The organism is Haliea sp., assembly GCF_041395985.1.
GTDB lineage: Bacteria > Pseudomonadota > Gammaproteobacteria > Pseudomonadales > Halieaceae > Haliea.
The window spans coordinates 57,672-270,348 of the sequence record NZ_JAWKZJ010000006.1 but is presented as its reverse complement, the minus strand read 5'-3'; the positions used below and the strand labels follow the sequence as shown (position 1 = coordinate 270,348).

At 62.4% G+C, this 212,677-nt stretch carries 199 protein-coding genes, 1 tRNA gene and 2 pseudogenes (1 of these 202 running past the window's edge); 60 read left to right on the top strand and 142 right to left on the bottom strand.

The features are described from left to right. The coding region (gene gcvP, locus R3E49_RS13050; RefSeq protein WP_371295450.1) for an aminomethyl-transferring glycine dehydrogenase at positions 1-2,144 on the top strand (2,144 nt) is incomplete at its 5' end. A gap of 86 nt (positions 2,145-2,230) precedes the next feature. On the opposite strand, the gene R3E49_RS13045 is transcribed toward gcvP, so the two are convergent. The 4 genes from R3E49_RS13045 to R3E49_RS13030 are packed head-to-tail and all read right to left on the bottom strand — an operon-like array spanning position 2,231 to position 4,937. Continuing rightward, positions 2,231-3,007, bottom strand: a complete 777-nt coding sequence (locus R3E49_RS13045) for a DUF1294 domain-containing protein (protein WP_371295449.1) — start codon at positions 3,005-3,007, stop codon at positions 2,231-2,233. Then, entirely contained in the window at positions 2,985-3,578 is a 594-nt protein-coding gene (locus R3E49_RS13040; protein WP_371295448.1) for a YqaA family protein, read from the bottom strand. The genes R3E49_RS13045 and R3E49_RS13040 overlap by 23 nt, the downstream gene beginning before the upstream one ends. Continuing rightward, positions 3,575-3,931 carry a YbaN family protein gene (locus R3E49_RS13035; RefSeq protein ID WP_371295447.1) on the bottom strand — a complete coding sequence of 119 codons (357 nt, stop codon included), beginning with the start codon at positions 3,929-3,931 and terminating at the stop codon, positions 3,575-3,577. The genes R3E49_RS13040 and R3E49_RS13035 overlap by 4 nt, the downstream gene beginning before the upstream one ends. Positions 3,932-3,953: 22 nt before the next feature. After that, positions 3,954-4,937: an LLM class flavin-dependent oxidoreductase gene (locus R3E49_RS13030; RefSeq protein WP_371295446.1), complete on the bottom strand. Its 984-nt coding sequence runs from the start codon at positions 4,935-4,937 to the stop codon at positions 3,954-3,956. 134 nt (positions 4,938-5,071) lie between these two features. Between R3E49_RS13030 and R3E49_RS13025 the strand changes: the two genes are divergently transcribed. The 4 genes from R3E49_RS13025 to R3E49_RS13010 all read left to right on the top strand — a co-directional run bounded on the left by R3E49_RS13025 (position 5,072) and on the right by R3E49_RS13010 (position 9,280). After that, positions 5,072-5,956 carry an alpha/beta hydrolase fold domain-containing protein gene (locus tag R3E49_RS13025; RefSeq protein ID WP_371295445.1) on the top strand — a complete coding sequence of 295 codons (885 nt, stop codon included), beginning with the start codon at positions 5,072-5,074 and terminating at the stop codon, positions 5,954-5,956. Positions 5,957-6,087: 131 nt separating this feature from the next. Beyond that, on the top strand, positions 6,088-7,695 hold the full coding sequence (locus R3E49_RS13020) for an ABC-F family ATPase (RefSeq protein ID WP_371295444.1): 1,608 nt from the start codon (positions 6,088-6,090) through the stop codon (positions 7,693-7,695). A gap of 47 nt (positions 7,696-7,742) precedes the next feature. Continuing rightward, on the top strand, positions 7,743-7,955 hold the full coding sequence (locus tag R3E49_RS13015) for an RNA-binding S4 domain-containing protein (RefSeq protein ID WP_290745040.1): 213 nt from the start codon (positions 7,743-7,745) through the stop codon (positions 7,953-7,955). Positions 7,956-8,038: 83 nt separating this feature from the next. Next, a complete protein-coding gene (locus R3E49_RS13010; RefSeq protein WP_371295443.1) occupies positions 8,039-9,280 on the top strand; it encodes an aromatic ring-hydroxylating dioxygenase subunit alpha in 1,242 nt (413 codons plus the stop codon). A gap of 5 nt (positions 9,281-9,285) precedes the next feature. On the opposite strand, the gene R3E49_RS13005 is transcribed toward R3E49_RS13010, so the two are convergent. Beyond that, positions 9,286-9,558, bottom strand: coding sequence for a hypothetical protein (locus tag R3E49_RS13005; protein WP_371295442.1), 273 nt, complete (start codon positions 9,556-9,558; stop codon positions 9,286-9,288). Positions 9,559-9,756: 198 nt separating this feature from the next. Between R3E49_RS13005 and R3E49_RS13000 the strand changes: the two genes are divergently transcribed. The 3 genes from R3E49_RS13000 (at position 9,757) to R3E49_RS12990 (ending at position 12,932) form a co-directional block, all read left to right on the top strand. Beyond that, a complete protein-coding gene (locus R3E49_RS13000; RefSeq protein ID WP_371295441.1) occupies positions 9,757-11,457 on the top strand; it encodes an NAD(P)/FAD-dependent oxidoreductase in 1,701 nt (566 codons plus the stop codon). A gap of 151 nt (positions 11,458-11,608) precedes the next feature. Further along, positions 11,609-12,211 carry a PEP-CTERM sorting domain-containing protein gene (locus tag R3E49_RS12995; protein ID WP_371295440.1) on the top strand — a complete coding sequence of 201 codons (603 nt, stop codon included), beginning with the start codon at positions 11,609-11,611 and terminating at the stop codon, positions 12,209-12,211. 286 nt (positions 12,212-12,497) lie between these two features. After that, the gene (locus tag R3E49_RS12990; protein ID WP_371295439.1) at positions 12,498-12,932 is read left to right on the top strand and encodes a nitroreductase family deazaflavin-dependent oxidoreductase; all 435 of its coding nucleotides are present in this window, start codon (positions 12,498-12,500) and stop codon (positions 12,930-12,932) included. A gap of 7 nt (positions 12,933-12,939) precedes the next feature. On the opposite strand, the gene R3E49_RS12985 is transcribed toward R3E49_RS12990, so the two are convergent. Genes R3E49_RS12985 through R3E49_RS12975 form a run of 3 tightly spaced genes read right to left on the bottom strand, consistent with a single transcriptional unit; the run spans position 12,940 to position 15,880 of the window. Beyond that, on the bottom strand, positions 12,940-14,454 hold the full coding sequence (locus R3E49_RS12985) for a GGDEF domain-containing protein (RefSeq protein WP_371295438.1): 1,515 nt from the start codon (positions 14,452-14,454) through the stop codon (positions 12,940-12,942). A gap of 26 nt (positions 14,455-14,480) precedes the next feature. Further along, positions 14,481-14,765: an EscU/YscU/HrcU family type III secretion system export apparatus switch protein gene (locus tag R3E49_RS12980; protein ID WP_371295437.1), complete on the bottom strand. Its 285-nt coding sequence runs from the start codon at positions 14,763-14,765 to the stop codon at positions 14,481-14,483. Further along, on the bottom strand, positions 14,762-15,880 hold the full coding sequence (locus tag R3E49_RS12975) for a flagellar hook-length control protein FliK (protein ID WP_371295436.1): 1,119 nt from the start codon (positions 15,878-15,880) through the stop codon (positions 14,762-14,764). The genes R3E49_RS12980 and R3E49_RS12975 overlap by 4 nt, the downstream gene beginning before the upstream one ends. A gap of 176 nt (positions 15,881-16,056) precedes the next feature. Between R3E49_RS12975 and pomA the strand changes: the two genes are divergently transcribed. From pomA to R3E49_RS12960, 3 genes are read left to right on the top strand one after another with little or no spacing between them, the layout of a single operon-like run. Beyond that, a complete protein-coding gene (gene pomA / locus R3E49_RS12970) occupies positions 16,057-16,821 on the top strand; it encodes a flagellar motor protein PomA (protein ID WP_290745059.1) in 765 nt (254 codons plus the stop codon). After that, positions 16,818-17,753 carry a flagellar motor protein MotB gene (locus R3E49_RS12965; RefSeq protein WP_371295435.1) on the top strand — a complete coding sequence of 312 codons (936 nt, stop codon included), beginning with the start codon at positions 16,818-16,820 and terminating at the stop codon, positions 17,751-17,753. The genes pomA and R3E49_RS12965 overlap by 4 nt, the downstream gene beginning before the upstream one ends. Positions 17,754-17,786: 33 nt before the next feature. Next, positions 17,787-18,350 carry a PilZ domain-containing protein gene (locus R3E49_RS12960; protein ID WP_371295434.1) on the top strand — a complete coding sequence of 188 codons (564 nt, stop codon included), beginning with the start codon at positions 17,787-17,789 and terminating at the stop codon, positions 18,348-18,350. Here R3E49_RS12960 and R3E49_RS12955 read toward each other — a convergent pair whose 3' ends face one another. From R3E49_RS12955 to flgB, 42 genes are all read right to left on the bottom strand, one after another. Next, positions 18,351-18,533, bottom strand: coding sequence for a hypothetical protein (locus R3E49_RS12955; protein ID WP_290745065.1), 183 nt, complete (start codon positions 18,531-18,533; stop codon positions 18,351-18,353). It abuts the gene before it with no gap. 30 nt (positions 18,534-18,563) lie between these two features. Continuing rightward, entirely contained in the window at positions 18,564-19,367 is an 804-nt protein-coding gene (motD, locus tag R3E49_RS12950; RefSeq protein ID WP_371295433.1) for a flagellar motor protein MotD, read from the bottom strand. A 3-nt stretch (positions 19,368-19,370) separates the two neighbouring features. Next, complete coding sequence (locus R3E49_RS12945; protein ID WP_371295432.1) at positions 19,371-20,105, bottom strand: flagellar motor protein; 735 nt, start codon at positions 20,103-20,105, stop codon at positions 19,371-19,373. Between the two features lie 49 nt (positions 20,106-20,154). Continuing rightward, on the bottom strand, positions 20,155-20,862 hold the full coding sequence (locus R3E49_RS12940) for an RNA polymerase sigma factor FliA (protein WP_371295431.1): 708 nt from the start codon (positions 20,860-20,862) through the stop codon (positions 20,155-20,157). A 9-nt stretch (positions 20,863-20,871) separates the two neighbouring features. After that, complete coding sequence (locus R3E49_RS12935) at positions 20,872-21,696, bottom strand: MinD/ParA family protein (RefSeq protein WP_339638063.1); 825 nt, start codon at positions 21,694-21,696, stop codon at positions 20,872-20,874. Positions 21,697-21,718: 22 nt separating this feature from the next. Then, on the bottom strand, positions 21,719-22,849 hold the full coding sequence (gene flhF, locus R3E49_RS12930) for a flagellar biosynthesis protein FlhF (protein ID WP_371295430.1): 1,131 nt from the start codon (positions 22,847-22,849) through the stop codon (positions 21,719-21,721). Beyond that, positions 22,846-24,870 carry a flagellar biosynthesis protein FlhA gene (gene flhA / locus R3E49_RS12925; protein WP_371295456.1) on the bottom strand — a complete coding sequence of 675 codons (2,025 nt, stop codon included), beginning with the start codon at positions 24,868-24,870 and terminating at the stop codon, positions 22,846-22,848. Before flhA ends, flhF begins: the two co-directional genes overlap by 4 nt. Before the next feature lie 82 nt (positions 24,871-24,952). Then, the gene (gene flhB, locus R3E49_RS12920; RefSeq protein WP_371295429.1) at positions 24,953-26,110 is read right to left on the bottom strand and encodes a flagellar biosynthesis protein FlhB; all 1,158 of its coding nucleotides are present in this window, start codon (positions 26,108-26,110) and stop codon (positions 24,953-24,955) included. Beyond that, the gene (fliR, locus tag R3E49_RS12915) at positions 26,110-26,886 is read right to left on the bottom strand and encodes a flagellar biosynthetic protein FliR (protein WP_290745077.1); all 777 of its coding nucleotides are present in this window, start codon (positions 26,884-26,886) and stop codon (positions 26,110-26,112) included. Before fliR ends, flhB begins: the two co-directional genes overlap by 1 nt. Continuing rightward, positions 26,883-27,152, bottom strand: coding sequence for a flagellar biosynthesis protein FliQ (fliQ, locus tag R3E49_RS12910; protein ID WP_290745080.1), 270 nt, complete (start codon positions 27,150-27,152; stop codon positions 26,883-26,885). Before fliQ ends, fliR begins: the two co-directional genes overlap by 4 nt. 6 nt (positions 27,153-27,158) lie before the next feature. Next, positions 27,159-27,860 (bottom strand): flagellar type III secretion system pore protein FliP, encoded by a 702-nt coding sequence (gene fliP, locus R3E49_RS12905; protein ID WP_371295455.1) that lies wholly within the window; start codon positions 27,858-27,860, stop codon positions 27,159-27,161. A 59-nt stretch (positions 27,861-27,919) separates the two neighbouring features. Next, positions 27,920-28,273 (bottom strand): flagellar biosynthetic protein FliO, encoded by a 354-nt coding sequence (fliO, locus tag R3E49_RS12900; protein ID WP_371295428.1) that lies wholly within the window; start codon positions 28,271-28,273, stop codon positions 27,920-27,922. Further along, positions 28,270-28,623 (bottom strand): flagellar motor switch protein FliN, encoded by a 354-nt coding sequence (gene fliN / locus R3E49_RS12895; protein ID WP_290745087.1) that lies wholly within the window; start codon positions 28,621-28,623, stop codon positions 28,270-28,272. Before fliN ends, fliO begins: the two co-directional genes overlap by 4 nt. A 4-nt stretch (positions 28,624-28,627) precedes the next feature. After that, complete coding sequence (locus R3E49_RS12890) at positions 28,628-29,599, bottom strand: flagellar motor switch protein FliM (protein ID WP_371295427.1); 972 nt, start codon at positions 29,597-29,599, stop codon at positions 28,628-28,630. Between the two features lie 7 nt (positions 29,600-29,606). Beyond that, entirely contained in the window at positions 29,607-30,140 is a 534-nt protein-coding gene (fliL, locus tag R3E49_RS12885) for a flagellar basal body-associated protein FliL (protein ID WP_371295426.1), read from the bottom strand. A 214-nt stretch (positions 30,141-30,354) separates the two neighbouring features. Beyond that, entirely contained in the window at positions 30,355-31,686 is a 1,332-nt protein-coding gene (locus R3E49_RS12880; RefSeq protein WP_371295425.1) for a flagellar hook-length control protein FliK, read from the bottom strand. Between the two features lie 34 nt (positions 31,687-31,720). Next, complete coding sequence (fliJ, locus tag R3E49_RS12875) at positions 31,721-32,185, bottom strand: flagellar export protein FliJ (RefSeq protein WP_371295424.1); 465 nt, start codon at positions 32,183-32,185, stop codon at positions 31,721-31,723. Then, positions 32,182-33,552, bottom strand: a complete 1,371-nt coding sequence (locus tag R3E49_RS12870) for a FliI/YscN family ATPase (protein ID WP_371295423.1) — start codon at positions 33,550-33,552, stop codon at positions 32,182-32,184. Before R3E49_RS12870 ends, fliJ begins: the two co-directional genes overlap by 4 nt. Further along, positions 33,549-34,154: a FliH/SctL family protein gene (locus R3E49_RS12865; protein ID WP_371295422.1), complete on the bottom strand. Its 606-nt coding sequence runs from the start codon at positions 34,152-34,154 to the stop codon at positions 33,549-33,551. The genes R3E49_RS12870 and R3E49_RS12865 overlap by 4 nt, the downstream gene beginning before the upstream one ends. Next, entirely contained in the window at positions 34,141-35,154 is a 1,014-nt protein-coding gene (fliG, locus tag R3E49_RS12860) for a flagellar motor switch protein FliG (protein ID WP_371295421.1), read from the bottom strand. Before fliG ends, R3E49_RS12865 begins: the two co-directional genes overlap by 14 nt. Then, on the bottom strand, positions 35,147-36,811 hold the full coding sequence (gene fliF, locus R3E49_RS12855) for a flagellar basal-body MS-ring/collar protein FliF (protein ID WP_371295420.1): 1,665 nt from the start codon (positions 36,809-36,811) through the stop codon (positions 35,147-35,149). Before fliF ends, fliG begins: the two co-directional genes overlap by 8 nt. Before the next feature lie 43 nt (positions 36,812-36,854). Further along, positions 36,855-37,166, bottom strand: coding sequence for a flagellar hook-basal body complex protein FliE (gene fliE, locus R3E49_RS12850; RefSeq protein ID WP_290745111.1), 312 nt, complete (start codon positions 37,164-37,166; stop codon positions 36,855-36,857). 13 nt (positions 37,167-37,179) lie between these two features. After that, the gene (locus R3E49_RS12845) at positions 37,180-38,541 is read right to left on the bottom strand and encodes a sigma-54 dependent transcriptional regulator (RefSeq protein WP_290745114.1); all 1,362 of its coding nucleotides are present in this window, start codon (positions 38,539-38,541) and stop codon (positions 37,180-37,182) included. Positions 38,542-38,543: 2 nt separating this feature from the next. Beyond that, entirely contained in the window at positions 38,544-39,677 is a 1,134-nt protein-coding gene (locus R3E49_RS12840) for a PAS domain-containing sensor histidine kinase (RefSeq protein WP_371295419.1), read from the bottom strand. A 124-nt stretch (positions 39,678-39,801) separates the two neighbouring features. Continuing rightward, positions 39,802-40,908 (bottom strand): sigma-54 interaction domain-containing protein, encoded by a 1,107-nt coding sequence (locus tag R3E49_RS12835; RefSeq protein WP_371295418.1) that lies wholly within the window; start codon positions 40,906-40,908, stop codon positions 39,802-39,804. Positions 40,909-41,010: 102 nt separating this feature from the next. Beyond that, positions 41,011-41,574: a PilZ domain-containing protein gene (locus R3E49_RS12830; protein WP_371295417.1), complete on the bottom strand. Its 564-nt coding sequence runs from the start codon at positions 41,572-41,574 to the stop codon at positions 41,011-41,013. Between the two features lie 60 nt (positions 41,575-41,634). After that, positions 41,635-42,033, bottom strand: coding sequence for a flagellar protein FliT (gene fliT / locus R3E49_RS12825; RefSeq protein ID WP_371295416.1), 399 nt, complete (start codon positions 42,031-42,033; stop codon positions 41,635-41,637). A gap of 2 nt (positions 42,034-42,035) precedes the next feature. Continuing rightward, positions 42,036-42,437, bottom strand: a complete 402-nt coding sequence (fliS, locus tag R3E49_RS12820) for a flagellar export chaperone FliS (RefSeq protein ID WP_290745129.1) — start codon at positions 42,435-42,437, stop codon at positions 42,036-42,038. A 20-nt stretch (positions 42,438-42,457) separates the two neighbouring features. Continuing rightward, positions 42,458-43,921, bottom strand: coding sequence for a flagellar filament capping protein FliD (gene fliD, locus R3E49_RS12815; protein WP_290745132.1), 1,464 nt, complete (start codon positions 43,919-43,921; stop codon positions 42,458-42,460). 89 nt (positions 43,922-44,010) lie between these two features. Next, positions 44,011-44,436 carry a flagellar protein FlaG gene (locus R3E49_RS12810; RefSeq protein ID WP_371295415.1) on the bottom strand — a complete coding sequence of 142 codons (426 nt, stop codon included), beginning with the start codon at positions 44,434-44,436 and terminating at the stop codon, positions 44,011-44,013. Positions 44,437-44,540: 104 nt separating this feature from the next. Further along, positions 44,541-45,959 (bottom strand): flagellin, encoded by a 1,419-nt coding sequence (locus R3E49_RS12805; protein ID WP_290745138.1) that lies wholly within the window; start codon positions 45,957-45,959, stop codon positions 44,541-44,543. A gap of 144 nt (positions 45,960-46,103) precedes the next feature. Next, complete coding sequence (gene flgL / locus R3E49_RS12800) at positions 46,104-47,306, bottom strand: flagellar hook-associated protein FlgL (RefSeq protein ID WP_371295414.1); 1,203 nt, start codon at positions 47,304-47,306, stop codon at positions 46,104-46,106. 15 nt (positions 47,307-47,321) lie between these two features. Next, positions 47,322-49,238 (bottom strand): flagellar hook-associated protein FlgK, encoded by a 1,917-nt coding sequence (flgK, locus tag R3E49_RS12795; RefSeq protein WP_371295413.1) that lies wholly within the window; start codon positions 49,236-49,238, stop codon positions 47,322-47,324. 19 nt (positions 49,239-49,257) lie between these two features. Further along, a complete protein-coding gene (flgJ, locus tag R3E49_RS12790; protein WP_290745147.1) occupies positions 49,258-50,280 on the bottom strand; it encodes a flagellar assembly peptidoglycan hydrolase FlgJ in 1,023 nt (340 codons plus the stop codon). Positions 50,281-50,289: 9 nt separating this feature from the next. Next, positions 50,290-51,402: a flagellar basal body P-ring protein FlgI gene (locus R3E49_RS12785; RefSeq protein WP_290745150.1), complete on the bottom strand. Its 1,113-nt coding sequence runs from the start codon at positions 51,400-51,402 to the stop codon at positions 50,290-50,292. A 9-nt stretch (positions 51,403-51,411) separates the two neighbouring features. Continuing rightward, positions 51,412-52,098, bottom strand: a complete 687-nt coding sequence (flgH, locus tag R3E49_RS12780) for a flagellar basal body L-ring protein FlgH (RefSeq protein ID WP_290745153.1) — start codon at positions 52,096-52,098, stop codon at positions 51,412-51,414. Positions 52,099-52,107: 9 nt separating this feature from the next. Continuing rightward, on the bottom strand, positions 52,108-52,893 hold the full coding sequence (flgG, locus tag R3E49_RS12775; protein ID WP_290745156.1) for a flagellar basal-body rod protein FlgG: 786 nt from the start codon (positions 52,891-52,893) through the stop codon (positions 52,108-52,110). 12 nt (positions 52,894-52,905) lie between these two features. Next, complete coding sequence (gene flgF, locus R3E49_RS12770; protein WP_290745161.1) at positions 52,906-53,646, bottom strand: flagellar basal-body rod protein FlgF; 741 nt, start codon at positions 53,644-53,646, stop codon at positions 52,906-52,908. A 19-nt stretch (positions 53,647-53,665) separates the two neighbouring features. Further along, positions 53,666-54,931, bottom strand: a complete 1,266-nt coding sequence (gene flgE / locus R3E49_RS12765; RefSeq protein ID WP_371295412.1) for a flagellar hook protein FlgE — start codon at positions 54,929-54,931, stop codon at positions 53,666-53,668. Positions 54,932-54,987: 56 nt separating this feature from the next. Further along, positions 54,988-55,692, bottom strand: coding sequence for a flagellar hook assembly protein FlgD (locus R3E49_RS12760; RefSeq protein ID WP_371295411.1), 705 nt, complete (start codon positions 55,690-55,692; stop codon positions 54,988-54,990). An 18-nt stretch (positions 55,693-55,710) separates the two neighbouring features. After that, a complete protein-coding gene (flgC, locus tag R3E49_RS12755; protein WP_371295410.1) occupies positions 55,711-56,127 on the bottom strand; it encodes a flagellar basal body rod protein FlgC in 417 nt (138 codons plus the stop codon). A gap of 2 nt (positions 56,128-56,129) precedes the next feature. After that, positions 56,130-56,522: a flagellar basal body rod protein FlgB gene (gene flgB, locus R3E49_RS12750; RefSeq protein ID WP_371295409.1), complete on the bottom strand. Its 393-nt coding sequence runs from the start codon at positions 56,520-56,522 to the stop codon at positions 56,130-56,132. Positions 56,523-56,770: 248 nt separating this feature from the next. Here flgB and flgA point away from each other — a divergent pair, with 248 nt between their 5' ends. The 5 genes from flgA to R3E49_RS12725 all read left to right on the top strand — a co-directional run bounded on the left by flgA (position 56,771) and on the right by R3E49_RS12725 (position 59,939). Continuing rightward, positions 56,771-57,490 carry a flagellar basal body P-ring formation chaperone FlgA gene (gene flgA, locus R3E49_RS12745; RefSeq protein ID WP_371295408.1) on the top strand — a complete coding sequence of 240 codons (720 nt, stop codon included), beginning with the start codon at positions 56,771-56,773 and terminating at the stop codon, positions 57,488-57,490. A 102-nt stretch (positions 57,491-57,592) separates the two neighbouring features. Continuing rightward, the gene (flgM, locus tag R3E49_RS12740) at positions 57,593-57,904 is read left to right on the top strand and encodes a flagellar biosynthesis anti-sigma factor FlgM (RefSeq protein WP_290745175.1); all 312 of its coding nucleotides are present in this window, start codon (positions 57,593-57,595) and stop codon (positions 57,902-57,904) included. A 2-nt stretch (positions 57,905-57,906) separates the two neighbouring features. Next, positions 57,907-58,359 carry a flagella synthesis protein FlgN gene (locus R3E49_RS12735; protein ID WP_371295407.1) on the top strand — a complete coding sequence of 151 codons (453 nt, stop codon included), beginning with the start codon at positions 57,907-57,909 and terminating at the stop codon, positions 58,357-58,359. A 213-nt stretch (positions 58,360-58,572) separates the two neighbouring features. Beyond that, a complete protein-coding gene (locus R3E49_RS12730) occupies positions 58,573-59,502 on the top strand; it encodes a GGDEF domain-containing protein (protein ID WP_371295406.1) in 930 nt (309 codons plus the stop codon). Further along, on the top strand, positions 59,487-59,939 hold the full coding sequence (locus tag R3E49_RS12725) for a hypothetical protein (protein WP_371295405.1): 453 nt from the start codon (positions 59,487-59,489) through the stop codon (positions 59,937-59,939). Before R3E49_RS12730 ends, R3E49_RS12725 begins: the two co-directional genes overlap by 16 nt. Here the strand turns inward: R3E49_RS12725 and R3E49_RS12720 are convergent. The 3 genes from R3E49_RS12720 to R3E49_RS12710 form a co-directional block, all read right to left on the bottom strand. After that, positions 59,936-60,967 (bottom strand): SPOR domain-containing protein, encoded by a 1,032-nt coding sequence (locus R3E49_RS12720; RefSeq protein ID WP_371295404.1) that lies wholly within the window; start codon positions 60,965-60,967, stop codon positions 59,936-59,938. The two genes, R3E49_RS12725 and R3E49_RS12720, sit on opposite strands and share 4 nt — an antisense overlap. A 116-nt stretch (positions 60,968-61,083) precedes the next feature. Then, a complete protein-coding gene (locus tag R3E49_RS12715) occupies positions 61,084-63,435 on the bottom strand; it encodes a TonB-dependent receptor (protein ID WP_371295403.1) in 2,352 nt (783 codons plus the stop codon). A 106-nt stretch (positions 63,436-63,541) separates the two neighbouring features. Continuing rightward, complete coding sequence (locus R3E49_RS12710) at positions 63,542-64,075, bottom strand: winged helix-turn-helix transcriptional regulator (RefSeq protein ID WP_371295402.1); 534 nt, start codon at positions 64,073-64,075, stop codon at positions 63,542-63,544. Between the two features lie 92 nt (positions 64,076-64,167). Between R3E49_RS12710 and R3E49_RS12705 the strand changes: the two genes are divergently transcribed. Further along, entirely contained in the window at positions 64,168-65,373 is a 1,206-nt protein-coding gene (locus tag R3E49_RS12705; RefSeq protein WP_371295401.1) for a M24 family metallopeptidase, read from the top strand. A gap of 18 nt (positions 65,374-65,391) precedes the next feature. On the opposite strand, the gene R3E49_RS12700 is transcribed toward R3E49_RS12705, so the two are convergent. The 18 genes from R3E49_RS12700 to trmJ form a co-directional block, all read right to left on the bottom strand. Beyond that, positions 65,392-66,990: an isocitrate lyase gene (locus R3E49_RS12700; protein ID WP_371295400.1), complete on the bottom strand. Its 1,599-nt coding sequence runs from the start codon at positions 66,988-66,990 to the stop codon at positions 65,392-65,394. 119 nt (positions 66,991-67,109) lie between these two features. Then, positions 67,110-68,225, bottom strand: coding sequence for a hypothetical protein (locus R3E49_RS12695; RefSeq protein WP_371295399.1), 1,116 nt, complete (start codon positions 68,223-68,225; stop codon positions 67,110-67,112). Beyond that, positions 68,218-69,081 (bottom strand): ABC transporter ATP-binding protein, encoded by an 864-nt coding sequence (locus tag R3E49_RS12690; protein WP_371295398.1) that lies wholly within the window; start codon positions 69,079-69,081, stop codon positions 68,218-68,220. Before R3E49_RS12690 ends, R3E49_RS12695 begins: the two co-directional genes overlap by 8 nt. Continuing rightward, positions 69,078-69,443 carry a GntR family transcriptional regulator gene (locus tag R3E49_RS12685; protein ID WP_371295397.1) on the bottom strand — a complete coding sequence of 122 codons (366 nt, stop codon included), beginning with the start codon at positions 69,441-69,443 and terminating at the stop codon, positions 69,078-69,080. Before R3E49_RS12685 ends, R3E49_RS12690 begins: the two co-directional genes overlap by 4 nt. Positions 69,444-69,447: 4 nt before the next feature. After that, complete coding sequence (locus tag R3E49_RS12680) at positions 69,448-70,320, bottom strand: GIN domain-containing protein (protein WP_371295396.1); 873 nt, start codon at positions 70,318-70,320, stop codon at positions 69,448-69,450. Between the two features lie 129 nt (positions 70,321-70,449). After that, the gene (locus R3E49_RS12675) at positions 70,450-70,827 is read right to left on the bottom strand and encodes a group III truncated hemoglobin (RefSeq protein ID WP_371295395.1); all 378 of its coding nucleotides are present in this window, start codon (positions 70,825-70,827) and stop codon (positions 70,450-70,452) included. Positions 70,828-70,837: 10 nt separating this feature from the next. Then, positions 70,838-72,253: a ribosome biogenesis GTPase Der gene (gene der, locus R3E49_RS12670; RefSeq protein ID WP_371295394.1), complete on the bottom strand. Its 1,416-nt coding sequence runs from the start codon at positions 72,251-72,253 to the stop codon at positions 70,838-70,840. Between the two features lie 5 nt (positions 72,254-72,258). Beyond that, positions 72,259-73,443: an outer membrane protein assembly factor BamB gene (gene bamB, locus R3E49_RS12665; RefSeq protein ID WP_371295393.1), complete on the bottom strand. Its 1,185-nt coding sequence runs from the start codon at positions 73,441-73,443 to the stop codon at positions 72,259-72,261. Continuing rightward, complete coding sequence (locus tag R3E49_RS12660) at positions 73,440-74,114, bottom strand: YfgM family protein (protein WP_371295392.1); 675 nt, start codon at positions 74,112-74,114, stop codon at positions 73,440-73,442. Before R3E49_RS12660 ends, bamB begins: the two co-directional genes overlap by 4 nt. 3 nt (positions 74,115-74,117) lie before the next feature. Next, positions 74,118-75,416 (bottom strand): histidine--tRNA ligase, encoded by a 1,299-nt coding sequence (hisS, locus tag R3E49_RS12655; protein ID WP_371295391.1) that lies wholly within the window; start codon positions 75,414-75,416, stop codon positions 74,118-74,120. A gap of 16 nt (positions 75,417-75,432) precedes the next feature. Beyond that, entirely contained in the window at positions 75,433-76,563 is a 1,131-nt protein-coding gene (gene ispG / locus R3E49_RS12650) for a flavodoxin-dependent (E)-4-hydroxy-3-methylbut-2-enyl-diphosphate synthase (protein ID WP_371295390.1), read from the bottom strand. 3 nt (positions 76,564-76,566) lie between these two features. Further along, positions 76,567-76,998, bottom strand: a complete 432-nt coding sequence (locus R3E49_RS12645) for a helix-turn-helix domain-containing protein (RefSeq protein ID WP_371295389.1) — start codon at positions 76,996-76,998, stop codon at positions 76,567-76,569. Continuing rightward, on the bottom strand, positions 76,988-77,794 hold the full coding sequence (gene pilW / locus R3E49_RS12640) for a type IV pilus biogenesis/stability protein PilW (protein WP_371295388.1): 807 nt from the start codon (positions 77,792-77,794) through the stop codon (positions 76,988-76,990). Before pilW ends, R3E49_RS12645 begins: the two co-directional genes overlap by 11 nt. Then, positions 77,791-78,939: a 23S rRNA (adenine(2503)-C(2))-methyltransferase RlmN gene (gene rlmN / locus R3E49_RS12635; protein WP_371295387.1), complete on the bottom strand. Its 1,149-nt coding sequence runs from the start codon at positions 78,937-78,939 to the stop codon at positions 77,791-77,793. The genes pilW and rlmN overlap by 4 nt, the downstream gene beginning before the upstream one ends. 21 nt (positions 78,940-78,960) lie before the next feature. Beyond that, positions 78,961-79,389: a nucleoside-diphosphate kinase gene (ndk, locus tag R3E49_RS12630; protein WP_290745379.1), complete on the bottom strand. Its 429-nt coding sequence runs from the start codon at positions 79,387-79,389 to the stop codon at positions 78,961-78,963. Between the two features lie 97 nt (positions 79,390-79,486). Further along, complete coding sequence (locus tag R3E49_RS12625) at positions 79,487-80,638, bottom strand: IscS subfamily cysteine desulfurase (RefSeq protein ID WP_371295386.1); 1,152 nt, start codon at positions 80,636-80,638, stop codon at positions 79,487-79,489. A 25-nt stretch (positions 80,639-80,663) separates the two neighbouring features. After that, a complete protein-coding gene (iscR, locus tag R3E49_RS12620; RefSeq protein ID WP_371295385.1) occupies positions 80,664-81,143 on the bottom strand; it encodes a Fe-S cluster assembly transcriptional regulator IscR in 480 nt (159 codons plus the stop codon). Positions 81,144-81,194: 51 nt separating this feature from the next. Next, positions 81,195-81,953, bottom strand: a complete 759-nt coding sequence (trmJ, locus tag R3E49_RS12615; RefSeq protein WP_371295384.1) for a tRNA (cytosine(32)/uridine(32)-2'-O)-methyltransferase TrmJ — start codon at positions 81,951-81,953, stop codon at positions 81,195-81,197. A gap of 125 nt (positions 81,954-82,078) precedes the next feature. On the opposite strand from trmJ, the gene R3E49_RS12610 reads away from it, so the two are divergent. Beyond that, positions 82,079-82,876 carry an inositol monophosphatase family protein gene (locus tag R3E49_RS12610; protein WP_371295383.1) on the top strand — a complete coding sequence of 266 codons (798 nt, stop codon included), beginning with the start codon at positions 82,079-82,081 and terminating at the stop codon, positions 82,874-82,876. A 28-nt stretch (positions 82,877-82,904) separates the two neighbouring features. Here R3E49_RS12610 and secF read toward each other — a convergent pair whose 3' ends face one another. The 4 genes from secF to R3E49_RS12590 form a co-directional block, all read right to left on the bottom strand. After that, entirely contained in the window at positions 82,905-83,819 is a 915-nt protein-coding gene (gene secF, locus R3E49_RS12605; protein WP_371295381.1) for a protein translocase subunit SecF, read from the bottom strand. A gap of 2 nt (positions 83,820-83,821) precedes the next feature. Beyond that, positions 83,822-85,696 (bottom strand): protein translocase subunit SecD, encoded by a 1,875-nt coding sequence (gene secD / locus R3E49_RS12600; protein ID WP_371295380.1) that lies wholly within the window; start codon positions 85,694-85,696, stop codon positions 83,822-83,824. A 113-nt stretch (positions 85,697-85,809) separates the two neighbouring features. Continuing rightward, positions 85,810-89,691 carry a phosphoribosylformylglycinamidine synthase gene (purL, locus tag R3E49_RS12595; protein ID WP_371295379.1) on the bottom strand — a complete coding sequence of 1,294 codons (3,882 nt, stop codon included), beginning with the start codon at positions 89,689-89,691 and terminating at the stop codon, positions 85,810-85,812. Between the two features lie 117 nt (positions 89,692-89,808). Beyond that, positions 89,809-90,996, bottom strand: coding sequence for a flavin-dependent monooxygenase (locus R3E49_RS12590; RefSeq protein ID WP_290745354.1), 1,188 nt, complete (start codon positions 90,994-90,996; stop codon positions 89,809-89,811). Positions 90,997-91,168: 172 nt separating this feature from the next. On the opposite strand from R3E49_RS12590, the gene mltF reads away from it, so the two are divergent. Then, positions 91,169-92,602: a membrane-bound lytic murein transglycosylase MltF gene (mltF, locus tag R3E49_RS12585; protein WP_371295378.1), complete on the top strand. Its 1,434-nt coding sequence runs from the start codon at positions 91,169-91,171 to the stop codon at positions 92,600-92,602. On the opposite strand, the gene tadA is transcribed toward mltF, so the two are convergent. Genes tadA through R3E49_RS12570 form a run of 3 tightly spaced genes read right to left on the bottom strand, consistent with a single transcriptional unit; the run spans position 92,597 to position 97,192 of the window. Then, positions 92,597-93,049: a tRNA adenosine(34) deaminase TadA gene (gene tadA, locus R3E49_RS12580; RefSeq protein WP_371295377.1), complete on the bottom strand. Its 453-nt coding sequence runs from the start codon at positions 93,047-93,049 to the stop codon at positions 92,597-92,599. The two genes, mltF and tadA, sit on opposite strands and share 6 nt — an antisense overlap. After that, complete coding sequence (locus R3E49_RS12575) at positions 93,046-95,100, bottom strand: tetratricopeptide repeat protein (protein WP_371295376.1); 2,055 nt, start codon at positions 95,098-95,100, stop codon at positions 93,046-93,048. Before R3E49_RS12575 ends, tadA begins: the two co-directional genes overlap by 4 nt. Then, a complete protein-coding gene (locus tag R3E49_RS12570) occupies positions 95,090-97,192 on the bottom strand; it encodes a tetratricopeptide repeat protein (RefSeq protein ID WP_371295375.1) in 2,103 nt (700 codons plus the stop codon). Before R3E49_RS12570 ends, R3E49_RS12575 begins: the two co-directional genes overlap by 11 nt. Positions 97,193-97,341: 149 nt before the next feature. Between R3E49_RS12570 and R3E49_RS12565 the strand changes: the two genes are divergently transcribed. The 3 genes from R3E49_RS12565 to R3E49_RS12555 are packed head-to-tail and all read left to right on the top strand — an operon-like array spanning position 97,342 to position 100,335. Next, positions 97,342-98,031 carry a TetR/AcrR family transcriptional regulator C-terminal domain-containing protein gene (locus tag R3E49_RS12565; RefSeq protein WP_371295374.1) on the top strand — a complete coding sequence of 230 codons (690 nt, stop codon included), beginning with the start codon at positions 97,342-97,344 and terminating at the stop codon, positions 98,029-98,031. 1 nt (position 98,032) lies between these two features. Next, entirely contained in the window at positions 98,033-99,436 is a 1,404-nt protein-coding gene (locus tag R3E49_RS12560) for a flavin-containing monooxygenase (RefSeq protein WP_371295373.1), read from the top strand. Next, the gene (locus R3E49_RS12555) at positions 99,433-100,335 is read left to right on the top strand and encodes an alpha/beta hydrolase (RefSeq protein ID WP_371295372.1); all 903 of its coding nucleotides are present in this window, start codon (positions 99,433-99,435) and stop codon (positions 100,333-100,335) included. The genes R3E49_RS12560 and R3E49_RS12555 overlap by 4 nt, the downstream gene beginning before the upstream one ends. A gap of 5 nt (positions 100,336-100,340) precedes the next feature. Here R3E49_RS12555 and R3E49_RS12550 read toward each other — a convergent pair whose 3' ends face one another. The 3 genes from R3E49_RS12550 to R3E49_RS12540 form a co-directional block, all read right to left on the bottom strand. Next, positions 100,341-101,585, bottom strand: coding sequence for an ammonium transporter (locus tag R3E49_RS12550; protein ID WP_371295454.1), 1,245 nt, complete (start codon positions 101,583-101,585; stop codon positions 100,341-100,343). Positions 101,586-101,760: 175 nt separating this feature from the next. Continuing rightward, positions 101,761-102,594 (bottom strand): Coq4 family protein, encoded by an 834-nt coding sequence (locus R3E49_RS12545; protein WP_371295371.1) that lies wholly within the window; start codon positions 102,592-102,594, stop codon positions 101,761-101,763. A 111-nt stretch (positions 102,595-102,705) separates the two neighbouring features. Continuing rightward, positions 102,706-103,842, bottom strand: coding sequence for a helix-turn-helix domain-containing protein (locus tag R3E49_RS12540; protein WP_371295370.1), 1,137 nt, complete (start codon positions 103,840-103,842; stop codon positions 102,706-102,708). A gap of 208 nt (positions 103,843-104,050) precedes the next feature. On the opposite strand from R3E49_RS12540, the gene R3E49_RS12535 reads away from it, so the two are divergent. The 5 genes from R3E49_RS12535 to R3E49_RS12515 all read left to right on the top strand — a co-directional run bounded on the left by R3E49_RS12535 (position 104,051) and on the right by R3E49_RS12515 (position 109,327). Further along, positions 104,051-105,751: an amidohydrolase family protein gene (locus R3E49_RS12535; RefSeq protein WP_371295369.1), complete on the top strand. Its 1,701-nt coding sequence runs from the start codon at positions 104,051-104,053 to the stop codon at positions 105,749-105,751. A 20-nt stretch (positions 105,752-105,771) separates the two neighbouring features. Next, entirely contained in the window at positions 105,772-105,981 is a 210-nt protein-coding gene (locus R3E49_RS12530; protein ID WP_371295368.1) for a hypothetical protein, read from the top strand. Between the two features lie 14 nt (positions 105,982-105,995). Further along, the gene (locus tag R3E49_RS12525; RefSeq protein WP_371295367.1) at positions 105,996-106,202 is read left to right on the top strand and encodes a hypothetical protein; all 207 of its coding nucleotides are present in this window, start codon (positions 105,996-105,998) and stop codon (positions 106,200-106,202) included. A 249-nt stretch (positions 106,203-106,451) separates the two neighbouring features. Next, complete coding sequence (locus R3E49_RS12520; protein WP_371295366.1) at positions 106,452-108,080, top strand: flavin-containing monooxygenase; 1,629 nt, start codon at positions 106,452-106,454, stop codon at positions 108,078-108,080. Between the two features lie 200 nt (positions 108,081-108,280). Next, on the top strand, positions 108,281-109,327 hold the full coding sequence (locus R3E49_RS12515) for a magnesium transporter (RefSeq protein WP_371295365.1): 1,047 nt from the start codon (positions 108,281-108,283) through the stop codon (positions 109,325-109,327). A gap of 18 nt (positions 109,328-109,345) precedes the next feature. On the opposite strand, the gene R3E49_RS12510 is transcribed toward R3E49_RS12515, so the two are convergent. Then, positions 109,346-109,618, bottom strand: a complete 273-nt coding sequence (locus tag R3E49_RS12510) for a TMEM165/GDT1 family protein (protein ID WP_371295364.1) — start codon at positions 109,616-109,618, stop codon at positions 109,346-109,348. Between the two features lie 283 nt (positions 109,619-109,901). On the opposite strand from R3E49_RS12510, the gene R3E49_RS12505 reads away from it, so the two are divergent. Together R3E49_RS12505 and R3E49_RS12500 are read left to right on the top strand one after the other, a co-directional pair. Beyond that, positions 109,902-111,134 (top strand): HD-GYP domain-containing protein, encoded by a 1,233-nt coding sequence (locus R3E49_RS12505; RefSeq protein WP_371295363.1) that lies wholly within the window; start codon positions 109,902-109,904, stop codon positions 111,132-111,134. Positions 111,135-111,144: 10 nt separating this feature from the next. Beyond that, on the top strand, positions 111,145-112,425 hold the full coding sequence (locus R3E49_RS12500) for a putative bifunctional diguanylate cyclase/phosphodiesterase (RefSeq protein ID WP_371295362.1): 1,281 nt from the start codon (positions 111,145-111,147) through the stop codon (positions 112,423-112,425). 22 nt (positions 112,426-112,447) lie between these two features. Here R3E49_RS12500 and R3E49_RS12495 read toward each other — a convergent pair whose 3' ends face one another. Next, positions 112,448-113,671: an NAD(P)/FAD-dependent oxidoreductase gene (locus R3E49_RS12495; RefSeq protein ID WP_371295361.1), complete on the bottom strand. Its 1,224-nt coding sequence runs from the start codon at positions 113,669-113,671 to the stop codon at positions 112,448-112,450. A gap of 143 nt (positions 113,672-113,814) precedes the next feature. Here R3E49_RS12495 and R3E49_RS12490 point away from each other — a divergent pair, with 143 nt between their 5' ends. Both R3E49_RS12490 and R3E49_RS12485 read left to right on the top strand, forming a co-directional pair. Continuing rightward, positions 113,815-114,738, top strand: a complete 924-nt coding sequence (locus R3E49_RS12490) for a DUF808 domain-containing protein (RefSeq protein WP_371295360.1) — start codon at positions 113,815-113,817, stop codon at positions 114,736-114,738. 10 nt (positions 114,739-114,748) lie between these two features. Then, positions 114,749-115,639, top strand: a complete 891-nt coding sequence (locus R3E49_RS12485) for a DMT family transporter (protein ID WP_371295359.1) — start codon at positions 114,749-114,751, stop codon at positions 115,637-115,639. 2 nt (positions 115,640-115,641) lie between these two features. Here R3E49_RS12485 and R3E49_RS12480 read toward each other — a convergent pair whose 3' ends face one another. The 5 genes from R3E49_RS12480 to R3E49_RS12460 all read right to left on the bottom strand — a co-directional run bounded on the left by R3E49_RS12480 (position 115,642) and on the right by R3E49_RS12460 (position 119,634). Then, on the bottom strand, positions 115,642-116,715 hold the full coding sequence (locus tag R3E49_RS12480; RefSeq protein ID WP_371295358.1) for a putative urea ABC transporter substrate-binding protein: 1,074 nt from the start codon (positions 116,713-116,715) through the stop codon (positions 115,642-115,644). Between the two features lie 50 nt (positions 116,716-116,765). After that, positions 116,766-116,927 carry a hypothetical protein gene (locus R3E49_RS12475; RefSeq protein ID WP_371295357.1) on the bottom strand — a complete coding sequence of 54 codons (162 nt, stop codon included), beginning with the start codon at positions 116,925-116,927 and terminating at the stop codon, positions 116,766-116,768. A gap of 32 nt (positions 116,928-116,959) precedes the next feature. Next, positions 116,960-118,033 (bottom strand): IS630 family transposase, encoded by a 1,074-nt coding sequence (locus tag R3E49_RS12470; protein ID WP_371295356.1) that lies wholly within the window; start codon positions 118,031-118,033, stop codon positions 116,960-116,962. 34 nt (positions 118,034-118,067) lie between these two features. Then, positions 118,068-118,478, bottom strand: a complete 411-nt coding sequence (locus tag R3E49_RS12465; protein WP_371295355.1) for a hypothetical protein — start codon at positions 118,476-118,478, stop codon at positions 118,068-118,070. 103 nt (positions 118,479-118,581) lie between these two features. Then, the gene (locus R3E49_RS12460; RefSeq protein ID WP_371295354.1) at positions 118,582-119,634 is read right to left on the bottom strand and encodes an isopenicillin N synthase family dioxygenase; all 1,053 of its coding nucleotides are present in this window, start codon (positions 119,632-119,634) and stop codon (positions 118,582-118,584) included. A gap of 438 nt (positions 119,635-120,072) precedes the next feature. Between R3E49_RS12460 and R3E49_RS12455 the strand changes: the two genes are divergently transcribed. The 8 genes from R3E49_RS12455 (at position 120,073) to R3E49_RS12420 (ending at position 130,376) form a co-directional block, all read left to right on the top strand. Continuing rightward, positions 120,073-121,158, top strand: coding sequence for a polyamine ABC transporter substrate-binding protein (locus tag R3E49_RS12455; RefSeq protein ID WP_371295353.1), 1,086 nt, complete (start codon positions 120,073-120,075; stop codon positions 121,156-121,158). A 129-nt stretch (positions 121,159-121,287) separates the two neighbouring features. Then, a complete protein-coding gene (locus R3E49_RS12450) occupies positions 121,288-122,349 on the top strand; it encodes an ABC transporter ATP-binding protein (protein WP_371295352.1) in 1,062 nt (353 codons plus the stop codon). Then, complete coding sequence (locus R3E49_RS12445) at positions 122,349-123,230, top strand: ABC transporter permease subunit (protein WP_290745273.1); 882 nt, start codon at positions 122,349-122,351, stop codon at positions 123,228-123,230. The genes R3E49_RS12450 and R3E49_RS12445 overlap by 1 nt, the downstream gene beginning before the upstream one ends. Further along, positions 123,230-124,036: an ABC transporter permease gene (locus tag R3E49_RS12440; RefSeq protein WP_371295351.1), complete on the top strand. Its 807-nt coding sequence runs from the start codon at positions 123,230-123,232 to the stop codon at positions 124,034-124,036. Before R3E49_RS12445 ends, R3E49_RS12440 begins: the two co-directional genes overlap by 1 nt. Before the next feature lie 205 nt (positions 124,037-124,241). Then, on the top strand, positions 124,242-124,970 hold the full coding sequence (locus R3E49_RS12435) for an ABC transporter ATP-binding protein (protein ID WP_371295350.1): 729 nt from the start codon (positions 124,242-124,244) through the stop codon (positions 124,968-124,970). Between the two features lie 7 nt (positions 124,971-124,977). Beyond that, positions 124,978-127,341: an ABC transporter permease gene (locus R3E49_RS12430; RefSeq protein ID WP_371295349.1), complete on the top strand. Its 2,364-nt coding sequence runs from the start codon at positions 124,978-124,980 to the stop codon at positions 127,339-127,341. A 4-nt stretch (positions 127,342-127,345) separates the two neighbouring features. Beyond that, positions 127,346-128,575, top strand: coding sequence for an efflux RND transporter periplasmic adaptor subunit (locus R3E49_RS12425; RefSeq protein WP_371295348.1), 1,230 nt, complete (start codon positions 127,346-127,348; stop codon positions 128,573-128,575). Between the two features lie 217 nt (positions 128,576-128,792). Next, entirely contained in the window at positions 128,793-130,376 is a 1,584-nt protein-coding gene (locus R3E49_RS12420) for a murein L,D-transpeptidase (RefSeq protein ID WP_371295347.1), read from the top strand. 53 nt (positions 130,377-130,429) lie between these two features. On the opposite strand, the gene arsB is transcribed toward R3E49_RS12420, so the two are convergent. The 3 genes from arsB to R3E49_RS12405 all read right to left on the bottom strand — a co-directional run bounded on the left by arsB (position 130,430) and on the right by R3E49_RS12405 (position 132,331). Then, on the bottom strand, positions 130,430-131,446 hold the full coding sequence (arsB, locus tag R3E49_RS12415; RefSeq protein ID WP_371295453.1) for an ACR3 family arsenite efflux transporter: 1,017 nt from the start codon (positions 131,444-131,446) through the stop codon (positions 130,430-130,432). A 20-nt stretch (positions 131,447-131,466) separates the two neighbouring features. Continuing rightward, complete coding sequence (locus R3E49_RS12410) at positions 131,467-131,877, bottom strand: arsenate reductase ArsC (RefSeq protein WP_290745251.1); 411 nt, start codon at positions 131,875-131,877, stop codon at positions 131,467-131,469. A 79-nt stretch (positions 131,878-131,956) separates the two neighbouring features. Continuing rightward, positions 131,957-132,331 carry an ArsR/SmtB family transcription factor gene (locus R3E49_RS12405; RefSeq protein WP_371295346.1) on the bottom strand — a complete coding sequence of 125 codons (375 nt, stop codon included), beginning with the start codon at positions 132,329-132,331 and terminating at the stop codon, positions 131,957-131,959. A gap of 174 nt (positions 132,332-132,505) precedes the next feature. On the opposite strand from R3E49_RS12405, the gene R3E49_RS12400 reads away from it, so the two are divergent. Both R3E49_RS12400 and R3E49_RS12395 read left to right on the top strand, forming a co-directional pair. Then, positions 132,506-133,438, top strand: coding sequence for an HDOD domain-containing protein (locus R3E49_RS12400; RefSeq protein WP_371295345.1), 933 nt, complete (start codon positions 132,506-132,508; stop codon positions 133,436-133,438). A 123-nt stretch (positions 133,439-133,561) separates the two neighbouring features. Continuing rightward, the gene (locus R3E49_RS12395; RefSeq protein ID WP_371295344.1) at positions 133,562-135,670 is read left to right on the top strand and encodes a TonB-dependent receptor family protein; all 2,109 of its coding nucleotides are present in this window, start codon (positions 133,562-133,564) and stop codon (positions 135,668-135,670) included. 36 nt (positions 135,671-135,706) lie between these two features. On the opposite strand, the gene R3E49_RS12390 is transcribed toward R3E49_RS12395, so the two are convergent. Continuing rightward, positions 135,707-136,474, bottom strand: a complete 768-nt coding sequence (locus R3E49_RS12390; protein WP_371295343.1) for a glucose 1-dehydrogenase — start codon at positions 136,472-136,474, stop codon at positions 135,707-135,709. 247 nt (positions 136,475-136,721) lie between these two features. On the opposite strand from R3E49_RS12390, the gene R3E49_RS12385 reads away from it, so the two are divergent. Together R3E49_RS12385 and R3E49_RS12380 are read left to right on the top strand one after the other, a co-directional pair. After that, complete coding sequence (locus R3E49_RS12385; RefSeq protein WP_371295342.1) at positions 136,722-137,828, top strand: zinc-binding dehydrogenase; 1,107 nt, start codon at positions 136,722-136,724, stop codon at positions 137,826-137,828. 200 nt (positions 137,829-138,028) lie between these two features. After that, positions 138,029-138,871, top strand: coding sequence for a DUF6544 family protein (locus R3E49_RS12380; RefSeq protein WP_371295341.1), 843 nt, complete (start codon positions 138,029-138,031; stop codon positions 138,869-138,871). Positions 138,872-139,015: 144 nt separating this feature from the next. On the opposite strand, the gene nhaD is transcribed toward R3E49_RS12380, so the two are convergent. Together nhaD and R3E49_RS12370 are read right to left on the bottom strand one after the other, a co-directional pair. Then, complete coding sequence (gene nhaD, locus R3E49_RS12375; protein WP_371295340.1) at positions 139,016-140,530, bottom strand: sodium:proton antiporter NhaD; 1,515 nt, start codon at positions 140,528-140,530, stop codon at positions 139,016-139,018. Positions 140,531-140,890: 360 nt separating this feature from the next. Continuing rightward, on the bottom strand, positions 140,891-142,441 hold the full coding sequence (locus R3E49_RS12370; protein WP_371295452.1) for a phospholipase D family protein: 1,551 nt from the start codon (positions 142,439-142,441) through the stop codon (positions 140,891-140,893). A 590-nt stretch (positions 142,442-143,031) separates the two neighbouring features. Here R3E49_RS12370 and R3E49_RS12365 point away from each other — a divergent pair. Beyond that, positions 143,032-144,201: a hypothetical protein gene (locus R3E49_RS12365; protein ID WP_371295339.1), complete on the top strand. Its 1,170-nt coding sequence runs from the start codon at positions 143,032-143,034 to the stop codon at positions 144,199-144,201. Between the two features lie 51 nt (positions 144,202-144,252). On the opposite strand, the gene R3E49_RS12360 is transcribed toward R3E49_RS12365, so the two are convergent. The 4 genes from R3E49_RS12360 to istA form a co-directional block, all read right to left on the bottom strand. Further along, complete coding sequence (locus tag R3E49_RS12360) at positions 144,253-146,595, bottom strand: transglutaminase-like domain-containing protein (RefSeq protein ID WP_371295338.1); 2,343 nt, start codon at positions 146,593-146,595, stop codon at positions 144,253-144,255. 215 nt (positions 146,596-146,810) lie between these two features. Continuing rightward, positions 146,811-152,189: a hypothetical protein gene (locus R3E49_RS12355; RefSeq protein WP_371295337.1), complete on the bottom strand. Its 5,379-nt coding sequence runs from the start codon at positions 152,187-152,189 to the stop codon at positions 146,811-146,813. 127 nt (positions 152,190-152,316) lie between these two features. After that, the gene (istB, locus tag R3E49_RS12350; RefSeq protein ID WP_123035804.1) at positions 152,317-153,072 is read right to left on the bottom strand and encodes an IS21-like element helper ATPase IstB; all 756 of its coding nucleotides are present in this window, start codon (positions 153,070-153,072) and stop codon (positions 152,317-152,319) included. A 14-nt stretch (positions 153,073-153,086) separates the two neighbouring features. Beyond that, positions 153,087-154,625: an IS21 family transposase gene (istA, locus tag R3E49_RS12345; RefSeq protein WP_199228095.1), complete on the bottom strand. Its 1,539-nt coding sequence runs from the start codon at positions 154,623-154,625 to the stop codon at positions 153,087-153,089. A gap of 581 nt (positions 154,626-155,206) precedes the next feature. Here istA and R3E49_RS12340 point away from each other — a divergent pair. Further along, positions 155,207-156,100 (top strand): hypothetical protein, encoded by an 894-nt coding sequence (locus R3E49_RS12340; protein WP_371295336.1) that lies wholly within the window; start codon positions 155,207-155,209, stop codon positions 156,098-156,100. A 245-nt stretch (positions 156,101-156,345) separates the two neighbouring features. On the opposite strand, the gene R3E49_RS12335 is transcribed toward R3E49_RS12340, so the two are convergent. Both R3E49_RS12335 and R3E49_RS12330 read right to left on the bottom strand, forming a co-directional pair. Next, a complete protein-coding gene (locus R3E49_RS12335) occupies positions 156,346-156,621 on the bottom strand; it encodes a helix-turn-helix domain-containing protein (protein WP_371295335.1) in 276 nt (91 codons plus the stop codon). After that, entirely contained in the window at positions 156,618-156,950 is a 333-nt protein-coding gene (locus R3E49_RS12330) for a type II toxin-antitoxin system RelE/ParE family toxin (protein WP_371295334.1), read from the bottom strand. Before R3E49_RS12330 ends, R3E49_RS12335 begins: the two co-directional genes overlap by 4 nt. A gap of 361 nt (positions 156,951-157,311) precedes the next feature. Here R3E49_RS12330 and R3E49_RS12325 point away from each other — a divergent pair. Further along, a pseudogene (locus tag R3E49_RS12325) lies at positions 157,312-157,785 on the top strand (ATP-binding protein); the annotation flags it as partial. 213 nt (positions 157,786-157,998) lie between these two features. On the opposite strand, the gene R3E49_RS12320 reads toward R3E49_RS12325, so the two are convergent. From R3E49_RS12320 to R3E49_RS12265, 12 genes and pseudogenes are all read right to left on the bottom strand, one after another. After that, positions 157,999-158,754: a guanosine-3',5'-bis(diphosphate) 3'-pyrophosphohydrolase gene (locus R3E49_RS12320; protein ID WP_371295333.1), complete on the bottom strand. Its 756-nt coding sequence runs from the start codon at positions 158,752-158,754 to the stop codon at positions 157,999-158,001. 20 nt (positions 158,755-158,774) lie between these two features. Further along, positions 158,775-159,983, bottom strand: a complete 1,209-nt coding sequence (locus tag R3E49_RS12315) for a hypothetical protein (RefSeq protein ID WP_371295332.1) — start codon at positions 159,981-159,983, stop codon at positions 158,775-158,777. 764 nt (positions 159,984-160,747) lie between these two features. Further along, positions 160,748-161,092, bottom strand: a complete 345-nt coding sequence (locus R3E49_RS12310) for a hypothetical protein (protein ID WP_371295331.1) — start codon at positions 161,090-161,092, stop codon at positions 160,748-160,750. A gap of 152 nt (positions 161,093-161,244) precedes the next feature. Then, complete coding sequence (locus R3E49_RS12305; RefSeq protein WP_371295330.1) at positions 161,245-161,952, bottom strand: ABC transporter ATP-binding protein; 708 nt, start codon at positions 161,950-161,952, stop codon at positions 161,245-161,247. Between the two features lie 4 nt (positions 161,953-161,956). After that, positions 161,957-163,159 carry an ABC transporter permease gene (locus R3E49_RS12300; RefSeq protein WP_371295329.1) on the bottom strand — a complete coding sequence of 401 codons (1,203 nt, stop codon included), beginning with the start codon at positions 163,157-163,159 and terminating at the stop codon, positions 161,957-161,959. After that, positions 163,156-164,307 (bottom strand): efflux RND transporter periplasmic adaptor subunit, encoded by a 1,152-nt coding sequence (locus R3E49_RS12295; RefSeq protein ID WP_371295328.1) that lies wholly within the window; start codon positions 164,305-164,307, stop codon positions 163,156-163,158. The genes R3E49_RS12300 and R3E49_RS12295 overlap by 4 nt, the downstream gene beginning before the upstream one ends. Further along, positions 164,304-164,912 (bottom strand): TetR/AcrR family transcriptional regulator, encoded by a 609-nt coding sequence (locus R3E49_RS12290; protein ID WP_371295451.1) that lies wholly within the window; start codon positions 164,910-164,912, stop codon positions 164,304-164,306. Before R3E49_RS12290 ends, R3E49_RS12295 begins: the two co-directional genes overlap by 4 nt. Before the next feature lie 720 nt (positions 164,913-165,632). After that, positions 165,633-166,910: a hypothetical protein gene (locus R3E49_RS12285; protein ID WP_371295327.1), complete on the bottom strand. Its 1,278-nt coding sequence runs from the start codon at positions 166,908-166,910 to the stop codon at positions 165,633-165,635. A 38-nt stretch (positions 166,911-166,948) separates the two neighbouring features. After that, positions 166,949-167,461: pseudogene (locus R3E49_RS12280) on the bottom strand (CHC2 zinc finger domain-containing protein); the annotation flags it as partial. An 82-nt stretch (positions 167,462-167,543) separates the two neighbouring features. Next, the gene (locus tag R3E49_RS12275) at positions 167,544-167,999 is read right to left on the bottom strand and encodes a GatB/YqeY domain-containing protein (RefSeq protein ID WP_371295326.1); all 456 of its coding nucleotides are present in this window, start codon (positions 167,997-167,999) and stop codon (positions 167,544-167,546) included. 13 nt (positions 168,000-168,012) lie between these two features. Then, a complete protein-coding gene (gene rpsU, locus R3E49_RS12270) occupies positions 168,013-168,228 on the bottom strand; it encodes a 30S ribosomal protein S21 (RefSeq protein ID WP_371295325.1) in 216 nt (71 codons plus the stop codon). A gap of 159 nt (positions 168,229-168,387) precedes the next feature. After that, positions 168,388-169,185, bottom strand: a complete 798-nt coding sequence (locus R3E49_RS12265) for a hypothetical protein (protein ID WP_371295324.1) — start codon at positions 169,183-169,185, stop codon at positions 168,388-168,390. A 250-nt stretch (positions 169,186-169,435) separates the two neighbouring features. Here R3E49_RS12265 and tsaD point away from each other — a divergent pair, with 250 nt between their 5' ends. Continuing rightward, positions 169,436-170,470 (top strand): tRNA (adenosine(37)-N6)-threonylcarbamoyltransferase complex transferase subunit TsaD, encoded by a 1,035-nt coding sequence (gene tsaD / locus R3E49_RS12260; RefSeq protein WP_371295323.1) that lies wholly within the window; start codon positions 169,436-169,438, stop codon positions 170,468-170,470. Positions 170,471-170,482: 12 nt separating this feature from the next. On the opposite strand, the gene R3E49_RS12255 is transcribed toward tsaD, so the two are convergent. Then, positions 170,483-171,583, bottom strand: a complete 1,101-nt coding sequence (locus R3E49_RS12255) for an EAL domain-containing protein (RefSeq protein ID WP_371295322.1) — start codon at positions 171,581-171,583, stop codon at positions 170,483-170,485. Positions 171,584-171,742: 159 nt separating this feature from the next. Between R3E49_RS12255 and R3E49_RS12250 the strand changes: the two genes are divergently transcribed. Beyond that, positions 171,743-172,756 carry a MerR family transcriptional regulator gene (locus R3E49_RS12250; RefSeq protein ID WP_371294831.1) on the top strand — a complete coding sequence of 338 codons (1,014 nt, stop codon included), beginning with the start codon at positions 171,743-171,745 and terminating at the stop codon, positions 172,754-172,756. Positions 172,757-172,765: 9 nt separating this feature from the next. Here the strand turns inward: R3E49_RS12250 and R3E49_RS12245 are convergent, their stop codons facing one another. Next, positions 172,766-173,383: an exosortase H-associated membrane protein gene (locus R3E49_RS12245; RefSeq protein WP_371294832.1), complete on the bottom strand. Its 618-nt coding sequence runs from the start codon at positions 173,381-173,383 to the stop codon at positions 172,766-172,768. Further along, positions 173,380-173,877 carry an exosortase H gene (gene xrtH, locus R3E49_RS12240; protein WP_371294833.1) on the bottom strand — a complete coding sequence of 166 codons (498 nt, stop codon included), beginning with the start codon at positions 173,875-173,877 and terminating at the stop codon, positions 173,380-173,382. The genes R3E49_RS12245 and xrtH overlap by 4 nt, the downstream gene beginning before the upstream one ends. Positions 173,878-173,940: 63 nt before the next feature. On the opposite strand from xrtH, the gene R3E49_RS12235 reads away from it, so the two are divergent. After that, complete coding sequence (locus tag R3E49_RS12235; RefSeq protein WP_371294834.1) at positions 173,941-174,111, top strand: hypothetical protein; 171 nt, start codon at positions 173,941-173,943, stop codon at positions 174,109-174,111. Next, positions 174,111-174,581, top strand: a complete 471-nt coding sequence (locus tag R3E49_RS12230) for an LEA type 2 family protein (RefSeq protein ID WP_371294956.1) — start codon at positions 174,111-174,113, stop codon at positions 174,579-174,581. Before R3E49_RS12235 ends, R3E49_RS12230 begins: the two co-directional genes overlap by 1 nt. 12 nt (positions 174,582-174,593) lie before the next feature. Here R3E49_RS12230 and R3E49_RS12225 read toward each other — a convergent pair whose 3' ends face one another. The 5 genes from R3E49_RS12225 to guaB form a co-directional block, all read right to left on the bottom strand. Beyond that, positions 174,594-175,946, bottom strand: coding sequence for a sodium-dependent transporter (locus tag R3E49_RS12225; RefSeq protein WP_371294835.1), 1,353 nt, complete (start codon positions 175,944-175,946; stop codon positions 174,594-174,596). A 64-nt stretch (positions 175,947-176,010) separates the two neighbouring features. Continuing rightward, a complete protein-coding gene (locus tag R3E49_RS12220) occupies positions 176,011-177,102 on the bottom strand; it encodes an AsmA-like C-terminal region-containing protein (RefSeq protein WP_371295321.1) in 1,092 nt (363 codons plus the stop codon). 382 nt (positions 177,103-177,484) lie between these two features. Beyond that, positions 177,485-178,978 (bottom strand): IS91-like element ISVsa3 family transposase, encoded by a 1,494-nt coding sequence (locus R3E49_RS12215; RefSeq protein ID WP_108565998.1) that lies wholly within the window; start codon positions 178,976-178,978, stop codon positions 177,485-177,487. A 111-nt stretch (positions 178,979-179,089) separates the two neighbouring features. Next, positions 179,090-180,667: a glutamine-hydrolyzing GMP synthase gene (gene guaA, locus R3E49_RS12210; protein ID WP_371295320.1), complete on the bottom strand. Its 1,578-nt coding sequence runs from the start codon at positions 180,665-180,667 to the stop codon at positions 179,090-179,092. A 13-nt stretch (positions 180,668-180,680) separates the two neighbouring features. Continuing rightward, entirely contained in the window at positions 180,681-182,150 is a 1,470-nt protein-coding gene (gene guaB / locus R3E49_RS12205; protein ID WP_290739986.1) for an IMP dehydrogenase, read from the bottom strand. A 77-nt stretch (positions 182,151-182,227) separates the two neighbouring features. On the opposite strand from guaB, the gene xseA reads away from it, so the two are divergent. Beyond that, positions 182,228-183,586 carry an exodeoxyribonuclease VII large subunit gene (gene xseA, locus R3E49_RS12200; RefSeq protein ID WP_371295319.1) on the top strand — a complete coding sequence of 453 codons (1,359 nt, stop codon included), beginning with the start codon at positions 182,228-182,230 and terminating at the stop codon, positions 183,584-183,586. Between the two features lie 11 nt (positions 183,587-183,597). Here xseA and R3E49_RS12195 read toward each other — a convergent pair whose 3' ends face one another. Then, positions 183,598-184,245, bottom strand: coding sequence for a Crp/Fnr family transcriptional regulator (locus R3E49_RS12195; protein WP_290739980.1), 648 nt, complete (start codon positions 184,243-184,245; stop codon positions 183,598-183,600). 213 nt (positions 184,246-184,458) lie between these two features. Here R3E49_RS12195 and R3E49_RS12190 point away from each other — a divergent pair, with 213 nt between their 5' ends. From R3E49_RS12190 to R3E49_RS12180, 3 genes are read left to right on the top strand one after another with little or no spacing between them, the layout of a single operon-like run. Next, positions 184,459-185,901 (top strand): response regulator, encoded by a 1,443-nt coding sequence (locus R3E49_RS12190; protein ID WP_371295318.1) that lies wholly within the window; start codon positions 184,459-184,461, stop codon positions 185,899-185,901. Next, the gene (locus R3E49_RS12185; RefSeq protein WP_371295317.1) at positions 185,894-186,268 is read left to right on the top strand and encodes a response regulator; all 375 of its coding nucleotides are present in this window, start codon (positions 185,894-185,896) and stop codon (positions 186,266-186,268) included. The genes R3E49_RS12190 and R3E49_RS12185 overlap by 8 nt, the downstream gene beginning before the upstream one ends. Beyond that, the gene (locus tag R3E49_RS12180) at positions 186,265-187,800 is read left to right on the top strand and encodes an ATP-binding protein (RefSeq protein WP_371295316.1); all 1,536 of its coding nucleotides are present in this window, start codon (positions 186,265-186,267) and stop codon (positions 187,798-187,800) included. Before R3E49_RS12185 ends, R3E49_RS12180 begins: the two co-directional genes overlap by 4 nt. On the opposite strand, the gene R3E49_RS12175 is transcribed toward R3E49_RS12180, so the two are convergent. The 14 genes from R3E49_RS12175 to ffh form a co-directional block, all read right to left on the bottom strand. Continuing rightward, positions 187,748-188,362, bottom strand: a complete 615-nt coding sequence (locus R3E49_RS12175) for a hypothetical protein (protein ID WP_371295315.1) — start codon at positions 188,360-188,362, stop codon at positions 187,748-187,750. The two genes, R3E49_RS12180 and R3E49_RS12175, sit on opposite strands and share 53 nt — an antisense overlap. A 92-nt stretch (positions 188,363-188,454) precedes the next feature. Next, the gene (lysS, locus tag R3E49_RS12170) at positions 188,455-189,951 is read right to left on the bottom strand and encodes a lysine--tRNA ligase (RefSeq protein ID WP_371295314.1); all 1,497 of its coding nucleotides are present in this window, start codon (positions 189,949-189,951) and stop codon (positions 188,455-188,457) included. Between the two features lie 8 nt (positions 189,952-189,959). After that, positions 189,960-191,058 (bottom strand): peptide chain release factor 2 gene (gene prfB / locus R3E49_RS12165; RefSeq protein WP_371295313.1). Its coding sequence is split into 2 segments (ribosomal slippage): positions 189,960-190,982 and positions 190,984-191,058, totalling 1,098 coding nucleotides; the frame shifts between segments, so codons are not numbered across the junction. Positions 191,059-191,138: 80 nt separating this feature from the next. After that, the gene (gene recJ / locus R3E49_RS12160) at positions 191,139-192,881 is read right to left on the bottom strand and encodes a single-stranded-DNA-specific exonuclease RecJ (RefSeq protein ID WP_371295312.1); all 1,743 of its coding nucleotides are present in this window, start codon (positions 192,879-192,881) and stop codon (positions 191,139-191,141) included. An 11-nt stretch (positions 192,882-192,892) separates the two neighbouring features. Then, the gene (gene thrC, locus R3E49_RS12155; RefSeq protein WP_290739954.1) at positions 192,893-194,290 is read right to left on the bottom strand and encodes a threonine synthase; all 1,398 of its coding nucleotides are present in this window, start codon (positions 194,288-194,290) and stop codon (positions 192,893-192,895) included. Positions 194,291-194,301: 11 nt separating this feature from the next. Continuing rightward, complete coding sequence (locus R3E49_RS12150) at positions 194,302-195,639, bottom strand: homoserine dehydrogenase (RefSeq protein WP_371295311.1); 1,338 nt, start codon at positions 195,637-195,639, stop codon at positions 194,302-194,304. A gap of 3 nt (positions 195,640-195,642) precedes the next feature. Further along, positions 195,643-196,839 (bottom strand): alanine transaminase, encoded by a 1,197-nt coding sequence (gene alaC / locus R3E49_RS12145; protein ID WP_371295310.1) that lies wholly within the window; start codon positions 196,837-196,839, stop codon positions 195,643-195,645. 122 nt (positions 196,840-196,961) lie between these two features. Beyond that, complete coding sequence (locus tag R3E49_RS12140) at positions 196,962-197,711, bottom strand: DsbC family protein (protein WP_371295309.1); 750 nt, start codon at positions 197,709-197,711, stop codon at positions 196,962-196,964. Positions 197,712-197,803: 92 nt separating this feature from the next. Then, entirely contained in the window at positions 197,804-198,709 is a 906-nt protein-coding gene (gene xerD, locus R3E49_RS12135) for a site-specific tyrosine recombinase XerD (RefSeq protein ID WP_371295308.1), read from the bottom strand. 100 nt (positions 198,710-198,809) lie between these two features. Further along, positions 198,810-199,169 carry a 50S ribosomal protein L19 gene (gene rplS / locus R3E49_RS12130; protein WP_290739941.1) on the bottom strand — a complete coding sequence of 120 codons (360 nt, stop codon included), beginning with the start codon at positions 199,167-199,169 and terminating at the stop codon, positions 198,810-198,812. 45 nt (positions 199,170-199,214) lie between these two features. After that, positions 199,215-199,967 (bottom strand): tRNA (guanosine(37)-N1)-methyltransferase TrmD, encoded by a 753-nt coding sequence (trmD, locus tag R3E49_RS12125; protein WP_371295307.1) that lies wholly within the window; start codon positions 199,965-199,967, stop codon positions 199,215-199,217. A gap of 20 nt (positions 199,968-199,987) precedes the next feature. After that, on the bottom strand, positions 199,988-200,527 hold the full coding sequence (rimM, locus tag R3E49_RS12120; RefSeq protein WP_371295306.1) for a ribosome maturation factor RimM: 540 nt from the start codon (positions 200,525-200,527) through the stop codon (positions 199,988-199,990). Between the two features lie 16 nt (positions 200,528-200,543). Next, on the bottom strand, positions 200,544-200,792 hold the full coding sequence (rpsP, locus tag R3E49_RS12115) for a 30S ribosomal protein S16 (protein ID WP_290739930.1): 249 nt from the start codon (positions 200,790-200,792) through the stop codon (positions 200,544-200,546). A 159-nt stretch (positions 200,793-200,951) separates the two neighbouring features. Next, the gene (ffh, locus tag R3E49_RS12110) at positions 200,952-202,331 is read right to left on the bottom strand and encodes a signal recognition particle protein (RefSeq protein WP_371295304.1); all 1,380 of its coding nucleotides are present in this window, start codon (positions 202,329-202,331) and stop codon (positions 200,952-200,954) included. Positions 202,332-202,429: 98 nt separating this feature from the next. On the opposite strand from ffh, the gene R3E49_RS12105 reads away from it, so the two are divergent. Beyond that, entirely contained in the window at positions 202,430-203,233 is an 804-nt protein-coding gene (locus R3E49_RS12105; protein WP_371295303.1) for an inner membrane protein YpjD, read from the top strand. Positions 203,234-203,346: 113 nt separating this feature from the next. Next, positions 203,347-204,624, top strand: a complete 1,278-nt coding sequence (locus R3E49_RS12100; protein ID WP_371295302.1) for an HlyC/CorC family transporter — start codon at positions 203,347-203,349, stop codon at positions 204,622-204,624. On the opposite strand, the gene R3E49_RS12095 is transcribed toward R3E49_RS12100, so the two are convergent. Genes R3E49_RS12095 through R3E49_RS12070 form a run of 6 tightly spaced genes read right to left on the bottom strand, consistent with a single transcriptional unit; the run spans position 204,625 to position 208,439 of the window. Next, a complete protein-coding gene (locus R3E49_RS12095; protein WP_290739924.1) occupies positions 204,625-204,816 on the bottom strand; it encodes a DUF1289 domain-containing protein in 192 nt (63 codons plus the stop codon). Then, positions 204,816-205,340 (bottom strand): gamma carbonic anhydrase family protein, encoded by a 525-nt coding sequence (locus R3E49_RS12090; protein ID WP_371295301.1) that lies wholly within the window; start codon positions 205,338-205,340, stop codon positions 204,816-204,818. The genes R3E49_RS12095 and R3E49_RS12090 overlap by 1 nt, the downstream gene beginning before the upstream one ends. Continuing rightward, positions 205,337-205,945 (bottom strand): CoA pyrophosphatase, encoded by a 609-nt coding sequence (locus tag R3E49_RS12085; RefSeq protein WP_371295300.1) that lies wholly within the window; start codon positions 205,943-205,945, stop codon positions 205,337-205,339. The genes R3E49_RS12090 and R3E49_RS12085 overlap by 4 nt, the downstream gene beginning before the upstream one ends. A 3-nt stretch (positions 205,946-205,948) precedes the next feature. Then, entirely contained in the window at positions 205,949-207,070 is a 1,122-nt protein-coding gene (gene tgt, locus R3E49_RS12080) for a tRNA guanosine(34) transglycosylase Tgt (protein ID WP_371295299.1), read from the bottom strand. Continuing rightward, positions 207,067-208,137, bottom strand: a complete 1,071-nt coding sequence (queA, locus tag R3E49_RS12075; RefSeq protein ID WP_371295298.1) for a tRNA preQ1(34) S-adenosylmethionine ribosyltransferase-isomerase QueA — start codon at positions 208,135-208,137, stop codon at positions 207,067-207,069. The genes tgt and queA overlap by 4 nt, the downstream gene beginning before the upstream one ends. A 47-nt stretch (positions 208,138-208,184) precedes the next feature. Continuing rightward, positions 208,185-208,439 carry a hypothetical protein gene (locus R3E49_RS12070; RefSeq protein WP_371295297.1) on the bottom strand — a complete coding sequence of 85 codons (255 nt, stop codon included), beginning with the start codon at positions 208,437-208,439 and terminating at the stop codon, positions 208,185-208,187. A 192-nt stretch (positions 208,440-208,631) separates the two neighbouring features. Between R3E49_RS12070 and R3E49_RS12065 the strand changes: the two genes are divergently transcribed. The 4 genes from R3E49_RS12065 to R3E49_RS12050 all read left to right on the top strand — a co-directional run bounded on the left by R3E49_RS12065 (position 208,632) and on the right by R3E49_RS12050 (position 211,349). After that, positions 208,632-208,718 (top strand) — tRNA-Leu (locus R3E49_RS12065). 161 nt (positions 208,719-208,879) lie between these two features. Continuing rightward, positions 208,880-209,719: a glycosyltransferase family 2 protein gene (locus tag R3E49_RS12060; RefSeq protein ID WP_371295296.1), complete on the top strand. Its 840-nt coding sequence runs from the start codon at positions 208,880-208,882 to the stop codon at positions 209,717-209,719. Then, positions 209,716-210,135 carry an FdtA/QdtA family cupin domain-containing protein gene (locus R3E49_RS12055; protein WP_371295295.1) on the top strand — a complete coding sequence of 140 codons (420 nt, stop codon included), beginning with the start codon at positions 209,716-209,718 and terminating at the stop codon, positions 210,133-210,135. The genes R3E49_RS12060 and R3E49_RS12055 overlap by 4 nt, the downstream gene beginning before the upstream one ends. Beyond that, a complete protein-coding gene (locus R3E49_RS12050; protein WP_371295294.1) occupies positions 210,132-211,349 on the top strand; it encodes an NAD(P)/FAD-dependent oxidoreductase in 1,218 nt (405 codons plus the stop codon). The genes R3E49_RS12055 and R3E49_RS12050 overlap by 4 nt, the downstream gene beginning before the upstream one ends. Before the next feature lie 18 nt (positions 211,350-211,367). Here R3E49_RS12050 and R3E49_RS12045 read toward each other — a convergent pair whose 3' ends face one another. Next, positions 211,368-212,677 carry the 3' portion of a DUF1254 domain-containing protein gene (locus R3E49_RS12045; protein ID WP_371295293.1) on the bottom strand. The gene runs 88 nt beyond the window's last position, so 1,310 of the gene's 1,398 nt are visible here — the last part of the coding sequence; its start codon lies off the right edge, out of view; the stop codon is at positions 211,368-211,370.

The following is a 212,677-nucleotide window of genomic DNA, read 5'->3' as shown; positions in this document are numbered from 1 at the left end:
TGATGTCCCTGTTGCTGTTGAAGTCACCCGGCGCACAGGGCGCCGATGTGGTGGTGGGCAATTCCCAGCGCTTTGGCGTGCCGATGGGTTTCGGCGGGCCACACGCCGCCTTTTTCGCCACCCGGGATGCCTTCAAACGGTCTACACCCGGACGCATCATCGGCGTCTCCATCGATCGCCACGGCAACGAGGCGCTGCGCATGGCCATGCAAACCCGCGAGCAGCACATCCGCCGGGAGAAGGCCACCAGTAACATCTGCACCGCCCAGGCGCTGCTGTCCATCATGGCGGCGTTTTACGCCATGTACCACGGCCCGGTGGGTCTGCGGCGCATCGCCGAGCGCATCCACTACCTCACCGGTGTGCTGGCCAACGGCCTGCAGGCAGCGGGACTGCCGGCAGACAACGACGCCTATTTCGACACGCTGACCATCAGCGTGGGGGACCGGCAGCAGGCCATCCTGCAGCGTGCCCTGGACGCCGGCATGAACCTGCGGATTATCGGCACGCACACGCTGGGCATAGCGATGGATGAAACCACCACGGCCGAGGACGTGGACCGTTTGCTCGCCGTCATGACGGGCAAAGAGCCCGCCAACCCCTGCCGCGAGCAACCCGCCCCCGCCTCAGGCATTCCCCAGCCATTGCAGCGCGCGGTGGATTACCTGCAGCACCCTCTGTTCAACGACTACCACTCCGAGACCGAAATGCTGCGCTACATGCGCCGCCTGGAATCCCGCGATATCGCCCTCAACCAGGCGATGATTCCGCTGGGCAGCTGCACCATGAAGCTCAACGCCACCACGGAGATGTTGCCGGTGACCTGGCAGGAGTTCGCCGGCATCCACCCGTTTGCCCCCGCCGACCAGACCGAAGGCTATCGGGAGCTGCTCGCGGAGCTGGAGCACATGCTGAAAGAGTGCACCGGTTACGATGCCATTTCACTGCAGCCCAACGCGGGTTCGCAGGGCGAGTACGCCGGGCTGCTGGCGATTCGCCGCTACCATGAGAGCCGCGGCGACGACCAGCGCGACGTGTGCCTGATCCCCTCCTCGGCCCACGGCACCAACCCCGCCAGTGCCGCGCTGGCCGGGATGCGCGTGGTCATTGTGGAGTGCGATGCCGATGGCAACGTCGACCTCGACGACCTCAGCGCCCGCGCCGAGCAGTACAGCAATGAGCTCGCGGCCATCATGATCACCTACCCCTCCACCCACGGCGTGTTTGAAGAGACCGTGGTCGATGTCTGCGACATCGTGCACCGTCACGGTGGCCAGGTGTATGTGGACGGCGCCAACCTCAACGCCCTGGTGGGCCTCGCCTCTCCCGGCAAGTTCGGCGCCGACGTGTCGCACCTGAACCTGCACAAGACCTTCTGCATTCCCCACGGCGGCGGCGGCCCCGGCATGGGGCCGATCGGGGTGGGCGCGCACCTGCAGCCCTTCCTGCCGTCGCACCCGGTGGTGCCGGTACCCGGGCTGCCGGAAAGCAACGACGTGGTGTCCGCAGCGCCCTGGGGCAGCGCCTCCATCCTGCCGATCAGCTGGGCCTACATTGCGCTCATGGGCGCCGAGGGCCTGACCCAGGCCACCCGCGTGGCCATTTTGAGTGCGAACTACATTGCGCACCGCCTGAAAGATCACTACCCCGTGCTCTACACAGGCCGCAACGGTACCGTGGCACACGAGTGCATCGTGGACATTCGTCCGCTGAAGGAAGCCAGCGGCATTTCCGAAGAGGATATCGCCAAGCGTCTGGTGGACTTCGGCTTTCACGCGCCCACGATGTCATTCCCGGTCGCAGGCACTTTGATGATCGAGCCGACTGAATCCGAGTCTCTGGCGGAGCTGGACCGCTTCTGCGACGCCATGATCGCCATCCGCGAAGAAATCCGCGCGGTGGAAGAAGGCCGCCTGGACGCCGAGGACAACCCCTTGCGCAACGCCCCGCACACCCTGCTGGATGTCACCGCTGAGCACTGGGACCACGCCTACACCCGGGAACAGGCTGCCTACCCCCTGCCCTCACTGCGCCAGCGCAAATACTGGCCGCCGGTAAACCGGGTAGACAACGTGTACGGAGACCGCAATCTGGTGTGTTCCTGCCCGAGCATTGATGCGTATCGGGAGCCGGTGGGGGTCTAGAGAAGCGGGTATATTGAGCGAGCCGACCCGAGTATTCCTACTTTGCGGCGCCCTCTAACGGCGCGAATTGGGGTGCTTGGGTCAACTCATGCGGGCTTTATCCATGCTTGCCCTGAGAGGTTGATCTCGATTGTTGATAACCAAAGAACGATGAGGATGTTAAATATCACCGTCACCCAGAATGTCACTCTGAATGACGACTTTTTGGACTTGTGTCGAAAAAATCTCTGAGCGAGAACAGCTCCCGGCCACCCTCCCAGAAAGGCCAGACAGTGCAAGGTATGCTCAGATGTCCTCCACCCGCCGCTGCGAGCCGCTGATTTATCCAGCCCATACACGGCAAATGTCAGAGCACTCACGAACACGTATGCGAGCAGGAAAACCGGGGCTAGCATTGTCGCCGCCGCAATGAAGAACGCCCCGACTGCCAGCAGCGGAAAAGTGACACTGCGACTGTTCTTGCGGTTACGCCGCTTCGCACCAGGGAGCAAGACGTGCGCGGCCCGAGAACGACCTTGCCTGTCTACACCTGCCTCATACGTAACGATCTGGCCTACCTCGGGACGGCGACTGCTCTGGCCACATGCAGAAATATGCAAGAAGACATCTTTCTCGCCCGTCATCGGCTCAATGAATCCAAAACCCTTCTCGTCATTCCATGACCGAATCTTTCCCTTTTGACGCATTAATTTTCTTCTTGGTGGTTGTTTATCGAAGTGGATGGCACATCTGCGGTAACGGTCAAATGTATCAGCGCCGTATTCACTGCGGCAAACTTCCGCAAACGTTGCCCTGCAATGCATCTGTTTGCCATTACTGGTATGTTGCCACCCGCTTCCCTCAAACCCATAGGAAAACTGCAATCACCAGAACCACAGCGGCCACAGAAACCCAGCGCGCATGCCGGCGGAATAGCGTCTCCGCCTGATCACCTGCCCAGTAAACCAGCAGAGCGAGTCCGAAGTAGCGCAGGCCGCGGGCCAGCGCAGAGGCCAGCATAAACAGCGCGAAGGAATAACCGGTGGCACCCGCGACCAGCATCGCCATCTGGAAAGGTACCGGCGTCACGCCTACGCTCAGCACAAACCAGAAACCGTGGTCGGCCATCGCCATACGTGCACGCTCGAACTGATCCGGTTTGGCGAACCACTCAAGCAGCTGATCACCGAGAGCGTCGAAGAACCACAAGCCGACGCCATACCCGACACTGGCGCCCAGCAAACAGCCGATCAGGGACAGCAGGGCAAGCAGAAACAACTGATGTCGCCTGGCCTGCATCAAGGGAATCAGCAGCGCCTCCAGGGGAATCGGCACAACTGTGGACTCCAGAAACGAGGCCAGTGTCAGCCCCCAGAGCGCGTGCCGGGACTGAACCAGACGCTGACCGAAGCGGCGCAGTCGGGAACCGTCAACCTGACCTCGCTCATCGCTCACGGCTCCGGGCGCCACCAGAGCCAGGTGAGCACCACCACAAAGACCGTAGTGATGATAGCGGCAAACATGACCGGCGCTCCGGATAGCCACAGCAAGGTGGTGCTACCGCCCAGCATCAGCGTTGCCAGCCATTTTGCGCGTCGGGAGACGGCGCCGTTGTCCTGCCAGGCAATGATGTGCGGCCCATAGTCCGGGTGGTTGAGCAGCCAGTCATTGAGTTCCGGCCAGCCGCGGGACGCGGCCCAGGTGGCGACCAGCAGAAACGGTACCGTGGGCATGATGGGCAACAGTATGCCCACCGCCGCCAGCAGCAGTGCGATAACCGCTATAAAGCGCCAGAAGAAGCTGTGCATTGCGCGCGCCCGGGTGGAAAGACTAACCAAACGCCGTGGCAGCGATCTCGAAGGACCTGAGCCGCTGCTGGTGGTCGTGGATGGATGACATCAGCATCAATTCATCGGCACCCGTCGCGGCAACAAAGGCCCCCATGGCCTCCGCAACGGTGTTGCGATCACCCACTGCCGAGCAGCGCAGCATGTCCGTCAGCATGTGCTGCTCCTGGGGCGTCAGCGTGTCGAAGTAGCCCGCCTGCGGCGGCGCGAGTTTGCCCTGGGTGCCGCGACGCAGACGCACGAAGGTTTGCATCATCGTAGTCTGCAGCACCTGCGCCTCGTCATTGGTATCCGCCGCAAACACGTTGTAGCCCAGCATCACGTAGGGTTTGTCCAGCTGTTCCGAGGGTTCGAACTTTTTCCGGTAAAGCGCTATCGCCTGTTCCATATAGGCGGGAGCGAAGTGTGAGGCAAACGCAAACGGCAGGCCCAGCATCGCCGCCAGCTCGGCACCGTACAGGCTGGACCCCAGAATCCAGAGCGGCACCTCGGTGCCGGCGCCAGGGGTGGCGACCACCGCCTGCCCGGGCTGCGCCGGCTTCAGGTAGTACTGCAGTTCGAGGACGTCATTGGGAAAGTTATCGACGCTGCTATTCATATTGCGGCGCAGGGCCTGCGCCGTGCGCGGATCCGTACCCGGCGCGCGCCCCAGGCCCAGGTCGATACGGCCCGGAAACAACGTGGCCAGCGTGCCGAACTGCTCGGCAATCACCAGCGGCGCGTGGTTGGGCAGCATGATGCCACCCGAACCGAGGCGTATCGAGGTGGTGGCATTGGCCAGGTGCGCAATCACGATGGACGTTGCCGCGCTGGCGATGCTCTGCATGTTGTGATGCTCGGCAACCCACAGGCGGTGATAGCCCCAGCGCTCCGCGTGCTGCGCCAGATCGCGCGCGTTGTGCAATGCGTCCGCGGTGGTGCTGCCCTCGGGAACAGCGGTAACATCAAGTATGGAGAGTGGAATCATCGGCGGAGTATAGCGGGATGTATCACCCCGCGTCATTCTGCCGCGGCAATTCGCCAGCGCATGCGTTTGCCTCCTGGCATCGCCCCGTTGCGTGTCGCCCCCTCAGCCGCCCGTTTCCGGAAAAGGTCCCTGCCATGACGATCAGCCCCGCACTGCAAGCCATCATCGATGCCATACCAGCGGACTTCGCTGATCCGGCCGCAGACTATCGGGCCGTGCGCGCGATGTTTGCGCCGTTCCATGGCCGTCCGGTCAGCGCTGACCTGAAGATTACGCTGCGCCACTACGGCGGCGTTCGTTGCGGTGACTATGTCCTCCAGGGCCACCCCAGTGACCGCATCGCCTTCCACTGCCATGGCGGTGCTTTCGTGTCCACACCGCTGGATGAATACCATTTTTATGCGGAAATCATCGCGCGGCAGATCGATTGCCGGGTGATCATGCCCGACTATCGCCTTGCGCCGGAACACCCCTACCCCGCCGCGCACGACGACTGTTTCAATGCCTATTGTGGACTGCTCGATACCGGCGTCAGCCCTGGCAATATTGTGCTGATTGGTGAATCCTGCGGCGGCAGCCTCGCACTCGGGCTGTTGCTGCGGCTGCGCGACGCGGGCCTGCCCATGCCGGCCTGCTGCATATCGCTGACCGGCTGGTTCGACCTGTCGGTTGCCGAGTCTCCGACCCGCGGGCGGGACCCCTTCCTTACACCCGAGTGGGTGCGCAACCGGGGCCGGGACTATGTCGCCGGTCAACTCGCGCTGGATGACCCCCGCGTGTCCCCGGCCTTCGCCGCGGTGCACGGCCTGCCGCCACTATATCTGCAGGTTGGCGAGTATGACACCGTGCGTGAGGGCGCGCTGCTGCTCGCCGCAAACGCCCTGCGCAGCGGTGTGGAGGTCACGATGGAGGGCTGGCCCGGAATGATCCAGGGCTGGCATGGCCTGGTGAACGAGAGGGTGCCGGAGGCGGTTGCCGCGTGGGCAAATATACGGCGCTATATCCACACAGTAGTCTAACGAGATACCAGGTCCTTAGCGCTCACCTCGACAGCAGCCCCCCAAGCCCGTATAGTGCCGGCCCGCTGTACGCCACCGCATAGCCGCGGTGGCACATCCATTCCCCCTTGCACGCGCGCAGGAATACGCTCTTGATTACCACCGCGAACATCACCATGCAGTTCGGTGCCAAGCCGCTGTTTGAAAACATTTCCGCCAAGTTTGGTAACGGCCACCGCTATGGTCTGATCGGTGCCAACGGCTGCGGCAAATCCACTTTCATGAAGATCCTCAGCGGTGCGCTTGTCCCCACCGCGGGCAACGTATCGATCGAGCCCGGCTGCTCGGTGGGCATCCTGAACCAGGACCAGTTCGCCTTCGAGCACTACAGTGTGGTCGATGCCGTGATCATGGGTGATGTGGCGTTGTGGAAGGTGAAGCAGGAACGCGAGCGCATCTACGCCCTGCCGGAAATGAGCGAAGAGGACGGCATGCGTGTGGCGGAGCTGGAAGTACAGTTCGCCGAAATGGACGGCTATACCGCGGAAAGTCGTGCCGGCGAACTGCTGCTGGAAGCGGGCATTGATGAATCCCTGCATTTCGGGCTGATGAAGCAGGTGGCACCGGGCTGGAAACTGCGTGTTTTGCTGGCACAGGCACTGTTTGCCGACCCGGACATCCTGCTGCTGGACGAGCCGACCAACAACCTCGACATCCACAGCATCAACTGGCTGGCCGGCGTGCTGAACCAGCGCAAGAGCACCATGATCATCATTTCCCACGACCGCCACTTTCTGAATGCGGTGTGCACTCACATGGCGGATATCGATTACGGCGATTTGCGCATCTACCCCGGCAACTACGAGGCGTTTGTGGCTGCCTCCACCCTGATCCAGGACCAACTGCAGGCCGGTAACGCGAAAAAGTCCGCGGAACTGGAAGAGCTGCAGAGCTTTGTGAATCGCTTCTCAGCGAATGCGTCCAAGGCCAAGCAGGCCAGCTCACGCGCCAAGAAGATGGAGAAAATCAAGCTGGACGAGATCAAGCCCTCCAGCCGGGTGTCGCCCTACATCACCTTCAAACAACACAAGAAGCTGCATCGGCAGGCCCTGGTGCTGGAAGGGCTCGCACACGGCTTTGACGGCGCGCCGCTATTCAGCGGTGGACAGATGATTCTGGAAGCGGGTGCGCGCCTCGCCGTGATTGGCGAAAACGGTACCGGCAAGACCACATTCCTGCGCTGCCTGCTGCAGGAGATCCAGGCCAACAGCGGCGCGGTAAAGTGGTCGGAAAATGCGGTCGTCGGCTATTGCCCGCAGGACAGCAGCGCCGATTTTGAGGGAGACCTCACCATCTTCGAATGGATGACCCAGTGGCGCATGCCACGGCACGACGACCTGGCAGTACGCGGTATGCTGGGCCGGCTACTCTTTACCGCCGACGATGCGAACAAAAAGGCCAGCGTGTGCTCGGGGGGCGAGAAAAACCGACTGATGTTCGGCAAGCTGATGATGATGGACAGCAACGTGCTGATCATGGATGAGCCGACGAACCACATGGACATGGAATCCATCGAGGCGCTGAACAAGGCGTTGGCCAACTACGACGGCACGCTGATCTTCGTCAGCCATGACCGGCAGTTCGTCTCCTCACTCGCGACTCGCGTGGTTGAAATCAAGGACCAGTCCCTGATCGACTTCCAGGGAACCTACGATGAGTATCTCTCCGACAGGGCCAGGGCAGAGGCCAGGGCCGCCTGAGCAATGCGGCGAGCCCTTCTTTCACGGCACTATCCACAGGCAAATGCATGAGAACCATCGATATCACCCGCGAACCGGTTGAACTGTACAAGATCCTCAAATTCGAGGGGCTGGTGGCGACGGGGGGCGAGGCAAAACTGCTGATTGCCGACGGTCAGGTGCGCGTCAACGGCGAAACCGAAACCCGCCGACGGCGCAAAATGCACAGCGGCGATATGATCGAGTTTCGGGGCGAGCGCTTTACCTTGCATCTGGCATAATGGGCCCGGCGCACGTGGAGCACCTTCGCTAAGGGTCGACCCCAGCGCACACTTTTCGGGCCAGCAGTACCAGGGGGCAAACCGTGTCTCAACAACACCTGCAGCAATTGCGTCAGCTGATGGCCTACGAGGCCTCGCGGAATGCACCTCCCGCAGATTTCCCCCGGTTGCCCCCCCTGCCCTCGGCTCGCTACACCGATGCGGCCTTCCACGCCCTCGAACAGGACATCCTGTTCCGTAAAACCTGGCTACTGGCTGCGCATCTGGACGAAATCCCTGAACCCGGCTGCTTCCAGCGTTGGGATATCGCAGGTGCACCGGTGGTTCTGGTACACGCTGACAACGGCGATATCCACGCGCTGATCAACCGCTGCAGTCATCGAGGCGCTCCGGTGGCCATGGACGAACGGGGCAAACGGAAGCGCCTCACCTGTCCCTATCACGGCTGGAGCTACAGCCATGAGGGCGAGCTGCTCGCGGTGCGTGAATCGCGGGACTTTGCTGCGCTGGATACCGAGGCACTGAGCTTGCAGCGCTTGCGCTGCGAGCGGCTAGGGAAGCTGATATTTGTCAATTTTGATCCTCAGGCGGTGAACCTGCGCGAAAGCCTTGGGGCACTCGTGGAGGAGTGGGCCGAGTTCGACCTGGACAACTGCCGTCTCTCCCGGCGTGATCGCTTCTCCGTGCGCTGCAACTGGAAGATCGCCATGGAGGCGAACCTCGAGGTCTACCATGTACCGAGCATTCACGGCAAAACCGTGAGCCCGGTGCTCGACGCCAGGCGCAATGTAAACAGCTTCTACCCCGGCGGCCACAGCAGGATGGTCGCCCCCATTCCCAAGGGGCACGCACAGCCGGCCTGGACATCCAGGTGGCCGGACATTCCGACAGCGGGAGACATCGCCAGAACCTGCACACAGTCCTACAGCGTGTTCCCCAACCTGGTGATGCCGCTGAACCAGTTTGTGATACCGCCTATCCAGTTCTGGCCGGATGGTATCGACCAGTGCATTGTCGAGACCTGGACCATGGCACCGGACTGGGGGCCCGACACCGACCGCGGCCCCGACATGTGGACTGAGGATGACGGAGCACGGCCCAGCCGTGTCCTGCGCGAAGACATCGACATGTCAGAAGCCATTCAGGCAGCCCTGGACCCTCAATCAAACAGAGGTATTCCATTGAGCTACCAGGAGGCGCGTATTTATCACTGGCACCAGTCTGCCGACACAGTCGTCGGCGCCGCGAATGTACCTGAGGGGCTCAGGGTGCAACCCGTTCTCGAAGACGCATGGCTGCACCCCAATGAACCACGCCTGCGCTGACCCGGCTAGTTCCTTGCACGCCAGCTCTGCCCGTCCTCCGGGTCAGCGATAATCTCCTTGCTCCTGGCACAGACGGCTGAGACGCGCTCCGCAGACAGTTGAGTGTGGGCAGCAATCGCTGTGGCGTGATGATGATCAGGCGCACCCTCCTCTTCGGCATCGCGCAGGAACTGCAGAATAACGCCCTCCTGAATCTTGAACTTCACCCACCGGTACAAGGCCACGTGGGCGATGACCGCCACCACGACGACCACGAAAACCACGGCTTGCGCACTCATCATTCACTCCAGAGCGTCATGTGACAGGAAACCCCTTTTACCGTTTCATCCATTCGCTGTATTGTAACGCCGTTAGTCATTCAGCGTTTCTTCCGGTCATCACTGAACCGTTTGCGGCGTTTGAGGCTCAGTTGTGAACGCCACGCGCAGACGCCGCGCCGCGGTGATACGTCACGTCCTGGAGGAGATGTTATTTCGATGAACTACGATGTCGCCATTGTCGGCGGAGGCCCTGCCGGAAGCACACTGGGATCCCTCCTGAAAAAGTATCACCCGGATCTCAGCGTGGCGATTTTTGAGCGTGAACAATTCCCCAGAGAGCATGTCGGTGAGAGCCAGCTGCCGCCGATAGGCAAGATCCTCGCTGAAATGGGCTGCTGGGACAAAGTAGAGGCCGCCAACTTCCCCATCAAGATCGGAGCAACCTACCGCTGGGGAAACAGCCCTGACCTGTGGGATTTCGAGTTCCTGCCGATCAAGGATTTTCGTGATGAACCGCGTCCGGCCCGATTTGTCGGCCAACGCCAGCAAACCGCGTTTCAGGTTGACCGCGCGCGCTACGACAAGATCCTTCTGGATCACGCGGAAGAACTCGGCTGTGACGTTCACTATCAGTGCCACGCGACCCCGGTCATTGAGCAGCCGGGTGAAATCTCCGCCCTGTCCCTGGGCGATGGCCGCAACGTTACCGCAAGCTACTATGTGGACGCCTCGGGTAGCGCCGCGGCCTTGCGCCGACCACTGGGTGTACAGGTTGATGTCCCCACCTCACTGAAAAACGTCGCGTTCTGGAGTTACTGGGAAAACGCAGAATGGGCTGTGGAAATCGGCACCGGCGGCACCCGCGTGCAGGTAATGAGCATCGGCTCCGGGTGGATATGGTTCATTCCGTTATCCCCCACGCGCACCAGCATCGGTCTGGTCTGTCCCGCCGCCTATTACAAGGAGTCCGGCCTCTCGCCGGAGACCATTTACCTTGAATCCCTCCCCAAGGACCCGCGTATTGCCGGCCTGATTCGCAATGCAAGGCGCGAGGAAAAAGTATACGGCACCAAAGACTGGTCATTCCTGGCGCAGCAATCTGCCGGTAAAAACTGGTTTCTTGCGGGGGAGTCCGTTGGCTTTGCCGACCCGATTCTCGCGGCCGGAATGACCCTCGCGCAGACAGGTGCACGGGAACTGGCCTATATCATCCCGGAGCTGCTGCGCGATGCAGACAAGAACAACTGGCTGAAACAGTGGTATGAGCACACGCAGAAGAAACGTATTGGCCAACATATTCGCTTTGCGGATTTCTGGTATTCCTCCAACGGTCAATTCACCGACCTGCAGGACTACACGTCAGAAATTGCGAAAGACGCCGGCTTGCAAATGAATCCCCAGAAGGCCTTCCAGTGGCTGGGCACCGGCGGTTTCACCAACGACACGACGGGACAAGCCGGAATTGGCAGCCTGGACCTGGCAGGGCTGAAGCAGATCACACAGAAATTCACACGCGGCGCCGTAAACTGGCAGCTGAACAAGTACAACCGCTTCAAACTGAACCTGCGCAATGCCACTCGCGGCCACGCGCCCCTCTTTAAAAACGGCAGGATCACTGTTGACGCGAGCTATACGCGCGGCCAGAAAACCCTGGTGCTCAGCGGTATGTACGCACTGGTGGTGGAGGTGCTGAAAAAGCATAAAACCGCACAGTCCATCTACGAAGCCCTGCACCACTACTTCCAGCAGCGGCGCGACCTGGGTGCTCCCGTACAACTGCTGGTGCACCACGCGTTACAAGCGCTGGAAGTGTTGCTGCTGGAAGGTTGGGTGCAGGGCAGCGTAAAACCGGGGTTACCCTACCTGAAGCTGGAAACACCCGAGGAGGGGGAAATCATTCATACCAATCGGGACTAGGCGCACAGCAGCAACGGGGACTGTCAGCTTATTTTACAATTCCGGGGCCAAGACAGCCCGCCAAGAATATTTTTTTGTTTTGCCACAATGGGTTACAATCACTGGCATGAAGTGTGCTCATGTTACAGCAGGTTACGCAGGAGAGTACACCATGAAACACCTAAAACAGACGACACTGGCTGCAGCATTGGTCCTCGGGGCGGGTTTCTCATCGCTCACCAGCGCAGCTCCCACCAGTTATGCCGGGACCGGAGGCGCACTGCCCGATCTGGTTGATTTTTCAAGTTCCATTACCGTTGTCGACACCGGCATCATCAACGACGTCTTCATCTCGTTGAACGACTTCACCCACACATGGATTGGCGACTTTTTCGCTACATTGACCTTCGATGATGGCTCAAGCGAGGTGTCTGTGGTGTTGTTCGACCGGCAGGGTGGTTCGAACAACCCCGCTGGAACCTATACCTTCGCCGACGGTGGCACAGCCGGTTTCGGTGCAGGTAACCCCATCCCTGAGGGTACGTACGCGGCGGTAGGCAGTTTTTCGGTTTTTGATGGCCTGTCCGCGGCAGGCACCTGGACACTCAACCTGGACGATCGGGCAGGGCTTGACGCAGGCAATCTCGGCAGCTGGACGCTGAACATCGATACCGGGGAAGCTCCCGCACCGGTTCCAGCGCCCGCCACATTGGCACTGTTTGGCCTGGGCCTTGTCGGGCTGGGCTGGTCACGGCGCAAAAAGTCGAACATCTGACCTACACCCTCTCAGGCACCACTCAAAAAGCCCCTTTCAGGGGCTTTTTTGTTACTCGTGACTCCGGAACCGCCTCACCTCTGAAGTGCTGAACGCTCAACGCGCCGTGTTTCGACCTTCAAGTTGCCATCTGGCTGATGCGGTAGCGATGGATCATCACAGCGCTCGCTCCGGTTTCTCGCACGCCTGTCTTCCTGTGATACACGGCGGCGCAAAGCCTTTTACCGATTCAGCGTTTGCCTGTATCGTAAAACGATTGCAACCAACTCGCTGAGGCATATTCCCCATGGCTGACTACATCCCCCCAAAACTGGATTGGGTACGCGAGCACGTAGCGCTCTACGAGGGCAGCGGCGGCACCCAGGGTACCACCCTGCTGGATACTGGCATGCCCTGCATCCTGGTCACCCACACCGGGCACAAGACCGGCGGCATCCGCAAGATCCCCCTGATGCGCGTGGAGGTGGACGGGAACTATGTGCTGATCGGCTCCATGGGCGGGCAACCGCAGGATCCCGCCTGGGTGGCGAACCTGCGGGCCAACCCGAACGTGCAGATACGCGACAAAACCGAGGTCTTCGACATGCGCGTGCGCGAAGTGACGGACCCGGAGGAGCGGACGCGGCTGTGGGCCGCAAGCGTGGAGGCGTACCCGCCCTATGACGACTACCAGGCCAAAACCACCCGCGTAATCCCGGTGTTTCTGGCAGAGCCGCGTTAGCCCGGCTTCAGGCTTTCGTCGCTACCCGAACGCCCTGCTTGCTTTTCGCTTCGTACATGGCTTCATCGGCCCGTGCGAGAGCGACTTCCAGGGTGTCGCCCTCCTTGATGGCGGTGATACCCAGGGAAATGGAGACATCCAGTGGCTTGCCGTTGTCATTGAAACCGGCATCCAGCACTTCATTGAAGGCGCTGACTGCGTAGGTTTCGGCACCCTCCGTTCCCGTATCCGGCAGCAGGATGACGAACTCGTCACCGCCAAAACGGCACACCACGTCCGTGACCCGGGCGCGGGATTGCAGAATGTCGGCAACCTTGACCAGCACGAGGTCCCCTGCGGCGTGCCCGTAGGTGTCGTTGATCTGCTTGAATTTGTTGCAGTCGACAAAGACGATGGAGAGCTTGGCGCCACTGCGCTCCCAGCGCGCAAACAGCTCCGCCGCGCGCTCGTCAAAACCGTTGCGGTTATAAACGCCAGTGAGTTGATCCTTGATCGCGAGGTCGGTTTTGTTGCGGATTTCCGTGCGCAACACCTCGGCTTCTGTTTCCAGCCGGGTCAGCTGCTCGGACAAGGCATCCACCTTTTCCTGCGCCTCCTTGTGCTGCTGCCGCTCCGCCTCCACGTGTTCCGCCATGTGCTGAGTGATGTTTTTCAGCGTCTCCTCAAACGCCTGGCGCATGGCGTCCATATCACCGCTGCGGCTGGCCGTGCCGAGCACACCAACATCGGCCACCACCTGACTCTGCAAGGACTCGGACCGTTCCACTGAACGTTCGCCGCCGCGGGTGACATCGACCACCAGTTCCTCAAAACCACCGAGACGCTCACGAAGGGTGTCCAGAAAGTCGCTGGTTTGCAGGCGTTCCTGGCGAATCCGACTGTCGATGCTGTCCATTTCACGCGTGACTTCACGCATCAGCGACTGTGCCTGCTCCACAATCGTGACGTTGGGCAGCGCATCCCGCAGGGCCTTGCTGCGCACCTGCGAGCCGTTGATGACGTCGATGTGGTCCACCAGCCGGTGTACGAGGCTGGTGAACAACTCGAGGAAATGATCGTAATCGGCACTGTCAGAGGCGCGCCGCTTGAACAGGCCGCGCACGCCGCCCTCGGAGCGCGACTGCCGCGCCGCCACCTCCTTCAGGGCCTCCGTCGCCGAGCACAGCAATTCGCCCAGCGCCTGCTGGCGTACGCCCTGAGAAGGATCACCAGAGATCTTGCGCACCAGATCCGTCATGCGCTGGTGATCTTCTGTGCGCAGGGGCATGGACTTGATAATGGAGGACAGGCCGGAAAGATCGTGTGAAGCTGGCAACGCGCTGCCGTTGTCGGGCGATTGGCCCGTGACGGTCATAACCACCTTGGCCAGGTGATCGGAGGCAGCGGCCAGATCGCGGCCATCGGCGTTGTCGTGGATCAGGCGCCGAATGCGCGCGAGAGCTTCATCAATGCTGTCGCTGTTGCCCTCCGCCATACGCGCCAGGCGCAGAGTCAAACGTGTGAGAGCTTCAGAGCGCTGCATAGTTGTTTCCGTTCGGTGTTTCTTTTTTACACGCTTTCATCGAGTGCAACGTCCAGGTAGTAAATGAAAGCGAGAATCTCAGCAACTGTAATATAAAGGCTTTCGGGTATTTCGTCACCTATGGGGATCTGACAGAGCAGCTCCACCAGCTTCTGGTTCTCATACAGCGGGATATCGTGCTCGGTCGCCAGGGCCCGAATACGGTCGGCCAGTACACCCTCACCACTCGCCACTACTGTCGGCGCGCCCATGCCGGTGTAGCGCAGCGCAGCTGCACGCGAGGGGGGAAGGTGGTCGCGCGAATCATTCATGCGCGCAGATCCAATGACGAGGGCGTTACAGGGGGCGCGGTGGAACCGGCAGTCGGCGGGCGACTGATCAGACCGGCCAGCGAGAGACCGCGATTCTCCAGCGCCGATTCCAAGAGCCCGCTGCTTGCCTGCACGAGGCGCCGCACCGCCGGCCGGTCACTGATCACCTCCACCGCCAACTGGCCCTGGGTCAGCCGCGCCTCCACAGCAATCTGCCCAAGCCTGGGCAGCTCGAGATTCAGCTGCAGGCGCCAACGTTCCTGCTCGTCAGGGTCACCCGGCTGCGGCGCTTCGCGCTCAAGCTGCAGTTGCAGCTGTCGGTATTCCTCCTGCCACAGGAACGGCAGGGTGAACAGCCAGCTGCGCGCAGTGGCGGTGTCCCCCGGCAGGGAGGCCAGTTGATTGGTGGTGATGGCGGTCAATGCGGATTCGAGTTCCTGCCGCAGTGCGAGTAGCGCCGCCGCATCGGCAGCGCGCGTGGGAATGGCGTTGACCCCTTCGAGTCGCGCATCCACATGGGCCAGCACGCGGGCAAGACTGGATTTCAGGTCGACGGGCGGAGGGGCCGTACCGGGCGGCTTGCCGGCACTGTGCAGCAGCTGGGCCTCACTGAAGGTGCCTGAGGCGGCCACCGCTGCGCGCAGGCCTGAAGGCTGCAGCAGCTGGGCGGCGCGGGGAACAGCACGCAACAGCTGCCGCACCAGCGCCAGGCTCTCCGTGGGCAGGGCACGCACGGCGCCATCCGCCGGCTGCAGTTGCCCCACTACACGTGCCAGGGCGTTCACTGTTTCGAGGCCCGGCGCCGCGGCACCCAGCAGGCGCACATTGCCACTCTGCTCCGACGCCGCCGCACCGCCGGGCGGGGCGATAATGCGCAGTACCGCCTGGGGCTGCAGCTGGCGCACCTCCAGCAGCAGGCGCGCACCCTGCTGTACGGGAATATCGGCGGTGGCAGTGATCTGCAGCCCCCCCACCCGCAGCACCAGCTCGCCGGAGGGCCGCTGCCCGGAGACCAGCGCCGACAGGGTCTGCCCCACCTGCCAGTTCTTCAGCCACAGGCCGAAGTTTTTCTGGTCCGTGCGGGCGGCGGTCAAGGCCAGCTGGATATCTTCCACGTCGTCGCTTCACCGGTCGGGAGTCACACCGAATGTAGCATGAAACCCGGCGGACTCGCACCGCGAGAGAGCTGACGCGCACGTGGGGTTGTCTGTATACTCCTGTTACACAGGGAGTTTGGTGTTACAAACGGACTAGGCGCTTCGCCTCCTGAAGACCTCGGAGATACAGCTTTATGGATCTGGCTACACTGCTCGGACTGCTGGGCGCCATGGGCGTGGTAATGGCAGCGATCATTACCGGCGGTTCTCCGATCATCTTCATGAACGTGCCCTCCATTCTGATCGTCCTGGGTGGTACGGCGCTGGTCGTCATGATGAAGTTCACCCTGGGGCAGTTTTTCGGCGCGTTCAAGGTGGCGGCCCGCGCGTTCATGTTCAAGCTGGACGAGCCGGAAGACCTCATCGCAACCGTGGTTGAGCTGGCGACCATCGCCCGCAAGGAAGGCATGCTGGCGCTGGAAAACGCCGAGATCAACAACGAATTCCTCCGCGACGGCGTGCGCATGCTGATCGACGGCAACAACCGCGAGGTGGTCAGCGCGGTGATGAGCAAGGATCTGCAGCAGACCATCGACCGGCACAAATGGGGCTCCAAGGTGTTCTCCGCCACCGGCGACGTCGCACCCGCGATGGGCATGATCGGGACCCTCATCGGCCTGGTACAAATGCTCTCCGCCATGGATGACCCCAAGTCCATCGGTCCGGCCATGGCCGTCGCCCTGCTCACCACGCTCTACGGTGCGGTGCTCGCCAACATGGTCGCCATCCCCATCGCCGACAAGCTGGATTTGCGCAAGGCGCAGGAAGGGCGCATCAAGGCCATGTGTATCGACGGCGTACTCGCGATTCAGGAAGGCCAGAACCCGCGCATCATCGAGTCCATGCTGAAAGCCTACCTGGAGCCCAAGGAGCGCAACAAGGAAGCCGCTGAGGCATGATCGACTTCGAGGAAGAGGAAGAGTCCAAGCCGGGGGCGCCCATGTGGATGGCGACCTTCGCCGACCTCATGTCGCTGCTCATGTGCTTCTTCGTGCTGCTGCTGTCCTTTTCGGAAATGGATGTGCAGAAGTACAAGCAGATCGCCGGGTCGATGAAAAATGCCTTCGGCGTGCAGCAGCAGGTGAAGGTGGAGGACATTCCCAAGGGCACCAGCATCATCGCCCAGGAGTTCAGCCCCGGCAAGCCGGACCCAAGCCCGGTGGACACTATCCAGCAGGTCACGGCGGACACCACCCGGCCTTCGCTGGAAGTGGGTAACCCCGATGCACCGCCGCGCGAGCTGAGTGACGACGAGGCGCGCGAAATCGTCCAGCAGGAAATCGAATCCCTGTTGCTGGAAACCCAGCAGGATGCTGAGAAACTGCGCGAGATACTCAAGGAAGAGCTGGATACGGGAAAAGTCGACATCGAGACCAACCAGCGCTCCATTGTCGTCCGTATCCGCGAGAACGGCTCCTTCCCGTCGGGTTCGGCGGTATTGAACCAGGATTTCCTGCCCACCATGGAGCGTCTTCGGGATGCACTGGCGACCATCCCCGGCAAGATTTCCGTCGAGGGCCATACTGACGATGTGCCGATCAGCGGTGGTCAGTTCCGCTCCAACTGGGATCTGTCCGCCAGCCGGGCGCTGTCCGTGACCCATGAATTGCTCGAGGACGGCGTACTCTCCGACGAGCGTATTGTCGTCGTCGGCTACGCCGATACCCGCCCCTTCACCTTCAACGACAACCCCGCCGGCCGGGCGCTGAACCGGCGCGTGGAGCTGGTGATTCGACAGGGTGCGGAAACTGCCGAGGAGACCGGCCTTGATAACATCCTTGAAGGCAACCCGGAAATACTGGACATACTCGGCGTAGGCGCCGGGCGCTGAATCAGACCCCTATCTCATGTGGACAAGCCGACCATGACAACATCCAGCAGCGAACGCAGAAAGTATTACCGGATCAACGATGATGTCCTGCTCCACTACCACGTCGAAACCAACAGCGATGAGGATACGTCGCGCGGCGTTCAGCTTGAGGTGGCCACCGGGGCCATTCTTGCCGAGATCGACCGCGAACTGAATCACACCATCAACCGTGTGTGGGCCCACGACCCCGATGTGGGCCGCGCGCTTGGCCTGCTCAACCGCAAGATTTCGGTGCTCGGCTCCCTCGCCGCCTCAGCGGAAGGTGGCCCTGGCCCTGTCTCCTACCAGCGCACTACCGTGAGCCTGAGCGGCAGCGGCATTGCCTTCGAGGCCCGCGAAGCCCTGGCGGCTGGCACGGTGGTCATCATCGAAATCGGCCTGCTGCCATCACAGTCCAGCCTGCGCCTGCAGGGCCGCGTTGTTGCATCGCCGGAAACAGTGGCCAGCGGCAGCGGCTATTGGACACGGGTCGAATTTGATGAGGATCTGGATCAGCAAGAGGAGCTGATTCGCCATGTGGTACAGAAACAGGGGATGCTTCTGGCGGACAGCCGCTGATCAGCAGCGCTCGTCAATATTGCCGCCGAGGCGCTTTTTCCGCGGCGTGGTGCTTGCCGCGGGGGTTGCGTTGTTTTCATCCTCGGGAGCGGGCCTGGGCTGCTTCCTCGGCTTGTCGTCGCGCTTGATCGGGCGTATTCGCGTCAGGGGGGTCAGCCCCCGGTCGTCCACCGGTTCCACCATGGCACCTCTCCCACGGGCAGCCGCCCAGCCTTAGCGGGCCTGTGATCGCTCGTCATTGATGCCTGCGTCCAGTGCCAGCACCACCAGCACAACACGCCGGTTTTCGGCGCGTCCGGCTTCGGTGTCATTACTCGCCGCCGGGTTCTGTTCCCCGAAGGCTACCGCAGAGAGGCGGGCGGGATCAATGCCACTGCTTTCGAACAGGCGGACCACTGAAGAGGCGCGGGCCGCGGACAATTCCCAGTTGGACGGGAACAGGTCGTTGCGAATGGGAACATTGTCGGTGTAGCCCTCCACACGCACACGATTGGGAATCGGGGCCAGTACGCCGGCGATACGGCTCAGCACGGGCACCGCGCGGGCCAGCAGCACACCACTGCCGCTGGGAAACAGCAGCGTTGAGTCGATTTCCAGCGCCACCCATTCCTCATCGACCGATACCCGCACCTGCTGCGACGCCAGCTCGCCCTCGACCTCGTCGCTCAGGGAGCCCGCCAGGGCATTGAGGTCTGCCCCCCCCTCCGCCGCCTCGTCCGTGCCGGAGGGCACCCGCAGTGGCACGGAGATGGAGTTTTGCGCCAGCGCCTGCGGCACCTGTTCGGCAGGCACACTGCTGCGCACCAGCTCACCGACCTGAATCGGGTCCAGCGAGCGCTGCGGCGCGCCGAAAGCGGTCACGATGGAGTCCGACAGCACCCGATAGCTGCCCTCATTGGCCGAGGACAGTGAATACATCACCACGAAGAAGGCGAACAGCAGGGTGATGAAATCCGCATAGGACACCAGCCAGCGATCCTGGCTGTCGGATATCTCAGGCGGCCGGCGTCGACGCATGGGCTACTGCAGGTATCCTTCGAGCTTGCTGCGAATGGCGCGCGGGTTGTCGCCGTCGGCAATCATCACGATCCCGTCGATCACCATTTCCTGATACTGCAGCTGATCCGCCGAGATCGACTTCAACTTGTTGGCAATAGGCAGGAAAAACAGGTTGGCAAAACCGACCCCGTAGATGGTGGCGACAAACGCCACCGCGATGCCCGACCCCAGTTCCGCAGGGTCCGACAGGTTCTGCATAACGTGAATCAGGCCGAGCACGGCGCCGAGGATACCGATGGTGGGCGAGTAGCCACCCATCGCTTCATACACGCGCGCCGCCCGCGCCTCGCGCACATGGGCGTTGTCCACCTGTACTTCCAGCACGCCGCGTATGACATCGGGGTCGAAACCGTCCACCAGCAGGCCGAGGCCCTTGTTCACAAAGGCATCGGCGCCACCGGCGGTGAGTTTTTCCAGTGCCAGCAGGCCGTCTCGCCGCGCCGTCCGGCTCCAGCCCAGTACTTCTTCCATCAGCGCCTCCCGCGGGAACTTCGGCGGAAACAGGATCCAGCGCAGGCGCTGCAGGGCCAGGGCAAAGTCCGCCAGCGGGGTCTGCACCATCACCGCGCCGAGGGTACCCCCGGCGACAATCATGAATGCCGTGAGCTGCATCAGGGCCCCCACCTCGCCGCCCTCGAGCATGTTGCCCACCACAATCACGCCAACCGCCAGCGTCACCCCGAGGAGGGTGAGCATGTCGAACGATACTCTGGGCGAACCGGGTTTCCCCGCCACTAGACGCTCCTCACTCTTTCCAGGCTTCCAGGGTGACGCGCAGGCGGGCAACCGCCTGCCCGTGCAACTGCGACACCCGTGACTCGGAGACGCCGAGCACCAGGCCGATTTCCTTCAGGTTCAGGCCATCACCATAGTACAACGACATCATCAGTTGTTCTTTTTCCGGAAGCTGCGCAACAGCCTGTTGCAGCGCTTCGTGAAAGCCGGCCTCGCCCACCTGACGCAGAGGGTCACCGTGCTCGTCACCGGCAGAGGACGCCACATCGTCATCCAGCTGGCACATGCGGGCACAGGCCAGCTCGCCGGCCAGGCTCTGGTATTCCTCCAGCGACAGCGAGAGTTCCGCCGCAATTTCGGCCTCGCGGGCCGGCCGCCCCTCGCGCAGGCTGACGCTGTTGATCGCCTGGGCGACCCGACTGAGGTTGCTCTGCACGCTGCGCGGCAACCAGTCGCTGCCGCGCAACTCATCGAGCATCGCACCCTTGATGCGAATACCGGCATAGGTGGCAAAACTGGCCCCCTGCTCCGGGTCATGCTGCTCGCGGGCCTGTAGCAGGCCGATCAGCCCGGCCTGCATCAGGTCGTCCAGTTCAACACTGGCGGGCAGGCGCGCCGCCAGGCGCAGTGCGATCTGCTTGACCAGCGGCAGATATTCCCGCACCAGTCCATCGACACCGGTCTGCGCTACGTGTTGATAAGCCGCTGTACGATCCATAAGCCGGCGTCAGCCTGTCTTCTCCCGGGCGGCCAGCATGCGCTCGATAAAAAAGGCCATGCCGCCCCCCAACTGTTGCGGCGGTTCCGCCTGAATCCGCCGGGCAATGTCCTGCAGCGCGCGCGCCGAGGGGGAGCGCGGGTACTCCAGCACCACGGCGCGCTGGGCCTGCACGGCTTTGCGCAGGAAGTTATCGCGCGGCACGCTACCCAGCCAGCGCACATTGACGTCCAGGTAGGCATCGGTGGCGTTGCACAGCTTGGCAAGCAGTTGCCGGCCCTGCAACTCGGAGTCCATCATATTCGCCAGGATATCGAAGCGCTTGACGCCGCAGTCGCGGTTCAGCACCTTGATCAGGGCATAGGCGTCGGTCAGCGAGGTGGGCTCGTCACAGACCACGACAATCACCCGCTGGCAGGCACTGGTGAAGGTGAGGACGGCGGTATCAATACCGGCGCCGGTATCCACGATCAGCGTGTCCACCGGTTGTTCCAGTTCGCTGAAGGCCTGCACCAGCCCGGCCTGTTCGGCCGGTGTCAGGTTGGCCATGCGGGCTACACCCGAACTCGCCGGCACCACAGTGATGCCGCCGGGACCGGTAAGCAGAATATCCTGCAGGGTTTTTTCGCCGGACAATACGTGGCTGATATCCCAGCGCGGGCGCAGGCCCAATGCAATATCGACGTTGGCGAGGCTGAGGTCGGCATCAAACAGCAGGACTGACTGGCCCTGCTGGGCGAGTGCCACGGCAAGGTTCACGGAGACGTTGGTCTTACCCACACCCCCTTTACCACTGGTTACTGCAATAACATTCGTGGGGGCCTGCTCGCCCATGTCAGGTTTTCCTGTTGTTCATTCAACTTGCCATGGCTGTCACACCAGCCCTTGATGCGGGCACCGCATCGGCGCGCCGCCGCTGCCGCAGCCAATCCGCGGCGAGTGCAATCAGCTCTCCTGCCCTCGCCGGTTGCAGGTCGTCCGGCACGCGCTGGCCGCTGCTGGTATACGCCACCGGCAACGCCGCGCGGATCAGGGTGTCCAGAGTACCACCCAGACCCGCTGCCTCGTCCAACTTGGTGATGATAGCACCGCTCAAGCCCTGCCTTCCAAGAGAATGCACCAGTTCCCGGGTCTGGGCCACACCGGCGGACGCCGACAGCACGGCCAGCACCGTCACCGGGACGGGGCTCGCCCGCAACAGCGCGATCTGGCTCAGGAGACGCGGGTCGCGCTGGCCCATACCCGCAGTGTCGATGAAGATATGGCGGCGATTGCGGAAATCACGCAGTGCCGCGTAGAGTTCGGGCCCCGTGCCGACGCTGAGCACGGGCACATCCAGCAACTCGGCGAAGGTCGCCAGCTGTTCCTGGCCACCAATGCGGTACTGGTCCATGGTGATCAGCGCCACCTGCTCGCGCCCATCGGTGAGCGCGGCGCGGCCCGCCAGTTTGGCGATGGTGGAGGTTTTACCAACACCGGTAGTGCCGACACAGGCGACCACCCGGGTGCCACCGGGCAGCCCGTCCGGCAGGGTCAGCAGACGCGACTCCAGTGCCGCCAGGGTGCGCTGCCAGAGCGCTTCCAGGCCGCCACTGGAGGGCAGTGCGTCCGTAATGCCCTCGCTGAGCGCGCGGGAGAAGCCCATGCGCGCCAGCCGCTGGTTCAGGGTCGCGCGCACCGGTGCCTTGTCGGCACTGTCCCGCCAGTTGCGCTGCTGCAGCTCGGCCTCCAGCAGGGAGCGCAGGTTGGCCAGCTCGTTCTGCAACTGCACCATGCCCAGCTCGTTCTCGACCGGGGCCGGCGCCGCGGGCGGCCGCTCGCTCTCGGCGGCGGCCTGTTCCACCGCCTCCAGGTTACAGGCTGCAACCACCTCGACACCGTCGGCAACCCGGCGGTTGCTGAGAATCACGGCCTCGGCACCGAGTTCCTCGCGCACCAGCGCCAGAGCGCTGCGGCTGTCACGGGCACTGAATCTGCGTATGTTCATTGTTTCTCTCCCTGTAGCGCACCGGCGCTACCGCCAATGGTGGCAACCACCTTGATCGTTTTGGTCGACGGTATCTCGTCGTAGGCCAGAATGTAGAAATTCGCCATGCGCCCGCGCAGCAGACGCGACAGGAACAGCCGGATATTGCCCGCCACCAGCAGCACCGGGTTCTTGCCCTCGGCTTCCAGCTTTGCCGAAGCCGCGAGCACCTGGCGAATGACGCTGTCCAGCAGAGAGGGCTCCAGCCCCCCCGCACCCTGCTGGATAGAACCCAGCAAGATCTGTTCCAGTTTGGAGTCAAGCGCCATCACGGACATCTCGTCCCCGGTACCATTGATGTTCTGGAAGATGGAGGGCCCGAGGGCGATACGCACCCTGGCGGTCAAAGCGTCAGAATCCTGACCCTTGCCCGCCTGATCCGCCAATGCTTCGGCGATGGTACGCATGTCGCGCACGGGAATACCCTCCTCCAGCAGGTTCTGCAGCACCCGGGTCACTTCACCCAGCGACATGGCGCTGGGCACCAGGTTTTCCACCAGTTTCGGGGACGAGCGGGCCAGCTTGTCCAGCAGTTGCTGCACACCGTCCTGCCCGATCAGCTCGCGGGCGTGGTTTTTCAGCAGCTGACTCAGGTGCGTGGCGATCACGGTGCTGCTGTCCACCACCGTGTAACCCTTGGTCTGGGCATCGCCACGCTGGCCGGGGTCAATCCAGACCGCGTCGAGACCGAAGGTCGGGTCGCGCGTGGCCACCCCTTCGAGGTCACCGAAGGTCTGCCCCGGGTTGATGGCCAGCTCGCGACCGGGGAAGACCTCGCCCTCCCCGACCACCACGTCGTGCAGGCTGATGCGGTAGGCGTTGGGCGAGAGGTCGAGGTTGTCGCGGATGTGCACGGAATGCACCAGGAAACCCAGCTCCTGCGACAGTTTCTTGCGCACGCCCTTGATGCGACTCAGCAGGTCACCGCCCTGGTTGCGGTCGACCAGCGAGATCAGCCGGTAGCCGACCTCGAGGCCGATTTCATCCACTTCAGCAACATCGTCCCAGCTCAGCTCGGTATTCTCCGGTGTGCGCTCGGGGCGCACAGGCTCTGGCTCGGCTTCACCGACCTGCTGCGACTGCCAGCGCAGGTAGCCCATGACCCCGAGCAGCAGGGCAATAGGTACGAACACCACACCCGGCATGCCGGGCACAAACCCGATCAGGCCGATAATGCCCGCGGCGACAAACAGGATGCGCGGGTTGCTGGTGAGCTGCAGTGTCACCTCCGCACCCATGTCCTGGGCGCTGGAGACGCGGGTCACGATAATGGCCGCGGCGGTGGACAGCAGCATGGAGGGAATCTGCGCCACCAGGCCGTCACCGATGGTGAGCAAGGTGTAATTCTGCGCTGCGTCCGTGGCGCTGAGGTCGTGTTGCAGCATGCCGATGGCGATACCGCCGAGCACGTTGATCAGCAGGATGAGAATGCCGGCGATGGCGTCGCCGCGGACGAACTTGCTGGCACCGTCCATGGCCCCGTAGAAATCCGCTTCGCGCGATACTTCCTCACGCCGGCGCAGGGCATCATCCTGGCTGATCAGGCCCGCGTTCAGGTCGGCGTCGATCGCCATCTGTTTGCCTGGCATGGCGTCCAGGGTGAAGCGCGCGGTCACTTCGGAAATGCGCCCGGCACCCTTGGTAACCACCACGAAGTTGATCACCACAAGGATAGTGAACAACACCAGGCCAACGGCATAGCTGCCACCCACCACGAATTCGCCGAAAGCCTCGATCACCCGACCGGCTGCTGCTGTCCCGGTGTGGCCTTCCAGCAGGACCACGCGGGTCGAGGCCACGTTCAGGCCCAGACGCAGCAGCGTGGCAATCAGCAGCACCGTCGGAAACGCGGCAAAATCCAGCGGCCGCGAGGAGTACACCGCAGCCATGAGGACAATGATCGCCAGGGCGATATTGAAGGTGAACAGCAGATCGAGCACCAGCGGAGGCAGTGGCAATACAATCATCACCAGCATCAGCATCAGCACGATCGGCGTGCCGGCACCGGTCAGCAGCGCCTGCCAGGACAAGCCTGGCGCGCCCGCTGCGACTGCCGCCGGGTTCTCAGTCGCCATCAGCGGCATCCTCATCCATCAGGTCTTCGTACTCGGGCGGAATCTCCAGCGCGGTGGGACGTGGTACATAGTCGGTCGGCCCTGCCCGGCGCAGCTGGAACAGGTACGCCAGCACACGCGCTACCGCGAGGTACAGGCCGCGGGGGATTTCCGCGCCGATCTCGGTGGAGGCGTACAGGGCCCGGGCGAGCAGCGGGGCCTCGAACAGCGGCACCTTGTGCGCGCCCGCCACGCTGCGGATCTGCAGGGCAATCAGGTCGCGACCCTTGGCCACCACCCGCGGCGCGCCAGTGCCCTCGGCGCTGTAGGCGATCGCCACCGCGTAGTGTGTGGGGTTGGTGATCACCACGTCGGCGGTGGGGATGTCGCTCATCATGCGCCGCTGGGCCACTTCACGCTGCAGGGTGCGAATGCGCTGCTTGATTTCCGGCCGGCCGTCGGTCTCCTTCATTTCGTCGCGCACTTCCTGGCGGGTCATGCGCAGCTTGCGGTGGAAGTCCCACAGCTCAAAGGGCACATCGAACAGGGCAATCAGGGCCATGGAGGCGCTGAGCAACAGCAGGCTCCAGGCCAGCAGCGCCGCGGTGGAATGGCTCGCGGCGCCCGGTGCCAGGCTGCTCAGCTGCAGGATATCGCGCTGCAGCAGGCCGAACAGGGCGAAGGTCACGGCAAGGATCAGCAGGAACTTGAGCAGGGCCTTGGCCAGTTCCAGCAGGCCCTTGAGGGAGAAGACGCGTGCCAGGCCCTTGACCGGGTTGATCTTGTCGAAGCTAAAGCTCATGGACTCGGCGGAAAACGCCCAGCCCCCCATCAGCAACGGCCCGGCAAACGCCGCCACCAGCGACACCAGCAGGAAGGGCGCCAGCAGCAGCAACGCGGTGAACATCATATGCATGAAGTGCACGGGCAGGTGCACGGCGTTGAAGGTCAGCTCCCGGTCGGCGGAAAACGCCTCGGTCGCCAACTGGAACATGCCCTCGACCATGGCCGGGCCCAGGGTCAGCAGGCCAGCCGCGGCGGCCAGCAGGGTGATGGTGGTGTTGAGTTCCTTGGACCGCGGCACCTGCCCCTTGCGCCGCGCTTCCTGTTTGCGTCGCTCGGTGGGTTCTTCGGTGCGTTCCTGCCCGGACTGCTGCTCGTCTGCCATCAGAACACCATCAGTGCCTGGTCAATGCCGGCTTCCAGGAAGCGCCGCATTGCGGACAGAAAAGCGGGCATCCCCAGCAACAGGAACACAAAGCCGACCAGAATGGTCACCGGGAAACCCACGGCGAATATGTTCAGCTGCGGCGCCGCCCGGGTGATGACACCGAGCGCGATATTGGTCATCAGCACTGCGGTCAGCGCCGGCAGGGCGAGCACCAGTGCGCTGGCAAAAATACCGCCGCCCAGCCCTGCCAGGTTGGCGAAAGTGCCGGGATCAAAGCCCGGCTGGCCCGGTGGCAACAGCACCAGGCTGTCGCCCAGCGCGGCCAGCAGCAGCAGATGACCATCGATGGCCAGGAACAGCAGCGTGGAAAGAATGACGTTCAGCTGGCTCACCACCGGGACCTGTACCCCGTTCTGCGGGTCTATCGACATGGCAAAACCCAGGCCCATGCTCATGGCCAGCGTCTCGCCGGCCACCACCACCGCGGCAAACACCATCTGCATGACGAAGCCCATCGCGGCGCCGATGGCCACCTCCCGCGCGGCGAGCAACAGACCCTCGCCACTCAGCGGGTTGGCGACCGGGGCCGCGGGCATCAGCGGCGCCACCAGCGCTGCAATCAGCACCGCCAGCAACACGCGCACCCGCACGGTGATGTTGGCGGCACTGAACACGGGCGCCACCAGCATCAGCGCGGAGACGCGCAGGAAGGGCCAGTAGTACAGCTGCATCGCCGCCAGCACCTGGTCGATGTCGAGTGGCAGGCCGCTCATCCGAGCATTCCCGGAATTTCCGTGTACAGGCGCTGGGTGAAGGTGATGGCCACCTGCAACATCCAGGGCCCGGCGACGAACAGTGCCACCACCAGTGCGATCAGCTTGGGGATGAAGCTCAGGGTCATTTCCTGAATTTGCGTGGCCGCCTGGAAGATACCGATCAACAGGCCCACGGCGAGAGCGGACAACAGCAGCGGTGCCGCCAGCAGCACCGCCAGCCACAGCGCGTCCATGCCCACATCCAGTACGGTTTCCGGCGTCATGGGCGGCTACACCACGAAACTGTTGACCAGGGTGGACGCCACCAGCGTCCAACCGTCAATCAGCACGAACAGCATGAGTTTGAAAGGCAGGGACACCAGCATCGGCGACAACATCATCATGCCCATGGACATCAGCACGGAGGCGACCACCAGGTCGATGATCAGGAACGGCACGAACAGCAGAAAGCCGATCTGGAACGCGGTTTTCAATTCGCTGGTGAGGAAGGACGGCAACAATACCACCATCGGCACCTCTTCCGGCGTCTGAAACGGTCCGTAGCCGCCGAGTTCGGCGAACAGCAACAGGTCGTTCTCCCGGGTCTGGCCGAACATGAATTCGCGAAAGGGGTCGCGCGCCGCCGCCAGTGCCTGGTCGAAATCGATGGTTTCGTTCATGTAGGGCAACAGGGCGTTCTGGTAGGCCACGTCGAACACCGGCGCCATAATGAACAGGCTGAGGAACAGCGCCAGCCCGAGAATAATCTGGTTCGACGGTGTCTGCGCGGTACCCATCGCCTGGCGCAGGATCGCGAGCACAATCAGGATTCGGGTGAACGAGGTCATGGTGATCAGGGCTGCGGGCAGCAGCGTGAGCACCGTCATCAGCAGCAGAATCTGGATGTTCATGGAATAGTTGCTGCCGCCCCCCGAGGTGGGGGTGACCGACACCAGTGGAATCGTGGCCTGCGCCTGCGCCAGACCGGGCATCACCAGCAGACCGAGCAGCACGGCAGCGGCTGCCCACAGAAGATGCAGTCGCGACCGCGTCATTTGCGCGTTCCCAGCGGATTGACACTGTGCAGGATGGCGGCGAAATCCGTGCGCTGCGGCGCGTTCGCCACGTCGGGCACCACCGGCTCGGCAAAGACGTGCAGTGTCCGCACGCTGCCCGGCGCCACACCGAGCAGGATCTGCTCGTCCCCTGCACGCAGCAGCACCACGCGCTCCCGGCTGCCGACGCTGGCGCTGGCCAGCACCGCCAGCCGGGCATTGTTGCCGCTGCCGCCGCGACTGAAGCGGCGCATCAGGTAGAGCATGCCGAGAATGCAGCAGAACACCAGGAGCAGGGAGCCAAGCACCTGCACCAGATAACCGGCGCTGAACAATTGCGGGCTGTTCACCGGACTTTCTTCAGACGTTCAGAGGGGCTGACCACATCAATCAAGCGCAGGCCGAAACGCCCCTCGAGTTCCACCACTTCGCCGCGGGCAATCAGGGTGCCGTTGACCATCAGGTCCAGGGGCGCATTGACCTCACGGTCCAGCTCCACCAGGGCACCCTGGTTCAGCGCCAGCAGATCCTTGATGGACATCCGTGTGCGCCCTATCTCCACCGACAGGGTCACCGGCACGTCCAGCAGCAGGTCGAAATTGATCTCACCGCCGCCGGCGCCGCCGGCAGTGCCGGGCGACAGCTGCTGCAGCGTCTCGCCAGCGGCTTCGCCGGCGCCCTGTTCGTCCTGTTCACTCATGATCTCATCCTGTGCTTTTACCCGCCGGCGCATCGGTGCCGGCAAATCCCGTGATCTTGATCGCCTTGTGCCCCTCGTAGGCGCCGTAGCGGCCGCTGGCCAGACGCACGCCCTCCACGCAGAGGTCCACCTCGTCGGGCACTGCAATGTCGATGACCGAACCGACCCGCAAACCGAGGACTTCACCCAGGGTGAGTTCGCGGCTGGCAAGCATCACCGCGACATCCACCTTCACCGCGGGCAGTTCGCGCCGCAGGTGCGGCCCCCAGCCCTGCCCGGCGTCCTCCGCCGCGGCTTTGCGCGGTGCGCTGAAACGCTGTTTCCAGGGCTCGAGTGCCGCGAAGGGCAACAGCAGGGCGACGTCTGTCGTCAATTCGTTGAGGGTGACGGCAAACACCATCTGCACCAGCTTGTCGCCGGAGGGCAGCGAGGCGATGGCATCCACATGCGGTGCGGTATGCGCTTCGCCCGGCTCCAGCGGCAGTTTGTCGGCCCAGGCGGCGACCAGCGACCCTGTCACCTGTTCTGCGACACGCTCGGCCAGCCGCAGCTCGCTGGGCGTCAGGGCTGTGCGCGGCAGGTTGGCGACGCTGCCGCCGCGCACCCCGCCGAAATAATCGTTGACCAGTTGGGACAGCAGCGGTGCCGGGCACACCACATGACCGTGGCCGGCCAGCGGTGCCAGCTCCAGCGTGGACACCGCCACGCTTTCCGCCAGCGATGCCAGAAGCTCCTCGCAGGAGAGCACCCGCAAGCCTGCGGCCGCCACCTCGAACTCACTGCCGAACACATCCTCCAGGCCCTGTGCCAGCTGTTCAGCCTGCCTCTCTTGCAGGGGGGGCAACAGCGTCAGCTGGTTGAGCAGCGATTGCTCGCGGGCGGTGAAGTCGAAGGTGCGGTAACCGCCGCTGCCGGCGGTATTGCCACCGGTCAGCGCATCGAGTTCGCCTTCAGAGAGCAGATCGCTGCCAGCCATACCCGACCTATTGCAACACGAAAGAAGTGAAGTAGACGTCCTGCACGGCATCCGGCCCGGACAGCTTGAGTACCTCGTTCACGGCCTTCAGCACGTCCTGGCGCAGCGTTTCCTTGCCCTCCACCGTGCGCAGCGCATCGAAGTCCTGGTCGCTGAGCAGCATGATCAGGCGGTTGCGCACTGCAGGCATGTTGCGCTGGGCGTTTTCCAGCGCTGCGGGCTCATAGGCCATCAACTGGATATCGGTCTGGATGTAGCGCATGCCGCCCTTGTGGTCGAAATTGACCAGGAACTTCTCCAGCGGCATGTAGGCCGCCTCGCGCTCCTCGACCTTGGGCGCCGCGGGCTCTGCCCCCGCCACCTCAGCCGCTGGCTCGTCATTGTTACCCAGCAGCAGGAACGCTGCGGCCGCCCCACCGCCGATCAGGACGACCACCACCGCGATGATGGCAATCAGTTTACCCTTGCCGCCGCCGGACGCCTTGTCGGCATCACCCGCGCCATTCCCCTTGCCGAGATTGAGATCTTCTTTTGCAGCCATGCTTGCTCCTCGCAACTGACCGGCAGCCCTGCCGAATGCCGCCATAGGTCAGCAACATCCCCTGAAGCAAGAGCTATACCAGAAAATTTATTTCTAATGATTACAGACAGTTAAGGCGCAGAGTGTGCGGCGAGTGCCAGTATTTTGACACCCCGCGCCCGCGTGGCTGCCCGGAGGCAGCCTGCGGGCATACTAGACTGAAAAAGGCGGGAAGTTAAATGTAGTAATCGACCAGGCGCGCGCCGGCACCGGCGGGCTGGTGAGTGGATTCCGCGGCGCCGGACAGAAGCCCGTTGCCGCTGTCGTCAGCTGCCACCTGGCGCGACCCGCCGACAGCGTCGCGCTGGCTGTCACCACTGCCCTGTGACTGGCTGGACACGTCACTGTGGGCCAGTTGCAGGCCGCTCTGGGCGAGCATTTCACGCAAACGCGGCAGGGACTGTTCAATGGCATCCCGGGCTGCGGCGGAATCCGCCACGAACAGCACCCGCGCCTGGTCGCCCTCAGTGGTGATAGAAACCTGCAGGCGCCCCAGGTCCGCGGGGTGCAGCTGCAGCGTGGCCTCGTGGCCACCGTTACGGGCGAACACCTGCAAGCGGTTGGCCAGTTCGCCGGTAAACTCCGGGTCCTGCGGTGTGTGTGTCATCGCCAGCTGCGCCGGCGTGCGCGGAGCGGCAGGGGCCGGGGCATCGGCCTGTGCGGCAGCACCCTGTGTCCCGGCCGTTACCGGTGTGTTGGGCGCAGCAGCGTCCACATTGCCGGACGCGGATGATGCCAGACGCGGGGCGTCAACAGCGCCTTCCACGGCGCGCTGGCGCAGGCCCTGCAGTGCCGCCTCCTCGCCACGCGCACGCTCAGCGGCTGCCAGCATGCCGGACTCCTCCGCCGCTGTGGCGGTTGCTGCGGGCGCAACCACCCTCTCCGCCCGGCTGTTGGCCTCGCGCGTGCCCGCTCCCGGCATCAGGTCAGCGGCGGCCTCAGGTGGCGCCGGTAATGACGAGCCCAAAGGCGTTGCTGCCCCAGTGGTGGCATTGGCGCGGACGCTGCCCTCCAGTGCCCCCGGCGAATCGCCACGCAGCGCTGTCTCAGCGGTGGCGACGGGCAGTGCGACAGGCAGGGGAATGGCCGGGTTCGCCGGTGATGGCGTCGCATCCCCCGACAGTGCCGCGTCACCAGCGCCCGCTGCAACCAGGTCACCCGTGACAGCCGATGCCTGGCCGGCGCCCTCCAGACCGGGCTCCGCGAGTGCTTGCAGGGAAAGCGTAAAGGACTGCCAGGCAGCGGTGGGCGGCTCCGCCGCAGCGCCCGCGATGCCGACCGACGGGGGGGCAAGGGCTGACTCTGCGGCGTCAGGCGGCAAAGTGCTGCCGCGGGAGGGCGTGGCATTGCCGCCCCTGGCGTCGGCGGCGGGCTTGTCCGCTGAGGCCGCGCGAGCGGCTGCGAACATCTGCGAAAATCCGTTTTCAGAGCCATTCTGCGCCGTGTTGCCGGGCGCAGCGGTGGCGTCCGAGCTGGCAACAGGCAGGCTTTGCAGTACCGTGATCATGTAGGGTCTCCCGTGTTACAGGAGATTGAGCAAATTACGTGCCAGAGCCGGGGGGCTCCTGACCGGGTGGCACAAATCCGGCGTTGAACCGCTCGTCCACAGCACGCTGCTCCGCGCGCTCAGCATGTTCCTGGGCGAGAATGCGCCGGCGCGCGACAAAGTCCTCGAGGGTGGAGGTCTGCAGCGATTTCTGCATCCAGTCCTGGCGCTGCTGCTGCAGCTTCTCGGTGCTCTCCGCGACGGTGCTGAGCTGCAGGCGAATGGCGTCGTTTAAGTTGGACAGGAACTGACGATAATCCTGCAGTTGCGCCGCGGCCATACCCGACGCCGACATCTCGCGCAGCTGCTGTTCGTATTCGTCGGCGAAGCGCCTAAGCTGATTGAGCTGGTCGTTGTTGCGACTGTGGTGCGCCTGCTGTTCCTGCAGGTTGCGCGCCGCACCGGCCTGGTCGGCGCGAGCCACGGTGACGACCTTGTCGAGTTTATCCGGAGAGGTCATGACTGGCCTCCGAGGCCTGCGGCCCGGGCGGTGTCGAGAAGTGCGTTAAGGCTGTGCTGCATATCCCGTTTCTCATTCCAGGGTTGGCTGATCAGCGCACGCAACGGGCCTATCGCGCCCAGGGCCCGGTCGATGGCCGGGTCGGTGCCGCGTTCGTAGGCACCGATGGTTATCAGGTCTCGATTCTCCCGCCACACAGAATACAACTCCTTGAGCTGCCGTGCCAACTGTAGCTGCGCAGGGTCCACCACATTGACCATGGAACGGCTGATGGAGGCTTCGATATCGAAGGCCGGGAACATGCCGGAGTCCGCCAGCTGCCGCGACAGCACAATGTGGCCGTCGAGAATGGCGCGTGCCGAATCGGCGATCGGGTCTGCCAGGTCATCCCCCTCGACCAATACCGTGTAGATGGCAGTGATGGAGCCCTCCTCGGTATTGCCCGCGCGCTCCACCAGCGCCGGCAGCAGCGAAAACACCGAGGGCGGATAGCCCTTGGCGACCGGCGGCTCGCCGGCGGCCAGGCCGATTTCACGCTGCGCCTGGGCAAAGCGGGTCAGCGAATCCAGCAAAAGCAGAACATTCTTGCCCTGCCGGCGGAAGTGCTCCGCGATGGCGGTGGCGCGCCAGGCGCCATGCACCCGCATCAGGGGCGGGTCATCCGCCGGCGTTGCCACCACCACCGCACGCCGCAGCCCCTCAGGCCCGAGGATTTCATCCACGAATTCCCGCACCTCGCGCCCGCGCTCGCCCACCAGCCCGACCACGATGACATCCGCGGCCGTGTGCCGGGTCATCATGCCCAGCAGCGTGCTCTTGCCCACCCCGCTCCCGGCAAACAGGCCCAGGCGCTGCCCGCGGCCAATGGTCGCCAGCGCGTTGATCGCCTGCACGCCAACATCCAGCGGTTCGCGCACGGAGCCGCGTGCCAGCGGGTTGATGGCACCGCCGCGCAGGGGCGCGTAGTCGCGGAACATCACCGTGGGGCCACCGTCCAGGAGATGGCCAGCGCCGTTGATAACACGGCCCAACAGGTGCTCGTCGACGCCAACCCGGTGACTGAAGCCCAGCGGGCGCACGCGCGCACCGAGCATCACCCCGTGCAGGCTGCCCTCCGGCATGAGAATCAGCCGACCCTCGGAAAAGCCCACCACCTCGGCTTCCACGCTGCGCTGTTCTTCCGCCTGAATACTGCAGCGGCTGCCCACCGCACCGGTGCACCCGGCCACTTCCAGCCGCGTGCCGACCATACGCACCAGGCGACCCTCGCGAATGGGCGTTACCGCACTCACGCGGGCGCCCAGGCCGGCGATCTGGCGCTGCAGGCGGCTCACCCGCTCGGCCCCCAGATCCGCCACTGCGCTCATGTCTCTGTTGCTCCACCCACGGCGCCGCGACTCTCGCGCAGCGCCCGCAGCACTTCCTCTAGCCGCCGCTCGGTAGAGGCATCCACATAGCTCTCGGCGGTGGCCACACGACAGCCTCCACGCAGCAGCGTGGCGTCGGTGTGCAGGGTGACCGCCAGTTTCGGCAGTTCGTTCGCCAGCCACTCCCGCACCAGCGCCGCATCCGCCGGGTGCAGGTGCACATCTACCGGCCCCTCGACCGCCTCCAGAATCTCCAGTGCCTCCGCCAGCACGTCCTGAATGGCGCCCGGCGAGGTCTCCAGTTCACGTCGCACCACGGCGGTTGCCACGCGCACGACAAGTTCGGAGAGCTCACGCAGCAGATCGGCCTCCTGCTGGCGAAACGGCGCGGCCATGTTGCCCAGCAGGGCGGCCAGTTCGGCTGCCGTGGCCGCGGCCTTGGCGCGCCCTGCCGCAAGCCCCTCGGCGTGCCCGGTAGCATAGCCTTCAGCACGCGCGCGCTCGGCGATGGCCGCGGTATCCGGTACCGCGGCCGCGGGGGCCGCATCCTGCAGTGGCGGTGGCTGCCAGCTGCGCGGACGACCGGGGTCAGACAAAATCATCGCCCCCTTTGCCCAGGGTGATTTCGCCTTCGTCCGACAGGCGAGCCGCTACCGCAAGAATTTCCTTCTGCGCCGCCTCCACTTCGGACAGCTTCACCGGGCCCTTGGCCTCGAGGTCTTCGCGCAGCATATCGGCGGCGCGGGAGGACATGTTGTTGAAGAACTTGTCCTGCAGGCGGTCGTCCACGCCTTTCAGCGCAATCACCAGGCTGTCGACCGCGATTTCGCGAATCAGGCGCTGCATGCCGCGGTCGTCGAGTTCCATCAGGTTGTCGAACACGAACATCAGCTCGCCGACTTTTTCACCGAGTTCCGCGTCGGCCTCCTTGAGCGCACCGAGCAGTTCCGACTCGATATCCGCCTTGACATTGTTCAGGATGGCGGCGGCGCTGGTCATGCCATTGACCGAGCGCGGCGGGGTTTTGCGCACCTTGCCCAGCTGCTTTTCCAGCACCTTGTCCAGCTCTTCCATCGCCGCCGGGTCAATCACCTGTAGGCGGGCCACACGCAGCAATGCCTCACTGCGCACCGGCTCGGGAATGTTCACCAGCACCTGGGCCGACTGTTCTTCATCCAGCGACGCCAGCACGATGGCGATAATTTGCGGGTGTTCATCCTCCAGCAATTCGGCCACGGCAGCCGGATCCATCCACTTCAGGGCTTCGATACCCGAGGTCTGCTGCTTGCCGGGCATCACCTTGGCCAGCATGGAGCGCGCCTTGCTCTCGCCCAATGCATTGGTCAACACCCGGCGGGTAAACTCGGGAGCGCCGAGGCCCAGCGGGTTCAGCGCGCTGGCGTCCTCGTGAAACGCCGCAAGCACCGCCTCCACCTGTTCATTGGAGATGGACGCCAGCGAGGCCATGGCCTCGCCGATCCGCTGCACTTCGCGCGGTTCCATATGGCGCATGATGGCGGTGGCAGACTCCTCACCAACCCCCAGCAAAAATACGGCGGCGCGCTGCGCGCCGCTCAAACCGGCCCCTGCGGCATCAGCCATCGCCCGCCACCCACTGTTTCATTACGTGTGCCGCCCGCTGCGGTTCACCTTCCGCAACACTGCGCGCCATCTGCAATTGTTGCTGGTAACCCGTGTTGCCCGGCAACCCGCGCCGGTTACCCGCCAGCGTCACCTGGTCGTCGCTCATCAGTTCACCCGCGGCACCGCCCTGGGCATAGCCCGCCTCACCGTAGCCATCGTTGCCCAGGGCGCGCTGCCCCGGGCCGATAGCCGCCGGCACCGGCGCAACGGAAAACTGCATCAGGGGGCGCACCACGAAGAGCAGCAAGGCCGCGAGCCCCGCCGCCACGCCCAGCCCCTTCAACAACCGCCACAGCCAGTCCTGCTCGAGAATCGATGGCTCTGGCGGTGCCTCCAGTGCCGGCGGCTCGACGAAAGAGGCGTTGATCACGCTCACGGTGTCGCCACGCTCCTCACTGAAACCCACGGCTTCACGTGCGAGGCGTGTAATCTCCTCGACCCGTTCCGGCGCCAGCGGGGCACGCGCTACCGAGCCGTCCTCGGCGGTGGTTTCCACGTGGTCCAGCACCAGCGCAATCGAGAGCTTGCGCAGAGTGCCCGGTGTCTCACGAATGTGGCTGATGGTTTTGTCCATTTCGTAGTTGCGTGTCTCGCGACGGGTGGAGCGGGTGGGCGCCGTGTTCGGCACCGCCGCGGCCTCCGGCGGCTGGGCCAGCACATCCGGGTCTTCCGGCGGCTGGTTGGCCAGGGTGCCGGGCACGCCGCCCTCCAGCAGTCGGGTGGTCATCTCCTCCGAGGTCTGCTCACTGCGCAGCACCGTGTCCGGGGCATACACCTCGCTGGTCCGCTCGATGCGGGTGAAGTCGATGTCGGCGGAGACCTGGGCGTGAACACGGCCCGGCCCGAGAATGGGTTCCAGAATATCAACAATCCGCTGGCTGTAGCGCTGTTCCAGTTGCTGCGCCATCTGGAACTGTTCCTTGCTGTAACCGAAATCGTCCGGGTTACCCTGGGAGGACAGGAGGCGGCCCTGCTGGTCGACCACCGAGACGGTCTCCGGCTTCAGGTTGGGGACGCTGGCGGACACCAGATGCACGATACCCGCAAGCTGGCGCTCGGAGAGCACTCGCCCACCGTACAGGTGCAGCACCACCGAGGCGGCCGGCTCCTGGCGCTGGCGCAGGAAAGCGCTCTGCTTGGCCATGGCCAGGTGCACGCGCGCACCGCGCACGCCGTCGAGGGCACTGATGGTCCGCGCCAGCTCCTGCTCCAGCGAGCGGTGATAGCGCGCCTGTTCCATGAAACTGCTGACGCCGATTTCCTGTTCCTGGTAGATGCTGTCGAAACCGATATCGCCCGAGCGCGGAAAGCCCTCGGTCGCCAGCAGTAACCGCGCGCGATGCACTTCATCGGCGGCCACCGTCACCATGCCGGTGCGGTCGTCCAGCCGGTAATCGATGCCATTGGCATCCAGGGTGCTCATCGCCGCCGTGGTGTCTTCGGCCGCCATACTGCCGAACAACGGCTTGTAGTTCGGCACCAGCATCCACTGCACCAGGCCGATGCCCAGGGCGATGGATGCAGCGAGGCCGACGAGCAGCGCAATCTGCCGGGAGACCGGCTGGCGACTGTAACCGTTGAAGCGGGCGACAAGTCCGCCGCTGTTCTCTGCCATGAATCAACTCACTCCTGAAGGGGCTATGATAAACCAGCAGGCATCAGACCTGCATGCTCATCACTTCGCGGTATGCGGTGAGCAGTTTGTTGCGCACTTCACTCAGCGCCTGGAACTCCAGGCTGGCTTTCTGCGCCGTCACCATCAACTCGGCCAGCGACACACCCGGCTGGCCTTCCTCGAAGGCCGTGGCCATGGCCCGCGAGGTCTGCATGGCCTGATTCACATCGTCGATGGATTGTTTCATGAAGCTCGAAAAGTCGGCGCCGCCCGCCGCCGCGGCCGACTCGCCGCCCGCCTCGGCCGCCATGCTGCGCATTTGCGCCAGTACCTGGTTGATTGCCATTTCGCTCATGGTGTGTCCTCTCCTACTGTGCGTGGGGTACAGCCAACCCCAGTTCGCGGAAGCGCGCCAGCTTGTAGCGCAAGGTGCGCGGGCTGATACCCAGGCGCTGTGCGGCTTCCTTGCGATTGCCATCGACCGCGGACAACGCGGCGACGATCAACTCGCGCTCCCGCTCTTTCAAGTCGCCTTCCAGCAGCGGTTCGGCGGGCGCCTCGGACGGCCCCACCGGGGAAGGCCCCGGCACTGACGCTGCCGCCGGCGCCATGGCCGCGACGAAATCGATATCCTCGGGGCCGATCTCCGGCCCCACCGCCAGCAGACTGGCCCGCTGCACGCAGTTCTCCAGCTCGCGCACGTTCCCGCGCCAGCTGTGGACCGCGAGGCGCTGCAGGGCGGCCTTGCTGAATGCGAGGCCGCTGCGCGGTGCGGCATAGCGCTGCAGGAAGCGCTGCGCCAGCGGCAGGATGTCCGCCGGCCGGTCGCGCAGTGCGGGCACTTCCAACGGAACCACACTGAGGCGGTAATACAGGTCTTCCCGGAAACGCCCCGCGGCGACCTCGCCCGCCAGGTTGCGGTTGCTGGTGGCGATGACCCGCACATCCAGCGGTATCACCCGGTTGCCGCCGAGGCGCTCGACCTCCTTCTCCTGCAGCACGCGCAACAGCTTGGCCTGCAGGCCGAGGTCCATTTCGGAAATCTCGTCCAGCAGCAGGGTGCCACCGTTGGCCTGCTCGAATTTGCCCGGTCGCGACTGGTGGGCGCCGGTGTAGGCGCCTTTCTCGTAGCCGAAGAGCATGGACTCCAGCATATTTTCCGGAATGGCCGCACAGTTGATGGCCACCATCGGGCGTTCCGCCCGGCTGGAGCAGGCGTGCAGATAGCGCGCGACAACTTCCTTGCCGGTACCGGACTCACCGGTGACCAGCACCGTCGCATCGCTGTGTGCCAGGCGCTCGGCCAGACGACACACGCGCTGCATGGCGGGATCCTCGGCCACCATGTCGACACCCGGCTCCGGCGCCGGCTCGAAGCGGGCCAGCATCTCCAGCAGCACCTCTGCGGCAAAGGGCTTCAGCAGATAGTCCGTTGCGCCCTCCCGCATCGCCGCCACCGCGTGCTGCACCGAACCGTGGGCGGTGATCATGACAAAGGGCAGCTCCGGACTGCGGGCCCGAACCTCGCGCAGCAGGCGCTCTCCCCCCATGCCGGCCATCTGTACGTCGCTGATGATCAGGTCCACGGGCTGGCGCTCCAGCTGCTGCAGCGCGTCGGCACCGTCACAGGCGCTCCAGACGCGATAGCCACCGTATTCAATGGTGTCGCACAGCGCCTCGCGCAGGGTGCTGTCGTCCTCGACCACCAGAACTTTCAACGCGGCTCCCACGGTCAACACGCTCCTTCTGCTATGGGTAATTCCAGCACAAATTCCGCACCGCCCTCGGGGCTGTCACCCAGGCGGATCTCACCGCCCAGTTCGCCGACGGTGCGCGCCACCACCGCGAGACCCAGCCCGGTACCGGCCGAGCGCGTGGTGAAGAACGGGTCAAAAATGCGTTCGCGCAACTCGGGTGCCACACCCGGGCCGTTGTCGCGCACCCGCAGCAGCATGCGCTCACGATTCAGCGCGCCGGCCCAGACATCCACATGCACGCCCTCCCCGCCGGCCTCGATGGCGTTCACCACCAGATTGGCGAGAGCCCCGGCAAGGGCATCACGGTCGCCCTGCAGTGCCAGGGTGCGATCGACCGGGGTCACCGACAGCGTGGCGCCCGCCGCTTCCAGGCGAGCGAGGACATGGGCCTGAAAGTCGCCCAGCACGTCCTGCAGGCACACGCGCTCCGTGCGCGGAGGGGCCCCGCGCACAAAGCCCAGCATGCTTTCGATCAGCCCTTCCATATGCACCAGCCGTTCAGACAGGCGGTCGCAGATGCGCTCGCGCTGCGCGACGGCCAGGTCCGGACGACGCAGCTGCGCCAGATACAGGGTGGTGGACGACAGCGGTGTGCGAATCTGGTGGGCGAGCCGCGCCGCCATTTCCCCCAGCGCGCGCAGGCGCTGCTCGCGGCCCACCTGGGCCTGGAGGTCATGCAGTTCGGTGGTGTCGGTCACCAGCACCAGAGTCTCGCCCTGCTGTGCCAGGTGACGGCTGTGCAGTGACAAATGCCGCTCGGGGGCGTTTTCCCGAATACGTGCCTGCACCGCCGGCCAGTCCTCGCCCAGCAGCGGCTCACCAAACAGGGCGACGGCCTCCGGGTTGGCATCGCGTACCTGCTGACGCTCGTCTATCAACAGCACGCCCCCGGGCAACATGGCCATCAGCGAGGCCAGCCGCTCGAGCAAGCGCTCCTTCTCTGCCAGTTCGTCGAGTCGCGCCGAGCGCGAGGCCGCGAGCTCCTCGTTGAGCCGGGCTACCCGCGACTCCAGGTCGCGGTAGGACGCATCCAGTTGATGGGAGACTTCCGCGAGGCTGCGAAAGGCCTCTTCCAGATCGTGTTTCTCGAGGGGTACAGCCTGCTGCATGATTGAGTTCCACCGAGCGCTATCACGCCAATGCCGCTCTTGAAGCAAAAGACGTGCCCAAAGTGGAAACCCGTTTTAATTCAATGAATTGAAGAACTTCGCAAACACTGTTGGGCGCCGCGCGTCAGGAATCTGACACCTGGTCGCGCTGCAGTTCGAACTTGCGCATTTTCTCTACCAGGGTGGTGCGCTGCAGCCCGAGCAGTTGCGCCGCTCGCGCCACCACCCAGCCGCTGCGGTCCAGGGCCTGCAGGAGCAGGGTGCGCTCGGTGTCGGCGAGGTACTGCTTCAGGTCCAGCCCCTCTTGACCCAGCCGCGTGGGGTCGTTAGGTGCCCCGGCGGCAGGGGCCGACTGTACCTGAGAGGCACTCGCCGGGGGTGTACTGGCGGACGGGGCCGCGGCACCCGAGCCGGCGGCGGGGGGCGGTACCTGCGGCGGCGGCCGGGCCGGGTCGAAGCCTTCACAGAATTTCTGCGGCAGGTCGCCAAACCCCACCTCGGCGCCGGGGTACAGGATGGCCAGGCGTTCCACCAGGTTGTTGAGCTCACGCACATTGCCGGGCCAGCCGTACTGCTGCAGGGCGGCCATGGCGTCCGCCGCGATCGACACACTGTCACGCTGCTCCCGGGCCAACTGCGCCAGAAAATGTGCCACCAGCACCGGCACATCTTCCGGGCGATCGCGCAGGGCGGGCACGTCGATGGGAAACACGTTCAGGCGGTAGTAGAGATCGGCCCGGAAACGGCCGTCTTTAACGCGCTGCTCAAGATCCTGGTGTGTGGCCGCGATCACCCGGACGTCTGTGGCCTGGGACGTGGCGCTGCCCACGCGCTCGAAGCAGCGCTCCTGCAGCACCCGCAGCAGCTTGACCTGCATCGGCAGCGGCATGTCGCCAATCTCGTCGAGAAACAGCGTGCCGCCTGCGGCCAGTTCGAAGCGGCCGCGCCGGGTGTTGATGGCGCCGGTGAACGCGCCCTTCTCGTGACCAAACAGTTCCGACTCCAGCAACTCTGCCGGGATGGCGCCGCAGTTGACCGGCACGAAAGGCCCGCCCGAGCGCGGCGAGGCTTCGTGAATGCCGCGCGCTACAACCTCCTTGCCGGTACCGGACTCACCGAGGATCAACACCGTGGCATCGCTGGGCGCCACCTGCGCCACCAGCCGGCGGATGGTCTCCATGGCGGCGCTGGGGCCGACGATAGGTGAAGCATTGTCTGAGTACTGGGGCAAGCGTAGCAATCCGTAAACACCGTGGTGAGGGCGTGCGAGCAACGGCGCCGAGTCTGCTCAGACGAAGCGAACCTGTCAACTTATTGACGGAAAAAAGACGGATTAGTCGCCCACGTGGGCGCGACGGAAGGCCACCTCGCGGCGGTGGTGACGGAAAATCAGCTTCTCCAGCCAGACCCGGGCGGCACCGGTGAGGCCGACAAAGCGCACCGTGTTGCGCCCCGCCGCCTGCTCCTCGGGCGTGGTGACCACCTCGCCGTAGCAGCAGAGGGGCTTGGGCAAACCGCGCTGTATGTAGAGTTCGAGAAAGATGCGGGCCCCCGCCGGCGGCCCCTCGCCCTGCCAGCTCACCTGTTCGGCAGAGACCTGCACGGCGCTCACGGGGGGAATATCCAGCTCGTGATACACCAGGGCGCTGACCAGATCGAGCACCAGGTTGAGCTTGAGATCGAGCCGGGCGATGTCCTGCTGGATGCCCGGAGGCGCGTCGCTGTCGTCCTTGGTATTGAGGCCATCGCCCACCGCCGATACGGCGCGCAGAAAACTCTCGTTGGAGGCGTTGACCATGGCCAGATGCGTCTGCTCCGGCTCGTAGTCGACTGGCTTCCAGGACAGGGCGATGTTATCGCTGTAGACGAGGCCGGTGACGGCGTTTTGGCTGCTCATGCCCAGTGCTCCGCAAAAGTTTTACGATAACACAGGCCGGCGGCAACGAAACGCTCCGCGTCAGGGTTGTGACTTCACCTGCTCGTAGTGACCGATGGCGGAGCGGGTGCGCACCTGTGCCACCCCCTGCTGCAGCACCGCGTCGCGGGCCTTGCTCAGGTGGGCCATCATTTCCTCGTTGAGGTGCAGGATGGCTGCCAGCGCTTCGGCAACCAGTTCGGCGTGTTCCGTCGACACCGCTTCCTTGAAACAGCGGGCCAGGTCGTCACGGCGGTCCTGCTCGCGGGCGGCCACGGCATCCCAGTCACCGACCTCGGCGAGGGCCACCATTTCGCGGGTGACGGTGAGGACGCGGGCGAGGCGGCGGCACTGGCTGAGTGCGGCGTCCGACCCCTCGGCCGCGAGCAGCCCCTCGGTCGCGACAGCGCCTTCGGTAGCCGCCGGGGTGGGGAATGGCACGATCATCCTGCGGGACGCCGCAGTTCGGCAGGAATACTCTCCCAACCGTCGCGAATGGTGGCCAGCAGATCGCGGACTTCCGTCAGGGCCGCCGTGTCGGAGGCCGCACTCGCCTCGAGCAGTCGCCCCTGCATGTATTCGTATAAATCGCTGAGTCGACCGGCCAACTCGGGGCTCTGCTCGTGATCCAGACTCACCCGCAGGTTGTCGATGATGGTGATGGCCTTGCCAATCAGCTCGCCCTGACGCCCGGTGTCTCGACGCTCCATGGCACCTTTGGCCGACGCGATGCGATCCATGGCCCCATCCAGCAACATGCTGATCAGTTGATGGGGCGAGGCATCCGTCACGCCGCTCTGCACCCCCACTTGCTTGTAGGCGCTAAGTGCCTGCCGGGTATTCATACCTGGAATCCTGCCTGTCATTAATTCGAAAAGCGATCACTGGGCAACGGAATGTTTGCCAGCTGCTCACTGACAAAACTGCCTGTGCTGTTGATCTGTGCGAGCAGACCGTCCAGCGCATTAAATTGGGCGCGGTAGCGGGCCTCGAGTACCTCCAGACGGCGATTGAGCGCCTCGCGGTCATCACTGATAGCGTCCACACTGCTCTGCAAGCCATCGGTTCTGGCGTCAAGCAGGCCGCCCGTGCCCAAAAAACCGCCGAGTAACCCACCAAGGCGCTCTGCGATACCGGTCTCGGCGCGGCCGAACAGGGAAACCAATCCCGCGTTGCCATCTTCCAATGCGGCGTTCAGTCGCTCGGAATTGATGGTAAGAGTTCCGCTTGCTGACGTGGTGATGCCCAGCTCCGCCAACGATCCAAATGGGCCATCCGGGTTTTGTACCGAGGCCGTAACAGCGTTTCGCACCTGACTGATCACCGTGCGCGCTGAAAAATCCCCCTGCAGTGCCCCGGCGGCCCCGGTTGCAGGATCGAAGCGTGTGAGGTTGGAGGCAGTGGTGATGAAGGTGTTGTAGGCGTTGACGAATTGCTCAATGGCACCGCGCGCCACTGCGCGGTTTTCACTGACCGCGAGAGATGCGGGCGCACCGTCGGTCGTATCCTTGAGCGTGAGGCTGACACCGTCAAGCACGCCGGTCACGGTATTGCTGGCACTGGTTAGCGCCAGACCATTCAGGGTAAAGCTGGCGTCACTGGCGGCCGCCGTTTGCGTGAGGTTGGCCGCGCCTGTGTTGAATGCCAGACGGGACAACCCTGCCAGGTCCGCGTTATTGCCGTCGCCGGCATCGGCCACGGAAATCTCAATAGCATTGGCAGCACCCGTATCGGAGGCACTGAAAAGCAAGCGTGCACCGCTGCCATCATTGACGATAGCCGCAGACACCCCGATACCGGCGGCATTCACTGCGTCCCGAACACCCGCGAGCGTATTGTTGCTGCTATCAATCGTAATGCTGGCGCTTGCACGCTCGGGATTGACCGTAAAGCCATTGACCACTTGCGGACCTGGCACGGAGGGTGTTGCATCAACCGTGCCGAAACGGATCGTCAGCGTACCCTCACCAACAACATCGTCCGCCGAGCCAAAGCTCCCGGACGCCAGCGACTGTGCGCTGGCGAGGGAATCAATCGCGATACTGTAGTTACCCGGGGCCGCGGCGGAAGAGGCGGTCGCCGTAAACGCCGAACTGTTGGAGCTGGTGGCGGTGCGCTGCGTGAAGGTACTCTCATTCCGCAGTGAGGCGGAGCGTGCTTGCAGGTCAGCCAACACGCCCTTCAACGTACCGAACCCGGAGAGTTCACTGGTGAGCGACGTTTCACGCCGTAGAAGACGATTCTCGACTGGCGCACGCTCTGCGGCTACCAGCTGGGTCACCAACCCTTCGATATCCAGTCCGGAGCCTACTCCGGTTACTGAAACCATTCACTCACCTCGTTGCCACCTGCGGGGCATGAAACATTTATGTGTTACAAGCTTAGCAAATTAAGTGCCAAATGCGGCACACCGGGCCTTCAGCCCTCCTGATCCATAAACACGCCCTTGGAGGGCAACTCAGAGCCGCCCAATTCGGCCTGCTGCCTGGCGAGAAAACGGGCCAGTGCAACGGCTTCTTCGGCAGGAATCTGTCGGACAACTTCATCAGTCGCCTTGTCCATAACCGTAATAATCGTCGAGCCCAACTCCTGGTCAACAGAAATTTGCAGCGAGCGATTCACTGTCTGTATGTAGTCTGTTATGTCGCGCGTCGCCTGTGCAAGGTCCTGCGCCGTATCACGCTGCTTTGCCTGCGGTGCTTGCCCATCCTGCGCTGGCGGCGAAGCCTTGCCGCTGGCGGCGACCTCTTGCCGGGGCAGAGTACTCTGCGCCGGTGCAGCTGCGTTGCCCGCAGGGAGCGGGGGCGCTGCGTTCACATTCGAAGGCGTGATTGAACTCGCCATGATCCTATCCTCGTATCTGCGCTACTAAAGACCAAGTCAGAAGCACAAAAGGGTGAGGTGGAAACCACCTCACCCCAATGCCACTAGCGCATGGTCTCAGCCACTTACTGCAGCAGAGCCAGCACGTTCTGGGGCTGGGCGTTGGCCTGCGCAAGCACCGAAATACCGGCCTGCTGCAGGATCTGAGCGCGCGCCAGGTTAGCCGTTTCTTGCGCAAAGTCCGCATCGCGAATCCGTGAACGCGAAGCGTCCAGGTTTTCGGAGGTGGTCTGCAGGCTCGTGACAACAGATTCGAAACGGTTCTGGATGGCACCCAGGTCGGCGCGGGAGCCGTTGATTGCAGTCAACGCAGCATCAACCGCGAGCAGTGCGCTATTTGATCCCGAGACAGTTGAAATGTCGACGGCGCTAATTGCCGTGCCAGTACTACCAATAGTCGCAGAACTGGCTGACAAGCCGCCAGTAAACGTCACGGCGCCTGTTGTGCCAGCTGGCGCTACGTACGTGATGTCTAATGTTCCTGCAGAGACTCCTGCAGCGCCGAGGCCATAGCTGTCCAGACCTGCGCCGGTCGCACCACCAGCAGCAAAGTTTGCAACGTCAATGTTCCTACCATCCGCAGCACGCAGCTCAACGCCAGCGCCCGTGTCCGTTGCAGTCACACCAGTGACCGCACTTTGCGCATTGATTGCGGTTACTGCGTTTGCTCGGTTGGTCACGAGGTCAGTCGTGCCAGCTATCGTAATTGTCAATCCGTTTATGTCAACGGTTGAATTCCCAGCAGCCGTTGGGGCAGAGCCACTAACGCCAGCTGCCTTTACTGTCTCGTTCGCTGTCGCGGTGAAACCTAGGCCAGACGCGTTCAGCGCGTTCGCCAAAGCTTTCGCATCACTCGCGATCGTTCCCAGCGAAGTACTGTTACCGTCGATTACGACCGTTTGTGCTGTTGTTGCCCCAGTCGCGCTTGGGGACGTGATCGCCTGAGCAGACAACTGAAAACCTTGGAACTGACCAAGGTCGGAGGACCGAGCGCTCGTGATGCTGTCTACAGAGATCGTCTCACCCGCATTGGCACCAACCTGAAACACTTGTGAAGAAAACGTCCCGTCAAGAAGTTTGACGCCGTTGAAATTCGTCTGGCTGGCGACACGGTCGATCTCCGCAACCAACTGCGTTACCTCCGCCTGTAGCGCTTGGCGATCAGACGCTGAGTTGGTGGCGTTCGCAGACTGCACCGACAACTCACGAATCCGCTGCAGGTTATTGGTCACCTCAGCGAGTGCACCCTCGGCGGTCTGCGCCAGAGAAATACCGTCATTGGCGTTACGCGCAGCCTGGTTCAGGCCGCGGATCTGCGCGGTGAAACGCTCGGAAATCGCCAGGCCGGCGGCATCGTCCTTGGCGCTGTTGATACGCAGGCCGGAGGACAGACGCTGCAGCGACGTGGCCACATCGTTCTGGGAGCTGTTGAGGTTCCGCTGAGCAGTCAGCGACGGAATATTGGTATTAATAATCTGAGGCATGGTTTCATTCCTTCTCGTTTCGCGCCGGTTTCCCCTGTGGAATCAACGCTGGTCACCGTCCATCGGCCCGGGGAAAGTACTCCCCGCTCAACCAGTTAGCGGACGGTCTTGAAGGAACTTTAGGCGAAGTGTCAGTTTTTTTTACTAGAGGAAATTGAACAGGGACAGGCCCTGGATACGCACATAGCTCTGCTGTGCCGCCTGCAGGGCAACCAGCTGCAGGTTGAGCCGGCTGATGGCCTCGGTAACGTCCAGATCGCGCACTTCCGAGAGGGTCTCCTGCAGCTGCAGGGTGAAGGCGTCGTTGCTTTCGCGCAGGCTGTCTATGCGGTTCAGGCGCACACCCAGGTCCGCCTGCTGCTCCAGCATGCGGCCCAGCGCCTGGTCCAGGTTGGCGAGGCCGCTGGCCATGGCGTTATTCACCGACGCCGACGCTGCGGGGCCGGTGGTGGAGGCTTTCAGGCTGTCGATGATGTTCTGCACGCTGCTGAACACGTCCTGGCGCGGTGCGGCGGGGACGGTAAAGCTGTCGCCGTCCGCCGGTGCGCCTTCAAAGGTCACGCTGGCCCCATTGAAGCTGATGCTGGCGCCGGACTGGTAGGGCCCGCTGGCCACCACCGCGGCGCTGCTGTCTGTGACCGTGTAGGTGACCGGGTCCGCAGAGGTCGGCTGGCTGAAACTGATGGTGTAGGTATCGCGGTGGTAATTGGCCGCGGCACTGCTGGCATCCACAATGGCGGTGCCGGCATTGCCGGCGTCGGCGCGGATGTCAAAGCGACCGTTGCCAGCCGGTATGTCCATGAATACGGCGCGGCCGGAGTCGCGCACCGCCAGCTGTGTATTGGGCGCCACCTGCAGGAAGCGCTGCCCTTCGTCGCCGTTGTACAGCACCTGTCCGCCGCTGCGGCTGAAGGGCTGGGTCTGGGCCTGGAAACCGGCAAACACGAACTCGCCGTTGGCATCCCGGGTGTTCGCCAGGCTGACCAGCTCATCCAGCCGCCCTTCCATCTCGGTGGCAATGGCGCGGCGGGTTTCCGGAGTCTGGGTGGCGTTATTGGCCTGCACGGTCAATTCGCGCACCCGTTGCAGCACGTCGGTAACATCCTGCAGCACCGTGTCGGCCAGGGCGATCTGGCCTTCGGCGAGGTTGGCATTGCGCTGGAACTGGTCGAGCTGCTGCAGGTCTTCCGTCAGGTCCAGAATCTGCACGGCCGCAATGGGGTCATCCGCCGGGGTGGTCACACGCAGGCCACTGGCCAGCTGCTGCTGGGTTTTCTGCAGCTGGGCCTGCTGGTTGAGGATGTTGCTGATCCCCTGCTGGAAAATCTGGGCGGTTGAAAGGCGCATCAGTCAGCTCCGGCGTTAGCGACGCGTAGCGTCGAGCAGGGTCTGGAACACGGTGTCTGCCACGGAGATCACCTGTGCAGCGGCCTGGTAGGCCTGCTGAAAGCGCAACAGGTCGGCGGCCTCCTCGTCCAGGTTCACGCCCTGCACGCTGTCGCGGGCGGAAATCGCCTGCTGCAGCAGGGTTCCCTCGGCATCGGCGGCGGCACTGGCCTGCCGACTGCGCACGGCCACATCGGCCACCAGGCCTGCGTAGCTGTCCTGGTAGCTGGCGGTACCGCCGTCCAGGATCGGGGCGGTCTGCAGGGCCCCGAGCGCCAGCGCATTGCGGTTGTCGCCGCTGCCGTCGGTGTTGTTGGCAATACTCAGGGTATCCCCGGCGGCTGGCGTGCCCGCCAGCTCAAAGCTGAGGCCACCCAGTGTCACGGCAAGGCCCCCGCTGTCGGTAGCCGGGTCGTAGGCAATGGGACCGCCGGCGCTGCCCGCCACATCGTAGCCGGGCACGCCCGCGCCCAGTGCATCTGGGTTGAAGGTGAGCGTGATGGCGCCAGCCAGCGGCAGCCCCGCGACGCTGTCCACCGCGAGCGACGAGAGCCGCGCATCGCCCAGGTTGGCGCTGCCAGTGCTGCTGCGCACCGGGCTGGCGGCGGCAAAGGCCGCTGCGTCGGTCAGTTCCACCGCAAACAGGTTGGCACCCTGGGCTACCGGTTGCACCAGGAAGCTGTCACCGGCCGCCGGCGTACCGCTGATGTTGATGTCCACGCCATCGATGCTGAATGCCGGGCCGGCGCCGGTCTGGGTGGCGCCGGTCTGCTGGTTGCGCAGGGTCCACTGGCTGCCGTCGAAACTCAGGCGGTAGTCCGCCCCCGTGAGCTGCCCCACATCCGCCAGTGCCGCAGTGACCGTGGCGCTGCCCGTGTTGCCGCTCGACCCCGACACCGCAGGTTGCAGCGGCCGGAAAAAATTGCCCCCGAGCTGGCCATTCAGGTCCATGCCCTCGCTGTGCTGGGCATTGAAGGTCGCAGCAATCCCCGCAGCCAGCAGGCCCAGCTCATTGCGCGTGCTGTCCAGCACGCCGCCCCGGAAGGACAGTGCAGCACCCAGCTCACCGCCGCTCAGGAAGCGGCCGATATCGGTGCTGGACGCCAGCCCGGCAATGCCCACATTCACCCGTGTGGCATCAAAGGGGTCACGGAAGGTCTGCAGCTGGCTGGCGGTGAAACCCACCACCAGCGCCTGACCGTTGCCCACCAGCACGTTCACCGCACCGTCATCCTGGGTCACGGTGGTCACACCCACTTTTTCCGCCAGGCGGTTGATCGCCTGGTCCCGGGCGTCCAGCAGGTCGTTGGGCGGCTGCCCGCCGCTTTGCGTGGTGGCACGCACCACCTGCTCGTTGAGGGACGCAATGTTGCTGGCCAGTGCGTTGATGTCACTGACCGTGGTGGTGATGCGCTGGCTGACTTCGCTGTTGAGGCCACGCAGCTGGGCATCCAGCGTCTGGAAGCGCCCGGCCAGCTCATTGGCTTCGCCCAGCAACACCTTGCGCTCGGGAATTGAGCCCGGGTTGTTCGCCACATCCTGCAGCGCGCCAAAAAAGCTCTCGATGCCGGGGGCAATGCCGACAGAGGGGTCCGCCAGCAGGCTGTCAATGCGGGAGGTGAGGCTGCTGAGGGTGCTGAACCCGGCGCTGGAGGAGCTGCGGCTGCGTACGTCCTGGGCCAGGAACTGGTCGTAGCTGCGGGTGATGGAGTCCACCTTCACACCGGTGCCGAGGAAACCCGCGCCGGTCGCTTCCGGCGGCAGGGTGGCGAAATTCACCCGCTGGCGGCTATACCCCGCCGTGTTCACGTTGGCGATGTTCTGGCCGGTCGTAGAGAGCGCCCGCTGCAGTGACAGCAGCGCAGAAGTCCCGATGTTGAGCAGATCCGCCACAGTGAGCCTCGGTCAGGGTTCAGGCGGCCTCGGGCCGCCGGTCAGAAAGGGTTGGCGGCAGCTGAGCGGAATTCTTTAGCTCGGCCACGGTCTCCGCCAGGCTGCCACGCTGCAGGATTGCGAGGATTTTGTCGGCGTAGGCCGGGTCTGTCGCATAGCCCGCCGCCTGCAGTTCGCGCAGGTAGGCCTCGGGCTCGGCGGCGCTGGCCAGTGCCTCCTGATAGCGCGGGGCACCGCGAATGAGGTCGACATAGTCGGCAAATGACTCCGCCGTGCTGCCGTACACGCGGAAAGACGCGCGCTCCAGCCGCGCCGCTGCGCCGTCGTACTCCACGGTTTGCACCGTGGTGGTGGGGCCCTGCCAGCCGCGCCCGGCCTTGATATTGAACAGGTTGTGGCTGCTGCCGGCAGCCGCGGGCAGCGCGCGCTGGCCCCAGCCGGTTTCCAGCGCCGCCTGCGCAATCAGCACCGCCGGGTCCACGCCGAGCTCGGCAGCGGCGGGCACCGCCTGCGGCCACAGTTCGCGGACGAAGTCCTCGGGGGCGGTGGGCGGTGCCGGCGGCCGGCCGGCGGCGGCCAGCGGCGGCTGTGCGGCGGGCGCTGTGGTGCCAGCCTCCAGCGTTGGGGCACCGGCTGCTGCGGGGGCCCGGCTGTAGCGTGCCGGGGGCAGCAGCGTTGACGCCTGCCCGCCCTGTGGCGGCAGTAGGGGCTGGGCCGTCTCCGCGGGCGCAGCGTCGCTCACCGCGCCCGCCGCCTGCAGCTGCTCCACCAGCACCTGCGCCAGGCCCAGTCCGCCGTGGTCCGCAAGGTCCACGGACAACTGCTGGTCAAACATCTGCTGCCAGTTTTTCAGCTGATTGCTGTTGAACAGACCGCCCTCCGGCGTGGCATCGCGCATGGCTTTCAGCATCTGCTGTACAAAAATCGCTTCAAACTGCGCGGCAACCGGCTCCGCCGCGGCGGCCGCATCCTGCCGGGCATCGCGCCGCAGTGCGGCGAGGCCGCTGAAGTCGTGGTAGAGAGATGCCTGTGCCGCCTGCATGACTCGCCCCTAGATCACAATCAACTGGGCGCGCAGGGCGCCCGCCTGCTGCAGCGCCTCGAGGATCGCTATCAGGTCCCCGGGGGCGGCGCCCACGCCGTTTACCGCCGCCACCAGCTCCTGCAGGGTGATGCCCGCATCCAGCAGGAACATGCGCGCGTTTTCCTGCTCCGCCACCACTTCGGAATCGGGGGTGACCACGGTCTCGCCGCCCGCGAAGGCACCGGGCTGGCTCACGTTGATGTCTTCGGAGACGGTCACCACCAGGTTGCCGTGTGCCACCGCCGCGGTTTCCACGCGCACGTCGCTGCCGATGACGATGGTGCCGCTGCGCGAGTTGACCACCACCCGCGCCGGTGCCGACGCCGGGTCGACCTGCAGGTTTTCGACGATGGAGACAAAGGCAACGCGGTCCGCCAGGTCGGCCGGGGCCTGCACCTCGATGGACACGGCGTCAATGGGCTGCGCCGTGCCCACGCCCAGTGCGGCGTTGATGGAACCCGCGACGCGCTGTGCGGTGGTGAAGTCCGGCGCATTGAGGTTCATGATCAGGGTCGGCGCGGTGGCGAAGGGGCTGTCCACCGTGCGCTCCACCGTCGCGCCGTTGGGAATGCGACCGGAGCTGGTGGCGTTGACCGTCACCCGGGAGCCGTCCGCGCCCTCGGCGCCAAAGCCACTGACCAGCAGCGAACCCTGTGCCAGGGCGTAGGTTTCACCGTTGGCGGCTTTCAGCGGCGTCATCAACAGGGTACCGCCGCGCAGGCTCTTGGCGTTGCCCAGCGAGGAGACCGTCACGTCGATGGTCTGCCCCGGCTTGGCGAAGGCCGGCAGGTCCGCGTGCACCATGACCGCGGCGACGTTGGTCAGCTGCGGGTTGACGTTGGCGGGGATGTTCACCCCCAGCTGTGCCAGCATGCTCTTCAGGCTCTGGATGGTGAACGGCGCCTGAATGGTCTGGTCACCGCTGCCGTCGAGGCCCACCACCAGGCCGTAGCCGATCAACTGGTTGCTGCGCACGCCGTTGACGCTGGCGATATCCTTGATGCGTTCGGCGCTGGCCTGTGAGGACAGCAGCAGCACCAGCAACAGCGGGCAGAGACGGGACCAGAGTAGGGTTAGCATCAGCGTGCCTCAGAAGGGAACCAGGGGGCTCATGAAGAACCGGGTCAACCACCCGGGCGTGTTGGCTTCCTGACCGACGCCGGTGCCGCTGTAGGAAATGCGCGCGTCGGCAATCAGGGTGGAGGAAATGGTGTTGGTGGGGCTTAAGTCCTCCGGGCGGATAATGCCGCGCAGGCGGATGTACTCATCCCCCTGGTTGATATTGATCCACTTCTCGCCCTGGATATACAGATTGCCGTTGGGCAGCACCTGCGCTACCTGCACCGCGATGGAGCCGCGCAGGCTGTTGCTCTGGCCCAGGGCAGCCTCACCGGAGAAGGCGCTGGCGCCGTTGATATCCACCCCGAGGTTGTAGCGGCCGTTGACGGTGACCGGCTGGCCGAACACGGTGGGGCTGGTCAGGTTGATCTCGCTGCTCTTGTCCAGCTCGGTGTCGCTGCTCTTGCTGCCGGTGGTGGCCTCCACCAGTACCACGCTGACAATATCGCCCACCTGCACCGCGCGCGTGTCGCTGAACAGCGACATCGCCTGCGAGGACACGTACACACCGCCATTGGTGGGCGGTTTCGGCAACAGGGAATAATCGATGGGATCCACCGGCCCGTACAGCTCGTGGCTCTTCTCGGGCACACCGCCGCAGCCCGACAGAAGAACCAGGCCGGCCGCGAGCATCACAGGTTTCAGGGAAGCGCGCACGATCACTCCTTACAGGTTGTTGGAGACGAACTGGAGCATCTGGTCAGCGGTGGAGATGGCCTTGGAGTTCATCTCGTAGGCGCGCTGGGTTTCGATCATGTTCACCAGCTCCTCCACCACATTCACGTTGGAGCTTTCCACGTAGCCCTGCACCACCGTGCCCAGGCCGTTGATCCCCGGGTTGCCGGGCTGCGGTGCACCGCTGGCGCCGGATTCCACCAACAGGTTCTCGCCGCGCGCCTGCAGGCCGGCCGGGTTGATGAAGTCGGTGAGCTGGATATTGCCCACCTGGCTCACCGCGGCGCTGCCCGGCACCGTGACCGATACCGTGCCATCGCCACCGATGCTGATGGACGTCGCGTTCTGGGGGATGGTGATGGGCGGCTGCAGCTGGTAGCCGGCAGAGGTCACCACAATGCCCTGGTCGTTGATCTGCAGGGAGCCGTCACGGGTGTACGCCTGGGTGCCGTCCGGCAGCAGGATCTCGAAGAAGCCGCGGCCCTGGATGGCGAGGTCCAGCGAGTTGTCGGTCTTGGTCAGGTTGCCCTGGGTAAACAGCTTTTCGGTCGCCACCACCCGGGTGCCGGTGCCGATCTGCAGGCCCGAGGGCAGCAGCGTGTCCTGGGAGGACTGGGCGCCCACCTGGCGCACATTCTGGTACACCAGGTCTTCAAAAATCGCGCGACTGCGCTTGAAGCCCGTCGTGCCGACGTTGGCCAGGTTGTTGGCAATGGTCGACATGCGCGTCTGCTGCGCGTCGAGGCCGGTCTTGGAAATCCACAGTGACTGTGACATGGCCTGAATTCCTTATTCGAGTCGCATTAATTGGGTTGACGCCGTATCCAGCTCCTGGGCGGTGGACATCATGCGCACGTGCATTTCGTACTGTCGTGCCAGCTCGATCATGTGCACCATCGCGGACACCGGATTGACATTGCTGGATTCCAGCATGCCCGAGGCCAGCCGCACTTCGGCGGCGGGGGCCGAGGCCAGGCCGTCTCCAGCGCGCAGCAAACCGTCCGGGCCCTTGTCGATCTGATCGGCCGGCGGGTTGACCAGCTTGATGCGGTCCAGCACCGCCACGGCATTGATCTGTTCACCCAGCGGCACGATCGACACGGTACCGTCGGAGCCCACGGTGAGCGAGCTGAACGGCGGCAGGGCAATCGGCCCGCGTTCGCCGAGTACCGGCTGTCCGCCACCGTTGACCAGCTGGCCGAACTCGTCCACCCGCAGGTCGCCGCGCCGCGTGAGGGCCTCAGTGCCATCCGGCGCCTGCACCGCGATCCAGCCCTCGCCGACCAGCGCGACATCGAGATCGCGGCCGGTCTGCTCCAGGCTGCCGGGCGCCAGGTCGGTGCCCTTGTGCTTCTCGATCGTGTACACGCGGCTGGCAGCACCCACGCCGTCGAGGTAGCGGCTTTCCGCGCTCACCAGGTCCGCCTTGAACCCGGGCGTCGCGGCGTTGGCCAGGTTGTGGCTGTTGGCGGCCTGCGCCAGCATCATTTCCTGGGCGCCGGAGGCGGCGATGTAGACGAAGTGATCCATCAGCTACGCTCGGCGCGGATCAACGCAGGTTGATCACGGTCTGGGTGACCGCGTCTTCCGCCTGAATCACCTGCGCATTGGCCTGGAAGTTGCGCTGGGCAATGATCAGGTCAACGAGCTGCGCGGTAATCTCCACGTTGGACTCCTCCAGTGCCGCCGACTGGATAACCCCGAGCCCCGAGGTGCCGGGGGCGCCGACGTTGGAGGGACCGGAAGCAAAGGTCTCCACCCAGTTGGTGTCGCCGATGGGCTGCAGGCCATTGGGGTTGTTGAAGTTGGCCAGCGCAATCTGCGCCAGGGCGCGCGACTCACCGTTGGTGAAGCGGGCGAAGGCGATACCGGTGGAGTCAATCTCCAGCCCGCGCAGCTGGCCCGCGGCAAAGCCGTCCTGGATCACGCTGCTCACGGCAAAGGGTGTGCCGAACTGCGTGGTATCAGAGAGGGACACGGTGATGTCCTGCGGGTCGGCGCCGGTGCCCACACCCGCCGCGTTCAGGGGCTGCCAACCGGTGATGTTCACTTCCACCGGCAGCGTCAGCGGGTCGAACTGGCCGTTGGACTGGAAGGTCAGCGTGTCCGGCCCGGAAGTGGTCACGCCGTCTACCAGGGAGTGTACTTCCCACTGGTTAGGTGTGGCGGTCTTGACGAAATACAGGCTCAACACGTGGGGGTTCCCGAGGCCGTCATACACCGTGGTCGAGGTGGTGGCGTTGAAGGAGCTGGGGTCCGGCGAGGTGGGCGGCAGGGCGAAGGCGTCGAAGGGGCCACCAAACGGCACGTTGGGCGGCACTTCGCGCGAGTCGAGGTTGGAGGTCAGGTCAACAAGGCCCGTGGGGTTGGGGTCCAGCAGCGAGGTGTCGATCTGGATGTCGCCCAGCTGGCCCGTCACATCACCGACAGCGTTCACCTGGAAGCCCTGCAGGCGGGAACCCGCGTTGCTGACGACGAAGCCCTCGCGATCCACCTTGAAGTTGCCCGCACGGGTGTATTGCAGCGCGCCGTCGACGCTGAGCTGGAAGAAACCGCCGCCGCTGATGGCGAGGTCCAGGGCGTTGTCGGTGAAGCTGATGTTGCCCTGGCCGAACTCCTGCGTCACCGCCGACAGGCTCACCCCCTTGCCGATGGCATTGCCGCCGGCACCGAGCAGGCTGGTGGCGAAGACATCGGCGAACTCTGCGCGCGACGTCTTGTAGCCCACCGTGGAGGCGTTGGCGATATTGTTACTGATGACATTGAGGTCTGCACTCGCAGCGTTAATGCCCGAAATTGCGGTATCAAAGGCCATTGTCTCTCTCCTGGCTCAACAAACGGTGTCGCGCGGTCCCGGCGGGCCCGACGCTGTTACAAAATACTCTTGATCGTATTCATGCCCACGGTCTGGCCATTGGCCAGGTTGAGGGCCACATCACCGGTGCCGGCAGCGATGGCCACCGACTCCACGCGCTGGTGGGCGTAAACCGGCACCGTGGTGGATACACCACCCACCAGGGCTTCCACTGAAACGCGATACTGGCCGGCCTCGAGTTGTGCACCGCTACCATCCCGACCGTCCCACTGGACGCGGAAATCAGAACTCACACCGGGCGGCAGCGCCGCGCTGTAGACCAGCCGGCCACTCATGTCCTGGATAAACAGGGTTGCCGAGGTGGCATTGCCGGTGAAGGCCACCGTGGCATCCAGGGCCAGTACGGGGTCGTCGCCCCCCTCCGCACCGCCTTCGACGGGGCGCAACAGGCCAACATTGCCCTCGGTCACCACATCGCGGCCCACCAGGTTCGCCGCCTGCAGGGCCTGGCTGCCAGTCAGTGCCGAAGCCAGGCCGCCGAAGCCGGTGTTCAGCTCCTGAATACCCGACACCGTGCCAAACTGCGCGAGCTGGCCCATGAAATCCATATTGTCCAGCGGCTTGGTGGGGTCCTGGTTTTTCAGCTGGGCGACCATCAGCGTCAGGAACGCCTCAGAACCCATATCCTCAACGGAATTGGCCTGTCGCGGTGCCGCTTCCGGTTGTGGAAACAGCTCATTGATGCCGGCGAGCGTAGTCATCGGTGTCGTCCTCTGGAATTATCGGCCCAGCGTGATGGTGCGCTGGATAAGCTGTTTGGCGGTGTTCATGGCCTCAATGCTGCTCTGGTAGGAGCGCGAAGCCGATATCATGTTGGCCATTTCATCCACCGGATTGATATTGGAGCGGTAGATGTAGCCCTCCGCGTTGGCCAGCGGGTGGGATGGCGCAAACTCCTGCCGCGGGGGCAGCGTCGACTCGACGATTTCCGCAACGCGCACCCCGGCGGCGCCCTCGGCGTCGCCGAGGCCGTCCTGCAGCAGGGTTTCAAACACGGGATAGCGCGCTTGATAGGCCCCTTCCGGCGTGCTGCTGACCACCTGTGAATTCGCCAGGTTGCTGGAAATGGTGTTGAGCCGCACGCTCTGTGCTTCCAGGGCCGACGCCGATACCGCCATGATGTTGAACAGGCTCATGCTCATTCACCCCGTATCGCGCGCTGCGTGGACTTGATGCGGCTGTCCAGAATTGTCAGGCTGGCCTGGTAGCGGATGGCGTTGTCCATGAACTCAGCATGCTCGCGCTGGGCCTCTACCGTGTTGCCATCCAGGGCCGGCTGGCTGGGCACGCGGTACAGCAGGGACTGTTCATTCGCCGCCCCCATACCGCCGTTGGCATTCAGGTGACGGGCGTGCGTGCGACGCAGCCCGCCAGCGGTCGCCGCCTGCATGGCGGCGGCAAAGTCGATGTCACGGGCCTTGTAGCCGGGGGTGTCCTGGTTCGCCAGGTTTGCCGCTATCAGCTCCAGGCGCTGGGCGCGCAGCGCCATCGCCTGGCCACTCGTTCCAAAAACCCGGTCAGTAAAACTCATGTCGGTCACTCCTTCTTGCTGCCTACTCGCAGCACGCACAGGAAACCTAATCAGGAACCGTGCCAACCATAAAATAGTCTTTTATTACAATGGGTTAAGAAATTTCTGAGCGGAGTTCAGGGGCCGATTGGAAGCCCGCTTGCCGCTCCGGCGGCAAGAATTGCCGCCCCACCACACAGCGGCAGGGTTGTCCGCGACTGGCATGGTTCCTGCTTTACCACCCGTTGATGACCTGTTTGGGAGGCTTCATGTCAATTTTCCGGCGCACCCGGTTGCGCCTGCTGCTCATCGCCATCTTTCTGCCGGCCTTCTTCGCCGCGGGCACGCTGGCTGAGATACTCCATCCACTGGAGGACGTGGTGGCGGCCGCCAGCGCTGAGGCGACCGCGGCGGCACAGGCGCAGGGCTACACCGACCTTGAGGTGAGCGCACGCCCCCTGGACTCCCGCCTGCGCCTGCAGGCCTGTGGCGAACCGCTGGAGACATTCAGCAACGCCAACGCAAGCGTGCTGGGACCGGTGAGTATCGGCGTGCGCTGCGCACAGCCCAGTGCCTGGACGCTGTATGTGCGCCTGGACGTCAGCACCCGCGCCACTCTCCCCGTGCTGGCTGAAAACCTGCCCCGCGGCAGCATCATCAGCGAACGTGACCTCACCCTGGTGGAACGCACCATTACCAGTGCCACCGATGCGGTGATCATGGACCCGCAGCAGGCCATCGGCATGGAGCTTATCCGGCCGGCCAGCGCGGGATCGCCGTTGCGGCATAGCCAGCTGCGCCCACCGCAGCTGATCTCCCGCGGCCAGACCGTCACCCTGATCGCCGGGGGCGAGGGCCTGCAGGTCACCATGCAGGGACGCGCCATGGCCAACGCCGCGGCGGGTGACCGCCTGCTGGTCACCAACCTTGCCTCCGGGCGCCGGGTCGAGGGCATCGTCAACCCCGACGGCAGTGTGCGCATACCATGAACACGGCGCGGCGATGCTTGTGCTAAACTTTTCCGTCCGGCTGCCGCTAACCTGCTTGAGGCACCCTTACGTGCCAGCCATTCACTGACTGCGTGAACCGACATGGACCCAATCGACAACAATGCCAACATCAAACCGTCGCGTACCGGCGGGGATGCACGCACCAGCACGGTGGACCAGGCCGGTCGCAGTAGCCAGGCCAGTGCCGGCAAGCCGGTGGTGGAGGCAGATGCGGTCACCATCACGCGCATGGCGGAAGACATGCTGCAACTGGAAACACAGTTGGCCAGCGTGCCCGATGCCAATATGGAGCGCGTGGAGCAGCTGCGCGCTGCGATCAGCGATGGCAGCTACCGGGTCGACCTGGAGCGGATTGTGAGCAACCTGCTGCAGGCCGAACAGGATCTGTCCTGAACGTGACGCCCGGTGAACAACTGGCGCTGGCCCTGCGCGCCGAAATCACCGCCCTGGAAACTGTACTCGCCCACCTCGACGCTGAACAGCAGGCACTGCGTGCCGGTGATGCCGAACGCATTGAAGCCTGCACCCGCGCCAAAGACGCCGCCTTGAAGCAGCTCGCCGGCCTGCAGCAACAGCGCCCAACCGCCGCAGCTGAGGCCACATTGTCCAGCCAGATCAGCGTGCTCGACAATGCCATCGAAAACCGCGAGTTGCAGGCCCGGTTGATTGCGCTGGGTGAACGCTGCGCCGAGCTCAACGCCAGCAATGGCGTACTCATCGGGCGCCTGACCGAACACACCCGCAGCGCGCTGCGGGTGCTGCGCCAGCAGGACGGCGACCCCCGGCTATACTCGGGTACCGGAGCGGCCGACAGCGCGAGTGACAGCCAGAGCCTCGGCAAGGCCTAGAGCAGCGGGTCCCAAAACGTCAATTAATTGACTCCTGGCCCGGCGTTATTTTGCCGCTCCCTGCACAGCCTGTGCTTCTGCATTCATGAGAACGCCATAAATATCGCCTAATTGCCGTTATTGTCCCCTAATTCCTTTTAATTTCCAATTAATCTTGTTGGCACACACTTTGCTTTACCTTGCTTGATGGACCTTCACTCGAGCATTGATGCCATGACCGACCGATCACCGTTCACCCTCGTCAGCGACCGCGCTGCCAACCTGGCGCCATCCGTTGCCACAGCCGTGGCGTCACCGCTGGGTGAGCGCGATGCAGCGGACCAGCTGCTGGGACTGTTTGATCTGCTGCTCGGTGAAGCCGACCAGAGCGTACTGCTGGAGCGCTTCCACAACTGGGCAAACCGCTGCGGGCTGGCTGACAGCCTGGGCTTCACAGCCGCCGATGACGACCTGCCGGTTGTTCTGGGTGAACAACGCCACCATCGTGCGCTCTATCAGCTGGACATCGACGGCAGCACACTGGGGGCGGTGACCCTGTCCCGCCGCCAGCGCTACAGTGAGCCTGAGCTGACGCTGCTGGAACGGGCACTCGGCGGCCTGGCGCGTGCCCTGCGCCTCGCCCAGCAACTGGCCAGGGCGCAGGCCACTGCCATGCACGACGGGCTCACCGGCCTCCTCAACCGCCGCGCCATGGATGAGCGCCTGGCCCAGGAGCTGCTGCTATCCAGGCGCCACTGCAGCGCGCTGTCGCTGATGATCATCGACATCGACCACTTCAAGGATATCAATGATCAATTGGGGCATCTGGTGGGCGATGAGGTGCTGCGTTGCCTGGCCCAGGCTTTCCGCTCCTGCGTGCGCGAGTCGGACCTGCTGTTTCGCCTGGGCGGCGACGAATTCGCCATCCTGCTGCCCCGCACCGGACTCAGCGGCGCGGCGGATGTGGCGCGCAAGATCCGCGAAACGGTCGAGCACGTCACCGTGGAACTGGCCGCCAACACCGGCGGGGTACTGCCTCGCGTGAGCATCGGCGTGGCCGATCTGCTTCCCGGCGATGATGACAAGGCGCTGCTGCAGCGCGCGGACACCCACCTCTACCACGCCAAGGCACAGGGCCGGGGGCGAGTGTGCATCAGCGTCTGAGCGGACGCCGGCGCAGCCGCAGGGCCAACGCCGGTTCCGGCAACCTGTGGCTGCGCAGCGATCTGCGCGCCCCCGCCGCACCGCAGGGGCGTCGCGAGCCCGGCACGAACCCACGACCTGTCGTGCGCAGCTGGATGACCTGGACGCTGTTTGGTGCCTTGCTGGTCACCACGGCAGCCGCGGGCCACGGCTTCCTGGCGACAGAACCGGTAGTGGCGTCGCCGACACGCACCGCCACAGCCATCAGCGAGGCATCACCGGTGCTGCAGCAGCCAATCGCACGCACGCTACCTGCGCTGTATGCCCTTGAAGACACCCAGCAGCAGTTGATTACGCAGGTCGAAGAAATCCAGGCGTCAAACCGCGCGCTGCTCAGCCGACTTGAATCACTGCAGGCTGCGCTGGCACCGGACGACGCCGGCACAGCTGCCCACTAGCTCGCGTCGCTGCGGCCCACCCAGAGACGCCCAAGACCATAACGCTCCTCCAGTCCTGCGGCGAGAGCCCGAGCCTGTTGTTGCGACTGCAGCCCTGTAATCCGTACCCGGAACAGATCCTGGCCGGAAACCGTTGCCGCCTGGATCACCACCGTCCCCCTGTCGACCTGCAACCGCGCCGCCCAGCGCTCCGCAATGCTGCGCTGCACATAAGACCCGAAATTGACGAACCAGGTACCACTTACCGCAGGTGTCGCGGGCTCCGGAGACGCTTCCTGCGTCGGCGCAGCGCTCTCTGGCACCGGCGTGGGAACCGCCACCGGGGCGGGTGCCGCCGCCGCAGCCTCCGCCTCGGCGAGACGCTGTGCCAGGCCCGCCTCAAGCTGCTCAATCATTGCTGACAGCTCGCGGTTTTCATCCCGCAGCTGGCTGAGGTCGCGCTCCAGCCGGGCGTTGCCTTCCGCCACGTCACGGGCGAGCCGCTCTTGCAACAGCAGGTCTTCCTGCGACACCACATCCGCACGACGCTGCTCAAGGGCCATGAACTCTGCCCTCAGCGCCTCTCGCTCCTGAACCAGATACCCGTACACCACAGCGCCGATCACGAGGGTGGCGGCAAACAGCACCCAGGACAGTGTCCGCGGGCTCGGCACGCGGCGCGGAGAGGCCACGAAAGGTTCTGGTTCCGGTTCCGGTTCGGGTTCGGGTTCGGGTTCCGGTTCCGGTTCCGGTTCCGGTTCCGGTTCCGGTTCCGGTTCGGGTTCCGGTTCGGGTTCCGGTTCGGGGTCCGGTTCGGGTTCCGGTTCGAGGTCCGGTTCCAGCGGGTGGTCGGGCTGTGGCGGAGGTTGTATCACCCAGGTGTCGGGGTCGTAGCCGCGCTCAGCGGCCTCGATGGCGGATACGGGCGCTTTGCGCGGGCGCGGCTCCCAGTCCCGGTCAACCAGCGAGGCGGGAACAAGGTCGTCGTCCCGGTCGACATAGCTGCCGCCGGCTGCGAACGTCGACCATTTATTGCCGCTTCCCGCCACCCCGCATCCTCATCACGGTATCCTGCGGCCTAGGAGACACTATCCGGCACGTCGACGCAATGCTCAGTCCGGGGCATGGGCGCCGCCGGGGGCGCCCGGCACGGCGGCATGTCTGGTCAGAAGAATTTGCGCAGCGTGATACCCACCGTGCGCGGCTGGTTGTTGCGGTAGGCCAACCGGGCGCGCCCGCCGCGTTCGCGGTCAAAGGACAACTGGGCGTTCTCATCGGTGACGTTATTCACGTAGAACACCGCCTCGAAGGTTTCCCAGACAATCCCCGCACTGAGATTGAGCTGCTCGTAGGCGTCCAGCTCCAGGTCAACCGCTGTCACCTCGTTACCCGTTGCGCCACCGAATGGCAGACCGGAGACAAAGTTCCCCGCGCCGTCCACCTGGTCGCTGGGTTGGGTGAAGCGATCACCCACGTGCTGCAACACCGCGGACACATACATTTCATCCGAACCGAAGGCCTCGACCGGGAACGTATACGTCGCTGACGCCGACACCTGGATTTCCGGCACCGAGGCCAGGCGGTTGCCGTCCTCGACACCACCCAGCACATTCCCTGCGCTGTCAACAACGGTGGAGTCGAACTCGGCTTCCAGTATGCTGCCCGAGAGCGTCAGCATCAGCAGCTCCATGGGATAGGCCACCAGCTCCCACTCCACGCCCAGGGTGTGCGCTTCCGGCACGTTGAAGCTGATGCGCGACGAGCAGGAGCCGGCATCCAGCGTCACCTGCAGGTCCTCGATATCGGTGTAGAACAGCGCGGCATTGAACCGCACCTTCTCGAATTCACTCTTGAACCCCAACTCGTAGTTCCAGAGCGTCTCATCCTCATAGGACTGGAAGCTGCCGAAGGTCTGCAGGTCGCCGGCATCGCACAGGGGCACGTTCAGGGGATCGTTGACCCCGCCCAGCCGGAAGCCCTGTGATGCCTGTGCATTCACCGTCATTTCGTCGCTGACGTCGTAGCTGACCATGACGCGGGGATTGAAGCCGTCGGAAGACGTGGCGTCCACCTGATCGTCACCATTGGAGAACAGCCCCCCCGTGGTGAAGCGGCGCTCTTCCTCGAAGTCGTAGTAGCGCCCGCCGAGGGTCAGGCTGAGGCGATCGGTAACGTCGAAGCTGGCCTCACCGAACAGCGCGGTCTGCTCGATATCGTAGGGCAGATCGGAATTGTACGGCGAATCGGGGCCGTAGCCATTGCTGACCGCTGCCGCGGTGCCGGCACCCAGCACCTGATCAGTCACCACATCGTAACCGGGGGTCGGCAGACGCTGCGCGTAGGTACGCTCGACGTCGGAATAGAAGCCACCGAACACCCAGTTGAAGGGGCCATCGCTGTTTGAAGCGAAACGCAGCTCGTGAGTGACCTGCTGCAAATCGGTGGTGTCACGCAGATTGGAGGGCAACAACACTGCGGCTTCCGGGAACCCGAGGTCTACCGACACCGAACCGGACAGCGCACTCGCGTCCCGACTCGCGAGGATCTCCCGGTCGACATAGCTACCGGCGTAGGTGACGTCCACCGCATCGAGACTCCAGTTGACTACCAGATCAGCGATCATCGTCTCGTCCTCGAAGGCTTCATCGAGACGCAGGAACTGCTGGCGCTCGCCGAGCTGAACCGGTGGGCGTGTGGTGGTGTAAGGGTTCGCAAACAGGTTGTACACCTCTTCGCGATTGAAACCGTCAGTTTCGATTTTCTGGAACACGACCCGCGGCGTGATGGTGAGGTTGTCGGTGGGCTGCAGTGCCAGGGCGATCCGCCCACCGTAGCGGCCGCCGCTGTTGACGTCCTCAGTGATCGCACCACCCTCACGCAGGGCATCGATCCAGCCACCGTATTCCGTGCCGTACCCCACCATCCGCAGCGCCGCGCGGTCGTTCACGGGAATGTTGATCATGCCTTTGACATGGCCGCCCATGTCGCCGTCTTCCACGGTATTGAGGTTGGCTTCCACCGAGCCTTCCAGTGTTTCGAAGTCCGGCTGGTTGGTAATGAAGCGGATGGTGCCACCCACGGAACCCGAGCCAAACAGGGTGCCCTGCGGGCCGCGCAGGGTTTCCACGCGATTGAGGTCGTACAGGTCGAGGTCAGGTGTGAACAGCGAGAGCGAGATCACGGTCTCGTCGAGGTAGACACCCACCTGCTCCTTGACGCCGGGTTGGTCGCGCACCACCTGCCCCGCCGATACCCCGCGAATGGAGACCTGGCTCTGGCCCGGCCCCAGGTTCTGGATGGCCAGGCCCGCCACGTTACGCGACAGGTCTTCCAGTGAGGTCGCTCCCAGCCGGCGAATATCGGCTTCTGACTGGGCGTTGATCGAAAAAGGCAGATCCTGTGCCGAGGCCTGACGCTTGGTGGCGGTCACCACCACTTCTTCCAGCTGTGCGAGTGCGGTAAGGGGCAGAGCGCCCGCCAGGGCGGTTACGAGGACGGTTTTGCGGAAAGAGGGCATAGCGTGCTTCCTTCATTTTTAAGGGTATGCGCCAAGTCTAGCCGCTGACCCGCAAAGTTGAAGGCAGGAGGAGTGTTACAATTTCACGCAATTTTCATTGAGGGACTCAGTCTGCGGGTCGCGATGCGCCGATCAGCTCCGGGATGGTTGCATCGCGCCGCCCCTGGCGAGCCAGGCGGTCGGCGATGGCCTGCAGCGAGGGCCCGGGTTGCGGTGTCACGCCCTCGGGGCGCAGTGGCTCTCCGCATTCGCTACAGGCGAGCAGGGGGCGGGTGACCTTGCCACAACTGCGATGCACATAGGCCAGGGGCACCCCCTCTTCCCCCGTCATCCAGTCATCCCCCCACCGGGCCAGGCTCATCAGCACGGGATACAGGCCGAGACCTTTCCGGGTGAGGCGGTATTCGTGGCGCAAGGGACGCTCGTTGTAGGGCACCTTGACCAGGACGCCCTGCTCCACCAGTTTCCCGAGGCGTTCGGAGAGCCGGTGCCGCGTGATACCGAGGTTGTGCTGGAACTGTTCGAAGCGTCGCGTACCCAGAAACGCATCACGCAGGATGAGCAGCGTCCAGCGCTCACCCACCACTGAGAGCGCGCGCGCCACCGAACACAATTGCTGATCAATCTCCGTCCAACGCATTCCCCTTTCCCCCTGCAGGCAGTGCAGTTATGATCCAGCCAACCAGCGGTGAGCATAAACGACCGCCCCCCGAACGCCAATGAGGATATCCCATGACCCAGGGCATCGGTGGCTCAGACGCCACCCAGGAACTGGCACGCCTGCAGGATCTGAGCGCAGGTGTCGCGCCCATCCAGGACGCAGAATTTGCCGCGCGTTTGCAGCGCGCGCAGCAGCTGATGCAGGCGGCCGGGCTGGACGCGCTCTATCTGAATGCGGGCACCAACCTGCTGTACTTTACCGGCACGCGCTGGTCACCCAGCGAGCGAATGGTCGGGGCGCTGATCCCGGCACAGGGCGCGCCACGCTATATCGCACCCGCCTTCGAGCTGGGCACACTGCAGGGCTTCCTGCGGGTACCCGGTGACGTACACTGCTGGGAAGAACACGAAAACCCCTACCGACTCTGCGCACAGTTGCTGGCCGACCTGCAGGTGAAGACGCTGGGGATGGATGAATCGGCGCCGTTCTTCATCGCCGATGGCCTGCGCCAGGCCGCACCTGCCTGTCGCATCCAGAGTGCGACGCCGGTCACTGCAGGCTGCCGCATGCAGAAGTCGCCGACCGAGCTGGCGCTGATGCAGCGCGCCAAGGACATGACCCTGGAAGTTCACCGCGCGGTGGCCCGGATTCTGCGCCCCGGCATCACCACCGGCGAGGTAACCGGGTTCATTCACGAGGCGCATAAACGGGTAGGCGCCCCGGCGGGGTCGTATTTCTGCATTGTGCTGTTCGGCGCGGATAGCGCGTTTCCCCACGGAGTCGCCCAACCCAAGGCCCTGGAAGTGGGCGATATGGTATTGATCGACACGGGGTGCCAGTTGCACGGCTATATCTCGGACATCACCCGCAGCTACGTGTTTGGCGAACCCAGCGCGCAGCAGCGCGACATCTGGAACCTGGAAAAGGCGGCACAGCAGGCGGCCTTCGAGGCAGCCCGTATCGGCGCACCCTGCGGCAGCGTCGATGACGCCGCGCGCGCCGTGCTGGCCGCGGGAGGCCTCGGCCCCGACTACCAGCTACCCGGCCTGCCACACCGCACCGGCCACGGTATCGGCCTGGATATTCACGAGTGGCCCTACCTGGTGCGCGGCAACAGCACACCGCTGGCGGCGGGCATGTGTTTCAGCAATGAGCCCATGATCTGCGTGCCCGGTGCATTTGGCGTGCGTCTTGAGGATCACTTCTACATGACGGAAAACGGGCCGCGCTGGTTTACCCAGCCGGCCCGTTCCGTGGACGACCCTTTCGGGTCGTGAGCATAGTCGGCCCGTCGATCAGCCGAACTGGTTCATGGTGTTGTCCTTGCCGCCCGCCTTCAGTGCGGCTTCACCGGCAAAGTATTCCTTGTGGTCATCACCCATGTTGGAGCCCGCCATGTCCTGGTGCTTGACGCAGGCGATACCCTGACGGATCTCCTTGCGCTGTACGCCCTGCACGTAGGCCAGCATGCCTTCCTCGCCGAAGTACCCCTTGGCCAGGTTGTCGGTAGACAGCGCGGCCGTGTGGTAGGTGGGCAGCGTGATGAGGTGGTGGAAGATACCTGCTTCACGCGCCGCATCCGCCTGGAAGGTCTGGATGCGACGATCTGCCTCGACGCCCAGTTCCGTGGCGTCGTAGTCTGCGCTCATCAACTTGTCGCGGTCGTAGGCTGAGACATCCTTGCCCTCTGCGCTCCAGGCGTCGAACACCTGCTGGCGGAAGTTCAGGGTCCAGTTGAATGAGGGCGAGTTGTTGTAGACCAGCTTGGCGTTGGGGATGACCTTGCGGATCTCGTTGACCATGGCGCCGATCTGCCCGACGTGCGGCTTCTCGGTCTCAATCCACAGCAGGTCGGCGCCGTTCTGCAGGCTGGTGATGCAGTCCAGTACGCAGCGCGCCTCGCCGGTGCCGTCCTTGAAGCGGTACAGGCCGTTGGGCAGACGTACCGGACGCACCAGTTTGCCGTCCTGCTTGATGATGACATCGCCCTCACGCACGTCTTCTGCGCTCTCTACCACGTCGGTCTGCAGGAACGCATTGTACTTGTGGGCCAGGTCACCCGGGTCACGGGACACGGGGATCTTCTGGGTCAGGCCGGCACCCAGAGAGTCGGTACGTGCCACGATCACACCATCTTCTACGCCGAGCTCGAGGAAGGCGTAACGCACAGCGTTGATCTTGGCGAGGAAGTCCTCGTGGGGCACGGTGACCTTGCCGTCCTGGTGGCCGCACTGCTTGGCGTCCGACACCTGGTTTTCGATCTGGATCGCACAGGCGCCGGCCTCGATCATGCGCTTGGCCAGCAGATAGGTGGCCTCCTCGTTGCCGAAGCCCGCATCGATATCGGCGATAATCGGTACCACGTGGGTCTCGTAGTTGTCGATGGCCTGGACCAGCGCCTTCTCGCGCACCTGGTCGCCGGCCGCACGTGCCGCGTCCAGGTCATGGTACAGGTGGCCCAGTTCGCGGGCATCGGCCTGGCGCAGGAAGGTGTACAGCTCCTCAATCAAGGCGGGCACCGAGGTTTTCTCGTGCATGGACTGGTCGGGCAGCGGGCCGAATTCGCTGCGCAGGGCCGCGATCATCCAGCCTGACAGGTAGAGATAGCGTTTTTTCGTTGTGCCGTGGTGCTTCTTGATCGCAATCAGCTTCTGCTGACCGATGAAGCCGTGCCAGCAGCCCAGCGACTGGGTGTACTGGCTGCTGTCCGCATCGTACTCGGCCATGTCGCGGCGCATGATGCCCGCCGTGTAGCGTGCAATGTCCAGGCCGGTACGGAACCGGTTCTGGTGCTTCATGCGCGCGGCGTATTCAGGGTGGATATTGTCCCAGGTGCCACCCTGCGCAGCGCGCAGTGCGGCAAAGGATTCGACGTCTTTCAGGTAGTCTGACATGGCGGGCCTCTGTGTTGCGAAGTGGGTACGGGGGGCATCTTAGCCAGAGGCCAGCCATAATTGAAATAAATAGAAAGTATTTTTACTATTTGTTACGTGAATTACAAAACCACAGCCGCTCACAACTCCCAGCGGTTGCGACGCAACCAGACACAGCCCCACAGCAATCCGGCAGCGACACACAAGCCGGCAAGCATGGCCAGCAACCCACCGCCCTGCCAGGGAAGCCCCTGCAGGAACAGCCCCCCGCTGGTGCCGTCAGGCGTCAGACGCGGCATGCGGCCCCATACGGACTCGATGAAGGTCTGGGAGCCGAGCAGCACCGCTTCCAGGGCAGCAAGCACCACCAGTGGCGTCACCGCGAGCAGAGTCGGTGAGCGGCGCGCCCCCGCAGACGCCAGCATCAGCCAGGCGTACAGCGGAAGGGACCACAGCGCGTTGGCCAGCCAGCCGCCCACCTGGTCCAGCAGCCAGTGACCAATCTGCACATTGGCGAGCACCAGGCCCAGCGCATCGACCTGCACACGGGAGGACAGCACCAGGGCGACCAGCAGCATCGCCCACTGGGTGAGCACCGAGGCGACAAGAAATATTGCCGGCGCCACCAGCAGGGCCACAGACAGCTTGGCCAGCACGTCCTCCCATGCCGACACCGGCATCGACTTCCAGAACAGGATACTGCGATCCTTGCGATCCACATACAAGCAGCCCTGCAGGTAGTTCACCGTTACCAGCAGCAACACCAGCAGCATGATGCCGTGGATGCCATAGAGCAGTGGGTGCAGGCTGGTGACCGGTCCGCTGGATTCAACGTCGTCCTGATCGGACGCAGCGGATGACTCGTAGGGCCGGAAGCGCCAGTCGGATGAGAAAGACCAGAGCGACTCGTCTGCCAGGTCCGGCGCCGCTTCCACCTGGTAGTCGCGACGCAGCGGTTCCAGCCCGCCAGCCAGCGACTCGGTGCTCTCGGTGACAAGCTCTGCGACCCGGTTGCCGTCCTCGTCCACGGTCATGCGCAGGTTTACGCTCAGCCCGTCTTCATCCTGTGCCTGTGAAATGACATCCAGCACGATCTCGCCGAGGTTGCTGAACTGGTTGGCAACAAACAGCCCGGCCAGCATCAGCAGCGTCAGCAGCACGGCCACCGCAAACGGTGTCCATACCAGTGACACCCGGTACTCGCGTAATTCGCGCCTGACCAGCGAGCGCCAGCGCTGGCTTCTGGTATCAGTCATGCCCATTGTCCTCACCCACCTTAGCCACAAACAGGTCTGCCAGTGCTGGCGTACACAGCTCACCGAGGGGCGCCAGCAGCTCCCGGTTCACATCCTCATAGATCAGCGCCCGCCCGCCCAGCAGTGGTCGCTGCCCCAGGTGCGGTATCGCCGCCGCACGCGTGGCGGCCTCCCCCACCGCCCGCAGTTCCACATAACGCTGTTCCAGCGCCAGCATGGAGTCACAGAGCAGCGTGCGGCCGCGGTTCATGAACATGGCATGGGTGAGAATGTGTTCCACTTCTTCCACCTGATGCGTTGAAATGATGATGGTGCGCTCTTCATCAAAGTAGTCGTTCAGTAACTGCTCGAAGAACTGCTTGCGAAACAGGATATCGAGACCCAGTGTCGGCTCATCGAGTATCAACAACCGCGCGTCAATTGCCATGACCAGCGCCAGGTGCAGCTGCACGGTCATGCCTTTGGACAGCTCTGCAATGCGTCGCTGCAGTCCAACCTCGGTGCGCGCCAACAGCCGCTCGGCATGTGCACGACTGAAACGCGGATGCACACCCTCGGTGTAGTCCAGCAGTTCCCGTACCCGCATCCAGCGCGGCAACACAGCGGTATCAGCGATGAAGCACACATCCCGCATCAGCCTCGCCTGCTCGCGTCGCGGATCGAGGCCGAGCACCGAAAGCTCCCCCTCGCAGCGGGTGAGCCCCAGCAGGGAACGCAGCAAGGTGGTTTTTCCGGCCCCATTTGGCCCGATCAGGCCCAACACCGAACCCGCTTCCAACTGCAGGTCGACGCCCGCGACGGCCTGCTGCTCGCCAAACCGGCGCTGCAGCCCGCGCGCTTCAACAACACGTGTCATTCTGTTTCCCCCTGCTGTAGCAGGCGTTGCGTCACCTGCTGCATATCCAAGCCCAGGTTGCGCACCCGCTCAGCAAATGCCGGCAGCTCCCTGGCAAAAAAGTGCGCCTGTTCATCCGCGGTCAACGTCGCCCTGGCACCCACCGTGACGTACATACCCAGCCCCCGGCGCTTCTCCAGAAGCCCTGTTTCCACCAGCTCCTGGTAGGCGCGCGCCACGGTCAGATGATTGATCCGGTAGTCGCTCGCCACCTGGCGCACCGAAGGCACCGCAGCGCCCTCGGCGAAGGAGCCATCCATGATGCGCTCCACTACGAGGTCACGCAGCTGCCGGTAGATGGGTTGTTCATCGTGCCACTGCACGCGGCTATTCCTGCTTTAACTCGCCGGAGCCGATCACGTTCTCATCGACATCGGGCGTGCCGGCATAGTGAATATCACCGCTCCCCATGATGGTCGCGTTGAGGCGCGCACTGGGCCCCAGTCGAACACCGCCGGAGCCAATCACACTGACATCCACGTCGCTGGACGTGAGTGCGGAGAAATCAACATCGCCCGAGCCTACCACGGTGACGGAGAGCGCTGTCGTGCGCCCCCCCTCAGTTGCGGCGATATCACCAGAGCCGTTGACAACAGCCTCGATCGACTCTGCCTGCAGGGGGCCCAGGAAAATGTCCCCCGCCCCAGAGAGGCGCAGCTGCAACGCCTGCAGTGCCACCTCTGCCACCTGCACGTCGCCATCGCCGCGCATGAACACTTCTGCGCTGTCGCCGCGCAGCGCGAACAGATGCACGTCACCTGCACCATCCACCCGCAGCTTGAAATTCTCGACCCGCAGTGCTCGCACAAATACATCACCCGATCCAGCCACCCGCAGGGACTCGAGCAGAGGCAGGGTCAACTTGAACTGGACGCCCGGCGTGGTCTGTTCACTGTTCGCCGGAACGCCCAGAATCAGTGTCTGGCCGCGCACATGAAATGGCTCGGGACTCAAGCGGGCCGACGCGCCCCGCACCAGCAGCTCGGTGGATGTACCCTGGCTGATCTCCACATCAACCTGCCCCTGCACCTCCACCTGGCGAATATCCAGGCCGGTGACACGCAGGACATCCCGGTCGTCACCGGCAATACCCAGCGCCGGAAAACCGAGCAGCAGACAGATTGCGGGCACCGCACCCCGCGCCAGTGCAGCAGGTAGCGTGCACACCCGACGGTAGAGAGCAGAAGACACAGTAAGCATGACGCTTGCCTCATCGATATAGTGTTATATATAACTATAACACCTAATCCATGAACTGCAACACCTTTTGACACGACGGCGCTTCAGGGCGTGGTCACCGAACAATCAGGGGGGTTTGGACTGCCGGGATCAGACTGGCGGCAGTCCCTGCTGCATATTCCCGGCAATCGCCGCCGCCACGCGCTTGGCGCGCTCCGCGCCAGGGCCCGCGAATCCGGCATCGACGGTTGCCGTGAACAGCGCCAGCCAGCGTTGGAAATCGTTGGTTTGCAGCGGTTGCCGGGCGTGCAGGCGGCGGTGGATTGCCATGGTGTGACGGCGGTAGCCCTGCTCGCCCAACAGCAGTTTGCACCAGTAATCCTTGATGTGGGGCAGGTGGACGTCAAGCTCTATCTGAGCGACATCAAGAAAAATCGGCGCCAGCACGGGGTCTGCGAGCACCTGCGCGTAGAACTGGTCTACGAACCGTTCGATGTTGGCGCGGCTGTCCAGATCCGGTTTCGCCATGGCCTCCGCGTCAGCGCTTCTTCTTTCGGTCGTTCTTTTTCACGTGCGCCATCAGGCGCCGTTTGCGCTGCACCTGACGCTGCGTCAGCTGGTTGCGCTTGTCGGCAAACGGGTTGTCACCGGTGCGGAACTCGATACGCACCGGCGTACCGCTGAGCTTCAGCTCACGGCGAAACACGTTTTCCAGGTAGCGCTGGTAACTGTTGGGGACATTTCCAGTCTGGTTGCCGTGGATGACAATCAGTGGCGGGTTCTGGCCGCCGGGGTGGGCGTAGCGCAATTTGATACGGCGCCCGTTCACCATCGGTGGCGCGTGATCAAACACCGCCCCTTCCAGAATACGCGTGAGCTGGTTGGTACTCAGCTTGCGCGTGGCCGAAGCGTGTGCCCCAAGGATTGACTTGTACAGGTGCCCCACCCCTGTGCCATGCAGCGCGGAAATGAAGTGCGTGTCCGCATAATCGGCAAAGATCAGGCGCCGGCTGAGCTCATTGCGAATCCAGTCGCGCTGGTGGGTTTCAATGCCGTCCCACTTATTGACCGCCAGCACCAGGCCGCGGCCCGCTTCGATACAGTGCCCCAACAGGTGCAGATCCTGATCGACAATGCCTTCGTGGGCATCCATCACCAGCAAAATCACATGCGCGTCATCAATGGCCTTGAGGGTTTTCACGATGGAAAACTTTTCCACCGTCTCGCGCACGTTCTTGCGCCGGCGCACGCCGGCGGTATCAATCAGGGTATAGCGCTGGCCGTCGCGCTCGTAGTCGATATAGATGCTGTCGCGGGTGGTACCGGGCTGGTCGTACACCACCACCCGCTCCTCGCCGAGCAGCCGGTTGACCAGCGTCGACTTGCCGACATTAGGCCGCCCCACGATGGCGACGCGGATACTGTCGCGGCGATCCACCGCCGCCGCGTCCTCGGCCTCATCCTCGGGAAAGGTGGCCAGGACATCATCGATCATCTGCCGCACGCCGCGGCCGTGGGTCGCTGCAATGCCATGCAGGTGCTCAACACCGAGGGCGTAGAAGTCGCCGAGGACGACATCTTCATTCAGGCCATCAATTTTATTGACCACCACGTGAAAGGCCTTGTTGCGCTGTCGCAGGTGGCGGGCCAGGGCCTGATCCGCGGGGTTCAGACCGTCGCGGGCACTGACCAGAAACAGCACGGCATCAGCCTCCTCGATAGCGAGCAGTGACTGCCCGGCCATCTGCGCCTCAATGCCCATTTCGTCGCCGCTGATACCACCGGTATCAATCACGATGAAGGGCCGCGAGCCAATACGTGCTTCCCCGTATTTGCGATCCCGGGTGAGGCCCGCAAGGTCGGCGACCAGCGCATCGCGGCTGCGAGTCAGCTGGTTGAACAGCGTCGACTTACCCACATTGGGGCGGCCGACCAGGGCAATTACCGGGATCATGGTGGCTACCTGGAGGTGGTGCTGAGTTCGTAAGCCTGCAGCTTGCCACTGTTGCCGAACACATAGAGCACGTTGCCATCGCTCAGCATGTCGGCGCGAACGCCATCGCTGTCGGGCCGGAAGCGGCCCACAATACTGCCATCCACCTGCGACAGCAGATGAACATACCCTTCAAAATCCGCGACCGCCAGGTAACTGCTCACCGGTGTCGGACGACCCAGCCCTCGCCAGCCCAGGGCATCCTGAGTCCAGCGCTGCCCCTGACCGGTGCGCAGGAAGGCGATGACGGTGCCGTCTTCGTCCGAGACGTAGACGTTGCCGAAGCCCTGCGACACGCCGGAGACCGACGACACGGGCCGCTCCCAGAGCTTGCGCCCGCTGTTGGTGTCGATGGAGACGACGAAACCCTGGTAACTTGCCGCAAACAGTTCATTGCCCAGCATGGCCATCGTGCCGTCGACATCGACGATACGCTCGATTTCGGAGCGACCCTGGGGAATCGCCACGCGAGCCTCCCACTCCACCGCACCGGTCGCCGCATCAAAGCCCACCACGCGGCCGTTGGAAAAGCCCGCGATGAGCCGGTTACCCTGCAGGATTGGCGTGCTGGTACCGCGAATGGTCAGCACCGGCATATTGCTGTCATAGGTCCAGAGCCGCTCACCACTGGCGAAATCCAGGCCGTGCAGCTTGCCGTCATAGGTTTGCGCGACGACCACCTTGCCGTTGCCCTGGGGGGGAGCCAACACCTCGCCGGTAACAGGGGCGCGCCAGAGAATCTCACCACTGCCGGCATCCAGCCGCATGACGAACCCGTCGCTGGCACCGAGGAACAGGCTGTCGCCGTACAGGCCCACGCCGCCGGAGATCGGCAGCTCGAGGTCTACGTCCCAGATACGACGGCCACTGGTGACCTCCAACGCCTTGACCTCGCCGTCCGCCGAGGCCGCGTAAATGCGTCCGTCACCCACCACCGGTTCTATGCGGTACAGGCCTTCACCCTGGCCATCACCGACACCGGTGGACCAGAGGCGCCTGGCCTTTACGGTCTGCTCAATTTTTTCCAGCTCCACTGGCTGGCGCGGATCCTCATCGTCATCAATTTCGAACCAGCCCTTGAGCGTGCTGCAACCTCCGAGGGCCAGCACGCAGAGCAGCAGGACGCTACAGCGGGTTACGGCAGCCCTCATGCCTCATCCCCCGCACTGGCGGCGGTCAGGCTTTGCAGCTTTGCTGCCAGCGTCTCCAGGTTGAGTTGTGCGGGGTAGCCCTGCACCAGCACCTGGGCCTCGCGGTAGGCTGCCAAAGCCTCCTCCGGACGCCCTGCAGCAGCCAATACATCGCCTCGCGCCATCGCTGCGGCGGCCTGATACTTGCCGGTAGATTCTGGAGTGAGCAGTGCCAGCGCCTGCTCGACGTTACCCCCTGCCGCAAGCACACGCGCCAGGCGCAGCTGCGCGACCGCGGCCGTCTCGCTGCCGCTGTCCGCCTTGCCCAACACCCAGCGTAAATCCGCTTCAGCGGCTTCCAGATCACCCGAGAGCACCGCGACGCGGGCCTGGTGCAGCGCCGCGAACTGGGCATAGGTGGTACCGGCGTAGTCGTTGCGTAGCTGGGCCGCGAGACGCTCCACCGGAGCGGTGGTCACCATGCCCTCCTGCGCCATGGCCGCGGCTTCCAGCATTTGCTGGTAGAGGTCCGAGGCACTGTCCATGCGCTGAGCGTCATACCGCTGCCAGCCCTGCCAGCCGAAGGTAGCCGCCAGCACCAGCACAATGGTCACCAGGGTAGAACGCCCGTTTTCATCCCACCAGCGGCGCAGCGCTTCTACCTGTTCTTCTTCCGTACGATACGATTCCACGATCTAGTTCCCTTGGGTTGTGGTGTCAGGGGTTCGCCTGCGTTGCAGGAACGCGGCAACCTCGGCCAGTGGCAGCGTTACCTGCTCTTCGCCCTGTTCGCGCAGCGGTTTGACAGTGACACTCGCGCTGGCCACTTCATCGTCACCCCAGATCAGCGCCCAGCGAGCGCCGCTCTTGTCTGCTTTTTTCATCTGGCTGCGGAAACTGCCGCCGCCAGCGTGTTGCACGATGCGCAGGCCCGGCAGTGCGCCGCGCAGGCTTTCCAGTGCCGCGAAGGCGGCGCATTCCGCGCTGCCACCGGAATTGACCACATACACATCGGCGGGGGCCGCGGGCAACGGTGCCGCCTGCAGCGCCTCGAGCATGAGCACGAGGCGCTCCTTGCCCATGGCAAACCCGATGCCAGGTACCGGCTTGCCGCCCAGCTGCTGCACCAGACCATCGTAGCGCCCGCCGGCACACACGGTGCCCTGCGCGCCCAGGCGGTCCGTCACCCATTCGAACACTGTCTTGTTGTAGTAGTCCAGCCCGCGCACCAATGCCGTGTTGATGACATAGGGAACGGAGGCCGCGTCCAGCAGTTCACACACGCGGGCGAAATCTGCCCTGGACTCCTCATCCAGGTAATCCGAGAGCAGCGGCGCCTGCTGCAACACAGCGCGGGTCCCAGGGTCCTTGCTGTCCAGAATACGCAGTGGATTGGTGTGCAGCCGGCGCTGGCTGTCCTCGTCCAGGGCATCCAGGTGCCCGGACAGGTAGCTCACCAGCGCGGCGCGATACGCCTGCCGGTCACTGCCGCTGCCGATGGAGTTCAGCTGCAACGCCACATCCCCGTCGATACCCAGTTCCCGCCACAGCCGCGCGGTCATCAGTATCAGCTCCGCGTCGATCTCCGGCGTGGCGACACCGAACACTTCGACACCGATCTGGTGAAACTGGCGCTGGCGCCCCTTCTGGGGGCGCTCGTAGCGAAACATGGGCCCGCTGTACCAGAGCCGCTGCACCGTGCCCAGCAGACTGTGCTGGATGGCGGCGCGCACACACCCTGCGGTACCTTCAGGTCGCAGTGTCAGGCTCTCGCCGTTGCGGTCGTCAAAGCTGTACATTTCTTTTTCGACGATGTCGGTTACTTCGCCGATGGAGCGCCGGAACAGCGCGGTCTGCTCGACGATGGGCAGGCGGATTTCGCCATAGCCATAGCTCGCCAGCACGTCGGCCACGGTACGCTCCAGGTACTGCCAGCGGTCACTTTCATCCGGGAGAATGTCGTTCATCCCCCGGATGGCTCGAATCGTTGTCACCTCTACTCCTGCTCTTTCACTGTTTGGACCGCGCGATCAGCTGCGCGTCCGCGGCAGCGCGCTGCGCCTCCAGCGCGGCCGCGCGCTGGCGGATCACCTGTTCAAGGTGATCCACAAAGTCCTGGTTGCTCACTTTGTGGTCGGGCTTACCGTCGATGTAGATCAGATTGTTGGGACTGGCCCCGGTCAGGCCGACATCCGCTTCGCGCGCCTCACCCGGACCGTTGACGATGCAGCCGATCACGGCGACGTCCATGGGGGTACGGATATCCTCGAGGCGCTGCTCCAACGTGTTCATGGTGGCAATGACGTCAAAGTTCTGTCTCGAGCAGCTGGGACAGGCGATGAAGTTGATGCCATTCGCGCGCAACTTGAGGCTCTTCAGAATCTCGAAGCCGACCTTGACCTCCTCCACCGGGTCGGCGGCCAGGGAAACGCGAATGGTGTCGCCGATGCCGTCCATCAGCAGCATGCCCAGGCCCACGGCCGACTTCACCGTACCGCCGCGCAAGCCGCCGGCTTCGGTAATGCCCAGATGCAGGGGCTGATCAATCTGTTTTGCCAGCAGGCGGTAGGCGGCGACGGCCATGAACACCTCTGACGCCTTGACGCTCACCTTGAAGTCCGGGTAGTTGAAGCGGTCGAGTATATCGACATGGTGCAGGGCGGACTCCACCAGCGCTTCCGCTGTAGGCTCACCGTATTTGCGTTGCAACTCCTTGCCCAGCGAGCCGGCATTCACCCCGATACGAATCGGTATGCCCTTGTCACGTGCACAGTCAATCACCGCACGTACCTTCTTGTCACTGCCGATATTGCCCGGGTTGATGCGCAGGCAGTCAACGCCATATTCCGCGACTTTCAGGGCAATCTTGTGATCAAAATGGATATCCGCCACCAGCGGGATATCGACCCGGGCACGAATCGCCCGGAAGGCTTCGGCGGCCTCCATGCTGGGCACCGAGATGCGCACAATGTCGGCACCGGCGTCCTGGATCGCCTTGACCTGTGCCACAGTGGCCTCGACGTCACAGGTCTCGGTATTGGTCATACTCTGCACGCTGATCGGCGCATCGCCGCCGACCGGTACCGAGCCGACCATGATCTGACGGCTGACGCGCCGTGTGATGGGAGAGGGTTTATGCATCACTCATCCTCCAGACAGGCGGTGGGAAGCGGCCTCGCCAACCTGCACCCACCACAACCCCAGAACCAGCAGCGCCAACACAGCCAGCCCGAGCACAATGCCCAGCCCTGTGCGCTGCAGCGGCCGCAAGCGGCGCGGCGCAGTATCGGCAGACTTTGCCATCGCCTGGGGCCGTCGCTGGTCGAACCCTGCCAGCACCTCAACCTCGTTCAGGCCCAGCAAGCGCGCATAGGCGCTGATATATCCGCGGGCGAACGCCGGCCGGCGCAAACGGTCATAGGCATCGCGCTCCAGCAGGCCGACGACCTCGGGCAGCCAGTGCAACCTCGCGGCCACCTCGGCGGACGACCAGCCGCGCGCCTGCCGCGCCGCCTGCAACAGCGCACCGGGGGCGACCGTCACCGGTGCCGGCTCAAGGATTTCCTTACTGCCCACTGTTCAGTGTCCGCTGGTATTCCTGGTACTCGGACGACTTCGGGTACAGGCTGCTCAGCGCAAGGGCATAACTGCTCTCCCCGTCCTTGTCACCCGTGGCCCGCGCAAGCCGCACCCCCAGCCACAGGCCGCGGGGGCTCTGGGGCCGCACTGCCGTGCGATAGGTACCGTAGTAACGTTCCGCCGCGCGATAGTCGCCATCCTCGTACTTGAGGATCGCCAGCTCGAGCAGCGCGATGGTGTTGACGCGATCCATGGACAGCGCGCGACTGAAGGACTCTTCCGCCTCTGCTCGCTTGTCCAGCTGCAGCTGACACAGGCCAAGGTTTACAAAGGCCAGCGGCCGGGCGCTGTACAGGGTGTCCTTGACGACGTAATTGAGCTGCTTCTCCGCGTCGGCGTAGCGCTGTTCGGAAAACAGGAAGGCGGCATAGTTGTTGCGCGCGCGCGAGAAATCACGCTGCAGGCGAATCGCCTTCTCAAAACTCTCCTCCGCCAGCTCTTTCTCGCCCGTGCTCTGGTAAACCAGCGCAAAGGCCTCGTGCACCTCGGCATTGCGGTCGTCAATCTTGACGGCCTGGGAAAGGTTGCGCTTGGCATTTTCCCAGTCGCCTTCGCCGATGTACTGGCGCGCCAGTGAGACACGGCGCTCAAGCGCGTCCTCGGGCGACGGTGGGTTGGTATATACGCTGTCGGTTGTGGTGACGCAGCCCGCCAGAACCACGGCGGCCAGCACGGCGACCCATGCGCCGTTGAAACGCAATGCACCGCAAAACCGTTTTGTTTCCGTCGTCATCGTGCCTGAACCTCCGCGGCCTGCCCGGCCGCCCGGTAGCGCTCGCTGCGCCGGGTGCGATCCACAACCTGCCCGACCAACTGGCCGCAGGCCGCTGCAATATCATCACCGCGGGTGGTGCGCACCGTGACAATGAAACCCGCGTCCACCAGCACCTGCCAGAAACGTGACACCGCGTTGCCGCTGGGTCGCTGGTAATCCGACTGGGGAAAGCTGTTGAACGGAATCAGGTTGATCTTGCAGGGGAAATCCCGCAACAACACGGCCAGATCGCGGGCCTGGTCGACGTGATCGTTCACCCCTGCGATCAGGGTGTACTCAACCGTCACCACACGCTTGCTGTCCGCCTGCGCATCGATGTAGGCACGGGCGCTGCGCAACAGCTCGGCAATCGGGTACTTGCGATTGATCGGCACCAGCTGGTTGCGCAGCGCATCGTCTGGTGCATGCAGTGAAATGGCCAGTGACGCCTCGCTGACCCGCGCCAGACGATCCAGCGCCGGCACGACGCCGGAGGTGCTCAGCGTCACCCGGCGCTTGGAAATCCCGTAGCCGAGATCCGACATCATCAGGTCCATCGCCGCGACGACATTGTCGAAGTTGAGCAGGGGTTCGCCCATGCCCATCATCACGACGTTGGTGACCACGCGCCGGTTCCCGGCCTGGAAGGCATCATAGGACTTGATGGCCAACCACACCTGACCGATGATCTCGGCCGCCGTAAGGTCGCGCTCGAAGCCCTGCTTGCCGGTGGAGCAGAAACTGCAGTCAAGGCTGCAGCCCACCTGCGATGACACACAGAGGGTCGCCCGCCCCGCCTCAGGGATCAATACCGCTTCCACCAGGCCGCCGCCACTCACCCGGATCGCCCACTTGCGGGTGCCATCCGCAGAATCGTGCTGGCTGACGATCTCCGGTGGGCGCACCTCGGCAACCCGCTGCAGCTTCTCGCGCAGCGCCTTGCCCAGGTTGGACATCGCACCGATATCGGTCACACCCGCGTGATGCATCCACTTCATCACCTGCTGCGCACGAAACTTCTTTTCCCCGAGATCGAGGAAAAACTGCTCCAGCTGCGGCTGCGTCATGCCCAGCAGGTTGACCCTGGCGGACACTTCGGAGGAGGCAATGACGGTCGCGTTCATGGGGATCTACCCTGTCTCGCCTCAGCCGCGATCGCAGAGGTCGCTGGCGGCGAAGAAATAGGCGATCTCACGCTCGGCCGATGCTGGCGAGTCGGACCCGTGCACCGCGTTGGCATCGATTGACTCAGCGAAATCCGCCCGGATGGTGCCCGGATCGGCGTCCTTCGGGTTGGTGGCACCCATCAACTCGCGGTTGCGGGCGATGGCATTCTCACCCTCGAGTACTTGTACCATCACTGGACCAGAGGTCATGAACTCGATCAGCGCCGGGAAGAAAGGACGCTCGCGGTGCTCGGCATAGAAGCCTCCGGCAACGTCTTCACTCAGGCGCAGCATTCTGGCCGCGACCACCCGCAGGCCTGCGGATTCGAACCGTGAATAGATCTGCCCAATTACATTCTTTGCCACCGCATCGGGCTTCACAATAGACAAGGTACGCTCAACAGCCATCTGACTTTCTCCAAAGATTCCAGAAAATGATTCGGGGCCGCGTGCCCCAAGGTTAAAACCGCGCAATTATACGGGCTTTACGCCCGGGTTTCACGCGCTAAACGCGCTGGCGCAGGCCACCGATAACGTCCCGCAGGTGAGTGATGGCGCGGTCGACGTCATCCTCGCTGGTAAAGCGGCCACAGCACAGCCGCAAGGTGCTGTGGGCCAGTGCCTCGGGCACACCGATGGCCCGCAGCACGTACGACGGCTCGACACTCTCGGAGTTGCAGGCCGAGCCACTGGACAAGGCGAGCTGGCGCAGTCCCATCAGGAGGGTTTCACCCTCAACCCCCTCGATGCTGACATTCAGGGCACCGGGTAGACGCTGGTCGGGATGCCCGTTGAGCTGCACGCCACCGATAGCCGACAGGCCGCGCCACAGACGCTCGCGCAGGGTCAGCAGGCGCGCGCTCTCCACCGTCAGCTCCTCGCGCGCCAGCCGGGCTGCCTCGCCCATGCCGACAATCTGGTGGGTGGCCAGGGTACCCGAGCGCATGCCCCGTTCGTGCCCACCCCCGTGTATCTGGGCCTGTATCTGCACACGTGGCTGACGCCTGACATAGAGCGCGCCAACCCCTTTCGGGCCATAGAACTTGTGTGCCGAGATGGACAGCAGGTCGACCGGCAGCTGCGCCAGGTCCACTGGAATCTTGCCCACGCTCTGCGCCGCATCCACATGAAACAGGGCACCGCAGGCGCGAACACGCGCCCCGATCGCGGCAATATCATTGACCGTGCCCAGCTCATTGTTGGCGTGCATGATGCTGACCATGAAGGTGTCGGGGCGCAGCGCAGCGGCGACGCTGTCGGGGCTGGTGAGGCCGTCGGCGCCGGGCGTCAGCCAGGTGACGTCCCAGCCCTGCTGCTCCAGCCAGGCACAGGTATCGATCACCGCCTTGTGTTCGATGCGCGAGGTCACCAGGTGACGCCGCCCGGTGGCGAGTGCGGCCGCGCCCTTGATGGCCAGGTTGTCTGACTCGGTGGCGCCCGAGGTCCACACCAGCTCCCTGGGGTCGGCGTTGAGCAGGTCCGCAAGCTCGCGGCGCGCCTCCTCCACCGCCTGCTCGGCACGCCAGCCATAGACGTGCGATCGCGACGCCGGGTTGCCGAAATTGCCGTCCAGCGTCAGACAGCCGGCCATCGCTTCAGCGACCCGGGGGTCTACCGGCGTCGAGGCCAGATAATCGAAATAGATGGGTGCTTGCATGCTTACCTACCGGCAGACGCCGACATCACAGCTCCCGCAGTGCGACCAGGCTCTCCGGATTGATGCGCGCGCGGGCATCCTGACGCGAGGAGATATGGCGCACCTCCCGGCGCTCCACCAGCGTCGCGAGGCTGATCTGGCTGAGGAAACCGTGGATCTGGTCGCTGAGGTCCTGCCAGAGGTGGTGCGTCAGGCATACCTCGCCCTTCTGGCAGTCCGCCTTGCCGCCACACCCTGTAGCGTCCACCGCCTCGTCCACGGCATCGATGATCTGGGCCACGTAGATCGCGTCACTGTCACGCCCCAGGCGATAGCCGCCACCGGGGCCGCGCACGCTGCTCACGAGCTCGCGCCGGCGCAGCCGCGCGAACAGTTGTTCCAGGTAAGACAGCGAAATCGCCTGGCGACCGGAGATCTCCGCGAGGCTCACCGGCCCGTGTTGCCCGTGCAGGGCCAGATCCAGCATCGCTGTCACTGCATAGCGTCCCTTGGTTGTCAGCCGCATGACCATACCCGTTGGCATAAAGCCCGAGTATGCAATAGCCGACCAAATTGATCAACTTTTCCGCAGGGAGGGATTTTCGGGCTCGGGTAGGAATTTCTGCGTCTCGGTGAGGATGCCGCGGAGGATATTCAGTTCCATCTCGTCCAGTCGCACCCGTCCGTACAGCCGCCGTAGGCGCACCATCAACTGCCGCGGTGCCGCGGGGTCGAGAAAGCCGATGCCCACCAGTGTTTCCTCGAGGTGCTCATAAAAGCGCTCCATATTCTCCGCCGTGCTGAAGGGCGCGTCCCACTGGTCGTCAGCGGCCGCTGGCAGGCTGCCAGCGAGATGCAGCATGCGCAGCTCATAGCAGACAATCTGCACCGCCATCGCGAGGTTCAGCGAACTGTAGGCGGGATCCGATGGGATATGCAGGTGCAGGTTGCAGCGCTGGAGCTCTTCATTGGTCAGGCCACGGTCCTCGCGGCCAAACAGCAGCGCGACCTGTTCATCGCCGGCACGGGCGGCCACTTCCTCGGCGCAGCGCCGCGGGTCCAGCAGGGGCCAGGGGATGCGCCGTTCTCGCGCGCTGGTACCCACCACAAACTGGCAATCGGCGATGGCTTCATCCAGTGTCTCGCAGACCACGGCCGCTTCCAGCACATCCAGCGCACCGGCTGCACGCCATGTGGCCTGCTCATCGGGATACTGGCGCGGCTCCACCAGCACCAGCCTGGAGAGCCCCATGTTCTTCATAGCCCGGGCGACACCGCCGATATTGCCCGGATGCGAGGTATTCACCAGCACGATACGAATATTGTCGAGATTCATGGCCCTGTCATGCGCACGCGCGCTGCCTGCAAAAGGGCGGAAGTGTAGCAGATTGCCGGTAGGATCAGGCCCTGATGTGCTGTTATAATCGCGCGCCCCAAAACTCGCCCACCCAGGACACCGCTATGGAACCGATGGTCACAATCGCGCTGCGCGCCGCGCGCAAAGCCGGCGAACAGATCGTCCGTGCCTCCGATGAGCTCGAGCGGATCGACGTGCAGGAGAAGAACGTCAACGACTTCGTCTCAGACGTCGACCGCAACGCCGAGCGCGAAATCATCTATCACCTGCGCAAAGCGTACCCGGACCACGCCATTCTGGGGGAAGAAAGCGGCTTGAGCGGCGATGAAAATGCCGAGTATCGCTGGGTCATCGACCCGCTGGACGGCACGACCAATTTCCTCCGCGGCATACCCCACTACGCGGTCTCCATTGCCTGTCTGTACCGCGGCAAACTGGAACACGCCGTGGTGCTCGACCCGGTGCGTCGCGAGGAGTTCACCGCGTCACGCGGTCGTGGCGCCCAGCTCAATGGGCGCCGTATCCGCGTCAGCAAACGCACGTCACTGGATGGTGCATTGCTGGGCACCGGCATCCCTTTCAAGGATCACTGTGACGCGCAGCTCGACGCCTACAGCAAGACGCTGGCAACCCTCGCGGGCCAGTGTGCCGGCATCCGGCGCGCGGGCGCAGCGTCGCTGGATCTGGCCTATGTCGCCGCAGGCCGTCTGGATGCGTTCTGGGAGATCGGGCTGGCGCCCTGGGACATGGCGGCGGGCGCCCTGCTGGTACGTGAAGCCGGCGGCCTGGTGGCCGACATCAACGCCTCGGATAACTACCTGGAATCGGGGAGTATCGTGTGCGGCAACCCAAAGTGCTTCAAGGCCGTGCTACAGGCCACGAAGCCCCTGCTGGGCAAATAAGGAACGCGACGCCCGGGCCTGTTTTCGGTCAGGGCACCAGTTCGTCCTGCTCCGCGCCTTCCTTCACCGGCAACATCAGGTCTTCCTTGCTGACGCCCATCAGTACCAGCACCGTGGCCGCAACGTAGATTGAGGAATAGGTGCCGATCACCACGCCCATCAACAGGGCGATGGCGAAGCCCTTGATCATCTCACCGCCCAGCAACGCCAGGCAGACCAGCACCAGCAACGTGGTCAAGGAGGTAACCAGGGTGCGGCCCAGCGTTTCAGACAGGGATATGTTGATGACTTCCAGCGGGTCGGACTTGCGCAGTTTACGGAAGTTCTCCCGAATGCGGTCGGACACCACGATGGTGTCGTTCAGCGAGTAGCCGATCACCGCCAGCAACGCCGCCAGCACCGTGAGGTCAAACTCCAGGCCGATGATGGAGAAAAACCCGAGTGTGATAATGACGTCGTGCACCAGCGCTGCAACAGCACCCACGGCAAACTTGAACTGGAAGCGAAAGCCGATGTAGAGCATCACCATACCCAGCGCCATGAGCATGGCCAGCCCGCCCTGCTCGCGCAGTTCATCGCCCACCTGGGGACCGACGAACTCGATGCGCCGCAGTTCCACCGTGCCCTCAAAGGAGTCCTCCAGCAGACGCACCAGGGCGGTGCCCTCGGTGTCGGCATGCCCCTGGGGAAGGCGGATCAGCACATCACGGTCAGTGCCGAAGCTGACCACAATGGCCCCGGCGTAGCCACCGGCATCCAGCGTCGACCGGATCGCCTTCAGATCCGCGGATTCACTGTAGTGCACCTCCACCAGGGTACCGCCGGTGAAGTCCAGGCCCCAGCTCAACTGCCGCGTCGACAGGCTGACTATGGCGGCGACCAGCAGTACGGCAGACAGCGCGATCGCCAGTTTCCGCTGGCCCATGAAGTTGATGACTTTCATACTCACACTCCCCCGATGGACAGGGTTCTCACCTTGCGACCACCGTAGTACAGGTTCACCAGCGCCCGCGTACCGACAATGGCCGTAAACATCGATGTGACAATACCCACCGACAGCGTGACCGCGAAGCCTTTCACCGGCCCGGTACCCACGGCGTAGAGAATCACCGCGACAATCAGGGTGGTGATGTTGGCGTCGAGAATGGTCGACAGCGCGGCGTCGTAGCCCGAATGGATTGCCATCTGGGGACTTCGCCCATCGCGCAATTCCTCACGAATGCGGGAGAAAATCAACACGTTGGCGTCCACCGCCATACCGACAGTGAGCACGATGCCCGCAATACCCGGCAGTGTCAGCGTCGCGCCAATCAGCGACATGAAGGCGATCAGCAACACCAGGTTTGCCGCCAGCGCCACGACCGCAATCACGCCGAAGACGCGGTAATAGAGGATCATGAACAGCACGACCAGCGCGAGACCGAACTGCACGGACTTCACCCCGAGGCGAATATTCTCTGCCCCCAGTGACGGCCCGACGGTGCGCTCTTCCACAAAGGAAATGGGCGCCGCCAGTGCACCGGCGCGCAGCATCAGCGCCAGCTCAGAGGCCTCCAGCGGACTGTCCAGACCGGTGATCTGGAACTGGGCACCCAGTGCCGACTGGATGACCGGCGCGGTCAACAGTTTGCGTTCGTCGTAGGGAATCTGGATCGCTTTCTCGCTGCCGTCCTCCTGCAGCTCGTAGCGGGTACGGAATTTGCGCTCGATGAACAGGACGCCCATGCGCCGCTTGACGTTATTGCGCGTCGCCCGCGACATGAGGGTGCCGCCCTCCCCGTCCAGGCTTATCTGTACGTTGGGGCGGCCGTTCTCGTCGAAACTGGCCTGGGCGTTCGCCACGCGCTCACCGGTAATGATGATGTCGCGCTCCAGCCACTCAAAGGAGCCGGCGCGGTCTTCGCTGCGGTACTCGAAGCGCTGCTTTTCCGACTCCGGCGCATCCAGGTTCGCCACCAGGCGGAATTCGAGGTTCGCCACCGTGCCCAGAATCCGCTTCGCTTCGGCGGTGTCCTGGATACCGGGCAGCTCCACCACGATACGGCTCTGGCCCTGGCGCTGCACCAGCGGCTCCGACACACCCAGCTCGTTGACCCGGTTACGCAGCGTTGTCAGGTTCTGTGACACCGCATAATTGGCGATTTCCGTGCGCATCTGCTCGGTCATGGAGGCAGTAATGGTCCAGTTGTCACCGTCTCCACCGCGCTCCAGCGTCAGCTCGGGGTGGTTGTCGGCAATCAGCGAGCGGGCCGCTTCGCGGTCCGCCTCGCTGCGCAGGCGCGCCGTGACCGATAGATCCCCCTCGCGGCCGACGATGCCCCGAATCCGCTCATCACGCAGGGCGCGACGAATGGCCGTCTCGTAAAACTCCTGACGGCGCTCCATGGCAGCATCGACATCCACCTCCAACTTGAAATGCACGCCGCCGCTCAGGTCCAGGCCCAGCTTCATGGGCTGCCCACCCAGGTCACTGAGCCACGCGGGGGTAGTGGGCGCCAGGTTCAGGGCGACAATAAAGCCATCTCCCAGGGCGCGTTGCACTCTGGCCTGCGCAACAAGTTGCTGCTCCGCGTCGCGCAGCCGCACCAGTGCATTGCGACCACCAGGGTCGATCACCTCACCAAAGTGCTCAATGCCGGCCTCCTCCAGCGCACTGGTGGCGCGGCTGAGGGTGCGCTCGTCAATAATCTGGGCGCTGCTTTCACCGGTGATCTGCAGCGCGGGGTCAGGGGCGTACAGGTTGGGGGCGGCGTAAAACAAACCCGTCGCCAACACCGCGAGCACCAACAGGTATTTCCACAATGGATACTTATTCAACATAATCAGGCTCTAACAGGCTACCGGGCCTCGGCGGCGGCGCCGCAGAGGGCACGTCGCCGGGAATGGAAAGTCGGTCATTATAAGGAATCAAGGGGGGGTCACAAGGGGCGACGTCAGCCGACCCAGTGACGGGCATTGCGGAACAGCCGCAACCAGGGCGCATCCTCACCCCAGTCAGCCGGCGCCCAGGAATGCTGCACACTGCGGTACACCCGCTCCGGGTGCGGCATCATGATGGTCGCGCGCCCGTCCAGGCTCGACAGACCCGCGATGCCCAAGGGGGACCCGTTGGGGTTGGCGGGGTAGCGCTGTGCCACCGAGAGGTCATTCTCCAGGTAGCGCAGGGCAATCGTGCCCTCCGCCTCACACTGTGCAGCGCCCTCCGCCTGCCCGAACTGCGCCCGCCCCTCACCGTGTGCAACCGCAATCGGCAGGTGCGAGCCGGCCATGCCCGCGAGCAGCACCGACGGGCTCTCTTCTACCCGCACCAACGCCAGGCGCGCCTCAAACTGTTCCGACCGGTTGCGCACGAAGCGCGGCCAATGCGCCGCACCCGGAATCAACTCGGCCAGCGTTGACACCATCTGGCAGCCATTGCAGACACCGAGGGTGAAGCTGTCCTCGCGGGCGAAAAAGTTCGCGAACTGGTCGCGCAGGGCGGTGTTGAACAGAATGCTTTTGGCCCACCCGGCACCCGCACCGAGCACGTCACCGTAGGAGAAACCGCCACAGGCCGCGAGCCCCTTGAACCCGGCGAGTTCGCGGGCACCGCTGAGCAGATCGCTCATGTGCACATCCACGGGAGTAAAGCCCGCGCGGTGAAAGGCGGCGGCCATTTCGACATGCCCGTTAACGCCCTGTTCACGCAGGATTGCCACCCGCGGTCGCACACCGCGGTTGATATAGGGCGCCACAATGTCCTCGGCGGGGTCGAAGGTGGCATGAGCCGACAGGCCGGGATCCGGCAGAGTGACGCGCTGGTACTCTTCCTCAGCGCACTCCGGGTTGTCGCGCAGACGGGCGAGTTCAAAGCTGGTGCGCGCCCACAGCGCCTGCAAACGGCTGCGCTGGTCGTCCAGCACAACATCGCCAGCGGAGCGAATCACCACCCGCTCACCGGGCACTGCGCGGCCCAGCGGACACAGGCAATCCGCAAGGCCCAGCGCCGCTGCGCGCTCGCGCAGGGCAGGTGCATCAGCGGCGGCAACCTGCAACACCGCACCCACTTCCTCGGCGAACAATTGTTGCAGCGGGCTGCCGGCGAGGAATGCGAGATCGATTTCCAGGCCGCAACGGCCGGCAAAGGCCATTTCCAGCAGCGTGGTGAGCAGGCCACCATCCGAGCGATCGTGATAGGCCAGCAGCCTGCCGCTTTGCAGGAACGCCTGCACCAGCGTAAAGAACGACGCCAGATCCGCCGGCCGGTCGAGATCCGGGACGTTATGCCCCACCTGCCCATACACCTGTGCCAGCGCCGAACCGCCCAGGCGACCGGCGCCGCGGCCCAGGTCCAGCAGCCAGAGCTCCGCGTCGGCAGCGGTCGACAGCACGGGGGTGACCGCCAGGCGCACATCGCTCACCGGTGCGAACGCGGACACCACCAGGGATACCGGCGCGGTGACGGCGCGCTGCTCGCCCTCCGCCTGCCAGGTGGTGCGCATGGACATGGAATCCTTGCCGACCGGAATGGTAATCCCAAGTGCCGGGCACAACTCCATTCCCACCGCGCGCACCGTGTCAAACAGCACTTCGTCTTCGCGGCCGTGACCCGCCGCGCACATCCAGTTGGCGGACAGGCGAATATCCGCCAGCGCGGCCACCGGAGCGGCACAGAGGTTGGTGACCGCTTCCGCAATGGCCATGCGCCCGGAGGCCGGGCCATCCACCAGTGCCAGCGGGCTGCGTTCACCCATGGCCATGGCTTCACCGGCCACGCTGTCATAGGACACGGTGGTCACCGCGCAGTCCGCCACCGGCACCTGCCAGGGGCCGACCATCTGGTCGCGCGCGACCATGCCGGTCACGGTGCGGTCACCGATGGTAATCAGAAACTGTTTGCTGGCCACCGCCGGCAGCTGCAGCACGCGTTCCACAGCTTCCAGCAGGGGCATCTCCAGGGTCAGCGCGGGCAGCGACAGCGGCTGACGGGTCACGTCACGCTGCATTTTTGGCGGTTTGCCAAACAGGACAGACATGGGCAGATCCACCGGCGCATTGCCGAAGTGACTGTCCTCAAGGGTCAGGTGCTGCTCCGCCGTCGCCTCGCCGACCACCGCAAAGGGGCAGCGCTCTCGCCGGCAGATCGCCTCGAAGCGCTGCAGGTGCTCGGGTTCTACGGCGAGCACATAGCGCTCCTGGGATTCGTTGCACCAGATTTCCAGCGGCGCCATACCGGGTTCGTCATTGGGCACGTTGCGCAGGGCAAAACGTCCCCCGCGCCCGCCATCCTTGACCAGTTCGGGCAGCGCGTTGGACAGGCCGCCGGCGCCGACATCGTGGATAAAGGCGATCGGGTTGTCGCTGCCCAACTGCCAGCAGCGGTCAATCACCTCCTGACAGCGTCGCTCCATCTCGGGATTCTGGCGCTGCACCGAGGCGAAATCGAGGTCTTCGGCGCTGGCGCCGCTGGCCATGGAGGAGGCCGCGCCGCCACCCAGGCCGATGAGCATTGCCGGGCCGCCCAACACGATGAGGTGCGCGCCCGACGCGAAAGCGCCCTTCTCGACATGCTCCTCGCGAATGTTGCCGTAACCGCCGGCGATCATGATCGGTTTGTGATAACCCCGACGTTCCATGCCGGACACGCCGGGAACATCGAGCTCAAAGCTGCGGAAATAGCCGCAGAGATTGGGTCGGCCGAACTCATTGTTGAACGCCGCGCCACCGATCGGCCCCTCCAGCATGATGTCCAGGGCCGAGACGATGCGCGCCGGCTTGCCGTAGTCCGATTCCCAGGGCTGCGGGTAGCCAGGAATCTGCAGGTTGGACACGGAAAAGCCGGTGAGGCCCACCTTGGGCTTGGAGCCCCGCCCCACCGCGCCCTCGTCGCGGATCTCACCGCCGGCACCGGTGCCAGCGCCGGGAAACGGCGCAATGGCCGTGGGGTGGTTGTGCGTTTCTACCTTCATCAACAGGTGAATCGGCTCCTGGGAGAAGCCGTACTCTGCCGTTTGCGGATCCGGGTAGAAGCGGCCCGCGCGGTGTCCGGTCACCACGGCCGCGTTATCGGAATACGCCGACAGCACACCTTCACCGCCGCAGGCATAGGTGTTGCGAATCATACCGAACAGGGAGCGCTCCTGATCCACACCGTCGATGGTCCAGCTGGCGTTGAATATCTTGTGACGACAGTGCTCCGAGTTGGCCTGCGCGAACATCATGAGCTCGACATCACTGGGGTTGCGACCCAGCCCGGTAAACGCCTGCACCAGATAATCGATTTCGTCATCCGCGAGGGCGAGGCCGAGGCTGGCATCCGCTGCCTCCAGCGCGGCCCGGCCGCCCTGCAGGATATCAATCGTCGCAAGCGCAGCGGGCGGCTGCTCGCGAAACAGCGCGCTGGCCGCTTCCAGGGTGGACAGTACGCTTTCGGTCATGCGATCGTGCAGGAGAGAGGCCACGGCACGGCGGGCCTCCGCCGCGAGCGACGCTGGGAGCGCAAGATACCAGGCCACACCCCGCTCCACCCGACGTACCTCGGCAAAGCCGCAGTTGTGGACGATGTCGGTCGCCTTGCTGGACCACGGCGAGATAGTGCCCGGACGGGGCACCACCAGCAGCAAAGTCCCCTGAGCCGGATCCGCAGCCCCGGGGCCATCGCCGAGTAACTGGCCAAGCTGCGCCTGGCGCGCGGCGGTGAGTTCACCCGCGGTCTGCACGAAGTGCACAAACTCGCAGTGCTCAAGGTGGATGGCGGGGTCGATGGCGGCGAGTTTCTGGGTCAGCTTGTCCCGGCGAAAGGGAGACAGGGCCGATGTTCCACGCAATATCAGCATGCTGGGGCGGGCTCCAGGAGCGGCTTTCTGAAAGCCCGCCATTGTACGGGATAGAGTTGCAGGGCGTCACCGCCAATCGGCGGGCAAATTCACTCCCTGCGCAGGCGACAGACCGCCCTAGACAAAGAAGTCTGTGCTCTCGGCGCCCAACAGCACGGCGCCGAGGTTCCTGCCAAATGCAGTGGGGTTGTTTGCCACGTGGGCGCGGGCAGTGTGGATGTCCAGGAAGCGCTGCTGGATCTCACTGCCGAGGAAGACGGAGCTGCCGCCAGCCGAGGAGAACAGGCTGTCAATCACCGCCATGCAGCGCTCGATCACCAGTGAGGCCTGATAGCGGTACTTGATACGCTCCAGCACAGGCACTTCTTCTCCGGCACTGACCTGGGCCATCATGCGGTCGAAATTCCGGAACAGAATGGCCTCCATCTCGTCGATACTGGTGATAGCCGCGGCAATACGCTCCTGGGTGCCGGTATCGCCGGCCAGTTTGGTCACGTCGCCGCTGGCCTTGCCCACCACCATCTGCCGATAGAGGTCCAGGGCGTCGCGGGCGGCGCCGATTGCGGGCGTGGAGACGACGCGCACGAACAGCTGCGCCCAGGGCAGGCGGTACAGCGGCGCGCTGTCGGCGGTGACGCCGGGGTTGGTGCCACGGAATCCGTCCTCTGCCTTGTGCGTACGGTACTCGGGCACAAAGACATCCTCGACAATAATGTCCTTGGAGCCAGTTCCCTGCAGACCCATCACGTGCCAGGTGTCCTCGATGCGATAGTCGCTGCGCGGAATCAGGAAGGTGCGGAAGCCGCCGTCAGGGGCAATGCCGCCAAGCAGTGCCCAGGTGCAATGATCACTGCCGCTGCTCCAGCCCCAGCGTCCGCTGAAGCGGAACCCGCCCTCCACGGCGGTCACCTTGCCCATCGGGGCATAGGCCGATGAGGCGCGCACGTGTACATCCTCGCCCCAGACATCGGTCTGGGCCCGCTCGTCCATCAACGCAATCTGGAACGCGTGCACGGCGACAATGCCGGCAGCCCAGGCGGTGGACATGCAGTTTTCAGCAATGGCGAGGTGCATGCGGAAGAAGTCTTGCGGATCCACCTCGTGCCCCCCCCACTTGCGCGGTTGCAAGGCAAGGAAAAACCCTGCATCCCGCAGGGCGTCGATGTTCTCCTGCGGCACCATGCGGCTTTCACGGGCCAGTGGCGCGTTCTTGCGCAGCATATCCCCCAGCGCGAGCACACGGTCGTAGATATCCTGGGCACGCAGCGGCGGGCGATGGGTTAACGGCGTAGCGGGCAGCGTCATGAGCATTTCTCCGGATTATTCGACTTTCACATAGACTACCCTGAAGTGGCGTGGTTCAAATACCCTGAATGAGTGATAAACCCGCGAGACCCCGACGGAACCTGTTCATGTCCATGGTTTGTAAAGCTTGCCAACGCTGTTCGGCCACCCCGCAGGGCGCTAGAATCCGCACATGACCTTGCAAAAATCACTGTGGCTGCTCGCCTTCGCCACCGCCGTCCTGCTTTCCGGCTGCTCGCGTTACGATGCGCTACAGCAGGTGCTCGCGGATGGCGAACTGGTGGTCGTCAGCCGGAACAGCCCCACTACGTTTTACCTCGACAAGAACGGCGCCGCAGGCTTCGAGCACGATCTGGCCCAGTTGTTCGCGGAGGAACTGGGCGTGAGCCTGCAGATGGATACTGCCTATAGCCTGGGCGGTATTTTTCGCCGCCTGCAACGCCGGGAGGCGCACTTCGCGGCGGCGGGCCTGAGCCTCACGGAAGCGCGCAGCGCGACGTTCAACCACTCGACCCCCTATGCCAGCCTGGTGCCCCGCGTCATCTACCGCACGGGCCGGCGCAAGCCCTCGGGACTGGACGACATTCAAGGCCTGCACCTGGTGGTGCTGGCGGGAAGCAGCCACGAACAGACACTGCAGGAACTCAAGTCCGCCGCCTGGCCGGAGCTGAGCTGGGAGGCCGTGCGCGGCGCCGACACGATGGAATTGCTGGAGCGGGTAGACAGCGGCGACGCAGACATCGCAGTCATCGATTCAAATGAGTTCCGCATGCAACAGAGCCTGTATTCCCGCCTCGACGTCGCCTTCAACCTGGGCAGTGAGCAGGATATGGTGTGGTATTTCCCCCCAGGGGACGAGTACACCGCACTGATTGAGCGCGCCGATGCATTCCTCACCGCGCTGCAGGAGGACGGGCGTCTGGAACAGCTGCGGGAACAGCACTTCGGGCACAACACTGTGCTGTCGCGCGTGGGGTCGCACGTCTTTGCCCGCAATATCCGCAGCAAACTGCCCGCCTACAGCAAGCTCATTCGCCAGGTCGCGGAAGAGTACAAGCTGGACTGGCACCTGCTGGCCGCCATCGCCTACCAGGAATCCCACTGGGACCCGGAGGCCACCTCCCCCACCGGTGTGCGCGGCATGATGATGCTCACTGGCCCCACGGCGCGGGAAATGGGCGTCAAGGATCGGCTGGACCCCCTACAGAGCCTGCGCGGGGGAGCCCGCTACCTGAAGAATATACGCAGGCGCCTGCCAGCGGACATCGACGAGCCGGACCGGACCTGGCTCGCGCTGGCTGCGTATAACATCGGGCTGGCACACCTCGAAGATGCCAGGGTGCTGACCGAGCAACGCGGCGGCGACCCCCATCTGTGGAGCGACGTGATGGAAACGCTGCCTCTACTGCAGAAAAGAGAACACTACCGCAATACGCGCTACGGCTATGCGCGGGGCAAAGAGGCGGCGAATTTCGTCCAGAACATCCGTCACTACTACAGCATCCTGCAGTGGAAGGATATGTCCGCCAATCAGCCGGGCCAACCCCTGAACCCGATGCAGTTCCTCCCGGCCGCACTGCAAGGGGAACGCTTCTTCGCGCTATGAGCGTCGGGCGCGAAAAAACGCCTGCAAACGCTCACTGGACGCCTCGGCCAACACCCCTTCCTCCCAGCGCACCTTGTGGTTGTACCAGGGTGATTCCAGTAGCGCACACTGACTGCAGACGACGCCGGCGCGCGGCTCGCGCGCCGCAAAGACCAGCAGGGCGATGCGCGCATGTACCAGTGCGCCCGCACACATACTGCAGGGCTCCAGGGTGACGTACAGCGTTGCACCCGGCAACCGGTAATTGCCCTGCGCGCGGGCCGCGTCGCGCAAGGCCACGATTTCCGCGTGGGCGGTCGGGTCCGCATCGCTGATCACACGGTTCCAGCCCTGTCCCAGCAGCTGCCCGTCGCGCACCACCAGCGCACCCACAGGCACTTCGCCCTGGGCTGCGGCGCGATCCGCCAGCGCCAGGGCCTGCTCCATCCAGAGGCGGTGCTCACTCATTCTGCGACATCCTTTGCGTCCAGCAGCCGGACGCCGCCGTCAGCCGCTATTGCCAGTGCCGCAGGCGGCAGCCCCGCGCAGCGGCGTTGGTGCATGGCGGCATAAGCAGCCTCGAGGTTGCGCGCCATTGCGCGACCGTCGAACAGCGGGCTGCTGAGCCGCTGTTCGGCCAGGCGCTCACGCAGGGACGCGAGTGCGGCAGGGTCCGTCGCCAAAGAGCGCGCACGCTGCTCATAGGCATGCTCCGTGGTGACTATCAGCTCGGGCAGACCCAGCGCGTGCAGGAGGCTTGCTGCGACACGCCCCGCGAAGGCCTCCCCCATCACTGTCAGCAGCGGCAGACCCGCCCACAGCGCGTCGCTGGCCGTGGTGTGTGCATTACAGGGCCAGGTGTCGAGAAACAGGTCCGCTGCGCGGTGCCGCGCCAGGTGCTCCGCCGCCCCGATACGCGGGACGAATACCAGGCGCTGCGGTTCTACACCGTGACCCAGTGCCGCCTCGCGTAGCCGCATCGAGGCCTCTTTGCTGTCCTCCAGCAGCCAGAGCACACTGCCCTCCACAGACTGCAGCAGCCGCATCCAGCAGGCGAAGGTTTCAGGCAGGATTTTGTAGCTGTTATTGAAGCAGCAGAACACGAAAGCCCGCTCCGGCAGGCCCAGCGCAGCGCGACTCACGGGCTCGACCGCGAGTGGGCGACGCGAGTCGTTGGCCTGGTAACAGCCCGGCAGGTAGACCAGCTGTTCACTGTAGTGCCCGCGTTGTGAAGGGGGAACGACTATCTCGTCGGCGATCAGATAGTCGTGATAATCCGTGGCCATGGTGCCCGGATAGCCGAGGTAGCTCACCTGCACCGGGGCACAGCCGGCAGCGAACAGGCCCGGGCGCGAGTCGCGCGTGTAGCCTTTCAGATCAACGGCAATATCGATACCCAGTTCACGCGACAGTGCGGCCACCTGCTGGTCCGTCATGGTATTGACATCGATAAACCGGTGGAACGCGGCGGCAAGTCGGGCGCTGGCGGCGTCCTCCGCCACGGGACCAAATCCGAAGCCATAACACTGAACGTGCGCTCCACTGTGGGACTCCAGCGTCTCCAGCAGCAGGTGTGTTGTCGCATGCTCGCGGAAATCAGCCGAGTAGTAAGCCACTTTGATCGGTTCACCCGCAGCGGCAGCCGGGAACGCACCCAGGACTGAGACGCGTGGATAGCGCGCCTGCGCATAGCGGGCCGCGGCCTGCCGCTGCAGCATCGGCGAATCCAGCAGGGCCAGCACCGGAAACGGTGGTGATATCGCCTCACCCGCCGCAATGCCCTGCTGCAGGCGTGCAGTATCGGCCGCCAGACCGGACCAGTCGCAGACTTTCATGCGCGTGTGCAGCCAGGTGCCGAACAGGAAGGGGTATCCGGGGCGCAGCTCAAGGGCCCGCTGGTAGCTCTCTGCCGCAGGCACCAGCGCCTGCAGGTCGGCAAGCGCCTTGCCGCGGTTACACCAGGCCTGGCTGTGGCGGGTATCCAGGGCGAGCGCCCGGTCAAAGCTCGCCAGGGCATCCGCCGGGCGGCCGAGATCCAGCAGGGCGTTACCCCGGTTGTACCAGGCATCCGCATAGTCGGCCTTGCAGGCGAGGGCGCGGTCGTAACTGTCCAGTGCCGCCGCTACCCGGCGCAGGTCCAGCAGCGCATTGCCGCGGTTGCTCCAGGCCTGCGCATAATCGGGCTTCAGCGCCACTGCCCGATCGAAACAGGCAAGAGCCGGCTCCAGCTGGCCCGCAGCAAGCAGCGCATTACCGAGATTGAAATGCGCCGGGGCCACGCCGCCGTCGATTTTGATCGCCGCCTGCAGCCACTGTATGCCTCGCTCGGTATCCCCCAGTTGCAGCGCCGCCACCCCGCGGAGGTGAAGACTGTCGAAATGCCGCGGTCGCACCGCCAGCACCTCGGCGTAGAGCGCGCTGGCGCGAGCCGGCTGTCCACCTTGGTGCAGGGCAACCGCCTCGCGATAGCGTGCCTGGAGTGCCGGTGGCAGGGTTCCTTTCGATGTCTTACGGCTCAAGGTGAATATCCTGCTGTGCAACACCGCGGCGCCGGAAATCCACCATGGTCCTGTAAGCCTGTTCCAGCTGCCGGGCAAAACCCTGCGCATCAAACAGGGGGGAGCTGGTACGCGCTGCTGCAAGCTGCGCGCGCAGGTGTGCGCGGCGCCGCGGATCGCAGGCCAGCGCGATGGCGGTCTGCACGTAGTCGGCAAGGTTGTGTGTCACCAGCTCGGGCAACTCCACTGCATGCAGCAGACTGGCTGCAACCCGGCTGGCAAATCCCCGTCCAGCGAGGGTCAGGACCGGCAGCCCCGCCCAGAGCGCGTCACTGGCGGTGGTGTGCGCGTTGCAGGGAAACGTGTCGAGAAACAGATCGGCGCAACCGTGCCGGGCCAGGTGTTCCGCCAGGGGCACACGCGGCGCAAACACCAGACGCTGCGGGTCCAGCCCGGCTCGCGCGGCTTCGCGACGCAGGTTCGCCATGGCGTCGGGGCGCCCCTCCAGCAGCCAGAGCACGCTATTCGGCACCGCCTGGAGAATCTCCACCCAGGCGTGGAAAACCTCCGGCGTCAGCTTGAACACTGTGTTGAAAGCGGCAAACACCAGCGCGTCTTCCGGCAGTCCCAGCGTCGCCCGCGCCGGCGCCTGCTGCGGGATCGGTCGCTGACTGTCATTGCACTGGTAACTGCCGGGCATGAACACGATGTGCTCGGGGTAATGCGCGCGCTGCTCTGCGGGAATCAGCACTCGATCTGCGATCAGGTAGTCGATGTGGGGACAGCCCAGCGTGCCAGGGTAGCCCAGGTAACTGACCTGTATCGGGGCGGCACCCCAGGCAAAAATATCCATGCGCTGGTCCCGCGTGTAGCCTTTCAGGTCAACCGCCACATCAATGCCCAGCTCGCGGGATCGCTGTGCCACAGCCTCGTCACCCAGCTCGCGCACATCCAGAAACTGATCGAATGCGGCTTCGAGCCGGGTGCGCATCGCGTCCTGCACCGGCGGTCCGTAGGAAAACGCTATCAGCTCAAAACGCTCGCGGTCATGCAGCTCGAAGAGCTCGGCAATCAGGTAGGCCGTCGCATGCGCGTGAAAATCGGCAGAGAAATAACCCAGTCGAATACGCTCGCCCGGGGCCGGGGGCAGCGCATACTCGGGCTGCGGTCGTTGGCGAACGCGCTGCGCGCACCACTGGCGGGCAAGTTGGGACTGCAGCGCTGGATCATCGGTCAGCGTCAGCAGCGGGAACGGGGCGCTGCACAGCACGCCGCGCTGCACGTCCTCCAACAGCTCACTGATTTCGGCGTCAATACCCTCCCAGTCACACAGGCTCAGGCGGGCGTGGAGCACGGCGCCGCGCAGGTAGGCAAATTCAGCAGCCGCAGTGCTGGCGGCCAGCGCCTGGCGGTAGTCTGCAATGGCCGCGGAGAACTCGCCATTTTCCTGATGCAGGTGGCCACGGTTGGCGTGCGCCAGCGCCAGGCCGGGCTGAAATGCCAGCGCCCGACTGTAACTGGACTCCGCTGCTGCGGTGTCCCCCAGGTCATGCTGTACATTGCCGCGATGACACCAGGCGCTGGCGGAAGCCGGGTTCAGCAGCAGGGCCTGTTCCAGTGCCGCCAGCGCCTCCTCACCGCGGCCCAGCGCGCGCAGCGCCGCGGCCTGCCCCACCCGAATATCCGCATCGCGGGGCGCCAGGCGCGCGGCGCGCTCAAATCCGGCGAGCGCCTCGCGGTAACGCCCCAGCTTCTGCAGCGCGCTGGCACGGTTGAACACGGCCTCCGCAAAGTCAGGCTTGAGCCTGAGCGCGGCGTCGTAGCCCGCCACGGCCCCCTCCCACTGCCCGAGGTGCTGCAGTGCATTGGCGCGATTGGAGTAAAACGCGGGATTGCCGGGACTCAGCGCAATGGCCCGGTCTATCTGGCGCACCGCATCCTCGGCGCGCCCGCACTGGAAGTCGATCAGGCCAAGCAGATGCAGGGCATGGGCGTGACGCGGGTGCTTGCGCAGAATCTGCCGGTAGCGCTTCTGCGCCTCCTGCAAATCGCCTGCCTGATGTACTGCGAGCGCTTGCTCGAAACGGGCATCCAGCTTGCCGCCGCTTCCCATAGATCCACTCGTTGCATGACCGTGAGCGGCGCATTATGAACTGCCTGTGCGTTCGCCTCCAGTCCGGTGCCTGCAAAGCCATTGGCAGGCGCACCGCTCGAAACCCGAACCGATTTCTTTTCCGAATATAATTCGATATTATTGGCGGCATGACGCCGTCACTCCGAAAACCGACCCCAGGCCGCCGCGGCAGACCGCGCCGTCTGACCCTGGATGCCATTGTCGACACGGCCTGTGACCTGCCTGCGGGCAACCTCGACATGGCCAGTATCGCCAGCCGCCTCAAGGTGGGTGTCGCGACGCTGTATGGCTATGTGGAGGGGCGGGAGCACCTGCTGCGCCTGGTCGCCGAGCGCAAGGGCCAGCTGCAACCCATTGTCGACCACGGCCAGTCCTGGCAGGACATCCTGCGCGAACACGCCCGCAGCACTTGCCAGACCGCGCTCGACTGGCCGGAGCTGGTCAGCCAGATCATGCAGGGGGGCGTGTTCGGTGATGTGGAAGCACAGTACCTGGAACAGCTGATTGCGCTGCTTGGCAGCCGCGGCTTCACCCCCGGCAGGGCGCTGGAGCTGTACTACGCGGTGAATCAACTGGTGTTGGGAGCGGCCGTCACCGGCAACTACCTGAAGGCAGTGGCCGGCGACGGTGGACATGAAGCGGTGCTCAGTCGCTTTGTGCACAGCCAGCCGGAGGGCGCCCTGCCGCTACTGCAGCGGGCTCTCGCAGACAATCCGCAGCCCGCGGTGCTGGGCGATTTCAACACGGCGCTGGAGCACCTGCTCGCCGGCTGCCAACCCGATAACCCAGGCAACTCGCCATCTGGACGGAGCAAGTAAGATGAACAACGGATTTCGACCGGCCAACAACCGTGGCCCCCTGTGCTGCGTGATCGGTGCCGGCCCCAGCGGACTGACCACGATCAAGCGCTTGAAAGAAGGCGGCATCGCCTACGACTGCTTCGAGGCCTCGGATAATATCGGCGGCAACTGGTACTACCGAAATCCCAACGGGATGTCAGCCTGCTACCAGAGTCTGCACATTGACACCTCAAAATTTCGCATGGGCATGCAGGAATACCCGGTACCTGAGGACTGGCCGGACTATCCGCATCACAGCGAGATATTCGACTACCTCAACGACTACACCGACCACTTCGGATTGCGCGACACCATCACCTTCAATACCCGCGTCGAGCGCGCGCACCGTGACGACAACGGCCTTTGGTCTGTGACCACCAGCGATGGCGAGACACGGCGCTACGACGTGCTCATTGTGGCGAACGGCCATCACTGGGACCCGCGCTGGCCGGAGCCTGCCTATCCCGGCGATTTCGCCGGCGAGCAGATTCACGCGCACAGCTACAATACGCCCTTTGACCCCATCGACATGCGGGACAAACGGGTGCTGGTCGTGGGGTCTGGCAATTCCGCCATGGACATCGCATCGGAACTGTCGATGCGCTTTATGGCCAGCACACTGCACATCTCCATGCGGCGTGGCGTGTGGGTATTCCCCAAGTACATCAATGGCAAGCCCGGGGACAAGAACATGCTTCCGGCCTGGGTGCCGCGCAAAATCCAGCACTGGTTGATGAGCCGCGTCGTCAAGCAACAGATCGGCAATCCCCGCGACTACGGCCTGCCCCAGCCCACGTATCAACCCTGGGAGGCCCACGGCACGGTGTCCGGGGAATTCCTGCAGCGGGCCGGCTCCGGCGATATAAAAGCGCGTCCCGGCATCGAGCGCATGGACGGTCACACGGTGTATTTCACCGATGGCAGCAGCGGTGACTTTGATGTCATCGTCTGGTGCACCGGATACAAGATCAGTTTTCCCTTCTTCGACCAGCCGCAATTCACCGCGAGCGAGGACAATCAGCCGCCACGTCTGTTCAAACGCATGCTGATACCTGGCGTCCCCAACCTGATCTACATGGGCCTGGCGCAGTCCCTGCCCACCCTGGTCAACTTCGCCGAGCAACAGTCACGCTGGGTGGTGCCTTACCTGAATGGCGACTACGCCCCGCCCTCGGAAGCGGAGATGGAGGAGATGATTGCGGCCGATGAATCCTTCTACCTGCGGGACTACTATCCCAGCCCCAGGCACACGATCCAGCTGCACTTTGACCACTATGTGGGGCGCCTCGACAAGGAAATCGAAGCGGGTTTGAAGCGGCGCAGAAGTGGACACGCCCCGGCAGCCTTACCCGGCGACGCTGCGCAGAAGGCCAACGCCGCGTGAACAGCGTTACGCGCAGCGACCTGACATTCCGCAGCGGCAGCGATGATTGCGCTGCCTGGCTATACCGGCCTGACACGCAGACTCCGGTACCCGGTGTGGTCATGGCGCACGGCTTTACCGCCGTGCGCGACCAGCGTCTGGATGCCTACGCCCAAGTCTTCGCCGAAGCGGGCCTGGCCGTGCTGCTGTTTGACTATCGCCATTTCGGCGCCAGCGCCGGTGAGCCGCGGCAGTTGCTCAGCGTCAAGCACCAGTTGCAGGACTGGGACGCCGCGATCGCCACCCTGCGCGCGCAGCAGGGTGTCGATCCGCAGCGTATCGCATTGTGGGGCACGTCCTTTGGCGGGGCGCACGTACAGGCAGTGGCGGCGCGCGACCACGGGATTGCCGCCGTCGTGGCACAGATTCCCTTTTGCTGGGCAGAAAAACCGCAGCAGAAAGTGCCTCTCGGGAAAACCCTGAGGCTGCTGTTTGCCGCGCTCAGGGACAGCCTGCACGGCGCCCTGGGTCTATCTCCACATTACATCCAGGCTATTGGCGATCCGGATGACCATGCAGCAATGACGTCGCCCGGAGCGGCTGCCGGAATCGCCAGTATCACGCCCGCCGATTCCGGCTGGCGCAATCGCGTTGCAGCCCGTTTCGTGTTCCAACTGGCGACCTACAAACCCGGCCGGCAGGCGGGTGATATTCGCTGCCCCATTCACTACACGATTGCGGAGCAGGACGCCTTCATCTCCCCCGCGACCATCCGCGAGGCTGCGTCACTGGCCGCGGACGCGGAAATCTCCAGCTACCCCTGCGGACATTTCGGCGTTTATGTCGAGCCCCTGTTCAGCACGGTCGCCCGCGATGAAACCGCTTTCCTGGTGAAACACCTCACAGCCGGTGCAGACTAGCGGGGCTACAGGTCGTAGCCCCGTTCATCGTGCAGGACAAGGTCGAGGCCGACCGTTTCCTGTTCGGCGTCAACCCTGAGGCCGATAAGGCGATCCACCAGCTTGAACAGGAGATAGCTCACGATCGCCGTATAGGCAAAGGTTGCCACCACGCCCGTGGCCTGCACAGCAAGCTGCCCGCCTATTGAGCTGATGCCGTCGGAGAATCCATTGCCGCTGAACAAGCCCAGGTTGGGCGAACAAAACACACCCGCCAGAAGGGTACCGAGAATGCCGCCCACACCGTGCACAGGAAAGACATCGAGGCTATCGTCAATTTTCAGCCGGTTCTTCAGCGTAATTGTGGCGTAGTAACACACAACGCCAGCGGTAAGGCCGATAACCACGGCCGCTGCGGGACCGACCGAGCCGGACGCCGGGGTGATCGTACCGAGGCCGGCAACCATCCCCGTTACGATGCCCAGCACTGACGGCTTGCCGTGACGGATCCATTCCATCGTCATCCAGGCCAGAGACCCACAGGCGGCCGACAGGTGCGTCACCAGCATCGCCATCGCAGCGCTGTTGTCTGCAGCCACTGCGGAGCCGGCATTGAAGCCAAACCAGCCCACCCAGAGCATACCCGCACCGGTCACCGTCATGGTCAGGTTGTGTGGCGGCATGGCAACGCTGCCGAAACCGCGACGCGGACCAAGCATCAGCGCAGCGACCAGGGCCGCTACGGCGGCGGTGATGTGCACCACGGTGCCACCGGCAAAATCCTGCAGCCCCATGGCCCCGAGCCAACCGCCACCCCAGACCCAGTGGCACACCGGCGCATACACCAGCAACATCCATGCGGCACTGAACAACAGCATGGCGGAAAACCGGATACGCTCGGCGAAAGCACCGACGATCAGCGCCGGTGTAATCACCGCAAAGGTCATCTGGAACATGACAAACAGCGATTCGGGAATGTCGCCGGCATTGCCATCCATGGCGATCCCGGCGAGAAAGAGGTTACCCAGGTCACCGATCCACGGACCCTGCTCGACCCCGGAAGAGCCGAACGCCAGGGAATACCCGGCGACAAACCAGAGCAGTGACATCAGTGCCGTCAGCGCAAAGCACTGCATCAACACGGAGAGCACGTTGCGCACCCGCACCAGTCCACCATAGAACAGTGACAGACCCGGCAATGTCATAAACAGCACCAGCGCCGTGGCGGTAAGCATCCAGGCGGTATTGGCACCGCTGGTGTCTGCCGCCATGGCGGCGTGTGCGGGAAACAGAAACAGAAACAGAAAAAAGACGAACGGAAAACGTAGAACGGAACGCATCATAATTATTATCGCTTATGGGAGGGCAGCGGAATTATTACATATGGACATGCCCTGACAAAAGCGCCCCGTCTTCGCCGCGCAACAACCGCTCCGGGACAGCGGCTCAGGCCGCGTCGAAGTACTCCCCCAGCGACCACATGGTGTCCTCGAAATCCGGACTGTGTACCACGCCCAGGTGTTCGCGCACTTCTTCCACTGTCCACTCAAACATATCTTCATAACGTGGCATGAAAAGCGGCGTGTTCAATTGCTCACCGATGCGATTGCCCTCCCCCAGGGCCTTGTACAGCGGGGGCAGCAAGTGCGGATAATGGCAGCCGAAGCGCGACATACCGGTAGCGACCAGCAGGGTGGAAACCACCGAAATATGTTCACCGAGTTCCTGGCCAAATGTTTTGAGCAGGTTTGTGGTGCGCGCAGCAATCAGCGCGAACTCGCCCAGCGGGTCATAGCGATAGCCCACCACCAGGTGCTCGATATCATGGGTCTGGCTGTGCCGGCGATGGAAGTAATCGTAATCTGTGGCGGTGCTTTCAAAGGGCAGGAAATCGGCCTGCAAACCCTGTTCAGCGAGCATTTTCTGGTATTCCCGACCCAGCGTACCCTCCGGCAGTTCAGCCAGGGCCTGCAGGTCGTGGGGCACCAGAAAGCGGGCTTCAAACCACGCATCGAGTTCGCTGTCACGGGCCCGTGCCTCGGCAAACAACCGGTTGATTTCATCGACATCATCCAGTTCACGGAAGATATCGATGATCTCCAGCGGGCCACCGTAATGGTCCATATCCGGACCATTGCGACGCAGCGATTCCACGGCCACCCAGTGACGCAGTCGCGGGTGATTGAGATACTTCGATGTGCTGCTGAGCATGGTAGTGGTGCCGAGCCGGCGGGGATCCAGCAGGCGTTGATTGGCGGTATAACTCGGTACGTCAGTCATGAGGCTTCCCTGGTGTGTTGCTGTTGTCGTTATTCTCTTTATTAGAGAACAGCAGGATTCCCTGTGGAATGGAGGATACACCGGAGGCGTTGCACAATTTCCTGCGCCCGGCTAGCGGTTGCTACCGCTGCGCACCTGCGACGGCGACCACCCGGTCAGCTGCTTGAAACGCCGTGAGAAAAACATGGGGTCGTCATAGCCGACCTCCGCTGCAATAACCTTGATGGGCAGCTCGGTACCCTGCAGCAGCTCGCGGGCGCGGCGCATCCGCAGTTGGTCGCGCCAGCGCATGAGGTTGTCTCCCATCTGGATCTTGAACAGGGCCGTCAGCGTCGAAGGCGCTGCACCTGCCGCATTGGCGACCTGCTCCACGGTCGTTTTCTCGTGATAGTGCGCCAGCAGAAAATCCCGGGCGGCGAGCACCCGACGATCCAACCCCGCGTCGTCGTTGGCCGGTGCGAGCTCCTCACGCAGCAGGAGAATGTGCTCAAGGAGATTCAGGTGCAGCGCCCTGCCCCGCTGCCCCGTAGTGTGCGCGATATCGATGATGCGCCGAAACGATTCCGCAAGGTAGCCCGCCATGCGTGCGTCCGCTACGGCCAGAGGTTCGGGCAGGGCCGTGCTATCGACGTCCTTTAACCAGGGCATCCAGCGTTGCGGCGGATAAAAAGCACTGCTGAATACGCTACAGGGGCTGCTATCGGGCATCCGGCGCAACACCACGTCAGACTCGGGCGGCAACAGCAACAACGCGGGAGCACGTCCTCCCAGCGTGATATCACCTGCGGGATGTTCTATACGACATGCGCCGCGCTCGGCGAACAACAACAGCCACGAGTCTGGCGGGCTGTGAAGCGGGCGCGGGTAGTCTACGGCGGGCGCGGGCAACAGCTCGATATGACTGCTGACTACCTGATGGGCCGCGAGGAACCGGTGGTACAGATGCGACCAGATACGGTTCTGGAACTCGCGAGCCAGAGTCGGATCGGCGCGCCAATCGAGGGTGTCCAGCGACAACCCCAGTTCAGCCAATGTGGCGTCCAGCAGCTCACGGCGTGCCGCTCGATCAAACTGATCAATGCTGATCATCTCGGTGACTGGCAGGGTGAGTGTGTCGCCCAGCTGATCAACAAACTGCCGCGTCTCCTCAACGAAAGCGAGCTCCGCGTCCTCCGAAAGCAACGCGGCGACGAGTGCACGGGCAAGCGATACCGGCGCATCCATCGCCATGTCGTCATCTTTCGTCACCGGGCAGCTGAGCCTCGTGTTAGTGCGCGCGTTCATCCTACCCTGCCACCGCGCGCCAGGCGAGTGATAACGGCTGGGGGCTGCCCCGGGAGGCGGCGCCATGGCCTGCCCAGGCCTGTAGTGCAATCCTCCATGCACTCTGTTCGATTTGATATGGCCCTCAACGACCACACGACCTAAAGTGCCCTGCTGACGAGGAGGCTTGCGTATGTATCAACTAAAAATAAGCAACGCTCTGGTCTGCGATGGCACCGGCAGCCCGGCGTATCACGGCGATGTCGCCATCCAGGACGGGAAGATTGTCGCGGTGGGCACGCGCCTTGCCGGCGATGCCGCCACGGTGATCGACGCGAAGGGTCTCGTGCTGGCACCGGGCTTTATCGATTCGCACACCCATTTCGACGCACAGATTACCTGGGATGGGCTGGCCACGCCGTCACTGGAACACGGTGTGACCACGGTGATCAACGGCAACTGCTCCTTGACCATGGCCCCGGTGCGCGCGGAACACCGCGCGTTCGTGGGCGCCGTTTTCCGGCAGATCGAGGAGATGCCGGCGGCGGCATTCGATGCCGGCATGCGCTGGAACTGGGAAACCTTCGAGGACTATCTCACGTCCTTCCGGGATGCGCTGGGAATCAATGTAGCTACACTGGCCGGACACAGTATGCTGCGCCTGTGGGTAATGGGCGATGCCGCCCGCGAGCGCTGCGCCAGTGCTGCAGAGATCGCCGACATGCAGCAGCTGTTGCGGCAGTGCCTGCACGCTGGCGCCATCGGCATGAGCACCAGCTGGGTCGATATTGACCACGAGCACCGCCCGGTACCCTGTCGCCTGGCGGCGCCGGAAGAACTGGACGCGCTCTGTGCGGTCCTCGGGGAGCACGGAGCGGTGATGCAGGTGGTGCCCGAGTTCTGGGATCCGGATCTCCTGTGCACGCGCATCGATATTCTCGGTGACCTGTCGCGACGTCATGCCATCACGGTGACCTTTTCTCCGCTGTTCGACTCCAATGCCACGCCCGATCTGGTGCCACGGGCACTGGAGCGGGTGCGCCTGCAGGTCGCACACGGAGCGCGAGTTGTGCCGCAGATGCAGACGCGGCCCATTGATGTCACCTTCGAGTTTGACGTGCCCACCTCGGTATTCAGTTCCCGGCCAACCTGGTGGGCGACGATCCTGAAACCCGCCGCGGAGACCCTGCGCGACTTCCAGGACCCCGATGTGCGCCGGCAGCTGGTCGATGAGGCCTATAACGGCACGCACCCGATCGCGATGGAGGTGCACTTTCCAGAGTTCGTGGTCAGCCGCTGTCATTTACCCAGGAACAAGCCCCTGGAAGGCAGGCGCCTGAAGGATATCGCTGCGGAACGCGGCTGCGACCCCGTGGAACTGATGCTCGACCTCGCCGTCGAGGAGTCATTGCAGACGCGCTTCAGTGCCGTGTCCGTAGGACACAACAACCTCGAGCGCATTGCGGGCCCAATCAGCGACCCGCTGGTGCAGGTCGGCTCGGGTGACGGCGGCGCTCACGTGACCCGTTTTGCCACCTACGGTGACACGGGGTATCTGTTCAGCCGGTTTGTGCGCGATGCCGCGGCACTGACACTGGAGCAGGCGGTGTTCAAGCTGACCGGGCAGATCGCCGACAACTGGGGGCTGCAGGATCGCGGACGCATTCGGCCCGGCCTGGCTGCCGACCTGGTGATCTTCGACCCGGAATGTATCGACCGAGGCCCTGAAATAGCGGTAGAGGACCTGCCCGGCGAGGGCTACCGCTACCTGCGTCGCGCCCTCGGGGTGGAGCAGGTTTTCGTCAATGGCAGTGCCGTCTACTCTGCGCAGCAGGGCTACACCGACGCACGCAGTGGCCAACTCGTATCCGGCCGGGCGCGGCGCGCCGCCTGAGAACGCAGAGGAGCGACACCATGCAAACCAACATCGTGCCGGTAAGGCCCTGGACCTACCCCCGCGAAGGCGACGACTGGCAGAGCATCGCGCGCCGGGAATTCCCGGAGCGCCCCCTGGACGAGGCCATCGCCGACCTGCAAAGCTGGAACCTCTACCTGGTGTTCCGCCCCGCACCGGCCCGGCTCACCTGTTCCGATATCGTGTTTACCGGCCCGCCGACCGCGTGAATCCCGGCCCGGTAGTGAGTGCCATTCAGCTCACGCCGACCCACGACGGTGAGGCCGCCTGTGCGGTCGAGCTGACCTTCCCGGGCGGAGGCCGCTCCATGGTGCAGCTCGACAGCGCCGGGCTGGCGAGAGTCATGGCGCAGGCCGACGTACACAACCTGTCAGGTCTGGTGGGCCTGACCTGGACAGTGCTGCTCTCGGCACGGGACCCGGCACAGTAATAACCCCAAACCTCCGTGTTCCGCAACGTTCCTGGCGCCGCAGGGTTGCCCCTGTTCAGCGCCGGGAATAAGATGTCGCAGACAACTTGATTGTTTGCATCTAGCAAGTATACTGATCCGGCGCAGGCTGGGCGCGGCCCCGCCCACAGCCCGCGGGGCCCAACACCATCAACCGCAAACGGCACTGGCCGAAACACGGTCCCACCGGCTACATTGCGTAGATAATTTTATAAAACGAGGAACACAGCTATGACCACCCAGCAGCAACCTGATTTTGACGCCATTGCGGTTGGTGCCGGCTTTGCCGGTCTCGCATTGATTCATTACCTCCGGGAAGCGGGTCTTTCCATCCGCGTGTTCGATCGCGCATCCGATATCGGCGGCACCTGGACCTGGAATCGCTATCCGGGCGCCATGACCGACAGCGAAAGTTACTACTACTGCCTTACCTTCTCCAAAGAACTGCTGCAGGAATGGTCCTGGACACGCCGTTATCCCGACTGGAAAGAGACACACGACTACATGCGCTTTGTTGCGGACAAATGCGACATGTGGCCACACATTCAGCTCAACACCGAGATTGTTGCAGCCGAGTACCAGAAAGACAGCGGCCTGTGGAAGGTCATCACGGAGAGTGGAGACACGTTCACCTGCAAGTACTTTATCAGCGCCATGGGGATGATCTCCGAGCCCGTCATCCCGAAGATCAAGGGCATGGATACATTCAAGGGGCCGCTGTTTCACTCGTCGCGCTGGCCGGAAGGCATTGACTACGCCAACAAGCGGGTGGGCATCATCGGCGCAGGCGCCACCACCGTACAAATGCTGCCGGTCATGGCCCAAACGGCCAAGAGTGTTACGGTTTTTCACCGGACACCCAACTTCATCCTGCCCGCCATGCAGGCGCCCATGACCCCGGAGTGGGAAAAGGAAATCAAGGAAAACTACGATGAAATCGTAGCCAAGTGCCGCAACCACATGTTCGGCATGGCCTTCGACACCGCCGAAGGCCGCCTTGCCGTCGAGACGTCGCCGGAAGAGCGCGAGCGCATTTTCGAGGAAAAATGGACCGGCAGTTTCCGCTGGGTCTTCGAGACTTTCGAGGACCTGCTCTCCAGCCCGGACGCCAACCTCTGGGCCTCGGAGTTCATTACCCGCAAGATGCGGGAGCGCATCGAGGACCCCGAAATTGCCGACATCCTGGTGCCCAAGCCCGGCGAGTACCCGCTGTTTGCCAAGCGGCCGCCGCTGGATCACGGTTACCTTGAAGCCTACAGCCGCGACAATGTGCATCTTGTCGACATCGCCGACCGCGAGCCGATCGTCGAAATTACCGAAACCGGGATCACGACGACCAAGGGCCACCACGAGTTTGACATCATCGTGCTCGCCACGGGCTTCAAAGCCTACACCGGGGCCCTGGAAGCGTTCCCGATCCGCGGCGAGAGCGGGCAAACGCTGCGCGACAAGTGGCAAAAAGCCTCCAAGTCCATCATGGGTGTCTGCGTCGCGGACTTCCCCAACATGTTCGTGGTGACCGGACCGCAGGCGCCGTTTGCCAATCTCCCCACCTCCATTGAGCAGAACGCCATCTGGATCAAGGACTGTATCGAGAAGATGGAAAAAGAGGGCTACGACACCTTTACGCCGCGCCCGGAGGCAGAGGATGCCTGGACCGCGCACACTGCGGAAATCCACGAGCAAACGCTCATGGCCCAGGGGGACAAGGTCAACTCCTGGATGATGGGTGCCAACCTGGAGGACAAGGCACCGCGTGTGCTGATCTACTTCGGCGGCGCCAATGTGTACTACGACAAGATGCGGGACTCGGTGGATCAGGGCTTCCCCGAGTTGGAGTTCAGCAAGCGCGTGGCATGAAGCAATCCCGCGGTGGCGCTCTCGCACCCATCGCGTGATATCACCTTGAGTAACCCCCGCCTGGCGGGGGTTTTTTATTGTGCGGGCACAAACGTTACCGGTTACTCCGCGGTGCGGCATACAGCAGAGGGGAAAAACGCTTACACTCTGCATAACGCCAACACCCCGCTTCGGGCCAAGCGCCCGACAGGTTGCCTGACATGCACAACGCCAATGCCGAGCACCATAACGAGCATCCCCCGCTGACGCCGGAATCCCTCACCCTGACAGAAGGGCTGAAGGGCACCGTAGATCTCCTGATGGAACCCGCTACCGGTTTTCTCAGCCCCGAAACCACAGTCGCCGGCGCCCTGGATTATCTCGTTCACGCGCTGCCCAAGGGCGGCATCACCTATCTTTACGTCGTGGATCGCGAAAACCGCCTGATTGGGGTTGTGGCGATGCGCGACCTGCTGCTGTCACGTCCCGGGCAGACCCTGCAGGAGGTCATGACAGGGTCGCCCTTTGCGTTTCGGCCCGATACCGACATGGCAGAGGCCATGCAGGCAGCACTGAATCGCCGCCACCGCCTGTACCCTGTGGTCTCCGAGGAAGGAATCCTGCTTGGCCTGGTCATGGGCTGGCGCCTGTTCCAGCATCTGGCCACAGAACTCAGCGCCCAGTCAGGCAGCATGGTGGGTGTGGACAAGGAGGAGCGCAGCCACACCCCCATTCTGCAGGCATTTAAAATGCGTCACCCCTGGCTGCAGGTCAATCTGCTCACTGCGTTTGCCGCCGCCTTCGTGGTCGGCATGTTTGAGGACACCATCACGCGCATTGTCGCCCTCGCCGCATTTCTGCCCGTGCTCGCGGGCCAGAGCGGCAATACGGGGTCCCAGGCGCTGGCAATCACCCTGCGCGGCCTGACCCTGGGTGAGCTGGCCGACTATCCCGTGCGCAGGCTGCTGCGCAAGGAGATCACCCTTGGAGCGCTGAACGGCTTTGCTGTCGGCCTGGTCGCAGCGGCGGCCATGTGGGTGTACGCCGTCAGCACGGGGACCGAGCACCCCGCCATACTCGCCCTGGTTATTCTCGTTTCGATGATGGGCGCCTGCGTATGCAGTGGCATATTCGGCGTTGTTGTGCCACTGACACTGCGACGTTTCGGCGCGGACCCGGCGATGGCGAGCAGTATATTCCTCACCACGTTCACCGACGTGCTGGGCATGGGACTGATGCTCCTGCTCGCGACGATGCTGCTGATGTAAGACTGGCGGCGGCCCCGGTCAGGCCCGGTACAGGGTCACCGCTCCAATGGCAATAAAGCCGACACCCGCGATGTAGTGCAGGTAGCGTTCGTTGATATAGCTGCTCAGCACGCTACCGGCCAGCACACCCAGCGCAGATGCCACAATCAACGCGGCGGAGGCTGCAATGAACACCGTGTACTTGTTGACCTCGCGGTCAGCGGCAAACAGCATGGTCGCAAGCTGCGTCTTGTCACCCAGTTCCGCGACGAACACAGCGGCGAATATCGTCAGAAATACCTTCCAGTCCATCGTGCTGAGTTCATCCTTTCAGCGAGCACATAACGCGAGGGCACAGCGAGCCTCCCCGACCTGCGTGCATTGTAGCGCGGGCCTCAGCGGCAGACTACACACCGGCCTGCATACGGGTTGCGCGTACGCCGGGGAGCCGCCATGATCAGTCCATCACACTGACGGTCACACCACCAGGGAGGGATGGCAGGCTGAACCACCGGGAAGCATCTAGCGATGACGGCGTGGCAATGCCGGCGATGTCGTACTAGGATGAAGCCCCACAGTAAAGCCTGTACACGTGATGATAGAAGTCGTAAAGGTCTATGTTGCTGACTTGAAACCGGGCATGTACGTCTCGGGTCTGGACCGTCCGTGGCTGGAAACGCCATTCATTCTGCAGGGCTTTCGCATCACCTCGGAAGAGGATATCCGCAACCTGCGCCGGCACTGCCAGTACGTATTTGTCGACATCGAGAAAAGCCGCCATGTCGACTACGCGCTACAGCAAAAAAAACGCGTGCAGCGCCCGAGACTATCCCGCGAAGCCATGTTCCCAAAACGGCGACTGGTTACGTACACGGACACGACGGACTGGGCGGAGGAATACCCGCGCGCAGAGGAAGCGGTACAGCAGCTTTCAGACGGTCTGGAGGAAGTATTCCAGCATGCCCGGGACGGGGCAGCCGTGGATGTTGTGCGGGTAAAGCGCTCGGTGGAGCCAATGATCGACAGCATCTCGCGCAACCCCGATGCCTGTATCTGGCTGGCCCGGCTGAAAGAGCAGGACAAGTACACGTATCAGCACTCGCTTGGCGCGTCCATCTGGGGTGTGGCGCTCGGTCGGCAACTGGGCCTGCCCCGATCCGACCTGCGCTCACTGGCCATCGGCGGCCTGCTCTTTGATATCGGCAAGCTACGTGTCGACCCGGCGCTGTTGAACAGCGACCATGAGCTGACCAGCGAGGAGCTCACTGCGGTGCGCGAGCACGTGCGGCACGGCGTGGCGATGATGGCAGAGACAGGACTCATGAACAGCGATGTGCTGGATATGGTGGCGCATCACCATGAGCGTCACAACGGTTCCGGTTACCCACAGGGATTGAGCGGCGATGCCATTCCCATCTTTGCCCGCATCGCCGGTATCGTGGACTGCTACGATGCCATCACCAGCCACCGCAGCTACGCGCGGGCAACCTCACCCTCTGCCGCGATCAAGATGCTGTACGACGTCAAGGACATCGACTTCCAGGCCGAGCTGGTTGAGGAGTTTATCCAGGCGGTTGGCATCTATCCGGCGGGCACATTGATTGAGCTGTCCTCTGGCGAGGTCGCGGTGGTCGTGGCCGAATACCGCACCCGGCGTCTGCGGCCGCGCATCATGGTTGTACTGGATGCCGACAAGCAACCACTCACCAGTGTACGTATGGTGGACCTGCTCCACGAAACCGAAGACAGCCAGGGTAGACCCCTCGACATCGCCAACAGCCTGGAGCCAGGGGCCTACGGCATCGACATGAACAGCATTCATCTATAGCCGGCGCGCTGTGAATCTTCCCCCACCCGTCGCCGACCGAAGCACGTTTATCTCAGCGTTGGAGGCGGCGATCACCCTGTCCAGCGAGCACGGTGAGCACACCGGGTTGTTGTTGATCGACCTGTCCAACCTGCGCATCATCAACCACCGGCACGGCTTCGAAATCGGCGACTACCTCCTGAAGGAAGCTCAGCAGCAGCTGCAGGCCCTGAGCAAGCTGCCAGACAACGTGTACCGGGTGTCGAACAAGACCTACGCTTTTCTGCTGCCAAGGCTCACCCATCCGGCCTTCGTCGCGCTCGCCGTAAACCGCGTGCAGCGCACGCTGGAAGAGTCACTGATCATCGACGACGATATTCTACCCGTTGATCTGCGACTGGGGCTGGCCGTCAGCCGCGGCTCGACCCAAAGCGCACTGGCCATGCTGGTACGCGCTGAGGACAGCCTCGCGCAAACACGCCAGGGCAAACCCCTGCAGATCGATGAGGCCATTCAGGAGCCCCCCGTTGCGGAGCGCAGACTGCCGCTGGAGCAGCGTTTTGCCGAGGCGCTTTACGACAACGCCTTCGAACTGCACTTCCAGCCGAAAATCGACCTGCGCACCGGCAAGGTGTACGGCGCCGAGGCGCTGATCCGCTGGCATCTACCCGACCACGGTTACGTCCCTCCCGAAGAACTGATCGCCCTGGCCCTCGTCTCCGGACGCAGCTACGAGCTCACGCGCTGGGTTATCAATCGCGCGCTGCGCTACCAGCGCGAGTGGAAAGAGGACTTTACGCTGCCTCTGGCGATCAACCTGCCGGCGGATCTGGTCAGCAGCCCGGACCTGGCGAACATGCTGCAAAGCGCGCTGGCAATATGGGGTGCGGACCCCGCCAGTGTCACGGTCGAGATCACCGAGGGTGCGGTGATTGAAGACAAGGAAGCGGGGTTCCATAACCTCGAGCAGCTGCGTTCGCTGGGCCTCGGTTTATCCATTGACGATTTTGGTACCGGCTTTTCATCCCTGTCCTACTTCAAAGAAATACCGGCGACGGAAATCAAGATTGACCGCTCGTTCGTCATGCGCCTACTGGAAGATGAGCAGGACCAGAACCTGGTGAAAATCATTATTGATATCGGGCACCTGTTCAATCTGGAGGTGGTTGCCGAGGGTGTGGAGGACAGCGCAACCCTGGATATCCTGCGCGAACTCGGCTGCGATATCGTTCAAGGCTTCCTCTTTGCACGACCCATGCCCGAAGCGGAACTGCGGGAATGGCTGCGGGGACGCGAGATCCTGGCCAACTGAATCCCGGACGCTGATGGCGGCGCTAGCCGGCGATCACGCGCAACCCCGACAGGCTTTTGCGCAGCGCAGCGGGCCGCAGAGCCGGTAACGCCAGGCGGTGCAGCCCGCGCCAGTAGCGCTGTCCAAGCCCTACTGCGGGGGATCTGCCCAGTGGCGGATCCAGCCTCGCCATATTGGCCTGAAACACGATTTCCTTGGCTGCAGCCAGGGAGGGGCCGGCAAAAATCCGCCGCCCGACAGTCAGGTAGGTATCGACATCGCCCAATGCGATGAGGCCAAGCTCCAGACCGCGACTGAAAGGTTTCAGCGGGACACCATCAAAATAACGCTGCACATTCCCTGCCGCATGCGCCCCCATATCGAGGGCGTGATACGCCTGCTTGCTCAGGGGATCGGGCAGTGCCGCCGCATCGCCAACAACAAACACCGCGGGAGCCACACAGCTCTGCAACGTCGGCGTCACCGCTGCCCAGGCATTGGCGGTGGGCGCCAGGCCACTGCTGAACAGGAGCGGCGAAGGCTTTGCGCCGGCGGTCCACAAGGTCACGTCGCTCGGCAGGGAGCGCCCGGAGACAAGTTTCACGCGGGTTTTGGTCAGCGATGCCACAGATTCGCCAAGATGAAAAGTGACCGGGAAATCAGCGCAGTGCTGCAGAATATCATCGCCCAGGCGTGCATCCCTGCCCGGCAGTATACGCTCGCTGCCCTCAACCACGTGCACAGCAAGCCCCGGGTGGTTTCGGTAGCCACGCAGGATTTCACCCAAGGCTTCAACGCCCTCCAGCCCCGCGCCGATTATCACAACGGAGACATTTTTGCCGGAGGTCACCAGATCACGCAGGCGTTGCGCAATGGCCACACAATCGTCAACCGACTTGAACGGTAGCGAGAACTGCTCGGCGCCGCGAACGCCGAAGGTATTGTTGACGCCACCCACAGCAACCACACAGGCATCAAAGGCATAGCGACGCCCCGACGCCGTTTCCACGTAGCCCGCGTGCGTCTCGACCTCAGTGGCCGTCTCACACACAAAGCTATGCCCCAGTGTCTCCACCAGCCGTCTGCGCGGCAGGCGCAACACATCGGCAGACTTTACACCCGAGAGCAACTCGTGAATGTTGGGCAAAAACTCAAAGTACCCGGAGACGTCAATAACCGTCACATCAAAATGCGCTGAAAGCCTGCGCGCACAGGCGATACCCGCAAAATTTGCACCGAGGATGACGACTTTCTTTCTGCTGCGCATATCGCAAAACGCCCGTGAGGCCAATCTGGCCGACGACAGGAACCATAACACAGGCGTTTCTGCCACCGAGATACGTTTCTGCCCACGCTGATTTCAGCTAGACTGGCATGTCCACGCACCACCCGGCCGAGGAGGCCTGCACAATGGCAGGGAGCAGTCTGCTCGCGCTGATTGACGATATCGCGACGCTTCTCGACGATGTCTCATTGATGACCAAGGCTGCCACCAAGAAAACGGCTGGCGTGCTGGGCGACGACCTCGCCCTGAACGCACAACAGGTTACGGGCGTCAGTGCCGCGCGCGAACTGCCGGTGGTGTGGGCAGTCGCGAAGGGCTCGCTTGTAAACAAGGCCATACTGGTCCCGGCTGCCCTGGCGATCAGCTTTTTCGTCCCCTGGCTGATCACTCCCCTGCTGATGCTGGGCGGGGCGTTTCTCTGTTTCGAGGGCTTTGAAAAAATCGCGCACCCATTCCTGCATCCGACCGAGAGAGCCGCTCATGCGCGGGCGCTGAAAGAGGCCCTGCAGACACCGCATAAAGACATGAAGGTTATCGAGAAAAGGAAGATCAAAGGCGCGATTCGCACCGACTTTATACTGTCCGCCGAAATCATTGCCATCACACTGGGTACCGTTGCCACGCAGACCATCACCCTGCAGTTCATGGTGCTGACCGTTGTGGCTGTCATGATCACTGTCGGCGTTTATGGCCTGGTAGCCGGCATCGTCAAACTCGACGACGCCGGCATCTACCTGAGCCGACGGGAAGGCGCGCTGGCCAGTCGGGTGGGCCTGGCGCTGCTCTGGCTGGCGCCCCACCTGATGCGCACGCTGTCTGTGCTGGGCACCATCGCCATGTTCCTGGTGGGCGGCGGTATTCTCACACATGGGCTTCCGCCAGTGCACACGGCCATTGCGGATTTCACAGCGAATTTCACTGGTGTGGTGCCCGTCCTGCTCTCGACCCTTGCCGACGGCGTTTTTGGACTTGCTGCCGGGGCCTTGCTGGTCGCACTCATCACTCCGGCGCAGGCGCTGTGGGGAAGGACGCTCAAACCATCCAAGTAGGACACGCTGAATGAACACGCGATTCGCCGTACCGGTGCTTTTCTTCAGCTCCGCGGGCTGGGGGCTTACGTGGCTGCCGATCAAAGCGCTCAGCGAGCAGGGGCTAGACGGGCTGCACCTGGTGTTTATCGCATTCTGTTCTGGTGCCCTGCTGCTCCTGCCCTGGCTGTATCGTCAACGCCAGCAGTGGCGGCACAAACTTTCCCTGATGGCGCTGGTCGCACTGGCCGGCGGTTTTGCGAATGCCTCCTTCCAGACAGCGATTTATCACGGAGACGTGATCCGGGTCATGATACTGTTTTACATGCTGCCCGTGTGGAGCGTGCTGGGAGGACGCCTGTTCCTCGGTGAGCGTATCGACGGTGTGCGGATTCTGGCCGTAGCGCTGTGTCTGTCCGGCGCCTTTATCATTCTGGACGTCGCGCACACGTCCTGGAGTGGCGTGTCATGGGTCGATGCCCTCGCGCTGGGGTCCGGGATGGGGCTTGCGGCGACCAACATTCTCTTCCGCTTTACCCAGGACATACCGGTGATGAGCAAGGTAGCAGCGATGTTCATTGGCTGCGCGTCAATGATAGGCATCTCCTCCCTTTTTGTGGCCTCGGCCGGCAGCCTGCCAACAGCGACTGCTGCGCTCTGGGCGGCGGCTTACGGTGGTTTGTGGCTGACGCTGATCACAACAGGTACCCAGTGGGGCGTAACGCAGATGGACGCGGGACGCTCCGCCATCATCATCGTCGCCGAACTGGTCGTCGCTGTCGCATCAACCGCCATTATCATGAGTGCTGACCTGCAGTGGTTTGAGATCATCGGTGGCATTATGGTGCTGGTTGCGGCCATTCTGGAGGGCTCGCGAAGTGAGGAGCCTGCACCGGCAACACGGCCGGCTCAGGCCGGGTAATCCTACAGCGTGCCGTCGGCCGCCATGCGCACAAACTGGTGGTCGAAGCGCATCTTGACGTTGTCCTTGTTGCCCCAGATCGACCCATCCGGCAACTCAATGCCGATCACGTCCGGGGATTCCGCTCCTGATCCCAGCAGGCCATGCTTGAAGGTGAAGCGGGTCACGAAATCCATGGTTTCGCGCACCCGCTCTGTGGTCAGGTAATCCAGCTTTTCCTGCGGGGTTTTGAACATGTAGGTGGCGGCCAGTTGCATGTCGTAGCCGGCGAGGTCGGTACCGGAGTTTTCGCCCATATAGGTTCTGGCGGCAACGGCCTGCGGGCTGTCACCCAGCATGATGCCCACGGTCTCGAACCAGGCACCGGTGACCGCTTTACCCAGCTCCGGATATTGCTTCAAGGTGTCTGAGTTCACCCCCATGACATCAAGAATCTCGCCGGGAATCTGGCTGGAATCAAATACCTTGACCGCGTCAGGCTCCTGCATCGCCATCTGCAGCTGCGGATTCCAGAGTGTTGCGGCCTGGACGTCACTGTTCTTGAACGTGGTGGCAATATCCGCATCAGAGGTATTCACCAGCGTCACATCGCGCTCGCTCAGACCGGCCATCTCCAGTGCACGCGCCAGCGCATAGTGAGACACGGATAACTCCAGCAGATAAACCTCCATGCCTTTGATATCCTGGATGCTGTCGCGACCTTTCAATACCACTGCGTCATTGCCGTTGGAAAAATCGCCCGTAATCAATGCTGTCGTATCGACCCCGGATGCTGAAGGAATAGTGAGCATATCCATGTTGGTCATGGTTGCGCCGTCAAACTCCCCCACCGTGTACATGTTGATGGCTTCGATGTAATCATTGATCTGCACGAGATCGACTTCGATACCGTATTTTTTCGCCCACTTGTCCATGATGCCAGCCTCGTCCATATAGGCCCAGGGCATGAACCCGACGTAGATTGACCACGCGAGTGAGAACTTCGTGCGCTTTTCCTCGGCCTGGGCGAGGCCCCCGTAAAGGCAGAGCATGAGGCTGAGCAAGGGTATTCCAATCGAGCGACATAGAGGTTTCATGGTGTATCTCCCAAGGGCTGTGTGACAAAAACGCAGGACGACATCGGATATCAATCCCCGACGTCCGATTGTGGCTGCTGCGCCCGCGTACCGGCGTAGTAGTTGGGTAAACCGGCTGCCGACCAGGCAGAGAACGCAATAAAGCGGCCCGGCCAGGCAATCGCGGTGAAGGGCCAGGCGCCTTCGATCCAGGCGATGACCTCATCTTCCATCTGCGCAGCCTGCTCCCTAGTGGGACGCTTGATTAATTAGGTAACGCATTCTTTGCTCTATCAACGGCTGCGAGGATACCCTTCGCATCCTTGGTCCATTTGAACGGTTTGGCCAACGTGCGATTGTGGACTTTAATAAAGTCGAGTAATGCTGCTTTGAGCTCTGGGACGCTGGTGAAAACTCCGCGGTAGAGGGCGCGCCGTTCAAGCTGGGCAAACCAACCCTCTACTGCATTCAGCCAGGAGGCACTGGTCGGCGTGAAATGGAAGTGAATGTAAGGCCTGGCCTCCAGCCAATCTCTGATCTCTTTCGTTTTGTGGGCGCTGTGATTATCGAGAATGATGTGCAGGTCCTTGCCTTTCGGATGGCGCCTATCGATCTGACGCAAAAAGGAAAGGAACTCTTTGGCCCTGGTTCGCGCCGCAACTTTGCCCATGATGCTACCAGTCAGAATATTGAAAGCTGCGTACAGACTCGCAGTCCCGTGCCGTTTGTAATCGTGGGTTCGGCTACCGATCTTCCCAGGGCTTAAGGGCAGCCCCGGCTGGGTGCGGTCCAGCGCCTGAATTTGCGTCTTTTCGTCCACGCTGAGTACCACAGCATTACTCGGCGGGTTCATATACAAGCCAACGATATCGACAACCTTCTCCGCAAACTGTGGATCGTTACTGATCTTGAACGTCCTGAGTCGGTGCGGCTGCAGGTCTGCTGCTTTCCAGATCTTGCGAACTTGATAGGGCGTCACACCGGCATGCACGGCCATCAACCGCTCGCTCCACTGCGTGGCTTCCTCGGGCACATACTGAGTCGTTAGCGTCAGCACTCGGTCGATGGTTTTCCGATCCAGCGTTGGCGGTCGCCCGGGGCGTTGTTCGTCGAGCAGACCGTCCACTCCGGATTCCACAAACCGATTGCGCCATTTGTGCACTGTCTTGCAGGATACGAACTGCTCATCTGCGACCTCGCTGGGTGTTTTCCCTGCATGTAACGCCAGGACAATCTTCGCCCGAGTAATCTGACCCTGGGGCAATGTGGTGGAGCGTAACCAGCCACGCAACGTACGCGCACTGGAAGCATCGATGGAGAATTCTTGAGGTCTACGCATACCGGCATAGTACACCTTTTCCCGTTAAATTACTCTATTTATCAAGCGGCCCACTAGGCAGGCTGATGTGTGTCCACAAGTACGCCTCGGCATCGTGGGCGGCGCTCGCCGTCGGGTATAGATAGAGGCAGCCGAGGCAGGACAGGCCCGTAGGATCCAGCAGGTGATAGGCAAAGGAGCGCCGGGTAGAAAATTCCCGCCAGTGCCATGCGAGGTCCGCGATATCCTCTTCCATGCTGAGGTCATCGGGCGGCCAGGTGTCCCCGGGGCCAAACAGGTGTTTGATGTGCTGCCGGCTCGCCATCACCGCGGCATAGTCAAGCTCTCCCCACTCCGGGCTAGCCGGCACGAGCATAAGCTGCCTGCCGCACCAGCGTGTTGGCGGTGAGAAATCCCCCAGTTGCAGCGGCTTGAACCCGGGCATCCGCGGGGCATGCGGTTTCATATGAGCCATCCATCGGAATGAGGTCGCGTGTTGGTCTGGCGCATACACACAGCGAGGGCCAACGATAGTGCCCCAGGGTAGCGCGGGCTCATTGCGAACCGTGTCATGAGCCCGCACGCACTTTGGGGCCAAAGCTGGCGAGACCAAGGCTACCTTTGGGCAAGGTGATCTCACCCGATTCGAGGCGTCTCTTCAGGTAGGCGAAGGTCTGCACGGTCTGCGCAAACAGGTGCTCACCACAAACCTGCGGTGTGTAGCGGGGGGGCGTTCCGTTAACCAGCAATTCTGCCAGCGGCTCGACCACCACGTCATAATCCACGTTGCAGAACATCGGGAACGCGTAGCGCTCCTCAGCCACCTTGCGCACCCGGTGAGCGGTGGCGACAAATTCTCCGTTACTGAGTATTTCCAGCATGTCACCGATGTTGATGACAAAGGCGCCCTGCAACAGCGGGACATCAATCCATTGACCCGCGCCGTTCATGACCTCGAGTCCGGGTGCAGTGGGCAACAGGATCGTGAAGCATTCATAGTCCGTGTGCGCCCCGATCCCCGCGGCCGCAGGGTTCGCCCGATCATCGTGAGGGTAGTGAATCAAACGAAGCTGGGTGGGTGGACGATTGACGAGTCGCGTGAAACGGTCCTCAGGTAGCCCCAGCGCCAGGGCGAAACCGCGAAACAGCTGAATGCCCAATTCAAAGACCGCCGCGTAATAGGCCTGCACGTCCTCTTTGAAGCCCGGTAACCCTGGCCACTGATTGGGTCCGAGCATCGGCCGCTCGTGAGCCGGATCGCGCATGTCAAAATTAACGTCGTAGGCTTCCTTGCGGTCAGGGACAACTGAGCCATAGAGCTGCTCCTCACCCTCTGGCACATAGCCGCTGTGATTCCGCGAGTGTCCGATGTAGCTCTGCATCTTTACCGCATGGCTCTGGGCGAAGAACTCACAGGCTCGCGCGCGAAACCGATCAATAATGGTGGGCGATATGCCGTGGCCCGTGATGTACAGAAAACCTGCGGAACGTGCCGCGTTTCCCAGCGTCGCCGCGGCCTGCTTGCGAAGCGCGGGATCGTCCGAGCTCAAACCGGCCACATCAACCACGGGCAGCGTCAGAAACGCAGTGTGAACAGGGGTCGTGGTGGAAGCTTCCAACATGCTGACTGCCTCTCCCGGGCACACGAGTGGTCTGGTCGTCCAGACAGAGTAAGCGGCAGGTAGGCCGTCCGGGTCGTCCCGGATCCCATGAGTGGCCCTGTATCAGCGAAAACCCAGGCCACCGCAGAGAGCCAAGCGAGTTCCGTGCCAACCTCTGGTGTTATCCGGAAAAGCCTTGCAATACCGTGCACCTGCACGACATGGGCGCCGACATTTACTGACCGAGTGTTTTTTCGCGCACCGGAACATGCATCAATACTGTGCACAACAGCGGCTAAAGTGGGCCGACATGGTGCGCAGGGCAGTCTCCGTGCCATGACACTCACCGGACGCTTGCAGACAACATGAACAAAACACCGTTGCGCAGAACAGAAACACTTGATCGAATTGCAACTGCCGGTAGATACTCGACCGGAACCCACTTCCGGAGGATACGTCATGAGAGGCAAGCTACTGGGTACCGCCTTGCTGCTTGCATGCGCGACCGTTGTCAGCGCGGCCGACGAAGTTCGCGTGTATAACTGGTCCGACTATATCGACGAAGCGCTGCTCGCCAAGTTTGAAGAGGAGACCGGGCTGAAACTGATCTACGACGTTTTTGATTCCAACGAGGTATTGGAAACAAAAATGTTGGCAGGCGGGTCTGGTTACGACGTGGTCGTGCCGTCAGGTACCTTCCTGCAGCGGCAGATTGCTGTTGGCGCATTCCAGAAGCTGGACCCGTCAAAGCTGAGCAACCGCAGCAACCTCTGGGACGTTATCGAGAAGCGCACCTCGCGTTACGATCCCGGCAATGAATACTCCGTAAACTACATGTGGGGGACCACTGGCCTGGGTGTGAATCTCAATCGCGTGGCCGAGGTGCTGGGCGCTGACGCGCCCATCGATTCCCTCGACCTGATCTTCAAACCGGAGAATATGGAGCGGCTCGCCGCCTGCGGCGTACACGTTCTGGATGCACCGGCAGAGGTCATTCCCGCTGCGCTCAAGTATATCGGTGAAGATCCGGACAGCCACGACCCGGCCGTTATCGCCAAAGTCGAGCCGCTGCTGATGGCAATTCGGCCCTACGTACAGAAGTTCCACAGCTCCGAATACATCAACGCCCTCGCCAATGGGGATATCTGCGTTGCCTTTGGCTGGTCCGGCGACATCCTCCAGGCGCGCGATCGGGCTGCCGAGGCCGATGCCGGCGTTGAGATTGCCTACCACGCCCCGAAAGAAGGCGCCCTGATGTGGTTTGACCAGATGGCAATTCCGGTTGATGCGCCAAACCCTGAGGGCGCACACCTGTTCCTCAATTTCATCATGGATGCGCAAAACATGGCGCAGGCGTCGAACTATGTGTTCTACGCTAACGGCAATCTGGCCAGTCAAGCGTTCCTGCTCCCGGAAGTGATCGGGGATACCGCCATCTATCCCGATGCCGCGACTCTGGAGAACCTGTATATCACTACGCCCTATCCGGCCAAGGTGCAGAGAACCGTCACCCGGCTGTGGACCCGGGTCAAGTCGGGAACTTGAGCATCCATACTCTGCGGGGGCGCCTCAGCGCCCCCATGACTTTCTGCATTTGACGAGGGCACAATGCCGGAATGCGCTTTCGCCCCCTGGAGCGACCCTGGCGCGGAACCACTGATCCGGTTCCGTAACGTGACCAAGCGGTTCGGTGACTTCACCGCGGTCCGTGACCTGACACTGGATATCTATGAACACGAGTTTTTCGCCCTGCTAGGCCCTTCCGGCTGTGGCAAAACCACCATGATGCGCATGCTGGCCGGGTTCGAAACACCCAGTTCCGGCCACATTGAACTCGCAGGGCAGAACATTGTACCGGTGCCTCCGAACAAGCGCGCCGTGAACATGATGTTCCAGTCCTATGCCCTGTTCCCACACCTGAACGTCTGGGACAACATTGCCTTCGGGCTGAAACGGGACGGGATGCCCAAAGACGCTCTGCGCGAACGCGTTGCAGAGATGCTCAAGCTCACCCACCTGGAGCGCTTTGCGCGTCGCAAGCCGCACCAGATTTCAGGCGGCCAGCGACAGCGCGTGGCACTCGCCAGAAGCCTGGCCAAAGCGCCCAAGCTGCTGCTTCTGGATGAACCTATGGGGGCGCTGGACAAGAAACTGCGCCAGGAAACCCAGTTCGAACTGATGGATATCCAGGAAAAAACCGGCACGACCTTCGTCATCGTCACCCACGACCAGGAAGAGGCCATGACCGTCGCCAGCCGGGTTGCGGTCATGGACGAGGGTGAACTAATCCAGGTTGCCACGCCCTCCGCCATCTACGAGGCGCCCAATTGCGTGTATGTCGCCGACTTTATTGGTGACGTGAACATCATCGAAGGCGCTGCGCATCGCGCCGGCGACAAACACTACACGGTGCATTGGGCTGACGGCCAGGCGCCGCTGAAGGCAGCCTCTGACAAAACGTTCTCACCCGCGCAGAATGCCTTCCTGGCAATCCGTCCCGAGAAGGTGCTGGTCACGGCGGAACGCCCGGCTGACGCGGAAAACACCATTCAGGGCCGAATCCACGATATCGCTTACCTGGGCAATATCAGCACCTATCACGTGGAAGTGGCAGGTGGACGCATGCTGAAGGCACAGACCGCCAACACCCGGCGCATTGAAAACAGGGGCTTTACCTGGGAAAACCGGGTCTGGCTGTCGTGGGATTCAACGGCAGGTGTGCTGCTGGAGCGTTAATGCGACGAGTTTTCATCATTGCCGTTCCCTACCTCTGGCTGCTTGCGCTATTTCTCATACCCTTCGCGATCGTCCTGAAAATTTCCCTGTCGGATGTCGCCATGGCACGTCCGCCCTATCTGCCCCAGTTCAGCTGGGAAGCGGGTTGGGGTGCATTCCTGTCACAGCTCGATTTCGAGAATTTCACCTTTCTCACCACTGACGATCTCTACTGGAAGGCCTATCTCTCCAGCCTGCAGATTGCAGCCACCTCGACATTGCTGACGCTGCTGATTGGCTACCCCATAGCCTATGCCATGGCGAGGGCTCCCGACGAATGGCGTGCGACCCTGATGATGCTGGTGATTCTGCCGTTCTGGACCAGTTTTCTGATCAGGGTCTATTCCTGGATGGGTATTCTCAGTCAGGAAGGCTACCTGAATCAGTTGCTGCTGGGCCTCGGCGTGATCAGCGAGCCCCTGATTATTCTCAATACCAAAGTGGCCGTGTATATCGGCATCGTATACACCTACATTCCCTTCATGATTCTGCCGATCTATGCCGCGCTGCATCGCCTTGACAGCTCCCTGATTGAAGCAGCCGAAGATCTGGGCTGCTCCCGCGCAAAAGCGTTCTGGCTGATTACGGTGCCGCTCTCGCGCAATGGCATTATCGCCGGCTGTTTTCTCGTGTTCATTCCCACCCTGGGTGAATTTGTCATTCCCTCGTTGCTCGGTGGCTCGGGAACGCTGATGATCGGTAAGGTCCTGTGGGAAGAGTTCTTCAACAACCGGGACTGGCCCGTCGCCTCGGCGGTTGCGGTTGTACTTGTGCTGATACTGATTATTCCCATCGTGCTGTTTCAGCAGAATCAGCAGAAGCAGAACGAGGCGCAAAGCTGATGCGCCTGCGCTGGTTCAATATCACGTCGCTGACCCTGGGTTTCGCCTTCCTCTACCTGCCCATGATCATTCTGGTCATCTACAGTTTCAATGAGAGTCGGCTGGTCACCGTCTGGACCGGATTCTCCACCAAGTGGTATGGAGAACTGCTCAGTAACCAGGCCTTCCTGGACGCGGCCTGGGTCACGCTCAAGGTCGCCGTGTTCTCATCCACGCTGGCCACCGTACTGGGCACACTCGCGGCCTATGCACTGGTACGCGGCGCCCGTTTTCCTGGCAGAACCCTGTTTTCAGGCATGATCTACGCCCCGCTGGTCATGCCAGAGGTTATCACCGGCCTTTCGTTGTTGTTGCTGTTTATCGGTATCGGTCTGGATCGTGGCGTGTTGACCATTGTTCTGGCACACACGACGTTCTCCATGTGTTACGTGTCAGTCGTTGTGTCGTCGCGCCTGGTGAGCTTTGACCAGTCACTGGAAGAAGCCGCGCTCGATCTCGGCTGTTCACCCTGGGATGCCTTTCGCCTGGTCACCCTGCCGATCATCGCGCCCGCCGTTGTTTCGGGCTGGCTGTTGGCGTTTACCCTGTCTCTGGATGACCTTGTGATTGCCTCATTCACCACCGGTCCGTCAGCCACCACGCTGCCGATCAAGATATTTTCAGCGGTCCGCCTGGGGGTCAGCCCGGAAATCAATGCCCTCTCCACACTCATGATTGCCGTTGTCACCCTCGGCGTGATCATCGCCTCTCTGATTTCCAAGCGCAATTTCGTCCGCGAGCAACACGGCAGTGAGTCGCGTCACTAGGGCCTGCCACACAGCACGTTTCCTGCGCTACCCGACAACTGCCGATAACGCCGCTTCCATCACCGCATCGTACCCGTCCGGTTTTCGGGCTAAGATGACGGTAATCCCTCGCTGCAGGAACAGACGTGCATCCGCAATCCCGCACCGGGCGCTTGCGGGCCACGGAACCGGCGCCCGCAGCACCAGATCATCGGAACGTGACACGATGGGCAAGCGATCAGGAAACCAACTTCAGAACGCGTTTACGACGCGGGGCGTATGGAAGGTCTACGGCGAGGGCGCTACCGAAGTGCAAGCCCTGCGCGGCGTTGATATCGACATTCCAGCCGGCGAACTGGTGGTACTGCTTGGCCCCTCGGGCAGCGGCAAATCGACGTTACTGAATATCCTCGGTGGTTTGGACCGGGCCAGCAGGGGCGATGTGCTATTCCAGGGCCGCAATCTAGCGGCGATGACGGATGTGCAACTCACCCGCTACCGCAGGGATCACGTCGGCTTCGTCTTCCAGTTTTATAACCTGATGCCGGGACTCACCGCCTACGAGAACATCGAACTTGTCACAGAAATCGCCGGTAATCCCATGCCTGCTGACCATGCCCTGGCTCTGGTGGGACTGGGTGATCGTGGTGACAGTTTCCCGAGCCAACTCTCCGGAGGTGAGCAGCAGCGCGTCGCCATCGCGCGCGCCGTGGCAAAGCAGCCCAACGTCCTGTTCTGCGATGAACCCACAGGCGCACTGGACAGCATCACGGGACGAACCGTTCTGCGGGTACTCAAAGACGTCAATGAGCAGCTGGGAGCCACAGTACTGATCGTGACCCATGCCGCCGCAACGGCGGACATGGCAGACCGGGTCATTCACTTTGCCGACGGTCGTATTCGGGATATTCAGCGCAACGCGCACAAGCGCGACCCCAGCGACATCGAATGGTGACCCGGCAGTGACTCCCCTGGATCGCAAGCTGCTCAGGGATCTCTGGCGGATCAAGGGTCAGGCGGCGGCGATTGGCGCGGTCATTGCCGTGGGTGTTCTGCTGCTGGTGATGATGTCTGGTCTGGTGACCTCACTGGATGAGACACGGCGAGCCTACTACGAGCGATACCGTCTGGCTGACGTGTTCGCGCCGGTGAAGCGCGCGCCCCAACATCTCCTCGCAGAGCTCAGCGCACTGCCTTCTGTCGCTGCGGTAGAAGGACGGATCACGGGACATGCGCTGATCGACCTGCCCGGCCTGGACATCCCGCTGCGCGCCAGGGTCGTATCCTTGCCCGAATTCCACGCACCGCGGCTGAACGGGTTTTACCTGAGCGCCGGACGCGCCCCGCAAAGTGATCGCAACGACGAAATCCTTCTGCTCAAGGGTTTTGCGGAGGCACACAGCCTGCAACCGGGCGATACGCTGGACATCACCATGAACGGCGCCCGTCATACGCTACGCATCGTCGGTCTGGCCCAGGCACCGGAGTTTCTCTACACAACGGCACCCGGGGAATTGATGTCTGACGATGCACGCTACGGCGTCATCTGGATCAGCATGCAGACGCTCGCAGCGGCCTATGACCTGGAGGGCGCCTTCAACGAGGCGCTGTTGTCCATTGGACGGGGAGCACAGTCTCCTGCGGTGATCCATGCTGTCGATCGCCTGCTTGAGCCCTATGGCGGCTTCGGCGCATACGCTCTGGCCGATCATGGATCAAACCGGTTCATCAGCGAAGAGATCGCCAGCCTGCGCGCGACCGCGGCGGCAGTGCCGCCGATCTTCCTCGCAGTCGCCGCCTTCCTGCTCTACATCGTTATCTTCCGCATGGTAGAGGCAGAGCGCGGGCAGATAGGCTTGCTGAAGGCCTTCGGCTACAGCAATCTCGAAACCGCAGCACACTACTTCAAGCTGATTCTCGCCATCGCCGCCGGCGGAGCAACAGTAGGCTGTGTACTGGGAGTTCTCGCCGGTCGCGCCCTGATTGACCTGTATCTCCTCTACTTCAAATTTCCCTTCCTGATCTTCCAGCTTGATCCGGGGTCCTTCATCGCCGCGTTCAGCGTCAGCATCGGTGCTGCTTCTGCCGGGGGAGTCACTGTCCTGAGGCGCGTTTTTCGGCTGACTCCCGCCGCTGCGATGCAACCTATCGCCCCGCCCCACTATCGCCCTCTGGGCAACGTAGCCCGGTCATTGCAGTCGGTGCTGGACCAACCCAGCCGGATGGTGGTGCGTCGCCTGACCCGACAGCCCGGGCGAATGGCCGGCGCCGCGGGCGGTATCGCGGCTGGCATGGCGCTATCGGTCGCCATGATCGGTATCATGAATGGCTTCAATCAGGCGATCGACCTGACCTTCAATGTCATCGACCAGAGTGACGTCAGCATCACCTTCAATGAACCGCTTTCCGATACCACGCTGGCAAACCTGCGCAGTATTCCAGGCGTCATTGCCGTACAACCCGCTCGCCATGTGTCTGCGGTCTTGCGACACGGTGTCCAGCGTCATCTGGGCGTCATCAGCGGTATGACCACCAATGCGCGCCTTTACCGTACAGTGGATAGCAGGATGGCGCCTGTGCCACTGCAAGCTCAAGGCATTGTACTGGCGGAGGCGCTGGCAGACATCCTCAAGGTACAGGTGGGGGATTTGCTGACCCTGGAGGTCCGCGAAGGCAGGAGGCCGACACTGCGCATCCCCGTGACGGGAATCGCACAAAATCTGCTGGGGTCGCCAGCCTATATGGAACTGTCCGCTCTCAATCACGCACTAGGTGAGCCCAACCGCATCTCCGGCGCTTACCTGCGTGTAGACAGTGCCCATCAAAATTCTGTCTACCGCGTGCTCAAGGACATGCCGGCAGTGGCGAGTGTGAGCCTGAAACAGGACGCGAGGACCGCGCTGCAAACCCAAATGGACAGGGGCGCGGGCGCCATGCGCTACATCATGATGGCTGTGGCCGGCATCATTACCTTCGGTATCGTCTACAATGCAGCCCGCATCGCCTACGCCGAGCGCGCCCGGGACCTGGCCAGTTTGCGCGTCATCGGTTTTTCGCGCAGTGAAGCCGCCTTTGTGCTGCTCGGTGAACTCGCACTCGTTACACTGGCTGCCTTGCCACTGGGCGCGGTGCTGGGCTACTACCTGTCGTTCGCGGTAGCGGCGGGTTTCAGCACTGACCTTTACCAGATTCCGGCCACGGTTCAGCCGGTCGGCTACGGCGCAGCAGCGCTTGCCGTCATAGCCGCAGCCACGCTGTCAGGCTGGCTGGTGAAACGGGATCTGGACCGCACCGATCTGGTATTGGCACTCAAGGCACGGGAATAGCATCATGGCCAGAAAGCACTCCAGAATAATCATCAGCCTCACATCCATCATGATCGTTGCGGCCACGCTGATTTTCGCCTTCTGGCCGCGCCCACTGCTCGTGGATATGGCTACGGTCGGCCGCGGAACAATGACGGTAACGATTGACGAAGAGGGACGCACCCGCGTGCACGATACCTACGTGCTGGCGACCCCAGTGGCAGGTCGTCTGCAGCGCGTCGAGGTCCTGCCCGGCGATGCGGTGGTGCACAACCAGACCGTCGTGGCGCAAATGCTGCCCAGCAACCCTGAGGCACTGAACATACGTACCCGGGAGCAGGCCCTGACTGAAGTTGCCGCCGCCGAGGCCGCCTTGCGACTGGCACGCGCAGAGCTGAACAAGGCCGTTGCCGACAGCGACCTGGCTAAGACCGACCTCGAGCGCGTACGTCGTCTGCGCGAAAATGCCATGGTCAGCGAGGCAGAGCTGGACCGCGCGGTGCGCTCAGCACGCAGTGCCGAGGCGGTGCTGGGTACAGCGGAGGCCGCCATCGCAATGCGCGAAGCACAGCTCGCCAACGCGCGAGCAAGCCTGATCAGCTTTCAGGATGCAGATGCGCCCGCGGAGGCGATGCTCAAGCAGCGCGAGTCGATTCCCCTGTACGCCCCGGTAACAGGTCGCGTGTTGCGCGTACTGCAGGAAAGCGCAACAACCCTGCCGGCCGGCACCGCCATTCTCGAGATTGGCAATATCGAGAACGACCTCGAAGTGGTGGTGGAACTGCTGTCAACGGACGCCGTGAAGGTGTCCCCGGGGGATCCAGTTATCCTCGAGGATTGGGGCGGACCGGCGACGTTGCACGGCGTCGTCGAGCGCGTGGAGCCACTGGGCTTCACCAAGTTTTCTGCACTGGGCGTGGAAGAACAGCGTGTGAATACGATCGTGCAGTTCACGGAGCCGGCAGACGCGCGCCGCGCACTGGGCCACGGCTACCGCGTCGAAGCAAGGATAATCATCTGGCAGGCCGAGGATATCCTCCAAGTGCCAGCAAGCGCGCTGTTCAGGCACGACAGCGACTGGGCCGTATTCCGCGAGCAGGGCGGCAAAGCCCGCCTGACCCCGGTCAGGATTGGTCGCAACAACGGTGTTGACGCGGAGGTACTGGAAGGCCTGCAAGCGGGCGATACAATCGTCCTGTATCCGGGGTCAAGCCTTGCAGACGGTGTGCGCATAGAGCAGCGCCCCACCGGATGATCAAGGCGGCATGAGAGTCCGGCCCTGGCGCGCCAGCCCAAAGTGCGTGTAAACACCGTGCCCGCCCGCCTCCCCCCAACGCGACATCGAGGACGAGACTGGCTATTTCATTGCCAACAGACCTCCCGTAGCAATCGTCCACGGAAATCGCCACCTTGACCAGTCTGGCAGACACCCCGCCGCCCAGAAAAAGGCCTGAGTATGGTATCGTAAGCGTATGAGGCCACTACTGGGAAACCACCTGAAAACGCAGCTCCTGCTCTCGCTGGTGCTTGTTTGCGTTACCCGCCTGGGGTTCGCCGCAAACAGTGATCTCCTCCGCCTGGAAATTGAAAACCTGAACGGTGGCAATCACGCAAGCGCCACCTCATCGGTACGCAATACCGACGACCTCTCGGCCATTTATGGCGACTACCAGTACCAGCCCCTGTGGTTCGCCGATGGGCCATTGGCCTCGCTGCGCACAGACCTGCAGCGCGAGATACTGCGCTCCGCTGACCACGGCCTTGCGCTGCATCGCTACCACTACGATGAACTGCTGGCGGGCACCCTGCCGGAAACACAGCTGGATGTACTGTACACCGATGCCTTGCTGTCGCAGGTGCGAGACCGCTACCGCGGTGCCGTGGCACAGGTGGACGACCAGTGGTACCTGGAACGTGAGTCCATTGATCCCAGAGGTCTGCTGCAGCAATTGGTAGCACAGGGCAAGGGGCTCAGTGACCTGCTGCATGCCCTGTGGCCGCAAACGCCGGAATATTGGGCGTTGGTGGCAAAGCGCGCTGAACTGTCCACCGCAGCAGACGCCACCAGCCGCCCTGTGGATGGCGGCCCCGCCCTGAAACCCGGCGCCAGCGGCCCGCGGGTGGCACAGCTGCAGGAAAGGCTGCTGGGACCTGGCGAGCACTCCGGCACCTTCGATGAACAACTCAGGCAGGCCGTTGTCACGTTTCAGCAGGGGGCGGGGCTTGAGGCAGACGGCATTGTGGGCAACGCCACCCTGGAAGTTCTCAATGCCACGCGATTCTCGTGGATTGATCGTCTGGATGCCAACCTCGAGCGCTGGCGATGGCTGCCGCGAGACACCCCCTCAACCTATATCCGGGTGAATATCGCAGCATTCCAGATGCGGGTCATCGAAAACAACGCGGAGGCGCTGACAATGGACATCATTGTCGGTCGTCCGTACCGCGAAACCCCGATCTTTACCGAAGATATGCAGTACCTGGTGTTTTTTCCCTACTGGAATGTTCCCTACAGCATCGCCGTCAAGGACAAACTGCCGCTGCTGCGGCAGGATCCGGCCCCGCTGGCAGCGGCAGGCTACCAGGCACGACTGGCGGGCAGCCAGGAATTCGTTCCCGTGACGGAAGTAGACTGGCAGACGGTGCGGCCCGGGCAGTTCACCCTGCGCCAGCTACCGGGCGACCACAATGCCCTCGGCAAGGTAAAGTTCATGCTGCCGAATCAACACAGCGTGTACCTGCACGACACGCCCGACAAGGCACTCTTCAGGAAATCCGAGCGCACCTTCTCCTCCGGCTGCATTCGCCTCGCTGAGCCACGCAAGCTCATCGAGTGGGTGTTGAACCACGACAAGAGCAACTACCTGACGCAGGTAGATCGACTGTTTGAATCCGGCGAAACCACAACCGCTTACCTGAAGGATCCGATACCGGTTTACCTTGTCTACTTCACCGCATTCGCGGTCGGTGATGACGTGGTGTTCCGCCGGGATGTCTACGGCCGAGACCAGCGGATTGTCGATCAGCTGAGAGAGGCCGGCAAAAGCCGGGTTTGACAACTACCTGCGTGGGGGTCAGCGCTCACGGCAACGGGACCCCTTTGATCCAACTAGGCGAAATAACCACGCGTACGGTTCGCCAGCGCGACCAGCGACAGCATGACCGGCACTTCCACCAGCACACCCACCACAGTCGCCAACGCAGCACCCGAGTGCAGCCCAAACAGGCTGATAGCCACCGCAACCGCCAGCTCGAAGAAGTTCGACGTGCCAATCAGGGCGGCAGGCGCTGCTGTGCTGAAAGGCACACGCCACAGGTAAGCCCAGCCGTAGGCGATGAAAAAGATCCCGTAGCTTTGAATCAGCAGGGGTACCGCAATCAGCGCAATCACCAGTGGCTTGTCCAGAATCGTCTGTGCCTGAAAGCCGAACAACAAGACGACGGTTGCCAGTAACCCGATAATCGAGAAGGGTTTCAGTCTTGCAGTGAAGGCACTGATACGTTCATCGCTGCCGCCGCCATCAAGCATGCTGCGTGTGAAGTAACCCGCGACCAGCGGCACAACAACATACAGCATCACCGAGAGCAGCAGCGTATCCCAGGGCACAACGATGTCGGTCACGCCCAGCAGCAAGGCGGCCAGTGGTGCAAAGGCGAACACCATGATCAGGTCGTTGATCGACACCTGCACCAGCGTGTAGTTGGCATCGCCTCGCACCAGCTGACTCCAGACAAACACCATCGCCGTACAGGGTGCGACACCGAGCAGTATCATCCCGGCAATATATTCCTGGGCCGTTTGCGGGTCCACAAGACCGGCGAACACAGATTCAAAAAAGAAGATCCCCAGGGCAGCCATCGTGAATGGCTTGACGATCCAGTTGACGACGAGGGTGATGCACAGACCTTTGGGGCGCTTGCCTACATCGCGCAGTGAAGCGAAATCGACATTCACCATCATGGGGAAGATCATCACCCAGATAAAGACGGCCACCGCAAGATTCACGCTCGCATACTCAAAGGCGGCGATAGCAGCAAAAACACCGGGACGGGCGACGCCGGCGGCAATGCCAACCGCGATGCACAGCGCGACCCAGAGTGAGAGGTAGCGCTCGAACAAGCCCATGGACGAAGTGTTGGCACTGCTCATGGTAGTTCCTTCTCTATGCGGTCCCTCAGCAGGGTGAGGGCATTGTCAAATGCTTTAGCCACCTCCTCCTCGCTCCCCTGAACGCTGGCAGGATCCGGTGTGCTCCAGTGTTTCTTTGCCACGTTCCCGATAAACACGGGACAGCTTTCCGTCGCGGCGCGGTCGCAGACCGTGATGACGATATCGAACGCCTGATCGGCGAACTCATCCCAAGACTTGCTGCGGGGTTCACCCACGCCGAAGCCATGGCGCTGGAGGGCCGCGATGGAGCCCGGGTGCACGTAGCCAGCTGGCTCACTGCCGGCGCTGACGGCGGTATATCGCCCCTCCCCAAGCTGATTGATCATGGCCTCGGCCATGATGGATCGACAGGAATTGCCCGTACAGAGAACAAGCACCTTCTTCATACAACTACCCTTCCAGGAATGTCACCAAAACTCGCGTGAACGCCGCCGATCGACACGCTCAGGTATGGCCTGCACGCTGTCATGACGCGTCAGGAGATGGCGGGTCACAGCACTGTGCTAGCTCAATGATGGAACAGGCGGATGTGCTGTCCTCGCGAATGGTCGCGAAGTCCGCACTGCAGCAGTCTTTCACCAGGAAGGTGATGAGCTCATGTGTGGCCTGAAAGTCCGCACTGTAGATAATCGAGCGCCCTTCCCGCCGCGAGGAGACAATGCCCGCCTGTGAGAGATGATTGAGATGGAAGGACAGCGTATTGTGCGGCGTGCCCAGGGCTTCACTCAGCGCGCCAGCGGGAAGACCCGTCGGCCCCGCCTGCACCAACAAGCGGAAAGCGCGCAGCCGCGTTTCCTGTGAGAGTGCGTTGAATACGATTGACGCCTTGTCGATGTTCATGTGTCCATATTATTGGACATATGGACACATTTCAAGCGAAAAATCCGCCACTCGCCGAGCGATCCTGACATACGTCCCCTGCCCGCAATGAACCCACTTCCACCGTCACTGAACCGTCGTGTTTTATCTTATACTCTACGAAAACACGGTTAAGCATGACTCAGGGCGCCTGCAATGACAAACGACATAAAACAAACCTCCTCAAAACACGTCAACCCCTTCAAGGAACCCGAGGACGCCGCAGTGCAACCTGCGGGGCCTTCCCCCATCGACCTCGCTGCGCTGGCGTTCGTCAAGCAGCTTGGCGCCGAACTGCAAAAGGGCGAGTTCGACCTGCCGCCGTTTCCCGATACCGCCGTCAAGGTGCGCGAATGCATTCGGGATCCCGCGGCGGATAACCGGGCGCTCGCCGCCATCATCGCCAAAGAGCCTGCGCTCGCGGCGCGGCTAATGCGCATGGCCAATTCCGCGATGGTGCGGCGCGGGCCCATTGAAGTTACCGACATACCCACGGCCATCTCGCGCGTGGGCATGACCATGGTGCAGAACGCGGCGACCTCGTTTGCGGCACGTGAAGCGTTCAAAGTGCCCCCCGGCAGCGCCTGCTTCGGTGAGTTGAACGAACTGCGCCGCATGAGCGTTCGGGTGGCGTCAATCGCCTACCTGCTTGCCAAAAACGTGCGCAGCGTCAGCAAGCCGGACGAGGCGATGCTGGCCGGGCTGCTGAGTTCAGTGGGCAAGTTTTACATATTTACCAAGGCCTCTGATCACCCGGACCTGTTCACTGACCGCGCTGCATTGCGAGCCCTGCTGAACCAGTGGCATACCGGCGTGGCGCGCGCGATTGTGGAGGCCTGGGAGTTCCCCGACACCATTGCCATTGCGGTAGATGAGCAGGAGGTAAAGGACAAAGATCGCATTGATTCTGCAGACCTCAGCGACCTGCTGCTGGTCGCCAATATCATTGCCCGCGCGGGTGTGGATGCTGCAAAGCAACTGGGCGACCTGGATTCGCTGGCGCGCATGCGCATGGATGCAGGCAAGCTGCACACACTGCTCACAGACCACCAGGACGAGATTGAGTCCATGGTCTCCGCGATGACCTGAGACGATAATACCGGCCAGCAGAGCGATGTCACCGGCTCACGGGGCGTCGCTCATCTGTTGCATCGCGCCCCAATTTAAATATAATCATTCTCATTTTCGTTCGCATCAGAGAGTGATTGCGCAATGTTTACAGCCCGTTTTGCAGCAGGCCTTATGCTGGCCACCTGCTCATTCAGCCTTGCCTCAGCGGCCACAGAATCCGACACCCTCGAAGTCATTCATGTCTACGGACTACCGACCGATTCCAGGGTCTCCGGGACCCTCCCTGCCTTGCAGGACGGCAAGATCTTCGAGGGCAAGAAAACAACCCTTGTGAACCTGGGCGAGCAGCCTGTGTTTGTCGAACCAAACCTGCGGCAAATGTTCTCGCGGCTGCCGGGCCTGTTCGTATCCGACCAGAAAATCCCCAGTATCTACAACATCAACTACCGGGGCCTGGGCAACCCACACGAGTCAGAATACGTCGCCTTCTTCCAGAACAACATCCCACTCGCGGCTGACCTGTTCGGTTATCCGACGATTTACTACATGCCCGCCGCCCAGCGGGTCGAACGCATTGAGTTCGTGCGCGGCGGTGGCGGCCTGCTGTATGGGCCACAGGTCGGACCAGTACTCAACCTGGTGACACGGCGCGCGGATGCCGATGCCGAGACTGCGTTCAGCACGGACCAGGCAATGGGTAGCGACGGGTTGTACAGCACCTACAACGAAGTGAACTGGTCCCAGGGCGACATCGGCGTCCTGGCCTCGTTCGACCATCGCAGCGCCGACGGTCCTCGAACCAATGAGGACTACCGCGTCAATGCCGGCTACCTGGGCATCGCCTGGGAGGGCTTGCAGGACATCCGCCTGGGCTTCGACCTGGATCTGTACCAGTCCGATTCGGGCGAGGCGGGCCGACTGACGTCGCAGGAATACGCCACCGACCGCGATCTGGTGAAATCGCCCTTCAACCGAATCGAGATTGACCAGGTCATCGCCACACTGACGTATGGCCAGCAGATTGATGCGTCATCCACACTGGACGCCAGCGTCTGGTACTCCTCCATGGATCGCCTGAGCCGCCGCTCGGCCATGTTCACGGACCCGGCAAATGAACCGGAGACCACGGCGATTGACGAGCAGCAGTTTGCCAACTACGGCTTTGACCTGCGCTACGCCCTGTCCTGGGGTGAGAACAACGTCCTCACCGCCGGCACAACTTCGTACCTCGGCGACAGCCCGCGCACCCGTCACGTCAGCGATGACATTCGATCCAGCGTCCAGAAGCCGGAAGACCTCGCCTTCAGCCAGGACCGTGTGATGACTTATAACGCGCTGTTCCTTGAGAACCTGTTTCGCTTTGGCAAGCTAAGCGTGGTCCCCACCCTGCGCCTGGAACGCATCAACTACGATCTGCGTGAGCGGGTGAAGAATGCAAACCTGCGTCGTGATGCCATCGACACAGACAGGACCTATCACGAGACGCTCTTTGGCCTGGGTCTCATGTATCAGTCAGGAGAGCACGCAGAGTTGTACGCCAATGCGTCGGAGTCCTACCGTCCACAGCGTTTTGATGACCTGATCAACCCGTCCTCGGAACTGGCGGGCAGCAACAGCCCGGATATCTCGCGTGCAGTCAACTATGAGATCGGTTACCGCAGCGAGCCACGCGACGGGCTGCTGTTCGACCTGAGCCTGTTTCGCATCGATTTCGAGGACAAGATCGAACAGATTCAGGTCAACATCAGCGATGTGGAGCGCGTCAACAGTGGCGACTCACGGCACCAGGGCATTGAGTTCGGTGTGGAATACAACCTGGTTGCCGATGCCGCCTACACTCTAAAGCTGTTCGCCAACGGCTCGCTCCTGGACACCGAAATCACCCGCAGCCTGGAAGCTGACCTGATCGACAACAGCACCGCGTTTGCACCCGACTACCTGATTCGCACCGGCTTTATCGTTGACCGTGGGCCATGGAATGCGGCGCTCACTGCCAGTCTGGTCGGCGAGCAATACTGGCAGGACTCCAACCTCGCAAGCGGCACGGGTGCCGGCAGAATTGACGGAGAAATACCGGCCTACGAAGTGCTGGACTTCAGCATCGAGTACCGCCACCGTGACCGCTGGACCCTGTACGGCGGCGTCAACAACCTGCTGGATCAGGATTACTACAGCCGGGTGCGCTCAGACGGTATCGAACCGGCGCAGGAGCGGGCGCTCTACGCCGGGTTCCGCTTCGAAATCCGCTAGCACGCCGCAACCCGACGGGCGGCTGGCGCGCGCACCCTACAACTGGGGCAGGGCCGTGAACACGCTGCCTGCGTGCCAGCCACCGTCGGCCATGAACTCCGAACCGGTGCTGAAGCTGGCCTCATCCCCGGCGAGGAACACAGTGACTGCGGCCACTTCGCTGGGCATCCCGACGCGCGGCAGGGCCTGGTTTGCGTAGGTGGCATCTGCCTGCTCGCGGGTCATGAAGTCCTTGCCGTGCATATCGGTGTAGATCCCTCCGGGATGCACGCTGTTGACCCGGATGTTGTACTTGCCCATCTCCAGGGCGGCGGTTTTGGTCATGCCGCGCACCGCCCACTTGCTGGCCGCATAGGCCACCAGGGAGTTCTTCGCCTGGAAGCCGTCGATCGACGAGATGTTGATAATGGAGCCACCGCCGCCCGCCTTCATGCTGGGAAACACCGACTGCATGCCGAGAAACACGCCCAACTGGTTGACCCGGGCAACCGCCATGAACTCGGCTTCGGTGGTATCCATGATGGTCTTGTGGATCAGGATCGCCGCGTTGTTGACCAGCACATTGAGCGCGCCGAACTGCTTACTGGCTTCGACTGCAGCCTGCCATTGCGCCTTGTCGGTGACGTCCAGGTGAACATACGCCGCCTTCTCGCCAAGTTCTTCGGCCACCTTGCGGCCGGGCTCATCCAGAACATCCCCCAACACCACGCAGGCGCCCTGCTCCACCAACAGCCGTGCGGTGGCCTCCCCCATACCCCGGGCGGCCCCGGTGACAATGGCGACTTTTCCTTCCAATCTTGCCATGACGCTTTTCCCCTGTGTGGATGAAAAAAACAGCCACAAGCTTAACGCCTGCGCGCACCGGGCTCCTAGTACAAACGGGTGATTGCGCTACCTGCACACCGCTCAAGGCCGTCGTGGCCGGGTTTGCAGCCGCCGCCGCACGCGCCCTGAGCATCATCCCGTCAATTCCGTGGTAGGCTAGGCGGCCTGGTTTGGCGCGGCCAGCCCCCTCGCCAAACCCATCAAATACACGACCAGGAGAGCAGCGATGAGCACAACCGGAAAGCAGGTTTTCACCACCTTGGAGAAGAACGGCACCCTGACGGTGGAAGTTGCCACCAGCACCTTCCCGGAACCCAAGGGCGATCAGGTGCTGGTCCGGATGGAAGCCGCGCCGATCAACCCATCGGACCTCGCGCTGCTGTTCAGCGCGGCGGATCTGGAGAACGCCGAGTATTCCCCGGGGAAGATCGTGGCGAAAATGCCGGAACCGTTCCTTAGCGGCTCCAAAGGGCGCCACGGTCAGCGCATGCCGGTAGGCAATGAGGGCGCTGGCACCGTGGTGGCAACCGGAGACAGCCCGGCGGCCAAGGCGCTGCTCGGCCAGCGGGTTGCCTGCGTGCCCGGCAATGCCTTCTCTGAATATGCCATCGCCGATGCCAAGATGTGTCTGCCACTGGGGGAGAACTCATGCGAGCAGGGCGCATCGGCGTTCGTCAATCCTATGACCGCCCTCGGTTTTGTCGAGACCGCAAAAATGGAGGGGCACACAGCGATGGTGCACCTGGCGGCCGCCTCCAACCTGGGCCAGATGCTGCAGCGGATATGCCTTGAGGACAAGCTGGATCTGGTCAACATCGTGCGGAAACAGGAGCAGGTGGACCTGCTCAAGGGGCTGGGGGCGAAATACGTGGTCAACTCGTCGGATGCTGACTACATGGCACAACTGCGCTCGGCGATCGAGCAAACCGGCGCCTACCTCGGTTTCGACCCAATTGGTGGCGGCAATAACTCCGACAACGTCTTCAAGGCGATGGAACAAGTCGCCGTGGCTAAAATGACGGAGTTCAGCCGCTACGGTTCCGACCAGGAAAAGAAGATGTACATCTACGGACGTCTCGACCTCGGCGCCACCATACTGACTCCTTCCTACGGCTTCGGGTTCACCCTCTCGGGCTGGTTGCTGTTCCCCTTCCTGCAAAAAGCGGGAATGGAAACGGTGCTGCGTATGCGCAAACGCGTCCTCGACAATTTGACCACCACCTTCGCCAGCCACTACAAGGAACGGGTCACGCTGGAACAGATGCTGGAAAAAGACGCGGCAATGGATTACCGCGCCATGCGCACGGGCGAGAAATACCTCGTAACGCCGTAGTGGTCTGCGGATGCGTGTCGTGTCGTCAGCAGGGCTGTACGCACCGGCACTGTGCGCTCCGTGTGATAGCTTTTTATCAATCAGGTGAAGGCGGCGCGGCGTTCGGTCACTGTTGAACACGTTGCGCCGCGCATCGGACACGGAGGGCCGTCGACCAGGATGTCATAGCGCTCCGGAGACCAATGTGCATGGAGGACCGAATGCTATCGCTTGGTTACTTCCTGACAGCGCTGGCCGTATTGCTCGCGACGCTGGCCGGTTGGAGACAATGGGACCGGCGCCGCGAGGAGGCAGTGTGGCGACGCCTGATTGCGCTGCACGCCGGTACCCGCCAAGTCTTCCAGGCCGCTATGGTTGACGGCCTGCCGGAGCCTGCACAACGCTACTTCCACTACACCATCAAAGTCGGCACACCGTTAGCCACCGTGGTCGACGTCGACATGGCGGGTGACATCGGCCTGGGTACGCAGGATGCGCCCAAGTACCGCCCCCTGCAGGCGCGCCAGATTCTTGCCTCTCCGCATGGCTTCATGTGGTCGATGACGTCCGGCGCCATCAGCGGCTCCGACGGCGCGCTACCCGGGAAATCGTGGACACGCTTCTGGCTCTGGAACCTGATACCCGTGGCCCGCGCAACGGGGCCTGACCATCTTCGCTCATCCTTTGGCCGACTGGTGGCTGACGCTGTCCTGTGGGCGCCTGCCAGCCTGCTTCCCGGCAACGGCGTTTCCTGGGAGGCGCTGGGCGATGACTGCGCGCGGGTAAACGTGCGCCACGGCCTGTTGGAACAAGCTGTCGATGTGCACGTGAATGCGGAAGGTGCGCCAGTGCGCGTCCTGTTCCAGCGCTGGAGCGATGCAAACCCGCAGCGTCACTATCAACTACAGCCGTGCGGCGGCGAGCTGTCCGAGTTTCGGGAGTTTGCAGGCTACCGTCTGCCGACCTGCGTGATCGCGGGCAATCACTACGGTACGGCCGCCTATTTTCCTTTCTTCAAGGTCCGGGTCAGAGCCATACGCTTTCCAGACGCCACACCGACATGAGTGCCCTGGACCTTGTCGCAATAGGCACCCGGATCGTACTGCCGGTCACCTTGATCGCGTGGCGCGCATTCACGGGTGAACGGCCATGTCGTGACGCTGAAGCCGACGACAACACGCCAGGCGGACGATCGAGGCCAGTCCTATTCAGAACAGGTCCGCGTTCAGCCACATGTGTGTGGCAATTGAAGTCAGGTAGCCAACCATAATGACCGGTGTCCACCGCAGGTGCGACACAAGCGTATAATAGCCACGGGCCTGCCCCATCAGCGCAACGCCCGCTGCAGATCCAATCGATAACATGGAGCCACCAACACCGGCCGTCAATGTGACCAGCAGCCACTGGCCCTGTGACATCTCGGGCTCCATGGACAGCACGGCGAACATGACCGGAATGTTGTCGACCACTGCGGACATGAAGCCCACCGCAATATTGGCGCCGGTCGCACTCCAGTCCGCATAAAGCATCTCGGACACTTCCGAGAGGTAGCCGATGTAGCCCAAGCCGCCCACACAGAGCACCACGCCGTAGAAGAACAGCAGGGTGTCCCACTCGGTTCGCGCCATCGGGTTGAACACATCAAAGGGCACCGCCTTGTCCAGCCGTTCCAGCAAACGCGTGTTCTGTGTCGCTTCAGCCCAGGACCGCTCCCTGGCAACGCCGCGCGCGAAACTGCGACGCAGGTAATAGCCCAGCAGTTGCAAGTAAGCGAGCCCCATCATCATCCCGACCACGGCGGGCAGGTGCAGGAAATTGTGCCCCAAAACCGCGGTGGTGATCGTCAACAGGAACAGCACTACCGTACGCCGCGCACCGCGCTTCATGATCACAGGCTCCGTGGCGTCTCGCGGCGGCTGGCGCGGTACCGCAAAGCTCATAACCAGGGCCGGCACCAGGAAGTTTACCGCGGAGGGTATGAAGAGCCTGAAGAATTCGGTGAACTCCACGGCGCCCTTCTGCCAGACCATGAGCGTGGTGATGTCACCGAAGGGCGAAAACGCTCCCCCCGCGTTGGCGGCAATCACAATGTTGATACAACCCAGACTAATGAAGCGCGGACTGTCCTCACCCACCTTCATCAACACCGCGCACATCAACAGCGCCGTGGTGAGGTTGTCCGCCACCGGCGATATGAAGAATGCCAGCAAACCGGTAATCCAGAACAGGCTCAGGTAACTGAACCCCTTGCTGACCAGCCAGCTGCGCAACGCATCGAACAACTGGCGTTCCTCCATCGCATTGATGTAGGTCATCGCCACCAGCAGAAACAACAGCAGCTCCGCATATTCCAGCAGATTGTGCTTCAACGCGGCGTTGGCGCTTTCCGTATCGCCATTCAGGGCGGCAAAACCGGCCACAAGAAACCAGATGAGACCGGCGGCCAGTAGCACAGGCTTGGACTTGCGCAGGTGCAGCTTCTCCTCCAGCATCACAAAGGCGTAGGCGATGGCGAAGATGGCCAGCGCCAGGTAGCCCACCGGGTGCTGGGTGAAGCCCGAGGATGCCACTCCCGATTCAGCTGCACTGGCAAGGCTGCTGTGACTCGCGAGCAGCAGGCCACCCAAACCGGCGCGTGCAATCCAGCTCCGGGAGCGTTTGACAGGACGAGGGCAGGCACGCGACCGGGTAAGGCGGCTGCGCTGATGGCGGGTTGCGTTCATGATCTCTGACTCAAATGCGGTTGATAGCGGGCACAGTCTGGAATGCGCGCATCTTACCACAGTTCACGCTCAAAAGATTTGACCTATGTCGCTTGAATGACATTTTGTTAGCAAGTAGGAGCACCATCGCGTTTGCCGAGACGACTGCTGTGGCCTATCCGTGACTGTCCGGCAGCCACCAGCAGTCGTTCTGGTCCTTGCCTATGCCGCATTGGACCGGTGCACTTTATTCGCAGATATGCGTTGTAGGGTTCACATCTCAGGGGGGCATCTGCCTGTCATCCTGCCCGTTATACACGCAAACATCCCTGATCAACACCATGCGGAACATAGAAGTGACTAGCAATGATCGGCAGGGCCTCACAATTGCGAATCTACCGGTAGCAGCCGCAGGAGGTTCACCGTGCTCCGTTGCCAGAAACTCGAATGCGGTTCTACGTCGAATTCCTGCCACACTTCGCCGTCGTAACCGCTCCACCGCAGCTCTTCCTCATGCCCGTCACCTTCAAGTGTGACTTTAAAAGCGACCCGCTGGATGTCCTGATCAAACCACTGCGCCATCGACTCGGCAATCTCTGGCGTATCTATCACCACACCCACCTCCGAATTCTCTACCACCGAGCGAGGGTCTAGATTGAGTGAACCTATAAACACCCAACGGCGATCGATCACAAAGGATTTGGCATGCAGACTGGCTTTGGACCTTCCCAACACCTGGCTGCTGCTCACCCCTGACCCGCTTGTCTGTTGCCGGTTCATCTCATAGATTTCCACACCCGCGCGCAACAGTGCACGTCGATGTCGCGCATACCCGGCATGGACAGCAAGCACATCAGTCGATGCCAGTGAGTTGGTAAGTATGCGAACGCGAACACCGCGTTTTACCAGAGTAGTAAAAAATTCTACGCCCTCTTTTCCTGGCACAAAGTAGGGCGAAAAAATCGTCAGCTCCTGCGAGAGCTCCCGAAAGTAGGGAGCGAGCGCCTTGGTTAGATGCAGGTCGTTCCGGTCACGTGGGACGGCCAGCTTTTCGGGATAGTCAACGACCACATCGGCCGTCCCCCACAGCAACGGAAGCTCCCCCTCGACCAGTTTCGCAGCCAGCGGTGAATTCTCCAGCGCGCGGAAGTACGGGGCGTTACGCGCATCGCTAATCAAAAGTCCGTACCGGGAGCGCAAGGTCTCTATGGACTGATCTTCATGCGAACCGTCCAGCAGGCTGGAGGCCGGATAGGCCAGCGGGTGATTCCAGTAGGCATCGAACGATAGAGACACGTCACGCGCCACATCCCCGATAGCGAGCACATCCAGGTCGCCAAATTCAAGCGCCGCATTGGCCTCGAAGTACTCATCACCAATATTGCGCCCACCCAGCACGGTAACCTGCCCATCAGCCGTGAACGTCTTGTTGTGCATGCGGCGGGTAACCCGGCCGAAGCGCGTGAAAAACTGTGGAAGCCGGCTTACGTTGCGCGCGAATGGATTAAAGATGCGCACCTCGATATTTGGATGCGTAGCGAGCGTCGCTTTGTCCGCCTCTCGGCCCTGAAGCCCCATGTCATCCAGCAAAAGGCGTACACGCACACCGCGATCTGCTGCCATGAGCAACTCTCGTAAGAACAGACGCCCGGTCAGATCGTCATGCAGGAGGTAATACTGCGCATCGAGACTCCGCTCAGCTGCCCGCGCCAATGCGGCGCGGGCCACCAGTGCATCGAGCCCGTTCTTCAGCAAGAGAAAACCAGAGCGCTCTGGATGCGATTCACGCTGCTCAAGAAAGGCTCTGCCAAGCGTTGTGCCCTGCGTATCAGCAAACATCGTCGATGGCTTCTGATTGCTGTTTTCTGGCAATACAGCGCAGGCACCCATCGAGATCAGCACGAAAACCCAGGCAAGCACCCTTACATGCATCGACACAGACCGCCTCTCCCATTGCTTGAGTGAGGTGCAGACAGGCTGCCTCACCACGTGCTGGACGAACCTGGAGAACACCAGAACAGCAGCCAGCGCCATCCGGCATCACATCCAATTCCCACCTGCCGTTCCTGACGATACAGTCCAGAACATCACCGACGAATCCCCCATCACTCGATGCCTATCAACGGTGCCGGGCGCCGACTATCGAGAACGCTACTACAGTGGCCCGAGGCCTTCAATCAAACCTCCAAACCTTGCCACCGGCGTCCATCCACCCGCTCGCTGCGACACCGGCTTCACCGGCCAACGCTCACTTTGCGAGGGTCCCACCCGCCCTGTTCTGAAACACCTGAAACCCTGACTGATCCATTTTCTTGCCCTGCTCGCCCCCGAGGTGACCTGCTGTTCATCAAACAGTACAACCACGGATATTCCAGACGGACACGGCAAGGACTTCGCGCCGCAACCCGGTCAGGCGCTCTGCGCTGGCCGGGTGGGTGATCCGGCGAAATTTCCCGGACTCCGTGCTATTCTGAAAACACCTCGCGGGACGGGATACAATCAACAGGAAAGGTTCGCAGCCAATGCAGCATGCTCCAGTCAGCCCGGCAGAAATCAACCCGCGCCTTGTGCCCCATCTCGAGCCCGGTGAATCGGTCCTCTGGCAGAATCAGCCCAGACCGGGGAGCTTCTTTGGACCCAGGCAGATCGCGGGAGGGCTCTCGCTGATCGTCCTGGGGATATCACTCGCCAGTGGCGTCATTGCTCCCCAGCTGCCGGAGGCATCCAGATATGCACCCGCGGCGGCGGCAGCAGGCACCGGTCTGTTACTACTTATAACCCGTTGGAGCAGACGCGCGGCATTGTGGGCTTATGCGATTACTGACCGTCGGCTGCTGTCCGTTCTGAACGGCAAGGTGATCCGGTCCGTTACACCCGAACAACTCGACCGTTTCGACCTGAGGATCAAGGGAGATACTGTCTACTGGCTGAAACTGATCAAACGCAACCTCAACGGCAGTCCAGGAACAGAGCGCGGGCCTGACGGGATTCTGGTCGGCTTTCATGGACAGAGCGATCCACAGGCCACCAGGGCACGCATCGAAAGCTGGCGGCAATCGTTTTCCGAACGTGCCTCGGCCAGCGCTGCAGCCTTCGCCGAGCAGATGAAGTCGGTGGCGACGCCTGCCCCAGGGGAGGCAGCGCCACCGCCTGCCGGCGTACTGCGGGTCAACCATCCAGGTAGCGGCCTTGGTCTCGATGTCCTGCCGGACTGGAAAGTGACCATCAAGAACCGCCACGACGGCCCGCTGCGCATATTCGGTGTGAAAGTACTGCCGCGGATAATCCGTGATGGCCCCGAACGCCCCTATGGTGATCCCGGCGACTGGAATTTCCTGTCTGTACGCGGAGCGCCAGAGGCCGGACTGGACCTGACAATCCACAATCGACCACTGGAGACCACTCTGGACGCCATCCTGAACGACCCGTTCACCAAGATCACCGGCGCAGAAATCCTCAGCAGCGATCCCGATCTGCAGATTGGCCGGTTCCGGGGCTTCAGCGTCATTCGCCGTATGCCCGGCAAAGAGGTCAGGAACGTGGAGGCCTTATCAGCTCCGGCGATGCTGCGACAGGTCTGGCTTGGCCACGACGGCATGTCCATCGAACTGCAGGGCTATGCCCTCGAAAGCCAACCGGATGTGCAAAACGCGATCGACGCCATGGTCAATTCAATCACCCTGCGGGGCTGATCCATTGCGGGTGCTCATCGCTTCCGGACTCGTGAATGGTTGCCCGCCACATCACCACGCGGTCGCAGCCATCTTGTCGCAACCGAGCTTGGCCTGGGGCATCAGACCCTGGGCCTGGCCGAAGGCTGCCTCGGTTGCCAGGGACGTGCCGTAATTGACGATATCGAACAATGCGCCGCCTGCGGTCCCAACCGCCGCCCCCATAAACCCACCGAAGCCCAGCCCCGCGACATTGTTGATGTTGGCTTCCACCAGGCAGCACATCTTGGCAACATCATTCGCCTGTTTGTCACAGTCCTTCAGTGCCTGCAGCGCCTGCACCATGTTGAATGCGATACCCGTCACCTCAGTCAGGTATTCCACCAGGTCCTGACCGCGCCCATCCCCGGTCATGCCCAGCGTCTCGCCCGTGGTCGGATTGATCCTCCACCAGCCCGCCATGGCCGAGCCCTCCGGAAGCCGCTGGGGCACCAAAACCACGTAACCCTGGCTTAAGTCCGCACTGATAAACTCGCCTGCCCCGGCATCCAGACCAAGTCCGGCGACCGCGTCGCCCTGTCCGGGTCGTACCAGACGAATGGGGATACCCTGTTCGGCAGCCAGTTGAAATGTGCGCAGGGTACTCGACGAACTCTCCGCAGCGACTGAAAGTGCTTTTTGTGGCAGGGTTTCAGTCACCGTGTCCCAGATACCCTGCTGAAGCGCGGCGGATGGCACACTGTCGAGACCGGTTGCTGTGACCCGCACGTGCTCCATACCGTTTGCCACGATATCGACGCTGGCGAAAGCGGTCTCAGCATTGAGGAATCCACGTCGCAAACCCAGCATCGCGGGCCGGGCACGAAAGCTCACCAGGTCACGCTCTGCGAGCGGGTTATCAGCCATGAACCAGAACTGAGCGAGTGGCGGGAAATCGACGGGCAGCGTATTACCCGGCTCGGTGAGCGGGTGTTCCGGATTCAGGAAGTGGCGCACGATGGTCTTCTGCCAGGCGCTGTTTTCGATGGCTGTCGCAAGGAAGCGATCGGCCACATAGTCGAGGGGTTGCCCCCCCGCGTTGATCATGTAGGTATGGTCCGTGATCAATGGCCAGAGCAAGGATTGGCTGGAGGATGAGTGGTCTGCGCGCGGGGCAATGAGGTAACGCCGCTGGGTGAACTCCTCGCCACCCGGAGTGGTGAATGTGAATTCGAGCCACATACTGTGAAGCGCCAGCACCGGCTGCTGATCCTCCCGCGCCATCACCCCATCGGTGGCGTTTGCCATCAAATCTCCCATGGTTTTGAAGACGCCCGTCATACCGCCGCCAGAGGCACCGATGACCATCGGGTCGATGGCGCGACCCTGCAGGTCGAATGCCATCGCACCGGGTGCGCGCACATCATTCAACATGGGTATAAAAATCTGCGAGTCGTTGAGCACCTTGTCCAGGTTGGCCGCATCCTGGAGATTCAACCCGCTGGGAACATTCCGGTAGCGGATAGTGGCGGCATCCAGATTTGCCACGGGGCGGGTCCAGGGTGCCATGACGCGCTGCTGCGTGATCTTGCCGCCACTCCACTGCTCTATCCAGGCCGAAACGGTGATCTTGTGCTGGTAGGTCTCCGGCACTGACTCCGCGAAATATTCCTCTGGCGCAAGCCCCTCAGGCGCCGTCTCGCTGCCAAAGGCGGGATGGGCCTCCTGCCAGGCCTGCGCGGAACCCTCACGATATTGCACCCAGAAATACGTTCGCACCATCGGTAACCAGGCCAACTGGACATCAACCGGGGCCAGGGTCACGCCACCTTGTTCCAACACCTTGCGGAGCTCGGACGTCAGCATCCTGGATGTCTCGGCCAGGACCGAATCGCCCACGGACACAGTAGCGGGACCAACTGCTGCCGCTGCAGCCCCAAAGTGTCGGGAGATACTGCTGTCCAGATAGGCCAGCGATGAGGGCAACGCCGCCGGCTTCAGGCTGCGCAAAAGACGTATCGCGTCGTCCTCCTCCAGCGTTCCGCGCACAACCCGTGCATCAAACCCCGCAGACTTCAGCAGGGACGCCAGCAAAATGGACTGATCCAGACTGTTGCCTGACCCGGCTCGCAAGGTGCCATCGACACCACGCAACACACCATCGTAAGGTTGGAAGACGATGTCTTCCCGCACAAACCTGACTGCGGCTGCGGCCTCATAGTCCAGCGTGTCGAGCAGCGGTTCGGTTGCGAAACGATCGCGATGGATGTCTTCGCGCACGGCCTCCAGTGCCTTCGTGGTGGTATCGATGCTTTTTGCCATGGCCGGGTAGTCGAAGTCACTGCGCGATACCACTGCCGCGGTCTGCTGACCGGCGGCACCCGATGTCCAGACCATCACCGCCAGGCAGGCGGCAAGAACGCTGTTTCTGCCCATCACTTCAACTCCCGACATAGTCTCGTAGTCCCGCTCCCCGGCTTCGGGCGCTTCATAGCGTCCCTGTCAACGCGCCTTCCAGGGCTGACGCGATGCATTCACCAACAAATCACCACGACAGTCGTACTCATTCACCACGTTTGTCGCCTAGTCAATTCCCCCACCACGGACACCGGACACGGAACCCGGCGGCACCAACTCTTCCTCTGCCCCTTTCATTCCAGCGAGAGCTCAGTGACAGCACCGCCTCTCACCACGACGTTGTCAAAGACGGCGGGGGGCGCGCGCTCGACAACGATGCGATATTCCCCTTGCGGAAGCTCGACGGTATCGCCGTTGAGCTCGCCTGTCGCACGCAGTTCACCAGCGCTGTCGTACACACGATAAGGAACCCGCAGCGCGCTCCGAATCGAGGCGTCAAGCCCAGCCTGGTCATTCGCCGAAAAATACTCGCCATTACCGAGATCGGCCCATCTGGCAAAGCGCGCCTCAAGCTCCGGGTTATCGATCGCAAACCCGACAATGTTGAGGGTGATGTCGGCTACCTGCTCAGACAGCCGCTGGATAACCGTCTCCGGGTCACCGTCGCAGGTCTCCTCGCCATCGGTAACGAGCAATACGACCTTCCGTCCGCTCGCGCCTCGCAGATCCTCGGCGACCTTGCCCAATGAGTCAGCGATCGGCGTGCGCGCCAGATTCTTGGCGTTGATGCTGGCCAGTTTCCCGGTGGCAGTTGCGGGCACCAGCGGCCCGAGCGCGATGTCAAGATCGGTACGACAGCTGTTGGCCTCGAGGTGTCCAAACACCCGCATGGCAAGCGGAATACCCTCTGGAAGGTATTCGCCTACCGCTTTGGTCAGTACCTCACGCGCAATCTCAATGCGACGCCGTCCATCCATGCGCTGTAACATGGACCCCGATGCATCAAGTATAAGCTCCACTGCCCCCAGGTCAGTCGGCGAGCCATCTGCGGAGCGCACAAGCAGACCGCCCGGACCCACTGCCTCCCGATAAGATCCCACCGCGGTCAGCGTATAGGGGGCCGGCCTGCGCAGCATGGTCGCCGCCCTGTCAAAGGCGACCTCCATCTGGATCTCGTCCATCACCTGGTCATAGCGCCCGCCGTTTACGGACGCCCAGTCCTGTTGCAAGTCCTGCTCGCGTGGCGGGTTGCGGCCAAAGGCACCCTCCGAGCTGAGACCGAGTGCAAAGATACGTGGGCGCACCGCCTGCAGTTCCTGCCAGATCAGGGGGTTGCGCCCCGTGGCGGCATCAGTGATCAACACGATGGACTTGCTGCCCGGCCGGCTCCCGAGAATGCGCGCGGCCGCCGCTACGGTGCCCTCGGCATCGCTGGAGCTCTCAGTGCGCGGATAGTCGTTGAGCACCGTCTCAAGCACATAGGGATCGCCATACCAGTCATCCAGCAGCAGCTTGCCGCCGAACGGCATCAGGTTGGCAGCGTCCCGACCGGGCTCGAGACCGCGGGCGTAGCTGCCCAATGCGCTGTAGATGACCGGAATATAGGCACCAACACTGGCGCTGGTGTCCCACAGGAACAACACATTGCGCGGCGGTTCATGAACCCTGACCAGAGCCGTTTCGCCGGGCTCGCCCGTGACTTCCCAAAACATTTCGTCGGGTTGATCAAGCTCAGGCCGGCGCAGAGCGGGGAACATCCCGCCATCCGCACCATGCACATCCAGCGAAGCCTGCACCGTCGGGTCGCCCTCTAGTCCCAGCAGGACTGAATTGCGTTCCTGGGTGAATGAATAGGCATACCAGTGTTCATCGCCGCCAATTTCAACCTCGCCGGACTGGCGCTGCCCGTCGACCAGGAGCACTGCCGCGTCGCTCGTTAGATTTGTCCTTTGCGTCTTGTCGGCACGCGCGGGCAGACCCCGGGCGAGTTCATACGATGCAGCGCGTCCATCAAGGCCCCATTCGCCGAGAATAGAGAAATAGTCAGGAGAGGTCGGGATCTCCCAGACGCCGATGGCCGCCGGCAGGCGGTACTGCCTGGTCTGTTCGGACGCCGGCACAGTAAAGCGAACGAATCTCGCCCAGGTGTCGGCGGGGAACGTGAAGCTGTGCTCTGTGGCGCCCTGCTCCGGGCGCCAGCTACCCATCGAACGCCAGGGTCCGGCCGGCGATTCGAGACTGACGGAAACTTCGACTTCGTTGACAGGCACTGTTCCCTGCCGCTCCTGCGCGGCGGGGGTCCATTCCAGTCGCGCGATGCGGGCGGCCCGGTCGTGGTGAAAACCGATTACCCAGTCCAGGGACTCTCCGGCGCGCACCACAACGGGACGGGAATCCTCACTTTTGACGAGCACGGAGCCGTCCCAGGACTGTGCTTCAAGCGGCGGGAGGGACCACACCACATGTCCGCCCAGGGCAGGATCAGCCAGGTTGTAACCTTCCCCCCCGCTGACATCCACTCCGGGGGCGACGACGATCTTGAGTTCGCCCAATTTCCCACCCGGCGGCATCGGCTGGTCGGCGAAAAAACGCGCCATTCGCAGTTTCGCGAATCTGGCCGGCAACGGGGTATCCAGTACAAAGGCCTGTTCTGAACGCACGGCCAGCAAGGGCTCACGGGCGGCCAGCGCCCAGTCTTGCCCATCGACTGAAAGGTACAACTCCAGTTCAGCCAATTGTTGCTGGATAGCGTCACTGCCCAGCAGGCTGATGGCGACACCGCGAACCTGAACCGGCTCGTCGTTAGCCAACTCCACAATCAGCTCCGGAGCGCTCTGCACATCTTTGCGACCCCGCAGGCTCAGCCCCTCGCCCTTGACCGCCATACCATCGAAGGCCCGTGCAAAATCGCGCCCCACATCGTCGCCCGGATCAGCGGCCAAACGTCCCCCCAGGGCCGACCAGGCCACATTGATTCCGCCCAGCAGCGCATCGGGCAGACTCCAATGGGATACGGCAGCGGTTCCGGTATCTTCACGTTCGCCCTGGATTTCCGCAACGGCCTCGCCCGTCAACCGTGACCCGGTGAACAGTGCGGCGCTGATCCGCACTGGCTTGTCGGCATAGGCGTCTGGCGGCACATTTATCGACACGGGCACACTCTTCACCTCGCCGGGCTCGAGCAGCAGGGTGTCGGCACCGTGCTCGACGCGCCACCGGTAGTCACTCGCCGCTGTCACCAGAGTAACCTCAGCGGCAGACGCGGCGGGATTGGAGAGCTCGACAATACCCTCAAGCCGCTGACCATAGTCGCGGTAGGCCGAGACCCGCGTGTTATCAATAGCAACCCTTATCCCCGGAGCGGCACCTGTCGATGGCTCCGCTGCAGGGCTGGCTCCGTCCACTTCCAGTTGCAGCCGGTAGTCCGCGTCTCCCCAGGCAGGTATTTTCACGTAGGCCTGGGTACCGGCAGGGATCATCCCCTGCCATTCAGTGTTGTTCCTGCTCTTCTCCTGCAGGGACTTTTCCCAGCTGTGGGGCGCAAGCACTTCGAACTTGCGGGGAGGTGCCATGTGTAGCTTTACCGCAGTATCGCTCTCAAATACGGGTAGCTTGAACCAGTCTGCATCGCGCCATTCGTTGGCCCGGCCCTGCACAGGCACGCCCGGGATAAGCGCATTGGCTAGGCCCAGAGTATCGTTCGGCTCGCAGTCCGCGCTGCAGGAAAAGCGCGGCAGTGGCTCCAGGCTGACGCTGTACTCAGCCTCACTGACCTGCACAGGGGAGAGCTGCAATCGGTAGTTGCCTGGCGGGAAAACACCCTCAAGCACAAGGGGGTCACCCGGCTTTGAGGAAGCCCCCCGTTTCATCAGCACAGTATCCCAGTACAGGTCAGCGGCAACAGAACCATCGGCGGGAGGAGTAATCTGCAGCCTGATGTGATCGTCGGCGGTCAGCAGGAAGCGGTAATTGTCCGTATCCGCAGGTTCGACCATAAGCCCGGTACGGGGCTGACCCATAGTCAGGGGCAACATCCGGGTTACATCGTCATTGGGCTCTCGTTCGATACCCGGTGCCGGCTGTCCCATCGGACGGGCCAGCACCATATAGTCTCCCTCGCCCTTTCCCGAGACACGGATATAGTGAGTACCCGGCAGCAGGTAAAGGTTTTCGAGCCGGACTCTTTTGTCCCCGCCACGGACGCGCACAACCTGTAACTGCCTGCCCGATTTGTCGTGGAGAGCCACTTCGTGAATGTTGTCGCCGTTGACCTGGAATCGCCAGAGCTGGGGCTCTTCAGCGAGCAGCAGTCGGAAATAGTCATCCTCTTTGCCCGCGAACCGCCCCTTTATCCGCAGTTTCGAAGGCATGCCGGAGGCCTCTGCCAGCGTGTCATTCGGCTCGGCCTCAAAGCCGTCGCGCACACGTCCCTGCGATTCCAGAGTCAACTGATAGTTCTGCTCTGGCGAACCACGACCTACCGACACGCCCCATCTGCCCTCCCCCAGGATGAGATCCGGCAGGCTGATTTCTCCCCTGCCCCGCCGACACTGACGACTCGTTCCGGACTCGTCGGTGAGACACAGTTCGAGCTCCCCATCACCCCCGGTTTCCAGGAGCAGGCGCATGACTTCCGGCGCCGTGGCCTCGCTTGGGGATACCTGAAAAAAATCCTGATCACCGCGCGCGCCGATGCGGCCGGTTACCGGCGTACTGAAATCCACCAGGTTCGCGATTCGCCAGCTATCATTGGGCTCGGCTTCCGCGCCAGCTGTGCGCACGCCGCCCTGCTGCAGGCCTATCACCTGGATGCCGGCGACATCATCGCTATCGATTTGAACCGTGTATCGACCCGGCTCCAGCCCAAGGTCGTGAAAAACGAACCGGCCCTGCCTGTCTGTATTCCTGCGCGACAACTCCCGGTCGTCCGCTGCACGCAGAATGGCCTGTGCGGTTCGGCCCAGGCTGACCTGTCCCTCAAGCTGCCAGGTCAGCTCAGTTGCTGCCTCGTCGATATCGAACGCGTACCAGGTGACAGCCTGCTGCTGAAAAAAAGCAGCCGGCCTGTTTGGTGATATGGCCACCGCCGCGGACGCTGAGACCGGAGGAGTCGGAACGTTGGCAGCGCGGATATCCCTGCCGCGTGCCACAGACACACGGTAGGCACCCGTGTCCTTCACCACCGCCTGCTCAGCCGCCGGGCCCGCATCCTCCAGTGCCCCTGCCAGCCCCGGAGAACGATAGGCACCGCCGCCGCCCCCGGCCAGCCCCAGAATGTAGGTGCCGGGTTCCAGCAGCAGATCTGTCACAACGGCAGGTTTGCGCCCATCCCGGCTGCCCAATACGAGCAACTTCTCACTGGACGTGACCCCGCTCCCGTCATCGGTGTACTGCACGCGTAAAACTTCTACCAGACTCAAGCGTCCCGGCACACCATCGAAGGTAAGGGTCCAGGTGGATCCTGCGTCGACATCCGATACATCCCAGCTGAAGGCATCCTGATCAGAGGCGTCCAACGTGCCAACCAGCACTGCCGGTCCCCGGAACGCAGTGGCATCCTGCGGCGTATTGTTGGGTTCGCGTTCAAAAACTGACTGTTGCGCTAGCGCCAACTGGGTGATCAGCGCCATCAGGAGAAAGATTACCGGTTGGCGTGGAAGCCAGGTCACCATTGTTATTCTTCTTACCTCACGGGCATACACCGGCACACCCTACCGGGTGCGTATTCCGACGAACGTGACCGCTCATTCCGGGCATCGTGACCGACTTGCACACCGATGCTCGCTGGACGCGGTAGTTTTACATTGACCGGTCACGTTCCGTCAATTTGGTGCTGGATTTTCGCATCGACTCGCCGGTCAGGTTGAGGCGATGAGCGCCGTGCAGTAAGCGGTCGAGGATCGCGTCTGCGATCGTCGCTTCACCGATGTACTCGTGCCAGTATTCCGTTGGCAGCTGACTGGCGATGAGCGTGGAACGGCGGCCATGCCGATCCTCGATCACTTCCATCAGGTCATTGCGCTGGGCGGCACTGACTTTCTGGATACCCCAGTCATCCAGGATTAACACATCGGTTTTCAGGAGCTGGTTCATCAGCCGCGCATAGGAGCCGTCGCCATGGGCGATGCGCAGCATTTCAAACAGCCGCGGCAAGCGCAGGTAGCGTACGCTGTAGCCGCGCCGGCAGGCTTCGTTACCGAAGGCACAGGCCAGCCAGGTTTTACCGCAGCCGGTGGGACCGGTAAGACACAGGTTCAGGGACTGCTGTACCCAGTCCAGCGAGAGCAGAGACGCCATGCGGCTCTTTTCCAGTCCCCGGGGATGCCGGTAATCGATATCCTCGGCACAGGCGTGCACACGCAGCTTCGCCACCTTCAACAACCGATCCAGACGGCGGTTCTCCCGGTACAGCACTTCCCGGTCGATCAGCATGGCCAGACGTTCCTCGAAGCTCAGGTCACTCATCGCGGGTGTCTCCAGTTGTTCTTCCAGGGCCTGTAGCAGGCCGGTCAGTTTCAGGGCATGCAGTTGTTCGCGGGTTTGTTGCATCAACATCATTCATTTCCTCGTCAGTGGTAGTAATCGGCGCCGCGCACATTGCCGTGCAGTGGCAGATCGGATTGCAGGTGGCTGTCGCCTTCGAGCGCCCGCTGGTCCAGTCCCTGCTTGAGGATGGAGGCGATGCTCTGGTAATTGATGGAACGGATGGCCAGCGCCCGTTCACAGGCGTTTTCCAGTCGGCTCCTGCTGTAGCGGCGACTGAGGTTCAGCAAGCCAAGACAGGCCCGGTAGCCATGCTCCGGATGAGGCCGGTTCTCCAGTTGCTGCTGAACCACCTGCCGGGTGCAGGGGCCGATGTCCTGGGCCCAGTTGAGGAAGCGCCCCGGCGACCACTCCCGGTGCGCCCGGTGGGAACTGGGCATGTGATCCACCAAGGTGCTGAAGCGCCCCGGTCCCCGGCGGCTGTGGATCGCCACCCGGTGGCCCTTGTGCATGACCTCCACCGTATCGGCGGTCAGGCGCACATCGAGGGTCTGGCCCACCAGGGCATGGGGTACGCTGTAGAAGCGCTTGTCGACGCTGACGTGATAGTCGATGCCCGGCTTGGCCTTGCACCACTCGGCGTATTCGTAGGGCGTTTCAGGTAGCGGCTTCAGGGCGGGGGCATCCAACTGCTCATACAGATCCCGGCGACTGACGGACTGCCCCTGGAAGTGGCGCTCATTGAGATCCGGCAGTAATCCGGCAATGGCTCGATTGAGCTCGGCGAGGGAGAAGAAGGTATGGTGGCGCAAGCGGGCCAGGATCCAGCGCTCCACGATCTGCACTGCGACTTCCGCTTTGGCCTTGTCCTTGGGCTTGCGGGGCCGGGCTGGCAGGATCGCCGTCTGGTAGTGGGCCGCCATCTCGGTGTAGGTAGCATTGATCTCGGGCGTGTACCGGTTCGCGTCAGTGACACCGGCCTTGAGGTTGTCCGGGATTTGCAATTCGGTGACGCCGCCGAAGAAGCGGAAGGCACGTTGGTGCGAGGCAATCCAGTCCGGCAGGGACTGGGTCCAGGTGGCGTCGGCATAGGTGTAGCTGGAGGCGCCCAGCACCGCCACAAAGACCTGGGCACGCCGGATCTCGCCCGTCTGGCGGCAGACCACCGGGACGGTGGGGCCGCAGTAATCAATAAAGGTCTTCTCGCCGGCGCGGTGCACCTGGCGCATGCTCCGGCGCTGCTGCTTGCGCCACTGCCGGTAGCGATTGCAGTACTGGCTGTAGCGGTAGGCAGCGTCCTCATGCACCGCCACGTACTCGGCCCACAATAACTGCAGTGTCACCCCCTTGCGCTTGAGTTCCTGGTGGATGTGGAAGTAGTCGGGCTCGGCGAAGCGGGAGGGTTTCTGTACTGCCGGAAACAGCAGCCGTTCGAGCTGGGCTTCGTCGGCGCCTGCGGGTGGTGGCCACCCAACACCCCGGGCGTTGGCTAGGTGCAGGTACTTGCAGACCACGCCCTTGGAAAGGCCGCAGGCGCGGGCGATCTTCTCGTTACTGAGTCCGGCCTCATGCTTGAGGCGCAATATCTCCATGATTTTACGCATTGGAATCCTCGTTGCCGGCATGCGGCCCTCCCGATAGGCAAAAGGGCGCGGTTATGCCGTGAATTGTTCAAGAATTCCAGCGAGTTAGGCGGGATTCCGAGGGAACGTGACCGCCGGTTCCGACAACGTGACCGGCGATTCCGGGCAAAGCCCCGAAATCGGTCACGTTCAATCGGAATGAGCGGTCACGCTCGCCCGGAACAGGCGGTCACGATAAATCGGAATGGGTGGTCACGATGGGGCGGAATACGCACCGGGTACTGTGTGGCGTATCGAACCAGGGCGCCGTTGTGAATCCGGCGCCATGACCGCTGCTGATTGCGGAGCAATCCGGCATAGGGTCCACTACCCTGTATCCCTCGCAGACTGCCTGGAGTATAGCCGGTTCTTTTACCCGCTCGTAGCCCGCCAACGTATTTTCTTTGGGCTGGCACGTGGCGTCTGGGCTGCCCCTTTTATCGGCCTACGGCTACCAAACAGACGGCGATTGGGTGTACCTTTTCCAGAGTGATCAATGGTGATCTGGGGGGTATTCCATTATGACCGGGCAGAAGCAAGACGCGCTATCAGTCACCGCAGGTGAAAAGCAGCCGGGGACGTCAATGCTACGGGTGCTCACGCTGGGCGTTATCGCAGCGTGCCTGGCCGGCTGCGGTGGCCAGGACGAGCAGGCAGGCAAATCAGCTGAAGATGAGAGTGTCGAATCCGCCCGTGCCACTGTGGGCAAGGTGCTGGAAGCAACCGGGCTGGCAGTCGAGACGGAGGACGGCAGCCTCGCAATGGGCTTCGAGCGTGACGGAGAGAGCGCCCGTATTGGCCAGAACCTGCCGATCCCCGAATGGCTGCCAAAGGACTTCCCCCTTCCTCAGGACCTCGATATCCGCATCGTCACAGTGGACCGCGAGGAACAGAGGCGACTGGAAGGTACAAGTGCCACGGTAAAGCAGGCCACCGCATCGCAACAGGTATCCGACTGGGCGAACCGGGCGGGATGGGAAGTGATCAGCGCAGATGATTATCGGGTAACCGTAGTGAACACCGACGGTCAGGTGATAGACGTGCAGGCAGAGGATGGGGTTGGCATGCAGCTCGACATGTCGAGACGATCGGTCGCATCGGACAGACAGCGCGCCGCGGTGGAGACCGTAAGCCCCGGTACCGCCACCATCACAATGGCGGATACAACATATACCCTGAACGGGGAATGCAGGATCAAGGGCAGCAGCTACGGCTTTGAATACACGGCTGCTGACGGCTCGTCGTACGCGCAATTCACCATCCAGGCCGCGGAGGACGGACCGCAGGGCTCTGCTACCTATCAGGTGGTAACGGGCAACGGCCTCACTCTATACTCGATTAATTTCCCGATGTATAACGGCAAGGAGCCCGTCGCCCAGACCTCCGGCAAGACGTTTTCCGTCAGAGGTGAATTTGGCAGCATGGGTGGCGGTGGGATAGTGCCGGTTCCCGGTAGCTTTGCGGTAAGCTGTGAGTGACCGCCGGGCATACCTGAAGTTCGCGCGCCGACGACAGCTATGGCGAACATTCTGGCAGCGCTATCCGGTTCGGACGCCTGCCTACTCCCACTCGATTGTAAATAGGCCATTTTTATCCTTTATATTCAATGGCTTGTTTTCCCGCTAAACGGTAATACCATGAAAAATACCATGCTAAGAAATTTCTGCTAATCGAGAGAAATTTTTTCATAGCGGCATTACATCCATTCCCGCTTCAGGTACATCTACGCAGCCTTCATCTTCACCGTTTTTCCAATCCGAGCCAGCATATTGACCAGTTTGTCGATGGTAAACTTGTCAATCTTGCCGCGCATCAAATCACTGACTCTCGGCTGGTAAACACCAAACACCTCTGCAGCTTCTTTCTGGCCGAGCCCTGCATCCTCAATATACTGACGCAGTGTGATCATCAATTCTGAACGAATCTTCAGATTCTGCGCCATCGCCGGGTCATCCTCCAGCGCCTCAAATACATTGCGATAACCTTTTGAAATCGTCATTGCTGTTTCCTCTGTTCTGCCAACGCCTTGTACCTGGTTTTCGCCAGTTCTATATCCGCCTTGCGTGTTTTCTGCGTCTTCTTTTGAAACGCATGCAATACGTAAACTGCCTCTTCAAATCGAGCGACATAGATCACCCGGTAAATACCGTCCTTGTCCTTGATCCGGATTTCAACTGCCCCTGCACCAACGGTATTCATTGGCTTCCAGTCACTTGGCTGCAACCCGATCTGGACATTACTGAGTTCAAAGCCCGCTTCCCGACGTGCACCTGCCGGAAATTGCCTGAGATCATCCAATGAACTGCCCACAAAGCGCACGTCTTTCATAACGACAATTATACAATATTTTATATGTATATCAAGTTTTATATATTATAGTATGGCAGGTCGGACGCCGGGTAAGATGTGCTCGATCACCGATACCATGAACGGTTCAACATGCATGGCATGGTACCGGATCACTGAATCGTCACCAGTTTGCTAGTTTTCCGTCTGGTTTGCGTATTCCAGACCAAGTCTGCCACTGATTCCAGACGAAGCCTGCCACCCATTCCGCGCGAATGCTGCCACTGATTCCACGGCAAAGCCGCCACCCTGGCAGCGCGCCTGAGAGTACACCCGTGAGCCAACCGACGCGGGATAACTAACCGGTATTCTGGCCCCTTCCAACCGGAGGGGATCAGATTGGTGGGCGAAGAAGCACCTCAACATTCTGATCACGGGACTGACCGGTGTCGGTAAAACCTGGTTGGCCTGCGCTTTGGCACACAAGGCCTGCCGGGAGGGGTACACGGTCATGTACTTGCGCTTAACCCTGCTGTTGCGAGACCTGATGATCGCCAAGGGCGACGGGCGCTATCCGAAGCTGCTGGCCACGCTCGCCAAAGTCGATGTGCTGCTCTTGGATGATTGGGGCTTGATGAAGATGAACGCCGAGAACCGGCGTGACCTGCTGGAAGTGCTGGAGGACCGCCACGGCAGGCGTTCGACCATCGCGACCAGCCAGCTGCCCATCGAGGAGTGGCACGCTGTGATCGGTGATCCGACACTCGCTGACGCCATCCTGGACCGGCTGGCTCACAACGCCTACAAGATCAATCTCAGGGGAGAGTCCATGCGAAAACGCCAGGCCAAGTTGACGAGCACCACCGGTTCCGAGTAACAATGCAACCCCCGCTTTATACTCGCAATGACTTTGACTTGACCGTCACGGAGTTCGCAGACCTCAATATCGATAACAAATGTTCATTATTTCGGCCCGGTATGGGTAACACCCAAGGCCTCCAGTCGGCTGGTTAACAGCGCAATGGCTTTGGCATAGCGTTGAGACAACGATGCGGCCTGGGCCTCGGGTAAGTCACGAAGGCGCTCAGGGTCAGTATTGTCCAGCAGATCGCAAAGCTTCACTTGCATTGCACCTATAGTCCCCTGCTCCGCCAACCACTCGATACGTTGCGCGGTCATCATCCGGATTTTTGGTCAGCGCACTGACGATGTCAATGGTTTCGTCCGAGTAACCCCGTTGGTGCAGGTCATCTGCGGTGATACCGCAATCTTCCATCACGTCGTGCAACAGGGCGGCGTGGCGGACATCCTCTCCCGCATCGGGAAACAGCGCCTGCAAGCGCATATGTACACGCAGCGGATGCTGGGCATAAGCGTGGCCAGCCTTGTCGGTTTGCCCGGCATGCAGTTTGATGATCCAGGAAACCGTGTCATGTACGCGCCGCTCTCTTGCCCAGCGATCCCATGTCTCATCCGTGACCTTGTCGTCATCAAAAATGCCACAGACATCGAGTGTATAAATCTGGCCGGCAAGATCCGCATGGAAGTCCTCGTCGACGCCGGGTAGGCCGTTGCCCTCGGTATCGGTGACACACTGGGTCAGCAACAATAATTCATCCCAGAATACCAACTCGACGGGGGGTTCTCCCCAGACGTGCTCCATCGCTTCGCTCAAGGATTCAACCTTCTGCGGACGACGTTCTTCTGGGCCAGGAATAAGGTAATGCAATTCCGTAGCCCAGTAGTGATTAACGCAATACCGTACAATTGCCTTGATCGCCGCCCATTCCTCGATGGAGGCATCGACGGCGGCGAAGGCATAGTCTGTGCGTTCAATGGTGATCATAGCCCTGGCTTAAGACACACTTACTGTTTGATGGAGAGGCTTTCAGCTCTTTTCATGGCACTCTGACCGCGCGACTTGTCGCTGAAATAGGCCTTGAGTAGTGCATCAACCTCATCAAAGGTAGTGAGAGATAATGCCTGGTTTGCCGTGACAGCTTGCTCCAAGATTTTATTGGCCTTTTGCAGCTGTTCCAGCGCGTACTCGTAATACTCAATCTGACGTCTGACGCGCTTGCTATCGCCATGGATATCCCGATGCGCGTGGGCCAGATTCAGCCCCATATCCGCGGCCGTAATATACAGTTCGAGCCAATCGGATTCCTTGGCTAAGACCTGCCTGTTCTCTGCTTTCACCATATTGCTAATCGCTTCACGGGCATCGGGCTTATCGTTATAGGTGAGCCAGTTCCGGTAGGCTGTATCGCGAACCAGCTTCAAATGACCCGCATCATCAATCTTGAAGTTCAATTTATCCGGATTAATCCGTTCATCGGCAATTCTCCCTTCTTCAGGCCTGAATTTCAGCACCAGCAGCTGCTTTGAATGCTGGTTGGCGTTGGGAAAATCAGGGCATATTTGCTTAACCTTAGGAATAATGGTGTTCTTTAAATACGCGGCAGGATTGGCAGCCAGCAGCGAGCTTTTTACCTGGTCATTCTCGTATTCAGCAATCACGCTGACATACGCGTGTTGGCACCAGGCTTTGCCGGCTGAATAGAAATGAGAGTGTGTAACCAGCCCCGGCGCTCTGTGGAGAACGTAATCAGTAAATTCTGGGTAGTCGTCGACCGATTTTTTATCCCGGCTCATAGCAGCGGGTTTCAGCTTTGGCTGATCCTTGGCACCGCACAGTACCGGCAGATCATCCCACTTGCCGCTACTAAAGTCACCGTAGACCGGAAAGAGATCGTCCCATGACACCATCTTGCGCTGGTCCCGGTCATACCAAGAATTGTGTCCCTTTAAGCCCATGTAAGGCGCATCACCAGCGAGCTGACGATACTCCTCGGCAGTGAAGTTGTGGTTATCCTGGGATTGATAGGCTTTGTAGCTAATCACCCCCGGTAGCCTGGAACAGGACGGCCGCTTATCCCGATCAAGGTACTGCTTGAACGAGATAACAAAGACATTGCCGTATTCGGTGGTGATGATGTCCTGTGCATGTGCCGAAGAAATTCCCATTGCTGCAACCATAAGGATCAACCGAAGCGGCCCGTACCAACGAAACATCGCAGAGTCCCTTGTCCTGGTTAATGGATAGGATGGATTCCCTCTCCGGCCTGAGGGTAACTGCCAGCCATAAACCTTCACCTACCTTAAACCGATATCATAACCGCATGGAGGGAAGACCGAGCCATTGGGCCCATGAAACCGTCAGGTTTAGACAAAATGCTAGAGCTTCGCCAGTCGTGCGGTGAAATCCATCGGGCTTCAATCTAAAAAGGAAGTGTCTGCTCAGAACGGTGGCGCTGGTAACGACCAGCGCCCTCGTCCTGGGCGGCCACCGGATGGGGCATAATACACACCCTAAAACCAATAGCTTACCGCTCAACTGCGGAATCTCGAAGCGTCAGCTATGATGCCCGACAGTGCCAGACGTTGCCTGCCAATGCCGGTCACTCCCACTCAATTATCAATAAGCCTTTTTTTATCTTTTATATTCAATGGCTTATTTTCCTGCTAAACGGAAATACCATGAAAAATACCATGCTCAGAAAATCCTTCAAAATGCTCGCAATGCGCCGATTGAACGCTTCCGCACAACACCCTTAGCCACTTTCTGAGTTTTCATTTCCAAGTGCATGCCCTCCTGCTCCTGAAGGACATATCGACGAAGGGTGGTCGTGCCTGGTTTCAATAGTTAGCGACGTTCATGTCAGGTTAACAAAACCGATCCGCGCCTGGACCGACGTGCTAACGCGTTTTTTATTCACAACCTACCTCTTTCTGGATGGGTGGCTTTCATTTGCCCCGGCAGACCCCGCATCACCTTTCTACAATCCTGGATGATCAAAATACTCCGTATATTGATCCAATGTTCTGACGATATGCGGCAGACCCTGCGGTGATGCCGGTTCGTCCTTCATCCGGGCGGCGCCTGCCAGCAATTCCCCAATAAATACATGCAGTGTGGCATCGGCGGCGGGTTCCAGCTTGCAGTTGGCGATCATGTACGCGATCTGTGTATTGATTTCACTACTCAGCTTGCCGGCCTCGGCGGGCGTCATCGAATCGTTGTGGTAGGCGGGAACAGCCTGCAGCACGGCATCATTGATACGCTGCATACTCTGACGCAATGGCATATCTGTTTGCCATTTTTTGCCATGATCCAGGCTCAATTTTGACGCCTCGGGCGCCTGGTGCGCGTGCTGATCGTGCTGGTGACCCCGCCAGCACACCGGCGGCCATAGAAGTACACACAACGCCGAGTGCGAGTGACACCGCGCGGGTTAATTTCATCATTGACTGCCTCCTGTCTGTTATAACGTGGTTATTGAAATGCCCTGCCTTCACCCGCTTCCTCATGGGTCACGCCATCGCGGATGTGATAGATGCGCTTGAAGGTGGGGATGATCTTTTCATCATGGGTCACAACGATGACCGCGGTTTCAAACCGCCGAGCCATGTCGTTCAGAATCCGTATCACCGTGAGTGCCCGCTCGCTATCCAGCGGGGCAGTCGGCTCGTCGGCGAGGATCACCGGCGGGCGGTTCACGAGGCCGCGGGCAATGGCGACGCGCTGCTGCTCCCCACCGGAGAGTTGCGACGGCATGGCCCTGGCGCGGTGTTCGATATCCAGCGCCTTCAACAATTCGTTGGCCCGCTTGCGTGCCTCGGCGTTTGGTACGCCGGCCAGCATGGGTAACAGGGCGACGTTGTCGGTGACATCCAGAAATGGAATCAGATACGGCGCCTGAAACACGAAGCCGATGCGGTCGCGACGCAAGGCGCGCAGGTCTGGAATCCTCCAACCCTTGTCATAGATCACCTGATCACCCAGCACCATGCGTCCGGCGGTAGGTTCGATCACCGCCCCCAGGCACTTGAGCAGCGTAGTCTTGCCGGAGCCGGAAGGACCGATCAAGCCGACGACCTCGCCGGGAGCGACGTGCATATTGACGCTCTTGAGCGCGTCAACCGCGGTGTCGCCCGTGCCATAGCGCTTTCCCACCCCCTCAATGAGAATACCCTTACCCATCCCGTCAGCCCCCGATCGCTTCGGCCGGGTCAACCTTGAGTGCCATGCGGATGGCGATGAGGCTGGCCAGCACACAGATCATGAGCACCGCGAAGAAGCCCGCAACCGTGTCGAGTGGCATGAGTAAGACGTACTTGGGGAAAAGCGGCGCGGCAAAGGTCGCGGTGATCTTGCCAACGACGAAGCCAATCACACCCAGGGCGATGGCCTGCTGCATGATCATCGCCGCGATGGTGCGGTTGCGCGTACCGATGAGCTTGAGCACCGCGATCTCGCGGATCTTATCCATGGTCAGCGTATAGATGATAAAAGCGACGATCGCCGCACTGACGATGGCGAGAATCACCAGAAACATACCGATCTGCTTGGATGAGGTGGCGATCAGCTTGCCGATCAGGATCTCTTCCATCTGTGAGCGGGTATAAGCGGTCAACCGTTGCCAGCGCCGAATGGGCCGCGCGATCTCTTCGGCACTGTAGCCTGGTCTGATACGCACCAGTACCGCATTGACATAGGGATTGTTGCTCTGGGAAGCGATTACCGCATCGAGTAGTCCAGGCACGCCGGGACGGTTGAGTGATGGATTCTCAGCGGTACGCCTGCGCTGTTGCAGGACGGCGTCGTTGTCCTTCAGGAATTGCGCCTCCTGGGCGTCTTTCAGTGGAATGAACACCATCGGATCACCGCTGGAGGAGACCATGCGCCGAGTGAGCCCGACTACGGTGTAATGGTTGCGGCGCACCTGGATACGCTCTCCGAGCCTGAAACCGGCGGCGATATCGGCCACCGCTTCGTAGTGGCTGCGGGTGATCTGCCGCCCGGCCACGAGATAGGGAGGCCAACCCGGCTTTCCGGGCGATCCTGCAACAACTCCGACCACCATGGCGCGCACATCGCGCCTGCCCTGGCGCACCTGCATGGTGAGATAGGTCACGTTGGCGGCTTCTGCCACGCCAGGCATGGCGAGAATGCTGCGGTAGAGATCGTCATTGATACTGGACGATTCGGCGTAAGGCCCCAGGGTATCTTGCTGCACCACCCACAGATCCGCGCCGCTGTTGTCGAGCAGCGCCTTGCCGTCGTCCACCATGCCCCGGTAGACGCCAGCCATGGTCAAAGTCACACCGATCAGCAGCCCCAGGCCGATGCCGGTGAAAACGAACTTGCCCCAGGCATTGAGAATGTCTCGACCGGCGAGACTGATCATTTTGCTACCCTAGGGAGTTGCTCGACGATGTGGAGACGGCTGCGTTTGCTCAATGCCTTTTCGCTATAGACCACCACTCGGTCACCGATATCGACACCATCAAGTATCTGTACCTGACCGTCGAGATCACCTGTGCCGAGTTTCACAGCAACGAAACGCAACCCTTCGTCCTGCACATGCCACATACCCAGTTGGTCTTCCACTTCGCGTATGGCGGCGTTAGACACGACCGGCATGGCAGGCAGTTCGGGCAAGCTAACGGTCACCTCTGCCAGTTCACCAATGGGTGGAAGGGGATCGGGCAGGTCATCAAACACAATCTTGGCGAGTATCTCTTCCGTCACGGCGTCGGCGAGCGGCTCCACCCGCAATACCCTGCCTTTCAGGCTCTGCCCGTTGCGCGAGCGCAGGGCAATCCTGGCTCGCAACCCCGCAGCCAGACCTGTGGCGCTGATCTGATCGAAACGTACATGAATCCACAGGCTCTGAGGGTCGATAACATCCACCACGGATTGGCCCGCCACAACCGTACTGCCGGGATCCGCGTTACGCGCCACCACCAATCCATCCACCGGGGAGACCAGACGCATGTTGTTTCTCTGGGCAACGACTGCCGCGCCATCGGCCCGCACGCGCACAAGTTCTTCCTTCGCGGCTGCCAGTGCTGCATTGGCAATCTTCAAATCCTGTTTTTTGGTATCTACTGTCTCTTCGCTCGTGGTACGCGCAGCCAGCAGTTGCTCGTAGCGCTTTGCCTGGCTTTGTGCATAGGCCTGGCGCGCTTGGGCTTCGCGCAGAGCGGCCTCTGCGCGTTTAAGTGCCGCCTCCTGTGCATAAATCCTGTCATCCAAATCTATGGGGTCCATTTCCCCGAGCAGTTGCCCGGCCTGTACCCGGTAACCGACATGCACATCCAGTTTTTTTACCCGCCCGGCGAAGGTCGGACCGATGCGATAGGTAAAGCGTGCCTCAACGGTGCCGACGCCAAACAGGGAGGGACTGATGGGCCTGGCCTCCACGGTGGAGACGGTCACCGCCACCGGCGCCAGTGGGCCGGAACGCAGTGCAACGTAAACGAACAGCGCCAGCAACGGTAAGACAACACCGAGAAGCGCCAGGGTACGGCTCTGGAGGGGAATGATCTTCATTGCTTACTCCGAATGCCGCGAAGAAAGATCGCAAATACCCTCGGCGCGTCTTCTCGAATCAGCTCAACGTCGCCGGCCAGCATTGACTGCATGACCAAGCCCTGGATCGTGCCAATAAACAGGATCGCGGCAGCGCTGGTATCCAGCGAGGCCGATAACTCACCAGCCGCCTTGCCCTCTTCGATAAGACCTTGCAGACGCTCGCCGTAGCGGCGAATGAGCGTCTGCGCCATGCGTTTGGGCGCTGTCAGCCTGGCGTGCTGCAACTCCCCGAACAGCATGCGTGGCACACCCGGGTTCTCAACGACGAACTCGATGTGGGTCATAAAAATCGCCTCGATGGCTGCGACCGGCGTGGGTGCCGCGCGTGCGGCATTGTCCACACGGGAGAGCAGACGGTTCGCCACAAACTCCATCACCGTCTGCAAGATGGCATCCTTGGTCGGGAAGTGTTTGAACAACGCGCCCTGGGTTACACCCATGTGTTTCGCGATGGCCGTTGTCGTGATCTCACTGGGATTTTGTTCGGCAGCGAGCTCTATTACGGCATCGACGGTGGCAGCACGGCGCTCATCGGCTGACAGGTTTTTTCGGCGTTTATTCATCATCACTTATAAAGATAGTAAGTTATTACTATCTTATTCATCCGAGGCCAACTGTCAAGACATTACGCTGCCATAGGAGCCCTTCACACAGAGGGGATTACGTTAAAGATGATCAATATCCAGAGATCCACACATAGAGCGAAGTGCAATAGCTCTTTTTATTTCTGTAAGTTAGGTGAGATGCTGGTACTCATAGCCAAGAGACTGGGCTCTTATATCCAGCCCTCGCTTGGTTAAACACCAGCCTCTGGCATCGAAGGCATACTGACTGGCGCGAAGGCAGTCAGCTGCGCATTCCCGCATCAATTGCCCCGATACCATGCCAGCATCAATCCACCTCTCATGGTATCGCTGGTTTTGGTGTTACAGTGCGCGGAAAATACCATGAAAAATACCATTGATGATGTAGATTATATTATCAATAAGATCGTATTTATTATTATATTTCAATTGGTTACAAATTCCTGTCACTCCCACTCGATTGTAAATAAGCATTTATTTTTCCTATTTTTCATACAGTTACAAATCGCCATATTCCAAATACCATGAAAAATACCATGCTCAGGAAATACTTGAAAATAATTTCATTTTTTTACTGGTTAGCCCAGCCTTAAAGGGCAAGCACCAGAACAACCGAGTGTCCCCTATGGATGGGGTTAGCAAAAAACTCACATGCTGACGATGTTACAACATCTCTCCCCTTAGCGCTTCAAAGGGATCTCAGTCATTCTCGACAACAATGGCAAAATGCTCAGAACGCTTCCCGGGGAGGCCGTCTTTGCGAAATCTGGTGCCCCACACGCCGAACATGACACGCTCATCGGACAAATACACGTTCATGCTTTCAACCTTTAGTCGCACTGTGCTCTTACCTGACTCAACCAACACGATATCACCGCTCTCGATACCCAAGATATCCTGACACAGGGCTACCGCCTCACTTTCGAGTTCCTCCCCCCACCGCTCTAGGTCGATCTCCAATCGCTGCCAGGCTCGCCTCGCAGTCACAAACGGACCAGTTTCAGACTGTGAGAACCACAGCCGATCGAATAGGGCGAGCCGCTCGTTCGGCACAGATCTATCCATGTCATAGGTCGCATCTACCAAACTGTCATAAATCGCCCGCGCCTCCTGTAATGCCTGCAGACGCTCGGCATAAGGCTGCTGCATCCCAGATCGCGAAATTTTGCCCGGTAATCGCTGCTCCCTCTCCGGCACCAGGCCTATTGGACAAATTTCTTTCAGGGGGAATCGAGTGGTCTCAAACTGGTCATGCGACCAGGAATTGTCCAACTGGGCTCTGATCCAGACCTCGTTAGAGGATACGCACAGTTCCGTCTTCGCTTTCGAGTACACACGGGGAGAGGATATCTGATTCACAGACCACGCATGTTCCAGGGCTGACATGTCGGCAGCAACATAGGCACAGCCGTTAGTTCGCGCTAACCGAGAAAGATGAGCAATTCGCCGCAGGAAATTTTCTGTCGCCCGGATAGAGATACTAGGGCCCATTGAACGAGAGTACCGTTCGTCCGATTGTCTATGGAAAACTAACAGCTGCTCCTTCGCGTGAGGCAGCAATTTAGCGACAAGATTACTCAGACTGCTAATGGCTCCATTCATGCTTGCAGCTGTCGTTCTCGCTTCAACCCATTTTTCATACCGAGTCTGAAGAATGATCAAAACCTGCGCAGCGAGTTCCGAGGGGATGGATCGGATGCCATCATAGGCCAGCACAGATTCACCGACCTCTATTCCCGTCGTAGCCAATTCATCGAAAGCCAACTTGAGAAATTCCAACTGCAGCTTAGAGAGCCGTATTGAGGTGGTTGATCTTGCCTGTTTTTTTAACCGCTTTTCGACTTCCGTACGATAGGCTTGAAGTGGTGGCTGTCTTGGTTTGCGGCCGGCAGCAATCTTGGCCCAATAGCCCCTCGGCGGTTTAGGCACTTGCAGCCGTTGACACAGCTTACCCAGGGCCACATCAGAAATACCCAACTCACGTGCCACCTCTATGGCAGGGCGCGCCCAAACCGCAGGTTGTCCCAGCCGGGCGGAGCGAAGCCGAGGTCGAACTGGCGGGCGATCTCCCCGGTGAGCCCGCGGGACTTGAGGTAGTCGACCGCTCGCGCCGCTGCGGGATGTTCGCGCAACTGGCGCCGGTAGAAGCGCGCCGCCTCGTCGAGGATGGCGTAGAGGGGCTTGTTGACCTCTTCGCGGCGGGGTTGCGCCGGGCCCGGTCCGCTTTGCTCCCGGGGAACCTCCAGCCCCAGGCTGCCTGCGAGAACGTCCACCGCCCGGGGGAAGTCGATGTTCTCGTAGTCCATCACGAAGCCGAGGGCGTTGCCGCCGGCGCCGCAGCCAAAGCAGTAGTAGAACTGCTTGTCGGGGTTGACCGTGAAAGAGGGCGTTTTTTCTTCGTGGAAGGGGCAGCGGGCGCTGTAGTTCTTGCCGGTCTTTTTCAGTTTCACCCGGCGATCAATCACCTCGACGATGTCGATGCGATCCAGCAGGTCGTCGAGGAACTGTTGCGGAATGCGTCCGGCCATGAAGGGATTCGTTGTTGTGCCAGCCAGGGCCGGCTATTGAACCACGCTTGTGGTCCGCGCGTCAGCTGCCCAGACGCGCCTTTCAGCTGCCCAGACGCGCCTTGACGATGCGGCTGACGGCGCCCATGTCGGCGCGACCCTGCACCTGGGGTTTTACCTCCGCCATGACCGCACCCATGCCCTGCATGCCGCTGGCGCCCGTGTTGACTATCGCGGCGTCGACAATGGCGGTGATTTCAGCGTCGCTCAATGGCTGGGGGAGGAAGTCCTGGATCACCGCAATCTCGCGGTTTTCCTTCTCGGCCAGCTCGTTGCGACCGGCGTCGAGGTACTGCTGGGCGGAGTCCCGCCGCTGCTTGACCATTTTGTCGAGCACGGCAAGGGCGCGCGCATCGTCAATCTCGATGCGCTCATCCACTTCTATCCGCTTGAATTCCGACTGGATCAGCCGGATGGTGCCGAGACGCTCCTTGTCGCGAGCCTTCATGGCCGCCTTCATGGCGTCCTTGATCTGGTCGACGAGGGGAGAGGAGCTCACGGTCCGGGGCGCCTCAATACAGGCGGGTGCGCTTGCGGTTTTCCCGGGACAGCTTCTTCAGGTGACGCTTCACCGCCGCCGCAGCTGCGCGCTTGCGGGTGGTGGTGGGCTTTTCGTAGTGCTCGCGCTTGCGTACTTCTGCCAGTACACCGGCTTTTTCACAGGAGCGCTTGAAACGACGCAGGGCGACGTCAAAGGGCTCGTTTTCTTTCACTTTGATTTGCGGCATTAATCGGTTACCTGTCAGTTCGGTTAAGGCTCGGCCTTGAAAAGGTCGCGCATTCTATACCCAAGTGAGGGGCAATGCAAAGTGTGTTGACGTCATTTGCAAGTGGCGTGGGCCTAGCCCTGCAGGGAAGGCCCGTTAGTTGGATGCTGTACCGTGGAATTAGTCTCGTTTGCGCAATACCCGGATACCGGCGATGCCGGTGATCGCCGACAGCAGGAACAGAAAGGCGCCACCCAGCGTGGGAATGGCGCGCGCCGACGAGCTGCCGGAGATGGCGTCGTCGACTGTGCCTGAACCGACCACGATGGGGTCGTCGGTAATCGGTGTCGGCGCGGCCAGGTTGACATAGAACTCGTCCATGCCGAAACAGAAGGTGCCGCCTTCGGAGTCAAACCAGAAGGCGCGGATGCCGTCGAACTCCGGCCCCAGATAGATCTCCCGGAAGGCCCCGTCGCCGCCACCGCCGACGGTCCCCCAGTCCTCGGAGGGCAGCTTCTGGCGGAAGCTTTCGGTGGTGCCGTCCACCGAAGCGATGATGTAGGTGTCCTCGTTGCCGGTCGCGGGACCGCCACCGATTTCCGTGTTGCTGGTCAGGCGATAGTAGTTGAGATCAAAGGGTTCGCCGCTGGCCAGTTCGAAGCGCAGGGTTTCCATGTTCCCGCCCTCTTCGATCCAGTGGCCGTGGACCACTCCGTCGCCGGCACCGTAATAGTTGCCGACCGAGACGGTCGCCCCGCTCGGGGTAACCATCATGTCCACGCCGCCCTCGCTGTAGCTGACGAAGCTGTATTGTGTCGAGGCTCCGTCGATCGGATCGACCACTGTGCTGTCAGCTTGCACGCCCGCACCGCTGTTGAAGGATACGATGACCCCGGACTGTGCCAGGGCCAGGGAGGCGGTGAACAGGGCCGCGCTGGCTGCGAGTTGTGCTCTTCCTCGGGTCTGAGTGCTTGTCATTGTCTGGTTTTCTCCTTGCGTGGCGTGGCGTGGCGTGGCGTGGCGTGGCGTGGCGTGGCCGGCGCCTGTAGGGGCGCTAGTCTAAGTGATATTCACTTCGAATCTGAGGGGTTCAAATTGAAATTGGTGGTTTTGGAAAAAATCTGTGACCCGCGTCACAAAATTGACGCCTCCCTCGCCTTCCTCGCCTTCCCGCCTTGTTTGCTTGCCTCTGCTATCATGGGTGCCTAATCAATAGGATCTGCACGACATGCTGGTACTGGGCCTGGAAACCTCCTGCGACGAAACCGGGGTGGCACTCTACGACACCGATGGGGGCCTCTTGGCCCACGCCCTGTTCAGCCAGGTGGACATTCATGTGGAGTACGGCGGCGTGGTGCCCGAGCTGGCCTCCCGGGATCATATTCGCAAGGCCCTGCCCCTGCTGCGGGAAGTGCTGGCCGAGGCCGGTTGCCGGGCGGAGGAGATTGATGCCATTGCCTATACCGCCGGCCCGGGTCTGATCGGGGCGCTGATGGTGGGGGCCACCCTGGCGCGCAGCCTGGCCTGGGCCTGGGGTATTCCGGCCCTGGGAGTGCACCACATGGAGGGCCACCTGCTGGCACCGATGCTGGAGGCCGAGCGCCCGGACTTTCCCTTTATTGCCCTGCTGGTCTCCGGTGGTCACACCCAGCTGGTGCGGGTGGACGGCATCGGTCAGTACCGGATGCTGGGGGAGTCCCTCGACGATGCCGCGGGCGAGGCCTTCGACAAGGCCGCCAAGATGCTCGGTCTACCCTATCCCGGCGGTCCGCACATTGCCCGCTTGGCGGAGTCCGGCGATCCCCGGCGTTTCACCTTTCCCCGGCCCATGGTCAATCGTCCGGGTCTCGATTTCAGCTTCAGCGGCCTGAAAACCCACACCCTGACCACCGTGGCGGCCTGCCGTGAAGAGAGCGGCCTCACCGAGCAGGACAAGTGCGACATCGCCCGCGCCTTCGAGGAGGCGGTGGTGGGGACCCTGGTCATCAAGTGTCGCCGTGCCCTGGAGCAGGAGGGCCTGAAAACCCTGGTGATGGCGGGGGGGGTGAGTGCCAATCGCAACCTGCGGGCCCAGCTGCAGAAGGCTCTGGGCAAGGTGGGAGCCCGGGTCTTTTATCCGGCGCCGCAATTCTGCACCGATAACGGCGCCATGATCGCCTATGCCGGCGCCTGTCGTCTGGCAGCGGGGGAGCGGGACGGCGAGGCGCCCCAGGTGCGCGCCCGCTGGCCTATGCAGGAGCTGCCGGCGCTGGCGAACGCCTGAGGCACCCGTGCGCTACTGTCCGCCCGGGGTGATCGGGCGCGGCCTGGCGAACAGAAAGCCCTGGTAGAGGTGGATGCCCAGTTCCCGGCACAGCTCCGCCTCGACCTCCTGTTCCACCCCCTCCACCAGGGTGCGAATGCCGAAGCCGTGGACCAGTTCCGACAGGGCCTTGAGCAGGCGGTATTTGCCGCTGTCACGACTGGTAAGGCCCTGGATCAGCCCCATGTCGAACTTGAGGAAATCCGCCGGCACCTCGGCCAGCTCCAGCAGGCGTGCCTGACCGGCGCCGAAGTCGTCGTAGGCGAGTTTGATCTCGAGTTCCCGCAGGGTGTCCCGTACCCGAGCCATCATTTGCAGGTCCGTGACCGCCGCTTCGTGCACCTCGAAGACCAGCTGCAGATCCGGGTGCCGCCTGCGCAAGTCACGGATTTCCCCCAGCAGGGCATCCATGTCCTGACATTCCGCGGGGTGGTTGTTGAAGAACAGGGGCTCCCGCAGCCCCGCTGCACTGGCCTGCTCGAAGGACCGTCGGCGCAGCAGGCGGCTGAGTTCGACTTCGCGGCCCACGGAGGCGGCCAGGGCGAACAGCTTGCCCGGATGCAGGTTCTCCGTCGGGTGGGTGCAGCGGCCCAGCAGCTCGTAGCCGAACAGGCTGCCATCGGCGTGTACCAGGGGCTGGATGTGCGCCTCAACCAGGCCCTTGTCCAGCACTTCCAGGAAGGCGGCGCTCTCCACCGGGAAGGATGTCACAAGTGGTTGCTGGCTGACTTCGGTTTCCGGGCTGAAGGGGTACGTAGCCAGCAGCGTGACTGCGGCGGCCTGCTCGCCTCCGCTGAGATAGCTGACCAGCTCGCGACGCAGCAGGAAGTGGTGGTCACGGTTGGCAAAGTTGGCGACCTCGGGGGGCTCGTGCTGGATGCGGGCCAGCAGATCCTGCAAGTACCGGCGGCCGCCCTCGCTGTCGATGAAAAGCGTGCAGAGATCATCGACAGCACGCCACTTGCTGACATCTATGTCGCGTTCCTGCTCCGCGCTGAGCAGGGGATAGCGGCGGGCCTCTGCAAACAGCCGCTCAAGCTCGCGATCGTCGGTTTCGGTCTTCCAGTTATCCACGTCGTCGCTCCTGTTGGTTTGGCATATATACGCTGCACCGGACCGCTTGGACAAAAATTCCGGACAGTTGTCCAGATAACATGCAGACATAACCTCGACAACTCATCCAGAGTGCCGCCTGGAGCGTACTAACCCCGGACACCAACTGAGGCACGTGATATGAACGCAGCGGTAATGGAACCTCGCCCCCTCTACGGCATTGGTACAGTGGCCAGGCTGACCGGCTTGAAGCCGGACACGCTCCGGGTGTGGGAACGGCGCTATGGGCTGGGCGCGAGCCACAAGACGCCAACCGGTCGCCGGCAGTACACGCAGGCGGATCTGGAGCATTTGCAGCTGGTTGCGGCCCTGGTCAACAGTGGCTCGCGCATCGGCGAAATCGCGTCAAACGAACGCAAGACCCTGGAGATGCTGCTGCGCGGCAGGGGCAAAGGTGGCCGCGGTGCGCTGCCCGCACCCAAGCCGCGGGTGGTGTTCATCGGGAATCCGCTCTGTGAGTGGCTGGACGAACACCAGGGTTGCCTGGCAGGGGTGGATGCGCTGCTGGTCCGCTTGCCCCTGAACCAGATTACGGCGAAAGAGTGTGAGGAGATTGGCCGTGCCGACAGCCTGGTCGTGGAGTGTGCCAACCTCACGGGCGCACAGACGCGCCAACTGGGTGATCTGATTCGCAACCTCCAGGTGGAGAAAGCCCTGGTCACCTACCAGTTTGCCAGCGAGCGCTGGCTGCAGTCGCTGGAGCAGCAGAATATTGCTGCCACCACCTTCCCGCCGGATCCGGCCTACCTGGCCTTTGAGCTGGCGCGCAGCGTCGCCGACAAGACGGCAAGCCTTGGCGATACCAATCTCGGTGAGCTCATGACGGCAAAGCCGCGGCAGTTCACCGATCTGCAGCTGAGTGCGGCACGGCAGTTGAAGAGCACGCTGGATTGCGAGTGTCCGCGCCACATCGCCGACCTCATCCGCTCGCTCGCCTACTTTGAGGAATATTCGTCTAACTGCTCGGTCGACAACTGGAGTGACGCTGCCGTGCACGCCTGTATCTACGCCTACACCTGTCAGGCACGATGGCTTATGGAAAAGGCCCTGCAGGCGGTGCTCGAGGACCGAGGCGAGGAGTACCAGGCACTCATGCGTGAACTGGCCAATGGCCGGGTGGGCGATGCCGCCTAGTGTCGTGAGCTAGCGACTCCGCCCGTCGCACTCGGCGCCCTGACCCAGGAGCAGGGCACGCCAGTGCGGGCTGTCCCGCACCGACCAGGCCCACAGCAACACGGGCGCGACCGTTGGCACAATCAGCGTGCTGAACTGGAACAGCAGCGCGATAGCGTCGGCGGAGGGCAGGGGTGTGGTGGTGGTCTCCCAGAGAAGATCGCCACCCAGCCCCAGCATCAGATTTTTCAGGGTCACCGACACGATGCCGATGAACATCAGTGCCCAGAGCACGAGCAATCCACGTGCAAATCGCTCCAGCGAGCCGACAATGCGGCTCGAGAAGTGGAGCGCTGCGTAGAACGGGATGGAGTAGGAGAGAATACGGGTGTTCAAGGGGAGCGCCAGCTGGTAGTCGGCCTGTTCCAGAGGTACAACGGTTTCCCCCATCTCGCCAAACTGCGTCAGGACCAGCAGCTGATGACCCTCGATCGCCACCGACTGCACCACCTCCGGCAGAGCCCAGGACAGGAGAGCCTCAGCCAGCCACAGGGCGGGCACCGCGGGCAGGGCGCCCAGCGCGTACCAGAGCGCAAAAAAGGGAACCATCAACAACAGCACCAGGCCGATGAACCGGTAGAGCGTCATCCGCTGGCGGCGCCGGGTCGCTGTTCGAGATAGCGCAGGTAGAGGATGAACACCACAAGCACATCCAGCATGATAAAGACGGGCCACAGGTACAGGTGGGTCCAGTTGAATATCTGCAGATTCCACTGGCCCAGGTAAAACAGGCTGATGATACGTGCAATGTTCAGAGTCTGGATGGTCAGGAATCCGGCGAGGATCGCCACCACCCGGTAGCGCCAGGGTGCGGGGTAGGCGAGGACTCCGGCCACCAGCACGATGGCTGCCTCGACACCGTTGCAGCCGGACTCAATGGAGACCGCAAAGCCGTTAACGCTGTGGGCAATGACCCGTCCGTAGGCGATGACGTCACTGTCAAAGGGTGTGATCAGGGCGGCGCTCAGTGTCGCCAGGGAGGCCGTGAAGGGTTGCACCACAGCCGCCTGCACGGGAGCGAGCATCTCCGCAGTAAACAGCGCAACCAGCACGGCGAGGAATATCAGGATAAATTTTACCATGCGGGTGCTATCATCAGCCTTGAACGCTGCGCTTCGGCGCAGGATAGCATAGAGGAGATTTTTGTGTCGCCGACCGCTCGCAATACGGGGATTGTCGTCACGCTGGGCATGCTGGTGTTCAGCAGCTGGATGTACCTGCAAACCGGTGACTGGGTGGCTATGGTCTTTGCCGTGTTCAGCCTCGGTTATGGCGTGTTCTTCTTCTCAGTCACACCTCGGGATCGCGACTCGTGATGAACCGCGTAATGAAGCCGCGGTGGCGAGTTCTCTGTGCGTTGTTGTTGGCGTCTTTCCTGGCTGGCTGCGCCGGGTTGGGGCCCTCGATCGACCCACCCATCATCAGTGTCGACAGTGTGAAAAGCCTGCCGATGGTCGATTCCGGCCCGCGCTTTCGCATCGTGTTGCGCATTGCGAATCCCAACGCGCAGGCTCTGGATATCGCGGGCATCAGCTACGGAATCGCGCTGCTCGATCGCGAGTTGCTCAGCGGGGTGACCAATCAGGTGCCAACCATAGAAGGTTATACCGAAGAACAGGTGACGATTGATGCCGGCGTCAACCTGTTGGAGGCGTTGAAGCTGTTGGGCAGCCTCGGTCGAACCCGGGGCGATGCGCTGGCCTACAGGTTTACGGCAAAAATTGATTTTCGCGGTCTGATTCCTACCCAGTACGTTGAGGACAGTGGTGAATTGCGTCTGGACTGATAGACGGGCCGCTCACTCCAGCAGGGACTGGGCAAAGATCAGCAATATGATCAGCGGGCAGAACACACGCACATAGCCCGGCCACAGCTTCCAGAACAGGCTGTGTTCGACACCGGCGTTGCCCTTGCGCAACTCCTGCAGCAGCGTGTCGCGGTGCCATACCCAGCCCGCATACAGGCAGAACATGAAGCCGAGTAGCGGCTGGCTGTAGCGCGTCGTGACGGCGATGACCAGCCCGAACAGTGCCTCGAAATTCAGCAGAATAACTGTGCTGACCAGCGCAATCGTCGCACCGATCACCAGTACAGCGGGTTTGCGGGCCACGCCGTGCTCCTCGATGGTGTAGGCAACCGGTACCTCCAGCATGGAGATCGAGGAGGTCAGTGCGGCGATGGTCATCAGGAAAAAGAACACCAGGCTCACACCAATACCCGCCAGGCCCATGCTGTCGAACAGCTTGGGCAGTACCGTGAAGATCAGCGTGTCTTCCGAAATCAGCGCACCGCCCGCGGTAAAAATTTCCACGCCGCTGTTCAGGGCCACGTACATGGCAGGCAGCACCAGGAAACCGGCCAGTACGGCGATACAGATGTCGACCAGCGTAACCAGGCCCCCCACAACGGGCAGGTTTTCCCGATCGCTGATATAGGAGCCGTATATCAGCATGGTACCTACGCCCAGGGAGAGCGAGAAAAAAGCAGCCCCCAGTGCTTTGACAATCAACCCCGGTGCCAGCGCACGCTCAAAATCCGGCAGCAGGTAGACACGCAGGCCCTCCATTGCCCCGTCCAGGGTCAGTACATAAATGACCAGCAACACTAGCGACAATAACAAGAGTGGCATCAGGCGACTGGACCAGCGTTCAATGCCCTGCTGTACACCCTCGGAGATGATGCCGACGGTCAGCGCCATGAAGATCAGCATGAAGACCAGATTTCGCGAGAAACTGAAGTCCGTAAGCCAGTCGCTGGCGGCGCCCATTCCGGCGAGATCGGTGAGCGCGGCCAGGCAGTGAGCCAGCATCCAGCCGGCGACAATCGCATAAAAGCTGAGGATAAAGCTGGCGACAACTAAACCGATGACGCCCGTGCCGCCGCCAATGCTGCGCAGCACACGGTTCGGAGAGATCTGGCGCAGGGCACTGACCGCATTGGCATGCGCATGACGGCCGATAATCAGCTCCGCCATCAGCGCCGGGTAGGCCAGGGTAAAGGCGAGAAACAGATAGACCAGAAGGAAAGCGGCGCCGCCGTTGCTCGCGGCCTGCGTCGGGAACCCCCAGATATTGCCAAGCCCTACGGCGCTGCCCGCGGCAGCCATGATGAAGCCAAAGCGCGAGCTGAACTCGCCGCGGGGAGATGCCATAAAAATGTCCGTAAGTGCCTGCCGGGTAGTGGCGCAAAGTGTAGCACGGTGATGTGGTGCGGGCTTATTGCGCGAGCATGACTTCACAGGGCCGCGTCGTGTCAGACTGCGACCGACTGCCGCCGAAGATTTTCACCAACAAACGCGGGACGAAGAGCATGGCTTCGGCGGAAATGTCCAGGGTCGCAGCGATGGGGGACACGCTGGTGCGTGGGCTCGCCATGTCCCCGCGCAGGCTGATGCTGGAGGGGAACTGGATGCTGCGCGACTTGGACCGCGGCGTCAGTGTCAGGGCGAGGGTGCGCTTGGGCAGGTTGAAGCTGCCTACGCCAGTGGCGATCATGTTGGGTGATTCGACGAACAGGCTGTCGGTGCGCGCAATCCCGTCCTCCAGGGTGAACTGCGCCATGGTGCAGTCCAGAAACGTGGATTTTTCCAGTGCAGCACCCGAAAACAGCCAGGTCAGGATGCCGGTCGCGAGGACATCGTAGGCAGCGCCCTCCACGGTCGCATTCTCCAGCGCAAAGGCCATGCTGCCGTCCAGCTGTTGCAGCAGCTCCGCCCCCGTGGCGCCCTGGGCGCTCACCCCGCCGCGCAGATTCAGGGAGCCGCTGATATCCGTCTCGATACCCAGATCTCGGCTCAGCGTATTGAGGGGGATCGACTCTGCCTGTCCCGCGACACTCACACCGGGTGGGTCCAGGCTGATGTCGACTATGCCCCGAATGGCGGCTGGCGCCGTATCGTAGCTGAAATCAAACTGGTCGAGCAGATAGGTGGTGCCGCTGCCGCTGACGTGCACGTTGATATCGTCAAATCGGGTAATCTCCCCCTGCAGACTGCCCACTTGCAGACTCAACTCTACCGGGTAGCGTGGCAGCTTCGCGAGCAGCTGTTGCACTGAGGTTTTGCGCGTGCCGGCATCGACGTCTTCGCCCTGCTGATGGTCCGCGGCATCCGCATTCGTGCCCGCCGCTTGCAGTCCGAGATCCTCCAGGCGCACCACCGCGGAAGACAGAGCCGCTTGCAGGCTGTCCAGGGTGCCACTGTTGTGTGTCAGCTCGACAGACAGCGCGAGATCGGTCTCATCCAGACGCGCGTCCGCTTGCATCCGCGCCGAGTGGGTGTCTGCCGCCAGTTGGATTTCGCCGGCCACAGGTTTCAGTGGTAAGCCTGTCAGTATTTCGAGCCAGCCCCGGTCTTTACTCGCGTAGCGTATGCTGGCCGCTGTACGCCAGTCTGCTGCCCGATACTGTGCTTCGCCACTGACATGCAAGTTCAGCGCTGCATTCTCCGGGCTGTTACGTATAGGAAGAATAAACGCCCTTTTCACCCAAGTCCAACAGCTTTGGACCGCAGTTGACTCTTTCGACACCCCTGCGATGCAACCCAATCCGGCTGACGGGGAGCCAGCAACGCTGAAAATTTACCCTCCTCTTTCCCACTAGCGGCTCCTTTTCCGACAACCAGCACGGCGGATCCCTGCCGCGGCGCTGTGAACGCAGCATTTTGATTGGTATCGTTGGCCTTCAGGCTCGTCAGTCAAACAGACCCAGGAGCAGCTCAGCCGGTGGCGCCCGGCTTTCGGGTAACGCCCTGGTCCCGCTGGTTTCGGCTTTGTGCTTCAGGTGATCAAGGATCTGCTTGATCACTATAGGGTCTTCAATGCAGGCGATGACTTTCATGGCGCCGCCGCAGCCGCTGCAGGTCTCGATGTCGATATTGAAAACACGCTTGAGCCGTTGCGCCCATGTCATCGACGCTCGCCGTTGTGCTGGTGTTGCCGGTTCATCAGCCACCCTGACCTTGTTGCCCCTGCCCCGTTTTGCCGGCGTGACCAACGCCCGGTGCCGACTGTTGGGTGCGAACACCCCGTGGAAGCGGGTTAGGTTGACTCTGGGCTTCGGTACCAGGGCGGCCAGCCTTGCAATGAAATCCAATGGTTCGAAAATGACGTGCGTGGTGCCGTCCCGGTACGGCGTCTTGAGCTGGTAGCGCACGTTGCCGCCTCGTGTTAACGACAGCCGCTTCTCGGATACCGCCGGGCGGCTGATGTACCGGCACAGCCGTTCGAGCTTCTTGCGTTCATCGGCCCTGGCCGCCACGCCGGCGTGCAGGCTGAACCCGGCTACCTTGCCAATCCCGTCACCGAACGGATCACCACTGGTCGGCAGAGTTTGCAAAGTGAACACCTTTCGCCCCGCCTGTGAACCGACAGCGATACGGTAAGTGATCGAGTGCCCCAGCAGGGGTGTCATCGGGTCGTCATCCACCGCATCCGAGGCCAGATAGCTGTTTTCGACATCCCGTTCCAGCAGGCCTTGCCGTTCCAGATAGCGACCCACCCGGTGGGCGATGGTGTGCGTCAGCTGGGTGAGCTCTGGGCTGGTCGGCGCCTTGACCCAGCGGAAACGCGCTGAGCCGTGGGATTGCTCGACATACACACCGTCGAGAAACAGCATGTGGAAGTGAACATTCAGATTGAGCGCCGATCCAAAACGCTGGATCAGGGTGACCGCGCCCGTCTTGGCCACTTGGTGGGTATGGCCCGCTTTCTTGACCAGGTGCGTGGCAATGACGCGGTAAACGATGCCCAGCACCCGCCCCATGATCTCGGGCCGGCTGGCAAACAGGAAACGCAGCTGAAACGGGAAACTCAACACCCACTGACGCATGGGTTGTTCAGGCAGTACTTCATCAACCAGCAAGGCGGCACTTTCGGCCATCCGCCGCGCCCCACAGCTCGGGCAGAAACCGCGACGCTTACAGCTGAAAGCGACCAGGTGCTCGGCGTGGCAAGACTCGCAGCGAACCCGTAGAAAGCCATGCTCCAGCCGCCCGCATTGGAGAAATTCTTCAAATTCCCGTTGCACATAGCCCGGCAATTCCTTTCCCTGCTCTGCCATAAGCGCAGCGAATGCCGGGTAATACTCGTCAACGATCTGATAGAGAAGGGTTTGCTCGGGTCGGTGGCTCTGGTAACGACCAGTATCCCGATCCCGGCTGGCCGTCCTGGCCGCCACATGAGGCATGTTCCGCGTCCTTGCAATACTGTGTTTACATACAGTCTATCGCTTAGCGGAAAGTTCTTTTACCCTCAGCCGAAATGCCTGCCGTTGCTAGACATTGCCAGCCAGTGCCCGTCACTCCCACTCAATCGTCGCCGGCGGCTTGCTACTCACGTCATAGGTCACCCGGGACACACCCGAGATCTCATTGATAATCCGGTTGGACACCGTCTCCAACAATTCATAGGGCAAATGTGCCCAGCGCGCCGTCATGAAATCCACGGTTTCCACCGCGCGCAAGGCAATCACCCACTCATAGCGACGCCCATCGCCTACAACGCCGACAGACTTCACCGGCAGGAACACGGCGAAGGCCTGGCTGGTCTTGTGGTACCAGTCCGCGCGATGCAGTTCCTCAATGAAAATGGCATCGGCGCGGCGCAGCAGCTCCGCGTACTCCTTTTTCACTTCACCGAGAATCCGCACCCCCAGGCCGGGGCCGGGGAACGGGTGGCGGTAGACCATGTCGTAGGGCAGGCCCAGCTCCAGGCCGATGCGGCGCACCTCGTCCTTGAACAGTTCGCGCAGCGGTTCAACCAGCTCCATCGCCATGTCGTCGGGTAGGCCGCCCACATTGTGGTGTGACTTGATCACATGCGCCTTGCCGGTTTTGGCACCGGCTGATTCGATCACATCGGGGTAGATGGTGCCCTGGGCCAGCCAGTGCACATCGCGCAGTTTGGTGGCTTCGGCGTCGAACACCTCGATGAAGGTGTTGCCGATGATCTTGCGTTTGGCCTCTGGGTCCGCCTCGCCGGCCAGCTTGCCGAGGAACAGGTCCTCCGCGTTGACCCGGATGACTTTCACGCCCATGTTGCGCGCGAACATCTCCATGACCTGGTCACCTTCGTTCAGGCGCAGCAGGCCGTTGTCGACGAAGACGCAGGTGAGCTGGTCACCAATGGCGCGGTGCAACAGCGCCGCCACCACCGAGGAATCCACACCGCCGGACAGCCCGAGCAGCACCTTGCCGCTGCCCACGGTGTCCCGCACCCGGGCGATCGCATCTTCCACGATATTCGCCGGCGTCCACAGGGCTTCGCAGCCGCACAGTTCCAGCACAAAATGCTCGAAGATGCGCTTGCCCTGCAGGGTGTGAGTCACCTCGGGGTGAAACTGAATGCCGTAGAAGGGCTTGCTGCGGTGCGCCATGCCGGCAATCGGGCAGCTGTCAGTGGCTGCCACGAGCTCGAATTCCGGCGGCAGTTCGACCACCTTGTCGCCGTGACTCATCCACACGTCCAGCAGGCTGTTCCCCGCGCTGTCGAAATGGTCGCGGATATCGTGGAACAGGCCGGTGTTGGTCACCAGGCGAATCTGTGCGTAACCGAATTCGCTGGTGGGGGATGCACTGACCTGGCCGCCAAACTGCTCGGCCATGGTCTGCATGCCGTAACAGATGCCCAGCACCGGCACCCCCAGCTCGAACACGCAGGCGGGCGCACGCGGTGAGCCGGGGGCCGGCACCGATTCCGGACCGCCAGACAGGATCACGCCACTGGGGGCAAACGCGCGGATCTCGCTCTCACTCATGTCGAAGGCGCGAATCTCGCTGTACACGCCCACCTCCCGCACCCGGCGCGCAATCAGCTGGGTGTACTGGGAACCGAAATCCAGAATGAGGATCCGGCTGGCGTGAATATCTGCTGTCATTGCGGTCTGGCCTTTAGCGCACGGGGTAATTGGGCGCTTCCTTGGTGATGGAGACATCGTGTACGTGGCTTTCGGACATGCCGGCCGAGGTGACGCGGACAAATTCCGGGCGGGTACGCATGTCGTGAATGGTCAGGCTGCCGGTGTAACCCATGGCCGAGCGGACACCGCCCATCAGCTGGTGAATGATGGCTGAAACGGGGCCTTTGTAGGGCACGCGCCCCTCAATACCTTCGGGCACCAGTTTCTCCGCACCCTTGCCGGCATCCTGGAAATAGCGGTCGGAGGAGCCCTGTGTGCGCGACATGGCGCCCAGGGAGCCCATGCCGCGGTAGGCCTTGTAGGTGCGCCCCTGATACAGCTCCACCTCGCCCGGCGCTTCCTCGGTGCCCGCAAACATGCCGCCCATCATCACCGAGTGGGCACCCGCCACCAGCGCCTTGGCGATATCCCCGGAAAAGCGGATGCCGCCGTCGGCGATTACCGGTACGTCGCGCTCAGCCAGCGCCGCGACCACGTTGGAGATGGCAGTGATCTGTGGCACGCCCGTGCCGGTCACAACCCGCGTTGTACAGATAGACCCGGGGCCGATGCCGACCTTGACACCATCTGCGCCGGCCTCGGCAAGGGCCAGCGCCGCTGCAGCGGTGGCAATGTTCCCGCCGATCACCTGCACGGACGGGTAATCCGCCTTGATCTGCCGCACCCGTTCAATCACGTTGCGCGAGTGACCGTGCGCGGTGTCCACGACCAGCACATCCACACCCGCGCGGATCAGGGCCGCAACCCGGTCTGCGGTGTCCGGGCTGGTGCCTACCGAAGCGCCGACGCGCAGCTGGCCGTAGGAATCCTTGCAGGCCATGGGGAAGCTCTCGGCCTTGTCGAAATCCTTGACCGTGATCATGCCACGCAGTTCGAACTTGTCGTTTACCACGAGGATCTTCTCGATGCGGTGCTGGTGCAGCAAGCGCTGCACCTGCTCGGAGCTGGCCCCTTCGCGCACCGTTACCAGCTTGTCTTTCGGCGTCATCAGCTCCGAGACGGACTTGGTCGGGTCGGATTCGAACCGGGTATCCCGACGCGTGACGATACCCACCAGGTCCTTGCCGTTGAGCACCGGCACACCGGAGAAGCCATGGGCATTGGTGAGTTCACGCAGCTCGGCCAGGGAGGCGTTCTGCTGAATGGTGATAGGGTCCTTGACCACACCACTCTCGAACTTCTTCACCCGGCGCACCTGCTCCGCCTGCTCCGCAATGGTCATGCTCTTGTGGATGATGCCAATGCCGCCCTCCTGGGCCAGCGCAATGGCGAGGCGCGCCTCGGTCACGGTGTCCATGGCCGCCGACACCAGCGGAATGTTCAGCTCGATGCCGCGGGTGAGACGGGTACGCAGCGACACATCACTGGGAATAACGTCGGAGTACCCGGGCAGCAGCAGTACGTCATCGAACGTGAGGGCTTCCTGGGCGATACGCAACATGGGAGGTCTCCGGCTGGCAGGTGGCAGCTAAACGTGCAATTATAAATCTTCTGGCCACTACAGGTAAACCAAAGTCCGTGCTGCAACACCCCACGTCCGGTAACCCGCCCACACTCACCGTCGGCCAGCTGAACCGGGAAGCACGGCGCCTGCTGGAGAGCCATTTCGACTACATCTGGGTGGAAGGCGAGGTGAGCAATTTCGCGGCCCCCTCCTCCGGTCACTGGTACTTCTCCCTCAAGGACAGCGGCGCCCAGGTGCGCTGCGCCATGTTCCGCAATCGCAACCAGCATATGCGGGTGACGCCGGTCAACGGCATGGCCATCCGGTTGCGCTGTCGCGTATCGCTGTATGAGGGTCGCGGAGAGTTCCAACTGATCGTGGAGCACCTGGAGCACGCGGGTGCCGGCGCGCTGCAGGCCGCGTTTGAGCGGCTGCGGGACAAGCTACAGGCCGAGGGCCTGTTCGCGCCGGAGCGCAAGCGTGCGCTGCCCGCAGAGGTGCGCACCCTCGGGGTCATCACGTCCCCCACGGGCGCGGCCATTCACGATGTGCTGACCGTGTTGCAGAGGCGCTGCCCCGCCATGCGGGTTTTCCTGCTGCCGGTAGCCGTGCAGGGCGAGGCGGCTGCGGGTGAAATCAGCGCCGCCATCGCGCGCGCCAACCGCTGGCAGGCGGCGGGGGACGTGCAATTTGACGCCCTGCTGGTCACCCGCGGCGGCGGCTCCCTGGAGGATCTGTGGGCATTCAATGAGGAGGTTGTGGCGCGGGCGATTGTCGCCAGCGCCCTACCCGTCGTCAGCGCGGTCGGCCACGAAGTGGACATCAGCATTGCCGACATGGTCGCCGACCAGCGCGCGGCGACGCCTTCTGCCGCAGCCGAGTTGCTCAGCCCGGACCAGCGCGAGCACGCCGCACTGCTGCTCAGGCTGGAACACACCCTGGCCGGCCGTATGCGCCAGCGTCTGGAACGTGCCGGGCGCGACCTGCATTATCTGCGGCAACGTCTGCGCCACCCCGGGCAACTGCTGCGCGAGCAGGCACAGCGGCTGGATGAGTTGGAACAGCGCCTGCTCCGCGCCCAGCGCGCCCAACTGCGCGAGCAGCGAGGCGCACTGGCGCTGCTGGAGAACCGGCTGCGATCCCGCGCGCCCGACACTCGCGTGCGCGCGCTGCAGGCTGCGGTCGGCCAGTTGGAGCAGCGCCTGCAGCGCGGGATGCAGCAGCAGCTGCGCGGCGCGAATTCGCAGCTCGCGCACCTGTCGCAGTTACTGGATTCAGTCAGCCCCCTCGCTACCCTGAGCCGGGGCTACAGTATTCTGCGCGACGCACAGGGCGCCGTGGTGCGCGACGCCGCAGACGTGGCATGCGGGGACACACTGGAAGCCCGACTGGCCCGGGGAGAATTGCGGCTGCAGGTACTGGGGACCCAATAGCCCCCGGGAGGTCAGTACTTGGCGGGGAGCCGGGTGTTGATGATGATGTGGCGGCCCTCGAAGCGGATATATTCACCGATGGTGAGATCCTTCAGTATCCGCGCCACCATTTCCCGCGAGGCGCCCACGCGGTCCGCGATGTCCTGTTGGGTGAGCTTCTCCGGGATGAACAGGGTGCCATCACCGCGCTCTTCGGAGAGATCCATCAGCACGTTGGCAACGCGACCGTACACGTCCTGCAGTGCCAGGCTTTTGACATCGGCGGTAAGCTTGCGCACCCGCTGGGCCAGGTTACTGATCAGCTTGCGGGCAATACTCGGGTGCTCGTCCAGCACACGATTGAAATCCTCCTTGAAAATGATGCAGAAGGAGCACTTCTCTACCGTGCGCACAGAGGCAGAGCGGAGGGAGTCATCCAGTAACGCCAGCTCACCGAAATAGTCGCCGGGCCCCTGGGTGTTCATGATGAACTCTTTGCCGTTCTTGTCGCTACAGTAGACCTTGACCTTTCCGCTCTCGATCACGAACAGAGAATCCGCCGGATCATTTTCGTGGATCACGACCGTATTCTTGGGGAACGAACGGCTGGTACTGCTGCTCGCCAGTGCGTCCAGTTCCTCTCGCGAGAGCCCCTGAAATATTTCTACCTGCTGCAACATGCTTGTTATTCCTGCCTCATGCAAAGTCTGTCCCTGAAGCCATGCCCACATACTACCTCAAGTGCCACAGCAAAACACACCTGTCAGGGGAATTACCACCCGCCACACGGCAACGCCACCCGTGTTCTTATATAACGAATGAAACTCCGATTTCCACAGTAATCCGTGCATCGCTATACTGCAGGCCACTATGCGACCCGGAACCCACACCACGTGAGTCACGACAGCACCAGCCTGCCCGACCTCTGGAGCCACATTCTGCGCGGCGCCGTCACCGACCTGCGCGCACTGGCCAGCGGGCGCGGCGAGCATCTACCGGCCTCCGCCATGGAGGACCTGCAGCGCATCTTCAGCCTCGCTGCGACGCTGGATCAGCAGCTCGCCGCCGCCAGTAACCATCATGACCTGATGAACACCATCACCGGCATCCGTGGCTATGCCGAAATGCTGCAAGAGGATATCGGTTCGCAGCAGCCCGACCTCGCTGACAGCCTGGCGCGGCTGCTGAAAGCGACAGAAAGCGCCGCCACGGGTACCGTCAATCGCAGCTCGGCAAGCCGGAGCACCACGGTCGCCGCTGAACCGGGGTTTATCCTCGCGGTGGACGACCTGGCCGAAAACCGGGAGCTGGTGGCGCGCTACCTGTCCCGTTCCGGGCACCTAGTGGTTACCGCGGCCAGCGGTGCCGAGGCCCTGCGCGCGCTGGCAGAGTCTGACGTGGATGTGGTGTTGCTGGACCTGATGATGCCCGACATGGACGGCCGCGAGGTACTGCGCCGCATCAAAGCCAATCCGGACTGGCGTGCCACACCGGTGATTGTGATCTCCGGCAGTCAGGACATGGACGGCATCATCGCCTGCATTGAGGCGGGCGCCGATGACTACCTGTTCAAGCCCTTCAACCCAGTGTTGCTGCAGGCGCGGATCAAGGCCGGCATCGAGCGCAAGCGCTGGCACGACCGGGAAGAGCAGTATCGACAGCAGCTGGAGCGCAACGAAAAGTTCATCCGTGCCACCTTCGGCCGCTACCTGTCTGATGAAATTGTCACCGACATCCTGGAGCGCCCGGAAGGGCTCGAGCTTGGCGGGGACCTGCGCGAAGTCACCATCATGATGTCGGATATCCGCGGCTTCACCAGCCTCAGCGAGCATCTGGCCCCCGCTGAAGTGGTCGCCATGCTGAACCGTTATCTTGGCACCATGACCGACATCATCATGGCGCACAATGGCACTATCGATGAATTCATTGGAGACGCAATCCTCGCCGTATTCGGTGCGCCGCAGCGTCGCGACGACGACGCCGACCGGGCGGTGCGCTGTGCGCTGGCCATGCAGGCGGCGATGGACGGCATCAACGCAGACAATACCGCCGCCGGTCTGCCGGCGCTCGCCACCGGCATCGCCCTCAACACCGGGTCCGTCATTGCCGGCAACATCGGCTCGGAACGGCGCAGCAAATACGGCTTCGTCGGCCATCCGATGAATGTGACTTCGCGGATAGAGGACCACTGCCTGGGTGGGGAAATACTGATTTCAGAGAGTACCGTCAACAAACTGACCGGGCACTACCGACTGAGCAACCGCCGCGAACTGGATGCCCGCGGGCTCGACCAGACCGTCGTGGTGCACCGTATCGAGGAGCAAACCGATGGCTGAGCAACCCACCATTCTGCTGGTGGAGGACAACGCGATCAATTGCGAGATGCTGGCCAGGCGCCTCACGCGAGCGGGCTTTCGGGTGGTGACTGCAGCAGACGGCGAACAGGCGCTGCAAAAGATGGCCAGCGAGGGGCCGGCACTGGTGCTAATGGACATGAACCTGCCCGTGCTGGACGGCTGGAGCGCCTGCCGTGCGGCCCGCCAGGACCCCCAGCTCAGGGGCGTCCCGATAATCGCTCTCACCGCACACGCCATGGAAGCGGACCGACAGAGCGCACTGGCCGCCGGCTGCGACGACTACGCCACCAAGCCCATCGACTTTCCCGGGCTGCTGGCGAAAATCCAGCGGTTGTTGCCCGCGTGAGCCTGCGCCGCCGCCTTACCCTGTCGCTGTGCACCATCCTTGTGCTGTTTTCGATCAACGTCGGCACCCACTTCTGGGGCAGCTACGCGCGCCAGGAAAGTATGCTGGCGTATCGCAGCTCGGTCACCGCCGCGCAGTTGTCCACGGATGCGGCACAATTGCTGGAAAACCAGCGCCAGCAGATCCTGGTGCTGGAAACCCTGCGTGAAACCACGGGCGACATGCTGGACGGTGACGAGCTGGCGGATGCGGAAGCCGACATCGCAAGCATCGACAGCAAGCTCACCGAACTCGGCGCACTGACCAGCGAGGTCACCCGCCCGCAGTACGAGAGGCTGCAACAGGCGAGCCGCTACCTGCTGGACAGCTGGCTGGCGTTCTACCGCAATTTCAACGACCCCGACTTCGACAGTGACATTGATGACCCCCTGCCCTTTGTGGAGACGCTGGAGCACCTGCGCCAGCTGGAGCAGCGCCAGGCCTTCATCGCCGCCCAGCGCTCGACCATCATCGACCGGACCATCGCGCTTACCGACCGCATCACCGTCATCGGCTTTGTCGCCACCATTTTCCTCACCGCGTTGCTGGGCTTCTATCTGCTGCGTTACACCAAGCGCTCGTTGAAACGGCTCAAGCGCGGCACCGAGCGCATCGGCATGGGCGACCTCGACTACCGTATTGCCGACTTCGACGACCGCGGCGAACTGGGCGACCTCGCCAAGGCCTTCAACGACATGTCGGACAAGATGCGCCGCGCTATCGAGGATGTACGCCGTGCCAAGGACGACGCAGACGACGCCAACGCGGCCAAGAGCCGGTTCCTCGCCAATGTCAGTCACGAACTGCGCACGCCGCTCAACGCCATCATCGGCTACAGCGAAATGCTGCAGGACGAACTGGAAGACCCCGGTGAAGTGGACCGCGAACAGTTCCGCGACGACCTGGAGAAGATCGTGCGTTCGGGACGCCAGCTGCTGGCCCTGATCAACGACATTCTGGACCTGTCGAAGATTGAAACCGGCAAGATGACCCTGCACCTGGAAACCTTCGCCGCTGGCGACATCCTGCAGCAGGTGTGTGACGCCATGACCCCCATGCTGCGCGAGCGCAACAACCAGCTATACCGGCCCGACTGGTCGCAGCTGCCACCGCTGTACGCCGATGCAACGCGCTTCCGGCAGATTTTTCTCAACCTGCTCAGCAACGCCTGCAAGTTCACCCGGGATGGAGAGGTGCACCTGACGGCGGCGTGTTATCAGAAGGACGGCGCAGACTGGCTGCGCTGCACGGTGCGCGATACCGGAATCGGTATGGATGCAGCCCAGCAGGCGCGCATCTTCGATGCCTTTGTGCAGGCAGAGAATGCCATCAGCGCCAACTACGGTGGCACCGGCCTCGGTCTGGCAATCTGCCGCGAGTACTGCACGCTGATGGGTGGCCACATCAGCGTCCGCAGCACACCCGGGGCCGGTTCCGAGTTTACGGTTGAACTGCCCGTGAAGGTCCGAGAGTCAGCTCCCGCAAGCGCTTGATCGCCTCCTCGCGCTTTTGCAGATCTTCCCGCAGGGTGGCATTGCTGCTCTCGAGGTCGGAGATGTGCCGGTTCAGGAGGGCAAAGGCCGCCAGGGAGTCCCGCATCAGCAGTGCCGTGGGATGCACCTGCATCTCATCGGTAAACTGTGCCACCAGACGGCGGAAGGTGGCTTCCGCCGCATCGTGGTCGTAGAACGGGCTGTCGGGCAACATGCCCAGATAGGCGATCGCGATATCCGCCTCCCACTGCGCCGCAGGCTCCAGCTCGAGGCGCTTGTAGCGCTGGAAATGCTGCAGGGCTGCCACCGCGTCACCCTCGCTCAGGGCGCGATAGCCGCGCTCCAGAAAGGTGTAGTCGCGGCTCGCCGGCTTGCTCGCGCAATCACAGCCGGACTGGGACGGCAGGTTCAAGGTCAGCTGCGGTGCCTCCCGGACGGCGACGTCAGTCTCGGCAGGCGGAGCAGCCTGCGACGGTGCCTCCACCGACTCCGGGGAGACCGCGCAGGCAGATAACCCAAGCAGCGCACCGGCCAGCAGGAGTGGGGACAGGAAGGGGCTCACGGCAGTGTCCTCGGGCTGACTATCACCTGTTCAGTGTACCACCGGGGCATGGGCCTCCCCAAGGTAAACCCGACAACCGTCAGCGTCGGCACTCATTCAGGGCGCAGGTGCGGGAACAGCAGAACATCACGAATGGAGGGCGAATCCGTGAGCAGCATGACCAGCCGGTCGATGCCAATACCCTCGCCCGCCGTGGGCGGCATGCCGTATTCCAGCGCGCGGATATAGTCGGCATCGTAGTGCATCGCCTCCTCGTCGCCGGCATCTTTCTCCGCCACCTGCGCCCGAAAACGCTCTGCCTGGTCCTCGGCATCGTTCAGCTCGGAAAAGCCGTTGGCAAGCTCCCGGCCGCCGACGAAAAACTCAAAACGGTCTGTCACAAACGGGTCTGCGTCGCTGCGCCGCGCCAGGGGTGACACCTCGGTGGGATAGGCGGTGATGAAGGTCGGCTGATCCAGCCGGTGCTCCACGGTTTTCTCGAAGATTTCGATCTGCACCTTGCCCAGACCCCAACTGTCTTTCAGCGGTATCCCGAGCTCGGCGGCGATGGCGCGCGCGCCCTGCTCATCCGCCAGCGCATCGGCGCGCATGCCGGGGTTGTGGCTGAGAATGGCATCGAACACCGTCATACGGGTGAAAGGCCGCGAGAAATCATACTCCGAGCCCTGATAGGTCACGCGCGTGTCGCCCAGCACCGTTGCGGTGAGCTGGCGCAGCATGTCCTCGGTCAGGTCCATGGCATCACGATAATCCGCATAGGCCCAGTAGAATTCCAGCATGGTGAACTCGGGGTTATGCCGCGTGGACAAACCCTCGTTGCGGAAATTCCGATTGATCTCGTACACCTGTTCAAAGCCGCCGACCACCAGCCGCTTGAGATACAGCTCGGGAGCAATGCGCAGGTACATATCCAGGTCCAGCGCGTTGTGGTGCGTGACGAAAGGCTTCGCGGCCGCGCCGCCCGGGATCACCTGCATCATGGGAGTTTCCACCTCCATGAAGCCGCGTCCATCCATGTAGTCGCGAATAAAGCGCACAATGCGCGAGCGCAGGGTGAACACGGCGCGGGAGTCCGGGTTCACAATCAGGTCCACATAGCGCTGGCGGTAGCGCAACTCCTGATCCGACAGGCCATGGTATTTGTCTGGGAGGGGGCGCAGGGCCTTGGTCAGCAGACGGGCACTTTCCATATTGATGTACAGGTCGCCCTTGCCGGACTTGTGCAGCGGTCCCTCGGCGCAGACGATATCGCCAAGGTCCCAGCTCTTGATCTCGGCGAGTGTGTCCTCATCCAGCCCCTTGCGGTTGAGGTACAGCTGGATCTGGCCTGACCCGTCCTGGATCAGCAGGAACGCGCCGCGATTGCGGATCAAACGCCCGGCTACGGCAAAACGCTGGTTGTCCTCCTCGAGCTGCTGCTTGCTGCTGGCGCCGTATTCACGCTGCAGGTCGGCGGCCCACCCGGTGCGCCTGAAGTCGTTGGGGAAGGCGTTGCGCCTCGCTCGCAGCTGGCGGAGCTTGCCGCGCCGCTCGGCGACCAGCTTGTTTTCCTCTTCCGGGCCACGCGCGGCCTGATCCTGCTCTTTCATAAGTCGTCCTACAGCCCTTTCTTCAGTGAGGCTTCGATAAACAGGTCGATATCGCCGTCCAGCACCGCCTGCGTGTTGCTCGTTTCAACACCGGTGCGCAGGTCCTTGATCCGCGACTGGTCGAGCACATAGGAGCGGATCTGGCTGCCCCAGCCGATATCCGCCTTGCTGTCTTCCGTGGCCTGCTTCGCTTCGCTGCGTTTGAGCATCTCCAGCTCATACAGCTTGGCACGCAGCATTTTCATCGCCCGGTCGCGGTTCTGGTGCTGCGAGCGCTCGGTCTGGCAGGACACCACCACGCCACTGGGGTTGTGGGTAATCCGCACGGCGGAGTCGGTCTTGTTGACGTGCTGCCCGCCTGCCCCGCTGGAGCGATAGGTGTCGACGCGCAGGTCGGCGGGATTGATGTCGATTTCGATGTCATCGTCGATTTCCGGCGAGACGAACACCGACACGAAGGACGTGTGTCGACGGTTCCCGGAGTCGAACGGCGACTTGCGCACCAGCCGATGTACGCCAGTTTCGGTGCGCAGCCAGCCGAAGGCGTATTCGCCCTCGAAGTGGATGGTCGCGCTCTTGATACCGGCGACCTCCCCCGCAGACACTTCGATCAGGTCGGTCTTGAAGCCGCTGGCTTCACCCCAGCGCAGGTACATGCGCAGCAGCATTTCCGCCCAGTCCTGGGCTTCCGTGCCACCGGAGCCAGCCTGCACATCCAGGTAGGCGTTGTTCGGGTCCATCTCACCCGAAAACATACGCCGGAATTCCAGCTGCTCCAGCTGTTTCAGCAGCGCCTCGATATCCGCGCGCACCTCGGCCACCGTGCCCTCGTCATCCTCGACGGCTGCCAGCTCGAGCAGGTCGGCGGCGTCACCGGTGGCACCGTCCAGGTGTTCGATGGTGGAGACGATTTTTTCCAGTGCCGCGCGCTCCCGCCCCAGTTCCTGGGCCCGCTCCGGCTTGTCCCAGACGCTGGGCTCGGCAAGCTCCAGTTCTACTTCAGCGAGGCGTTCCTTGCGGGTATCGAAGTCAAAGATACCCCCTCAGCACGGCGGTGCGTGCCTCGATGTTCTTGAGGGTCTGTAACAGCGGATTGATCTCTAACATGACGCGCCTGTCCTGCGGGAAAAGGCGCGCAGTGTACCGTAGGGAACAAAAACAGGCCACCGGCGAGCCACAGGAGCCGCCTATACGGCCTCCAGCTGCTCGACGACAAGCTGCAGGCTGCGCCGTCCGCGAAACTCGTTCACATCCAGCCGATAGGCGGCGCGCACCCACTGCGCCTCGTCATCCGGCCAGCGCTCGAGATCCACGTTGAAGGCGATGGCGTCGAGCACCTCATGCGAGCCGGGCAGGCCGAGAACCAGCTTTAGGTGCTTCCCTGCCACCAACCGTTGCTGCACAAGGCGAAAGCGGCCATCGAACAGGGGCTCCGGGAAATGTTGCCCCCAGGGTCCGCCGAGACGCAGGGACTCGGCCAGCGCCAGATCAAAATCAGAGGGCGCGAGTTCGCCGTCCGACTCCAGCACCGCCTCCAGATCGAGGTCGCGGCCGTGCCGTTCCACTTCGGCGACGAAGGCTGTGGCAAAGGCCGCATAGTGTGCCCGCGGCAGGGTCAGGCCCGCGGCCATCGCATGGCCGCCGAACCGATTCAGCAGGCCGGGATGCCGCGTTGCCACTGCATCCAGTACATCCCGTACATGAATACCCTGAATGGAGCGCGCAGAACCCTTGAGCTCGTCGCTGTCGGGGCCGGCGTCGGCGAAGACCACGGTGGGCCGGTGCACACGCTCCTTGACCCGCGACGCCAGAATACCAATCACGCCCTGGTGCCAACCGGGCTCATACAGCGTGACGCCGGCAGGCACCTCGTCCGTGTCCGAGAGCGGCGCGAGCTGATCCAGCAAGGCCAGCGCTTCCTCCTGCATGCCGTGTTCAATACGGCGCCGCTCTTCGTTGAGGCGCTGCAGCCGGGCGGCGTAGTCCGCGGCGCGCTCGCGCCCGGGTGACAACAGGCATTCGATACCCACCGACATATCATCCAGCCGCCCTGCTGCATTCAATCGCGGCCCGACGGTGAAGCCGAGGTCCGACGCGACGGTGGTCGCGGGGTTGCGGCCTGCCACTTCCAACAGGGCAATCAGCCCCGGGCGGGCCAGGCCGCGGCGAATACGCTGCAGCCCCGCCGCAACCAGTATCCGGTTGTTGCGATCCAACGGGACAACGTCGGCCACCGTGCCCAGCGCCACCAGATCGAGGAATTCCGCCAGATTCGGTTCCTGCAGGGCGCGCTGGGCAAACCAGCCGCGGCGGCGCAGCTCAGCGCGCAGCGCGAGCATGACATAGAAAATCACCCCCACACCGGCCAGCGCCTTGCTGGCAAAGCCGCAGCCAGGCTGGTTGGGGTTGACGATCACCTCCGCCGCCGGCAGCGTCTCCCCCGCGAGGTGGTGGTCGGTGACCAGTGTGGCAATTCCCTGCGCGCGCGCGGCGCGTACACCGTCGATACTGGCGATGCCGTTGTCCACGGTGATGATCAGGTCCGGCTGGCGCCGGGCGGCCAGCGCGACAATTTCCGGCGTCAGTCCGTAGCCGTACTCGAAGCGATTGGGTACCAGGTAATCGACCTCTGCAGCGCCCATGGCACGCAATGCGCCCAGCGCCAGTGCGGTGCTGGTTGCACCATCGGCATCGAAGTCACCGATCACCAGCAGGCGCTGCCCGGTGGCCAGGGCATCTGCCAGCAGGCACGCTGCGGCATCCGCTCCGGTCAGGGTCTCGGGTGGCAGCAAGTCATGCAGGGATAATTGCAGGTCACGGGCGCTGCGCACGCCGCGGTTGGCATAGACCCGCGCCAGCAGGGGTGGCAGGCCGCCCGCCGCGAGTTCGGGGCTGGGCGCCAGGGCGCGGCGAACTACGCGTCGAATCACTCCGCCGGCGCTCAGGCGCCGAGGTGGTTCGCCATGAAGGCCTGCACGGCGGACAGTTCGCAGGGCAACACTTCAAAGCGCTCTGTACGATCAAACAGATCGGCCAGGTGCAGGGGCAGCGGTGGCTCACAGCCGACCACGGCACGCTGGATAGCCTGCGGAAACTTCGCCGGGTGCGCCGTTGCCAGGGTCACCACCGGAATGCCGTCGCCGATACCTGAGGCCAGGGCCGCTTTGACACCAATCGCGCTGTGCGGGTCCAGCAGGTATTCAGACTCCTGCCAGACGGCAGCAATCTGTGCACAGGTTTCCTCGTCGGGCACGCGGTAACTGGAGAACAGCTGCCGGGCGCGCTGCATCGCGGTGTCGGAGAAATGAATATCGCCCTTGTCGAAGTCACGCATCATGGCCGCCACGGCGGCGCCATCACGATCGTAGAGGTCAAAGAGCAGGCGCTCAAAATTGCTGGATACTGTGATATCCATGCTCGGTGAGAGTGTGTGCTCCAGCGACTGGCGGCCATAGGTGGCGGTGGTCATCACCCGGTGCAGAACGTCATTGCGGTTGGTGGCGATAATCAGCTGCGCAACGGGCAGGCCCATCTGGTGCGCCAGGTAACCGGCGAAAATATCGCCAAAGTTCCCGGTAGGCACGGAAAACGCCACAGGACGCGCGGGACCACCGAGCGCCAGGGCCGCATAGAAGTAGTACACGATCTGCGCCATGATCCGCGCCCAGTTGATCGAGTTGACGGCCACAAGGTGGCGGTCATCCGGCAGGAAGCTGCGGTCACCGAAGCTGGCCTTGACCATGGCCTGGCAGTCATCGAAGTTGCCCTGCACGGCGATGTTGTGGATGTTGTCCCCCACAACCGTGGTCATCTGCCGGCGCTGCACCTCCGACACGCGGTCGTGCGGATGCAGAATGAAGATGTCGATATTTTTGCAGCGCTTGCAGCCCTCAATGGCGGCAGAGCCCGTGTCGCCGGAGGTCGCACCCATGATGACCACTTTCTGGTGGCGGCGCTCCAGCACGTAATCCAGCAGGCGCCCCAGCAGCTGCAATGCAAAGTCCTTGAACGCAAGCGTCGGGCCATGGAACAGCTCCAGCACCCACTGGTTGTGGCCAATCTGCACCAGCGGCGCAACCGCGCCGTGGCGGAACACCGCATAGGTGTCAGCGATGAGGTCGCGCAGGTCGTCCCGGGGAATGCAGTCACCGACGAAGGGTTCGATGATGCGCTGGGCCAGCTGCGGGTAGTCCATACCCGCCATGGCGGCGATCTCCTGCTGGCTGAAGCGGGGCAGGCTCTCGGGTACGTACAGGCCGCCATCGGACGCCAGGCCGGTCAGCAGGACCTGCTCAAAGTTCAGTGCGGGGGCCTGGCCCCGGGTGCTGATGTACTGCATATCTGCTCCTGTTAGCCGTCCAGCGGCTCAACGCGGATTCTGACGACCTGGCCCTCGATGGTGTCCAGTGCCTCGATTTGCGCAACGGCCGCGTCGACCCGACCCTGGGCTGCGCGATTGGTCAGGACGATCAGCGGTACCGTCGTCTGCCCCGGCGCGGGCGCCTTCTGGATCAACGCCTCGATACTGATACCGTGGTCACTGAAAATGGTGGCAATACGCGACAGCACGCCGGTGCGATCCTCGGCCTCCATGCGCAGGTACCAGGGTGTCTCCACGTCGGCCATGGGCACAATGGGCAGATCGCGCAGGGCTTCATTCGAGAACGACAGGGAGGGCACCCGGCTGACCTGGCCTGCGCTCAGGTCCCGAGCCAGGTCAACCAGGTCGGCGACCACTGCAGATGCGGTGGGTTTGCCACCGGCGCCTGCACCGTAATACAGCGTCGGCCCGACGGCGCTGCCCTCGACCAGCACCGCGTTCTTCACGCCATTCACATTGGCCAGCAGGCGGTCTTCCGGAATCAGTGTCGGGTGCACACGCAACTCCACACCGCGCGGCCCCTGCTTGGCGATACCCAGATGCTTCACCCGGTACCCCAGTTCTTCGGCGTAGTCCAGGTCCTGAGGCGTGAGGCGCGTGATGCCCTCGGTGTACACCGAGGCAAACTGCAGGGGAATGCCGAAGGCGATGGATGCCAGAATCACCAGCTTGTGAGCCGCATCAATCCCTTCCACGTCGAAGGTCGGGTCGGCCTCCGCGTAGCCCAGGGCCTGCGCCTCCGCCAGCACGTCGGAAAACTCCCGACGGTGCTCACGCATTTCGCTGAGGATAAAGTTTCCGGTGCCGTTGATGATGCCCGCCAGCCATTCGATATGGTTCCCCGCCAGGCCCTCACGCAGGGCCTTGATGATCGGGATGCCACCCGCCACCGCCGCCTCATAGCGCACTGCCACATTGTGTTCCGCCGCCAGCGCAAACAACTCATTGCCGTGTTCCGCAATGAGCGCCTTGTTTGCCGTCACCACGTGCTTGCCGGCGAGGATGGCGGCCTCTACCAGCTCGCGGGCCACGGTGGTGCCACCAATCAGCTCCACCAGCACGTCGACCTCGGGGTCTGCCACAACGTCGAAAATGTCCCGGCTGACGCGCACGCCCGCGGTATTGCAGGCCGGGTTATCACGGCGCGCACCGATGTGCACGATGGCCAGCGGCGCCTGGGCGCGGGCCGCAATCGCCTCGGCATTTTCCCGCAGCAGGTTGAACGTCCCGCTGCCCACTGTCCCGAGGCCGCAGAGGCCAATTCTCACGGGTTGCACCACGTTCTCCCCTGTTGCTTCAGCTGTCATTGATCACGCTGCTCCCGTGTGGCCATCGGCGCGAAACATACGCTTGATATTGCGCAGTGCCTGCCGGGTGCGGTGCTCATTCTCGATCAGGCCAAAACGCACGTAGCCCTCGCCATATTCACCGAAGCCGACACCGGGTGACACCGCCACCTGCGCCTCCTGTAACAGCTTCTTGCTGAACTCCAGAGACCCCAGCGGCTGGTAGAACTCGGGGATACGCGCCCACACAAACATGGTCGCCCGCGGTGGCGTGACGGGCCAGCCCAGCGCATTCAGGCCGCCGCACAGCACATCGCGCCGCGCCTTGTACATGGCGTTGATTTCCTGCACACAGGTCTGGTCCCCCTCCAGGGCCGCGATGGCCGCGACCTGGATGGGTGTGAACATGCCGTAGTCGAGATAGGACTTCATACGCCCCAGCGCGCCGACCAGCTGCCGGTTGCCGCAGCAGAAGCCCACACGCCAGCCCGGCATGTTGTAGCTCTTGGACATGCTGAAGAACTCTACCGCCACTTCCCTCGCGCCCTCTACCTGCAGGATCGATGGGGCAACATAGCCGTCATAGCAGAGGTCGGCGTAGGCAAGGTCCTGCACTACCCATATCTGGTGTTCTCGGGCGACGGCGATGACCCGCTCGAAGAACTCCAGTTCCACCACCTGGCCGGTGGGGTTGGAGGGAAAACTCAACACCAGCATCTTGGGCCTGGGCCAGCTGTTGCGGATCGCGTTTTCCAGTTCATCAAAGAAGCTGCTTTCATCTCCCATCGGCACGTGACGGATGTCTGCGCCCGAGATCACAAAACCGTAGGGGTGAATAGGATACGCCGGGTTGGGCACCAGAATGGCGTCGCCGGGTCCGGTTGTGGCCAGTGCGAGGTGGGCCAGGCCTTCTTTCGAGCCCAGCGTGACAATCGCCTCGCTGTTCGGATCCAGAGTGACGTTGTAGCGCCGCTGGTACCAGTCGCAGATCGCCTTACGCAACCGGGGGATACCCTTGGACTGGGAGTAGCGGTGCGTGTCGCCGCGGCGCGCCGTCTCCACCAGCTTGTCAACAATATGCGACGGCGTGGGCTGGTCCGGGTTGCCCATACCGAAGTCAATAATGTCCTGGCCCGCCGCGCGCGCCTGCTGCTTCAGTTCACCGATAATATTGAATACATAAGGGGGCAGGCGCTGAATGCGCTGAAACTGGTCTTCCACGGCACTGGGACTCGGTTGGGCAAACCCCTGAGGGGCTGCAATCTAAAAAAAAGGTGGCAAACAGTACTGAGTCCATCCCGGCCTGTCAACGGAGCAGGCCGGCGAAACGCCGCGTCCGGGCGCTATTCCAGACCGAGGGTACCCATCAGCTCATCGGCGGGCTGGTAGCCCGGGATCATCTGGCCGGTGGCCGTGATAATGGCTGGCGTGCCACGCACGCCCATCGACTGCCCGAGCTGGTACTGATCAGCCACCGGCGAGCCCTGGCAGACGTTGTCCGCCATCGACTCGCCGTTCTTCAGGCGCGTCAGCGCATCGGCCCGATCGTCAGCACACCATGCGGTGGCCAGTTTACGGTAGCCCTCCGATGCCAGCCCGGAGCGCGGGTAGGCCAGATAGCGCACCTCCACACCGCGTTTGTTCAGTTCCGGCACCTCGCGATGCAGCTTCTGGCAGTAAAAGCAGGTGACGTCGGTAAAGACGGTGATGTGTGAACGCGCCTCGCCCTGCGCCGGGAAGATGATCATGTCGGCCGGTGACAGCCCGGCCAGTTGCTCGGCGCGCTGCCCGTCGCGACGTTTCTCCGCCAGATTGACGTAACCCGCGGGCCCCACCGTAAACAGGTCGCCGACAATGAAGAACTGGCCACTGCGATTGGCGTATACCAGCGGACCGTCAACCAGCTGCACTGCATACATTCCATCGATCTCACTGTGCTCAACCGTACTGACCTTGAGACCGTTGGCGGGACTTTCGAGCATCTTGCGCAGGGAGTCCACGATGTCCGCAGGCACCGGCTCTGCGGCCCTGACAGAAAAGACGGACCCGGTCAGCACGCAGGCCAGCACCAGGGACAGGACTCGGTTGATCATGAATATTCCTCGTTTACGGGCGGCCTGTGCCGCCGGGATTCGTGTTCTGCGGCAATTTGGAACGCAGGGCATGCGACAAGTTCCACCGGCCCTCAACCCCGCGGATGGTGGCGCGCGTGCAGCTCCTGCATGCGCTGCCGGGCAACGTGGGTGTAGATCTGGGTTGTCGTCAGGTCGCGGTGCCCAAGCAACATCTGCACCACGCGCAGGTCTGCGCCGTGGTTCAGCAGGTGCGTGGCGAACGCATGACGCAGCGTGTGCGGCGACAGCGGTTTATTGATTCCGGCGCGCAGCGCGTAGAGTTTAATACGATACCAGAACGCTTGGCGAGTCATCATGCTGCCGCGGCGGCTGGGAAATACCGCCTCGCTGGGTACACCCCTCAGCAGTTCCTGCCGGGGACCGGCAAAAAACCGCTGCAACCAGCTGAGCGCCTCTTCCCCCATTGGCACCAGACGTTCCTTGCTGCCTTTGCCAAACACGCGCACAACGCCCTGGTTCAGGCTCACCTGCACCAGCTGCAGGCCGGTAAGCTCGGACACCCGCAGGCCGCAGGCGTAGAGCAGCTCCAGCATGGCCCTGTCGCGAAACTCCAGCGCGTCTCCCGTATCCGGTGCCGCCAGCAGGCGCTCGACATCCTGCTCAGACAGGGATTTTGGCAGGGGGCGCCCCAGCTGCGGACTGTCGATATCGAGTGTCGGGTCTGCGTCAAGCCGCCCTTCGCGCAGCAGATAGCGGTAGAAACCACGGACGCAGGACATGAAACGCGCCGTCGAGCGCGGGGATTGCCCCTTGCCGAGGCGGGCCGCCAGATAGGCCTGCAGGTCGATGCGGTCCGCCTCCAGCAGCTTCGCCTGGCGGCCGGCAAGCCACAGCTGGTAGTGGCCCAGATCGCGGCGGTAGGCCTCGAGCGTGTTGCCGCTAAGGCCTTTCTCCATCCACAGGGCGTCGAGATACTGCTCGATGACGGGGTCTGTGGCATCAGTTTGCGTGGGCATGGGGGACTAGCCTAGCACCGTTTTACCACGCACAGAACTGCGGAAACCCGGCACACAAAAAAGCGGCCGCAGGGGCCGCTTCTGATAGCGAGCACCGGCCTTACTTGGCAGTGAGCTTTTCCTTGATGCGCGCCGCTTTACCAGACAGCTCACGCAGGTAGTAGAGCTTGGCCTGGCGCACGTCACCACGGCGCTTGACCGTCACGCTGTCGACCAGCGGGCTGTACGCCTGGAACGTACGTTCCACACCCACGCCGTGGGAGATCTTGCGCACGGTGAATGCCGAATTCAGGCCGCGGTTACGCTTGGCAATACACACGCCCTCGAACGCCTGCAGACGCTCACGGTTGCCTTCCTTGACTTTCACCTGCACCACCACCGTGTCACCGGGGCTGAACTCGGGCAGATCCTTTTGCATCTGTTCAGCATCAAGCTGAGAGATAATCTTGTTGGTGCTCATGGTGCGCTCCTGTCATTTAACGTGCGTAGCTTCACAGCTAGCGTATCAACTCAAATTCCGTTCCTGGCGATACAGTGCCAGCAATTCCTGTTCCTCGGCCGTCAGGGCCCTGCCCTCCAGCAGATCCGGGCGCCGCTCCAGCGTGCGACCCAGCGCCTGCTTGAGGCGCCAGCGGCGGATCTTCTCATGATCGCCGCTGAGCAATACGTCCGGTACTGCCTGCTCCCCATAGACTTCGGGGCGGGTGTAGTGCGGGCAATCCAGCAGGCCGTCTGCAAAGGAGTCTTCCTGTGCCGACAGTGCGTGCCCCAACACACCCGGCAGCTGCCGGATTACCGCGTCCATGACCACCATGGCCGCCAACTCACCGCCCGAGAGCACATAATCACCGATGGAAAGCTCTTCATCGACTTCGCGCTCTATCAGGCGTTCATCCACACCTTCGTAGCGGCCCGCCACCAGCACCAGCGCTCTTTCCTGCGCCAGACTGACCGCCTTGCGGTGATCAAACCTGCGTCCCTGCGGCGACAGGTAGATCACGCGGGCAGGCTCCGCTGCCTGCTCCCTGGCTGCGCGTATCGCCTGCTCCAGGGGTGCCACTTTCATCACCATGCCGGGACCACCGCCAAAAGGCCTGTCGTCCACCGTACGGTGGCGGTCGTCAGTGAAGTCCCGGGGGTTGCTGTGGCTGAGCCCCACCAGCCCCTGCTGCACCGCGCGCCCGGTAATACCGTGCTCGCTGACCGCACTGAACATGTCGGGGAACAGGCTCACCAAAGCAATGTGCATGTGCGCCATCCGCCCCCCGTGAACCGCTCCTAGTCTTCCGGGAACCAGTCCACATCAATCCGTCCCGACTCTACATCAACCTGCCGCACCGTCGTGCCGGGCAGCCAGGGAATGAGCCGTTCCCGCTGGTCAATGCTGCCCTCACAGGGCTTCACCACCAGCACGTCATTCGCTCCGGTCTCAATCAGGTAATCAACCGCGCCGAGCAGCACCTGACCGTTCTCCGTGTGACACCAGACCTGCAAACCCTGCAGCTGGTGCCAGTAATAATCGCCGTCTTCCAGTTCCGGCAGGGCATCACTGTCGACGCTGACCTCCAGGCCCTGGAATGTCTCGGCAAGGTCACGGCTATCGACACCGCGGATATGGGCCACCAGCCCCTTGCCCTGCCTGCGTCCCTGATCGAACTCGATGGCCTCATAGCCACCGCGGCGCTGCACCTTCACACCCTTGAACTCGAGGAAGTTCTCCATCGGTTCCGTGAATGAATGAACCCGCACCCAACCCTTGATCCCGTAGCAGCCACTGATGCGGCCGATGACGAGGCGTTCGCTGGCGGCTTCATTCATCCTCGGTGGCGCTGTCTCAGGCCGCTGTTGCAGCTTCCTTGACCAGCTTCGCCACACGGTCGGACAGCTGTGCACCCTGGCTCTGCCAGAACGCTACACGCTCGACGTCAACGTTGAGGCGCACTTCCTGACCACGGGCAACCGGGTTGAAGAAGCCGACGCGCTCAATGAAGCGACCATCGCGTGATTTGCGGCTGTCAGTCACCGTCAGATGATAGAAAGGGCGCTTCTTGGCACCACCACGAGAAAGACGAATTGTTACCATATTCCGTAATTTCCTGAAAATGAGTCGGGATCTGCGGCTAACCTGCCGTCTCACCCACGACAAACACCGGCACCACGGCCGCAAAGGTGGCGTATCATACGGAACTTCAGCAGGATTTAAAAGCCCCGCAGGCGGGAAATTTTCAAGGATTCTGGGGGCTTACCGAAAGGGAAAACCGCCACCACCACCGCCACCCGGCGGCATCATGCCGCCGAGGCCGCGCATCATCCGCTCCATGCCACCGCCCTTCATCTTTTTCATCATTTTCTGCATCTGCTTGTGCTGTTTGAGCAGGCGATTGAGGTCCTGCACCTGGGTACCTGAACCCAGGCAGATTCGCCGCTTGCGTGAGCCGGCTATCAGGTCCGGGTTGCGCCGTTCCTTGACCGTCATGGAGTTGATCATGGCCTCCATGCGCGCAAACATCTTCATGTCGAGATTCTGCTGCGCCATCTGCGCCATGTTGCCCATGCCCGGCAGCTTATCGAGCATGCCGGTGATGCCCCCCATGTTGTTCATCTGCTGCAACTGGTCGCGAAAATCCTCCAGGTCAAAGCGCCCGCCTTTCTTTACCTTGCGTGCAAGGCGCTCGGCCTTTTGCTTGTCGACCTTTTGCTCGGCCTCCTCGATCAGCGACAGCACGTCGCCCATGCCGAGAATGCGGGACGCCAGCCGGTCCGGGTGGAATGGATCCAGCGCCTGGGTTTTCTCGCCCACACCCAGGAACTTGATCGGCTTGCCTGTGATGGTGCGCACCGAGAGTGCGGCACCACCGCGGGTATCTGCATCCACCTTGGTCAGGATAACGCCGGTGAGTGGCAGTGCTTGGCCGAAGGCCTTTGCGGTATTCGCGGCATCCTGGCCGGTCATGGCATCCACCACGAACAGTGTCTCTACCGGTTGCGTCACCCGGTGCAGCTCGGCGATCTCGGCCATCATTGCCTCATCCACCGCGAGGCGCCCTGCGGTATCGATAATCAGCACGTCGCTGAAACGGATGCGGGCGTGCTCCATCGCCGCTTTGGCGATGTCCACCGGAGCCTGCTGCGACTCACTGGGGAAGAAGTCGACACCCACCTCGGCGGCGAGGGTTTCCAGCTGCTTGATCGCTGCCGGCCGGTAAACGTCGGCGCTGACCACGGTCACCGACTTCTTGTCGCGCTCTTTGAGCAGGCGTGCCAGCTTGGCGACCGACGTGGTCTTGCCCGCGCCCTGCAGGCCAGCCATGAGGATGATCGCCGGTGGCTGCGTGGCAAGGTTCAGGCCCTCATTCGCGGTACCCATGACAGCCTCGAGCTCTGCCTGCACAATGCGCAGAAACGCCTGACCAGGGCTCAGGCTTTTGCTCACTTCCTGGCCCAGCGCGCGCTGCTTTACCGCCTCGACAAAGTCCTTGACCACCGGCAACGCCACATCGGCCTCCAGCAGGGCCATACGCACTTCACGCAAGGTCTCCTGGATGTTGTCCTCGGTGAGGCGCGCCTTGCCGGTGATGGCGCGCAAACTCTGGGAAAGACGGTCAGACAGGCTCTCGAACATCGCTAGAACTCTCAGCAGCAGGCGGCCACTATTGCCAATGGCCGGACAAATCGGTACAAAGGGGCGCAGTATACGCCACCCGGGTCTAACCCCCAACCATGCCACTGCCTCTGCTCGCCATCGCTGCCGCGCTGCTTTACCTGGCAGCTGCGGGACTGCACCTCATGCATATCCTGCAGCGAAAACCGCGCCTGAGCACCTCGGTGATCGCCCTGGGGGGCGTGGCATTGGCGTGCCACGCGCTGGTGGCCTGGTCGAGCATCTTTGACGAGCACAGCGTACACCTGGGGCTGTATCGCATCCTCGCCCTGATTTCCTTCGTCATCAACCTGGTTTGCGTGACCTGGCTGGTGCGCTGGCCCTTGCAGAACCTGTTGATCGTGCTTCTGCCTCTGTCTGCCTCCACCGTACTCATTTCCGCCTTTGCCCCGCAGACCAGCACCACACCGGAAGCGCTGGACAACGGCCTGCTGATACATATCGCCTCATCGATTCTGGCCTATGCGGTGCTGACCATCGCCGCCGTGCAGGCCGCCCTGCTGGCGGTTCAGGACAGGCAGTTGAAACAGCATCGGGCCACCGGCATCGTCAGCTTCCTGCCGCCCCTGCAGCTGATGGAGACCATGCTCTTTGAGCTGGTGTGGATGGGCGTCATACTGCTCACCGTGGCAATCGCCACCGGTTTTCTCTTTGTCGACGATTTCTTTGCCCAGCACCTGGTGCACAAAACCGTGCTGACCCTGCTTGCCTGGGTGATCTACTCCACGCTCCTCTGGGGGCGCTACCAGCTCGGCTGGCGCAGTCAAACGGCGGTGCGCTTCACCATCGGCGGCTTCCTGCTCCTCATGCTCGCCTTTCTGGGCTCCAAACTGGTGCTGGAGTTGCTGCTGCAGCGCGGCTAGGCCGGCCGATCACGGAAAGGCCCCCACCACTGTGGTGCCGTCCCGGGGGTTGCCCCAGCGAGCCTTTTTCTTCAAGATACGCGGTCCACTCACGCCAAAGGTTCGCCCCCGCTTTGAACGAAGCCCCGCTGGGTCTCCTGTCGTCCATTCTGGTTGTTCTCATTCTCCTGTCTGGTTTCTTCTCCAGCTCGGAAACCGGCATGATGTCGCTCAACCGCTATCGGCTGAAACACCTGAGAAAGCAGAACCACCGCGGCGCGCGGCGCGCGAGTAAGCTGCTGGACCGTCCGGACAGGCTCATCGGCCTGATTCTGATCGGTAACAACGCGGTCAACATTCTGGCCTCAGCCATCGCGACGGTCATCGCCATTCGCCTGTGGGGCGATGCAGGCATCGCCATCGCCACCATCTGCCTCACGCTGGTGATCCTGGTGTTCGCTGAAATTACCCCGAAAACCATTGCTGCGCTGTACCCGGAACGCATCGCCTTCCCGGCCAGCGTGATTCTGCTGCCGCTGATGAAGGCGATGTACCCGGTGGTGTGGCTGGTGAACGGAGTGACCAACGGCCTTCTGCGCCTGCTAGGGGTGGATGCCGGGGCCGCCAAGGAAGAACACGTCTCTTCCGAGGAATTGCGAACCATCGTGACCGAGGCCGGCGCGCTGATTCCACCCCGACATCGGGGTATGCTGCTGAATATCCTCGACCTTGAGGAAGTCAGCGTCGACGATGTCATGGTGCCGCGCAATGACGTCTACGGCATCGACCTGGACGACAGCGATGACGAAATCCTCCGCTGCCTGCAGGCCTCCACCCACACCCGCTTGCCGGTCTGGCGCGACGACATCAATAACATTGTCGGCGTGCTGCATCTGCGCAACCTGAGCCGGGTCATCGACAAGCATGGCCTGGATCGCGGGGCGCTGGAGCGGGAGATGGACGAACCCTACTTCATTCCAGAAAGCACGCCCCTGCACACGCAATTGCTGCATTTCCAGAAGAACAAGCTGCGCCTGGCCATCGTCGTCGACGAATACGGTGAGGTGATGGGCATTGTCGCCCTGGAGGATATTCTTGAAGAAATCGTCGGCGAGTTCACCTCGCGCATGGGCGATACCGGCGACAGCATATTTGCCCAGCGCGACGGCAGCTACATCATCGCCGGCAACGCCAACCTGCGCGATGTGAACAAGGCGCTGGACTGGGACCTGCCCACCGACGGACCAAAGACCCTGAGCGGCCTGATTCTGGAGTACCTGGAGTCGTTTCCCGCCGGCAATGCCTGCCTGGCGATTGCCGGCTACCGGCTGGAGATCCTCGAACTGCAGGGCAATGTTGTGCAGTCGGTGCTGGCCTCTCCGGCGGCCGCCAAAGGCAAGGCCAGGCGCTGATCAACGCAGTTGCGGCTTGTCGTCTGCCTGACGGCGCTCCGCTGCCCGCAGGAGCATCTCGCGCTTTTCCTGCGGACTGGCCATGAACCAGTCAGTGATCTCCTCTGCGCTGCGATAGCAGCCAAGGCAGACATCGTTCTCGTCAAGCAGGCATACCGAAATGCACGGTGATGCAGGTTCAGCGTTCCCCATTACGCCTGCTCCTGCAAGGCGCGTTGAAATCGCGCCGCGTTCTGCACGTAATGCTGGGCATTGAGGCCCACAGCCGCCTGCTGTTCCGCAGACAATGTGCGCTTCACTTTCGCTGGAGCCCCCAGCACCAGGCTGCCATCGGGTATCTCCATGCCCTCGGTGACCAATGCGCCCGCACCGATCAGGCAGTTACTTCCAACCTTTGCGCCATTCAGCACGATGGCACCAATCCCGACCAGGGTGCCGTCACCGATGGTGCAGCCGTGCAGCATCGCCTTATGGCCCACTGTGACGCTGGCGCCCACCACCATCGGATAGCCCGGGTCCGCATGCAGTACCGCACCATCCTGAATATTGCTGCCCGCGCCAACCTCGATGCGCTCAGCATCACCCCGTAGCACACAGCTGAACCATACGCTGCTGTTTTCATGCAACGTGACATCGCCGATAACCGCGGCATTGGGGGCAATAAAATGCCCGCTGCCGATCAGCGTTACCGCCTGCCCTTCCAGGCTGTACTTCATTCCCTGTTCTCCTTGAATGTCGACAAATCCAGCCGCGCCTGCAATCCCAGGTTCACCAGCAGCAACAGCGCCCGCGCCGAAGTGCCCCATACCGTATCACGCGGCAGGCGAAAATGCGGCACCGGGGAAACGCGTCCGGTATCCGGCTCAGGCATGTGCTGCACGTGCCAGCCCGCCGGGTCGGTGAAGCGATCGAGCCGCGGCAACAGCAATTCCGCCACCTCACCGGGGTCCGCTCGCAGCGGTAGCGATGCGGGAATAATGGCGACGCAGGGGTGGATGGTATAACCGCTGCGGGTCAGCAGCGGCGGCAGTTCCCCCAGTGGGCACACCGCGCCCGGCGGACAGGCCACTTCCTCGAATGCCTCACGCAGTGCCGTATCCCAGGGCCCCGCATCGCCGACCTCACGCTTGCCACCGGGAAAGGCAATCTCGCCCGGGTGCAACGGCAAATGCAGAGCGCGGCGCCCCAGCAGGACCCGGGGGCGCCGTTCATCGGTGAGCGCCACCAGCACACCCGCCTGGCGCCCGCTGCCCGTCCACGGTGGTCGCGCCAGCGGCAAAGCCTCCCGCAGCCGCTGAAACAACTGCGCCGAGTCGTTCACGGGTTAAACACCCTCTGCCTGGGCCGCATAAAACGCGGCCGCAAAGCTCGCCAGGGTGCCCTGTTCAATCGCGGCGCGAATCCCGGCCATATGGTTCTGGTAATAGCGCAGGTTGTGAATGGTGTTGAGCTGCGACCCCAGAATCTCGTTGCACTTGTCGAGGTGATGCAGGTAGGCGCGGGAGAAGTTCTGGCAGGTATAGCAATCACAGCGTTCATCCAGCGGCAGGGTGCTGGTCTTGTGCCGTGCATTGCGCAGCTTCAGCACGCCGCGGGAGGTAAAGATGAAGCCATTGCGGGCGTTGCGTGTCGGCATGACGCAATCGAACATATCGACGCCGCGCAGCACACCCTGCAGCAGGTCTGACGGCGTCCCTACACCCATGAGATACCGCGGTTTGTCGGCGGGCAGACGATGCTGGAGGGCCTCGAGCACAGCAATCATCTCCTCCTTGGGCTCGCCGACAGAAAGCCCACCGATGGCATAGCCATCGAAACCGATCGACTCAAGACCGGCGAGTGATTCAGCGCGCAAGTCCCCGTACATACCACCCTGAACGATACCAAACAGCGCCGAGGCACTATCGCCATGGGCGTCACGGCTGCGCCTTGCCCAGCGCAGCGACAGCTCCATGGAGGCGCGGGCCTCGGCTTCGGTGGCGGGATAGGGTGTGCACTCATCAAATATCATGACGATATCGGAGCCCAGCTTGCGCTGTATGGCCATTGAGGTTTCCGGGTCGAGAAATACCTTTGACCCATCGACAGGCGACTGAAAGCGCACACCCTCTTCCGAGATCCTGCGCATGGCCCCCAGGCTGAACACCTGGAAACCACCGGAATCGGTCAGTATGGGTCCGCTCCAACCCATGAAGTCATGCAGATCGCCATGCTGCTCGATGATGTCGGTACCCGGTCGCAACCAGAGATGGAAAGTGTTGCCCAGAATGATCTCGGCGCCGATATCGCGGATGTCGCGCGGCAGCATGCCCTTGACGGTACCGTAGGTACCCACCGGCATGAACGCAGGCGTCTCGACGCTGCCACGGGGAAACAGCAGGCGTCCGCGCCGCGCCGCGCCGTCGCTACCCAGTTGTTCAAACCGCATATGGCACTGGCGGCTCATCGCGGCCCCACTGCAGCCGGCGTGGGCGTCAGGAACATGGCGTCGCCGTAGCTGAAGAATCGATAGCGCTCCGCGATCGCCTCCCGGTAGGCGGCCAGCATGTTGTCGCGGCCGCAAAAGGCGCTGACCAGCATCAACAATGTCGATTCCGGTAAATGAAAATTGGTGATCATTGCATCCACGACCTGAAAGCGGTATCCCGGGTAGATAAATATGTCCGTGTCCCCGGTAAGTGGTGCAACGCGACCCTCGCCACAGGCGGCGGACTCCAGGGACCGCACGGCTGTGGTCCCCACGGCAATCACGCGACCGCCGCGCAAGCGGGTTGCCTCCACCGCCGCACATACGCCAACATCCACCTCCAGGTACTCGGCGTGCATGTGGTGCTCCTGGATATTGTCCACCCGCACTGGCTGGAACGTACCGGCGCCGACGTGCAAGGTCACCGTCGCGCGCTGAATGCCTGCGGCATCCAGCTGCTCGAGCAGCGCCTCAGTGAAGTGCAATCCGGCCGTAGGGGCAGCCACTGCACCAGCACGTTCCGCGTACACAGTTTGATAACGCTCCTGATCCGCCGCTTCGTCACCCCGTTCGATGTAGGGTGGCAGCGGCATGTGGCCGATGTCCGCCAGCACGCTGTGCAAGGCCACCTGGGGTGGCGATGCAAGCTGGAACAACGCGCCTTTGCGGCCGGTCACCGTCAGCTGCAGCGGGCCGGGCGCTCCACCGGGTTCAGCGGACAGGTGGATGACGCTGCCCGGCTTGGGCGACTTGCTGCTGCGGATGTGTGCCAGGGCGGTATGCTCCCCGGTAATCCGCTCGATAAGGATCTCCACCCGGCCGCCGGTGGCTTTCTGCCCCCAAAGCCGGGCGGGAATCACCCGCGTGTTGTTGAACACCAACAGGTCACCGGGCTGCAAACAGTCCTGCAACGCGCTGAACACGCCATGCCGGGTCGCGCCCGTCGCACCGTCCAGCGCCAGCAGCCGGCTGGCACTGCGCTCCTTGAGCGGATACTGCGCGATCAGCTCCGGGGGCAGTTCGTAGTGGAAATCGTCAAGTTTCATGGAAAAAAAAGCCGGCCTCAAGCCGGCTCTCCACGCAATCGCGGCGCTCAGGCCTCGGCATCGCCTTCCGCTGCATCTGCCTCTACGGCAGCTTCCTCGGCCGCCGCTTCTGCAGGTGCCTCTTCCGCGGGTGCTTCAACCGCCTTTGGCGCCGGCGCCTTCACCAGGCCTTCGGCAGACAGAATGCGGACTTTTTCGTCGCCATTCACCGCTTTGCGATTTGCGTCCTTGACTGCATAGCGCTCATCACCACGCTGGAAAATGCTGTATTCGTCTGTCTTTTTGACCAATTTCATCGCCATGATCTTTTCTCCTTCGATACTCAGAATGTCGGCCCCGGAGGCGCCACCCATGCCCGCACCGCGAACTGCGCGAGCCGGGCGAAGTCTACCTGCAAATCAGCGCGAGGTTAAGGAAAATCATTGCGGCGTGGGCGCGGGTTGCTATAATCGCGCCCTCTCCACGGGCCGCCCTGGGCGACGCCTGCACTCTCTGCCGGAGTGGTGAAATTGGTAGACACAGGGGATTCAAAATCCCCCGCCGTAAAAAGCGTGCCGGTTCGAGTCCGGCCTCCGGTACCACTCGATTGATGATGAAGAGCCTGAAGATCCCACGCCAGCGCGTGTAATCATCTCACCTACGCGGTAACACTTGGCGGCTGGTCTCCGTATGCAACACGACGTGCACTCCGTGCCTCCAGGTCGCCAGCACTGCATACCCTCTGGCTGGGAAAACCGGGATCATGACCGCACACACCACTGCTGGTTCTTCGTCTGTCTGCGCGCTGCTGCCCGCCTGGCAGGCTGCCGGGTTCATTCAGCCAACGCTGGACTCACTGTCGGCACAGACCTATCGCAACTTCCGCGTCATCGTATCCGTGGACCAGTGCACTGACGACACTGCTGAGCTGTGTAGGGCGCACGCTGAGGGCGATCCACGGTTTCGAGTTGTTCAGCAAAGCGAACGGCTGGGCTACGTCGGCAACTGCAATGCCCTTCTCCAACTCGCCGATAGCGACTACGCATTGTTCGCCTTCCATGACGACATCATCGCCCCCACCTATATTGAGCGACTGGCTGCCGCGCTGGATGGCGATCCGGAAGCTGTTGTCAGCTTCTCGGATGTTCACCTGACGCACACCGATGGCCGCGAAGAGCACTGGGTACTCAGCGAACTGGAAGGTATCACCAACCCGGCAGAACGCGGCCACCTGATGCTCGCCGGAGGGCTGAAGTGGTGGGTACCCAACCGCGGTGTTTTCCGCCTGTCGATGGCGCGGCAGATCGGTGGTTTGAAACTGCACGGCGCGGGCGAGTTTTCCACTGATTGGCCATGGCTGTTCCACATGAGCCTGCTGGGAAAGTTCCTCCGCGTGCCCGAGACCCTGTGTTTCAAATACTACAAGCCGGGCAGCCTGTCGCGCAGTTGGGCCTTCACCCCGGAACAGCGTTTTGAGGTTCTCTGCGCCTGCCTGCGAGAGCTCTGGAATGCCAACATCAGCAGCACCGCCAAACTGGATATCGCGGTACCACTGGTTCAGTATCTGCACCACAATCGTCCCCAGGGCGTAACCGCGGCATGACATTACCGGCCCCCGAGGCAACCCGCTGGTTTGGGGGCGCGGCACGGTTAGTACCTGTGCAGCGCCACAACGACAGCAGGGGCTCCCTGCTGCCGGTGGACTTCGCACAGTTACCCTTCAGACCGGAGCGTGTATTCACCGTTTCCGCGGTACCCCCTGGTACCCGCCGCGGTGGGCACGGCCACCTGCGCGGCCAGCAGCTGCTGATCTGCCTGACCGGAAAGATCCTCGTCACGCTGCAGCGTGACGGCGAGCGCGTGGACATCACCCTTGACGGCGCGAGCCCGGGGCTGTCGGTGAGCGCGGGAATCTGGGGAGAACAGACCTACATCGAAGAGCACAGCACGCTGCTGGTGCTGGCCAGCGACCCCTACGATGCCGACTCCTACTTTTCGCTGGTCGGTGCCGCTCCGTGAGGGCACACCGACACATCGCGGTGCTCGGTGCCGGCATTATGGGATGCTCTACCGCACTGTTTCTGGCTCGCCGGGGAGTTGCCGTATCGCTGTTCGACGAAGCCGGCGAACCCTTCACCGGCGCCAGCCGCTGGAACGAAGGCAAAATCCACCTCGGCTACCTCTATTCCGCAGACAGCTCGCTGCGCTCGGCGCAACATGTGCTGAGCGGCAGCCTGTTGTTTGGAAAGCTGACCGAAGAGTTGCTGGATACGTCGCTGGATGGCGTTATCACCGAACAGGATGACCTGTACCTGTGCCACCGCGACTCGCTGGTGCCTGCCGACGACATGGCGCATTACCTGGCGCAGGTCAGCAGCCTGGTGCGTTCACACCCCGATGCCGGAAAATACCTCGTGGACGCCTCGCAGGCACGCGCGCGGCAGCTGTCCCGAACAGAGTTGAATGCAACCACAGGCGCTGACGAGATTAGCGCCGGCTTTCACGTTCCTGAGCGTTCAGTGGAAACCAACTGGGTCGCCGACCGCTTTCTCCAGGCCGTGGCCGCCGAGCCACGCATCACCCTGCGCCTGGGCGAGCGCGTTCTGGCTGCGCAACCGCAGGGGAATTCGGTACATGGGCGCTGGACAGTTGCAACAGACTTGCGGCAACCCGAACACTACAGTGAAGTGATCAACGCCCTCTGGCACGGGCGCATGGGCGTTGACCAGACAGCAGGCATCGCGGCTGCCGGTGTCTGGTCAAACCGCTATCGCCAGTCCTTGTTTCTGCGCACGCGGCAACGCGTGCGCACCCCCTGCGCAATTATTGCCACAGGCCCCTTCGGCGACATCAAAAACTACAATGAACGTGACTTTTACCTGTCGTGGTATCCCGCCGGACTGCGCGTCGACAGCTCCGCTATCGAGCCACCGCCCGTGCACACCCTGGATCTACCCGATCACGCCGTACTGACCGCCCGAGTTCTGGATACCCTGGAAACACTTTTGCCCTGGGTAGCAGACATCCGCGCAAACGCGGAGCGTGTACAAGTGGGAGGGGGCTGGGTTTTTGCCGCCGGCCGTGGCGCATTGTCGGACCCCACAGCCACGTTGCACAAGCGCTCCGATTACGGTGTTACCCGCAATGGCAATTACCTGAGCATTGATACCGGGAAATACCCCACTGCGCCCTGGACGGCGCGCAACCTCGTGCAGGCACTCCTCGACGGGTAGCCACGATAAGCCATCGGGTCATGGCAGCGGCACTATAGGCGGCGGCGTGTAAACCCCGGAAAGCACCTCGGACTCTGGCTGGAAAAAGCGCAGCGTAACAAACAGAGGGCCTGCGTGAACCGGTAACCAATTCACATCCGGCTCCTCAGGCGGCTGTTGTTGCAGCCACACGACCACGGCGCCATCCGGCCGGCGCTTCAGATCCGGCATCACATCGGTTACCGCGTAGCGACCTGCCGTATTGGGAATCAAATCCACCGTGCGGGCATCATAAACGTTGAGTGCCCAGAACGCGGCAACGGGTGGCAAGGTATCCGGCTCAAATACGACTTCGTAACGATGCCTGCCATCCAGAGGTACACCTGCAGCGTCTGTCAGGGCAGACAGGTACACCGTCTCCTCCGGTTGATTGCCAAGAAAACCATGATATTCCACTGTAGCCCTGCGCAGGTAATCGAACCCATAGGACCCGTAGGTCTCTTTCGAAAGCACACTCCAGCCCGTGTACGCCGGCGCAGCCAGCGCCGAGTCTGCGAGGATACGATGCCCGTCTGCGACAGCTCGTTGCAGCCCACGGCGCAGTCCATTGGGCAGCGCGTCGGCATCAAACTGCGTTGCGGGGCCTATACCCACCTGGTTCAGCTGCGCCATGAGCTGCGCCTCCTGCGGCAGGCGCGGGTTTTCGCGCAAGAATCGATTCAGGTAGGCGAAAAATGCCAGCGACCTGAGATCTTCTGCAGCGGGCAGCTCATCGGTATCCAGCGTCCGGCTGCCGCCTGCGAGGCGTATCTGTCGCATGAGCGCACTCGCCTCGGCGAGGTCTGCATCACTCTCCACGAGCATACGCCCCAGCAGGTATCCATGATGCGTACGCAGGCGGACCAGATGCACACCGTCCGGTACAGTCCCCTGCCAGTCGGGCCCCACAACCAACAGCCGCTGGGCCGACGTGCCTGTGGTGCGTCGACCCGTGTGCTGCACCTCGGAATACATATCCGCCCAGGTCAACACATAGTACCTGCCCGCCGTATCCGGCACTGAAACCTGCAGTGGCTCAGTGGACACGTCCAACCAGGCCGTGAAATAGAGTGTGCTGCTGTTCGGCCCGCGGCCCGCATAGAGTCCACCGGGAGTGGCCAGGCCGCGCTGAAAAACGATCTCGTTCAACGGTGCATATACTCCCTTGGGATCACGCCCCAGTGTGGTCTGGTCGCGCATTACCCGGTAGTAATCCACCACGGGATAGCCATACAGGTAAGCTTGTAAACCCGCAGCGTAGGCAAGGGATTCCTGACGATGCGCAACTACGGCCGCCGGGTCCGGTCGTG

Coding starts and splice junctions, on each gene's coding strand:
- flgE (WP_371295412.1), bottom strand. CDS start 54,931: ATGGCCTTTGATACCGCAATTTCGGGCATTAACGCTGCGAGTGCAGAC.
- thrC (WP_290739954.1), bottom strand. CDS start 194,290: ATGCAGTACATCAGCACCCGGGGCCAGGCCCCCGCACTGAACTTTGAG.
- R3E49_RS12485 (WP_371295359.1), top strand. CDS start 114,749: ATGAACACGCGATTCGCCGTACCGGTGCTTTTCTTCAGCTCCGCGGGC.
- fliG (WP_371295421.1), bottom strand. CDS start 35,154: ATGGCTGATGCCGCAGGGGCCGGTTTGAGCGGCGCGCAGCGCGCCGCC.
- fliN (WP_290745087.1), bottom strand. CDS start 28,623: ATGAGTGAACAGGACGAACAGGGCGCCGGCGAAGCCGCTGGCGAGACG.
- R3E49_RS12245 (WP_371294832.1), bottom strand. CDS start 173,383: ATGACGCTCTACCGGTTCATCGGCCTGGTGCTGTTGTTGATGGTTCCC.
- R3E49_RS12960 (WP_371295434.1), top strand. CDS start 17,787: ATGACAACATCCAGCAGCGAACGCAGAAAGTATTACCGGATCAACGAT.
- guaA (WP_371295320.1), bottom strand. CDS start 180,667: ATGACAGCAGATATTCACGCCAGCCGGATCCTCATTCTGGATTTCGGT.
- R3E49_RS12370 (WP_371295452.1), bottom strand. CDS start 142,441: ATGCATGTAAGGGTGCTTGCCTGGGTTTTCGTGCTGATCTCGATGGGT.
- R3E49_RS13025 (WP_371295445.1), top strand. CDS start 5,072: ATGACGATCAGCCCCGCACTGCAAGCCATCATCGATGCCATACCAGCG.
- rpsU (WP_371295325.1), bottom strand. CDS start 168,228: ATGCCGCAAATCAAAGTGAAAGAAAACGAGCCCTTTGACGTCGCCCTG.
- R3E49_RS12680 (WP_371295396.1), bottom strand. CDS start 70,320: ATGCTTACTGTGTCTTCTGCTCTCTACCGTCGGGTGTGCACGCTACCT.
- flgA (WP_371295408.1), top strand. CDS start 56,771: ATGTCAATTTTCCGGCGCACCCGGTTGCGCCTGCTGCTCATCGCCATC.
- flgM (WP_290745175.1), top strand. CDS start 57,593: ATGGACCCAATCGACAACAATGCCAACATCAAACCGTCGCGTACCGGC.
- R3E49_RS12185 (WP_371295317.1), top strand. CDS start 185,894: ATGGCTGAGCAACCCACCATTCTGCTGGTGGAGGACAACGCGATCAAT.
- rimM (WP_371295306.1), bottom strand. CDS start 200,527: ATGAATGAAGCCGCCAGCGAACGCCTCGTCATCGGCCGCATCAGTGGC.
- R3E49_RS12985 (WP_371295438.1), bottom strand. CDS start 14,454: ATGCAGCGCTCTGAAGCTCTCACACGTTTGACTCTGCGCCTGGCGCGT.
- R3E49_RS13015 (WP_290745040.1), top strand. CDS start 7,743: ATGAGAACCATCGATATCACCCGCGAACCGGTTGAACTGTACAAGATC.
- flhF (WP_371295430.1), bottom strand. CDS start 22,849: ATGAACATACGCAGATTCAGTGCCCGTGACAGCCGCAGCGCTCTGGCG.
- R3E49_RS12730 (WP_371295406.1), top strand. CDS start 58,573: ATGACCGACCGATCACCGTTCACCCTCGTCAGCGACCGCGCTGCCAAC.
- purL (WP_371295379.1), bottom strand. CDS start 89,691: ATGCTGATATTGCGTGGAACATCGGCCCTGTCTCCCTTTCGCCGGGAC.
- R3E49_RS12365 (WP_371295339.1), top strand. CDS start 143,032: ATGCAGCATGCTCCAGTCAGCCCGGCAGAAATCAACCCGCGCCTTGTG.
- flhA (WP_371295456.1), bottom strand. CDS start 24,870: ATGCTGATGCTGGTGATGATTGTATTGCCACTGCCTCCGCTGGTGCTC.
- R3E49_RS12055 (WP_371295295.1), top strand. CDS start 209,716: ATGACATTACCGGCCCCCGAGGCAACCCGCTGGTTTGGGGGCGCGGCA.
- fliL (WP_371295426.1), bottom strand. CDS start 30,140: ATGGCTGCAAAAGAAGATCTCAATCTCGGCAAGGGGAATGGCGCGGGT.
- R3E49_RS12545 (WP_371295371.1), bottom strand. CDS start 102,594: ATGACTGACGTACCGAGTTATACCGCCAATCAACGCCTGCTGGATCCC.
- ndk (WP_290745379.1), bottom strand. CDS start 79,389: ATGGCTGTTGAGCGTACCTTGTCTATTGTGAAGCCCGATGCGGTGGCA.
- tsaD (WP_371295323.1), top strand. CDS start 169,436: ATGCTGGTACTGGGCCTGGAAACCTCCTGCGACGAAACCGGGGTGGCA.
- R3E49_RS12095 (WP_290739924.1), bottom strand. CDS start 204,816: ATGGGGAACGCTGAACCTGCATCACCGTGCATTTCGGTATGCCTGCTT.
- R3E49_RS12470 (WP_371295356.1), bottom strand. CDS start 118,033: ATGCGTAGACCTCAAGAATTCTCCATCGATGCTTCCAGTGCGCGTACG.
- R3E49_RS12395 (WP_371295344.1), top strand. CDS start 133,562: ATGTTTACAGCCCGTTTTGCAGCAGGCCTTATGCTGGCCACCTGCTCA.
- fliJ (WP_371295424.1), bottom strand. CDS start 32,185: ATGACCTCTCCGGATAAACTCGACAAGGTCGTCACCGTGGCTCGCGCC.
- R3E49_RS12520 (WP_371295366.1), top strand. CDS start 106,452: ATGACCACCCAGCAGCAACCTGATTTTGACGCCATTGCGGTTGGTGCC.
- R3E49_RS12625 (WP_371295386.1), bottom strand. CDS start 80,638: ATGCAAGCACCCATCTATTTCGATTATCTGGCCTCGACGCCGGTAGAC.
- R3E49_RS12530 (WP_371295368.1), top strand. CDS start 105,772: ATGCAAACCAACATCGTGCCGGTAAGGCCCTGGACCTACCCCCGCGAA.
- R3E49_RS12935 (WP_339638063.1), bottom strand. CDS start 21,696: ATGGGCGAGCAGGCCCCCACGAATGTTATTGCAGTAACCAGTGGTAAA.
- R3E49_RS12390 (WP_371295343.1), bottom strand. CDS start 136,474: ATGGCAAGATTGGAAGGAAAAGTCGCCATTGTCACCGGGGCCGCCCGG.
- R3E49_RS12335 (WP_371295335.1), bottom strand. CDS start 156,621: ATGACGATTTCAAAAGGTTATCGCAATGTATTTGAGGCGCTGGAGGAT.
- guaB (WP_290739986.1), bottom strand. CDS start 182,150: ATGTTGCGTATCGCCCAGGAAGCCCTCACGTTCGATGACGTACTGCTG.
- flgJ (WP_290745147.1), bottom strand. CDS start 50,280: ATGCAGGCGGCACAGGCATCTCTCTACCACGACTTCAGCGGCCTCGCC.
- R3E49_RS12865 (WP_371295422.1), bottom strand. CDS start 34,154: ATGATTTTGTCTGACCCCGGTCGTCCGCGCAGCTGGCAGCCACCGCCA.
- fliE (WP_290745111.1), bottom strand. CDS start 37,166: ATGAGCGAAATGGCAATCAACCAGGTACTGGCGCAAATGCGCAGCATG.
- R3E49_RS12495 (WP_371295361.1), bottom strand. CDS start 113,671: ATGCGCAGCAGAAAGAAAGTCGTCATCCTCGGTGCAAATTTTGCGGGT.
- fliF (WP_371295420.1), bottom strand. CDS start 36,811: ATGGCAGAGAACAGCGGCGGACTTGTCGCCCGCTTCAACGGTTACAGT.
- R3E49_RS13005 (WP_371295442.1), bottom strand. CDS start 9,558: ATGAGTGCGCAAGCCGTGGTTTTCGTGGTCGTCGTGGTGGCGGTCATC.
- R3E49_RS12810 (WP_371295415.1), bottom strand. CDS start 44,436: ATGGCGAGTTCAATCACGCCTTCGAATGTGAACGCAGCGCCCCCGCTC.
- R3E49_RS12965 (WP_371295435.1), top strand. CDS start 16,818: ATGATCGACTTCGAGGAAGAGGAAGAGTCCAAGCCGGGGGCGCCCATG.
- R3E49_RS12945 (WP_371295432.1), bottom strand. CDS start 20,105: ATGCTCACCCTCCTCGGGGTGACGCTGGCGGTTGGCGTGATTGTGGTG.
- R3E49_RS12385 (WP_371295342.1), top strand. CDS start 136,722: ATGAGCACAACCGGAAAGCAGGTTTTCACCACCTTGGAGAAGAACGGC.
- R3E49_RS12440 (WP_371295351.1), top strand. CDS start 123,230: ATGCGCCTGCGCTGGTTCAATATCACGTCGCTGACCCTGGGTTTCGCC.
- R3E49_RS12400 (WP_371295345.1), top strand. CDS start 132,506: ATGACAAACGACATAAAACAAACCTCCTCAAAACACGTCAACCCCTTC.
- R3E49_RS12995 (WP_371295440.1), top strand. CDS start 11,609: ATGAAACACCTAAAACAGACGACACTGGCTGCAGCATTGGTCCTCGGG.
- R3E49_RS12305 (WP_371295330.1), bottom strand. CDS start 161,952: ATGGGTAAGGGTATTCTCATTGAGGGGGTGGGAAAGCGCTATGGCACG.
- R3E49_RS12380 (WP_371295341.1), top strand. CDS start 138,029: ATGCTATCGCTTGGTTACTTCCTGACAGCGCTGGCCGTATTGCTCGCG.
- R3E49_RS12460 (WP_371295354.1), bottom strand. CDS start 119,634: ATGTTGGAAGCTTCCACCACGACCCCTGTTCACACTGCGTTTCTGACG.
- R3E49_RS12360 (WP_371295338.1), bottom strand. CDS start 146,595: ATGGGCAGAAACAGCGTTCTTGCCGCCTGCCTGGCGGTGATGGTCTGG.
- R3E49_RS12695 (WP_371295399.1), bottom strand. CDS start 68,225: ATGACTGATACCAGAAGCCAGCGCTGGCGCTCGCTGGTCAGGCGCGAA.
- mltF (WP_371295378.1), top strand. CDS start 91,169: ATGACCTTGCAAAAATCACTGTGGCTGCTCGCCTTCGCCACCGCCGTC.
- R3E49_RS12550 (WP_371295454.1), bottom strand. CDS start 101,585: ATGGCGGCAGACACCAGCGGTGCCAATACCGCCTGGATGCTTACCGCC.
- der (WP_371295394.1), bottom strand. CDS start 72,253: ATGATCCCGGTAATTGCCCTGGTCGGCCGCCCCAATGTGGGTAAGTCG.
- R3E49_RS12565 (WP_371295374.1), top strand. CDS start 97,342: ATGACGCCGTCACTCCGAAAACCGACCCCAGGCCGCCGCGGCAGACCG.
- R3E49_RS13000 (WP_371295441.1), top strand. CDS start 9,757: ATGAACTACGATGTCGCCATTGTCGGCGGAGGCCCTGCCGGAAGCACA.
- istB (WP_123035804.1), bottom strand. CDS start 153,072: ATGTTGATGCAACAAACCCGCGAACAACTGCATGCCCTGAAACTGACC.
- xrtH (WP_371294833.1), bottom strand. CDS start 173,877: ATGGTAAAATTTATCCTGATATTCCTCGCCGTGCTGGTTGCGCTGTTT.
- tgt (WP_371295299.1), bottom strand. CDS start 207,070: ATGAGCCGCCAGTGCCATATGCGGTTTGAACAACTGGGTAGCGACGGC.
- R3E49_RS12560 (WP_371295373.1), top strand. CDS start 98,033: ATGAACAACGGATTTCGACCGGCCAACAACCGTGGCCCCCTGTGCTGC.
- xerD (WP_371295308.1), bottom strand. CDS start 198,709: ATGCCCACGCAAACTGATGCCACAGACCCCGTCATCGAGCAGTATCTC.
- istA (WP_199228095.1), bottom strand. CDS start 154,625: ATGCCGGCAACGAGGATTCCAATGCGTAAAATCATGGAGATATTGCGC.
- R3E49_RS12425 (WP_371295348.1), top strand. CDS start 127,346: ATGGCCAGAAAGCACTCCAGAATAATCATCAGCCTCACATCCATCATG.
- R3E49_RS12890 (WP_371295427.1), bottom strand. CDS start 29,599: ATGGCTGGCAGCGATCTGCTCTCTGAAGGCGAACTCGATGCGCTGACC.
- R3E49_RS12940 (WP_371295431.1), bottom strand. CDS start 20,862: ATGGATCGTACAGCGGCTTATCAACACGTAGCGCAGACCGGTGTCGAT.
- R3E49_RS12295 (WP_371295328.1), bottom strand. CDS start 164,307: ATGAAGATCATTCCCCTCCAGAGCCGTACCCTGGCGCTTCTCGGTGTT.
- R3E49_RS12250 (WP_371294831.1), top strand. CDS start 171,743: ATGAACGCAGCGGTAATGGAACCTCGCCCCCTCTACGGCATTGGTACA.
- R3E49_RS13035 (WP_371295447.1), bottom strand. CDS start 3,931: ATGCACAGCTTCTTCTGGCGCTTTATAGCGGTTATCGCACTGCTGCTG.
- R3E49_RS12290 (WP_371295451.1), bottom strand. CDS start 164,912: ATGAATAAACGCCGAAAAAACCTGTCAGCCGATGAGCGCCGTGCTGCC.
- trmJ (WP_371295384.1), bottom strand. CDS start 81,953: ATGAATCTCGACAATATTCGTATCGTGCTGGTGAATACCTCGCATCCG.
- pomA (WP_290745059.1), top strand. CDS start 16,057: ATGGATCTGGCTACACTGCTCGGACTGCTGGGCGCCATGGGCGTGGTA.
- R3E49_RS12785 (WP_290745150.1), bottom strand. CDS start 51,402: ATGCTAACCCTACTCTGGTCCCGTCTCTGCCCGCTGTTGCTGGTGCTG.
- fliR (WP_290745077.1), bottom strand. CDS start 26,886: ATGAGCGGCCTGCCACTCGACATCGACCAGGTGCTGGCGGCGATGCAG.
- pilW (WP_371295388.1), bottom strand. CDS start 77,794: ATGACGACGGAAACAAAACGGTTTTGCGGTGCATTGCGTTTCAACGGC.
- R3E49_RS12230 (WP_371294956.1), top strand. CDS start 174,111: ATGAACCGCGTAATGAAGCCGCGGTGGCGAGTTCTCTGTGCGTTGTTG.
- R3E49_RS12675 (WP_371295395.1), bottom strand. CDS start 70,827: ATGGCGAAACCGGATCTGGACAGCCGCGCCAACATCGAACGGTTCGTA.
- R3E49_RS12105 (WP_371295303.1), top strand. CDS start 202,430: ATGCCACTGCCTCTGCTCGCCATCGCTGCCGCGCTGCTTTACCTGGCA.
- flgL (WP_371295414.1), bottom strand. CDS start 47,306: ATGCGCCTTTCAACCGCCCAGATTTTCCAGCAGGGGATCAGCAACATC.
- R3E49_RS12710 (WP_371295402.1), bottom strand. CDS start 64,075: ATGCGTTGGACGGAGATTGATCAGCAATTGTGTTCGGTGGCGCGCGCG.
- R3E49_RS12150 (WP_371295311.1), bottom strand. CDS start 195,639: ATGACAGCTGAAGCAACAGGGGAGAACGTGGTGCAACCCGTGAGAATT.
- R3E49_RS12320 (WP_371295333.1), bottom strand. CDS start 158,754: ATGATCACCATTGAACGCACAGACTATGCCTTCGCCGCCGTCGATGCC.
- ispG (WP_371295390.1), bottom strand. CDS start 76,563: ATGCATAAACCCTCTCCCATCACACGGCGCGTCAGCCGTCAGATCATG.
- fliP (WP_371295455.1), bottom strand. CDS start 27,860: ATGCCCGGTCTGGCGCAGGCGCAGGCCACGATTCCACTGGTGTCGGTC.
- R3E49_RS13030 (WP_371295446.1), bottom strand. CDS start 4,937: ATGATTCCACTCTCCATACTTGATGTTACCGCTGTTCCCGAGGGCAGC.
- R3E49_RS12480 (WP_371295358.1), bottom strand. CDS start 116,715: ATGAAACCTCTATGTCGCTCGATTGGAATACCCTTGCTCAGCCTCATG.
- rplS (WP_290739941.1), bottom strand. CDS start 199,169: ATGAGCACCAACAAGATTATCTCTCAGCTTGATGCTGAACAGATGCAA.
- R3E49_RS12465 (WP_371295355.1), bottom strand. CDS start 118,478: ATGAAACCGCATGCCCCGCGGATGCCCGGGTTCAAGCCGCTGCAACTG.
- trmD (WP_371295307.1), bottom strand. CDS start 199,967: ATGGCGCACATGCACATTGCTTTGGTGAGCCTGTTCCCCGACATGTTC.
- R3E49_RS12490 (WP_371295360.1), top strand. CDS start 113,815: ATGGCAGGGAGCAGTCTGCTCGCGCTGATTGACGATATCGCGACGCTT.
- R3E49_RS12215 (WP_108565998.1), bottom strand. CDS start 178,978: ATGCCTCATGTGGCGGCCAGGACGGCCAGCCGGGATCGGGATACTGGT.
- R3E49_RS12070 (WP_371295297.1), bottom strand. CDS start 208,439: ATGGCGATGAAATTGGTCAAAAAGACAGACGAATACAGCATTTTCCAG.
- R3E49_RS12590 (WP_290745354.1), bottom strand. CDS start 90,996: ATGACGCTGCCCGCTACGCCGTTAACCCATCGCCCGCCGCTGCGTGCC.
- fliD (WP_290745132.1), bottom strand. CDS start 43,921: ATGGTTTCAGTAACCGGAGTAGGCTCCGGACTGGATATCGAAGGGTTG.
- R3E49_RS12300 (WP_371295329.1), bottom strand. CDS start 163,159: ATGATCAGTCTCGCCGGTCGAGACATTCTCAATGCCTGGGGCAAGTTC.
- flgC (WP_371295410.1), bottom strand. CDS start 56,127: ATGAGCCTGTTCAACATCATGGCGGTATCGGCGTCGGCCCTGGAAGCA.
- R3E49_RS12505 (WP_371295363.1), top strand. CDS start 109,902: ATGATAGAAGTCGTAAAGGTCTATGTTGCTGACTTGAAACCGGGCATG.
- ffh (WP_371295304.1), bottom strand. CDS start 202,331: ATGTTCGAGAGCCTGTCTGACCGTCTTTCCCAGAGTTTGCGCGCCATC.
- fliS (WP_290745129.1), bottom strand. CDS start 42,437: ATGAATACCCGGCAGGCACTTAGCGCCTACAAGCAAGTGGGGGTGCAG.
- arsB (WP_371295453.1), bottom strand. CDS start 131,446: ATGGGCTTGTTCGAGCGCTACCTCTCACTCTGGGTCGCGCTGTGCATC.
- queA (WP_371295298.1), bottom strand. CDS start 208,137: ATGAAACTTGACGATTTCCACTACGAACTGCCCCCGGAGCTGATCGCG.
- R3E49_RS12195 (WP_290739980.1), bottom strand. CDS start 184,245: ATGTTGCAGCAGGTAGAAATATTTCAGGGGCTCTCGCGAGAGGAACTG.
- R3E49_RS12330 (WP_371295334.1), bottom strand. CDS start 156,950: ATGAAAGACGTGCGCTTTGTGGGCAGTTCATTGGATGATCTCAGGCAA.
- motD (WP_371295433.1), bottom strand. CDS start 19,367: ATGCGTCGACGCCGGCCGCCTGAGATATCCGACAGCCAGGATCGCTGG.
- flhB (WP_371295429.1), bottom strand. CDS start 26,110: ATGGCAGACGAGCAGCAGTCCGGGCAGGAACGCACCGAAGAACCCACC.
- R3E49_RS12265 (WP_371295324.1), bottom strand. CDS start 169,185: ATGACAAGCACTCAGACCCGAGGAAGAGCACAACTCGCAGCCAGCGCG.
- R3E49_RS12805 (WP_290745138.1), bottom strand. CDS start 45,959: ATGCCTCAGATTATTAATACCAATATTCCGTCGCTGACTGCTCAGCGG.
- R3E49_RS12140 (WP_371295309.1), bottom strand. CDS start 197,711: ATGATCAACCGAGTCCTGTCCCTGGTGCTGGCCTGCGTGCTGACCGGG.
- R3E49_RS12840 (WP_371295419.1), bottom strand. CDS start 39,677: ATGCAGCAGGCTGTACCCCTCGAGAAACACGATCTGGAAGAGGCCTTT.
- fliQ (WP_290745080.1), bottom strand. CDS start 27,152: ATGACGCCGGAAACCGTACTGGATGTGGGCATGGACGCGCTGTGGCTG.
- secD (WP_371295380.1), bottom strand. CDS start 85,696: ATGTTGAATAAGTATCCATTGTGGAAATACCTGTTGGTGCTCGCGGTG.
- R3E49_RS12700 (WP_371295400.1), bottom strand. CDS start 66,990: ATGTCAGACTACCTGAAAGACGTCGAATCCTTTGCCGCACTGCGCGCT.
- R3E49_RS12340 (WP_371295336.1), top strand. CDS start 155,207: ATGCTACGGGTGCTCACGCTGGGCGTTATCGCAGCGTGCCTGGCCGGC.
- R3E49_RS12315 (WP_371295332.1), bottom strand. CDS start 159,983: ATGTTTCGTTGGTACGGGCCGCTTCGGTTGATCCTTATGGTTGCAGCA.
- bamB (WP_371295393.1), bottom strand. CDS start 73,443: ATGAGGGCTGCCGTAACCCGCTGTAGCGTCCTGCTGCTCTGCGTGCTG.
- R3E49_RS12515 (WP_371295365.1), top strand. CDS start 108,281: ATGCACAACGCCAATGCCGAGCACCATAACGAGCATCCCCCGCTGACG.
- R3E49_RS12760 (WP_371295411.1), bottom strand. CDS start 55,692: ATGACTACGCTCGCCGGCATCAATGAGCTGTTTCCACAACCGGAAGCG.
- R3E49_RS12225 (WP_371294835.1), bottom strand. CDS start 175,946: ATGGCATCTCCCCGCGGCGAGTTCAGCTCGCGCTTTGGCTTCATCATG.
- lysS (WP_371295314.1), bottom strand. CDS start 189,951: ATGAAAGAGCAGGATCAGGCCGCGCGTGGCCCGGAAGAGGAAAACAAG.
- R3E49_RS12570 (WP_371295375.1), bottom strand. CDS start 97,192: ATGGGAAGCGGCGGCAAGCTGGATGCCCGTTTCGAGCAAGCGCTCGCA.
- nhaD (WP_371295340.1), bottom strand. CDS start 140,530: ATGAACGCAACCCGCCATCAGCGCAGCCGCCTTACCCGGTCGCGTGCC.
- flgF (WP_290745161.1), bottom strand. CDS start 53,646: ATGGATCACTTCGTCTACATCGCCGCCTCCGGCGCCCAGGAAATGATG.
- R3E49_RS12880 (WP_371295425.1), bottom strand. CDS start 31,686: ATGATCACGGTACTGCAAAGCCTGCCTGTTGCCAGCTCGGACGCCACC.
- R3E49_RS12705 (WP_371295401.1), top strand. CDS start 64,168: ATGACCCAGGGCATCGGTGGCTCAGACGCCACCCAGGAACTGGCACGC.
- R3E49_RS12410 (WP_290745251.1), bottom strand. CDS start 131,877: ATGAAGAAGGTGCTTGTTCTCTGTACGGGCAATTCCTGTCGATCCATC.
- R3E49_RS12475 (WP_371295357.1), bottom strand. CDS start 116,927: ATGGAAGATGAGGTCATCGCCTGGATCGAAGGCGCCTGGCCCTTCACC.
- R3E49_RS12445 (WP_290745273.1), top strand. CDS start 122,349: ATGCGACGAGTTTTCATCATTGCCGTTCCCTACCTCTGGCTGCTTGCG.
- R3E49_RS12715 (WP_371295403.1), bottom strand. CDS start 63,435: ATGCCCTCTTTCCGCAAAACCGTCCTCGTAACCGCCCTGGCGGGCGCT.
- R3E49_RS12690 (WP_371295398.1), bottom strand. CDS start 69,081: ATGACACGTGTTGTTGAAGCGCGCGGGCTGCAGCGCCGGTTTGGCGAG.
- R3E49_RS12435 (WP_371295350.1), top strand. CDS start 124,242: ATGGGCAAGCGATCAGGAAACCAACTTCAGAACGCGTTTACGACGCGG.
- R3E49_RS12405 (WP_371295346.1), bottom strand. CDS start 132,331: ATGAACATCGACAAGGCGTCAATCGTATTCAACGCACTCTCACAGGAA.
- R3E49_RS12455 (WP_371295353.1), top strand. CDS start 120,073: ATGAGAGGCAAGCTACTGGGTACCGCCTTGCTGCTTGCATGCGCGACC.
- R3E49_RS12090 (WP_371295301.1), bottom strand. CDS start 205,340: ATGAAGTACAGCCTGGAAGGGCAGGCGGTAACGCTGATCGGCAGCGGG.
- R3E49_RS12610 (WP_371295383.1), top strand. CDS start 82,079: ATGGAACCGATGGTCACAATCGCGCTGCGCGCCGCGCGCAAAGCCGGC.
- R3E49_RS12535 (WP_371295369.1), top strand. CDS start 104,051: ATGTATCAACTAAAAATAAGCAACGCTCTGGTCTGCGATGGCACCGGC.
- R3E49_RS12510 (WP_371295364.1), bottom strand. CDS start 109,618: ATGGACTGGAAGGTATTTCTGACGATATTCGCCGCTGTGTTCGTCGCG.
- R3E49_RS12980 (WP_371295437.1), bottom strand. CDS start 14,765: ATGAATGATTCGCGCGACCACCTTCCCCCCTCGCGTGCAGCTGCGCTG.
- secF (WP_371295381.1), bottom strand. CDS start 83,819: ATGAAAGTCATCAACTTCATGGGCCAGCGGAAACTGGCGATCGCGCTG.
- R3E49_RS12955 (WP_290745065.1), bottom strand. CDS start 18,533: ATGGTGGAACCGGTGGACGACCGGGGGCTGACCCCCCTGACGCGAATA.
- R3E49_RS12830 (WP_371295417.1), bottom strand. CDS start 41,574: ATGAGCAGCCAAAACGCCGTCACCGGCCTCGTCTACAGCGATAACATC.
- flgB (WP_371295409.1), bottom strand. CDS start 56,522: ATGAGTTTTACTGACCGGGTTTTTGGAACGAGTGGCCAGGCGATGGCG.
- R3E49_RS12060 (WP_371295296.1), top strand. CDS start 208,880: ATGACCGCACACACCACTGCTGGTTCTTCGTCTGTCTGCGCGCTGCTG.
- flgG (WP_290745156.1), bottom strand. CDS start 52,893: ATGTCACAGTCACTGTGGATTTCCAAGACCGGCCTCGACGCGCAGCAG.
- rpsP (WP_290739930.1), bottom strand. CDS start 200,792: ATGGTAACAATTCGTCTTTCTCGTGGTGGTGCCAAGAAGCGCCCTTTC.
- tadA (WP_371295377.1), bottom strand. CDS start 93,049: ATGAGTGAGCACCGCCTCTGGATGGAGCAGGCCCTGGCGCTGGCGGAT.
- R3E49_RS12870 (WP_371295423.1), bottom strand. CDS start 33,552: ATGAGCGCAGTGGCGGATCTGGGGGCCGAGCGGGTGAGCCGCCTGCAG.
- iscR (WP_371295385.1), bottom strand. CDS start 81,143: ATGCGGCTGACAACCAAGGGACGCTATGCAGTGACAGCGATGCTGGAT.
- R3E49_RS12355 (WP_371295337.1), bottom strand. CDS start 152,189: ATGGTGACCTGGCTTCCACGCCAACCGGTAATCTTTCTCCTGATGGCG.
- R3E49_RS12420 (WP_371295347.1), top strand. CDS start 128,793: ATGAGGCCACTACTGGGAAACCACCTGAAAACGCAGCTCCTGCTCTCG.
- rlmN (WP_371295387.1), bottom strand. CDS start 78,939: ATGAACGCGACCGTCATTGCCTCCTCCGAAGTGTCCGCCAGGGTCAAC.
- R3E49_RS12990 (WP_371295439.1), top strand. CDS start 12,498: ATGGCTGACTACATCCCCCCAAAACTGGATTGGGTACGCGAGCACGTA.